A 221501-nucleotide genomic window follows, 5' to 3' on the forward strand; every position below is an offset into this window, starting at 1 on the left:
GGGGAAGAAGGGCTCAAGACGCGCCATCTGCGCCTCCGTCAGCCAGAAAAGATCAGACATGGTCACCGCTCGTTTTTCGAACCGTGAATCACGCCGAAATGCGGAAATCAATGGGTCCTGACCCTAGTTGGGCAATCTGTTGCTCCAGCTGCATAGCGCGATCAATCGTCTTTTGAGCGCTTGCGGTGGCATTTTTTTTGTATGTATCAATGTCTGAAATGGCGTCGCGGGCGGCAAGAAAGGCCTGAGCTGTGAAGCCACGCGCCACCACTCGGTCGATCCACGCAGTTCCCCAGTACTTCTTTTCCGGTTTAAAACCAAATCCAACAATAAAATTATCCACCTCTACCTCGAAGTGATCGTCCTCAAAGCGAATCTTCTCTTGAACTAAGTTTCCCGTGGCAGCGATCTTCCACCGGAACTCGCAGTCCTTATAAGAGCAATCCGACGCTTCAATGCGAATTGACGTCACAAAGACGGGTTCAGTGAATTCAAAATCAAACCAATCCGACCTGCCCTTAGTTCCCGTTGGTTCACCATCAAGCTCAGCTAGTCTTGTCGTTTTCCGATATTGTTTATCATAAAGTTCAAACGGAATTGGTGCATTGTCTGGAGTTTCAACTGACTGAATTTTTTCTAAATCACTTTGTTCTGCCATTCTGATACCCGACCTCTTGTGCCCAAAGAAAAAAACAAGAATACAACTCTACACCTTCCTCCGCAACCGCTTGACCGTCCTCGTTTCTTTGTGGCCTTCAGATGGCGTTGGACCGACCCTTCAATGCTGGCTTTCGGAAACGGCGCTAAACGACCACCTCAAACCGCCTCCACCAACCCCTTCAGCAATTCCGCCGAGGCCCGTAGCCCCTCGGTTTCCGCCTCGTCCAACTCGGGCCAGAGCGTGGCGGTGACGCCCGCGGCCCCCACCACGCGGGGGAGGGACAGGGCGACGTCTTGGACGCCCAGAACATCGCCCGGCACCGAGACCGACAGCACCGCCTGTTCGTCCCCGCCGATCGCGCGGCAGATGCGGGCGAGGCCCGCGCCGATGCCGTACCAGGTGGCCCCTTTCCCCTCGATGATCGTATAGGCCGCCCGGCGCACGCCCTTGTCGATCCGCGCACGCACGTCCTCGGTGATCGGCGCGCCGACCTGCGCGGCAAAGCTGGCCAGCGGCACCGACCCGGCCCGCGCATTGGACCAGGCCAGCACCTCGGAATCCCCGTGTTCGCCCAGCACGTAGCCATGGACCGACCCCGGCGCGATGCCCAGGTGCCGGCTCAGCAGCCAACGGAACCGCGCGGTATCGAGGATCGTGCCCGACCCGATCACCCGCCCCGGCGCCAGCCCCGCGATCCGCGCGGTGATCTGGCCCATGATGTCCACCGGGTTCGAGGCCACCAGCAGGATCGCCTCGGGCGCTGCGGGCAAGACCTGGCCCACGACGGAGCGGAACACCTCGGCATTGCGGCCCAGCAGTTGCAGCCGGGTTTCCCCCGGTTTCTGCCCCACGCCGCAGGCAAGGATGACCACCCACGCGCCGTGCAGGTCGTCATAGCCCCCGGCCCGCACCACGGCGGAACTGGCGAAGGGCACCGCATGGGCGATGTCCTCGGCCTCGGCCCTTGCGCGTTTTTCGTCGAGGTCGATCAGGACGATCTCGCTCGCGATGCCCTGCATGACCAGCGCGAACCCGGCCGCCGACCCCACCATTCCCGCGCCCACGATTCCGATCTTCATGGCATGCCCTTTCGCTGTTTCGTCAATCCTCGCGCACGGGTCCGCGCAGCGCCTTGACCTCGCCCCGCTTTTTCTTGGCATCGACCCGTTTGCGTTTCTGGTTCAGGGAAACCCGGGTCTTGATGCGGCGCTTGGGTTTTTCCAGCGCCTTGCGGATCAGGTCGGCCAGCCTTTCGCGGGCGATCTCGCGGTTGCGGGCCTGCTGGCGGGTCTCGTCGCACTTGATCAGCACCGCGCCGTCCTTGGTCCAGCGCTGACCGGCCAGCCGCCGCAGCCGGGTCTTGACAGGTTCGGGCAGGGCCGGGCTGCGCGCCGCTTCGAACCGAAGCTCGACCGCCGTGGACACCTTGTTGACGTTCTGGCCGCCGGGGCCCGAGGACCGGACGAATTGTTCGGTCAGTTCCCAATCGGCGATTTCGATCTGATCGTTGATGTGAAGGGGCATGATCGCCTCTTACCACGTGTCGCCGGGATTTGCAGCGCAATGGAAAAGGGCCGCTCCGGCGAGGAAACGGCCCTTCGAAAGTTCAGGAGGTGGGGTCGGTTAGACTGCTCTCACGCGTTGGTGATAACCGGCCCACCTGAAGGTTCGCACACCCGAGGGCTGCCTCAGATGTCAAACCTCCAAGCTGTCCCGACACCTCTCTCCAATCTCTTTCTAGACACTGGATCACCTCCTTTCATTGGTTTCGCCTGGGGTCAGGAAAACACAAGATCGGGGGATCACCAAAGAAAAAATTACTACATTTACGTGACGGGCCGCAGGAGGCGCCCAACGATCAGGCGGAATGGGACCAACGCGATCAATGCAATGGCGAGTTTGACACCCCAATCGGCCACGGCCAGCGTCACCCAGAGAGGGGCCTCGGGGCCTGTCAGCAGGAAGGGTGCCGCATCCTGGGCCCAGGAGATCTGCGCATCGGCCGACGCGCCAAAGGACAGCGCCGCGCTGAAGGCGATGGTGAAGAACAAGGCGGTATCGACGGCCGAGCCGATCACGGTCGAGGTCAACGGGGCCTTCCACCAGGCGCCTTCGCGCAGGCGGGCGAAGATCGCCACGTCCAGCAGTTGCGCGACGAGAAACGCGGTGCCCGAGGCCACGGCAACCCGCAGCGGCACGGCGGCATAGGTATAGCCATCGCCCTGCAACATGATCTGGCTGCCGATCAGCGAACAGATCACGCCTGTCACGAACCCGGCGAAGACAACGCGGCGCGCCGGGCCCGCGCCATAGACGCGGTTCATGATATCGGTCACCAGGAAGGCGAAGGGATAGGTAAAGGCGCCCCAGGTCAGGAGACCATCAAGCAGAAGGAATTGGACGAGGATATTGGAGGCCACCACGACGGTGGCCATGGCAAGGATGCCAGGAAGAAGACGGGTCATGTTTTTGGTCCGTTTTGACAAGGTCGCGGAGACTTGGCTCTGCCCGAATGGCAGAACGCGCCGCTCCTACAGGGGCGACGCGGGACTTGTCAACTCAGTTGGCGGCGACGGCGCTGCATTGGCCGGGCAGGTCCGCCATGCGGAGCGGTCCGCGGGGCGGGCGCGGCGTGGCCTCGGGGTCGGGCGGCGGCGGGTTGAGGATGTTGTTGACCCAGACTTGCGCATCGGCACAGCCGTCACCCGGCGGCGGCGGGGCTTGGTTCTCGCAGGCCGTGTTCCCTGCGGGGCACTTCAGACGCACGTGGAAGTGATAGTGATGCCCCCACCAGGGCCGGATCTTGCGCAGCCAGCTTCGATCGCCGGTTTCCCAGTTGCACATGGCGACCTTGGCGCCGGGAAAGACGAAAATGCGCGCGACACGGTCATCGCTGGCCGCGGCACGCAGCAGGCGCATGTGCTCTTCGGTCCAGCGGTCGTTCGTATAGGCGCCGCGTTCGCGCCGCATGGAAATCGAACTTATATTCTCTCGTTCCTGCGCGGTCAGGTTCAAGCGTTGCGGCGGCAGCATCCAGATATCCGCATCCAGTCCCGATTGGTGGCTGGCATGGCCGGTCAGCATCGGGCCCCCGCGTGGCTGGCTCATGTCGCCCACGTAAAGGCCCTGCCAGCCCGGCAGGGTCGCGGCGAAGCGGCTGAGGTCCTGAACGTAGTCGATGGTTTCCGGCTGGGCCCAGTTGCGGTTGCGGCTCAGGCGCATGGCTTGCCATGTCGGGCCGGTTTCGGCCAGTTGCACGGCCCCGGCCTGACAGCCGCGGGCATAGCCGCCGATGGCCGCGCTGGCCTGCGTCGAGGCAACGGGCAGGTAGCCGAAGACCTCTTTCGCCACGCGGGTGTCGTTGTTGCCTTGGGTGGATACCGTTGTGCGCTCGACGCCATCATAGTCCGTCGCCCCGTCTCGGCAGGCCGCCGTCAGGGCAAGGGCAAGGATCAGGGCGCCGGTATTGAGGACTTTGACCATTCTGCGCGATCTCCCTCTGGATGGACCCAGCGTAGCAGAACGAAGCCCGCAAGGAAAAGCCCGATGACGGGGGTGAAACCAAGCCGCGCATCGCCGAACCACCAGGTGAAGAACGCGATGAGACCGGGGGCCAGGAAGGCCGTGGCCTTGCCTGACAAGGCGAAGAGGCCGAACGCCTCGGTCGGGCGTTCAGGGTGGGTGTGGCGCACCATCATCGACCGGCTGGCCGAGTAGATGCCGCCGCCAGCCCCGCCGATGATGGAGCCACAGATATAGAAAAGGATATCCGGCACCGCGCTGCCCGGGGCCAAGGGGATGCCAAGCACCTGTTCTCGGGTCATGCCGACGATGATGATGCAGACCACCATCAGTGTGACAATGCAGAAATGGATCACCGGGCGGGGGCCGAATTTCTTGTCGGCCCGCCCGGCGATGGAGGTCGAGACCGCAGCCGCCACCGCGCCGATGATCCCGAACACGGCGATCTGCATAAGGCCCCAATCAAGCACAAGCGCCGCGTAGACCCCGCCAAACGCATAGAGCGCGTTCAACGCGTCGCGATAGAGCATCGAGGATAGCAGGAAGCTCAAGAGGCTTTGACGGTGGAGGACACCGGACAGGGATTGCTTGAGGTCACGCATGGCTGCGCCCATGCCGCCATGGCGGTTCGGCGCGTTCTCCTCGCGCACATACATCCAGTAGGGGATCATGAAGATCAGGAACCACGCGGCGATGAATGGTCCGACCGCCCGCGTGCCTTCGCGCTCCGTCCCGTCCAACAGGCCAAAGGCTGGCGACAGGCCCAGCAATGTTTTGCCTTCGCTGAACTCGTAGAAGAATGGCAGGAAGATCAGCAGCGCCACGACCCCGCCCCAATAGCCGATCGCGGCCCCGTCGCCGGAAATGCGCCCGATCTCGTCCTGGTCGCCAAGGCTGGGCAGGATCGCATTGGTAAAGACCAGCGCGTATTCGGCGGCAATGAAGGCGATGGAAAAGGCCACGAGGCAGAAGAGTGCCGCCGACCCGTCCGGCACCATGTACCAAAGCAGCGAGGTGAAAACGACAAAGACGGCCGAAAAGGCGATAAGCCAGGGCAGCCGTCGCCCGGTGCTATCCGCATAAGCGCCGAGAATCGGCGCGGTAAACGCGATGAAAAGTCCCGCGATTGTCTGGCCGAGGGACCACATGGATTGGGCCTGCGCGTCGGCCGCTTTCTCAGTCATGCCGGCTGTCAGGAAGAACTCTGCGGCCACGGTCGCGAAATAGGGCCCGAAAATGAAGGTCAGGCCCAGCGTATAGAACGGCTGGGTTGCCCAATCGAAGGCCATCCAGCCCCAAACGCGTTTCTGCAATGTGGTCGCCATTCCCGTCCCTGTCTTTTTGCCGTGATAAGACAGACAAAGGCCCGGGCTGGCAAGCGTTGCGTCAGTCCTGCATCGGCGGCCACGGGCGCTGGGCGTCGGCTTCGCCCCAGGCAATGACCCAGTCGGGCAAGTCCGGCGAGGGTCCAGCGTGGCCAAGCGCCTGCGCCATTTCCGAAGGGGGCACGATGCCGCCCTTGCCCGTCACGGCCATCCGCAACAGGGCATGGCTGCTGCATTCCCCGTCGCTACGCCACAGGGCCTGTTCGAGGTAGAAGAACTTTTCGTCGAAGCCCACGCAGCGGGTGCGCTGGGTCAGCTTGTAAAAGGCATGCACACGCCTGCGATACCGGACCGAGGCCCCGGCCACCGCCATGCCCCATTTGCGGGTTTTCAACAGGTCGATCATACCCACCCGCTGCGCCATGGGCAGGCGGCCGAGGTCGAACAGCGTCAGGGTGCGCCCGTTGTTGAGCTCCATCCAGATATCCAGGTCCCAGGGCCAGCAGATGTGCTGGCTCTCATGGGTGTCCCAAAGCCCCATGGGCGGCGCCTTGCGGGCGCGCGACATCTGCCAGGACATGCGCAGGAACGGATACATGGCGCGAGGTAAACCGTGCCCCTTCGACCGGGTCAAGACTGACCCGGCGTGACAGTGCGCCACAATGGGGATTGCCCCCGCGCCCGCACGCCCCTAGTTGAGATAGGCAAGGAAAGGACCGGACAATGAATGACATTCAGCAGATCGCGCTTTTGCTTATCGGCGTCGTGCGCTTTTTCATCATCGTGCATTTCATCATGAGCTGGCTGATCAATTTTCAGGTGCTCAACATCCGGCAACCTTTCGTCTACCAGGTCTGGTCCGGCCTGAACCGGCTGATGGAGCCGATCTATGCTCCGATCCGCCGTATCCTTCCGCCCATGGGCGGGCTGGACCTGTCGCCGCTGGTGGCTCTGATCGGGATCGAGGTGCTGCGCATCCTGATTATATGACGCGCGGGGACTTGTTCACCGAATCTTAGTGTGGGATTTGTTGGGTAAAGAGCAGTTAACCAACAAACAGGTCCACGCATGAGCGCTGCCACGCTCCTTCGCGATGTCTTCGGATTCGATGCCTTCCGTCCCGGTCAGCAGGACATCGTCGAGGCCGTGGCCGAAGGACGCAATACCTTGGCCATCATGCCCACGGGCGGGGGCAAGTCGCTCTGTTTCCAATTGCCCGCGCTGGTCCGCGATGGCGTGACGGTGGTGATTTCCCCGCTGATCGCGCTGATGCGCGACCAGGTGCGCGGGCTGCAAGAGGCCGGCGTCGCCGCCCATGCGCTGACCTCGGGCAATACCGAGGATGAGACCGACGCCGCCTTCCGCGCCTTGCAGGATGGCAGTTGCAAGCTGCTCTACATGGCGCCTGAACGGCTGGCCTCAGGCGGGGCGCAGCGGATGCTCAAGCAAGCGGGCGTGACCCTGATCGCCGTGGACGAGGCGCATTGCGTCAGCCAATGGGGCCATGATTTCCGCCCCGACTACCTGCGGATCGGTGATCTGCGCCGTGCGCTCGACGTGCCGCTGGCCGCCTTCACCGCAACCGCCGATGCCGAAACCCGCGCCGAGATCGTCGAGAAGCTGTTCGATGGCGAGGCGCCGCAGACTTTCCTGCGCGGTTTCGATCGGCCCAACATCCACCTTGCCTTCGCCGTCAAGGACCAGCCCCGCCGCCAGATCATGGCTTTCGCCGCTGCGCGCAAGGGCCAATCCGGCATCGCCTATTGTGGAACACGGGCCAAGACCGAAACGCTGGCCGCCGCCTTGCGCGAGGACGGCCACAACGCCTGCCACTACCACGGCGGGATGGAAGCCGAGGATCGCCGCGCTGTGGAACGGCGGTTCCAGCAAGAGGACGGGCTGATCGTTTGCGCGACGGTGGCTTTCGGCATGGGGATCGACAAACCGGATATCCGCTGGGTCGCCCATGCGGACCTGCCCAAGTCGATCGAAGCCTATTACCAGGAGATCGGGCGCGCGGGGCGTGATGGGGCGCCCGCCGAGACGTTGACCCTGTTTGGCCCGCAGGACATCGGCTTTCGCCGCCAGCAGATCGACGAGGGGCTGGCGCCCCCCGAACGCCGCGCCGCCGACCACGGCCGATTGAACGCCTTGCTGGGCTTGGCCGAGGCACTGACCTGCCGCCGCCAGACCCTGCTTGGCTATTTCGGGGAAGACGCCGAACCATGCGGCAATTGTGATCTGTGCGACAAGCCTGCCGAGGTCTTCGACGGCACCACCCCGGTGCGCATGGCCCTGTCGGCGGCGCTGCGCACGGGCGAGAATTTCGGTGCGGGCCACCTGATCGAGATCCTGCTGGGATCGGAGACCGACAAGATCCGCCAGCGCGGCCACGACCAGTTGCCGACCTATGGCGTCGGCAAGGACTATTCCCGTCAGCAATGGCAGGCGATCTTTCGGCAGATGATGGGCCATGACCTGCTGCGCCCCGACCCCGAGCGGCACGGGGCGCTGCGGATGACCGAACGCGCCCGCCCGATCCTGCGGGACGAGGAAAGGATCCAGCTGCGCCGCGACACCATCCGGACCGCCAAGACCGGCCCCAAGGTGCGCGCCATGGTCAGCGAGGAGGATGCGCCGCTTCTGTCCGCGCTCAAGGCCAAACGGCGGGCGCTGGCCGAGGCGCAGGGGGTGCCGGCCTATATCATCTTCAATGACCGCACCCTGATCGAGATGGCCGAAACGCGCCCGCGCACCCTTGATGACATGGCGCGGGTCTCGGGGATCGGATCCAAGAAACTGGACAGTTACGGCGCGGCCTTTCTGGAAGTGATCAGCGGCGAGACTCAGCAGATGCATCCGGCCCGCGCCAGGCTGGCAGGACGTGACGAAGGATCGCTTTATGACAGGCTCCTCGAAGTTCAGGCCGATCTGGCACGCGGCCCCGATGGAACGGACAAGCCGATGACCTGCTCTGCCTCCCTCTTGGCCCGGGTCGCGCGTCAGAAACCGCGCGATGCCACCACGATGGCGCGGCTTCTGGGCGACCGGTATGCGGACCGTTTCGGGGCGGCCTTCCTGAACGTGATCGCCGAGGCCTGATTTGCCGCACTGGCCTTCCGCCCAATTCGCCATATTCTCTGCCAGGAATTGAAATACGAAGAGGTTCCAGATGCTGACCGTCCTGTCACCTGCCAAGGCCCTCGACATGGAGCCGGTGGGCCATACCCCGACCGAGCCGATCTTCCGCGACGAGGCCAATGCCCTGGCCCGGACGGCGCGCAATCTGCCGCTCAAGGACCTCAAGGCGTTGATGCACCTGTCCGACAAGCTCGCGACCCTGAACCGCGACCGCTACCGCGATTTCCGCGATGAACCGACCGAGGATGTGGTGAAACCCGCCGTCTTTGCCTTTAACGGCGATACCTACCAGGGGCTTGAGGCCAAGACCCTGTCCGAGGACGCGCTGCGCTATGCGCAGGATCATCTGCGTATCCTGTCGGGGCTTTACGGGGTGTTGCGCCCGCTGGACGCGATCCAGCCGCACCGGCTGGAGATGGGCAGCCGCCTGAAGACCCGGCGCGGCAAGAACCTTTATGACTACTGGGGCGACCGGATCGCCGAGGCCCTGACCGAACAAGCCCAAGAGCAGGGGACCGATACCCTGATCAACTGCGCCTCGGTCGAATATTTCACCGCCGCCGACACGCCGAAACTGGGGTTGCGCGTGGTCACGCCCACCTTCCTGGAAAACAAGGACGGCAAGACCAGGATCGTCAGTTTTTACGCCAAGCGGGCGCGCGGTTCGATGGCACGGTTCATCATGGAAAACCGCATCGACGCCGCCGCGGATCTGACTGCCTTCGATTACGGCGGCTACCGCCATGATCCCGAGTTGAGCGAACCGGACAAGCCTGCGTTCGTTCGGGACTGGCCCGAGGCCTAGAGCCGTTCGATGGCCAGCGCGATGCCCTGACCGCCGCCGATGCACATGGTGATCAGTGCCTTGTGACCGCCGGTGCGTTCCAGTTCGTGCAGCGCCTTGACCGTGATGATCGCGCCTGTTGCCCCAACTGGATGACCCAGCGCGATGGCCCCGCCATTGGGGTTCACCTTGGCGGGGTCCAGGCCCAGCTCTTTCGAGACGGCAAGCGCCTGCGCGGCAAAGGCCTCGTTCGACTCGATCACGTCGAATTCCTCGGCCTTGAGGCCCGTGCGATCGAGAAGCGCGCGCACCGCCGGAACCGGGCCGATCCCCATTACCTCGGGGCGGACTCCGGCATGGGCATAACCAAGGATACGGGCGCGGGGCTGCAGTCCTGCCGCCTCGGCGGCGTCTGACCGGGCCAGGACAAGGGCTGCCGCGCCATCATTGATCCCGCTGGCATTTCCGGCGGTGACGGTGCCGTCCTTTTCGAAAACCGGGCGCAGGTTGGCCAAAGCCTCTGCCGTTGTGGGCTTGGGATGCTCGTCGGCGTAAAACACCACATCCTGCCGTTTCATCTTGACGGTCACGGGCGTTATCTCGCGCTGGAAATGCCCGGCCTCGATGGCGCGGGCGGCGCGGTGCTGGCTCTCCAGCGCAAAGGCGTCCTGCGCCTCGCGGTCGATCCCGTGTTCCCGCGCGACGTTTTCAGCCGTTACCCCCATATGACCCGTGCCGAAGGGGCAATTCAGCGCCCCCAGCATCATGTCCAGCGATTTGACATCGCCCATCTTTGCGCCCCAACGCTGGTCTGGCATGATGAAAGGGCTGCGCGACATGCTTTCGGCCCCGCCGGCCACGGCGAAATCGGCATCCCCCAGCATCAGCGCCTGTGCAGCGGAAACCACCGCCTGCACACCGGACCCACAAAGCCGGTTCACGTTCATTGCTGGCACGGTTTCGGGAATGCCGGCGCCCATCGCCGCCATGCGTGACAGGTACATGTCCTTGGGTTCTGTATTGATGACATGACCAAAGACCACATGCCCGACCCGGTCGGGGGCCAGCCCCGCCCGTTCCAGTGCGGCGCGTGTCACCGTTGCGCCGAGGTCCGTCGGCGGCACCCCGGCCAGTGACCCGCCGAAGGCGCCGATTGCCGTGCGGGTGCCCGAAAGCAGAACGATGTCGTCGCGCATTGTATCCTCCTGTTTGGGCGCAGCTTACCGTGGCTCCCGTGTCCGCCAAGCCTGACGTTGCGGCGCGGGGCGACATGATTATGTCGCCGGAGGGTGTGGTAAATCGCCCGCGCCCGTGATTGCCTCTCTGAAAGGAGGGTCCGCACGATGACCGCGTTTCTGGACGATATCACATCCCGGCTGGACGAAATTCGCGCCGAGGGGCTTTGGAAGACCGAAAGCGAGATCACCTCGCCGCAGGGCGCGCGGGTGGAGGTGGGCGACAGCCATCTGATCAACCTGTGCGCCAACAATTACCTCGGGTTGGCCGATCACCCGGCGCTGATCGCGGCCGCCAAGGCGGCGATGGACGATCACGGGTTCGGCATGGCCTCTGTGCGGTTCATCTGCGGCACGCAAGACCTGCACCGACAGTTGGAACAACGGCTCGCCGCGTTCCTGGGCCATGACGATTCGATCCTGTTCGCGGCCTGTTTCGATGCCAATGGCGGGCTGTTCGAACCGCTGCTGGGGCCAGAGGACGCCATCGTGTCCGACGCGTTGAACCATGCGTCGATCATTGACGGCATCCGGCTGTGCAAGGCGAAACGCTATCGCTATGCCAACTCCGATATGGACGACCTGGAGGCGCAGTTGAAACAGGCCCGCGCCGACGGGGCGCGGCATATCATGATCGCCACCGATGGCGTGTTTTCGATGGATGGCTACCTTGCCAGGCTGCCGGAAATCCGCGCGCTGGCCGACCGCTACGAGGCGCTTCTGATGGTCGATGATTGCCACGCCACGGGCTTCATGGGGCCAAAGGGGGCGGGCACACCGGCGCATTTCGGGGTGCAGGCGGATGTCATTACCGGCACGCTTGGAAAGGCGTTGGGCGGGGCGATCGGCGGTTATATCGCCGGGCCGCAGCCGGTGATCGACCTGCTGCGCCAACGGGCGCGGCCCTACCTGTTTTCCAATGCCTTGCCACCGGCAGTTGTGGCAGCCGGGATCGTGGCGCTGGACCTGGTCGAACAGGGTGACGATTTGCGCGGCCAGCTTTTCGACAATTCCCGCCAATGGCGCAGGGCCCTGACCGATGCCGGGTTCGATCTCTTGCCCGGCGAACATCCGATCGTTCCGGTGATGACCCATGACGCGGTCAAATCGCAGGACATGGCGAGCCGGCTGTTCGAGCTGGGCGTTCTGGTCAAGGGGTTCTTCTTCCCGGTCGTGCCCAAGGGGCAGGCCCGCATCCGCACCCAGATGAATGCCGCACTGACGGCCAAAGACCTGACGAGAGCCGCCGCCGCCTTCGAGCAGGCGGGTCGCGAAACGGGGGTCCTGACATGAGCAACATGATGACCGCCTTGGAGAAGTCGAAGCCGGAACCTGGGTTGTGGAAGGTCGAAGCCCCAGTGCCCGAGATCGGCCCGGATGACGTGCTGATCCGTATCAACAAGACCGGGATTTGCGGTACGGATATTCATATCTGGAACTGGGACGACTGGGCCGCGCACACGGTGCCGGTGCCGATGATCACCGGTCATGAATTCGCGGGCACGATCGTCGAGCTTGGCCGCAATGTCACGGGGCTGGAGATCGGTCAGCGCTGTTCCGGCGAGGGCCATCTGATTGGTCGTGACAGCCGCCAGAGTCGCGCGGGCAAGTTCCACCTCGACCCCGGCACGCGAGGCGTGGGGGTGAACGTGCAGGGGGCGTTCGCCGAATACCTTGCCTTGCCTGCCTTCAACGTGGTGCCCCTGCCCGATGCCATTGACGACGAAATCGGTGCGATCCTCGATCCGCTGGGTAATGCCGTGCACACCGCCCTGTCCTTCGACCTGATCGGCGAGGACGTGCTGATCACCGGGGCGGGTCCAATCGGCATCATGGCCGCCGCCGTAGCGCGCCATGTGGGCGCGCGGCATGTCGTGATCACCGATGTGAACGCGGATCGGCTGGCGCTGGCCGAGAAGGTCGCCGATTGTCGGCCGGTCAATGTTGCAAAGGAAGACCTGTACGACGTGATCTCCGAACTGAAGATGAAGCAGGGCTTTGACGTTGGGCTGGAAATGTCGGGCAACCAGGACGCTTTCGACCAGATGGTCGGAGCATTGGTCATGGGTGGGCGGGTCGCGCTATTGGGTATCCCGCCGGGCAAATCGCCCGTGGACTGGTCCGAGATCGTGTTCAAGGCGATCACGATCAAGGGCGTCTATGGCCGCGAGATTTTCGAGACCTGGTACAAGATGATCGCGATGCTGGAAAACGGGCTGGATGTGCGGCCCGTCATCACCCACCGTTTTCCTGTCAGCCGGTTCCGGGACGGGTTCGAGGCCATGCTGTCGGGCAAGTCGGGCAAGGTCGTGCTCGACTGGGCATGACACGACGTGATCGCCTCCGGGTGCGTTTCAAGCGCGCCCTGGCCAGGGTTCGCCGAACCGTGCCGCCGGGACTGCGCCTGGTGCTGGGCCTGCTTCTGATTGTCGGTGGTGTGTTCGGGTTCCTGCCGATCCTCGGTTTCTGGATGATCCCGCTGGGCGTTGCGGTGGCGGCGTTGGACATCGCACCGCTTTGGCGACGTATCCGGGGGCATCGAAGGGATTGAAGGCACCACGCGAACGTGAGTGGCCGTTGAGGTCACGTATCGCGAAATCCCGTTCACCTCGGGCTCAAAACGCATTAGGGAATCTTTATGAAAGCCAATGTGCCATTGACCCGAGACCTCGTGCTGATCGGCGGCGGGCATACCCATGCGCTTGTCCTGCGCAAATGGGGCATGTCGCCTTTGCCCGGCGTGCGCCTGACCGTCATCAATCCCGGCCCGACCGCGCCCTATTCCGGCATGCTGCCCGGGTTCGTCGCGGGCCATTACGGGCGTGACGACCTGGATATCGACCTGGTGAAACTGGCCCGGTTTTCCGGTGCGCGCATCATCGTCGGACGCGCCACTGCGTTGGATCCACACGCCCGAACGATCACCGTCGAAGGGCGCGGAGACATTGCCTATGACGTGGCCTCGGTCGATATCGGGATCACATCCGAGATGCCCGGATTGCCCGGCTTCGCCGATCACGGGGTTCCCGCCAAGCCCCTGGGTCGGTTCGCGGCAAGCTGGGACAGGTTCCGCGCGGAAACGCACGACCCTTCGGTCGCGGTGATCGGCGGCGGCGTCGCGGGGGCGGAGCTGTCCATGGCCATGGCCCACGCCTTGAGGCAGGCGGGACACGAGCCGAACGTGCACCTGATCGACCGCGGCGAGGTGCTGGAGGAATTCGAGGACCCCGCCCGCGACAGGCTTTTGGCGGCGCTTGGCGAACAGGGTGTGATCGCCGTTGAAGGGGCCGATGTTGTCGAGGTGACGGCGGATGCCCTCCACCTTGCCGATGGTCGCCGGATCGAAAGCCGTTTCACGACCGGTGCAGCGGGCGCCCGCCCGCAAGGCTGGCTGGCGCAGACGGGGTTGGACTGCCACGAGGGGTATCTGTCTGTCGGCCCAACCCTGCAAACCTCTGCGCCGGATGTCTTCGCGGTGGGCGATTGCGCCCATCTGGCCTTTGATCCGCGCCCGAAAGCAGGGGTTTTCGCGGTTCGCGAAGCGCCGGTGCTGTATGACAACCTGGTGGCCTATCTGTCCGACCGGCCCTTGCGGCGCTACAGGCCGCAAAAGGATTACCTCAAGCTGATCTCGCTTGGCGGAAAATCCGCCCTGGCCGAGAAACTTGGCACCGCGCGGCGCGGCAGGGTTCTCTGGCGCTGGAAGGACCATATCGACCGGAAATTCATGCGCCAGTTCCATGACCTGCCCGGCATGGCGCCCGAGCCGCCCTTACGCGCCGCTGCCGGCGTGGCAGAAATCATGGGTCAGGCCCCGCTATGTTCGGGCTGTGGGGCCAAGGTGGGGGGCGATGCGCTGGCCACCGCGTTGGAGGGCCTGCCGAAGCCCGACCGTGAGGACGTTGTCAGCCTGCCCGGCGATGATGCCGCCGTGCTGTCCATCTGCGGCACCCGACAAGTCATCAGCACCGACCACCTGAGCGCGGTCACAGAAGACCCCGCCCTGATGGCGCGGATCGCGGCCATTCATGCGCTGGGCGATGTCTGGGCAATGGGGGCCGAGCCGCAATCGGCCCTGATTAGCCTGATCCTGCCGCGCATGTCGCCGGAGTTGCAAAAGCGGACGCTGGCCGAGATCACGGGCGCGGCGGCCGATGTCATGGCGCAAGCCGGGGCGGTGATTGTCGGCGGCCATACCACCCAGGGTGCGGCGATGACCATCGGTTTCACGGTGACGGGACTGACAGGAACCATGCCGATCACGGTCAAGGGCGCGCGGGCCGGCGATGCGCTGATCCTGACCAAGCCGATCGGGTCCGGCACCATCCTGGCCGCCGAGATGCGCGGGCAGGCGCCCGGCGCGGATGTGCTGGCCTGTCTCGATATGATGATAGCGGGGCAGGGCGCGGCGGCCACGCTGCTGTCGAATGCTCATGCGATGACCGATGTGACCGGCTTCGGCCTGGCCGGGCATCTGTCCGCGATCTGCCGCGCCTCGGGCACTGGTGCGATCCTGCACGATGTTCCGGTCATGGAGGGGGCACTGGACCTGGCCGGGGCAGGTGTTCGGTCGTCGCTCTATCCCGACAATGTGTCCGGAGCGCTGCCGGTGAATGGGTCCGAGGGGCCGCTCAAGGCGCTCCTGTTCGATCCGCAGACCTGCGGTGGCTTGCTGGCTGCCGTTGATGGGGATGAGGCCGTGGAAACCTGCGCCGCTCTGCAAGACGCGGGCTACCCGGCGCGGATCATCGGAACCGTGATCGAAGGCGACGCCATCAGCCTTCAACCGTGACGATCCGGGCGATCCGCCCGGCAAGATCGGAACGGCCTTGCGGGTCCAGTGCTTCGGCCCGGAGCTCATGCAGCGCCTTGGCGTGGTGGGCCGCGCGCGACTTGGCATAGCTGGGGTCGTAGTGATCCTCCATCAGGGCCCGCGCCAGCCCCGCAAGATCGCCGCGGTCCAGCAGGTCGATCCAGTTTTCGACCACCGCCGCGCCGCGATGCCGTTTCAGGATCGTCAGCCGCGCGACCAATTCGTCGCGTCGCGAGATCACATCGTCATAGGCATCCACAAGGTAGGCGGCGCGCGCTTCCATCGGGGCCGAGATCACGATCCGGGGCGCAGTCTTCATCGCGGCCCAGACCATGGGCGGGATGATGCGTTCACCGATCTTGCTGCTTTCGGCCTCCAGCACTACAGGCCGTGCGGGATCGAGACCGGCCAACCGGCAGGCCAGCGCACTTTCAAAGGCCTTCTGGCTGGGTTGGGCATCGGCTTGCCCGCCCAGGATCGAACCGCGATGCCCCGCCATGCCTTCGAGATCCAGCACCTGGATACCCAGTTGTTCGAGCCGATGGAGGATGTCGGTCTTGGCGGTGCCGGTATAGCCATCCAGAAGGATGAACCGATGCGACACAGGCGCCTCGTAGAGTGCCGCATGAACCAGACGCCGGTAACTCTGGTAGCCGCCCTCGATGGTCTCGGCCCGCCAGCCAACCGCCTTCAGGATCGTGGCGACCGACCCCGAACGCTGCCCGCCGCGCCAGCAATAAACCAGAGGCTGCCAGCCGCCATCGCGGTCGGCCAGCTCGGTTTCGAGATGCCGGGCCACGTTGCGCGCCACCAGCGCCGCGCCGATTTTGCGTGCCTCGAAGGGCGCGACCTGCGTGTAGATCGTGCCGACGCGGGCACGCTCTTCGTTGGACAGGGCGGGCAGGTTGATGGCGCCCGGGATATGATCCTCGGCGAACTCGGCGGGTGAGCGCACGTCGATCACCTCGTCAAAGCCATGGGCCAGAAACTCGGCGAGGGTGGCGAAGGGTTTTGGCATGACGGGTGCTTAGCCCAGCGTGGCCTGCTGTAAAAGATGCCTTTGCGCCGACCTGTCAGGCGAGGGGGCGCAGCAATTCGCGCCCCTGATCAGTAAGCAGGTGCCAATCCGTGCCGTCGAACACAGCGGGCACCAGCGGGCGGCCATAGCCTGCACCGCCGTCAAGGTTGATGCGATTGCCTTCGTGCTGGGGATAATCCAGCGCGGTGTGGCCGTGGACCACCATTTCGCCGTGGTCGCGCGTGTCGTCCAGCCAGCTATCGCGGATCCAGATCAGGTCGTCCTCGGCCTGGTCCTCGATCGGAAGGCCGGGCCGGATACCCGCATGCACGAACAGGTGCCCGGCGGTGCGGTGCCAGCGCGGCAGGGTGGTGATCCAGTCCATGTGGGATTGTGGCACCCCTTCCCGCACCTCGGCCAGCAGTCGCCCCCGGTCAGAGGTCTCGTCATCGGCGGTTATCCCGTAGGAGGCCAGCGTCGCCGGCCCGCCCAGGGCAGGGTGCAGCCAGCCCTTGCCCGACTTGATAGCGGGGTCGTGCTCCGCGCCCTGCGTGACGAAACGCAGGAACATGCGGTCGTGATTGCCGAACAGAACGGTCCAGTCACGCCCCGCCGCTTGCCCGGACATCAGCCGTTCGATCACGCCGCGCGAGTCCGGCCCTCGATCTACGAGGTCGCCCAGAAAAACATGGGGCGCATCGGCGCCACCATCGGCGCGGATCAGGTCAAGCGCGCGGTCGAGCTGATCACTGTAGCCGTGGATGTCGCCGATGGCGTAGAGCATGGGGCCTCCGAATGGGACAGGGCGCCGATCCGGCGCCCCGTCTTCTGGTCCTAGTCCACGTTGAAGGTCAATGGTTTGACCTGTTGGAACAGCTCGGTGTCCCGCAATTCTTGCAGGGCGGCGGCCGGCACGGGTTCGTCCACGTAGAGCAGCGCGATCGCCTCGCCCTTGGCCGCGGACCGGCCGAGCGTGAAGTTGGCGATGTTGACGCCATGCGCCCCCATGGTCGCGCCCAGCGCACCGATGATGCCGGGCTTGTCCTCGTTCGTGGTATAGATCATGTGCCTGCCGATCTCGGCGTCGATATTGATGCCCTTGATCTGGATGAAGCGCGGCTTGCCGTCGCTGAAGACCGTGCCGCCGATGGACCGTTCCCGTTTGTCGGTGACGACGGTGACCTTGATGTAGCCTTCGAAGGCGCCGGACTGGTCCTGCTTGGTGGTGCTGATCTGCACGCCGCGTTCCTTGGCGATGATCGGGGCCGAAACCACGTTCACGTCGGGGTTGGCGACGGTCATGATGCCCGCAACCGTGGCCGATGTCAGCGCGGCGAGGTTCATCTCGGACGCTTCCCCGTCGTAAAGTATGTTGATCGCCTTGATCGGCTCGTCGGTCATCTGGCCGATGAAGTGGCCCAGGTGATCGGCCAGCTTGATCCATGGCCCCATGATCTTGGCCTCTTCGGCGGTCACGGAGGGCGAGTTGAGGGCGTTCTGCACGGCCCCGGTCAGCAGGTAGTCGGCCATCTGTTCGGCAACCTGCAGCGCGACGTTTTCCTGTGCTTCCGTCGTGGCCGCACCGAGGTGGGGCGTGCAGACGACATTGGGCAGGTTGAACAGCGGGTTCTCGGTGGCCGGTTCCTCGGCAAAGACATCGAAGGCCGCCCCGGCGACATGGCCGGATTTCAGCAGGTCGGCCAGTGCTTCTTCGTCGACCAGGCCGCCACGGGCACAGTTGATGATGCGCACGCCCTTCTTGGTCTTTTCCAGTGCCTCGCGGCTCAGGATGTTCTTGGTCGCATCCGTGAAGGGCACATGCAGGGTGATGAAGTCGGCGCGCGTGAGAAGGTCGTCCAGTTCGACCTTTTCAACGCCCATCTCGGTGGCGTGTTCCTCGGACAGATAGGGATCGTAGGCGATGACTTTCATCTTCAGGCCGCGTGCGCGGTCGCAGACGATGCCGCCGATATTGCCCGCACCGATGACGCCAAGGGTCTTACCGGTCAGCTCGACCCCCATGAATTTCGACTTCTCCCATTTGCCCGCATGGGTGCTGGCGCTGGCCTCGGGAATCTGGCGGGCGACGGCGAACATCATGGCGATGGCGTGTTCGGCGGTGGTGACCATGTTGCCGAAGGGCGTGTTCATCACGATGATGCCCTTCTTGGACGCGGCGTCCTTGTCGATATTGTCGGTGCCGATCCCGGCCCGGCCGATGACCTTGAGGTTGTCGGCGGCAGCGATGATCTTTTCGGTCGCCTTGGTGGCCGAACGGATAGCGAGGCCGTCATATTGGCCGATGACCTCCAGCAGCTTGTCCTTGTCCTTGCCAAGGTCGGGCTGGAAATCAACGTCGATGCCACGGTCGCGGAAGATCTGGACGGCGGCGTCGGACAGTTTGTCGGAGATGAGAACTTTGGGGGCCATGTCAGTGGTCCTTCGAATGCATGGAATGGCTGCGCCCCCGGACCGGCTTCGCAGCACTGCCGGGGGCGGAAAGGGTCAGGCGGCGGCGGTCAGCGCCTCGATTTCGGCGTGATAGGCCCAGTCGAGCCAGGGCAGCATCGCTTCGATGTCGCTGGTCTCGACGGTGGCGCCACACCAGATGCGCAGCCCGGCGGGCGCGTCGCGATAGGCGCCAATGTCCAGTGCGATATTCTCGGCCTCGAGCCGCTTGGCCACGGCCTTGGCAAAGGCGGCCCCGTCGGTGATCCGGTCATCGGTGAATTTCAGGCAGACGCTTGTATTGGACCGCGTGGCCGGATCATTGGCCAGGTTCGCGATCCAGTCGCGGCTGGCGCAGAAGTTCCAGATCGCACGGGCATTGGTGTTGGCCCGGTGGATCAGCGCGTCCAGCCCGCCGATGGACTTGGCCCAGCCCAGCGCGAACAGGTAATCCTCGACCGCCAGCATGGAGGGCGTGTTGATCGTGGCGCCGGTGAAGATCCCTTCGATCAGCTTGCCGCCCTTGGTCAGGCGGAAAATCTTGGGCAGCGGCCAGGCCGGAGTGTAGTTTTCCAGCCGCTCGACAGCGCGGGGGCTGAGGATCAGCATCCCGTGGGCCGCTTCGCCACCCATGACCTTCTGCCAACTGAACGTTGTCACATCCAGCTTGTCCCAGGGCAATTCCTGCGCGAAGGCGGCCGAAGTCGCGTCGCAGATGGTCAAGCCATCGCGAGTCGCCGGGATCACATCACCCGAGGGCACGCGGACGCCGGAGGTGGTGCCGTTCCAGGTGAACACGACGTCATTGTCATAATTCAGCTTGGCCATATCGACGATATCGCCATAGCCGGCCTCGTGCACATTGGCCTCGATCTTCAGCTGCTTGACCACGTCGGTGACCCAGCCTGCGCCGAAGCTTTCCCAGGCAACCATTTCCACGGGCCGTTCGCCCAGAAGCGACCACATCGCCATTTCGACCGCACCGGTATCCGAGGCGGGCACGATGCCGATCTTGTAATCTGCGGGGATGCCGAGCACCTCGCGCGTGGTCTCGATCGCCGCCTTCAGCTTGTCCTTGCCCACGGCGGCGCGGTGCGACCGGCCAAGGGTCGCATCGGAAAGCGCTTCGAGAGTCCAAGTGGGGGGTTTGGCGCAGGGGCCAGAGGAAAAACGCGGATTGGCCGGCCGCGTCGCCGGTTTCGTCATAGCCATATCTGTCTAACCTTCCAGATAGATGCCCCTCGTTGGGGAGGGGTGTCCCACGGATGGGGTTAGTGGGATCGCGGTGCGACCGCAACGGCCAAAATGCGCATTCGCGACCATTCGGCACAAGAAACCGTCGTGGGTTGGAGCGGATAGGAAACTTGGGGCTCGGCCCTTGCGTTTTCCGCTCCATCGCGGTTTCAGGATCAAAACGCCGGAGATACCCCATGAATGTCGTGACGCTGATCGCCAAACCGGGTGCATTGGAACCTGCCCTCATCGAGAATCTCCGCAATGCCTGGGGCGGCGGTGATGCCCAGTGGCTGTCGCCGGATGAGGCGGCCGAGTTCCCCCTGGCCGACCGGCCCGGAAATTTCGACACCGTGCGCGCGGAGCTCGACGCGCTGGGGGTCGACCTGAACATCCAGCCAGCAGATGGGCGCCGCAAGAAGATGCTGCTGGCCGACATGGACAGCACCATGATCCAGCAGGAATGTATCGATGAACTGGCTGCCGAGGCGGGCGTCGGTGACCGTGTGGCCGAGATCACGGCGCGGGCGATGAATGGTGAGCTGGATTTCGAGGCGGCGCTGATCGAGCGCGTCGGTCTTCTGAAGGGGCTTGCGGTCGATGTGATCGGTCACGTCATTCACACGCGCATCACATTGATGCCCGGCGGAGCCGAGTTGGTCGCTACGATGAAAGCAAACGGTGCGGTGACTGCGCTTGTTTCTGGCGGTTTCGTGCAGTTCACAGGGCCGGTTGCGGCCAAGTTGGGTTTCGACCGAAGCCGGGCCAATACCCTGCTAGAGGAAGATGGCGTTCTGACCGGCGAGGTGGCGCGCCCGATTCTGGGCCGCGAAGCCAAGGTCGAAGCGCTGGAGGTGATTTCCGCCGACCATGGCCTGACCGACATGGATGTGATCGCCGTTGGCGACGGCGCCAATGACCTCGGGATGTTGGGCCGCGCGGGCACCGGCGTGGCGCTGCACGCCAAGCCCAGCGTCGCGGCCCAATGCGATATCCGCGTCAATCACGGCGACCTGACGGCCCTGCTCTACCTGCAAGGCTATGCGCGGGACGAATTCGCCGACTAGGACGCGAGCCCGGCGGTCGACTTCATTTCGCCCGTCACCAGGCCGGCGAAATTCTTGATCTCGGGGTTCAGGTATCGCCGGATCAGCGGATCATCGGCATCGGCCACGCCGAGGCGCACCAAGAGCGCGGCCATGGTGCATTCCGAGGCGCGGGTGCCGCCGTCCATGATCTTCAATGCGACGCCCTTTCGCTGTTCCGGCAGGATCGCGATGTAATACCCTTCGGCGCCGCCCTTGATCGCCGCCTTTCCCTTGCAGGCGCGCATCAGGTGGGTGCAGGCGCGGTCTTCGCCCGCCACGAGTTCGGGATGCGTCATCATCGCCTCGCGCAAGGTGACCATCGCCTTTGCCCGCGTGTCGGCACGGTCATGGGCGCTGGCGAAATGGGCCATGGCGCGGGCCATGGCATGGATCGTCGTTGCGTGATTGGGTGCCGAACAGCCGTCGATGCCCCAAACGGGGCTGTCCGCCTCGGTCACGTCTTCGAACGCCTGCTTGATCGACACCTGGAGCGGGTGGTCGATCGCGACGTAATCCGGGCCCGCACCCAGATGCCTCGTGACCGTCAGGAACCCGCAATGCTTGCCGGAACAATTGTTGTGATACCGGCACGGGCCTTCATGCGCGCGGATCAGCTCGAACTTGGCGTCCTTGTCGCCGGGCACCTGTGGCCCGCAGCAAAAGGCGCTATCGTCCAGACCCATGGTGGCGATCCAGTCCTGCACGCGGTCGGTATGGATGTGCGCCGCCGAATGTGAGGCGCAGGAAAGGGCCAGCTGTTCACTGGTCAGACCCGCTTGCGCCGCCGCGCCGGTCTCGATCAGCGGCAGTGCCTGGATCATCTTGGCCGAGGATCGCGGATAGGCCACGTGCTCGGGATTGCCCCAGGCCTCGATGATCTGGCCGCTGTCGTCGCAGATGACCGCATGGCCCTGATGCGTGCTTTCCAAAAGGCCCCCGCGCCAGATTTCCACCAGTTGTGCCGCGTTCGTCATGTTGCTCCTTCCTTGCGCGGGAACCCGCGCAACCGTGCCGGAAACTGGGGATTTCCCATTTTGGCATTTTCTTGCTACTGCTATCGGTATCGAGTTGATTTGACCCGTTCCAGCAGAAAAGGTGTGGGCACACACACCGGGAATTGGTCGGACAGAGGCAAGGACAGCTTGGAGGCTGTAGACATGATTTCACGACTATCGCGCGGCCTGGCCGTGGCAGCGGCGATTTTCGCCGGGACGGCGGCACTGGCCCAGGAAGAAAGCTCCAACAGGGTGGCGGCCAATACGGATTGGTCCGTCTTCGTCGAAGAAGACCCGGTGCAGTGCTGGAGCGTTTCCGCCCCCAAGACCGAGGAGTTCTTCCGGGATGGCAATCCGGTCTCGGCCAGCACGGGTGATGTTCTGTTGTTCGTATCCTACCAGCCCGATGAGGGCGTGCAGGGGCAGGTCAGCTACAACGGCGGCTATCCGTTCGGGGATGGCACCACGGTCAGCATGGAAATCGGCGGCAGCAGCTTCGACCTGTTCACCGAAGGCGAATGGGCCTGGGCGGCGTCACCTGAGGATGATGCCTCGATCGTGGCGGCGATGAAACGGGGGGCCGAGGCCAAGCTGACCGGACGATCGGGGCGCGGGACGCAGGTCGTGCACACCTTTTCCCTGCTCGGCTTCACCGCTGCAGTGGAAGAGGCCGATAGCCGCTGTTCGGGCTAGGTTCCGCCAAGGCATAGACGCGAAAAGGGTGGCCCAGGCGGGCGGCCCTTTTTTGCATGTCGCGGCCCTTTCCTGTCTGCCGGCGTTTTCATCATAACGAGATAGATTGGTTCCTGGTCATTTGGGGCCTGTGCATGGATTTTCTTTGGAATCCGATACACACTCCTATATGAGGCCCAATTGACCCAAGCCACGCGAGTATTCCCATGTCGGCCTCCGCCCCGATCACGCAGGACGTTCTGACCATCAAGCGGCAAGTGCCCGAGGATGGACCGACCAATATCGTCGGCCTGACCCGGCCCGCCCTGCGCGAGGCGCTGATCGCCATGGGCACGCCCGAGAAGCAGGCCAAGATGCGTGTCAACCAGATCTGGCAATGGGTCTATCATTGGGGCGTGCGTGATTTCGCGGAGATGACGAACCTGGCCAAGGATTTCCGGACCAAGCTCGCCGCGCATTTCGTGATCGAGATTCCCGAGGTCGTGTCAAAGACCGTCAGCGCCGATGGGACCCGTAAATACCTTGTCCGTATCGCGGGCGGCCACGAGGTCGAGGTCGTCTATATTCCCGAGGAAGATCGCGGCACGCTGTGCATCTCCAGCCAGGTCGGATGCACGCTGACCTGTTCTTTCTGCCACACCGGCACGCAGAAGCTGGTGCGCAACCTGACCGCCGGGGAAATCATCGGCCAGGTCATGATGGCGCGCGACGATCTGGGCGAGTGGCCCGAACCGGGGCAGGGCACCGGCGAAAACGGTCCGCGCCTTTTGTCGAATATCGTGCTGATGGGCATGGGCGAGCCGCTCTACAATTTCGAGAACGTGCGCGACGCCATGAAGATCGCCATGGACGGCGAAGGCATCGCCCTGTCGCGCCGCCGCATCACCCTGTCGACCAGCGGTATCGTCCCCGAAATCGCCAAGACCGCCGAGGAGATCGGCTGCCAACTTGCCGTGTCCTTCCACGCCACCACGGACGAGGTCCGCGACAAGCTGGTGCCGATCAACAGGAAATGGAACATCGCGGCCCTGCTTGAGGCGCTCAAGGCCTATCCGAAGGCGTCGAATTCCGAGCGGATCACCTTTGAATACGTGATGCTCAAGGACGTCAACGACAGCGACGAGGACGCCCGCCGCCTGGTCAAGCTGATCGAGGGCATCCCCGCCAAGATCAACCTGATCCCGTTCAACGAATGGCCGGGTGCGCCCTATGAGCGCTCTGACTGGGCGCGGATCGAGGCGTTTGCGGACATCGTCTACAAGGCCGGCTATGCCAGCCCCATCCGCACCCCCCGCGGCGAGGATATCATGGCGGCCTGCGGCCAGTTGAAATCCGCCACCGAACGGGCCCGCAAATCCCGCAAGCAGATCGAGGCCGAGGCGGGGATCGGCTAGGCGTTAACCATTCGCCAAGACGAATCGTTCATGGTCTGTTCCATGGAGCAGACACATCATATTCCGCAGTTGAGCGATGCGGCGCAAAAAGCGCTGACCGAGGCCGCCCGGAAGGACGGCATCGACATGGCAGATCTCCTCGAGCAGGCCCTTGAAAGGGAGTTGCAGCGGCGGAACAGGCGCCGGGCGTTGATCGCCCGGCACCGCCGCCGCACCGTCTTTCCCGTGCTGGAGGCGCGGATCGGTTAGGTCGTTTGCAGAAGCGCTGCCGCCTGGTCCGGGGCCAAAGCCTCGGGGCGATCGCAGGTTGTCTGCATCTCGATGCGCTGGCCGGTTTCGCCGGCTTTCAGAATACCCGTCAGAACCTCGATCACGTGCAGGGCGAGTTCGCCGTTGCAGCGATGATCGCGCCCTGCGTCGATGGCTTGGGCCATGTCCGCCAGCCCGGACACCCGGTAATTGGCGCGGCCATCTTGGTTGGGCACACCGAACGGATGGGCATTGTCCGAGACTGTTTGGGGATCTTTCCCGGGCATCACCGCCTCGACCGTGCCACCGAAGAAATTAGGGTCGGGCACATAGAGGCTGCCGCCGGTGCCGTAGAGCTCCATGTTCGGATGGCGATGCGCCCACACGTCCCAGCTGGTGCCCATAGTCACGATCGCCCCGCTGGCGAACTCCAGGATCGCGTGGATGTTGGTCGGCGTGTTCACCGGTATCTCTTCGCCCTCGCGAGGGCCATTGCCGATGGTCCGCGACTTGAACCCGGCCGAGGACATCGCGGTCAGCGTTTTCACCGGCCCGATCAACTGAACAAGGTTGCTGACGTAATAGGGGCCAAGGTCCAACACCGGGCCCCCGCCGGGCTGAAAGAAGAAGTCCGGGTTCGGGTGCCAGGCTTCCATGCCGTGACTCATCACATGGCACGTGCCGCCAACAACCGTGCCGATGTCGCCGGAATCCAGCTTGGCCCGGGCCGCCTGATGCGCCCCGCCAAGGAAGGTGTCCGGAGCCGATCCGACCCGCAGCCCCTTTTCCTCGGCAAGCGCCAGCAGCGCCTGGCCTTCCTCCAGCGACAGAACGAAGGGCTTCTCCGAATAGACATGCTTGCCGGCCTCGAGCGCCGCCTTGGACACCTCGAAATGCGCCGCCGGGATGGTCAGGTTGACGATGATGTCGATATCGGCCGCCGACAGAAGCCCATCGGGAGTTTCGGCCCGCACGCCGAATTCCTCCGCCCGGGCGACGGCCGCCTCGGCGTTGAGGTCGGCAACAGCCCGGACCTCGATTCCGTTGAAGAGCGGCGCAAGCCGCAGATAGGCGGCCGAGATATTGCCGCAGCCCATGATGCCAATCCCAAGCGTCGTCATGCGCTGACCTCCGGCAGGGATTTCAGGTAGGTGGCCGACTCGGCGGCAAAGGCCGCGTCGTCAACCGGGTGGTCGTTTTCGACAACGAACAGGTCAATGCCCTGCGCCCGGGCGGCCGACAGGATCGCGGGCCAATCCATCACGCCCTGACCGACCGTCGCCCAGCCGTCCTGATCGGGATTCTGGCCTTCAGCGGCACGGTCCTTGATGTGCAGCGCCTTGATCCGATCGCCGTATTTGTTGATTGCGGCAACCGGATCGACCCCGGCACGGAAGACCCAGCCGAGGTCCAGCTCCAGGGAAACGCCGGCCCCGACGATCAAGTCCTCGGCACAGACACCGCCGCCAAGATCGACCATCTCGAAGTCGTGGTTGTGCCAGCCGAAGGTCAGGCCCGCATCGACAATCGGCTTGCCTGCCTGGGCCAGGCGTTGGGCAAAGGCTTCCCATCCGGCGTGGTCTGTGGGGCGGTCGCCGGGCATGAGGAAAGGGGCATAGACATGGCCGATGCCCATGGTTCGGGCGGTGTCGATGACCTTGGCCGGATCGTCTTCGATCATTTGCAGCGCAAAGTGGCCAGAGGCCATGGGCAGACCAGCGGCATCAAGCATGTCGCGCGACGCGGCGGGGTCATCGAACCAGGGGCCGAACCCCTCGACCGCATCGTATCCGGCGGCTTTGACATTGGCCAGCGTGGCGGCGTGATCGGCCTCGCGAGAGGTATAGAGCTGGTAGGAAAGCACGGGCATTGTTTGTCCTTTCAGGGGGTTGCCATGGTGGCGGAATGGAGATCCCGAAGCGTGAAACGCGCGGTGGCGTCCGGATCATCGGGGATGAATGTGATACGCGCCGGGTGGCCGGGCAGAACCGGAACGGCATTGTCCGAGAAGCGCCCCGGTATGTCGGCTTCGACCGTCGCGAAAAGTGCAAGAGCCCCGGACCGGATGGTCAGCGCATTGCCGTCGCGTTCAAGTTCCAAACCGGGGTCGATCAGATCATAGGACTTGTACGGATGCGGCGCAAAGAGGTCCGCGCCGTGTTCCGCCTCGCTGTGCCAATCGAAGTGCAGCATCTCGCCCTCGCCCAAGGCGCTGCGCGGGATGGACAGCACGTCCTCGGCACGGGTATTGACCTCGATCACGCGTTGCGCCACCTCGCGGGTTTCGCCCGACAGGGCAACGGCACGGGCCGTCACGGTCAGGGTCACCGGGTCCGGCCGGTCATTCACGGCCCGCAGGGTGATCGTCTCGTCACCCGGCACGGCCACAACGGTGACAGGTGCGTAGAAGCGCCGCGCCGCGTAGTGCAGCATCTTCCAGCCGCCGCCGTAATCGAGCGACGACCAGGAGCAGACCGGCCATGTGTCATTGAGCTGCCAGTAGAGCGTGCCCATGCAATGGGGTTTGAGACCGCGCCAATGGGTGACGGCCGTCTTGATCGCCTCGGCCTGCTGGATCTGGGAGAGCCAGACGAAATCCTCGAACCGTTCCGGCCAGCGGAAATAGCGAAACATGGTTTCCGCGATGCGGGCGTTGCCGCCGGCATTCTTCTGGTGGCTTTCGAAGACCGGGCTGGCGATATTGCGGTCTGCGGGGTCGGTGAAGGTCTCGATCACCGGCATCGAGGGGTAGGACTGGAAACCGAATTCCGAGCAGAAGCGCGGTTTCACATCGCGGTAATGGTCGAAATCCCGGCCCTCGTGCCAGACCGACCAGAAATGCATGTCGCCCTGGCCGTCCACATGCCAGCCGTCGCGGAAATCCATGGGGCCGAGGGACGGAGAAGAGGGCCACCAATTCGCGTCCGGATCGGTTTCCTTCAACGCGGTTTCGATGGTGCGGTTCAATCGGTCGTAATTCACCAGGTAGCGGTCGCGATTGTCGCGGCTTTCTGGGAACCAGTCGAGCGCCCCGACCAGTTCGTTATCGCCGCACCAAAGCGCGAGGCAGGCGTGATGTTGAAGGCGTGCGACGTTCTCGCGGACTTCCTCGCGGACGTTTTCAAGGAAATCGTCGGTCGACGGGTAGAGCGAGCAGGCAAACATGAAGTCCTGCCAGACCATCAGGCCCAGCTCGTCACAGGCCTCGTAAAAGCTGTCCGGCTCATATCGCCCGCCACCCCAGACGCGGATCATGTTCATATGCGCGTCGGCCGCCGATTGCAGCAATGCGCGCGTCTTCTCAGGCGTGATCCGTCCGTGCAGGGCATCGGCGGGAATCCAGTTGGCGCCTTTGGCGAAGACATCCACGCCATTCACACGGAACCCGAACGAGGCGCCGGCCTCATCTTCCGCCGTGATCAGTTCGATCTGGCGCAGGCCAATGCGGCGTCGGATCTCTTGCGTGCCGCAGGTGATCGACAGGTCATAAAGGGGCTGATCCCCCATCCCGTTCGGCCACCACAGCTCGGGTTCCTTGATCTCGAAATGCTGTGCGAACCGCTTTTCACCATCCGTGGCGAAAAGGGCGAGTTCCTTTTCCTGACCAGCGAAACGCACCCAGACGGTTTCGTCGGCATAGGCTGCTGCGTCCAGCATGACCCAGACATTGGCCACCCCGTCTTCGATTTGCTGACGAACTTGCACGGCGTTGATCCGCGTCGCGCGTGCGGGTTCCAATCGGATATCCCCGACGATCCCGAAAGGCGCGAGGGCAATGTTCCAGTCCCAGCCGAAATCGCACTGGACTTTCCGCAGCATGTTGCCATTCGGGATCGGGTTGTTGTCCGTGGAATAGGGGATGCGGAACGGCTGCGCCGCCTGCCTCAGCGCGCCTTCACGGACAGGCGACCGGAAGGTGATCTCAATCTCGTTTTCACCCTGCCGGACGAGGGTGGACAATGGCCAGCGATGGGTGCGGTGCACATTGTCCGCGGCGATGATCAGCGCACCGTTCCACCGAACCTCGGCAACCGTATCCAATCCCTCGATGACCAGCTCGACATCGGTGTCGGTCAAATCGACCGTCCTGCGCAGCACCCAGTCGCGTTCGCTAATCCAGCGCAGTGCGTATTCATTCCGGCCCCAGTAGGGGTCGGAAATCAGAGCGGCTTGCTCCAGCGCGGTCACGCCGTCACCGGGGATGGCCATGTCACAGGCATAGTCCCCGGTTTCGTCGGTCAGCTGCCAGAGCCCCGCAAGGAAAATGTCGGTCGGGGCGGTCATTGGATCAAAGTCGGTCTTCGGTCTTGGGGTCGAACAGGGAGATCCGTGTCAGGTTGAAGCCAATGGTGATCTCGTCACCTGATTTCACATGCGCCTGGCCATCCATGCGGAACCGGAACGGGTGCCCTTCCAGCGAGGTCCAGACCAGCGTGTCGGCGCCCATCGGCTCCACCAGATCGGCCTTGACCTTGGCTGTCATGTCGGCGCTGGGCAGCATGTCGTCGGTCAGGACATGTTCCGGCCGCACGCCCAGGATCGCGGCCCCGTCATGGGCCCCGCCGGACATGTAGTCATAGTCGCCCACGGGCACGCTCAGATCTCCGGAGGTGAAGGTGTTCCCGGCGATATTCCCTTCGATGAAATTCATCGCCGGGGAGCCGATGAAGCCGGCAACATATAGGTTGCGCGGGCGGTTATAGATCTCGGCCGGGCTGTCCAGCTGCATGATCTTGCCGTCCTTCATGATCGCGATCCGGTCCGCCAGGGTCATGGCCTCGACCTGGTCGTGCGTCACGTAGATCATCGTGTTGTCCAGCTGTTCGTGCAGCCGCTTGAGTTCGACCCGCAGGTCGGCGCGCAGCTTGGCATCGAGGTTCGACAGCGGTTCGTCGAACAGGAAGACGTCCACATCGCGGACTAGGGCGCGGCCTATGGCGACGCGCTGACGCTGGCCGCCCGAGAGGGCGCCGGGCTTGCGATCCAGCAGCGGCTCGATCTGAAGGATTTCAGAGGCACGCTTCACCCGCTCTTCGATTTCGGGCTTGGGCATACGGGCATTCTTGAGGCCGAAGGACAGGTTCCCGCGCACCGTCATCTGCGGGTAAAGCGCGTAGGACTGGAACACCATTCCGATACCGCGTTCGTTGGGTTCCTTCCAGGTCACGTTGTGGCCCTTGATGAAGATCTGCCCGCCGGTCACCTCCAGAAGGCCCGCGATACAGTTGAGCAGGGTCGACTTGCCGCAGCCCGACGACCCAAGCAGCACAAGGAATTCACCGTCATGGATGTCGAGGTCGAGGTTCTGGAGAACCTTCACCGCGCCGAAGGACAGATCGAGATTGCGGATTTCTACGGAGTTCTTGGTCATTGCTTATCCCTTGACGGCCCCGGCGGCGATGCCGCGGACAAAGAGTTTCCCAGAGAAGAAATAGACGGTCAGCGGCACCAGCCCGGTCAGAAGGGTGGCGGCCATGTTGACGTTGTATTCCTGAACGCCCTGGACGGAGTTGACGATGTTGTTGAGCTGCACGGTCATCGGATAGTTTTCGGGCCGGGTGTAGACGACGCCGAAGAGGAAATCGTTCCAGATGCCCGTGACCTGGATGATCATCGAGACCACGAAGATCGGCAGCGACATGGGCAGGATGATGAACACGAAGATGCGCCAGAACCCGGCACCATCGACGCGCGCGGCCTTGAACAGTTCTTCCGGCAGGGTCACGAAGTAATTGCGGAACAGCAGCACGTTGATCGGCATGCCAAAGATCGTGTGCACCACGACCAGACCGGTCAGGGAGCCATAGAGGCCCAGCTCACGCAGCACGATCACCACCGGATACAGAAGCACCTGGTAGGGGATGAAAGCCCCGAGCAGCAGGATGGCAAAGAAGATCTCGGATCCTTTGAAGCGCCACATGGACAGCACGTAGCCGGTGATCGAGGCGATCGAGACAGAGACCAGAACCGACGGGATCAGGATACGTACCGAGTTCCAGAACCCGCGGCTAAGGCCATCGCAGTTGATGCCGGTGCAGGCCTCGGCCCAGGCCTTGACCCAGGGCTGGAAGGTGACTTCGACCGGCGGGGAAAAGATGTTGCCCAACCGGATCTCGGGCATGCCTTTCAGCGAGGTCACGATCATCACGTAAAGCGGCAGCAGGTAGTAAAGGCTGACCACGATCAGCGTGCCGTAGAGCATGATGTTGCGGGGCGAGAGTGCCTTCTTGGGGCGCGGGCCGGTGGGGCCGGTCAGGGTGGCGGTATCAGTCATTTTTCTTCCCCCGGAATTGCAGCAGCGCCCACGGGATCAGGATGATCGCGACAGTCACCAGCATCATGGTCGAGGCGGCAAAGCCCTGGCCGAGGTTTTGGCGTGTGAACAGCGTGTCGTAGACGAATTTGGCGGGCACCTCGGACGAAATGCCGGGTCCGCCGCTGGTCATGGCGACGACCAGATCATAAAGCTTCACGATCCCCGAGGTGACCAGAACGAGTGCTGTGATGAACACCGGCTTCAGCATCGGGATGATGATCACGACATAGGTTTTCCATGCCGGAATCCCGTCGACGCGGCTGGCTTTCCAGATGTCTTCGTCAATGCCGCGCAAACCGGCCAGCAGGATGACCATGATCAACCCTGTCCCCTGCCACAGGCCCGCGATGAGCAGGCCGATCATCACCTTGCTGGAATCGTAGAGCGGATCGAAGGTGAAACTTTCGAAGCCCAGACCGCGGACAATCGACTGAACGCCGAATTCCGGGTTCAGGATCCATTGCCAGACCAGTCCGGTGACGATGAAGCTCAGCGCGAAGGGGTAGAGAAGGATTGTGCGAAACGTGTCCTCGAACCGGATCTTGCGATCCAGAAGCGCGGCCAGAAGGAACCCCAGCGCAAAGGTGAGGATCAACGAAGCGATCCCGAAGACGGCGAGGTTCTCGATCGAAACGAGCCAGCGCCGGGTCGACCAGAGTCGTTCATATTGCTCCAGCCCGACCCAGTTCAATCTTGGCAGCAGGCCTGAATCCGTGAACGAATAGACGATTGTCCAAATCGTGCCCCCGACAAAGATCCCGACCGAGACAAGGATCATCGGTATAGCTGCGATCTTGGACCAAAGGTTTCGGAAAAGGCGTATGGGGCGTTTGTCCGGCCCTGCCGGGGCGTGTTCAGCGCTGCTCATAAGGGTCTCCTTCCCGGTCCAGATCGATGGGACCAGAGTGTCGTGAAAAAGGCCCGGCCAACTTGTTTGACCGGGCCCCTTTTCAGCGGATCAGTTCGCGCTTGCGATGATGTCGGCGTAGCGCGCCTGTGCGTCTTCGGCAGTGTAGGACGGATCGCTCCAGAACTCGGCCATCAGGTCCTCGATCTGGCCCTGCACGTCGGGCGTCAGGGCCATGTCGCCCGAGGGCAGGATGTTGCCGTTGGCGAGGATGTCCAGACCCTTGCGCATGCAGTCGTTTGCGGCTTCGAGGTCGACATCGCCGCGAACAGGCAGCGACCCTTTCTTGAGGTTGAAGTCCACCTGGACTTCGGGCGAGACCAGCAACGCAGCAAGTTCAAGCTGTGCGGCTGTGATCTCGGGGTCGTCGTTCTTGGGGAAATAGAACGCGTCGCCGCCGGTATCGAGAACCTGCGTCTCGCCCAGGCCCGGCAGGCAGGTGTAGTCCTCGCCGGCGACTTGGCCGGCCACCTGGAATTCACCCTGCGCCCAGTCGCCCATGATCTGACCGCCGGCCTGGCCGGTGATCACCATGTTGGTGGCGAGGTTCCAGTCCCCGACATTGGTGTCGGCGGCGAGATCGCGGGCCGCCACGGCGGCTTCGAAGACACGCTGGTAGGCAGGGCCAGCGGCCACCTCGGCATCGAGGTCGATATTGACGGCGCGCCATGCCTCTTCCCCGGCCAGCGCGATGGCCATGACGCCGAAGGCGCCGGACTGTTGCCAGGCCTGTTCACCCATGGCCAGGGGCACGATGCCCTGTTCCTGCAACGCGGGGGCAGCGGCAACGAATTCGTCCCAGTTGGTGGGCACATCGACGCCAGCCTGTTCGTAGGCGTCATGCGACAGCCACAGCCACTGCCAGGAATGGATGTTCAGCGGGGCGCAGTAGACCCGCCCATCGATGGTGCAGGCATCCAGCAGCGAGACCGGCTTGACGATTTCGCGCCAGTTCTGTGCCTCGGCGACTTCCGTCAGATCCTGCATCAGGCCAGCCTCGACCAGTTCCTCGGCCTGGCGGCCGTGGTTGAACTGGGTGGCGCCCATCGGGTCACCGCCGGTGATGCGCGAGATCATGATCGGGCGGGCGGTGCCGCCGGACCCGGCGATGGCGCCGTCGACCCAGGTGTGGTCGGTTTGTTCATTGAAGGCCTTGGCCAGTTCCGAAACCGCGGCCGCCTCGCCGCCCGAGGTCCACCAATGGGTCACCTCCAGTTCGACGGCGCCCACACTGGTTGCGCTAACAATCGCGGATGCGGACAAGAGTTTTGTGGTCAGTTTCACGATTTGATCCTCCCTGATTCTAAATCGTTGTAGAATTCCCTATAACGTTTTAGTAAGACCTGACAAGACAGTTTTTGGCGATTCTACCGCGTCTCTGGATCTTTTCGTGACTGACGGAAAGGGACCTGTTTTGCATTGCCGGTCGATGTGGACTAGGGGCTTTGCCGATCTGTCTAAGGGAGGAATGAAGGTGGTCGAACAACCGACGGGCACCAAGCCAACGCTAAAGACGATTGCAAGCATGGCAGGTCTGGCCGTGCCCACGGTCAGTCGCGCCCTGAGCGATGCGCCGGATATCGGCGCGGACACCAAGGCGCTGGTGCGCAAGATCGCACGCGAGGTCGGCTATGTGCCCAACCGTGCGGGCGTGCGTCTCCGCACCGGGCGCACCAATGTCATCAGCCTGGTGATGTCCACCGAACACGACATGATGAACCACACCGCGCGTCTTATAACGTCGCTGGCGGGCGGGTTGCGCAACACGGCCTTTCACATGATCGTCACGCCGTTTTTCCCTGACGAAGACCCGATGAAGGCGATTCGCTACATCGTGGAGACACAATCCGCGGACGCGGTCGTTTTCAATCAGGTGCAGCCCGAAGATCCGCGCGTTGACTACCTTATGGAGCGTGGCTTTCCGTTCGCCGCCCACGGGCGAAGCAACCGCGCGTCGGAACACGCCTATTACGATTATGACAACCACGCCTTCGCCAGCCTCGGCGTGGATGCCCTCGCCGATCGGGGCCGTCGGTCCCTGATCCTCGTCGCGCCCCCTGCGGCCCATGCCTATTCCAGTCACATGAAGGCGGGCGCGACCGAGCAGTCGGCGGCCCGTGGGGTCGATTTCCGGGTCGTCCAGCGGGTCGACAGTGATAGTGGCGGCGAAGCGATCCGCGCCAAGGTATCAGAAATCCTGAAGGAACGCCCCGAGACCGACGGCATCATCTGCGGCAGCACGACGGGGGCGATGGCCTGTGTCGGCGCGATCGAGGCGAATCGCCGTGTTTTGGGGCAGGACATCGACATCTTCTCGAAAGAGGCGTTGCCGTTCCTGCGCTATTTCCGGCGCGACATCATCTCGGTCCATGAAAACGTGGCCAAGGCCGGGGATTTCCTGGCGCGGGCCGCGATGCAGGCCATCAAGGATCCATCGGCGCCGCCCATGCAGATGCTGGAAGTGCCGACCAAAGAGCAGATCACACAGGGATAAGGAGAGATCATGCCAAGCCAGATCAAGGGGCCGGGGCTATTCCTCGCGCAGTTCGCAGGGGATGAGGCACCGTTTGACAGCCTTGAAAACATAACCAAATGGGCCGCGGGACTGGGCTACAAGGGCGTTCAGATCCCGACTTTCGATGGGCGCCTTTTCGACCTGGACAAGGCCGCGGAAAGCGACGCCTATTGTGACGAGGTCAAGGGTATCTGTGCCGATGCTGGGGTCGAGATCACAGAGCTTTCGACCCATCTGCAGGGCCAGCTTGTCGCGGTGAACCCCGCCTATGATGTGGCTTTCGATGCTTTCGCACCCGATACCGTTCGCGGCAATCCGAAGGCGCGGCAGGCATGGGCGGTGGACCAGGTCACGAAGGCCGCCGATGCGTCCCGCCGCCTTGGCCTCGATCACACGGTCAGCTTCTCGGGGTCGCTCGCCTTTCCCTTCCTCTACCCTTGGCCGCAACGTCCCGATGGCCTGATCGAAGAGGCCTTCGATGAGTTGGCCCGGCGCTGGCTGCCGATCTTCGACCACTACAAGGACAAGGGCGTCGATATCGGCTTCGAACTGCATCCGGGCGAAGACCTGTTCGACGGCGCCACATGGGAGATGTTCCTGGATCGCGTGAACGAGCACGAGGCGGCGAAGATCAACTATGACCCCAGCCATTTCCTGCTCCAGGGGTTGGATTACCTGGCGTTCATCGACCTCTACCATGATCGGATCAACGCCTTTCACGTCAAGGATGCGGAGTTCAATCCCGACGGTCGGCAGGGCGTCTATTCGGGCTACCAACCCTGGACCCAGCGCGCAGGCCGTTTCCGGAGCCTTGGCGATGGCCAAGTCGATTTCGCGGGCATCTTCAGCAAGCTCACCCAGTATGGCTATGACAGCTGGGCGGTTCTGGAATGGGAATGCTGCATCAAGTCCGCGCAACAGGGCGCGGCCGAAGGGGCACCCTTCATTGCCGCGCATATGATCGAGCCGCCCGAGAAAGCCTTTGACGATTTCGCAGGCGGCGACCGTGACGAAGCCGCGATCAAGGGGATGCTGGGCCTATGACTCGATTGAAACTTGGAATGGTCGGCGGCGGCCAAGGCGCCTTTATCGGCGGTGTGCATCGCATCGCGTCCCGCATTGATGGTCGGTTCGAACTTGTGGCCGGGGCGCTGTCCTCCAATCCCGAACGTGCCGCGGCCAGCGCCGCCGAACTGGGAATTGCGCCCGAGCGCAGCTATGCCAGCTATGAGGAAATGGCACAGCAGGAAGCTGCCCGTGAAGACGGGATAGACGCGGTTTCCATCGTGACGCCGAACCACATGCATGCGGGTCCGGCCATCGCGTTCCTGCAGGCTGGAATCCATGTGATCTGCGACAAGCCGCTGGCGGCCACACCAGAGCAGGCCGACGAGATCGCAAAGGCGGTCAAGGAGACCGGAGCGCATTTTGTCCTGACTCACAACTACACCGGCTACCCGCTCATCCGGCACGCGCGGAAGCTGGTGGCCGAAGGGGCGCTGGGCGAGTTGCGCATCGTGCAGGTCGAATACGCGCAGGACTGGTTGACCGAGCCGCCGGAGCCCGACAACAAGCAGGCCGCTTGGCGCACCGATCCCAAGCAGGCCGGTGCCGGGGCGATCGGGGATATCGGCACCCATGCCTTCAACCTTTTGTCTTTCGTGAGCGGGCTCAAGACCGAGGCCCTGTCGGCGGAGCTGCACAGTTTCGCGGCGGGGCGGCAGGTCGATGACAATGCCCATATCCTGCTGCGAATGGAGCAGGGCGCGCGTGGCATGGTTTGGGCCAGCCAGGTCGCGGTGGGCTGTGAGAACGGGCTGCGCCTGCGCATCTATGGTGACAAGGGCGGCATCGAATGGGCGCAGGAAAACCCCAATGCCATGACCTTCACCCGGTTCGGTGAACCCAAGCAGATCCTGACCCGTGGCGGGGCGGGCACCAGCCCCGACGGCACCCGTGTGCCGCCCGGCCACCCAGAGGGCTACCTCGAAGGCTTTGCAACGCTCTACAACGAGGCCGCCGACCTGATTTCGGGCACCGGAGACGGGAGCCTGTTGCCGGGGATTGCGGCCGGTCTCGATGGTATGTGGTTCATCGGGGCCTGTATCGAATCCAGCGGCAAGGACGGGGCCTGGGTTGCGCGCTAGGCCGTCAGGCGAGCAATGATCCGATCAACGATTTCCGGAACCGGGGGCGCGACGGACACACTGATCGGTGTCTCGTCCGCCCCGGGCGGTTCCAGCGTTGCGAATTGGCTGTCCAGCAGACTGACCGGCATGAAATGATCCTTGCGAGCGGACATGCGGCCTTCGATCAGGGCACGATCCGCCCGTGGATAGACCAGCTGCAAGCCCGGCACCGCGGCCCGCAACCGATCACGATAGGCGCGCCTGAGCGCAGAGCACGCCAAAACGATAGCCCCCGCATCCTGCATCGCGGCGGCGCAGGCATCCAGCCAGGGCCAGCGCATGTCGTCGGTCAGGGGAAGGCCGGCGGCCATGGCAGCCACATTCTCCTCGGGATGCAGGTCATCGGCGTCAATGAAAGCTGCGCCCAGGCGTTGAGCCAGAGCCGCCCCGATGGTCGACTTGCCCGACCCGGATACCCCCATGACCAGCAGCTTTGCGTCGCGCTCTTGCATGATCGGCTGTCTTTGCGCTCCAATTCGGGGAATTGATCAAGTTTCAGATTGGAGTCTAGCCATGCCCAAGTCCGACGTCGACTATGTCCCGCTGCGGTATACGGATCAATTCCTTCCCGTGACACGCCGGCGACTGAACGTAATGGGCTATCGCTATCGCAAGATCTACGAATGGGACTGTACCAAGTCGAAGGCCGACCAGCAGAAACGCGACAAATACGTCTACGTCGAGCCGGTCATCAATTTCGATCATTTCAACCCCCGGGGTCAGCCTGTCCGCCCACTCAGCCAGAAGAAATATCGCGCCGCGTGCCGGGCACTGGGTGTCCAGGATGCCAAGGGCGTGAACGATCACCTGGTCAAGGCCGCCGGCAAGCTCGGTGCGAAGATCCCCTGGGGCCAACTCTCACGGCATTTCACCGGCAAGCAAAGCGTGATCGTCTATGCCTGGGTCCATTTCCGCCTTTGGATGGCCTATCAGAAGGTTGCAACCCCCTCCGGCAAGACGCTGCCGCTTCCCTTGTTCAACCTCGGTATCCCCTATGCGGTCAGCTTCGATGTCTTCGTGACCGGCCACTGTCCCCCGTCTGAAACCAAGAGTCTTCCCAAGACTGTCGAGGCGACGACATTCCAGATCGAGGTCGAAGGGCTGGAGCCCGACGGCTTTCCCACCACATTCTGGCCGGTTCTCTCGGCCGATTACCTCTACTGGCAAGATTTCAGCCGACACGCACCATTTCCGCGTCCCGATGATGAAAAGCGCCGGGTTGCGCTGGAACGCAAGCGTCCCAAAATGCGCCCGAAGGTGCCCCCGCACCTTGCGAAGTGATCAGCGACCAGGGATGGAGCCGCGTTTTTCGCCCGCGCCTTCCCACGTTTCAAGCAATTCCACGGCCTCTTCGGCGGTTTCGACATAGCGGAACAGTTTCAAGTCCTCTTCCGAGATCGTTCCAGCTTCGGCGAGGGCCTCCCAGTTGATGATCCTCTCCCAGAATTCGCGCCCGAACAGAAGGAACGGCACCTGTTCCATGCGCCCGGTCTGGATCAGGGTCAGGCTTTCGAACATTTCGTCCATGGTGCCGAACCCGCCCGGAAAGATGCAGACCGCCTTGGCGCGCATCAGGAAATGCATCTTGCGAATGGCGAAATAGTGGAAGTTGAAGCACAGGTCCGGTGTGACGTATTCGTTGGGTGCCTGTTCGTGGGGCAGAACGATGTTCAGCCCGATGGACTTGCCCCCTGCATCCGCAGCCCCGCGATTGCCTGCCTCCATCACACCCGGGCCGCCACCGGTCACGATGACATTTTCCAGCCCGCCATTGGCAACCGATCGTTCTGTCATCAACCGAGCGAAAGTGCGCGCCTCCTCATAATACTTGGACAGGTCCGCCAGCGTCCTGGTCCGTGCCGCATCCTTGTTGGCCGGTTCGGGGATGCGGGCACCGCCGAACAGGACGATGGTGGAATTGACCCCGGCCTCGTTCATCAGCAATTCGGGTTTGAGCAGCTCCAATTGCAGCCGCACCGGGCGCAGTTCGTCCCGGCACAAGAACTCGTAGTCATCAAAGGCCAACCGATAGGTTGATGAAAGCGCCTGCGGTGTTTGCGGAATATGCGTCGCGGCTTCCCTGTCTTCCTGACTGTCGCGGAAGGGGTGGCGTCTATTGTCGTCTTTCATGCCCGGCTCCTCGATAACACTTTGGGTTTTGATGGCAGGCTTCGTCGATGATGTCCAATGACAGGACCGCGACAGGCCGAGACGGTGATTGCTCAATACGTCGCCACAGGCTATTTGCGCACGAAACCCGTAAATGTATCGGAGACACCCTATGTCCAACGCCCAGCTTGAAACCGCCATCGAAGCCGCCTGGGAAACCCGCGACCAGATCACGTCCAGCACCGGCGGGGAAACCCGCGAGGCGATCGAGGATACGCTGAACGCGCTGGACAGCGGCAAGCTGCGCGTGGCGGAGCGGCAGGAAAACGGCGACTGGCACGTCAACCAGTGGGCCAAGAAGGCCGTGCTGCTGGGCTTCCGCATCAAGGATATGGAATTGCAAGACGGCGGCCCGCAGGGTGCCGGCTGGTGGGACAAGGTCGACAGCAAGTTCAAAGGATGGGGCGATGCCGAATGGAAGGCCGCGGGCTTCCGCGCCGTTCCCAATTGCGTCGTGCGCAAGTCGGCCTATATCGCTCCCGGCGTGGTGCTGATGCCCAGTTTCGTGAACCTAGGCGCTTATGTGGACGAGGGCACCATGGTCGACACCTGGGCCACCGTGGGCAGCTGCGCGCAGATCGGCAAGAACGTCCACCTTTCGGGCGGCGTCGGCATTGGTGGCGTGCTGGAACCCATGCAAGCCGGTCCGACCATCATCGAGGACAATTGCTTCATCGGGGCGCGCTCCGAGGTGGTCGAAGGCTGCATCGTCCGCGAAGGGTCGGTGCTGGGCATGGGCGTCTTCATCGGCAAGTCCACCAAGATCGTCGACCGCGAAACCGGCGAGGTCATGTATGGCGAAGTGCCGCCCTACTCGGTGGTCGTTGCAGGTTCGATGCCCACCAAGAACAACCTCAACCTCTATTGCGCTGTTATCGTGAAGCGTGTGGATGAAAAGACCCGGTCGAAGACCGGTATCAACGAGCTGCTGCGCGACTGATGATCCTCAGCCGGACCCTTGCCAAGCGCCGCATTGCGCGGGGCGAGCGGCCCGGCTGGTTCGCCGCCTGGGGCCCGGTCCTGGGGGATGCGCTGGCCCTTGCGGCGGTCTTCGCACTGCTCTGGTCGCCCCTGCTGACGGCAATTTACGTGATGCAGTTGTCAAACGTGGTTACCGCCCTGATCTTCTTCGTGGTGTTCTTCGTGCCTACACAGGTTGTGCTGATACTCTCTTCACTCTGGGCTGCGCGGTCGCGCTGGCAGGACAAGGAAACCGAAAATGGCTAAGCAGAAGCCCAGCAAGCAGCAGGTCTACACTTTGGTCGTTCAGGTCGGGCGCCATGCGGATGATGGCCTGCCCGAGGGCAGCACCGGCGCGGCCCTGATGTGCTATGCCAGCGGTGTGGACGAGGCCGAAGCTGTGCGTGAAACCGTGGCGATCCTCAAGCAGGCCGATCTGGCGCCACTCGATGTCAGCGGCTACGGCACATTGGCCGAGCGCGAGGCCGAGGGTCACGAGATCGAACCCGATGAGCGCGAATTGATGCAGCGCGCGCTGGATGAAAACAGTGTCGTCGTCGCCCAGATGACCCCGTTCTTCGGCGACCAGGATCAGCCGTAGCGGGCCTCTTCGAGCGTCAATGCCTCGTAGTCGCGCAGGACCGGCACGCCAAAGCCCGTCACCGCGGGCCATTCTTCACGATCAAGCCCCGACAGGACAGAATGGCGCACCAACCGCGTGTCGCTGAACAGTGGCTGCGCATCGAAGCATTCCACGGCAGCGCCGTTGGCGATGATCTCGGCGGGGCGATCCAGCAGCAGCTGCCGATAGGTGATGACCGGTGTCCGGGGGGCGGCGGGTTCCACAGAATGCCGGTCAGACAGGTGCCGAACGGCGGCGCTGACCCGTTCCTGGCCAAACAGGTATTCGATCTCTGTGCCGGACAGCAGAAGCCGCTGATCGGGGGCCAGAACCAGGTCCTCGGTCAGCCCATGATAGGGGGCCCGCATCTTCAACGGTGTGAACCGGCCCGTCGCCGGAAGCGTAACCGACCCGGCCCAGCGGATTTCGCGGGCCTTGCCCTCGGCATCCAGCACCTGATCCCCGGCGCGCAGGGTTTGTAGGGGTCGTGCGCCGGACGGGGTGGCGATCCATGCCTCGGGGTCCAGCCCGGGCATCGGGCCGGTTGGGCAGATGCCCTCGGCCATGGCGAAAAAGGTAACGGAATCGGCTTGGCGGCATGCCGTTTCGTCGAGCACCATGCGCCGGATATCCCGCAGCATCAGCGGGAACGGACCGGGCACGCTTGTCTGCCAGAGGCAGCCTGTATCAGGGACGAAAGCGCTCATGACCCCGGTGCGTCCCGGCCCGTCCCAACCGAAGGTCAGGATCACCGTTTCAGAGCGGGTCGCCAGTTCGGTCCGCAGCGCGACCGACAATTGCCGCGGGCCAAGCCGCATCAGAAGCCGCAGCGTCCCGTCCGGTTCCTGAACCAGCGAAAGGCTCGAGGGCCACGGATCGAGGACCGAATACCGGATCAGGTTCACCGGGCGGCTTGTGGGGACAAGGTCGATCTCGGCCAGCAGCGATCCACGGGTGATCAATCCATCGTCCTGCAGCGCGGTGGCCAAGGGGTCTTGGCCAAGGCCGCGAGGGTCGAACTCCCGCTCGTATCTTTGCCTGAGTCCGAGCCAGCGCATCCTGATCACGCGATCCGTTTCAGGAGCACCGATGTCTCGCGCGTGTTCAGCATTGGCCGGGCGGCCGGGCCATAGCCGGGTGCTGGTGAAGATGCGGAGAGTTCCGGAAACAGCATGGTCAGTTCCGCGATAATGTCGCCTTCCATCGCGGACAGGATATGTGGGCCGGGCAGGAAACTTTCCGTTGGCAGGCCTTCGGCCCAGATGATCTGGTGCCGGTCGAACAACAGGTGCAGATAGGTCACGCTGCCACCCTCGATGCGCCGGATGGTCTGATCGTTCACAAGGTCCTTTGCCCTGACCAGAACTTCGGGTGCGTCGAACATCAGCTCGGCATAGGCATCACGCAGCAGGATCCGATGCTGCGGTGACAACATCAGGGCACGATGGTCGCCCAGCGCCCCGGCCCGAAATGCGATCGGGGCCATGGCACCCGTTGCCGGAACCGTCCGTTGACCGATCCAGCGAATGGGCTGGGGGCCCTGGTCCTCGGTCAGGACCATATCGCCGACCTCCAGCGTTTCGATGGCGCGCGGGCCCTTGTCTGTCTCGATCAGGGTGCCGGCGACGAAACAGGGAATCGTCTCGGCCGTGACGAACCCGACATCGGTCTCCAGCACGTTGCCGCCACCATCGGTCGCGGCGACCTCGTAGGTGAAGCTGATCGTGTCGTTGTCGGTATCGGTCTGGAGGTCGATCGTGCCATCGGCGTTCAGGGTCACCACCTGGCCGGTGGTCAGTGTGACGCTGTCGCCCGCGGAAACGGCGATGCCGTTGATATGGGTGATCGTCAGCGTGCCCCCGGTTGCGTTCAGATCGTTGTCCAGCAGATCGACCGTCTTGGTGGTGCCTTCCTGGAGGGTGACCGCGTCGTCCATCGCGACAAGATCTGTCTGTATGCTGTCGCCCGCGATCAACAGACTGGAATCATAAGAGCTGTCGCTGACATCAGCGATACCGATCTTGATCGAGTTGACGACATCCGGATTGACCGGGATGGTCAGCGTCATGGTGACGGTGAACCCGTCCATCTCGGTGTTGTAGGCGTCGCCTGTATTGTCGTTATAGAGGTTGATGTTCTCGTTCTGGTTCACGCCGCCGACGGCGGTCGCGGTGTTGGTCACCGAGAGCGGAACGTGCTGGCCGTTGATCCAGACGCCGACCATGTCATTGTAGACGCTGTTCGAGTATTCCGGGTATTCATCCGAGGCAAAGACGAATTGCATCGTCATCGTGTCGCCTTCGGGGATGAAATCGACCTCAAGGAACGAAGCATCATACGTGCTGGTCCCGGCGATGTCGTTGAAATCTGAATCGTTGTTCGGCCCGCCGGAATTGTAGCTTCGGGCATTCGACTGGTTGGACGAGCCCCAGCTGTTCGTGAACCAGCTGGCCACGCCGGTGGAAAGGATCACGCCGGTATCGCCGGGTGTGACGCCCGGGGCGATGCTGTCACCGCCAGAATAGATCGCAGAGGAATAGCTGGACCCGGAATAGCTGGCCCCGACGACGGTGACCCCGTCACCGAAGATGGTTTCGGCCATCTGCGTGGCATTTGCCGAGGTGTCGTAGTTCAATTCGGATGCTGCAACCATACTCTGCCCCACGTTACGCAAGGACAGGTCCAACGGACCGATCATGGTGGAAAACCACATATGGTGGCACCATGCTATGAATATGCCCTATCTTGGGCCGCTCGATCGTTGACCTGCCTCAGGTCTTTGTTATTGAGATGAGCATAGGTGGAAAGCGTGAAAAATTTGAGACAAATAAGCCGTTTATGGCCGACAGCTCATCCAGGTTGTAGCGCGGGAGCCACAGCCCGGCCGGGCGGATGGAACGGAAGGAAGGCGATAGATGGCCGTTGATCCTGTAACCCTGACCAGGGACCTTGTCCGCTGCCCGACGGTGACCCCAGAAGAGGGCGGCGCCCTCGTCCTGCTCGAGGCGTTGCTGGCCGGCGCGGGTTTCGAGACGGCCCGGGCGGACCGGAACGGCGTGCCGAACCTGTTCGCTCGCTGGGGGCAAAAGAATGCGACCCGGACCTTCGGCTTCAACGGGCATACCGATGTGGTTCCGGTGGGCGACATCGCGGATTGGAGCGTCGATCCCTTCGGCGCCGAGATACGCGACGGGATTCTCTATGGCCGCGGTGCGACGGACATGAAATCGGGTGTAGCCGCCTTTGCCGCTGCGGCCGTGGATTTCGTGACCGAGACCCCACCGGATGGCGCGGTGATCCTGGCGATCACCGGTGACGAGGAAGGGCCGGGCCGGGACGGTACGCGGGCCTTGCTGGACTGGATGGATGAGAATGGCGAGCGCATGGATGTCTGCCTGGTCGGCGAACCCACATGCCCCGAAACCCTCGGCGACATGATCAAGATCGGCCGGCGCGGTTCGATGAGTGCCTGGATTACCGTGACCGGCAAGCAGGGCCATTCCGCCTATCCGCACCGGGCCAGGAACCCGCTGCCCGCCATGGCGCGCCTGATGGATCGCCTGGCCGGTCAGGAGCTGGACCAGGGCACCGCGCATTTCGACCCCTCGACCCTTGCCGTCGTATCCATCGAGACCGGCAACAGCGCCACGAACGTGATCCCCGCATCGTGCCGGGGGATCGTGAATATCCGGTTCAACGACAGCCATAGCGGCGCCTCGCTGAGCGACTGGCTGCGCAAGGAAGCGGCGGAGGTGGCCGGGGAATTCGGTGTCGAGATCGAGATGGAGATCAAGATTTCCGGCGAGAGCTTCCTGACCCCGCCGGGTGACCTTTCGGCGCTGGTCAGCCGCGCGGTGCAAACGGAAACCAACCGGGTGCCGGAGTTGTCGACCACCGGCGGCACGTCGGATGCACGTTTCGTCAAGGATCATTGCCCCGTGGTAGAGTTCGGGTTGGTAGGAAAGACCATGCACCAGGTCGATGAATGCGTGCCTGTGGACGAGATCATACGGCTGAAAGCGATCTATGGGCGCATCCTGCGGGACTATTTCGGCTGAGCCGTTGCAAACGGTGTGGCTGTGCCACGCTTTCCAGATTGAATGAGGGGGCGCTGCCCCCTCAAACTCCCCCGCGGTATTTCTGACCCAAAGAAGACAATGGGCCTGCCGTGCGGTGATCCGACGTGCTAGGCGTTGGGCATGGCACGTATTCCTTCCAAGTCCGAAATCCTCGACTGGATTTCCGAGAACCCGACCCAGACTTCCAAGCGCGACATCGCCAAGGCATTCGGCATCAAGGGGGCCGACCGGATCGACCTCAAGCGCATTTTGAAGGAGCTGGAGGACGAGGGCGTCTTGCGCAAAAGCAAGAAGAGCTATCGAGACCCTGAAAAATTGCCCCCGGTCAGCGTGTTGCAGGTTCTGGGGCCGGATTCTGATGGCGACCTGATGGCGCGGCCGATGGAATGGGGCGGGGACGGGCCCGAACCTGGGATTCTGCTGGTGCCGCGCGCCAGCGACCCGGCGCTGGGCGAGGGCGACCGTATCCTGGCGCGGCTGACCGAGGTGAAGGGTGAGGCGCACGCCTACGAGGCGCGTTTGATCCGGCGGATCGGCACCAACCCCCTGCGAATCCTGGGCGTCTTTTCCGCGCGTAGCGAAGGTGGGCGGATCAAGCCCGTGGAAAAGGGCAGCGACAAGGAATGGCTGGTGCCCGAGGGGCTGTCGGGCGGGGCCAAGGATGGCGAGCTGGTCGAGGCCGAACAGGCCGGGCCAAAGAACCGGATGGGGCTGCCCAAGGCGCGGGTGATCTCGCGGTTGGGTGATCCGACTGCACCGCGCGCGGTCAGCCTGATCGCCATTCACCAGCATGGTATCCCGGACCGGTTTCCCGATGAGGTGATCGAAGAGGCGGACAAGCAGAAGCCAGCGGGCCTCAAGGGGCGCGAGGACCTGCGCGATCTGCCTCTGATCACCATAGACCCGAGCGATGCGCGCGACCATGACGACGCTTGCTGCGCCATCCCCGATGAGGATCCGAAGAACGAGGGCGGGCATCTGCTGTGGGTCGCGATTGCGGACGTCGCCCATTATGTCCGGCCGGGGTCTGCGCTGGATCGCGAGGCGCGCAAGCGCGGCAACTCCACCTATTTCCCCGACCGGGTGGTGCCGATGCTGCCGGACCGCCTGTCCGGGGATCTGTGTTCCCTGCACGAGGGTGTGCCGCGCGCCTGCATCGCGGTCGAGATGAAGATCGACCCCAAGGGCAGGAAGCTGTCGCATCGGTTTGTGCGCGGATTGATGAAGTCACCGGCCTCGCTCAATTATGTCGAGGTTCAGGCCGGGATGGACGGCAGTCCCAACGACAAGGTCGCGCCCTTGATGGAGGACGTGATCCGTCCGCTTTTCGCCTGCTATGACAGCCTGGTGAAGGCGCGGGCGGAACGGCAGCCGCTGGAGCTGGACCTGCCCGAGCGACAGATCGTCATCGACGACGCCGGCAAGGTCACCGAGGTGGCCTTCAAGGACCGACTGGATGCGCACCGGTTGATCGAGGAGTTCATGGTGCTGGCCAACGTGGCCGCCGCCGAGACCCTGATCGCCAAGCGCCAGCCATTGCTGTTCCGGGTGCACGAGGAGCCCAGCCCCGAAAAGCTGGACACCTTGCGCGAGGTTGCGGGAGCCAGCGGGTTCACGCTGGCCAAGGGGCAGGTCTTGAAGACGGCGCATCTGAACCGCCTTCTGGAACAGGCTGCCGAGACCGAGACCAACGAGCTGATCAACATGGCCACGCTGCGGTCCATGACGCAGGCCTATTACAACCCCGAGAATTTCGGCCATTTCGGGCTGGCGCTTAAGGCCTATGCGCATTTCACCTCGCCGATCCGGCGCTATTCGGACCTGATCGTGCATCGGGCGTTGATCCGCGCCCATGGCTGGGGCGACGATGGCCTGAGTCCACAGGACATCGAGGACCTGGACAGCACCGCCGAGCATATCAGCGATACCGAACGCCGGTCGATGATGGCTGAACGCGATACGACCGATCGCTATCTTGCGGCCTATCTCAATGATCGGGTCGGGTCGGAATTCACGGGGCGGATCAGTGGCATCGCCCGGTTCGGGGTTTTCGTGAAGCTGGACGAGACCGGGGCCGACGCGATGATTCCCATGCGCAATCTGGGTGCCGAGTATTTCCACTATGACTGCGAAACCCAGACCCTGATGGGGGCGGATACCGGCAAGGTGATCGGCATGGGGCAGCGTGCGGTGGTCAAGCTCAACGAGGCCGCGCCGGTCACTGGCGGGCTTATCGTTGAACTGGTTTCGCTGGAGGGAAAGACCGTTCGGCACGGACCGAAATCCGGGCGCGGCAAGCCCCCTCGCCGCAAGCAAGCCAAGGCACGGAAGAAGGCCACCAAGACCGCGCGCAAGGTCAAGCGCACGCGGCAGAGCAAGCGCTAACCCCGAGGGCGGAGCGCCATCATCAGGTAGGTGTTGTTGGCGGAGAATACGGCGCTGGTTCGGGTCTGTTCCATCAGGCGCTGATGCAGGCGCGCGCGTCTGCGGTCATTCAGGAACAGCCGAACAAGGCGGTTCAGGGCCCAGCGGGAGCGGGGTCGTTTTTCCTGCAACTCGTCATCCACGCGGGTGATGGCATGGCCGAGAATATTGTAGAGGCCCTGTTCCACATCGACAGAGGGCGCCACGGCTTCGGTGATGTCGATTTCGCCCAGAACCTCAAGGTCCAGGTCGGAAACAGTCTGACGAAAGGCCTCGATCGGGTGACCACCGCCAACGGTTGCCCGCACCCGGTCGCGCCTGTAGCCTTCACTCCGGAAGCAATCGGCCAGCACGATCCGACCGCCGGGTGCCAAAAGACCCTGTGCCTTGGACAGGCCGGTATCCAGCGGGATGTATTGGAAGCTTTCCGAGAACAGGCAGATGTCGAACCGGGTCTCGCTGGTGAAGCCCTCGAAGCCGGTTTCATGCACCTTGGCCTGCGGGGCGTTTTCCCGGCAGCGCTGGGCCAGGAAGGGCGACGGGATCACGATCTCGACCTCGTGGCCCCGTTCGATCAGCTTGCGGGCAGTTTCGCCCGCGCCGCCGCCAATATCGAGGATCCGGCAGGGCGTATCCGGCAGGTAGGTAAACAGACGGTCGGTATAGGCTACCTGCGCCGGGCCGACATTGGCCGCCGTGACCTCAAGCCCGGTCCAGTCGCCGTAATGCAGGTTCTCCTTTCCGGTCAGCCACTTGGAGAACGACAGGCCCACATCGAGGCCGATGGAGCGGGTATCGAGTTTGGTCTTTGCCATGGAACGGGTCATACGGGCGCGCAGCCCACCCGCGCAAGCGATAGTTTCAGCGCAGCGGCTTTGGCTCGCAGGGGCCGCCGCGCATGCAGGCCTCGACCGTCGCCACGATCTCGGGGGCGGGGTCGGTGAAAACCTCGGTGTAACAGGGATCGACCGTGATCTCGTAGCCGCCCGCGACACGCTTGGCAAAAGCCAGGACGCGCGTCCCCGGCTCCAGGTTGCCACACCAGGAAGCCATGCAGGACAGGACAAGCCCGATGTCCCGATCCGGGATCGGGGCGAAGCCGTCGGCACCCAGCGCCGAACCCGAGAACCGGGCGGTGCGCGTTACCGGGTCTGGGTTCGGGTCGAACCCCGAGGGCCTTGAGACCGGCGCGAAATCGAGCGTCCCGAGAAACGCCGAATAGGTATCCTCGGAGTCGGAGGCCCAGTTGAAGGTGCGTGCCGCGTCCGGTGGCATACATGACAGGGACCAGGCCGGTCCGCCTGTCAGCGCGGTGGCGAGCACCATGGCAATGAGGCTGTTTCTCAAATCAGGTCTCCGAACTCGTCCAGAACGCGGGCATAAACATCCCGCTTGAACGCGACGATATTTGCAAGCAGGTCTTGCGGGTCGGACCATTTCCAGCGGGAAAACTCCGGGTGGGGCGTGTCGATCCGCACCTGATCATCCGTCCCGAGGAAGCGCATCAGGAACCATTTCTGCTTCTGGCCGCGGTAGCGCCCGCCCCAGCGCTTGGCGACGATGTCGATGGGCAGGTCATATGGAATCCATCCCTCGGTCTCGGCGTCGATCTGGACCAATTCGGGAGGGACCCCGGTTTCTTCCTGCAATTCGCGCAGGGCGGCGGCCTGGGCATCTTCGCCCTCGTCAACGCCGCCCTGCGGCATCTGCCAGGCCGGTTCGGGCCAGTCGATGCGCTGGCCCACGAACACGCGACCCTGCGGGTTGACCAACATCACCCCGACGCAGGGGCGATAGGGCAGCGCCGCGATCTGCTCGGGGGTCATCGCCTAGTCCGCCTCGGATCCGAGGGCGGAGAGACCCTTGAGGATGTCGATGGCATAAGCCAACTGGTAGTCCTGTTCGCGCAGTTGTGCGGAGTCCTCGGCGCGGGCGCGATCCTCTTCGATCTGTCGGATCTCGTCCTCGGTCAGGCTGTCATTGTTCAACGCGCCACGCAGGTCGGATTCCGACCGGAACTGCGGTGTTTCTTCTTCCGTCTCCGGTTCGGCGTTCGGATCGCGCCGGGGTTGCTGGACGATGATGTCGGGCGAGATACCGAGCGACTGGATCGACCGGCCCGAGGGCGTGTAATAGCGCGCCGTGGTCAGACGCATCGCGCTGTCGCCGCGCAACGGCATGACCGTCTGGACGGACCCTTTGCCGAAGGACTTGGTGCCGACGACGATGGCGCGGCGATGATCCTGCAACGCGCCGGCCACGATCTCGGACGCCGAGGCCGATCCGCCATTGATCAGAACGACAATCGGTTTCCCCTCGGCCAGGTCGCCGGCGCGAGCGTTCCAGCGCTGGCCATCGGCGGCGGTGCGGCCACGGGTCGAAACGATCTCGCCGGCGTCGAGGAAAGCATCGGACACGGCGATGGCCTGGTTCAGCAACCCGCCTGGATTGTTGCGCAGGTCGATGACGAAGCCGTTGACATTCTCCATGCCGCCGGCTTCCTCGACCTGTTCGGCCAGTTGTTCTTCCAGGCTGGGATAGGTTTGGTCAGAGAAGGTGACGACCCGCAGCACCACCGTTTCACCCTCGATGCGGCTGCGCACCGCGGTCAGCGTGATCGTATCGCGCACGATCGAGACTTCGAACGGCTGCTCCATTCCCTCGCGCACCACGGTAATCGTGATCTCTGACCCGACAGGCCCCCGCATCATCTCGACCGCTTCGTCGAGCGTCAGGCCAAGAAGGTTTTCCCCATCCACGGCGGTGATGAAATCGCCTGCCTCGATCCCGGCGGCATCTGCGGGTGTGCCGTCGATGGGCGACACCACTTTCACGAAGCCCTCTTCCTGCGTCACCTCGATGCCCAGCCCTCCGAATTCGCCTCGGGTCTGTTCACGCATATCGGCCGCGTCCTCGGGCGACAGGTAGCTGGAATGCGGATCGAGTGAACTGAGCATGCCGTCGATGGCGGCCTCGATGAGTTCGGATTCGTTGGCCTCCTCGACATATTGCGAGCGGATGCGCTCGAACACGTCGCCGAACAGGTCCAGCTGCTCGTAGACGCTGGCATTGTTCTGGGCTTCCTGCGCGATCAGGGGGCCGGCGATCTGCGTGGTTGCGACCGCGCCCAGCAGGATGCCGCCCGATGCGGCCATTGCGAATTTCTTCATGTCGTTCCTCATGTCATTGCGGGCCCTGATCAGTCGTATGCGAACCACGTCGCGGGATCGACGGCACCTTGCCCGTCCCGCACCTCAAGATAAAGGGATTCCGGCCGGGTCGAGGCCGCGCCCTGCCGACTCTCGGTCAAAATAGCTTGAGCATCGCTGAGGTCACCCCCCATCAGCCCGACCGGTGCACCCTCTGGCAGAACCTGGCCGATCTCGCCAAAGACCTGCGCCAGGCCGGCCAGAACCCAGAGCACGTCCTGTGCGGGCTCCAGGATGAGGACGTTGCCATAGTCCAGCAGCGGCCCCGAATAGCGTATCGTCGCGGCGGCAGGGGCGGTCACCAGCGCGCGCGGCGCAGTGGCGATCACGATCCCGGGTCGTTCGATCCCGGCGGCATCGGCATCGCCAAAGCCACGCAGGACCGTGCCATCGACCGGCAGGGCCAGTTGCCCCTTGAGAGCGGTCGCATCCGGGGCCGGCGGCGCGCCCGTTTCGGCTTCGATCTCGGCCAGGCTGGACGCAAAGGCGGCCAGGGTCTCGGTGCTGGCCAGAAGCAGTGCGGTTTTCACCGGGTCGTCGGAGAACCGGCGAGGCAGGTCGGTACGGTCGGAGACCGCCTCGGACAGGGCCGTGCGCGCCTCTTGCGCGCCGGCTAGCCCCTGTTCAAGGGTCGCCAGCGCATCGCCCTGCAACTGGCGGAGGATGGCAACCTCTTCAAGCTGGGCGCGCAGAACGTCGACCTTGGCCTGCAAGCCGGGCGTCACATCGGCCAGCATCATGCCCGACCGCGCGGTGCCGGTCGGTCCGGACGGGTGCAGCAGCAAGAGCGGTGTCGGCGCTTGGCCCATGCGCTGCAAAACGCCAAGCAGTTGCGCAACCTCGTCGGATTGCGTGTTCAGGTCGCGTGTCAGGGTCCTTTCGCGGATCGCGGCGCGGCGCAACCCGTCACGCATCGCAGCCATGCCCGCCTCGTAGGCTTGCACCGTTTCCGTCAACGCCGAGATGCGGTCGCGGCCCGATCCGGCCTCTTGCAGCGAGATGGAGGCCGCTTCCAGTTGCTGAACTGCACGAAGTGCCGCCTCGGCCGTGTCCTGGGCTGTGGCCGCGGTGGCAAGGCCGCATAGCGCAAGGACCAACGCCCGGATCATCGCTCTATCAGGCTTTCGCCGGTCATTTCCTGCGGCTGTTCGATCTCCAGCAGATCCAGAAGACTCGGAGCAAGATCAGCCAGCCGCCCGTCGTGCAGTGTCGCGCCGTCCGGCCCGCCAACAAGGATGACAGGTACCGGGTTGGTCGTATGGGCCGTATGCGGCCCGCCGGTCTCCGGGTCCACCATGGTTTCGCAATTGCCGTGGTCCGCGGTCACGATCATCGCCCCGCCGGCCTTTTCCAGCGCCGCCAGCACCCGGCCCAACCCGGCATCCACGGCTTCGCACGCAGCCATGGCGGCGTCGAGGTCACCGGTATGGCCCACCATGTCGGGATTGGCGTAGTTGCACACGATAAGGTCATAGCCCTGCTCGATCGCGCCGACGAAGGCGTCTGTCACCTCGGCCGCCGACATCTCTGGCTGCATGTCGTAAGTCGCAACCTTGGGGGACGGCGCCATGTAACGCGCTTCGCCCTCCTCCGGCTCTTCCTTGCCGCCATTCAGGAAAAAGGTGACGTGCGGGTATTTCTCGGTCTCGGCGACGCGGAACTGCCGCAGCCCCTTGGCGGCGACCCAGGCGCCAAGCGTATTGACGATCTCCTGCTTGGGATAACAGGTGGTCATGAAGGCGTTGTGGTCGGTCGAATAGTCCACCATGCCCAATAGGCCGGCCAGTTCGGGCCGGCCCGTGATGTCGAATTCCGCGAACTCCGGGTCGCCGATGGCTCGCAGGATTTCACGCGCGCGGTCGGCCCGGAAGTTCAGGCAGAAGACACCGTCGCCATCCTGCACGCCGGCATATTCGCCGACCACGGTTGCGGGCAGGAATTCGTCCGTCAGGTCCTGGTCGTAATATCCGGCCACGATCTTGGATGGGGGCAGTCCCTCGAAGCCCTTGCCCTTGCCCTCGATGATCGCGCGGTATGCGGTTTCGACCCGCTCCCACCGATTGTCACGATCCATCGCGTAATAGCGCCCGATCACCGTGCCGATCCGGGCGGTTTCCGGCAGCTCGGCCTCCAGCCGTTCAAGGAACCCGACAGCGGATTTCGGGGCCACGTCGCGACCATCGGTGATCGCGTGCAGCACCACGGGCACACCCAGGCCGGTGATCGCGTCGATCGCCGCGCGGATGTGGTCGATATGCCCATGCACCCCGCCATCCGAGACAACGCCCATCAGATGCGCCGTCCCGTGGGTGACTTTCAGTTCCTCGATGAAGGACATCAGCGCGTCGTTCTCGGCAAAGCTCCCGTCCTCGATCGCAAGGTCGATCTGGCCCAGGTCCATCGCAACCACCCGGCCAGCGCCGATATTGGTATGCCCGACCTCTGAATTGCCCATTTGCCCGGTGGGCAGGCCCACATCCTTGCCATGGGTGACAAGCTGGGCATTCGGGCACTCTCGCATGATCCGGTCGAAATTCGGCGTATTGGCCAGGGCCGGGGCGTTGGCCTCGGTCTCGGCACGTTTGCCCCAACCATCGAGGATACACAGAACAACGGGGTTCGGGGCGGTCATGACGCTCTCCTTCAGTCGCTTGGCTGCTTCTAACGCAGGCATGTGCCGGGGAAAACCGCCCCGGCCGGCGGATGGCCGAAAATCGCGGAGTCAGACACGGTGATAGGGCGATCCGGAGAGGATCGAGGCCGCGCGGTAGAGCTGTTCGCTCAGCATCACGCGGGCCAGCATGTGCGGCCAGACCATCTTGCCGAAGGACAAGGCCATATCGGCACGGTCACGAAGCGCCGGGTCGAGTCCGTCGGCCCCGCCAATGACAAGGGCCACGTCGGCGCGACCCTGGTCGCGCCATTTGCCAAGCTGGTCCGCGAAATCGGGTGACGTCATCAACTTGCCCCGCTCATCAAGGCAACAGATTGCGGCCCCCTCGGGAATGGCCTTGCTCAGCAGCGCCGCTTCGGCGGCCATGCCGCCGCCCTTCTTGTCCTCGACTTCGCGCATCGTGACAGGGCCGAGGCCAAGGCCCCGGCCGGTCTTGTCGAAACGGTCCAGATAGTCGTCGATCAGCACCTTTTCCGGCCCCTTCCGAAGCCGGCCAACGGCGCAGACTGTGACCCGCATCAGCCGGACTTGACGGCACCGTCCTCACCCGGGGACAGCCACATCTTTTCCAACTGGTAGAAGTCGCGAACCTCCGGGCGGAAGATATGAACGATCACGTCGCCCGTATCGATCAGCACCCAATCGCCGCTGTCCTTGCCCTCGACCTTGGACAGGATTCCGAATTCATGCTTCAGACGGTCGGTCAGCTTTTCCGACATGGCCGAAACCTGACGGGTGGACCGGCCCGAGGCGATCACCATGTAATCGCCCATCTCGGATTTGCCGCGCAGGTCGATCTGCACGATGTCCTCGGCCTTGTCATCGGAAAGAGAGGCAAGAACGGTGGCGAGCGTCCGATCCGCACTTGCGGGCTGGGGGGCAGTCTTCATAGAGGCCCCGTCATCTGCGGCAGGCGCCGCGAATGAAGAAAGAGACAGAACATTGTCCTCCTGTATGCGCGCCGCCAAGACCCCGACGCTGGGCTGAAGCAAAGGTAGCAAGCCGCCGGTGACAATTCAATGAATCACGACCTGTCCCCGCGAACTTGCTTCCTCGGGGCATAAATACCGCGGGGGGAGTCGGTCAGGGGCCGACGGGGGCAGAGCCCCTGCACCGAGGAGGAGGAACGACGACGAGACAGACATGCGTGGCGCAAGCCACTCCGCAAGGTCAATCCAGCGCCTTGGTCGATAGTTCCGACCCTTCCAGCATCTTCACCTCGCGCTGCGGGAAGGGGATGGAAATGCCGTTTTCCTGGAACGCATCCCAAAGCGCCAGGTAGACATTGCCACGGATATTGGTCAGCCCCTGGGTCGGATCCGTGATCCAGAAGCGCAGGATGTAATCCACGCTGCTGTCGCCGAACCCCACGATATGACAGACCGGCGGCCGAAAGCTGAGAACCCGGTCCACCGATTTGGCGGCCTCGATGGCGATGCGGCGTACATCGTGCGGGTTGTCGCCATAGGCCGTGCCGAAATAGATGTCCAACCGCACGAAATCGTTGGAATGGGACCAGTTGACCACTTGCGTGGTGATCAGATCCTCGTTTGGGATCAGGTATTCCTTGCCGTTGCGGGTGGTGATCGAGACATATCGCGCACCCAGCGAGTTGATCCAGCCGAAGGTCTCGCCCACGGTGATCACGTCGCCGGGCTTGATCGACTTGTCCATCAGGATGATCACGCCGGAGACGAGGTTCGATACGACCTTCTGCAGGCCAAAGCCGATACCGACACCGATCGCACCCGACAGCACGGCCAGCCCGGTCAGGTCGAAGCCCACGGCCCGCAAACCGATGAAGAAGGCCGCGCCATACAGGACCACCTGGATGAACTTGACGGTCAGCTCGCGCATCGACGGGCTGATATCCTCGTTTGCGCGGATACGGGCCGATGTCGTTCGCGACAGGAACCGCGCCGCGAAGAGGAACAGCGCCAGGATGACGATGGCCTGCAGAACCAGCCAGACCGACAATCGGAACTCGCCGATCGTCAGCGCGATGGAATCGAGCAAGGCGATGCTTTCGTCGGTAATTCCCAGGATGTTCAGTGTGACCCAGGCCCATGCCCCCCAGCGGACGATGCTGCGCAACGGGGCATTGCCGATCAGCCGGGTGGCGAAGGTGACAATGAGCCAGGCGGTTGCGAGGTTGGCGATGATCCCGAGAATATAGGAATGCGACGGCCAGGTGACCTCGCGCATGATCAGCACGGCGCACCATATCAGCACCACGAACAACACGCCGCGGAGCCTCTTGTGCAGCACGAGCACACCGCGCAGGCGCCATTTCGGCCAGCCTTCGCGGGCCCGCAGCCATTCGTGCAGCCTGTGTTGAAGAGGCTTGCCCACCAGGTAGGCCAGCAGGAAAACGCCCAGGGCAATACCGATCTGGTAAGCGTTCCAGGGCCGCAGCAAGGATTCCAGGAAGACCTGCGCCTGCCCGATCAGGCCTTCGCCGATCTCGGCGATGTCGGCGGCCTGCTCGGCCAGCCCTGGCGTTTCCTCTGGTTCCATACTCGTCCCTTTTCAAGACGTAGCATGTCCTGTGCGCCTGTCATGGGCAAGCCCAACGCCACTTGCGAGACTCGCACCAGAGGTATACATCCCGCCCATGACCCGTGTTTTCGATATGGATGATCGCGCGCGCCTGCCCTGGCGGTTTTTCGGCGCCCGGCTGACCATTCTCGCCCGTCTATGACGGATCGCGCGCCTTGGCGCGCCGACCGACACGCCCCTTCTTCATTCTCAGCCAAAGAGGACACCCATGTCCGGCAAGACACTCTATGACAAGATCTGGGATGCCCATCTCGCCCACGAGGCCGAGGACGGCACCTGCCTTCTCTATATCGATCGCCACCTCGTCCACGAGGTGACCAGCCCGCAGGCTTTCGAAGGTTTGCGCATGGCGGGCCGCACCGTGCGCGCACCTGACAAGACCATCGCCGTGCCCGATCACAACGTGCCCACGACGCTGGGTCGCGAAAACCCCGACCAGATGCCCGAGGACAGTCGCATCCAAGTGGCCGCGCTTGACAGCAATGCCAAGGAATTCGGCATTCACTACTACCCGGTCAGCGATGTGCGTCAGGGTATCGTGCATATCGTCGGCCCCGAACAGGGCTGGACCCTGCCGGGCATGACCGTGGTCTGCGGCGACAGCCATACCGCCACCCACGGCGCGTTCGGTGCGCTGGCCCACGGGATCGGCACCTCCGAGGTGGAACATGTTCTGGCGACGCAAACGCTGATCCAGCAGAAGTCCAAGAACATGAAGGTCGAGATCACCGGCAAGCTTGCGCCCGGCGTCACGGCCAAGGACATCACCCTGTCCGTGATCGGCGCCACAGGCACCGCGGGCGGCACCGGCTATGTCATCGAGTATTGCGGTGAGGCCATTCGCGACCTGTCCATGGAAGGCCGCATGACCGTTTGCAACATGGCGATCGAAGGCGGCGCCCGCGCCGGCCTGATCGCGCCGGACGAGAAGACCTTCGAATACGTCAAAGGCCGTCCGCACGCCCCGAAGGGCGCTCAGTGGGAAGCCGCCATGGCGTGGTGGAAAACCCTCAAATCCGATGACGACGCCCATTGGGACAAGGTCGTCACGATCAAGGGCGAAGACATTGCCCCGGTCGTCACCTGGGGCACCTCGCCCGAGGACGTCCTGCCGATCAACGAGGTCGTCCCGGCCCCAGAGAGTTTCGAAGGCGGTAAGGTCGGCGCGGCCAAGCGCGCGCTCGATTACATGGGTCTGACCCCGGGCCAGAAACTGTCCGACATCGAGATCGACACGGTCTTCATCGGCTCCTGCACCAATGGCCGGATCGAGGACCTGCGCGCCGCCGCCGAGATCCTCAAGGGGAAGAAGATCAAGGACGGCATGCGTGCCATGGTCGTGCCCGGGTCCGGCCTTGTCCGCGCCCAGGCCGAGGAGGAAGGCCTGGCCGATATCTTCAAGGAAGCCGGGTTCGAATGGCGCATGGCGGGCTGTTCCATGTGCCTGGCGATGAACCCCGACCAGCTGTCCGAAGGCGAGCGCTGCGCCTCTACCTCGAACCGCAACTTCGAGGGCCGCCAGGGCTACAAGGGCCGCACGCATCTCATGTCGCCGGCCATGGCCGCCGCGGCTGCGGTGACCGGCAAGCTGACTGATATCCGGGAGATGATGTGATGGAAAAATTCGACAAGCTGACCGGGATCGCGGCGCCCTTGCCGCTGGTGAACATCGACACCGACATGATCATCCCCAAGCAGTTCCTGAAAACGATCAAGCGGTCGGGCCTCGGCGTGAACCTCTTTGACGAGATGCGCTATGACCGGCAGGGCAACGAGATCGAGGATTTCGTGCTCAACAAGCCAGCCTATCGTGATGCGCAGATTCTTGTCGCGGGTGACAACTTCGGCTGTGGCTCGTCGCGCGAACACGCGCCCTGGGCGCTGCTGGATTTCGGCATTCGCTGCGTGATCTCCACCAGCTTCGCCGATATCTTTTACAACAACTGCTTCAAGAACGGCATCCTGCCGATCGTCTTGCCGCAGGAAGACGTCGACAAGCTGATGGACGATGCCGAACGCGGGTCCAATGCCGTTATCACCGTCGATCTGGAAAGCCAGACGATCACCGGCCCCGATGGCGGCGAGATCTCCTTCGAGGTCGACCCATGGCGCAAGCATTGCCTGCTGAACGGGCTCGACGATATCGGGCTGACGCTGGAAAAAGCGCCGTCGATCGATGCTTTCGAAGCCAAGATGAGCGCTGAGCGCCCTTGGGTTTGACACAATTGGACAGGGGCCGGTCACGTGGGCCGGCCCTTTTCCACGAGCGGGGCTGAACCTCTCTAGTGGTCGGATATCAGCCAGCCGCAACATCTAGACCCCTGCATTTCAATGCTCTGGAATGGTTGCATTGTCGCACCAGTCTTGCCGCAAATCCGCCCTGATTGCCTGCAACCAGAAACACAGTGTTGCGACACGACTGGGAAGTGGGCAAAATTATGGCAACAACAAGGCAGCCTGGCGCAAGCAAACGGGCACATGCGGAAACAAGGGAGCGGCAACGTATCGCTTCCGGCCGGATTGAGGATAGTGGGGCAGTGGTTTCTCGGATCGCAGGCGCGGTATTCCGCGCGGCATTGATGGTCATCATGGTGATCCTTCCGTCGCTGTTGGTGACGGGCACGAGCCATGACACCAACCAGACCGTTGCGCTGGTGGCGCTGTTGGCCGCGCTGTTCACCTTCGTGGAATACAACTCCGCCTATCCCAGCCTTGTGGAATTCCGTAACGCGCCGCCATTCAATCGCCTGCGCTATGGCGTCTTGTTCCTGATGGTCTTTTCCATGGCGATGATCGCAAAGGGCAAGACCGACCCCTCGACCATGACCGATCTGTTCTCGGTTTTCGGGGCGCGGCTGGCCGATTTCATGGACTTTCCCTATTCCCCGGTGCGCCTGGTTGTCCTGATGCTGCCCGACAACGCGCCGGCAGCACTGATCTGGGATGTGCGCACGGCCGCGGGTCTTAGCTATCTTATCTCGATCGTCGGGCTGATCGCCTTCATCTTGATGCTGCGGCTGAAGAACTGGCCGAACCAGCACGGCGAGGCCTTCAATGTCTGGATCAACCTGCCAACCTTCGACCCCACCGCTGGCGGCGACGTGGTGCAAAGGCTCGAACGGGACAGCCAGATTAACCTTATCTTAGGATTCCTTCTGCCATTCATCATCCCTGCATTCGTCAAGTTGGCGTCGGATATGTTCGACCCGATCAGCCTAGCGAATGCGCATACGTTGATCTGGACGATGACCGCATGGGCCTTCCTTCCTGCCAGCTTGATCATGAGGGGTATCGCCCTTGCCCGCGTGGCGCAGATGATCTCGGCACAGCGCGAACGGGCCTACCTGCAGGATTCCGAGGAAGGCGAACCCTCTACCGTCTGATCCTGGTATGGGCCCTGTGCCTACAGGGCATGATGGCCACGGCCCAGGAGCGGATCCGCGTCGCCACCTTTGCCGCCCCCCTTAGTCGTGATGGCCCCGGCCTCCTCTTGCGCGATATCGGCAAGGGCGACGACCCGCAGATCGCGGCCGTTCAGGCGATTATCGACACGGTGGCGCCGAATATCCTTCTGCTGACGGATTTCGATCATGATGCCGAACTCGTTGCATTGCGTGCCTTCAACGATGCCTTGGCGCGGCCCTTCGAACATGTCTTCTCGCTCCCGGGCAATGCGGGGCTTGCGACGGGTCTGGACATGGATGGCAATGGCCGATTGGGCGAGCCGCGCGATGCGCAGGGCTATGGACGTTTCCTCGGGGATGGGGGGCTGGCGCTGCTGACCCGCTTTCCAGTGATTACCGACCAAATGCGCGACTTCACCACCCTGCTCTGGGCGGACTTGCCCGGCGCGGACATGCCGGTGACCGAGGCCGGGCCTTTCCCTTCGCCCGAAGCTCAGGCGGCGGCGCGCCTGTCGTCCACCGGCCATTGGGTGGTGCCGCTTCGCATTTCCGAGGACAAGACGCTGACCCTGCTGGCCTATTCCGCAACGCCGCCGGTCTTCGACGGCCCAGAGGATCGCAATGGCCTGCGCAACAGGGACGAGCTTCGCCTGTGGGTGCAACTGCTGGCCGGAACGTTGGGGCCTGTGCCGGATGATCCGCTCGTGCTGCTGGGAAATACCAATCTCGATCCGGTTGACGGGGATGGCTATCGTGACGCCATGGCCGGGCTGCTGGCCCATCCGCGCCTGCAAGACCCCCAGCCGCAAAGTATCGGGGCCGCATCAGCACCTAGCCCGGGTCATAGCGGCGACCCGGCGCTCGATACCGCCGACTGGCGCGAAGAAGGGCCCGGCAATCTGCGCGTCTCGTATGTGCTGCCCAGCCGCGATCTGGGTGTCGCCGGGGCCGGTGTGTTCTGGCCCGCACCCGATGACCCGCAAGCGGCCCTGCTCGGCGAGGACGGTCTTGCCGCCGGGCCGCACCGGCTTGTCTGGGTGGATATCATCCGGTAGCCCGGCCAGCATCGCCCTGAGGCCGAACATCGAAGACGCGTGGCATCCCCAATTGGCTGACCGTGCATGAGGCGATGCGACAGACCCCGCGAATACGCTGGGTTTGGAATGCTCTGGCCGCCGGGCTGCCACCGTTGGTTTCTTGACCCTTCCGGGGGGACAAGCTAGGCGATGCGGGACGGAATTCTCGAAGGATCTGACCCGATGACAAACCCCTCTCTGCTTATCCTTGCCGGCGACGGCATCGGCCCGGAAGTCATGGCCGAGGTGAAAAAGATCATCGGCTGGCATGGTGACAAGCGTGGCATCAACTTTGATGTGAGCGAGGACCTGGTTGGAGGTTCTGCCTATGATGCTCATGGCACGCCGCTGCACGACGACACGATGGCCAAGGCGCAAGAGGTGGACGCGGTCCTGCTTGGTGCCGTGGGCGGGCCGAAATACGACGACCTCGACTTCAGCGTGAAGCCGGAACGTGGCTTGCTGCGCCTGCGCAAGGAAATGGACCTCTACGCCAACCTGCGCCCGGCCCAGTGTTTCGATGCGCTGGCCGATTTTTCCTCTCTGAAGAAGGATGTGGTCGCCGGCCTGGACATCATGATCGTGCGCGAGCTGACCAGCGGCATCTATTTCGGCGAGCCGCGCGGGATTTTCGAGGAAGGCAACGAACGTGTGGGCATCAATACCCAGCGCTACACGGAATCCGAGATCGAGCGGGTTGCGCGGTCGGCCTTCGAGTTGGCCAGGCGGCGGGGCAACAAGGTGTGCTCGATGGAAAAGGCCAACGTGATGGAGTCGGGTATCCTGTGGCGTGAAGTCGTCCAGCGGGTCCATGACACGGAATACCCCGACGTGGAACTGAGCCACATGTATGCCGATGCCGGTGCGATGCAGCTCTGCCGCTGGCCCAAGCAGTTCGACGTGATCGTGACGGACAACCTGTTCGGCGACCTTCTGTCCGATGCCGCAGCGATGCTGACCGGCAGCCTTGGCATGCTGCCCTCGGCCAGCCTTGGCGCACCCATGGCCAATGGCCGGCCCAAGGCGCTTTACGAACCGGTCCACGGCTCGGCCCCGGACATTGCCGGGCAGGGCAAGGCGAACCCGATCGCCTGCATCCTGAGCTTTGCCATGGCGCTGCGCTACAGCTTCGACATGGGGGACGAGGCGGACCGCCTGGAAAAGGCGGTGGAGCAGGTGCTGGCCGATGGCAAACGCACCGCCGACCTTCTGGGTGAAGACGGCGTGCAGCCCGTCACCACCAGCGAAATGGGCGACGCGATCGTCGAGGCGCTGAACGCCAGCCTCTAGGAAGACATTCTCAAAAAACGGGGCGGTCCAATCGGGCCGCCCCTTTTTTGTGCCGGGGTGTTAGTGCTAACATCGGGAAAATCAAAGGATCGCACCCATGTCCGCAAACCTGCGCGGCGCCTTGTTCGCCCTGATGGCCTTCGGGATCTTCGCCACCCATGACGTATTCGTCAAAACCCTCGGGGCCAGCTATTCACCGGTGCAGATCCTGTTTTTTTCGGTCCTGTTGAGTTTTCCGCTGGCCACGCTGATGCTGATGCGGGATTCCTCGCCGGGCACGCTTCTGCCCGTGCACCCCTGGTGGATGGCCTTGCGAACCATCGCGACGGTGCTGACCGGTCTTGGCGCGTTCCTTGCGTTCTCTGTCCTGCCGCTGGCCCAGACCTACGCGATCCTGTTCGCGGCGCCTCTGCTGATCACCATCCTTGCGATCCCGATGCTGGGTGAAACCGTGCGCCTGCGCCGCTGGATGGCGGTGATCGTCGGGCTGGGCGGCGTGCTGGTCGTCCTGCGGCCCGGCGCGACCGAGATCGGCATCGGGCATATCGCGGCGCTTGTCGCCGCCGTGGGCGGGGCGTTCAACTCGGTCATCGTGCGCAAGATCGGGGCCGAAGAGCGCCCGGTCGTGATGATGCTCTACCCGATGGTGGCGAATTTCGTGCTGCTGGGCGCGGCCCTCTACTTCGTCTACGAACCTATGCCGATCGAGCATCTCGGCCTTCTGGCCCTGATCGCGATCTTCGCCTTCATCGCCGGGCGGCTGATCATCGCCGCCTACCAGGCGGGCGAGGCGGCGATTATCGCGCCGATGCAGTATTCGCAGATCATCTGGGCCTCGTTCTACGGCTACCAGTATTTCGGTGAAACAATCGACATGCCGACGCTGATCGGCAGTGGGCTGATCATTGCATCGGGCCTTTACATCGTGCTGCGAGAAAGCCGCGGAGCCCATTCCCGGACAACCCCGGTTCTGCGCACCCGGTCCCGGCACGAGACCGGCACATACCTTCGCGTCGGCCCGTTCCTGCGCTTCATCGGCAAACATCCGGACAACAGAATCGGTCTTGCAAAAGCCAACCGGCAAGAGTAATTCGCCCCCCACGGTCGGAGTGTAGCTCAGCCTGGTAGAGCACTGTCTTCGGGAGGCAGGGGTCGGAGGTTCGAATCCTCTCACTCCGACCAATTAAATCATTGCGTTTGGACGAGGATTTCGATGGTTGTACATGTACAGCCGTATTCTTGTCTGTCGCGATTACGGCCAGTGATGCGCGCGGAAGCGATTTCGCGGGCGATCCGTCTCGATACTGGCTGCCATTCGCTACGCCGGCACGGCTTCGCTGGGTGGCTCCTTGGCGCCGGTCATGAACGCGACGGCGTCGGACATGGTGTAATCCTTGGGGTCCACGACGCAAAGGCGGCGCCCGAGCCGATGGATGTGGATGCGGTCCGCAACCTCGAAGACGTGGGGCATGTTGTGGCTGATCAGGATGATCGGGATGCCCCGGCTGCGCACGTCGAGGATCAGCTCCAGCACCTTGCGCGACTCCTTCACGCCCAGTGCGGCTGTCGGCTCGTCCAGGATGATGACCTTGGAGCCGAACGCGGCGGCGCGCGCCACGGCAACGCCTTGCCGCTGGCCGCCCGAGAGGGTTTCGACTGCCTGGTTGATATTCTGGATCGTCAGCAGCCCCAGTTCACTGAGCTTCTCACGAGCGAAGGTTTCCATCGCAGGCCTGTCGAGTTTTCGGAACCACTGCCCCACGAGGCCGGGCTTCCGGATCTCGCGCCCCATGAACATGTTGTCCGCGATAGACAGCGCGGGCGACATCGCCAGGGTCTGGTAGACCGTCTCGATCCCCGCCTCCCGCGCGTCGATGGGGGATTGGAAATTGACGGGCTTGCCTTCGACATAGACCTGGCCGCCATCCGGCTGAAGCGCGCCCGAAAGCGTCTTGATCATGACGGACTTGCCGGCCCCGTTGTCGCCGATCACGGCCAGGATTTCGCCAGGCATCAGGTCGAAGTCGCAGCTGTCCAGCGCCGTGACCTTGCCAAATCGCTTGATCAGTCCGCGCCCTGAGAGGATGGGTTCCGTGGTCATTGCGATACCTTTCTAATCCACTGGTCCAGCGACACCGCCCCGATGATGAGGGCGCCGATCAGGAGCCATGTCCATTGCGGGTTCGCGCCTGCCATGCGCAGGCCAAGTTCGAATACCCCGACGATCAGGGCGCCGAAGAACGCGCCGACAATTGAACCGCGCCCACCGAAAAGCGAGATGCCTCCGATCACGACGGCGGTGATAGACTGGATATTGCCCATCATGCCCGTGGACACGGCTGGCGACACCGAGCCGAAGCGCCCGATCATCACCCACCCGGTCAGCGCACAAATGAAGCCCACCAGCATGTAGACCGACATAAGGGTTCTGTGGACGTTCACACCGGCAAGCTCGGCCGCCTCGGGATCATCGCCGACCGCATAGACATGCCGCCCCCAGGCGGTGGAGCGCAGCGCGTAGGCCAGCGCCGCCACAAGGCCGACCATGAGCAGGACACCGAGAGTGAACGTCGCGCCGCCGGCCTGGAATTTGACCCCGAGCAATTGCAGGAACGCCGCCTCGGTCTCGATGTCCTGAGAGCGGATCGTCTCGTTGCGAGAGTAGAGATAGTTGGCGGCCAGCAGGATCTGCCACATGCCCAAGGTGACGATGAACGGTGGCAGTTTGACCCGGCTGACCAGCCAGCCGCTGATCGCGCCGATTGCCGTGCCGATGGTCAGGCCGAGCATGACCGAGACCGCCGGCGGAATGCCGTATCGGAACGTGAACTGGCCCATGATGACCGAGGATAGAACCGCCAGGGCGCCGACCGACAGGTCGATACCCGCAGTCAGAATGACAAGGCTTTGCGCCGCAGCCAGAACACCAACGATTTGCACCTGCTGCAAGATCAGCGTCAGCGCGAAGGGCGAGAAGAATTTCGAGCCGAGGGCGATGCCGAAAATGATGATCGCGGCCACCAGAACGATCAGGGGGACAAGCGACGGCGTTGCGTGGAGCATCTCCTGCAGCCGGCCGACAAAGCCCTTTTCTTCGCCCTCGAAGGAGGCAACGTCCTTTGACGCCCCTGTGAGCACGGATTCGTAGTTGTCCGCGTTGCGGTCTGTTGGCATCGGTTTTCCTCCCCCGAAGCGGCCAGTTGCGCCAAGTCCCAAGACAGCTATTGCATCGCCGGCATGTGCTGTCGCCTGCATGTCCTGACGGGCGCCCGCGATCCACGGACGCCCGCCAGACGATCTAACGGATCAGCCCCAGCAGAGCTCCAGCCCCTCATCGGTGTCGATCGAGGGCACGCCGTCGACAGGATCATCAGTCACCAGCGCGACGCCGGTGTCAAAGAAATCCTTGCCCTCGGTGGCAGCGGGCTTTTCGCCTGTCTCGGCGAAGTTGGCGATCGCTTCGATGCCCAGTGACGCCATCATCAGCGGGTATTGCTGGCTCGTCGCGCCGATCACGCCGTCCTTGATGTTCTCCACACCGGGGCAGCCGCCATCGACCGATACGATCAGAACCTCGTCCTCGCGACCCAGTGCGCGCAGCGCCTCGTAGGCCCCGGCGGCGGCCGGTTCGTTGATGGTGTAGACGACGTTGATCTCGGGATCGGTCGCAAGCAGGTTTTCCATGCCGCGGCGGCCGCCGTCGGTCGCGCCGTCGCTCACATCATGGCCGATGATGCGCGGATCGGTTTCGTCGCCCCACTTGTTCGGGTCGCCCAGGTCGATGCCGAAGCCATCGAGGAAGCCCTGGTTGCGCAGGACGCCGACGGTCGGCTGCGAGATGTTGATGTTGAGAAGGCCGATCTTGGCGTCCGCTGCCGCGTCACCGAGTTGGCCCGCAGCCCATTGGCCGATCAGCACGCCGGCCTGATAGTTATCGGTTGCGAAGGTCATGTCCGCTGCGTCGATCGGGTCGAGCGGCGTATCGAGCGCGATCACCAGCACACCCGCATCGCGTGCCTGTTCAACCACTGGCGCGATGGCGGCCGGGTCGGAGGGCGTCAGTAGAATGCCGTCGGCGCCGTTCGCGATGCAGGTTTCGATTGCGGCGACTTGGGTTTCGTTGTCCCCGTCGATCCGGCCTGCATAGGTGTTCAGCTCGATGCCGAGCTCTTCGGCCTTGGCCGAAGCGCCTTCGCGCATCTTGACGAAAAAGGGGTTGCTGTCCGTCTTGGTGATCAAACAGGCGGATGTCGCGTGGCCCTCGGCCATCGCGGCGCCTGCAGACGTGATTGCGGCAACAGCAGTGCCGACCAGAAGCTTTCTCATACTATCCTCCCAGATATTTGGTTGGCAGAGCCTCCACTCTGCATTTCGACGACAGGCAAAACCAATCGTGTGCCCTAAGCAGGCCTGATTCGACCGGCCGTGTCAATTAATTAGTTAAGTTTCTTTATTAAATGGAATCGACTATGATTACCTTCGGAGGAGTTCTAAGACTGTGCATATGGATGACGGGCTAGTCAGATCTATCAGCACCGGACTGAGCCAGCGTGGCGTTCGCGACCACAATGAACGACTATTGCTTTCACTCATTCAGCGACATGGCGGACAGCCCGCAAGCGACTTGGCGAAACGGGCGGGCCTGTCTCCGCCAACCGTGTCCAGCATCCTGCGCCGGCTGGAGATGGAGGGCATTGTCATTCGGGGCGAGCCGGTGCGCGGCAAGGTGGGCAAGCCGTCGACCCCGATGCTGATCCATTCGGATGGCGCTTTCTCTTTCGGTTTGAAGATCGGGTGGCGCTCGGCGGAATTGGCGCTGATTGATCTGGGTGGCGCCATGCGCCATGAGCGCAGCACCACATATTCCAGACCCTTGCCCGACACCGTTTTCGCGTTCCTGCAAGAGGGCATCTCCGAAATCACGGCGCAGCTGACCAGCGACCAGAAGAAGCGCGTCTGCGGTCTTGGGGTCGCGGTTTCCTTCGAGATCTGGAACCGGTCCGAACAGGCCAATGTCGATCGTACCGAATATCCTGAATGGCAGTCCGTCGATCTGTGTCAGACCCTTCATGGTCAGACGGGCCTCCCGGTCTCGATCCTCAATGATGCCACCGCCGCCTGCCAGGCCGAACACACGTTCGGGCGTGGCAAGGAATTCCAGGATTACGCCTATTTCTTCATCGGCGCCTATATCGGTGGTGGGATCGTTCTGGACAACGCGGTCTACGAGGGGCGGCAGGGCAATGCCGGAGCGCTGGGATCGCTTCACAGTATCGGTCCGAATGGCGAAAGCATGCAATTGGTCGACATGGCGTCTATCCGCCAATTGGAAACGCGCCTGAACGAGGTCGATATCGACCCCCGGCAGTTATGGGTAGACCCGGAGAGCTGGACCAGACTGTCCCGCTATGTCGACCCTTGGGTCGGTCAGACAGCGCAGGAACTCGCGAAAGCGGCAATGTCCGTTTGTTCGGTCATCGACTTCGAGGCGATATTGATTGATGGCGCCTTCCCAAGCGAGATCCGGAATCAACTGGTGGAAAGGGTGCGGCGCTACGTCAGAACCCAGGACACGAGGGGGCTGATCTCTCCAAGGATCGAGGCAGGAAGCATCGGCGCCAAGGCGCGTGCCATCGGAGCGGCAACACGACCCATCGGCAGCCAGTTTCTGTTGTAGGGCGCTTGCCGGTTGGCGGTGGGTGCGTGACAAGCACGAGGTGCGATTCCGGATTCATGAAAACCTCCAATCGGCTGCCCGGTCTTCGGTCAGCACCTGACCGCGGGTCCTTGGACAGGCAAAAGGCCTTCGCGAAACCAGTTCAAGGCAGGGTCGTTGCGCGATCGGTGCGGCAGCCATAGGTCGCGGTCAGTTCACGGATCGTCGCCACCTCTGCGGCATCGTAGGGCGTCCCGTCCTCGTGCAGGAGGTCATGGAACCATATGTCGCGATCCGGCTCGCCGCCATGGGCGCGCACAAGGTCATCGGGCCAGGGCAGCCAGGTCTGAGTGCGGCCCTTGACCAGTCCCCACTGAAAGCACCCGACGCCGCGATCATGGAACATCGACAGCTGGTCCGAGATGCGGCTGTCGACGGACCGGGCCATCCATTCGGTGCACAGGATGGGACGATCCAGAACCTCCAGGTAGTCGATGAATTGACCGACACGCTTGCGGTTCCAATACGCGTGGAAGGTGATGATGTCGGAGTGCACCAGGGCGCTGCGGTCGATCTCGGTCTGATAGGGATGGGCGTCATCATCCGGCAGCGGCGTGGTCCATGCCGCCACGGTCAAGGGGGCTTCGGGCTCTTCCATTCGCGCCCAGGCAAAGCAGTTTTCCATCAGCGTCAGGGCGTGATTTTCCAAACCCTTGTCGTAGCTTCCATAGCTTGCCTCGGAAAAATCCATGCGATTGCCGGGTTCATTGTAAAGATCCCAGAACAGCACGCGCGGGTCGCTTTGGAAGCTGCGCACCATGTCGCGGACATAGGCTTGCAATTCGTCGGTTCGGGTCTCGGACATGACGACAGCGCGGCCGGGCGAGGCGATTGCACGGCTGTTATGGACACCTGGCACCGGGTCGGGCTGCGGCCCCCAGACCGGTTCGGTGCCACCAAAGCCGCAATCATCGAAAAGGCAGGGAACGGTATCGATGCCATGGCGTTCCGCAATTTCCATGAATTGGCCAAGACGGTCCTTCAGCGCGTCGCCGTCGTGCAGCCAGCCCTGGAAGGGCAAGTTGACGCGGACCGCGTTGAAGCCGATCTCACCCGCCCAACCGAGTTCCCGGTCTATTGTGGGCGCATCGAATGTATCGGGGTGCCACATCTCGATGAAGTTGACGGCGGTCGAGGGCAGGAAATTGAATCCACAAACCCAGGGGCGAGCCTGCCACCATTCCTTTGCGCGGTTTTCGCTCCAGCGATCCATGTGACGTTCCGTATGGGATGGAGTATGGCCCCGCCGGTGTGCCGACGGGGCCTGTTCGCCTTGCTTTAGCGGTCCAGCAAGTCCTGCACTTCAAGCTCGGCGTCGGAAAGGGCGGCCTCAACCGGCTTGCCGGTCAGCCAGATCGCCTGCAGTTCGCGGTTGAGCACGTCCTGAATGGCGCCGTAGCGCTCGGACGGGGGCGTGTCCTTGGCGATGGCCGCCGTTTCCGCGTATTCGTCACGATGCGGCAGCGACTGGTAGGCGTCGCTTTCCACGACGGAATTGCGGACGGCCATGTGACCCGTACGCGCCCAGTCGATGTTGTGATCGTTGATGAAGGCCAGCACCTTCATTGCCGCGGCGCGCGTTTCGCCGTCGATGGTCGAGGGCAGCGCCCACATGTGGCTGTCCGCCCAGGTCGCGCCGGTGTCGAACAGCGTCGGGAAGTCGGCGGCGTAGTAATTGTCCAACCCGACCTCTTCCTTGGCGGCCTCGGCGGCGTAGAAATCCACGACCCAGGTGCCGTTGACCAGAACCGCCGCTTCGCCATTCAGGAAGGCTTGCTGGCTGTCCGCGTAGTTCAGCTGAGGATTGGCCAGCCCGGCATCGAACAACTGGGTGATCGCGGTCACTGCGTTTGCGCCGGCCTCGGTGTTGATGGTGGCGGTGCCGTCCTCGGAGAAGATGTTGGAGTCCTGCTGCCACATCAGCGCCAGCACAAGGCGCACGCCGATCGGGAACTGGGCGAAGTCGGCCGCCAGGTAGTCCTGCCCGGTGGCGTCCTTGACCATCTGGGCATGTTCCATCAGCTCTTCGGGCGACGACGGCAGGATCGGCTCGCCGTTCTCGACCAGCCCGGCTTCGGCCATCAGGTCCATGTTGACGTGCCAGAGGTTGGCATGGAAATCCATCGGAACACCGTAGATGCCGCCCTCGTAGCTGACTGCTTCAAGGGCGTTCTCGGACCAGTCGGCGGGGTCGATGCCTGCCGCTTCCAGGTCGCCCGAGATTTCGGCCAGCGCGCCAAGCCCGGCGAATTCGGGAATACGGTGACGGTGCATCACGAACACGTCCGGCGGCGTGCCTCCGGCAAAGGCCGCTTTCACCTGGTCGTAGTAATTGCCCCAGTCGGTCGGCAGGGTGTTGACGGTGACGCCGTCGATCTCGGCGCTGGCGGCATTGATGATCGACTGGATGATGCAGGGTTCGCCGACGCTGGTGGTGGTGTCGGTCCCGGCGTCCTCGCAGGCGCCGAAGAAGCGGGCGAGCGTCACCTCTTGCGCCGGTGCGGCGCTGGCGAAGGATGCGGCGGCGGCCGCTGTCAGTAGCACATGTTTCATCGGTTTCCTCCCTTTGGATGTGCGGATTATCCCTTGGACCCGCCAGCGGTCATGGCTTGCACCACGTAGCGCTGGAAGATCAGGAACAGGATGACGACCGGAAGCGAGGCGATGACGCCCGAGGCCATGACACGGCCCAGCCCTTCCGATTGTGCGAAGTTGGATTGGATCGAGGCCAGCCCCAGCGTGATCGTGAAGTATTCGCGCTGTTGGGCGCTCACGAGCGGCCAGAGGTAGTCGTTCCAGGCGTAAAGGAATGTCAGGATCGCCAGGGTCATCATCGCCGGGCGGGCCAGAGGCAGCATGATGTACCAGAAGATGCGCAGCCAGCCGACGCCATCGAGGCGCGCAGCTTCTTCAATGTCCTGGGGAATGGCGCGGAAGAACTGCAGCATCAGGAAAACCCCGATCGGCACCGCCATGCGCGGCAGGATCAGCGCGTGATAGCTGTTGTGCCAGCCAAGGTCGGCGAACATCGTGTAGAGCGGGATGAACACGGCCTGCTCCGGCACCATGAGGCCCACCAGGCAGATCACCAGGATGGTCCGCTTGAAGGGAAAGTCGAGCCGCGCCAGGGCGTAACCGGCCGTTGTGGACACGGCCAGAACACCCAGCGTCATCCCAAGCGAAACGATCAGCGAGTTCAGGAACCACCACGGTGTCTGCCCGAAGGTGAACAGTGCGGCGTAATTGTCGGCGGTGAAGGGCAGGGGCACCAGGCCAAAGGCCGTGCTGGAGGTCGTGCGCGCCAGAACGTCATTGGGCTGGAACGACAGCGAAACCATCCAGAGCGTCGGCACCAGCCAGATGAAGGCCGGGATCGAAAGCGCGATGACAAGCCAGTAATATCCTCGGTTCATTCGTCTTTCTCCCGGCCGATGATGAACTGGATCACGGAAAAGGCGCCCATGATGACGAAGAGGAAAACGGCCATCGCGCTGGCCCTTCCAAGTTCGCTGTCGCGGAACCCCGTCTGGTAGATGTAGCGCACGAGCACCTGCGTCGTGTCGTTCGGCCCGCCCTGTGTCATAAGGTGCGACTGTCCGAAGACCTGGAAATGCAGGATGATCTGCAACACGACGACCAGCGTGATCGTGCGCCGCAGGTTGGGCAGGGTGATGTACCAGAACGCCCGCGCCCCACGGGCATTGTCCAGCGCGGCCGCCTCGTAGATCTCGGACGAGATGTCCTGCAGTCCGGCGAGGAACAGGATCATGGCGATCCCCAGCGACCACCAGACCGTCGCGATCACGATGGCGGCCATGGCGAATTGCTGATCCGTCAACCAGTTGATCGGCGTGCCGCCCATGACCTCGGTGATATTCGCGATGAGGCCTTGCCTGGGCGAGAACATGATCTGCCAGATCAGGGTCACCACCGTGACGGAAAGCACCTGAGACAGGAAAAACAATGTGCGCAGGATACCCATGGCGCGTGTTTCACGATTCATACCCGCCGCCAGAAGAAGGGCGGAAACCGTCACCCCCGGCACGGTCAATCCAACGAACAGAACGGTGTTGGCCACGGTCGGCCAGAACCGGCGATCATACCACCGCCCCCCTTCACCGGGGTGAAAGCCGGGGAGGACAACCAAGAGCAGCGAAACGATCCCAAGGGCGATCGTGTTGAAGCGGCTCAACCGGTTCGTCCGATGAAGGAAGGCGGTGAAAGCAAGGCCGATCAGGCCGAGACCTTGCAGCAGCGGGGCGGTGAAGCCCCATTCGATGTTCCGGCCCCACATGACCCGCTCGTAGTTGCGCAGGCCGATGAAATCCTTTGCGTCGGGGTTGAATGCGACGGCCAGAAGGTTCCAGTCATGCAGGCTGATCCAGATGCCGCGGAAGAACGGATAGACGAGAAACAAGGCATAGGTCACCAGAAACGGCGCCAGCAACAGCCAGGCTGATTGCTGTTGGCTTAGATAGGATTTGCGGCCCTGTCGCATCGTCTCCTCCCTGATCCGAATGCGAATCTTCTTGTGCTAAAAATATTAGCAATATTATTTAGCACAACACAATCTTTGTTTTGCCGCGCCGGAAAGTGCTGAGAATGCAGAAGAAAAACCGGATAACGATGAAGGACGTCGCTTTGCGGGCGGGTGTGTCGCAGTCAACGGTGTCCTTCGTGCTCAACGGGCTGGAAGACATGCGTATCAGCCGCGACACCCGCAAAAGGGTGATGAGCGCGGTCGAGGAATTGGGTTATCGCCCGCGGGGGGCCGGTCGGCCGCCCAAGGCCGCCGGGCAGGGTGTGATTGGCCTGATCATGGATGAGATCGCCACCAGCCCCTTTGCCTCGATTTCGATCGAGGGCGCGCAGGAAGAGGCCTGGAAACACAACATCCTGCTTGAGGTCGTGATGACGGGGGGCGATGCCGCCTATGAGGCGGCGGTTCTCAAGAAATGGGCGGGGGACAATGCCATCGGCGTCATCTACGGGTCGATCCTGACCCGGGCGTTGGCGCCGCCTGACGGGCTGGCGCGGCATCGCGCGGTGCTTCTCAATTGTTACGATCCCGATGGGCAATTCGGGTCGATCGTTCCGGCCGAACGGCGTGGAGGAGAGGTCGCGACCGCCGCTCTGATCGCCGAGGGGCACAAGCGGATCGCCTTCATCTCGGGTGAGCCTTGGATGGAGGCCTCGGACCAGCGCATGGAAGGCTATGAAAGGGCCCTGCGTGCTGCCGGCATTCCGGTGGATCCATCCTTGATCGTCGAGGGAAATTTCCTGCCCTCGGGCGGTCGCCTCGCCACGCACAAGCTGATGTCACAGGATCGTCGCCCGGATGCGATTTTTTGCGCCAACGACCTGATGGCGGTCGGGTGCTACGAGGCCCTCAAGGAACTGGGTGAGCGCCCGGGCGAAACCGTTGCGGTCATGGGCTATGACGACCAGGAGATCGCGCAGCACCTTTCACCGCCGCTTTCGACCGTTCTTCTGCCGCATCGTGAAATGGGCCAGTGGTGTGTGGACTCGCTGATCGCCACGTCCACCGCCCCATCGGTCGTTGAACGCATGGAATGCCCATTGGTCCTGCGCGACTCGCATGTCCTTGGTGGGGTGTCCGCCGCGCAGTGATCTATCGGGCGGGCGGCTCGTCTTCTGCCGGGTGGTCGTCATAGGTGTCCGAAAGGATTCGGCGGGCGTCACCTTCGGGGTCGTCATACTGGTTGCTGCGCACGGTCCAGACAAAGGCGATAAGGCCCACGATGCCAAGGGTCAGCGAGATCGGGATCAGGAACGACAGAACTTCCATAGCTACCTCACGCGCAGGGCGTTCAGGGACACGGTGATCGAACTGGCCGACATGGCCAGAGCCGCTATGAGCGGCGAACACAAGCCCGCCACGGCAAGCGGCACGGCAATGATATTGTACCAGGTCGCGATGGTGAAGTTTTCCCGGATGCGACGGACGCTGCGCCCGGCGGTTCGGATCGCCTCGGGCAGAGGCGACAGGGACGACCCGAGCAACACGATATCAGAGGCCACCCGGGCCGCATCCAGCGCAGACGCGGGCGAGATCGACGCATGTGCGGCGGTCAAGGCGGCGGTATCGTTCAGCCCGTCGCCGACCATCAGCACTTTGGCGCCCTGGTCGCTCAGCGCATTGATCCGGTCGGCCTTGTCAGCCGGAAGCGCCTCGGCGGTCCAGTCGTCAATCCCTAGGGTCTCGGCCAGCGATTGAACGGCTTTGGGGCTGTCGCCGGACATCAGGATCACGCGCAGGCCACTCTCCTTGAGGGCGGCCACGGTTTCGGCGGCGCCGTCACGCAGGCGGTCGGTGAACAGGAAGGATTGCGGGGCACCATCGCCTATGCGCAACCATGCGGCAGTTTGGTCAGATGGCTCGGCCCCGACCCACGCGGCGCGGCCAAGTTGCACCTTTTGACCCTGCCACACGCCTTCGGTGCCGTGACCGGGGACCTCGGTGATCCCGGAAATGTCGGCGGGGGCGACCCCGGCGTCACGCGCGGCCTGGGTCAAGGCCTTGGACAAGGGATGGGCCGATCCTTCGGCGAGGGCCAATGCGATTTGCAGGTCACGGGGCGGGATCGCCTCAAGGTTCGTCAGAACCGGCGTGCCGGCGGTCAGCGTGCCGGTCTTGTCGAACATGACCGTATCGACCTGTGCCAAGCGCTCCAGCGCGGTCGCGTTCTTGATGAGAAGGCCATGCCGGAACAAGCGGCCAGAGGCAGCGGTCGTCACCGCCGGAACCGCCAGCCCGAGGGCGCAGGGGCAGGTGATGATCAGAACGGCGGCTGCGATGTTCAGCGCCACGCGCAGGTCGCCGGAATAGAGCAACCACCCAACGAAGGCCAAGGCCGACAGGATGTGCACGCCGGGCGCATAGAGCTTGGCCGCCTTGTCGGCCAGCGATGTATAGCGTGACCGCCCGGACTCCGCGATGGCAACAAGGTCGGCCATGCGGTGCAGCGACGTATCGCGGCCCACCGCGGTGGCACGGATCACCAGCGGTCCGGTCAGGTTTACTTCGCCCGCGCTGACGGCGCGGCCCGGTTCGGCATAGACCGGCACTGTCTCGCCGGTCAGAAGGGATCGGTCGAGTTCCGATGTGCCATCGGTGATTTCCCCGTCCACGGGCATACGGGCACCGGGATGGACGCGGATCATGTCACCGACAGACAGGGTCGCGACATCGACCTTCTCATCGCCATCCGCCCCGACGCGCCACGCCTTTGGCACTTCCAGTGCGGCCAGCTCGCGGGCGGCGGATCGGGCCACGGATCGCGTGCGGTGGTCCAGGTAGCGCCCCGTCAGCAGGAAGAACGTCAACGCGATGGCGGCGTCGAAATAGGCATGTTCGCCGGATAGCGACGTTTCCCAAAGCGAGGTGACAAGCGCCAGCAGGATCGCCAGCGAAATCGGAACGTCCATGTTCAGGTGCCCGGCCCTCAGCGCGGTCCAGGCATTGCGAAAGAAGGGCAGGGCGGAAAACGCCACCGCGGGCATGACGATGGCGGCGGAAATCCAGTGGAACAGGTCGCGGGTCGCGCCCTCGGCGCCGGACCAGACGGCGACGCTCAGCAGCATCACGTTCATCGAGGCGAAGCCGGCCACCGCCAGACGCATCAGCAGATCGCGTCCGGCCCGGTCCGCCGCATCCCCGGAAAGTGTTGCGGAATCCAGCAGGTGCGCCTCGTAGCCAAGCCGTTCCACATCGGCGACGATGTCCGCGGGGTCCGTCCCGGGGTCGGCATGAACCGTGGCGCGCTTGCGGGTCAGGTTGACCCGCGCATCCTTGACATGGGGGAGGGCCAGAAGCCCCTGTTCGACCGTGTTGATACAGGCGGCGCAATGAATTGTCGGCAGGGACACGAGGATGGTTTCATCCTGGTCTCCGGCCTGACGGCGCGCATGCTGCGCGGCGACGCTGGCCATCGAACAGCCAGGGCAGGCTGCGGCCCCTGTCTCGAACTCAGTTTCGAAGTCGGTCGTCGACATCAATCCACCAGAACCACGATCCGCTGTTTGAACTCTGTCCCGTCCGGCGCGATCGCTTCGAGACGCAGGTTCCAGTTGCCGCCCGATGTTTCGACCGGGGCGACATAGGCCTCGCCATTGAATTCGAAGGCGGGCACCTGGTCATCGCGCACAGACGTGGCCCGGCCGAAGATACCATCGAGGCTTTGCACTTCGACCGGGGCCCCGTCGGCATCGGTGATCGTCAGCGTCAGGATCTCGTTCCGCACGACGGCGTCCACTGTCCAGTCGAGGGCCAGCTGGGCCGCACGCTCCTCGTCCCAGTTCTGGCTGGCGACGTAGGAATTCTTGACCTCAAGCCCGGGAAAGGTGCGCACCGCCGAAAAGGCCAGGAACAAGTTGACCGTGATGATGACCAGGAAGGCCCCCGCGAAGATAAGGAAGAATCTGCGTCCGGTGATAACCATTATCGGCTCTCCAATCCGTTGAAATGTGTGTCTTCGTAGGTGCGTTCGTTGCTTTCGAGGTCTTCGACCCAGATGCGGAAATCCGTGCGGGCGTCTTCCGAAGCCTCGGAGCCGGCTGGCGCGGTGACATAAACCCGCTGGATCAGCATCTCATCGGCACCGACCTCGACGGTTTCGTAGGGCGTGCCCTCGATCTGCAGGAACAACATTGGATCCCCGCTGACGGTGATGCGGAACGGCCGATCGTCGCCCGTCATGTTGCGGATGCGCAGTTCGTAGGTGTTGCGCACCGACCCGTCCGACATCTGGTCGAAAAGCGGGTTGCGCTCGGGCCGCACGGTCAGGTCGATCTCGGAACGGATGAACAGAGCCACGACAAGGACCAGCCCGACCGCCGCCCAGAGCGCGGTGTAAAGCATCGTGCGCGGGCGGAAGATGTGACGATAGATGTGCTTTGCAGTTCCGCCGGCACGTTCGACTTCCTCGTCGCGCAGGGTGAAATAGTCGATCAACCCGCGTGGTTTTCCGACCTTCTCCATCATGTCGTCACAAGCGTCGATGCACAGGCCGCAGGTGATGCAGGCGAGCTGCTGGCCGTCGCGGATATCAATGCCCATCGGGCAGACATTCACGCAGGCATTGCAGTCGATGCAGTCGCCCAGCCCGTCGCGGGCCTTGCCCTTGCCACGCGGTTCGCCGCGCCACTCGCGGTAGCCGATCGTGATCGTGTCCTCGTCCATCATGGCGGCTTGGATGCGCGGCCACGGGCAGGCATAGATGCAAACCTGTTCCCGGGCGATGCCCCCCATGAAGACGGTGGTGAAGGTCAGGATACCCATCGTGGTATAGGCAATCGGATGCGCCTGTCCGGTGACGAGGTTCTGCAGCAGCGTTGGCGCGTCGGCAAAGTAGAAGATCCAGGCCCCGCCTGTTGCCAGCCCGATCAAGGCCCAGACGATGTATTTCTGCAGCCGCAGGCGGATTTTCTTGCCGTCCCATTTCTGCTTCCACAACCGGACGCGGGCGTTGCGGTCGCCCTCGATCCAGCGTTCGGTCAGCACGAAAAGGTCGGTCCAGACTGTTTGCGGGCACGTGTAGCCGCACCAGACCCGCCCCAGCGCCGAGGTGAACAGGAACAACCCAAGCCCCGCCATGATCAGCAGGCCCGCGATGAAATAGAATTCGTGCGGCCAGATCTCGATCCAGAAGAAGAAGAACCGACGGTTGGCCATGTCGATCAGGACCGCCTGATCCGGTAGCGCCGGACCACGGTCCCAGCGGATCCACGGAGTCAGGTAATAGATGCCAAGCGTCACCGCCATGATCCACCACTTCAAGGTGCGGAACTTGCCCTTTACCTTGCGCGGGAAGACGGGCTCTCGCTTGGCGTAAAGCGATGGTTCGTCGGTCGAACTCATGGAATCATCCTGTCCTTAGGTGTTCGCGTTGTTCCGGGTTTCGCTGATCCGACCGCCCCATGGCTTTGACTTGGATCAACTGAAAAGCCGTATCTGCGGTTCAGGTTTGTTTTTTGTGATATATGATCGCATTTCGCGGTCGCGATCCCCAGGGACTGCGACACTTTGTAAAAGAACACCCCCGAGGCTGAACCTCGGGGGTGTTGCCCTCCGATCAGAAGGGCGCGGGCCTGATGGAATGCGCGAACAGGTATCAGGTCCGCTTTTGCCTGGGGCCGCTGCAAAGCCCCGGCAATTCCTTTACTGGCCGCCGCCCAGCTGGTGGACGTAGACAGCCACCGCATTGACCTCGTCGGCGGTCAGGCCGAAGGCCTCGTTGAAGTCCTGCGACCAGGCCGGCATGACGCCGAAGCGGGAATTCATGACGGTTTCGGTCACGCTTTCCACGTCGCCGCCATAGAGCCAGATCGCATCGGTAAGGTTCGGCGCGCCCTGGAAGGTGTCGCCCAGGCCTTCGACCCCGTGGCAGGCGGAGCAGTTGATGTCATAGACTTCCGCCCCGGCCTCGACCAGTGCGGCCTCGGTTTCGTTGCCGCTCAGCGAGAGGACGTATTGCACGACCTGCTCGACCTCTTCCTGGGGAAGTATCTCGCCAAAGGCCGGCATCTCGGACCAGCGCGCGTCAAGCGACTGTTCGTTGCGGATGCCGTGGCTTACAGTGAAGGCGATTTCGTCCACCGTGCCGCCCCAGAGCCAGGCGTCGTCCCGCAGGTTGGGATAACCATTGCCTTCGGCGACACCGTTGGCGCCCGATCCGTGGCATTGCGAACAATTGGCCGCGAAGATCGCGCGCCCGCCATTCACCGCATAGCTGTAAAGCTCGCTGTCGCGGTTATCGACCAGCGCGACGAGGTCGGCGCTTGCCAGCTCTGTCACCAATGCCGCGTTCTGTTCATTCACGGCGGCAATATCGGCCGCGACGTTCGCCCGCGTCGAGAACCCCAGCAGACCCGCTGTCGAATTCTTGATGCCGGGCCAGGCCGGATAGGCGATGGTGTAGCCGATGCCCCAGACGATCGTTGCGTAGAAGACCCAGACCCACCAGCGCGGTAGCGGATTGTTCAGTTCTTCGATGCCATCCCATTCGTGGCCGGTGGTTTCGACACCGTTATAGTCTTTTTTCTCGCTCATTTCTGACCCTCCGGGTCGGTGTTGTTGTCCTGGGAGAGGGCGCCGCCGTCATCGGCGGGGGCGTCCTCGTGCCGGAAGATGGAATTGGCCGCATCGTCGTGCATCGGGCGGGAACCGGGCCGGAAGGCCCAGAACCAGGTTCCGATGAAGAAGATGAACAGCGCCAGCAGCATCCAGCTGTCTGCGAATTGGCGTAGGAAGGTATAGGTTTCCATCTGTTCCTCCTTAGCGCGGCATCGCGGCTTCTTCGGGCGTGAAGGTCGAGAAATCGACCAGCGTGCCGAGCATCTGCAGGTAGGCCACGAGGGCATCCATCTCGGTCACGGCGGCCTGCCCGTCGAAGTTGCGCGCGACGATTGTGTTGCGCGGCTCGCGATCGTCTTCGGGGTTCTCGTCGACGATGTAGCGCGCCACCAGCCCGTCATACCCGTCCGAGAACGGATCGAGCTGGGCATAGAAATCCGCCTCGGCGTTCGCGATCATGTCCTCGGTATAGGGCACACCGACCATGGCATGGGTGCTCAGAAGATCACCCATGTATTCCGGCGTGATCTCCTTATCCATGAGGTAGGCATAGGGCGGCATCACCGATTCCGGCACCACGGCCTGTGGGTCCATTAGGTGATCGACATGCCAGGCGTCGGAATAGCGGCCACCGACGCGGGCCAGGTCCGGCCCGGTCCGCTTGGAGCCCCACTGGAACGGGTGGTCATACATCGACTCCGCTGCCAGCGAGTAGTGACCGTAGCGTTCGACCTCGTCCCGCATGGGGCGGATCATCTGGCTGTGGCAGACGTAGCAGCCTTCGCGGATGTAGATCTCCCGCCCTGCCAGTTCCAGCGGCGTGTAGGGGCGCACCCCCTCGACGTCCTCGATCGTGTTTTCGAGGTAGAAGAGGGGTGCGATCTGCACGATCCCGCCGACGGTCACGACCAGGAAACTGAAGATCAGGAGCAAGGTCGCGTTGGTCTCCAGTACCTTGTGTTTATCGAGAATACCCATCTCTTGCTCTCCTTATTCGGCGGGAGTGGCGGCGGCGGCGGAAACTTCTTTCTGCCCGCGGACCGTCATCCAGAGGTTGTAGCACATGATCAGCGCACCAGCGAGGTAGAGCACCCCACCCAGACCGCGGACCACATACATCGGGAACTTGGCACTGACGGTGTCTGCGAAGGAGTTCACCAGGAACCCTTGCGCGTCGACTTCACGCCACATCAGGCCTTCCATGATGCCGGTGACCCACATCGACGCCGCGTAGAGCACGATGCCGATGGTGGCGAGCCAGAAGTGCCAGTTCACCAGGCTGAGGCTATAGAGCCGGGCACGGTTCCAAAGGCGCGGGGTCAGGAAGTAGAGCGCGCCGAAGGTGATCATGCCGTTCCAGCCGAGCGCACCCGAGTGCACGTGGCCGATGGTCCAGTCGGTATAGTGCGACAGGGAGTTGACCGCGCGGATCGACATCATCGGACCTTCGAAGGTCGACATGCCGTAGAAGCCGATCGAGATCACCATCATGCGGATGATCGGGTCGGTGCGGATCTTGTCCCAGGCGCCCGAAAGCGTCATCAGGCCGTTGATCATGCCGCCCCAGGAGGGCATCCAGAGCACGATCGAGAACACCATGCCGAGCGTCGAGGCCCAGTCGGGCAGCGCGGTGTAGTGCAGGTGGTGCGGACCGGCCCAGATATAGATGAAGATCAGGGCCCAGAAGTGGATGATCGACAGCTTATAGGAAAAGACCGGCCGTTCGGCCTGCTTGGGCACGAAGTAGTACATCATGCCCAGGAAGCCTGCGGTCAGGAAGAAGCCCACCGCGTTGTGGCCATACCACCACTGGGTCATGGCGTCCTGAACGCCGGCCATAACACCGACAGAACGCGCCCCCATCAACGACACCGGGATGGCCAGGTTGTTGACCACGTGCAGCATGGCCACAGTGATGATGAAGGACAGGTAGAACCAGTTGGCCACGTAGATGTGGGGTTCCTTGCGCTTGATGATCGTGCCCAGGAAGATTCCGAGGTAAACGACCCAGACAATGGTGAGCCAGAGGTCAACATACCATTCCGGCTCGGCATATTCCTTGGACTGCGTGGCGCCCATCAGGTAGCCGGTCGCGGCCAGAACGATGAACAGCTGGTAGCCCCAGAAGACGAACCATGCGGCGTTTCCACCCCAGAGCCGGGCGGCGCTGGTGCGCTGCACGACGTAGAAGGACGAGGCCAACAGCGCGTTGCCGCCGAAGGCGAAGATCACAGCCGATGTGTGGAGAGGACGCAGACGACCGAAATTGCCATAGCCTTGCAGGAAGTCGAAGTTGAGTTGCGGAAAGGCCAACTGGAACGCGATGAAGGTCCCTACAAGGAACCCCGCGATACCCCAGAAAGCCGTGGCGATGACGCCTGCGCGCACAACCCCGTCGTTATATCCGGTCTGCGCCGGTTTTTCGTCGCCCGCGGTTCTCACCGTATAGATGAACAAACCGGCGGCGACGGCCATGACGATCAATGCGTGGACCTGATAGGCTAGGTCCCTCGCAAAATTCGCCGTCAGTGCGGCCAGCAGGGCGACAAGCCCCAAGACCGCGATCTTGATCCAATCCCACATGACGTGCGTTCCCTTCGTTAGCCCGGACGGATTCGTCCCGGCGGATGCTTATGGGTTCGGGGTTTCTCACTTTTCGGGGCGGTGCAGCCTTGATCCATGTCAAGTGAATCCGGCTCTGACGTTGTTAGGAGTGAAAAGCGTCAGGTACCGCGAACGCCCGTTTGATTGGCGTGCAAGAACCGAGGATTCGCCATGGCATACAAGACAATTTCAGTGATCGTCACGGATATGGTCGCCGATGCGCCCGCCTTGAGCGCGGCCGCAGAAATCGCCGTGCGCGAACAGGCGCATCTCGACGTGCATGCATTGGGCATAGACCCGGCCCGCTACGAGGCGATGCCGGTCGGCACTGCGGCGGTCATCCTGGAGGCCGGCGCCGACGAGGCCCGCGCCCGCGCCGATGAGCTTGTTACATGGGCCGAGGACATCCTGAAGGCCTATGACCTGTCCGCGGTCGTTGCGCCCGCTGTGGTCACGACCCTTGGGCTTGATACCACCGTAGCGCGCCTTGTGCGCTATGCCGACCTGATCGTGGCCGCCCAGCCCTATGGCGAAGAGGCGACGCAGCTTCAGGTGCTGACGCTGGAGGCTGCGCTTTTCGGCACAGGTGCGCCGGTGATGGTCGTGCCGCGCAAGGCGCTGGACTATTCCAGACCCTTCGACCGGGCCGTGATCGCCTGGAACGAAAGCGACGAAAGCCTCGAAGCGGTCCGCAAGGCTTTGCCGGTTCTGAAGGGGGCCGAGCACAGTGATATCGTGATGGTTGACCCGCCCAGCCATTCGCCGGAAAGGTCCGATCCCGGTGGGGTGCTGTGCCTCATGCTGGCACGGCATGGGGTGAAGTCGGAGGTTTCGATCCTCGCCAAGACCCTTCCGCGGGTCTCAGCCGTGCTGAACCGTTTCGTCGCCGAGCATGGCAGCCAGTTGATCGTCATGGGAGCCTACGGCCATTCCCGTGTCCGCGAGGCCGTTCTGGGCGGGGCCACCCGCGAAATGCTGGAAACGGCGCAGGTGCCGATTCTCATGGCGCATTGATGGGTTTGATCCGCGAAACAGCTGGGTCAGCGGTCTGGTCAGGTGATCATCCCGCCATCCATGTCGTCGCCGGTCTCGTCCATCAGGGCCGGCATGTCGGGCACGATGATGCGCCGTTTGCCATCCAACTGGATGAGTCCTTCGCGCTTGAGCGCCGAGATCTGGCGGCTCACGGTTTCCAGCGTCAGCCCAAGGTAGTCGGCCATCGCTTCGCGCGTCAGCGGAAGGTCGATGATGACCGCGTCGCCTTGCGCGGCGAATTCCATGCTTTTCTCGCGCCGGGCGATGATCGTCAAAAGGCTTGCGATCTTCTCGCGCGCGGTCTTGCGGCCCAGGATCAGCATCCATTCTCGCGCCGCGTCCAGATCGTCCAGCGTCATCTCCAGCAGGCGTTCCGAGATATGCGGCGTTGCTGCCAGTTGCTTTTCGAACGGTTTGCGCCGAAAGCAGCACAGCGTGATCTCGGACACTGCCGTGACATCGTATGGCAAGGAGTTGCGCCCCGGCCGGCCAACGAAATCCGACGGCAGAAGAAGCCCAACCATCTGCGTGCGCCCGTCTTCCATCGTCTGACTGAGCGATGCGACGCCCCGAACGACCGAGCCGACAAAGGTCAATTCGTCGCCCGCCCAGGCGATCGTCTGTCCGGGCGCGTAGGTGCGATAGTATTTGATCTGGTCCAGCTGCTGAAGCTCTTCCTCATTGCAGTTGGAACAAACCGCCCGATGTCGGATCGGGCATTCCGCGCAACGGATATCCGTTGTCGACAGAGAAATAGACACAGCTTTGGTCCCCGTTCGCATGGTGAACGGTTCCAGACTAACGTGACTCATCAAGGATAAGCAATGTCATCTATCGAGCGATTGCGCCGTTTGGGACTCTTTGACGCGAGGGCCCCGCGCTATACCAGCTACCCGCCGGCCAACCACTTTGGCGAGAATGTCGGCCCGAACACCGTTGCGCACTGGTTGCAGGCTGTCCCGTCCGGCGCACGGGTGTCGCTATACCTGCATATCCCCTATTGCCGTCGCCTGTGCTGGTTCTGTGCCTGCCGGACCCAGGGCACCAGCACTGACAGGCCACTGATTCCCTACCTGGACCAGTTGCGCGCGGAAATGGCGATCGTCGATGCCAACCTGCCGAAGGACGTGGTGCTGAGCCATGTGCACCTTGGCGGCGGGACGCCGACACTTCTGCCTCCGGAAATGATTCGCGACCTTGGCCGCGATATTGCCGCGTTCCGGCCTTGGGCCGAGGATTGCGAGTTTTCGGTAGAGATCGACCCGACCGAAGTCGACAAGCCCCGGATCGAGGCCTTGCAGGAAATCGGGATGAACCGCGCGTCGATCGGCGTGCAGGATTTCGACCCCTCAGTGCAGGAATGCATTGGCCGCATCCAGAGCTTTGAGCAAACCCGCGATGTTGTCGAAATGCTGCGCGACTCCGGGGTTAACAGCCTGAACATGGATATCCTTTATGGCCTGCCACACCAGGACAAGGGCCGCATGGCCGACAGCGTGCAGAAGGTCCTGTCGCTGGCTCCGGACCGCGTGGCCCTTTACGGCTATGCCCACGTGCCGTGGATGGCCAAGCGGCAGGTCATGATCCCGTCTGATGCCCTGCCCAATGCCGAAGAACGCCTGCACTTGTTCGATACCGCCCGCCGCCTTTTCGTTTGGGACGGCTACCGCGAGATCGGCATCGACCATTATGCCCGTGAAGGCGACAGCATGGCCGAGGCCGACCGGAGCAACACGCTGCGGCGCAATTTCCAGGGCTATACCGTGGACGACTCGGACCTGCTGATCGGGTTGGGGGCCTCGGCCATTTCCCGGTATCCGCAAGGGTTCGCTCAGAACCATTCGACTTCGTCGCGTTATGCCACCGCCATCGCCGAAGGGCGGCCCGCCACGGTGCGTGGTCATGCCATGAGCCCAGAGGATCTGCTGCGGTCCGACATGATCGAGATGCTGATGTGCCGATTCGAGCTGGACCTCGACGAGCTGTCGGCACGTCACGGCATACCCGTTGTGGAGCTGCGCGAACGCGTTCTGCACATTCCGCGCGACTTCCCCGACCATGTCGAAGAGCGCGGCAACCGAATCCGGCTGACCGAGAATGCCCGCCTTGTCGCGCGGCTGGTGGCAGCAGAGCTTGACCAATACGCGATGCCCGAAGGCCGCCATTCCCGCGCGCTTTGACTGGCCCTTCCAATTTCTGCCCTGCAGCGTTATCAGGCGGACGATTTCAAATCGGGAGCCAAAGCCAATGGGCTACAAAGTCGCCGTCGTCGGTGCCACGGGCAACGTGGGCCGGGAAATGCTCAACATTCTGGCCGAGCGCCAGTTCCCAGCCGATGAGGTGGTCGCGCTGGCCAGCCGCCGGTCGCTGGGGACCGAAGTCAGCTATGGCGATGAAACCCTGACCACCAAGGACCTCGACCAGTTCGATTTTACCGGTTGGGACATCGCGCTGTTCGCGATCGGCTCGGACGCGACAAAGAAATACGCGCCGAAGGTGGCCGAGGCGGGCTGCATCGTGATCGATAACTCTTCGCTCTACCGCTACGATCCTGACGTGCCGCTCGTGGTTCCGGAAGTGAACCCAGAGGCGGTCGAGGGCTATGCCAAGAAGAACATCATCGCCAATCCCAATTGCTCGACCGCGCAGATGGTGGTGGCACTCAAGCCCCTGCATGACCGCGCGAAGATCAAGCGCGTGGTCGTCAGCACCTACCAGTCGGTTTCCGGCTCGGGCAAGGATGCCATCGACGAGCTTTGGAACCAGACCAAGGGTGTCTACGTGCCCGGCCAGGAGGTCGAGCCGTCCGTCTACCCCAAGCAGATCGCCTTCAACGTGATCCCGCATATCGACGTCTTCCTTGATGACGGGTCCACCAAGGAAGAGTGGAAGATGGTCGCCGAAACCAAGAAGATCGTCGACCCCTCGATCAAGGTCACAGCAACCTGTGTGCGCGTGCCGGTCTTCGTCGGCCATTCCGAGGCGATCAACATCGAGACCGAGGATTTCCTGGACGAGGACGAAGCCCGTGACATCCTGCGCGAAGCGCCGGGGATCATGGTGATCGATAAGCGCGAAGACGGCGGCTATGTCACGCCTGTCGAATGTGTCGGCGATTTCGCCACCTTCATCAGCCGGATCCGCCAGGACAGCACTATCGAGAATGGCCTGAATTTCTGGTGTGTCAGTGACAACCTGCGCAAGGGCGCTGCCCTCAACGCGGTCCAGATCGCCGAAACCCTGGGTGCGCGCGTGCTCAAGAAGGGCTGACGGCCAAATCGCCCAGGTCTGGATTGGCGCCCGGTCCCGCAATGGGGCCGGGCGCTGTGGTTCTGGCGATGGCGGGTCAGGCTTCCCGGACCCTTGAACCGGTAGATAGTCGTCGGTGAAAAGCTTTGCCCCACGTGCCATGAGTATCGCGGCAAGCGTCGATTTTCCGGACCGGCGCACCGCTGGAAACAGCACGAGGCCGTCATCAGTTTCAAGCGCGGCCGCATGGAAACACAAAAGCCCCGGCTCTTGCGCGATCATCGCCGAGGCCAGGATGCTCAGCAGATCGCATGCCGCGTTGACCTCGGTCTTGTGAACCCGGGGTGCCTTGGTATGCGGCGACTGGATCATCCACGCCGAGCCGTTGAAGGCCAGCGTGGCGCAAGCGTCGGTCGGACCCATGTCAGAAACGGAAAATGGCCAGCAGGGCACGTAGCTGGCCATATCCTCGATCAGTCCGTCACAATTGACCGTGCGCACGGGGGCCGACAGGCCCTCGAAGGTGATATCGCGTGCCCCCATCCGCGCCGATCAGGATGTTCAGTTCGCGATTTGCAAGCCGGCGTCGGACAGGCACTGCTCGAAAGACTCCTGGCTGGTGCTCGAGTCGGCACAGGAATCGGCGGCATCATCAACGGCCGAGTTGCCGGTCGAGGCGATCGAAGGCGCGCTCCAGTCAGAGGCGTCCGAAACGCTGGCTTCCGACATGCTGGGTTCGCTGGCCGCAGAAGAAGCCGAGGACACCGACGAAGTCGAGGACGCGGACGAGGAAGAGGATGCATCCGAATGGCCGCCGGCCATGACGCTCATGGTCGGGGCGAAATATCCGGCGGTCGCCAGCCCGGCGATTTTGGCCATGGCCCCACGGCGGGAAACCTTGGTGTCGTCCACTTGAAAATCCTCGGTTCTGCTTTGGGCTTTTCAGTGGCGAAGCGGTATTGCCGACGATTGACGCCGTTTTTGGGCACACTCGCGCCGTGACGACAATTCTGCCCCAGGCGTGGCATTTGGCAAGGGCCTTGAAGGGCCGGGTTCAGAACCGCTCCGCCCGAAGCACCTCCACATCCGTGATCGTCACAACGCCGATATGCTTGTCCACAACGTCGAATGCCGCGTCGATCAGGGTATCGAGACGTTCCTCGCGGATGATGCAGATCACCTGGACCATACCGCTCGCGCGGCTGATCTGACCCTCGGACGTCCAAGGGCCGGACCGGCCCGATCCACCGATCACGTCCAGGATGGAATAGCCCGTCACGCCCGCGCTTTCGAGCGCGTCGGTCAGGCGCTTCTGCATGATCGCTTCGATGGTGATGACGACGCGTTTTGCCTTGTGGGTCTTCATGTCAGCCTCCGGTGGCGAGCTGGGCCAGCGTCACGTAAAGCGGGATACCGACCGTCAGGTTGAAGGGGAAGGTGATGCCCAGCGAGAGGGTCAGGTAGATCGACGGGTTCGCCTCGGGCAGGGCGACGCGCATCGCCGCGGGCACTGCGATATAGCTGGCCGAGGCCGATAGCACCATCAGCAGGACCGACCCGCCGGTGCTGAGCCCGATCAGCAGCGCCGCGGCCAGGCCCGCCAGGCTGCCGATCACCGGCATCATGATGCCGAACGCCACTGCCCCGTATCCGAGGCTTCCGCGCACATCGCGCAAACCACGCCCTGCCACCAGCCCCATATCCAGCAGAAACAGGCACAGGACGCCCGTAAAGGGCGCGACGATGAAACTGGAAATGCTTGCCAACCCATCCTGGCCTGTGGCCAGGCCGATGAAAAAGGCGCCGACCAGAAGCACGATGGACCCGTTCAGCAGGATCTCACGCAACAAGGTGCCGTCCATGCGTCGATCTGATCCGCCGGTCGAGATCAACCAAAGCGCCGACAGGATCGCCGGGGCCTCCATCACCGCGGCGACAGCGACCATGTACCCCTCCGAGGAAATGCCCCGGCCCTGAAGGACCGATGTCGCCGCCACGAAGGTCACAATCGAGATCGAGCCGTAATGCCCGGCCACGGCAGCGGCATCGACCCGCGACATCTTCGTCATTATGCGTAGCAGGTTGAACGCGACAAGCGGCAGTCCAGCGGACAGCACCAGCCCCGCCCCGATCGTCGCGATCAGTGTGCCATCGACCCCGTGGTCGGCGACGCTGGCCCCGCCTTTGAACCCGATAGCGAACAGCAGGTAGATCGACATCCCCTTGGCAGCCGCTTCCGGAACCGAAAGGTCGGACCGGCCCAGCGCGGCCGCGACCCCGAGAATGAAAGACAGGATGACGGGAGACAGCAGGTTGTCGGCGGCAAGAGAAAGGATGTCGGCCATCTGGCACCCCGAATTGTCGCAATTCCGCGGTGCTTAGGGTCGAATTGACTTGGGGGCAAGCTGAATTGCCCTAGATCGGGGAGAATTCCCGGGTCTGGGGGTCGTAGCAGGACAGGCTGCCGGCGCCGATATCGTTCCAAAGGCCATGCAGCGTTAGGCGGCCAGCCTCCATCGCCTCGCGCACGAAGGGAAAAGTCACCAGATTGCGTAGAGAGGTCAGAACCGCCTGGTGTTCCAGTTCTCGCAGGCGGCTGTCTTCCGACCCCTCGGGCAAGGCATCGAACCGGCTGCGCAGCAATTCCATCCAGCGCCCGACGAAGCTCGACGACCGTGACAGGTCCGGGGCGTCGCCCGAACACATGTCGTAGCATCCCTTGACGCCGCCGCAGTTGGAGTGCCCCAGCACGATCAGATGCGCCACCTTCAAAACCGTTACGGCATATTCTACCGAAGCCGATGTGCCATGAGTTTCGCCATCGGGGGTGTAGGGCGGAACAAGATTGGCCACATTGCGATGAATGAAGAACTCCCCCTGGTCTGCCCCGAAGATCGAAGAGACGTGGACCCGGCTGTCGCAGCAGGACACCACCATCGCCCGTGGATGCTGGCCCATCTCGGCCAGGTGCTGATACCAGGATTCGTTCTTGGCATATGTCGTGGCCTTCCAGCCGTAATAGCGATTGACCAGATAATCCGGGAGAGGGCTGGCGCTGAGCATGGCGTGACCTGCGTCCTTGTTCCGTTGGTCCGCAATAGGCGCATTTCTATCCAATTTCGAGAGGAAAAATGCGGCGCGCGTTTCCGCCTTGGCAACTGTTTTCCCGCAGGATCGTTCGAGTGGTGATTAACAACGGCCGTCCGGGCACCGGGCGGAATGGGGACATGCAGATAGTAAGACTGGTTCCGCGAGAGGCGGGGCAACACGATAAATGCCTGCCGGTATCGAGCGAAAGGACCACCAGCGAAGGCCTGATGCGGGCCGAAGACCTCCTCGAGGCCTGCCTCACGGACCTTGGCCGCCACCTGCGACGGCTGGAGGATGATTACCGGCTTGCCGAAGGCGAACGATTGGAAAAAAGACTGCGGGCCATCGTCGGGCTGGCGGAACGGATCGGTATGCGCCACGTGGCGCGGGTCGGGGCCGATGCCCATTACTGCCACATGGCAGGGGATGAACCCGCCCTTGCGGCCACGCTGTCGCGCCTGATGCGTCTCCTGACAGCCAGTCTTGACGAAATCGGCCTCACGCGCCCCCTCTCGTGACCGGTTGCAGCGGCGCTTGCATGGGCTAGGCTGGAGGTAAACACCCAGAAATGAGGCCGCCCGTGAAATTCCTGTCGTCTGACCACGCCACCGTTCCCGTCCAGGCCCTGCGCGCCGAAGAATTGGAGGACGTGCTCGATACCCTGCCGTCGGCACAGGCCGCCTGGTTGCGCGCCACGGGCTTCACCGGCGCCATCGGCGACCGTCAGTTGATCTCTGACGACGCAGGGAGGCTCGTCCGGGTCTTTGCCGGTTTGGGCACGCCCGAGCAGCGGCGGCGCAAACGCTTTGGCCTGGCCGAAGCGGTGCAGGGTCTTCCTGCGGGCGGCTACCATCTGGAAACCACGCTGGAGGGCGCCGATCTGGACGAGGCCGCGCTGGCGTTGCTGCTGGCGGGGTACCGCTTTGACCGGTATCGCGCCACGGGCGAGGACCTGCCACGTTTCACCGCGCCAGCGGGCGTGGACCGTGCCCGGATAGAGGCGATTGCCACCGGCGAGGCCCTGACCCGCGACCTTATCAATACACCTGCCAATGACATGGGGCCGCAGGAGCTGGCGGAGGCGGCCATCGCACTGGCTCAGACCCATGGCGCACGCGTCGCGGTGACCGAGGGCGAGGCGTTACTGGAAAAGAACCTGCCGTTGATCCACACGGTCGGCCGTGCGGCACGGCGGGCACCGCGCCTGATCGATCTGCGTTGGGGCGCGACTGGTCCGAAGCTGACGCTCGTTGGCAAGGGCGTGATCTTCGATACCGGGGGGCTGAACCTGAAACCGGGTGCGTCCATGGCCCTGATGAAAAAGGATATGGGCGGGGCGGCCACGGTACTGGGTCTTGCCCATATGATCATGGCCCTCGAGATGGACGTGCAATTGAGGGTTCTGATCCCGGCGGTGGAAAATGCCGTGGCCGGGGATGCTTTCCGCCCGGGCGACATCCTGCATAGCCGCAAGGGACTGACCGTCGAAATCAACAACACCGATGCCGAGGGGCGCCTGGTGCTGGCGGATGCCCTGGCGTTGGCGGACGAGGAAAACCCCGATCACATCGTATCCTTCGCCACGTTGACCGGCGCTGCCCGCGTGGCCGTTGGCCCCGATATCGCGCCGTTCTTCTCGACCGATGAAACCCTTGCAACGACCCTCGCGCAAGCAGCGGGCGAAGTGGCCGACCCAGTCTGGCGTCTGCCGTTCCATGACGCCTACGAGGCGATGATCGAGCCGGGTATCGCCGATCTGGACAACGCGCCCAAGGGTGGTTTCGCCGGCGCGATCACTGCCGCGCTGTTCCTGCGCCGCTTCGTCGAGGCTGCCCCCTATACGCATTTCGATGTCTATGGTTGGCAGCCTAGCCCGTCCCCCGCCCGACCAAAGGGTGGCGTGGGGCAAGGTGCGCGGGCCTTGCTGCAGGCTCTGCCGAAGGCGCTCGACCTATGAGCGACAGGCGAACGACACCCGCCAATGGCCGCGTCGCGGCGGCATGGCTGAAAGGACAAGTGACGGCCGACCGTTTCGTTGATGGCAACGTTCAGAGCGTTGTCGTGCCCTGCGCCGATCTGCGCGACGCACCCGATGGCGTCCGCGACCGGCAGGTGCAATTCGGCGAGGCCGTGACCGTTTTCGAGAACCGGGGGGGCTGGAGCTTCGTCCAGCGGGCCTGCGACGGCTATGTGGGCTACATGGCCAGCCATGCGCTGGGCCCCGCCAGCACGTCGACCCATTTCGTGGCGACCCCGGCGACGCATCTCTATGCCGCACCGGATTTCAAATCGCCTGACCTGATGCGGTTGGGTTTCTTCGCACGGGTTACGGTCACGGCAGAACTGAAGAACCACTTCGAGACGTCCGAAGGCTTCATCCCCAAAAAGCACCTGCGCCCGCTAGACCGGCCATTCACCGACCCGGCGACCGTTGCGCAGGCGCATTTCGGTGTGCCCTACCTCTGGGGTGGAAACTCGACCCTGGGCATTGATTGCTCGGGCCTTGCGCAGGTGGCGCTTCTGGCTTGCGGCATCGACTGCCCGGGGGACAGTGACATGCAGGAGGCGGCGGTCGGAACGGCTCTTGCGCCCGAAACGCCCCTTCAGCGCGGCGACCTGCTGTTCTGGAAGGGGCATGTCGCGATGGCCGTGGACCCGGAGACACTGATCCATGCCAATGCGCACCACATGGCCGTGGCATACGAGCCCGCCCAAGCTGCGATAATCCGCATCGAGGCACAGGAAGGCGGTGCCGTGACCAGCCGCAGACGGCTCTAGTCGACGGACCGGATCAGTTTGCGTTCAAGCACGCGTAGAACGGTTTTGAGGTCATCCCCGCGCTTCAGGATCTGACCCTCCATCCCGATCACGCAATACTGGCCCTGGCGCAGGCGCATCTTGGGGCGTTTCTCGATCCGGTAGATCGGCACCTCGGCGGTGCGGCGAAAGACCGAGAAGACGGCGACGTCCTTGAGAAAGGACATGCCGTAGTCGCGCCATTCGCCGGCAGCAACCATCCGCCCGTAAAGCGACAGGATGATGTTCAGTTCAGTGCGGTGAAATGCCACTTTCTGGCTTTCGCGGACCTGCAAAGGGGTGGGCGGCTGCGCATTCATTTTTCCAGACTTGCTGCAAAGCACCGGTTTTTCAAGTCCGCAGATCGAAAAGCCGACCCTGTCAGCCGCAATAGACCCGCGTGATGCGGTTCTGCTCGGATATTTCGAAGTTGATCCGGTCGGGGCGAAAATCCATGGTCACGGCCATGCCCGGCCGGATGACCCGCACCGGCCGCATGATCAGAACACGCTCAAGCGCGGTGGCATCCTGGCCGAGCAATGCGCCTTGCGAGGCTGCGCCGCAGCTGTCCTGATCGGGCGCGACGGCGGGGTCCGGTTGACTGCATGCTGTCAGCAGACCAAGGAACAGAAGACAAACGAAGACGCGCATGCCGTCATAGTCGCATTTTGCCGCCCGAAAGCAACACCGGCGCTTGAAACACGGCGCGGCTTGCCACAGGGTCAGATCAAACACGAGGGAGGAAAGACCATGCGCACCCGTGCCGCCGTTGCCACCGCTGCCGGCAAACCGCTTGAGATTATGGATGTGAACCTGGACGGCCCGCGTGCGGGCGAAGTCCTGGTCGAGATCAAGGCCACCGGCATCTGCCACACGGATGAATTCACCCTGTCGGGTGCCGACCCCGAGGGTCTTTTCCCGGCGATCCTGGGCCATGAGGGCGCGGGCGTGGTGCTTGAGGTCGGCGAAGGCGTCAAAAGCCTCAAGCCCGGCGATCACGTTATCCCGCTTTACACCCCCGAATGCCGGGAATGCGAATATTGCCTGAGCGGCAAGACCAACCTTTGTCAGGCGATCCGCAGCACCCAAGGCCAAGGCTTGATGCCCGATGGGACCAGCCGGTTTTCGACCCTCGATGGCGACCCGATCCTGCATTACATGGGCTGTTCAACCTTTTCCAATCATACGGTTCTGCCCGAGATCGCGCTTGCCAAGGTGCGCGAGGACGCCCCCTTCGACAAGATCTGCTATATCGGCTGCGGCGTGACCACCGGCATCGGGGCTGTCATCAACACCGCCAAGGTCGAGATCGGCGCCCGCGCGATCGTTTTCGGCTTGGGCGGCATCGGCCTCAACGTGATACAGGGGCTGCGTCTGGCCGGTGCCGACCAGATCGTCGGCGTGGACCTGAACCCCGAAAAGCGGGCCATGGCCGAACGGTTCGGCATGACCGATTTCGTCAACCCGGCTGAGGTCGAGGGCGATCTGGTGCCCTACCTCGTGGACCTGACCGGTGGTGGCGGTGACTACACGTTTGATGCCACGGGCAATGTGGACGTGATGCGCGCGGCGCTGGAATCGGCACACAAGGGATGGGGCGAAAGCGTGATCATCGGTGTTGCGCCCGCCGGTGCCGAGATTTCGACCCGCCCCTTCCAGCTGGTCACCGGCCGGGTATGGCGCGGAACCGCCTTTGGCGGTGCGCGGGGCAGAACGGATGTGCCCAAGATCGTGGACTGGTACATGCAGGGCAAGATCGAGATCGACCCGATGATCACCCACACGATGGGGCTGGAGGATATCAACAAGGGCTTCGACCTGATGCATGCCGGGGAATCGATCCGGTCGGTCGTGGTCTACTGACCTTAGCCGAAAGCGACGCCATGCCGGATCAGAACCGCCTCTTTGCCGTGTTGATCGACGCCGACAACGTTTCGTCGAGACATGCCGAGGCGGTTCTGAAGGAAATCACCCAGTTCGGCGAACCGGCTTTGCGCCGCGTTTATGGGGACTGGTCCAGTGGCCACCTGTCGGGCTGGAAAAAGACCGCTGCCGAGCTGGGTCTTGTGCAGCGGCAATTGCCCTCGAACACCACGGGCAAGAACGCGACCGATATCGGGTTGGTCATCGATGCCATGGACATCCTGCACTCGGGTCGCTTCGATGGCTTCGTGCTGGTCAGTTCCGACAGCGATTTCACGGCGCTGGCCAGCCGCATCCGCGAACAGGGCCTGTCGGTGATCGGCATCGGCGAGGCCAAGACCCCGGACAGCCTGCGCAACACCTGCAACCGCTTTGTCCTGATCGAGAACATAGCCGACGAGGATGCGCCGCAATCGGGCAAGCGCAAGCCGACGGAGGCCCTGCCATTGATACGTCGCGCCATGGATGCGGTGGATCAAGAGGGCGACTGGGTGGGTCTTGGCGCGATCGGGCAGAAGCTGGTCGCGGAAAACCCCGACTTCGACCCGCGCACCTACGGCAAGAAGAAGCTCAGCGACCTGGTTGGGCCGCTCAAGCTGTTCGAACTGCGACGCGGGGCTGGCAACCACATGGAAGTGCGGCGCAAGGATTAGGGGTCACGGGCCGTAGCGGGCCATGAACATCTTGACCGCACCGCGCAGGATCAATTCCAGTTCGTCCGCGTCGAACTCCGTCTGAACGCCGCAGGTCATACGGGTGAAGATGCGCGCCTTGCACAATTCGGCGAACTGGTCGGCGGCAAGAAGCGGGTCGTCGACGTTCAGCTTGCCCGATTGGCTGGCACAGGCGAGATACTGGCAGAAATGGCTCCGCACCAAGCCCGGTCCCGAGTCATAGAACATGCAGCCCAGCTCGGGAAAGCGATGCGCTTCGGAAAAACAAAGGCCGACCACCTGTTGCCCGAAACGCGAAGTCAGGAAGGTCATCAGGCTTTTCCCGGCGTGATAGAGAACATCCTCGGGCGGTCCGTCGAGATCGATTTCGTCGAGCGACATCTGGGCTTGCCGTTCGCTTTCGATCCGGGCGACTTCGGCGAACAGCAGGCGCTTGTCGGGGAAGTAGCTATAGAGGGTGGCTTTCGACACGCCAGCCGCACGGGCGATCTCATCGACCGAGGCCGCCTCGAACCCATTGGCCATGAAGACCTGACGGGCACCATCCAGCACCTGGTCGAATTTGCGACCCTTCTTGATCTCGATATCGCCGTCGGCCATGGCTCCTCCTGTTCAAGAGTATAAACCGCTCGGTTCAGTTGCGGCAAGAAAGCCGCTGCGTAAGGGGGAAGCCCGGGCGGAACATGACCTGTCGAGCTCATGATTGGGCTTGAAATCCAATAGGATTGCGTCATATTAGAATAATTCTAATTTGGAGTCCTGAAAATGATACCAGGAGTTTCATCACGACGCCGTTTCAAGGATCTCAGCGAGCAAGAGATCCTCGCCCTCGCGATTTCCTCTGAAGAGGATGATGCCCGCATCTACCGCAGCTATGCCGAGATGCTGCGAGAGGAATTTCCCGCTTCGGCCGCTGTTTTCGATGGGATGGCCGAGGAAGAGGACGAGCATCGCCGTCGGCTGATCGACCTGTACGAGGCGCGCTTCGGCCCGACCATTCCGCTGATCCGGCGGGAACACGTGGCCGGGTTCTATGCGCGCCGGCCGGTCTGGCTGGTCGAAAACCTTGGCCTGGAACGCATTCGCGAAGAAGCACATATCATGGAGCGCGACGCGCAACGGTTCTACGAAGCTGCTGCCGCTGCGACGACAGATGCGGCGACGCGCAAGTTGCTTGGGGATCTGGCCGCCGCCGAAGCCGGCCATGCCGACACCGCCGATGATCTTGAAAAGGAACATTTGGGCGACGAGGCCCGTAGCGACGAGGATGCCGAGGCGCATCGCCGCTTCGTCCTTACATGGGTGCAGCCGGGCCTGGCCGGCCTCATGGACGGATCGGTTTCGACGCTGGCCCCAATCTTCGCCACCGCCTTTGCGACGCAGGACACCTGGACAACCTTCCTTGTGGGCCTGGCCGCTTCGGTCGGGGCGGGCATTTCCATGGGCTTTACCGAGGCCGCCTCGGATGATGGGCAGATCTCGGGGCGGGGTTCGCCTTTCAAGCGCGGATTGGCCAGCGGCGTGATGACAACCGTCGGCGGGTTGGGCCACGCGCTGCCCTATCTGATTCCGGATTTCTGGACCGCGACGATCACCGCCATCATCGTCGTCTTCGTGGAGCTTTGGGCGATCGTCTGGATCCAGAATCGTTTCATGGAAACCCCGTTCCTGCGGGCCACATTCCAGGTGGTTCTGGGCGGCGCGCTGGTCTTCGCTGCCGGGGCATTGATCGGTTCGGGTTAGCCGAGGCTCTGTCCCTTGCGTATGGTCTCGCGGAACGACGCTGGATCACACCTCTGCCAGGTGGGCGTTTTCCTCCGGATCCATGCCTCTTTGCACTGATCGCGCTCGGGCAATAGCGCGGCGGTCGCTCGCGTCAGCAAATCCGAAAAACGGGTCGCGATCGCCACCTTGCCCGTGGCCGGAAATGTCTACATTCTGACGCGGCATTACGGGGCTGCGCCGCCTTGCTTGTCGGCCTCGATCCTGATCTTGACCGCATAAAGCGTGTTGACCGTTCCGGGCGTGATTGCCCCTGTCACCGGCTAGGAGGAGCCATGGCCGAAAAACCCATCTACGAGGCCTTGCCGTTGCCTGACCGGCGGAGCTTTCCGGATTCCGAAATGCTGGACAAGGCGCAGGACTTCCTCGCTCTGGTCAGAACCCGCCATTCCATTCGCGATTATTCCGACCGCCCGGTCCCGCGCGAGGTGATCGAGAAATGCGTGGCGGCCGCGGGCACTGCGCCCAGCGGGGCGAACCAGCAGCCTTGGCATTTCGTCGCCATTTCCGACCCCGCGATGAAGCACAAGATCCGACTTGCTGCCGAGGCCGAAGAGGAGAAATTCTACGATGGCGGCGGCGGCGATGAGTGGCTCGCCGCGTTGGAACCCATCGGCACGGATGCCTCCAAGCCGCATCTGGATATCGCGCCCTGGCTCATCGTCGTTTTTGCCCAGCGCTGGGGGTATCGGGACGGGCGGCGGATCAAGCACTATTACGTGCCCGAAAGCGTCGGTATCGCCACGGGCATGCTGATCACCGCGCTGCACAACGCGGGCCTGTCCTGCCTGACCCACACACCGAACCCGATGAAGTTCCTCAACGACCTGTGCGACCGACCCGAGAACGAGAAACCGATCATGATCCTGGCCGTCGGCCATCCGGCCGAGAACGCCACCGTTCCGGCCGTCGCCAAGAAGAAGAAACCGCTGGATCAGATCCTAACCACATACGAAGGAAAAAGCTGATGGAGACACTTTCCGAGAACCGCTGTTTCGGGGGCGTTCAGGGCGTCCATCGTCACCGTTCGGACTCCTGTGGCTGTGACATGACATTCGGCCTGTTTCTGCCGCCAGAGGCCGAGGAAGGTCCGGTGCCGATTCTATGGTATCTGTCCGGCCTGACCTGCACGCATGAGAACGCCATGACAAAGGCCGGGGCGCAGGCATGGGCCGCGGAGCATGGCATCGCCATCTGTTTCCCCGATACGTCGCCCCGGGGCGAGGACGTCGCAGACGACCCGGAATACGATCTCGGACAAGGTGCGGGGTTCTACGTGAACGCTACCGAAAAGCCCTGGGCGCCGCATTTCCGGATGTGGGACTACCTGTCCGAGGAACTCCCGCGCATCCTCGACAACGGCTTTGCCATCGACCCCGACCGGCAGGCAATCACCGGTCATTCCATGGGCGGTCATGGGGCGCTGACCCTTGCCATGTCCCTGCCGGGCCGATTCCGGTCGGTGTCGGCTTTTTCGCCGATCTGTCACCCGACCCAAAGCGATTGGGGCCGCAAGCAATTCGAGGCCTATCTTGGCGGGGTTGAGGCAGGGCGGGCCCATGATGCCAGCCTGTTGATGCGCGACACCGGCTTCGATGGACCGCTGCTGGTCGATGTGGGCACCAAGGACAATTTCTGGGACTTGCTACGCATCGACGCCCTGGCCGATGCCATGGCGGCGCGGCGGCAGCCCGGACAACTGCGCCTGCAAGAGGGCTATGACCACAGCTATTTCTTCGTCTCCAGCTTCATGGAAGACCACATCGCCTTCCATGCCGAGGCGCTCTGGGCGTGATCTACGTCGACGGTGATGCCTGCCCGGTGAAGGCCGAGGTCGAGCGAGTCGCCACGCGGCACCGTCATCCTGTCACCATCGTCGCCAATGGCGGGTTGCGGCCTTCGGCCAATCCATTGGTTGAAACGGTCTTTGTGCCCGACGGGCCAGACGAGGCCGACAAGTGGATCGCGGACCGCTGCGGACCGGGCGATGTGGTGGTGACCGGGGACATCCCGCTGGCAGCGCGTTGCGTCGAGGCGGGCGCGCTGGTGCTCAAACCCAATGGCGAGGCCTTGACGGCGCGCAATGTCGGGCAGGCACTGGCCACGCGTGACCTGATGACCGATTTGCGGGCGGCGGACCCGTTCCGGCAGGGGGGCGGAAAAGGATTCACCAAGGCGGACCGATCGCGTTTTCTGGACGCATTGGAACGGCAGTTGCGAATGTCGCAAATTCGCTAGCAGTTCTCGGCGCAACCTGTCAGCAACGGGGCATGCTTACCGATATGTCCCCAGCGCTGCGTGGGGCGCTCAGCGCCTTGATCGCCGTTTTCTGCTTTTCGGTCAACGATATGGCGATCAAGTTCCTGTCGGATGGCTATGCGCTGCACCAGATCGTCCTGATCCGATCCATGATCGGCATCGTGTTCCTGCTATGCGTCGTGGTGCCGTTGACCGGCGGCCTTGGCGCATTGCGCACCCGGCGGCTGGGGATGCATTTCCTGCGCGGGGGCTGCGTCGTCTTCGCCAATCTGACCTTCTTCCTGGGGCTGGCGTCGCTGCCCCTGGCCGAGGGCGTTGCGATTTTCTTCGTCAGCCCCCTGATCATCACCGTCTTCTCCGTGATCTTCCTGCGAGAAACGGTAGGGCCTTGGCGCTGGGCTGCGATTGCTGTCGGGCTGGTGGGTGTCGTGGTTGTGCTTCGCCCCGGGACCGATGCGTTCCGGTTGGCCGCGTTGCTGCCGATGGTCGCGGCCGTGGGATATGCCGCGCTGCACATGCTGACACGCTATATCGGACGAACCGAAAGCGCGGCGGCGATGTCTTTCTACATTCAGTTGACCTTCATCATGGTTTCGGCCGGATTCGGGCTTGCCTTCGGTGATGGCAAATTCGCGGGCAGTTCCGACCCCTCGATCGCGTTCATGTTCCGCGCCTGGTCCTGGCCGCCCGTCTCGGACCTGCCGATCCTGATCACGGTCGGTGTAACCAGTGCGCTTGGAGGCTTTTTCATTTCCTACGCCTATCGGAATTCCGAGGCCGCCATCGTCGCGCCCTTCGAATACATCGCGCTGCCGCTTTCGATTCTTTGGGGTGTTCTGGTCTTTTCCGACTGGCCCGATGGCGTGGCCCTTGCGGGGATCATCCTGATCCTTGCCGCCGGGTTGTTCATCATCTGGCGCGAGAACCGCTCGCCCGCGACCGAGGTCCAGCCCACACCGCGTTATCGCCGTTAGGGCTTTCGGAGGCGCGGTCGCGGCTCTAGGGTGCGAACAAGCCAAACAGGAGCCCCCATGAAGATCGAAGCTGTGATTTTCGACATCGGCAACGTGCTGATCGAGTGGCAGCCGGAACGGTTCTATGATCGCGTGATCGGCCCCGAGCGGCGCACGGCCTTTTTCGACGCGATTGACCTGCACGGGATGAATGATCGGGTGGACCGGGGGGAGAACTTCCCCGCCGTCGTCGCCGAGGTGGCGGCGGCCAACCCTGACTGGTCCGAGGAAGTGCAAATGTGGCATGACCGTTGGATCGACATGGCGGCACCTGCCATAGACGCTTCGGTCAATACCCTGCGGGCGTTGCGCCGCGCCGGTGTGCCGGTCTTCGCCCTGTCCAATTTCGGTATCGAGACCTTCGAGATCGGCCGCGACAATTACCCGTTCCTCGAAGAATTCGACCGACGCTACATCAGCGGCCACATGGGTGTGATCAAGCCGGACCCGCAAATCTACCGGATGGTGGAAGAGGATTGTGGCCTGTCGCCGGAAAACCTTTTGTTCACCGATGACCGGGCCGACAATATCGAGGCGGCCCGCGCGCGGGGCTGGAAGGTACACTTGTTCGAAGGGTCCGATGGCTGGGCGGACAGGCTGATGTCCGAAGGACTGATCGCACGGGAGGCCCTGGTATGACAACGATGATACCTTTCGAGGACGGAGAGGCCGGGTTGGACTGGCTTGGCCTGACGGACGCGCTCGCGGCGGGACACGAGCGCCCGAAAGGTTCGGTCGATGACGTGTTCCTTTATCGCGATCCGGACACGCTGCTGAACCGGTCGGCCTGGATCGACGGGATGGGGATCGCGGTGAAATGCGCCACGGTCTTTCCCGGCAATCCGGCGGCCGGGCGTCCGATGATCAACGGTGCGGTCATGCTCTTTGCCGATGCGGGCGGAGAGCTGGAGGCGATCCTTGATTTCCACCTCGTCACCAAGTGGAAGACCGCCGGTGACAGTCTGCTGGCCGCCCGTCGCCTGGCCCGCCCCGACAGCCGCAAGATCCTGATCGTGGGGGCCGGCACCGTTGGCCGGTCGCTTTGGCAGGCTTACGGCGCGGCCTTTCCGGGGGCCGAGTTCACCGTCTGGAACCGGTCGCCCGAGGGCGCGGCGCGTTTCGCGCAGGACTGCCCCGGCGTTCAGCTGGCCGACGATCTGCAAGAGGCCGTGTCGCAGGCCGATATCATCACCTCGGCCACGATGAGCACAGAACCGCTATTGCAGGGCGATTGGCTCAAGCCCGGTCAACACGTAGACCTTATCGGCGCCTATCGTCCCGATATGCGTGAGGCAGACGATACCGCCCTGCAGCGCGCGCGTATCTTCGTGGACAGCTATGACACTACGCTGGGTCACATCGGGGAATTGCGCATACCGTTGGAAACCGGTGCGATCACCCGCGATCACGTGGTGGCTGACTACTATGACCTGCCTGCCTTCACCCGGCACAGCCCGGACGAGATCACCCTGTTCAAGAATGGCGGCGGGGCGCATCTGGACCTGATGACAAGCCGCTACATCCTGGAGAAGTGGCAAGGCTGAAATGGGTTGGGTCATTTTGACGGTTCTTGTCGCGGTGATCGCGACGCTGCCCCAACAGGCCGAGGCGCGCAGGGTTCCTGCCGAACAGATGCGCGATGCCGCGCCGGGGCGTTTCGCAAAGCTGTCCCAAGGGGTGACCCACTACCAATGGCTCGGTCCCGTGCGCGGGCCGGTTCTGGTGGCGGTGCACGGGCTGACGACGCCCAGCCCTGTCTTTTACGCCATCGCGCGCGGCTTGGCGCGCCTGGGATACAGGGTTCTGGTCTATGACCTGTATGGCCGAGGCTATTCGGACGCGCCAGAAGGGCCTCAGGATCGAGAATTCTTTATGCGCCAGCTGCGGGACCTTTTGGCCCACCAGGAGCTGGAAGATGATCTGACGCTTCTGGGCTATTCCATGGGTGGGGCCATCGCGACGGCCTTTGCCGCTGCCCACCCGGGCCGGATGAAGCGGCTGATCCTGCTGGCGCCCGCTGGCATGCGGCTGCGCGAGGATCGTCTGACCGAATTCTGCCGCGTGACCCCTTTCATCGGGGATTGGGTCCATGCGGTGATCGCCCAGCGACGCGAAAGGCGCATGCTACACCGTCAGCTCGGACAGAACTTCGACGTTAAGGGCATCATCGAGCTGCAACTATCGGAGTATTCCGGCCGGGGATTCCTGCGCTCGGTCCTGTCCAGCCGTCGTCACATGCTGGACGAGGTGCAGGAGGACGAACACCGCCTGCTGGGCCGAGAGGGTGTGCCCGTTGTCGGGATCTGGGGCGAGAAGGACCAGGTCATTCCGCTGTCGTCGCTCGGCATGCTGACCCAATGGAACCGCTCGGTGCGGCAGGAGGTCGTCCAAGGGGCCGGCCATCAAATGCCCTATACCCATTCCGACGAGGTCGTGGGTGTGCTCGCGGATATCCTGCGCGAAGTGTCCTGAGCCCGGTCGAGCGGGTCCAAGCCGGCGCTTTTCAACTGCCAGATGCCGGGGTATCAGGCGGTATGGGACGGGTTCAGGACGCATATTTCGCCCGCGTAGAGGCTGGAGAGCTGCACCACGATGCAGCGCAAGAGGCCGTTCTGGACGAGCTGGAACGCGTGCGCCTTGCGCTTGAGAACCCGCCCGATCCACCCAAAAAGAGCCTGTTCCGCAAGCCACAGCCGGTCGAGCCGCCAAAGGGCCTTTACATGTGGGGCGGGGTCGGGCGCGGAAAGTCCATGTTGATGGACTTGCTGGTCGAGTTGGTCGAGGCACCCAAGCGACGGGCCCATTTCCACGCTTTCATGCAATGGGTCCATGAAGAGATCGCCAAGGCCCGCGCGAAGGGCGTCGATGACGCGATCAAGCCCGTGGCCGATGCGCTGGCGGCCGAGGTCCGTTTCCTCGCCTTCGACGAGATGCAAATCACCGACATCACCGATGCGATGATCGTGGGCCGGCTGTTCGAAGCGCTTTTCGCCGCTGGCGTCACGGTCGTGACCACGTCGAACCGGCCGCCTGATGACTTGTACCGCGATGGCCTGAACCGCCAGCTTTTCCTGCCCTTCATCGACCTGATGAAGGACAAGCTAAAGGTCTGGGAGCTGGTCAGCGACACGGATTACCGTCAGACGGTGCTGGCTGGATCGCCGTCCTATTTCACGCCGGCCGATGCGACCGCGCGGGCGCGGATCAAGGCGATCTGGGAGGAGTTCACCGGCGGCAATGCCGAGCCCATGCTGCTGCGCGTCAAGGGGCATGACCTGCACATCCCGGGCTTTTACAACGGCGTGGCCCGGGCGAAGTTCCACGATCTCTGTGGCCGGGCGCTGGGCGCGGCGGACTACCTGGCCCTGGCCGAGGTCGCACGGGTCCTGATCCTGGAGGATATCCCGCGCTTGAGCCGGTCGAATTTCAACGAGGCCAAGCGGTTCGTGACCCTCGTGGATGCGCTCTACGAAGCGAAGGTCCACCTGATATGTTCCGCCGCCGCCCAGCCCGAAATGCTGTATGTCGAAGGCGAAGGGGTGTTCGAATTCGAGCGCACGGCCAGCCGTTTGCGGGAAATGCAGGGCGCGGGATGGGGAGACGGGACGCCGGTCTCGGAATGAGCGTTGCGCCGCGACGTGGCCTCGGCCTAAGGTGCGCCGAAAGCGTTCTTGATAAAGGTGATCCCCGTGTCTGATACTCCCGATTTCGCACCCCCCCAGAAGCTCGGCGCCGGGCGCCTCGTGGGGGCCACGTTCCGGACCTATTTCCAGAACTTCGGCCGTCTTTTCCTGATCGCGATCATCCCGGCATTGTTCGTGAACATACTCGCGTCCTGGTTCTCGACGCGCTATTTCGCGTCGTTCATGGCCAATCCGAACGATCCCATGGCGATCTTCAGCCTCGACTATTTCATGATGATCTTCGTGCCGACGATCCTGGGTATCCTGGTGCAGGCCTTCATCCTGCTTGCGGCGGCGGACGTGCTGCAGGGCCGGGCCATGCAGGTGGGCAACTATGTCAGCCGCACCCTGACCATGATCGTGCCGCTCCTGGTGGTGTCCATTCTGGTCTACCTGGGTGTCATGGTCGGGTTCGTGCTGTTGATCGTGCCGGGCTTGTGGTTGGCGGCCTACTGGTCGGTCTACCTGCCCGCACTCCTGGTCGAGGGCCGCGGCTTCGGCGCCATGGGCCGGTCCGCCCAACTGACCCAGGGGTATCGCTGGCCCATCATCGGGGCGGGAATCCTGGTCCTTCTGGTGGTCTATGTCCTGTCCGTCATCAGCGGCCTTGTCGCGGGCTATGGCCTGATGGCCCACCCATCGACTCTGGCACAGTTCAGCCTGGTCGGCACGCTGCTGACAGCGATCGTCGCCGCGGTGTCCTACGGCCTGATGGCGCTGTTCCAGCTTTTGTTGTTCACGCGGCTGATCGACATCAAGGAAGGCGGGTCCGACCTGGCCGGAGTCTTCGAATAGGGCTCAGGCGTCCAGCGCCGGAATGACAAGTCTTTGCCCCGTCCGGATCAGGTCGGGGCTCGACAAGGTCTGGCGGTTCGCTTCGAAGATGCGGTCGAACAGGTCTACACGGCCGTAGAACTTGACCGCGATCGCGCCGAGGCTGTCGCCGGTCTGCACCGTGTAGAAACGGGCTTGAACGGCATCCTGCGCACGCTGAACCACCCTGACCTCGACGCCGGGATTGGTCGTCGGATCGACATCGGGAACGGGCACGTTGCCACCGCTGGCAATGATCGCATGGGTCACCAGGTTTTCGAGAAGAACTGCCGTATCCACACGTCCATCTGAGGTCACCATGACTTCTGGCACTGTGACGCGACCGGTGGCCGCGGCTTCGTTCACCAGCGCGTCGATGTAGTCGTCGCTCTGGCCTTCGCGCAAGGCGGTCACGACAAGCGTTCGAAGTGTCTGGCGCGGGGCAAGTTCGACCTGCTGGCCTGTGACGCTCTCGATCGAGGCCAATATGCCGGCAGTCGTCTCGATCTGTTGCTCTTCGACGTTGGGGGCTTCGGGTGTTTCCGTCTCGAAACCCAAATCGGCCAGAACGGAGGCGGTCATGTCATCCATCGAGACATCGCTGGTCTCGGGCCGGCGCGGTCGAGGCGCTTGCGGTTGTGGCTGTATGGCTTGTGCGGCCGGGGCGACCACCGGTTCAGCCGGGGTGATTGCACGCGTGACCTCGACATCGGACGCCGAGCCCGTGGCGGCCATGTCCTGACTTTCGGAAAAGGGCCGGAAGACGATCAGGGCGCATACGACCAGGGCGAAGGCGAAAAAGGCAAGAACGGTACGGATCATCTTGGAAACCTCGAAATGGGCCTAGCCTTCGGTGCTGGGTATCATGACGCTCAGGCCGAGTTGGCTCCAGGCCTGCATTCCGCCCCGGTAGTAGGACAATTTGCCTGCCGGGTATCCGGCCTCGACCAGCGCTTCGATTGCGCGTGGGGACTGCCCGCACCAGGGCCCATTGCAGAACAGCATCAAGTCCATGGCCTCGGCAAAGTCGAGGCTGCCATCCTCTTGTGGTTGAGCGCCAAGGGCCACGAGGATGTCGTCGCGAAACCGGTTTTCGGCCTCCAATGTCATGAAGGGCACGTTGACCGCGCCGGGAATCGTGCCCGAGGCGAACCATTCCGGAAGGCGGCTGTCGATCAGCAGGCCGCGTCCGCCCGAGGCAGTCGTTTCAAGGAAGTCCATGACCTCAAGCTCGCCTACGGTTGCGACACCTTCGGCCACGATCATGGGCTGGATGCAGAACGGCGGGCATTGCCGTGATGTTCGTGCGAATTCTCCGGTCAGGACGTTGTCCCTGTCCTGGATGCGGTCGATGGTAAAGCTTTTGCCGTTCAGCACGAACGTGCTGCTGTCCCTGAACGTTGTGATGCGGACATCCTGAGCCACGGCCATCCCCGCAATCGCGGTTGTCAGCACCATCGCGAGTCCCAAAGCTTTCATCGCCAACTCCATTTCTCGGGCGCCTGCTCTGACTGGTTCATGTCCGCCCCGATGCGCCGGTCGGTGCGGCGGATTGCGAATGGCGGGGCCGGATACAAGAGGACGAGCCCGTGGGCCCGTCCTCCCGCCCTGCCAAACGATGTCCCGGATCGCGCTCCTCCGCGTCAGGCGTCCGGAATGAAAAGTGTCTGCCCGACCTGGATGCGGTCAGGGTTCGAAAGGACATCCCGGTTCGCGGCATAAATGACCGTGTAGGCATCGGTGCGTCCATAGAATTGCAGTGCCAGGTAGGCGAGGTTGTCGCCGCTCTCTACGGTATAGAGCTGGCCGTCCGATGTAGAGCCAGCTTGGGTGACAGCTGTGCTGTCGTCGTCGTTGCCCGTAACGTTCAGGCCTCCATTCGCGCTGTCGGCGATGGCCTGAAATGCTTCGACCGTGCGGAGGCTCAGCTGCTCGGCGGCGGCCGCTTCTTCAACGGACCCGTCCTGCAACGAGCGTTGGACGAGGTCGAACAGAAGGGTTCTGGCGTCGACTTCGCCTGTTTCCGACACGGCGATATAGTCCGGCACCTCGATATCACCACGCTCGGCTGAGGCCGCGAGGATATCGGCGAGGAGCCCGGCGGTATTCTCGTAATTGGCGGGCTTGAGGTTGACGCCGATCGTGCTGTCACTGATCGACTGGGCCTCGATGCTGTAATTGCCGGCCAGCACTTCCTCTTGGAGCCTGCTGACGACCTGGCCGCCTGCAAGGCGCTCCATCTTGATCCGTCCCGCCAGGGCGCGGGCGGCGGCGATCCGATCTTCGAGCCCTTCGCGGTTCGCCGCGGACGGGTCGACTGGCGTGAGTTCTGCCTGCGGCACGGCCTCCGAAGCGATGGCGGCGACATCGGTCAGATCCGGGGTCGCGTTGCGGGTCACGCCGGCATCCGGGCTCGTGATCATGTCCTGCATCATCTCAACCCGCATTTCCAAAGCGGCGATTGTGGCTTTCTGCGAGGCTTGCCAACTGGCAAGGGAAAACGCGCCGGCCGATCCGATGACAAAAGTCGCGGCGCCGACTGCCACGAGGGGCAGGATGCTGCGACGTTTGGGGGCGGGGCGATAACTGAATTCGTTCACGACGGACACCTCGCGAATTGCGCGGGTCCGCCTTGGGCCTTTCTGCCCGGGCGAGCGATGTGGTCAGTTGCAGCAGGCCAGAGGTATAGGCGAGATCGGCAAATGGCAAAATGCCATCGCATGGCGTGGTTCAGACCTAACATCTCGATACCCCCCAAAAACAAACGCACCATATCAAGTGTGATGGGCTGGCAGGCCCGGCGCATTTTGCATTTGGAGCAACATATAGACAGAGGGTGATTCGCGCGTCAAAGGAAAATCGAATCACCGATTCGCATTTTCGCGAAACGCCGAATTCAGGCGGGGCGCTTGTCTTCTGCAAGGGCCCCGAGCAGTGGTGCACCACCGCAATCCGGCGCGCCTGTGCCCGCCTCATGGACCGGGAAGCGGGTATAACGGTTGATCATGCTGTCGGTGATCCAGGTGTTGTTGACGCAAAGGTCTTGCGCATTGGTCCCCGAATTGAACCCGAACCCCGGATCGCCGCAATCGTCGGCCCGCCCACCCGCGTTCCAGGCCTGGCCTTCGGGGCTGTTGTGCATGCCGCCCGTGGGAAAGACCATGGCATGCGGATCGAAGGACAGGTTCCAGCTTGTTTCGGGCGTCAGCTGCGACAGGTCCCAGCTGCCGATGGGAATATCATCGTGAAACCCCTGGATGAAGAACGCCGCCACATCGTCATGAGTAAGAAGGGGTTGCGACAGGCGGTCATCGGGAACGGTCATGCGGCCTTCCATCCGGTAGCCATTGTCGCCTTGCCAACAGAACACGAAATCCGCCGCCGTGGCAGGCGTGGCGATCAACAGCAGGGCCAGCAGGCGGATCATCCGTTCTCGCGCAGGACGTGCCCGGCCAGGTAAAGCGACCCGCAGATGAGGATACGTGCCTCGGGGTGGTCGGCGGTGATGGCCTTCAAAGCGCTGTCGAGGTCCGGTGCGGTTTGGACCGTCATGCCGGCATCAGAGGCCGCCTTGGCGGTTGTCTCGGCTGGCAGGGTCGCCTGTTCCCCGGGGATGGAAATGGCGGTCAGGCTGTCGGCGTGGCGGGCCAAAGGGGTCATGTAGCCGCTGACATCCTTTGTATTCAGCATGCCGCAGACCAGGTGTGTGCTCCGTTTCGGCAGCCGGTCGAGCGTTGCTGCGAGCGCCGCGCCCGCCGCCGGGTTATGCCCCCCGTCGAGCCAAAGCTCGGCGGGGCGCACCGCCTCGACAAGCTTGCCATCGGTCAGCTTCTGCATCCGCGCTGGCCAAGCGGCTCTGGTCATCGCCGCCTCGCAGGCGGTCTCGTCGAAGCCCAGCTGGCGCAGCGCCGCCAGGGCCATGCCGGCATTTTCGACCTGGTGGGGGCCGGGCAGGCTTGGCAGTGGCAGGTCCAGCAGGCCGGTCTCATCCTGGTAGATCAGACGCCCGCGTTCCTCGGCAATGTGCCAGTGCTGGCCATGGGCCAGAACCGGTGCAGACAGCCGCGCGGCCTGCCGTTCGATCACGTCCAGCGCGTCATCATGCTGGCGCCCGACCACACAGGACACGCCACGCTTGATGATCCCGGCCTTCTCACCGGCGATCTGGGGCAGCGTATCGCCCAGGAATTGCTGGTGATCCATGTCCACCGGCGTGATCACCGTCAAAGCCGGGGTGTCGATCACGTTGGTGGCGTCCAGCCGTCCGCCAAGGCCGACCTCGAGCAGGGTGTAATCGGCTGGCGTTTCGGCAAAGGCCAACAGTGCTGCGCAGGTGGTGATCTCGAAATAGGTGATCGATTGGTCGCCGTTCGCGCTGTAGCATCGATCCAGCACATCCGTCAGGTGATCCTCGGAAATCAGCTCGCCGGCCAGCCGGATGCGTTCATGAAACCGCGCCAGGTGAGGCGACGTGTAGGCATGGACGGTCTTTCCAGCCCCCTCGAGGCCCGCCCGGATCATGGCCTGCGTCGAGCCCTTGCCATTGGTTCCGGCGATGTGGATCACCGGCGGCAGACGGTCCTGCGGGTTGCCCAGCGCATCCAGCAGCCGCCAGACCCGGTCCAGCGTCAGGTCGATGATCTTCGGGTGCAGGGCCATCATCCGTTCAAGGATGACGTCGGAACCGGTGCTCACGCGTCGGCGTCCTTTTCCGTCTCGGTGGCTTCGGCTTGCTTCTCGCCGGCGGGTTCCGCTTCGTCAGAGTCGGAGGGGGCGGGCAGATCCCCGGCGATGGCCGGGCCTTCGCCCATCAGCATCCGTGTGATGGTGATCAACTCGTCGCGCAGCTGCGCACGCGGTGTGACCCTGTCGAGCATCCCATGATCCAGCAGGTATTCGGCGCGCTGGAACCCTTCGGGCAGCTTCTCGCGGATGGTCTGTTCGATGACCCGCGCGCCTGCAAAGCCGATCAGGGCGTTGGGTTCGGCGATCTGGACATCGCCCAGCATGGCGTATGACGCGGTCACACCACCCGTTGTCGGGTGGGTCAGCACGACGATATAGGGCAGGCCCGCCTCTTTCAGCATCTGCACCGCGATGGTCGTGCGGGGCATCTGCATCAGGCCCAGAATGCCCTCCTGCATCCGGGCACCCCCGGCGGCCGAGAACAGAACCAGCGGGCATCGTTTCTCGATCGCGCGCTCTGCGGCGGCGATGATGGCGTTGCCCACATACATGGACATGGACCCGCCCATGAAGGTGAAATCCTGCCCGGCTGCGACGATGGGGGTGCGGCCGATCTCGCCCTCGACCACCAGCATCGCATCGCGTTCGCCGGTCTTCTTCTGGGCGGCCCTCAGACGGTCTGGATAGCGTTTCTGATCGCGGAATTTCAGCGGGTCGTCGACCGGCTGAGGCACCGCGACCTCGGTGAATATGCCGCCATCGAAAAGGGCGGCGAACCTTTCACGTGGCGTGATGCCCATATGATGCCCGCAAGAGGTGCAGACATTCAGCGCCTCTTTCAGTTCCCGGTGAAACAGCATCGTGCCGCATTCATCGCATTTCGACCAAAGATTCTCGGGCACTTCACGACGCGAGAAGATCGAGTTGATGCGCGGGCGGACGTAGTTGGAAATCCAGTTCATGGGCGCCTCTGACGTTTCACTCCCCGAGATAAGCCGGGCGGCGGGGGAATGCAATCAGCGTCGAATGGCCAGCCGGGCCGAGAGCCAGAGCAGGAAAAGCGTCAGGAAACTGATGACGAGGAAAATCGCCGAGGCCAGCGGATAGTCCGGCTGCATCCAGGTCAGCGGTGCGCCGTCCCATTCATAAAGGATCAGCGCGAAGCCGGACATCGGCCCATCCTTGTAGCCGAAAAGGACGAACTGGATCAGGTTGTTGGAAAGATGCATCGCCAAGGCCGGCCCGAGCGTGCCCGACCGCGCCGTGAGGTCAGCGGCTGCAATGCCGAAGAAGAAGGTCCAGCCCACGTAAAAGAGCGCATCGGCCGCCGTCACGGTGTTCAGGGCATGGGGCAGGGCGAACAATATGCTTGGCACCACCATCCAGACAATCGGCCGCGCAGACAGCGCGCCCAGCTGTTGTTGCAGGTAGCCCCGGAACAGCAATTCCTCCGCGGAAACCTGGATCAGGGTCGCCAGAAGGGCGAAGGGCAGGATCAACAGCCAGACTGGCAACGGACGGATTTCGAGGATGAATTCGGTGACCAGTCCGCCGGAAAGGGTCAGAACCACTAGGAGAAGGCCGGTATTTCGCAGGGTCTTCAGAAATGGGTCCGGCGCGTCCGGGTGCCGGCCAAGCAGGCTCGCCAAACCCCTTTTGTGGAACCGTCGCAACCCATAGGCCAGCGCAGCAATGGGCAGGGCAAAGCTTGACAGGCTGAGGAACAGCATGGCGGGTGTTGCCCCCATGGCGAAGGCTGCCAACCAGTCGCGATTGACGCCAAGCCCCAGAAGCAGCCATGGCGGCCCCCAGAAACCTATCCAGACCAAAGCGAGCACCGCAGCCACGATGAAGAGGGATCGTGCCGGTCGGGCCGGCGACGTGAATCGCTCCATGGACTCGTAAGGTGGGTCGAACCTCATGGCCCCCTATAGGCCGCTTGTCGTGACGGGGGCAATCGGACTTGTCCCATTCCGTGGGGCGCTTTAGACCATCCCTCGCAATCGAACCGGAGAGACACGATGCGCAGGCCCATTTTGGCGTTCATCGCTTTTTCGTGGCTGGCGGGCTGCGCCGACGGGCTCCAATTGCCGGGCTTCGGGGGCGACAGGACCGGCGATGGCATCCGCACGCTTTCGCTGTTGAATGGCGATGTCCGGGTGCGCGGCCCCGCGGGCTATTGCGTTGACCAATCGGCCAGTTCCGCTTCGCGCGGTTTTGCCATGCTTGCGGGCTGCGCGCTCTTGTCCGACCGGGCCGCGATGATGCCTGACCGGTCGGGTCTTCTGACTGTCCAATTCGGGGAGCCGGGCAGTGCGCTGGTGGCCCAAGACCCTGCGGCGCTTGCCGACTACCTGCGTAGCGATCCCGGTCAGGCAATTCTGGCCAGCGGACCGGATGGCGTCGAGGTCGGTGAGGTGCATGTGGGCGACAACCTCGTGATCCTGCGCTTCGAAGACAGGGCCGGGGCGCCCGTGCCCGGCACGACCCCCGTAATTTGGCGCGGCTTCACAGACATCGGTGACCGTTTGGTTACCGTTTCGGCCCTGAGCTATACACGGGCGCCCCTGCAACGCGATGCCGGGCGCACACTTCTGGAACTTGCGCTCAATGCTTTGGGAGAGGCCAACCGGCCTGATGCCACCCCGTCCTGACGGCTGTCGATCAACGGAAAATCCCGGCCATGGCCTTGTAGTTGTTTCCTTTACCGAAACAATTTGGCAGGTATGTTGCCAAAGATCGAACAACGCAAAGGCCGAGTATGGCGAAGGTGCGCAAAGGACTAGTGGCAAGGTTCGTGAACCGGCGCATGCGCCGGTACTGGTCGCGCGCCGCTGCCGCCGCCCCGGAGGCCGAGCTTTCCGAGCTGCGCCGGCAGCGCAACGCCGCGCGCAACCTGCGCCACACGCTGGATGAACTGACCTTCCAGGCTGACAGCCGGCTGGCCTTGCCACGCATCGGTTCGACCACATTCCCCAGGCCGCAGGGCACGGATTGGTCCTGGCGGCCGCAAGCCTGGCGCGGTGCCTTGCCGGTCAAGGGCATGGCGGCGGTAGAATCGCGCACCATGCTAGGCGACGAAGTCACGCTGTTTCACGACTGTCGTATTTCGGAACTGACCTTGCGCCAGTTGCGCAACACGCGCGAGGCGGACCTGGCCCCGTTCGGTTTGCGATTGGACGTTTTCCGGTTCGACGGGTCTTTCCTGAGCCTTGTGCTGAACCTACCCGATGCCGCCTGCGACGGCCTCCGCAAGCGGCACCTGATCCGCATGGACGTGATCGTCGAAATGGAAAAACCGCTGGAGATTTTTGCCCGGCTGAACGTCCGTCACGGCCCAAATACCGAACAGATCGTCCGCGAACTGCCGCTTCACGAAGACAAGGTCATGGTCGAGTTCGACTTGGCCTATACCAACCTGAATGAAAAGCGGGTCGAGTCCATGTGGGTGGACCTGATCTTCGAAGGGCCGGAAATGAACCAGGTGACGATCCGCGATCTCACCTTCTGCCGCGTGCCGCGCGCCGAACTTTGAGAGAGGATGCCATGGGACAAGACGTGACGCTGACCAAGCTGCGCCTGATCGAAGGGGTCTGGCATGGCGTGCTCAAGCGGGCCGGACGCGACAATTGGCAGCCCGAGATCGAGGTCACCCACCTGGATCAGCCGGTCGAGGGTGTCGAGGTCGAAGAGGACCGGGTCGAGGAGTGTTGGTATGTCCGCGTGCCGATCCCGGCGGAACGGATATCCGACGGGGTGCAGACATTTCTCGTAAGAGATCGCCAAAGCGCCGCTGTTCTGGGCTCTTTCGCGATTGTTGCCGGCGATGCGCTGGCCGAGGATATTCGCGCCGAGATGGGCCTCCTGCGCGCTGAGCTGGATATGCTGAAGAAAGCGTTTCGCCGGCACTGTGTAGAGACCATGGATGAGTGATGGTCACGCAATATTTCACTTAGACAAAGGCTTATGCCGCCGTTAGCGGTGCTGTATGGCCTAGGACTACGACAGACTCTACCGCGACACGCCGAACGCCCTGGGCAAGGCAAATGCCGACATTTCGGCGTTTTTCGAGGGGCTCGACCACCCTGTTCGGGTCCTTGATATCGGGTGCGGCCAAGGGCGTGACGCTTTGCCGATTGCCCGTCGCGGTCATGCAGTGTTGGGCATTGATATCTCGCCAGCGGGGATCGAGGCGATGTTGGCCGCCGCCCTGGCCGAGGGGCTGCCAGTAACGGGCCAAGTGGCTGACATTCGGGACGTCCGGATCGATGGAACTTTTGACATCCTGCTGATCAACCGCACTTTGCATATGCTGGACAGAAAGGACCGTACTGCGGTGCTCAGCCACATGCTGGGCCATGTTGCGGCCAACGGTTGGCTGTTGCTGCTTGATGAACGGTCAAACATGCCGGGTTTCCGGTCCGTGGTCGAAGCCGACCCGGCGGATTGGAGTATCGACCGGCAAAAGGGCGGGCTTCTGTTCGCCCAACGTCAGCCCGATGGTTGAAGCAATTCTTCCAGCGTGGAGATTTCGGCGGCCAGTAGCCGTTGGGCCAGCCGTGTCGTGGCGGTTGCGGCGTGGTCCGTATCCGCCTCCAGTTCTGCCAAGGTCTTCCGCCTGTCATCCAGCACCGCGGTCAAAGCGTGTTCAGGCACCGCGTTCCCAGCGTCTTGGGCAAGCAGTATGGCCATCAACGGGATCACTGGTGGTGCGAGTTTTCCAGCGTCCCCCAAGGCTTCGTTGAGCGCGGCCCTTCCGGCATCGGTCAGGTGCATCACGGTCTTTTCGGGGCGGTTGCCCGAGGGTTGCGCGTCGCCGGTCACCCAGCCACGCGCCGTGAAACGGTCCAGTATGGCATAGACCGCCGGACGACTGAGCCCCAGCAGGGAAAGTGGTCCCGAGGCAACGGCGCGAGAGATGTCGTAGCCATGCGCCGGATGCGCGCTCAGCACGCTAAGAACGGCCAGCTCCCGCGCCTTTGCAAGCGTCATGCGGGAATCTTTCCGACGGTCGGCGTCAGATCGAACATCTCGAATGTCTCGATGATCGCTTCCATTTCAGCAGCATCGCCATGGTTGGCATTGCCATAGTCGGTCTCAAGGTAATCATAGAGCGCCGCACGGGTGTCGAAGGTGCTCCAGACGATGACGGTATTGCGTTCGCGGTCAACGCCAACCTGATAGGCAATCAGCCCGTCGACTTTTCCTTCCATCGCTTGCGGAGGTCCTGCGGTGATGCGGATCAGGTCATCCAGCCTGCCGGGTTTGGCCGTGGATTTGGACATGAACGTGTATCCAGGGGTCATTTCGATTATCCTCAATCAGTTATGAATAGTAAATAATGACTATATTGCAGATTGCAAGGTGCTGACGCCGCGTCCTGCGTGACCTGTGCGTCAACTTGCGGCAAGACGGGTCCAAACGGAGGATGCCCATGACCGATTATCCGCACCTGCTGTCCCCGCTCGACCTGGGTTTCACCACGCTCAAGAACCGCGTGCTGATGGGGTCCATGCATACCGGGCTGGAGGAAACGAAGGACTGGAACCGCGTGGCCGAATTCTACGCGGAGCGGGCACGTGGTGATGTCGCGTTGATGGTCACCGGCGGCATGGCCCCGAACCGCGAGGGTGGTGTCTTTCCGGGTGCGGCGGGGCTTTTTACCCCCGAGGACATTGCCAACCACAAGATCGTCACCGACCGGGTCCACGACGCTGGCGGAAAGATCGCCATGCAGATCCTGCATGCGGGCCGCTATGCCTATGGCAAGGATTGCGTGGCCCCCTCGGCCATCAAGTCGCCGATCTCGCCCTTCGTGCCGACCGAACTGGACGAGGCTGGGATCGAAAAACAGATCGCCGATATCGTGACCGCCGCCCGCCGCGCCCGAGAGGCCGGCTATGACGGGGTCGAGGTGATGGGGTCCGAGGGCTATTTCCTCAACCAGTTTCATGTCGAACATACCAACCGCCGTGCGGATCGCTGGGGCGGCAGCCTTGAAAACCGGCAACGCCTGCCGGTCGAGGTGGTGCGCAGGGTGCGCGAGGCCGTGGGCGCAGATTTCATCCTGATCTACCGGCTGTCGATGATCGACCTTGTCCCCAACGGCCAGACCTGGGACGAGGCTGTGACGCTGGCCAGGAAGATCGAAGCGGCGGGGGCCACGATCATCAATACCGGCATCGGCTGGCACGAAGCCCGCATTCCGACGATTGCGACCAGTGTGCCACGCCGTGCCTTCTCCTGGGTCACGAAAAAGCTGATGGGGCAGGTGGGGATTCCGATCATCACCTCGAACCGCATCAATACGCCCGAGGTCGCCGAAGACGTCTTGGCCGAGGGTTGTGCCGACATGGTTTCGATGGCGCGCCCATTCCTGGCCGACGCGCATTTCGTCTCGAAGGCGGCCAGCGGCAATTCCGCGCTGATCGCTCCGTGCATTGCCTGCAACCAGGCCTGCCTGGACCATACGTTCTCGATGAAGATTGCGTCCTGCCTTGTGAATCCGCGTGCCGCCCATGAGACCGAGATCACCCTTGATCCGGCCGCGACGCCAAAGCGGATTGCCGTGGTCGGCGCAGGTCCGGCGGGGCTGTCTGCGTCGGTGACCGCTGCGAGCCGGGGGCACGCGGTGACGCTCTTCGACAAGGCTGACACGCTGGGCGGGCAGCTCAACATGGCGCGTCGGATTCCGGGCAAAGAGGAATTTCACGGTCTGGTTGACTGGTTTGCCGCCAGTGTTGCCGCCGCCGGCGTCGAAACGCGTCTCGGGGTTGCGGCGACGACCGCAGACCTCAAGGGGTTCGATGAGGTCATCATCGCCACCGGCGTGACACCGCGCGATCCGGAGATTCCCGGGCAGGACGGCCCGAACGTGCTGTCCTATATCGATGTTCTGCAGAATGGTGCACCGGTGGGTGACCGCGTGGCGATCATCGGGGCCGGCGGGATCGGTTTCGATGTCGCCGAGTTTCTGACCGTGGCCGACAGCCCGACCGAAGACCTGGACGACTGGATGGAGGAGTGGGGGGTGGGCGATCCCGAGCAAGTACGCGGCGGTCTGCGCCCCGAAGGCCCGAAACCCGACGCCCCGGCGCGTAAGGTCACGCTGTTGCAGCGCAAGGCCCAGAAACTGGGCAGGGGGCTGGGCAAGACAACCGGCTGGATTCACCGCGCGAGCCTCAAGATGCGCAATGTCGAAATGATCGGTGGTGTGAACTATGAACGGATCGACCGCGACGGGCTGCATGTGACCTTCGGCGAGGCACGCGAAAACCCGAGTCTGATCGAGGCCGACACCATCGTGCTGTGTGCCGGACAATTGTCCGAGCGCCGCCTTGCCGATGCCTTGCAGGACGCGGGGACGGTTCCGCATGTGATCGGAGGCGCGGATGTTGCCGCGGAATTGGACGCGAAACGGGCCATCGATCAAGGCGTCCGACTGGCCGCTGCATTGTGACTCCGCGTTTCCGGCCTTGCCACAGTCTCGGTAAAACCCACCAATTGTCAGGCATGCGCCGCAGTCCTGCCCGATTTCGAGGCCAGATATTGTCGCTGAATGCTAAGACAGTATCGAGGATGCAGGATGGATCGCCTGACCGAAATGGAAGCCTTCGCCACCGTTGTGGATCAGGGTGGGTTTACGGACGCAGCCAAGAAAATGGGGATCTCGAAATCCGCCGTTTCAAAGCATGTCTCGTCGCTTGAGGCTCGTCTGGGGGCGCGGCTTCTGAACCGCACCACCCGTCGGGTCAGCCCGACCGAGATTGGCCTTGCCTACTACGACCGGGCGCGCCGCGTCCTGAATGATGCGGGTGAGGCCGATGCACTGGTGACGTCGATGCAATCCGACCCGTCGGGCCTGTTGCGTATCTCGGTTGCTACCGATTTCGGGGTGAACCACCTGTCGCCGGTGCTGGGCGAGTTTCTTCAGGAATTTCCCGAGATCACCGTGAACATGGTGCTCAACAACCGGTACGTCGAACTGATCTCGGAGGGGTTCGACATGGCCGTTCGCATCGGCGAACTGGAAGACAGCACCCTGCGGGCCCGTAAATTGACCGAGACCTCCAAGCGGATGGTGGCCAGCCCTTCCTATTTCCAGAAGCATGGCCGCCCGCAGAAGATCGACGATCTGAACACCCACAAATTGCTGCATTATTCCAATGCCGCGAACTCCGCCGTGTGGAAGCTGACCGCGCCCTCGGGTGAAAAACGCCAGGTCCGCACTGCCGGCTGGCTGACCGTGAATGACGGGCAATCGCTGCTAAATGCCGCGATTTCCGGGCTTGGGATCGCCTACCTGCCGAGCTTCCTTTATTCCGAGGCCATGGAGAAAGGTCTTGTCGAAGAAGCAATCCCCGACCTGCCGGTCGAAACCCAGGGCATCTATGCGGTCTACCCGCCGGGCCGCTTCACCCAGCCCAAGGTCCGGGCGTTCATCGATTTTCTGGCTCACGCCTTTGCCGACAAGGGCCCCGACAACTGGTGATTTCGGCCGCCTATTGAGTCCCTCGAGGATGCTTTCCTCACCTTCGCGGCCTTATGGCCGCGATTTCTTTCAGGCATTGCCGAAATCGGGGGCGTCATCACAAGCGTGGACGGCGCATTCGAGTTCCAGCACGCTATGCGCGATCCCGAAACGCGCCTCCAGCACGGTCTTGATCTGCGCCTTGATCGCGTCGGCCTCGCCCCATTCTCCCTTTTGAATGACCACGTGGGCAAGGAAGGCGGGCCGGTGTTCCTGCATTTCCCAAAGCTGGGCGTTGTGCACGGTCTTGACCCCCGCGACCTCTTGGACGGCCTCGTGGACTTCCTTGGGTGACAGCGTTGCCGGGCTGGCCAGCATCAGGGTGCGGATCACCGCGGGCATTTCCGACAGCGCCATCCAAAGGATATATGCTGCGATCCCCAGCGTGATGATCGGATCCACGATCCACCAGTCGAACAGCAGGATCAGGACGCCCGACACGATCACCGCCACAGACCCCGCGGCATCGGCCAGGTTGTGCAGGAAGGCCGCGCGGATATTCACGCTGTCCTTGGCCATCGACCAGGTCAGAAGCGCGGTGATCGCGTCGACCAAGAGCGCGATGCCCGCCACGATCACCACGATCCAGCCGCCGATCGGGCTGGGATCGAAGAAACGCCACACCGCCTCGTAAGCAAGGTAAAGCCCGATCAGGATCAGCGAGGTGTAATTGATCAGTGCCGCCACCACCTCGGCCCTGCCATAGCCGAAGCTCATGTGTGGATCGGCCGGGCGCCTTGCGATCCTGCGCGCGGCAAAGGCGATGATGAGAGAGACCGCATCGGACAGGTTGTGCACCGCATCCGCGATCAGGGCCAGCGACCCGGACAGCAGCCCCCCGATGATCTGGGCGACCGTCAGAGCAATGTTGACACCGATCGCCAAGGCGACACGCCGGTCCCCGGCTTCGGGGTCTATGTGATGATGGTGATGCGCATGTGCCATTATGGGCCTTTGGATGTTTGGACGTGGTGCAAGGCGCGGCGCGCCTGCCTATTCGGTCGACAGCATGATGACCTCGACGCGCCGGTTTGCCTCTCGGCCTGCGTCCGTCAGATTGCTGGCAATCGGCGCGAGATAGCCCATCCCTTCGGCCTCCAGCTGGCGGCGCGGCACAGCATAATCGGAAACCAGCCTTTCCAGAATGGACCCCGCCCGGCGCCGGCTGAGAGCGATGTTGCCCTCCAATGCGCCGACCGAATCCGTGTGACCGACAAGCGCGACGCGCCGTTCGGGGTTGGCGGCCAAATAGTCTGACAGCGTTTCGAGCGATGCGAAGGTGCCCGACCCGAGCTGGGCTGACCCGGTCTCGAATGTCAGGTCGGATAGCACCGCACGCCCCGTCCGTTCTAGCTCAGCAACGAGGCCCTCCTGCGGCGTTGCCGCCGTCGAGGAGAGGGCCGCGCCTGTCGCACTTGCCATGTCCCGGGTGTCCGTGGGTGGGCCGACGCGGGTCAATTGCACATGTCCGGCCTGGGCCGAGCGGCTGATCAGTAGGCTGACAAGTTCGGTGCCTCTGTCGTTGTCGCGCTCGGCGGCGAGATACCGGAAATCGCCCAGGTCCACATGCATGTCAGGGGCATTCATGACCCGCGTTGCGAACCTGAAATCGAAGCCGCCGCAGCCCTCGGTCTGGCATTCGAAAAGGATGTCGAACCCAGCCTCTGTCAGTTGCGCGCGCAAGGGCAACAGAATCTGCGCGGTCGTCAGGCCTGCCCCGTCGATTCGCCAGGCCTGTTGGTGCAGGGTGCCCTCCTCCGAGAGGATCGGCATGCCGTCCTCACGCCAGGGGCCGATGGGCATATCGTAGATGCCCGGCGTCTCGGTCACATCCGCTTCGAGATTTGCATTTGCAGGCAAATCCAGCGTGACCGCCCCGGCAAGGCCGGGCAGCATGGTCAGCAACAGAGCGAGGGCCGGTCTCATCACGGGATCAGCGGAATTGCCCGTGATAGGCTGCGTTGGGCCGCATATCGGTGGCCGAGGCGACACGGTTCGTCATGTTGAAAAACCCGGCGACATTGGCGATGTCCCAGATATCGCGATCACTGAACCCGACATCCCGCAGAGCTTGCCGATCGGCCTCGGTGATCTCGGCGCTGGCCTTTGTGATCTTCTCGGCGAAGGTGAGCATGGCCGTCTGTCGGGCATCCAGCGCAGCGACCCTCCAGTTCATGACCAACATTTCGCCCAGCTCGGGATCGCCGGACAATTCACGAACCGCCGCGCCATGTGCCGTCAGGCAGTAGAAGCACTTGTTGATCGAGGACACGACAACTGCGATCATCTCGCGTTCCAGCTTGCTCAGACCGCTATCGGAGAGCATGAGGTCATTGTACATCGCCGTGAAGGCGTTCAGTTTTGTCGTGTCGAAGGCATAGGCGCGCAGCACGTTGGGCACCATGCCCAGCTTGTCCTCGCAGATGGCAAAGTACTTGGCGGTCTCCTCGGGCAGCGGGTCGATCATGGGCAGGTCGAGTGCTGTGGGTTGGTCCTTGTCGGGCATCAGGCCTCCGGGTGAATGCGATAATGGTATCCTGCCGCAGCTGACATGCCGAGGGAAGAGTAGAGCGCGTTCGCCCCTGTATTGGCCTTGGTGACAAGAACGGCAAGCGTCTGAGCGTTATTGTCGCGCGCCCAGGTGGCCGCACCTTGCATCATGAAGCGGCCCAGTCCCCGGCGACGGAAGGCTGGGGCAATTTCAACGGCATGGACCATGGCGACATCGTCATGCAGAGCCACGAACAGCGTGCCCGCCGGCGTGTCGTCCAGACGCCCCAGAAGCGTGGTTTTCGGCCCCTTTGCGCGGTCCATGATGGCGATACGTTCGGGTCCGATGCCGCCCTTGGCCCAGATTTCCAACTGGCTGGCAACCGGAGGCCAGACTTCGAAGCAGGTCACGGGGGGCGGCTGGACGGCGAGCGCCCCGGCAGGCGTTGTATAAAGTGTTACCGGATCCTTGACCTGGTAACCACGGGCCTCCAGCGCCCTGTCCAGGGGCTCTTCGTCCTCGCGCAACATGAAAAGCGGCGTTTGCCCGAGCGCGCGCATCGCCGCCACGGCCGTTTCGATTTCCGCATCTCCGGCAACATCTCTGGCCGTGGCCGCGCTGACGCGGCTGCCCCCGCCTGCGCCTTCGCGAATGGTCCAGGGGCCGACAGTGCTGAACCGGGTGGCGGGCCACGTCGCGTCGATCAGTGCCGTCAGGGCCTTTGGCGTCATCCGGTCAACTCGGCGGCCAATCGCACCATGGCCGCGTCCACCAAAGCGCCGTCGGTGCCGCGCACCACGATATGGGTGCCATATGCCCCGTCCTTCTGGAACGGGTAGGACCCGATGGACAGGTCCGGAAAATCCGCTGCCACCTGGCCCAGGGGGCCGGCAACGTCGCCCTCGCCCCTGTCCACGCGCAGGGTCTGGCTCAACATGGGCGCTCCGCCGGTCAGGGTGGGCAGAACGCTGGCCACCATGGCCTGAAAGACCGAGGGCACCCCGGCCATGACATGCACGTTGCCGATCGAGAAGCCCGGCGCGGCGCTGACCGGGTTGTCGATCAGATCGGCGCCGTCGGGAATACGGGCCATGCGCAGGCGCGCCGCGTTCAGCTCACTGCCCGCGCGGTCGTAATGGGCCTGCAGGATCGCCCGCGCATCGTCACGCACGTCGATCCCCACCCTGAAGGCTTCGGCGATGCAATCGGCGGTGATATCATCATGAGTCGGCCCGATCCCGCCCGACGTGAACACCGTATCAAACGCGTTGCGCAGGGCGTTGAGCGCCGCGACGATCGCCGCGCGATCATCACTGACCACGCGCACTTCCTTCAGGTCGATGCCGACCCGCGTCAGTTCTCCGGCCAGGAAATGCATGTTGGCATCGCGGGTGCGGCCCGACAGGATCTCGTCCCCGATCACGAGCATGGCGGCGCTTGGGTTCGGCATGGTCTTCTCCTTCATTCAGGGTTGGTATAGGTCCGGGACATGCGCTTTGCCACTCCTCTTGTGCCGGGTCGGCTGAAACGCCGCTACATGCGGTTCCTGTCCGACGTGGTTCTGGACAGCGGCGAGGAGGTGCGCGCGCATTGCCCCAATCCCGGCTCGATGATGGGCCTGAAAGACCCCGCTACGCGGGTCTGGCTGGAACGCAACGATGATCCGAAGAAAAAGCTCGATTGGGGGTGGCGGCTGTCGGAATTGGATCAAGGCTTCGTCACCATCGACACCGGGTTGGCCAACCGCGTGGTGGGCGAGGCCTTGCGCGCCGGTGCGGTCCCGGCCCTGGCCGGGGCGGGCGAGGTGAGGGCCGAGGTGAAATATGGCACCGGCAGCCGCGTGGATTTCTGCCTGGGCGGCGACACGTTCGTCGAGGTCAAATCGGTGACGCTGGCCCGCCGATCCGGCCTGGCCGAGTTTCCCGACAGCGTCACCCAGCGCGGCACCAAGCACTTGCACGAACTGGCCGAGGTCGCCCGGTCGGGCAAGCGGGCCGTGATGTTCTACCTGGTCCAGCGCACCGATTGCACGGACATGACCCTCGCTGCCGATATCGACCCGGACTATGCCAACGCCTTCGACGAGGCCCGCGCCGCCGGTGTTGAGGTCATCTGCCACCGCGCCAAGATCACACCGCAAGAGATCACTCTTGGACCGGTCTGCGGGGTCGGCTGGCCCGAATCCGGGAAATGACGCCGCACCGGGCCTTTTGCAGGGGCTTGATTTGTCCTATTTGGACTTAAAGCAAGGAACAGGTGCCATGGACGACACGCGCGGCAGGATTACGAAAGACGGCATCCGCCTTCACGACAAGGCGGATTTTGCGGGTATGCATGCAGCCGGTCGGCTGGCGGCAGAGGTTCTCGACCGGATCGCCGAACATGTGGTGCCCGGCGCCACCACCGGCGATCTGGACAGCAAGATCGAGCAATGGGTCAACGAGGCGGGCGCGTCCTCGGCTACGATCGGCTACAAGGGCTACCAGCACGCCAGCTGCATCAGCGTCAACCACGTGGTCTGCCACGGCATTCCCGGTGCGGCGATCCCCAAGGCCAAGGCCGAGACGATTTCCAAGAACCTCGAAAAGCGCCGCGACGACGACTCGTTGCAGGAGGGGGATATCCTGAACATCGATGTCACGGTGATCGTCGATGGCTGGTTCGGGGACACAAGCCGGATGTATGTCGCGGGTGGCAAGCCCAACCGAAAGACCGAAGGCCTGATCCAGGTCACGCATGATGCCCTGATGAAGGGGATCGAGGCCGCGCGGCCCGGCAATACCTTCGGAGATATCGGCTACGCGATCCAGTCCTATGTCGAAAGCAACCGCATGAGCGTTGTGCGCGATTTCTGCGGGCACGGGTTGGGACGGGTGTTTCACGCACCGCCCAACGTGCTGCATTACGGCCGCCCGGGCACCGGGCCGGTTCTGGAAGAGGGCATGTTCTTCACCATCGAGCCGATGGTGAATCTTGGCCGCCCGGAAACACATGTTCTCAAGGATGACTGGACGGCCGTGACGCGGGACAAGTCCCTGTCCGCGCAGTTCGAGCATTCCATCGGGATAACCGCCGATGGTTGCGACATCTTCACCCTGTCGCCGGCGGGCAAGTTCCACCCGACCTATTGATCCTCCGCGTCCTCGCGCAGCATGGCGTGCAGCACCGTGCTGCCCTGGAATGGCGTGGCGCAATCCCCGATCAAAAGGGGCGTGTCGAACAGGACTGGCGGCGGCAGTGCGGTCCGCGCGGGTTTCTCGCGCGCCACCCAGGGCACTTCGTTGAAACTGGCATCGGTCATGGGCGCAGGATAGCACAAGTGCAGCAAGCGCCCAAATCCGCGCCTCAGGATGCGCGCAGCACCGTAATATGGGTGTCGCCGTATCGGCGCGAATCCTCAAGGGAGAAGCCATCCGGCGGGTCCTGGGCGGCGCTTTCTTCCCAAACGATCAGCGCATCAGGGGCAATCCATCCCTGCCGCCGGGCGGTGACGAGCGCGGGTCCGCCCAGTCCCTGCCCATAGGGTGGGTCCAGGAAGACAAGGTCGCAGGGCGTCGACGCCTTCGGAAGACGGTCAGCGGCGCAGGTCAGGATGCGAGCATCGGCGTCGCGCCGAGCCTTCGACAGGTTTTCCCGGATCAGGCGTTGCGCGGCGCGGCCCTTGTCGACGAAGGTCGCGTGGCTTGCCCCGCGCGACAGCGCCTCCAGACCCAGTGCGCCGGTTCCCGCGAACAGGTCCAGAACCCGCGCACCATCTGGTAGCCCATATCCTGCCAGAACATTGAACAGGCTTTCCCGGACCCGGTCGGGCGTGGGGCGCAAATGCGCGGCCGCATCCCCCTTGCCGACCGAGGCTAGCGTCAATCCCCGATGCTGGCCGCCGATGATCCTCACGCTTTCAGCAGGGCCTTCATGTCGGTTTCGGGGTCGGTCACGATCTCGGGCGCGGGCGATTTGCCCGCCTCGATCAGGCGCTTGGCCACCATGTAGGTCCGGGCGTCGTTCATCGCGTCCACCGCGATCAGTTCGGTGCCCTTGTAGTACCAATGCGACCTGGCCGCGCCGTCTTGCCGGACATGCACGGCGTCATAGCCCAGGTTCAACCCGGCAATCTGCAACTTGCAATCGTATTGATCCGACCAGAACCAGGGCTTGGGCTCATAGGCCACGTCCTCGCCCGCCATGTTTTGGGCCGCGACCTCGGCCATGTCGATGGCATTTCCGACACTTTCCAGCCGGATCCGCTGGCCCTTGAAGTTGCAGGTCGCGCAATCACCGGCCGCGAAGATGTCGGGCTCGGAGCTGCGGCAGTGATCGTCGGTGACGATGCCGTTGTCGATCTCCAGGCCAGCGCCCTCGGCCAGGGCGGTCGCCGGCTGGATGCCGACGCCGACGATGGCGAAATCCAGGTCCAGCTCTGTCCCGTCCGTCAGGACCGCGCCGCTGACCCGGTCCGTGCCGGTCAGTTCCTTCAGGCCGACGCCTTCGCGGATATCGACCCCATGTTCCCGGTGCAGGTCGCGGAAGAATGCCGAGGTCTCCGGGCAGGCCACCCGTTGCAGGATGCGGTCGGCCATTTCAACCAGCGTAACCTTGACGCCCTTCTTCGCAGCGACCGCTGCGGCCTCCAGCCCGATATAGCCGCCGCCGATGACCAAAAGGCGCGCGCCTTGGCGAAATTCGGGGGCCATGGCATCGGCATCGCGCAGGTCGCGCACGGTATAGACGCCGTCCAGCGTGCCCCCGATCGCAGCGGGCAGGGTGCGCGGATGCGACCCCGTGGTCAGGGCCAGCTTGTCGTAGGTCAGCACCTCGCCGGTATCCAGGCGCAGGGTCTTGTAATGGGCATCGACTTCGGTCACCCGCACGCCCATGCGCAGGGCGATGTCGTTGTCGGCGTACCACTGCTCGGGCCGCAGGAAGAGCCGTTCCAATTCCATCTCGCCCAGCAGGTAGGCCTTTGACAGGGGCGGGCGCTGATAGGGTGGGACCCGTTCCGCGCCGATCAGGGTTATATCCCCGTCAAAGCCGCTGCTGCGCAGCTTGGCCACCAGAGAGGCCGCCGCCTGCCCGCCGCCGATCACGATGTGATGCGCCATTCTTCACCATTCCTAGCTGGTCTTCGGATGCTGCGACCCTATAGTCCAAGCGGAACGAAACGCAATTGATGAAGAGGTATGTCAAATGACGATTTCCGTTGGAGAGAAGCTGCCCGACGCCACGGTCCTGCGCATGGGAGCCGATGGCCCCGAAGAGGTTCGGATGTCCGCGCTTGCCGGATCGGGCAAGGTTGTGTTGTTCGGCCTGCCGGGCGCCTATACCGGCACCTGCACCACCGCGCATGTGCCCAGTTTCATCCGCACCAAGCCGGACTTCGACGCCAAGGGCGTCGATGCCGTGATCTGCCTGAGCGTCAATGACCCTTTCGTCATGGGGGCCTGGGGTGACAGCACCGGGGCGTCCGAGGCAGGTATTCACATGATCGGGGATGCGTCCTCGGAATTCACCAAGGCGATCGGCATGGACTTCACTGCGCCGCCGGCGGGCCTTATCGACCGGTCCAAGCGCTTTGCGCTCTATGCCGAGGATGGGGTCGTCAAGGTCCTGCATGTCGAGGAAAACCCGGGCGTCTGCGAAACCTCGGGTGGCGAAGCGCTGCTCGCGGCCATCTAGAAATCGGAGCGGGGCGCCGGTTCGGGCAGGTTGTCTCGCCCCGGCGCCCCGTTTTCGGACCGTGTTTAGCTGTGTCAGCCCGCCTGCTGGATCAGCGTCTGGGTCGGGAACGGGATGTCCACGCCCTGTTTGTCGAAGGCTTCCTTGACCGCGCGGGTCAGGTGGAACTTCAGGTCCCAATAGTCCGAGGCCGCGCACCAGGCGCGCACGGTGAAGTCAACCGAACTATCGCCCAGATTGGTCACCTTCACGAAGGGCGCCGGATCCGACATCACGCGTTCGTCCTTGGTGACGATGTCGGTGATGATCTTTTCGGCCTTCTTGAGGTCGGTGTCATAGGAAACCCCAAAGACAAGATCGCAGCGCCGCGTGTCGTAATGCGAGTAATTGGTGATCGCGCCCGAGAACACGTCGCCATTGGGCACGATGATCTTGACGTTGTCCGGCGTCGTCATCTCGGTGGTGAAAAGCGTGATCTCGTCCACGGTGCCCGATTGGCCACCGGCATTGACGTAATCGCCCGCCTTGAACGGACGGAAGACGACCAGCATCACCCCGGCGGCAAGGTTTGCGAGCGATCCTTGCAGTGCGAACCCGATCGCCAGACCGACCGCACCGACAAGCGCGGCCAGCGACGTGGTCTCGATTCCGAACCGGCCAAGAATGAAGATGACCGCGATGGCCAGAATCGCGTACCGCGCGACGCTGGCTAGAAATCGGGCCAGGGTGGCATCGAATTTGGGGGACGTTTCCGAGGCCTTGATAATCCGGCTCTTGATCCAACCACTCAGCCAAAGCGCGATGACGAAGATCGCAAGCGCGATGGCGATATTTACGAGTATTCCAATAACGAAGTCTTCGGACATGGCGACAGCCCCTCAGTCATGAATCACAGGTCGGCAGGGCCTTACCCTGCTCGTGCCTCGGCCCTAGTCCAAAAAGGGCGAGGCTGGCAACGTTTCATTGGGGGAAATGGGGGTAGTCACTCCCCGTCGGCGGCCAGCCGGTCCATCTTTTGAGCCAGTTTTAGGTCGAGTTCGCTCAGTCCGCCGATGTCATGGGTCGAGAGTGTCACCTCGACCGTTTTGAACACATTGAACCATTCTGGATGATGGTTCAGCTTTTCGGCCCAGATCGCGGCGCGGGACATGAAGCCCCAGGCCTCGACGAAATTGGCGAAGCTATAGGTCTTGGTCACCGCGTCGCGCCCCTCGACGGCGGACCAGCCCGCCTCTGCCAAGGTTGCGCGTCCTGTGTCGTCTATCGGATCGGCCATGATGATCTCCTTTCCTCAGTCGTGATCTTCGGCGTTGGCCCTGCGGAAAGGGCCATATGTGGTCAGCACTTCGATTTCTTCATCCACGGCGCGGCGTTCGGCTTGCAGGTAGTTGTCCACCGCGTCGCGAAAGCCGGCATCGGCGAACCAGTGCAGCGAATGGGTCGTCACGGGCAGATATCCGCGCGCTAGCTTATGTTCCCCCTGTGCGCCCGCTTCGACGGTGCGCAGGCCATTGGCGATGGCATAGTCGATCGCTTGGTAATAGCAGATCTCGAAATGCAGGAACGGGTGATGCTCGATGCAGCCCCAGTAGCGGCCGAACAGGTTGTGCCGCCCGATCAGGTTCATTGCGCCGGCGATGGGCAGCCCGTCGCGTTGCGCGAAAACCAGAAGAATATCGTCGCGCAACGTGTCATGGGCGATATCGAAGAAGCGCCGTGTCAGGTAGGGCTGCCCCCATTTGCGGGCGCCGGTATCCTGGTAGAAGGTCCACATCGCGTCCCAGTGTTCGGGCTGGATCGCGTCACCGGTCAGCTGAACGATCTCGCCGCCGAACGCCTGCGCCTCGCGCCTTTCCTTGCGCAGGGTCTTGCGCTTGCGGCTGGACAGGTGGGAAAGGAAGTCGTCCCAGTCGGCATAGCCCCTGTTGGCCCAGTGGTATTGCTGTGCCGTGCGGCGCAGCAGGCCCATTTCCTCACCGGCCAATGCCTCGGCCTCGGTGCAGAATGTCGCGTGGACCGAGGATAATCCGTTGTCCGATGCAAGCTGGACGGCCCCCTGCACAAGCGCGGCCATGCCCTGCGCCTCGTAGCCGGGACGGGTCAGGAACCGGCGGCCGGTGACGGGCGTGAAAGGCACCGCGATTTGCAGCTTGGGGTAATACCGCCCGCCCGCCCGTTCATAGGCGTGGGCGAAATTGTGGTCGAACATGTATTCGCCCTGGCTGTGGGACTTGCCATAGAGCGGGGCCACGGCGATGACCTGCCCGCCGCTACGGGCGGCCAGGTAGTGAGGCTCCCACCCCGATCCGGCGCCGGTGCTACCGCTTTTCTCCAGCGCGGACAGGAACCTGTGTGTCGTGAACGGGTCGGTGGGCCGCCCGCCATGGGCGACCTCGGGGCAGGCGCAGGCGTCCCACTCGGCGGCGGGGATGTCCGACAGGCTGGAATGGGCGGTTATCTCGACGGGGCTTGCGTCCATGATGTCAAAGTTGGCGCTGGGCCGGAGGCGGTCAAGCCATGTAACCCTCGAAAGTCACCTGGTCGGCGCCATTGGCCAGGGCCTCGGCCTGTTGCGTATCCGACCGGATGGTCCAGCAGAAGACCCTCAGGCCCCGTGCCTTGGCCGCTTGGACGACAGGATTGGTGAGGTCATTCCACTGGTGGCTGATGAAGTCCGCGCCCAGCGTCTCAAGGTCAGGCATCGGGCGCAGCGCGTCCAGCCGCTCCTGTGGCACTGTCGGCCAATCCGCCTTGTCGAAGGCGCAGGTGGTCAGGCCGTGCGGCAGGTCGGGCAGCAGCTGGCCCATGCGAGCCACGGAAAATGGGTTGAAGGACATGACGGCCACAGGACCGGGATAGTCGGTCAGACAGGCCGCCGCGGCCTCCTCCAGCGGGCCGATAGCAGGGCCGAGCGCACCGTCCTGATCCTTGATCTCGATCAGGAGAGGAACAGCGCCTGCGACTTGGTCCAGCACCTGTGAGAGGGTGGGAATGCCCTCGTCACTGTCGCGTAACTGTATCGCGGCGAGGTCTTGCGCGCTGCGTTGACGAACCGGGCCGCGTGCGTCGGTCAAGCGGTCGAGCGCATAGTCGTGGAACACCACCGCCTGTCCGTCGCTCGACAGTTGCAGATCAATCTCGATCCCGTAGCCGGCTGTCATCGCCGCGTCGATGGCCGAGCGGCTGTTCTCTGGCCGCCCCGGCCCGTGCAAGGCGCGGTGGGCGAAGGGCCTGGCGTGGAAACCCCGTGGCAGCATCAGGCGATCTCGAAAATGCCCTCGATCTCGACGGCAACGCCCAGCGGCAGGGATGCGGCCGAAACGGCGGATCTGGAATGCTGCCCGGCGGGGCCCAAGGCCTCGACCAGAAAGTCGCTGGCCCCGTTGATCACCTTGGGCTGATCGGTGAAGTCGGGGGTGGAATTTACGAAACCGGTCAGTTTGACGACCCGGACCAGCCGGTCGATATCTCCGCCGCAAGCGGCCTTGAGCTGTGCCAGCAAGCTGATCGCGCAGAGCCGGGCGGCGGCCGCGCCATCGGCCACGTCCATGTCATCGCCCAGACGCCCCTTGACCGGCCCGTTCGCATCCATCGAGATCTGGCCTGACACGTAGACCAGACTGCCGCTCTGGACGAAGGGCACGTAATTTGCGGCGGGGGCCGGGGCACCGGGCAGGGTGACGCCAAGGTCGGCCAGGCGCGACTCGATGGACATGGGGGTTCTCCTTTGGTCTCGTGCCAGCGACGCTAGACCCAAACACACCCCTGCGAAAGGCCCAAACTAGCCGTCGCGGAAGGTGCGCGCGACATAGTCCATCAGCGGCTGGGTCAGGTAGGTCATCGGCGTGCGATCCATGGTGCGAATAAAGGTTTCGACCGGCATGCCGGGGATCAAGGTTGTTCCATCGGGCAAGCGCGCGGCCTCACCCGGATTCAGCACGATCTCTGCGTCGTAGTAGCGCTGGCCCGTGGTTTCGTCGGCAAAGGCATCGGCCGAGACCTGCCGCACGGTTCCGAACAGTTCCGGCGTTCGACGTTGATCGAGCGAGGAGAAGCGCAATGTCACGTCCTGACCCCGCTGGACCGAGTCGATATCCGTGGGCGAGACTTGGGCGGTGATGACCAGGGGCCGGTCCTGCGGCACGAGGTAGAGGACCGGCTGCGCGGGGCGGATCACTGCGCCCTCTCCGAAAACCTGTAACCCGTAAACCACCCCGGACACCGGTGCCCTCAGGTCCAACCTGTCGAGCTGACGGCTCAGGTTGGCGCGTTGTTCGCGCAGTTCCAGCTCGTTGAATTGCAGGTCGCGCAATCGCGTAATGGCCTCTTCGCGGCGGGCGGTTTGGAGGCGGATGATCTCCAGTTCCAGCTCGGTGATCTTTTCTTCGGCCTGAGCCTTGTTCGCGGTTAGTTCCCCGGCCTGGCCGGTCAGGCGGGCTTTCTCACGTTCAAGGGTCAGCACGGTCCCGGCCTGCGCAAGCCCCCGATCGAGAAGCGATTGCTGGCTGGTCAGTTCCTGCTCGATCAGGTCGAGCTGCCGGGTCAGGGCCGCCTGCTGGGCTTCGATACCGACGATCTGGCTGCGGATCTGTCCGGTCCGGCGCCGCAGCTGCTCGGCTTCCTGCTCTGCCGTTTCAAGCCGGGTGCGGAACAGGCGTTCCTGCCCCTGCATCAGTTCGGCGGCCTCCGCGTGCCCGCCGTCCCGCAGGATCGGGTCGAATACCAGCGTGTCACTGCGGTCGCGCTCGGCTTCGTAACGGGCGCGGCGGGCCAGGATCTCGAAAAGCTGGCCCTCGATGATCGAAAGGCGCGCACGCAATTCGTCGGGGTCCAGCCGAACCAGAACCGCGCCCCGTTCAACCAGATCGCCCTCTGAAACCAGGATCTCATGGACGATCCCGCCGTCGATGTGCTGCACGACCTGGCGGTTCTGTTCGACCACGATCCGGCCTGACGCGATGACAGCCCCGGAAATCCGCGCGGTCAATGCCCAGGTGCCGAACCCGCCGACAAGGATCAGAAGCGACAGAAGCCCTATAACGAGCGGGCGGCGCACTGGCCATTTGCGATGCGTGTCGGTCATGCCACCCCGCCGCCTTCGGACCTTGCCTTTTCGATCTCGGCGCTGTTCGACACGATCTTCTTGAGCACGTCCTCTCTTGGGCCATAGGCACGGGCCGTGCCGCTCTCGAGATAGAGCAGCAGGTCGCATTCCTGAATCGCCGCGGGGCGATGCGCCATGATGAAGACCGCTCGACCGTCCTGTTTCATGGCGCGGATTGCGGCGTTCAGGGCTTTTGACCCCTCGTTGTCGAGATTGGCATTCGGCTCGTCGAGGACCAGCACCACCGGGTCGCCGTACAATGCGCGCGCCAGTCTGATCCGTTGCACCTGTCCGCCGGACAGGCGACCGCCGGTCATGTCGACCCTGGTGTCGTAGCCATCCGGCAGCTTCAGGATCATTTCATGCGCGGCGGCCTTTTTCGCGGCGGCCACCACGGCGGCGTCATCGGGGGTGTTCGACATGCGGGCGATGTTTTCCTTGATCGTGCCATCGAACAATTGCACCCGTTGAGGCAAATAGCCGATATGCTTGCCCAGCCGGTCGGGCTCGTACTGGTCGAGCGCCGCGCCATCGAGCCTGATCTTGCCGCCCGCCGGTGCCCACAACCCGATCAGTGCCTTGGCAAGCGTGGTCTTGCCCGCCCCGGAAACGCCGATCACACCCATGGCCTGGCCGGGTTCGAGGCGAAAGCTGACCATGCGAAGGGTCGCGCTGGATTGTCCGGGCGGCACGACGGTGACATCCCGCGCTTCGATGATGGCGCGGGGGGTCGGCAGGTTGGTGCGGGGCGACGCCTCGGGCACGGCCCCCAGAAGCCGCGCCAGGCTTCGCCAGGCGTCAATGCCCCGCTGCACGACGGCCCATTGATTGATCAGCAGTTCAACCGGCGCCAGCGCCCGCCCCAGCAGGATTGATCCTGCGATCATGGCCCCGGCGGTCAGCTGGTCCTGCAGCACCAGGTAGGCCCCGAGCCCCAGCATCGCGGATTGCAGGAACAGCCGGAAAGACCGGGTGATCGCGGTGAAACCGCCCGATTGGTCGCCGGCGCCGACGCTGGCACTCAGGCTCTTGCCACGCAGCTGCTCCCATCTTTCGAAGGTGGATTGCCGCATGCCAAGCGACTGCACCATCTCGGATTCGTTACGCAGTGCCTGGCCCAGCATGTCGGTCTGATGCGCAGCCTGGTTCGCCTCGGCGAGTGGTGTGCGTGTGGACATCTGGTTGGCCAGTGCCAGAAGAACAAGCGCCCCGCCCCCGGCAATGGCCAGGTAGCCCAGCCAAGGGTGAAAGATGAAGATCCCCAGAAGGAAGATCGGCGTCCAGGGCAGATCGAACAGCGCCATCAGAACCGGCGACGTGATCAGCCGCTGGACGCTCTCGAGGTCGCGTTGGCCGGTCGCGGCTTCTTGCGGGACACGGCCGGTGCCGCGCGCGGCAATCGACGCCATGAAAACCCGACGGTCCAAAGCCGTCTGGAAACGTGCGCCGACTCGGCCCATGACCCGGCCGCGGGCGTAGTCCAGAAGCGCCATCATCAGGTAAAGGAACCCGACCAGCACCGACAGCGCCACGAGTGTCTCGACCGAACGCGACCCGAGCACCCGGTCATAAACGTTGAGCATGTAGAGCGGCCCGGTCAGCATCAGCGCGTTCACGAAAACGCTGAATACTCCGACGAACCAGAACAGCCCGCGCGACTTGCGCCGAGCGCTACGCAATTCCCGCCGACCGGCGGCGATCTCGGCTTGTGTCGGGTCAGCGTGCTTCATGGGCGCGTTTCTGCCAATCCTCGACCTGCGATCCGGTTCAGCGTGGTATGGAGAACACGAATTCGCTTTGCTTCCGGAGCGGACCTGTTCCTTGCCAGTTTGTCCGCTATCTGGGAAAGGTTAACAAAGCCCTGATTGGAAATGCCATTGCCTTTTGGAATTCGCAAAGCCCTTTCGACCGCCTGCGCCATTTTTGCCCTCGGTGCGGTTGCTGCCTGCACGCCCGCGCCGCCGGGCGGTGGGCTGGACGATCCTTACGAGGCGACCAATCGCGACGTGCATGAATTCAACAAGTCGCTGGACCGGGCTGTTCTGCGGCCGCTCGGCCAGGTGGCTGCCGCGACACCGCGGGAATTCACGGGCCCGGTGTCGAACTTCGCCGACAATACTGGCCTGCCGGGTATGGTTCTCAACGGAATGCTGCAGGGCGATATCGGTGGTGCCGCGACCAACACCATGCGGTTCCTGCTCAACACCACGATCGGTGTCGGTGGGCTACTCGACCCGGCAGGTGGGATCGGCCTTTACGAGGAGTCGACCGATTTCGGCGAAACCCTCGCCGTCTGGGGCGTGCAGGAAGGCGCCTTTATCGAGCTGCCTGTTCTTGGCCCTTCGACAGAGCGGGATGCCGCCGGTCAGATTGTCGATTTCGTCCTGGATCCGCTGGCGCGGGTGGGGACGCGCCCGCAGATCGAATATGGACTTGCGGCGCGCGGCGCCCGGATCGTGATCGACCGGGGTCAGTTCATGCAGACCGTCGATGGCCTTCTCTACGATAGCGCCGACAGTTACAGTCAGGCGCGATCTGCTTATCTTCAGAATCGTCGGTTCGATCTGGGCGAAGCGCCCCCCGTCGAGGAAACCGTGATCGACCCCTTTGCCCTTGATCTGGAAGGATTCGAATGATGCGTCTGTCTCGTCGACAGTTCACCGCCCTTGGACTGGCCGCAACCGTGGCCACCGCTGTGCCTGTGCCCGCTTTTGCCTTGACCGGCGCACAGGCTCAGGCCCTGGTTGACCGGGCCGTGGCCGATATCAATGCCATCATCTCGTCAGGCGGGACCGAGGCGCAGATGGTGCGTCAGTTCAAAGACGTGTTCGATGATTACGCCCACACCGCCGCGATCGCGGCCTCTGCCCTCGGCGTGGCCGGACGGTCGGCCAGCAATGCGCAGCGATCGGCATTCGTCGATGCGTTCGGTCTCTACCTGGCCAACAAGTACGGAAGACGGTTCCGTGAATTCGAGGGGGGCGAGATCATCGTCCAGCGCACCGTTCCGGTGAACAATTACATGGAGGTGCAGACCATCGCGGACCTGCCGGGTCAGGCGCCGTTTCGTGTGGATTTCCATGTCTATGACCGGCCCGGTCGGCCGGTCTTTTTCAACCTGATCGTCGAAGGGGTGAACCTGCTTGTGTCCGAGCGCCAGGAAATCGGCGCCATGCTGGACCAGCGCGGCGGAAACCTCGACCGGCTGATCGCGGACCTGAGGGCAATGGGATGAATCGCGCGATTGTCCTTGCGCTGACGCTGCTGCCGGGGCTGGCCTGGGCCACGCCCTATGACGGCACCTACCGTCAGAACGCCAACGCCGATTGCGGGTTGGTCGGCGTCGATGGCGGTGCGCTGAAGATCGAGGATGGCATCTTCTACGGCGTCGAAAGCCAGTGCCGCATGACCCGACCCGTCAACGTCGTGGATATGGATGCGACGCTCTATACCATGGTGTGTAGCGGTGAAGGCTCGAGCTGGACCGAACGAGCCATGGTCATGGACGCCGCCGAAGGTGACGGTATCATCATGGTCTGGAACGGCTATGCCTTCCGGTATGAAAGCTGCGTCGCGCCCGGCCAGGAATAGTAGTGGCGGGCGCTATTGTCCCTGAAGTTCCATCAGCAACAGCTCGATAAGCTGGTTTGCGGCGTCGTCCGACAGGCCGGGCCCGCCTTGTTGAGAGGCGCGCGGCGCCTGCATCGGTAGGGGAGACCGCGGCAAGCCGTCCAGAACACGTGTCATGGTCTGTTGCCAGATATCGGCGGGCAGGCCGGATCCGGTGACGCCTGTGAGCGGTGTGTTGTCGTCATAGCCCATCCAGACCCCGGCGACATAGTCCGCGGTGAAGGCGATGAACCAGGCATCGCGCGCCTGTTGAGAGGTGCCGGTTTTGCCGGCGATCTGCCAGCCGTCGATCTGCGCGCGGCGTCCGGTGCCCTGTTCGACAACCTGGTGCATCATCCAGGTCAACTGCCGGGCCGCGTCCTCACTTATCACGCGTTCCCGGATGCCGCCGGCGGCGTCCATCAACGGCGCCGCATCCCCCATCAGCCGCAGTTCCACCAAGCCATAGGGTTTCACCGCCGAGCCGCCGTTCAGGATGCCGGCATAGGCGCCGGTCATTTCCAGAAGGGTGCTTTCGGACGTGCCGAGCGCGATCGCGGGGCCCGGTGCAAGGTCGCTTTCGATGCCGAACATCTCGGCCACGGTGCGCACGTTTTCACGGCCGATCCGCTCCGAGATCTTCACTGCCGGAATGTTCAGCGAGGCCATCAGCGCCTGGGTCAGGGTCACCTGGCCGGCATAGTCGCGACTGTAATTCTGCGGGCACCATTCGTCCTGCCCTGGTATGGACCAGCAGGTGGGCTCGTCCACGACGACGTCCATTGGCCGCATCCCGAGGTCCAGTGCCGTCGCGTAGACGAAGGGCTTGAACGCCGATCCGGTCTGGCGCAGCGCCTGGGTGGCGCGGTTGAATGCGCCGGCAGCCTGGGTGTTTCGACCCCCAACCATGGCCCGCACGGCACCATCCGCACTCATCACCACGATGGCGGCCTGGGCCGACGACCCCTCACGCACCTTGTTCTCGAAGACCCAGGTCAGCCCCTCCTCGGCGGCTTCCTGCACGCGTTGGTCCAGGGTCGTACGGATGATCACATCCTCGGTGGTGTCGCGGGTGAAGAATTCCGGCCCGCTTTCCATGACCCAATCGGCGAAGTAGCCACCCGACCGTTGCCGCGCGGCCTCGGAGAGGGTGGCGGGGTTGGCCTGTGCCACGGCCTCTTCCTGGGCGCTGAGATAGCCCTGTTCCCGCATCAGCCGCAGGACCGTTGCACCGCGATCCTGTGCCCGTTGCAGGTTGCGCGTGGGCGAGGTGGCCGAGGGCGCTTGCAACAGGCCTGCCAGCATGGCGGCCTGCGGTGCGTTCACCTCGGCGGCGGAAATCCCGAAATAGCGCTGTGCAGCGGCCTCGAAACCCCGCGATCCCGCGCCCAGATAGGCCCGGTTCATGTAGATCGTCAGGATCTCGTCCTTGGTATAGCGGGTTTCCATCGCCATGGCGTAAGTCGCCTCGACGATCTTTCGCCACAACGTCGTTTCGCGGCAATCAGCCTCGTAGGCGGCCTCGTCTTCCCATTTTTCCGGATCGTAGGGTCGCCCGAAGCATAGCAGCTTGGCTGTTTGCTGGGTGATCGAGGACCCGCCCGCGCCGGACAGCGGGTTGCCGCTGTTGCGGTAGTTGCGCACCATGGCTGCCGCCGTGGCGTAGAAGTCGATGCCGATGTGATAGAAGGCGTAGAACCGTTTGTCCTCGGTGGCCACGATGGCATTGCGAAGATGCGGGCTGACGGTATCGGCTGTGACCATGCCGCCGAACTGGTCGCCGCGCCAGGCAAAGACCTCGCCCTCTCGGTCAAGCAGGGTGACCGACCCGCGGGTGCGGCCATCCACCAGCTCATCGAAGGCCGGCAGCGAAGACGCATAGTAGAAGACTCCCATCCCGACGATCAGTGCCACAACGAGTCCGACACGAAGCCCGATGCGCCAAACCAGCAGCAGAACCCACTTGATCAGACCGCCGAAGAACGCTGTGACGGCGCCCAGGGGACCGCGCCGCTTGGGCGGTTTGCGCCGGGTCGGCGCGGCCTTGCGGGCCTTGGAGGCGGGCTTTTTGCGTTTTGGGCCTGACCCATGGCGCTTGTCGGCCACCAGCGGTGGTCGTTTGCCTTTCGTGCCGGACATGTCTGCTCTGCCATTGCCGAATTTTGCCCCACAATAGCCTGCCGGGATTCGTTTGTAGAGGCGCTTTCCCCGCTGCCCGGCGCTTTTATGCTTGCCTATTTGATAGGCACATTGCCTCAATTGTGTAAATTTTGTGCGTTTTTCCACGCCAGTTCATTTCGCATGTGCAGCATTTTATTGAGGTCCGGCGTCACTCGCGCCCCCTTTTAGGCCGAGCGCAGTCGGATTGGCTGCGCGCCCAGAGCCAAATGCAAGGGGAAGCAAGTGAAACTCATCATTGCGACAATCAAACCGTTCAAGCTCGAGGAGGTCCGCGAAGCGCTCACCTCCATCGGCGTGCGCGGCATGATGGTGACCGAGATCAAGGGGTTCGGTTCCCAGTCCGGTCACACCGAAATCTACCGCGGGGCGGAATACGCCGTGAACTTCGTACCGAAGGTCAAACTGGAAATCGTTGTCGGCGCCGCATTGGCGGACGAGGTCGTTTCGACCATCGCCAAGACCGCGAAGACCGACAAGATCGGCGACGGCAAGATCTTCGTCCTCGACGTGGAAAGTGCCCTGCGCGTGCGCACGGGCGAAACCAATGACGACGCGCTTTGACGCGCAGCCCAAGGGACATCTGACAATGAAACTTCTCAAGACACTTTCGGTCGCCAGTGCGTTTACCGCCCTGCCGACCCTTGCGCTGGCCCAGGAGGCCGCGGCGCCGGGCTTTGACGAGATCGGCCCCTATATCATGACAACCCTGCTGTTCCTCGTGGGCGGCTTCCTCGTGTTCTGGATGGCGGCTGGCTTTGCCATGCTCGAAGCCGGGCTTGTCCGGTCCAAGAACGTCACCATGCAGCTGACTAAGAACATCGCACTTTTTTCCACGGCTGCCATCATGTACTGGCTGGTCGGCTTCAACCTGATGTATCCGGGTGAGTTCAACGGCTACTTCGCGCCGAACTTCGTGCCCACCGTGCTGGAGCCCGTTGGTCTGGCCGCTGCTGACGCCTCTTTGGATTATGCGTCGGTCGCCTCGGACTTCTTCTTCCAGCTGATGTTCGTTGCCGCAACGGCCTCGATCGTGTCGGGTGCTTTGGCCGAGCGGATCAAGCTGTGGCCCTTCCTGATCTTCGTCGTGATCCTGACCGGCATCATGTACCCGATCACCGGGTCCTGGCAGTGGGGCGGCGGCTTCCTGTCGGAGCTGGGCTTCTCTGACTTCGCCGGTTCGACCGTTGTGCACTCGGTCGGTGGCTGGGCCGCTCTGGCTGGTGCCATCGTGCTGGGCCCCCGTCTGGGCAAGTACAAGGACGGCAAGGTCAACCCGATGCCGGGTTCCAACCTCGCGCTTGCCACGCTGGGCACGTTCATCCTGTGGCTGGGCTGGTTCGGCTTCAACGGTGGTTCGCAGCTGGCTGCTGGCACCGTGGGTGACATCACCGATGTGGGCCGGATCTTTGCCAACACCAACATGGCTGCCGCTTCCGGTGCTATTGTCGCCCTGATCCTGACCCAGGTGATGTATGGCAAGGTCGACCTGACCATGGTGCTAAACGGTGCGCTGGCCGGCCTCGTGTCGATCACCGCCGAACCGCTGGCCCCGTCGCTCTTCGGGTCGCTGCTGATCGGTGGCGTGGGTGGCGTGATCGTCGTCCTGACGGTTCCGATGCTGGACAAGTTCAAGATCGACGACGTCGTCGGCGCCATTCCGGTTCACCTGATCGCCGGTATCTGGGGCACCATCGCTGTCGCCTTCTCGGGCAGCGCCACCATCGGTGCACAGATCACGGGGATCCTGGCCTACGGTGTCTTCACCTTCGTGGTGTCGCTGGTGGTCTGGTTCATCCTCAAGGCTGTCATGGGCATCCGCGTCAGCGAAGAGGCCGAGATCCAGGGGCTCGATACGAGCGAACTGGGCATGGAAGCCTATCCCGACTTCACCAAAGGCTGACCTTCCTTCCGAATAGCCTTTGACCAACTGCCCGGGCGAGCGATCGCCCGGGTTTTTTGTTGTCTCAACGAAAAGCGCCGTGGCGGTCAGGCCACGGCGTTGAATGCTTGCAGGGTCCGGGGCGTCAGTCCCCGATCACCTCGGCGATGGCCCTGGCCAGAACAGGCACCGTGTCCTTGTTCAGCCCGGCGATGTTGATCCGGCTGTCGCCCACCATGTAGATCGCATGGTCGGTCTTGAGTGTCTCGACCTGCTCGGGTGATAGGCCAAGCCGCGAGAACATGCCGCGATGTTCGGCCACGAAGTCGAAGGCATCGGAATTGGTCAGGCGGCGCAATTCATCCGCAAGCTGCTTGCGCAGCTCCAGCATGCCAAGGCGCACCTCTTCCAGCTCGGCCTGCCAGTCGGCGCGCAATTCCGGGTCCGACAGGATCATGCTGACGCAGCGCGCGCCATGATCGGGCGGGAAGGAATAGTTCTGCCGGTTGAGGTAATTCATGTTCTGCTGGCTCAGAGCGGCCTCGTCCGCATCCTTGGAAATCGCCATTAGGATACCCGTGCGTTCGCGGTAGACCCCGAAATTCTTCGAACAGCTGGCGGCGATCAGGACGTTGTCGAAGGCGGTGGCGACGCGGCGCGTGACCGCGGCATCCGCATCCAGCCCGTCGCCGAAGCCCTGGTAGGCGATGTCGATCATCGGAACCAGGCCCTTGCCTTCCATGACGGCGATCACTTCGTCGATCTGATCAAGCGTCAGGTTGGCGCCGGTGGGGTTATGGCAGCAGCCATGCAGCAGGACGATATCGCCCGCTTTGGCGCCGGCCAGATCCTCCAGCATGCCGTCGAAGTCTATCCCGCCGGTGCTGTCATCGAAATAGCGATAGGCTTTTTGCGGCATGTCCATGAACTTGAGGATCGAGACATGGTTCGGCCATGTCGGGTTCGACACCCAGACGGTGGCCTGCGGATTGGCCAACCGCACCAGTTCGAACCCCTGCCGACAGGCCCCGGTGCCACCGGGTGTGGCAATCGCGGCCACACGGTCGCGCGCGACGCTGTCGCCCAGCACCAGCTCGATCATGGCATCGGCAAAGGCCGGGTCGCCGGCCAGCCCGGTATAGGACTTGCTTTCCTGTTCCTCGACCAGGCGCCGCTCGGCGGCCTTGATCGCGCGCATGACCGGGGTTTTGCCCTCGGCGTTCTTGTAGACACCGACGCCCAGGTCGATCTTGCCGGGGCGCTCATCGGCCTTGTACTGCGCCATCAGCGCAAGGATCTTGTCGGCGGGTTGTTGGCTCAGGTTCTCGAGCATCAGGCTTCTCCGGTTGCGATGGGCAGGTCGTCATACATGCCCCATTCCGACCAGCTGCCGTCATAGACGGCGTGGTCCGTTTTTCCGATCCGTTCGAGGGCCAGCGAGAGGATCGCGGCGGTGACGCCGGACCCGCAGCTGGTGATGGCGGGTTTTTTCAGGTCGACCCCGGCCGCTTCGAAAGCCGCCTTGAGCGCGTCAGTGTCCTTCATTGTGCCGTCGTCCTTCAGAAGCTCACCGAACGGCAGGTTCCGCGAGCCGGGGATGTGCCCGGACCGCAGCCCCTCGCGCGGCTCCTCGACTTCACCGCGGAAGCGTTCGGCGGCGCGGGCGTCGATGATCTCGTGATCCTTCAGCTTGGCGGCGCGGGCCACCTGCGTGACGTCCTTGACCAGGTGGTTCTGGCGCTGGACGGTCATGTGCCGGTCGCGGATCACCGGGGGCATATCCTCGACCGGGTGTCCCTCGGCCCGCCATTTCGGGAACCCGCCATCCAGCACCGCCACATCCGTCTTGCCCATCAGGCGGAACAGCCACCAGACGCGCGCGGCGGAAAACAGCCCGGCCCCGTCATAGACGACCACCTGATGGCCGTCGCCCACGCCCATGGCGCGCATGCGTGACATGAATTTCTCGACCGGCGGCACCATGTGCGGCAATTCCGAGCGATGGTCGCTGATCTCGTCGATATCGAAGAAGCGCGCGCCGGGAATGTGGGCGGCCTCGTACTCTGCCCTTGCGTCGCGGTTATCGGCGGGCATGTACCACGAGGCGTCGATCACCCGCAGGTCGGGGTCCTTGAGGTGGCTTGCAAGCCAGTTGGTGGAAACAAGCGTCTTCGGGTCGTCGATGGCCATCGGGTCACTCTCGCGCTGGAAACGCTTCGTCCCTACCGCCGTGCCCGGAATACTGCAAGGTTTCCATGCAGAAAGGCGCGCCACACCGGGCGCGCCTGGAACCGGGAATGCAAGCCGGTTGCCTTACTTGGCCATCATGGTCTTGACCAACCCGGCGACAGCCAGCAACGCGCCGCCGCCGACACCGCCCCCGGCAACTGATCCGATGAGCGAGCCGATATCCATGCCGCCCGAAGCCGCCGCGGCGGCCATGCCGTCTGCGCCCAGCATGCCCATGATCTGACCGCCAAGGCCCCCGCCGACGATCCCGGCGATGGAATTGCCCAGCGTGCCCAGCGAAAGGTTCTTGAAGATGCCCCCGGCAACATTGCCGCCGATCGCACCCGCGACCAGTTGAATGATGAGTTGTTCCATACTCTTCTGCTCCTGTTGTCCCGCGATGGCGGTCGGCCCGCAAGGCCGGTTCGATTTGACTCGCGGTCAGGATAGGCTGGCGGCACTTGCAGCCGACAGTGAGAGAAACGCGCCGCTATTCCCCGTGCTTTAGAAGGCGTTGCTTCTGGCGGTTCCAGTCGCGCTTGGCCTCGGTGGCGCGCTTGTCTGCCTTCTTCTTGCCCTTGGCGGTGGCGATCTTGAGCTTCACCATGCCCTTGTGGTTGAAATACATGACCAGCGGCACGAGGGTCATGCCCTCGCGCTGGGTCGCGTTCCACAACCGGGCCAGTTCGCGCTTGTTCACCAAGAGCTTGCGGCGGCGCCGTTCCTCATGCGGGAACATCGCCTGCTTGTAGGGGGCGATATAGGCATTGGTCAGCCAAAGCTCGCCATCCTCGACGCTGGCATAGCTGTCGGCGATGTTGGATTGACCCGTGCGCAGGGATTTGACCTCGGACCCGGACAGCACGATGCCACATTCGAGATCGTCCTTGATCTCGTAGTCGCGGCGGGCCTGCCGGTTCTCGGCGATGACCTTGTAGTTCGGGTTGTCGGGTTGCTTCTTGGCCATGGGGGCCTGAGATAGGGCATGGGCGGGGTGCGCACAAGCGGTCTGGCCATCGGCGGACAGAGCTTTAGGATCGCGGCCCATGACCTGCCCCGTCCTGTCCAACCATCAGGCCCGCCGCCTGTTCCTCGACCGGCATCACCTGTTGCGACCTGCCGCCGGCCCGGGCCGGGGGGCGGACCTTGCCGAGTTGCTGGACGAGCTTGGCTTCGTCCAGGTCGACAGTGTCAATACGCTGGCCCGTGCCCATGACCTGATCCTGTGGGCGCGGCGGGGGCAGTATCGCCCTCGCGCGCTGGAACACGCGGTGGGGCGCGATCGCACAGCCTTTGAACACTGGACCCACGACGCGGCCGTTGTGCCGATGGATTTCTACCCGATGTGGCGGCTCAAATTCGAACGCGATGAGGCCGCGATGCGCCGCCGCTGGCCGAAATGGCAGCGCGCGGGCTGGGATGCGGAACTGGATACGGTGTTGGAGCGGGTTGCCGAACACGGCCCGACGTCTTCCTCGGACGTGGGCGAGGGCGAAACGAAGGGATCGACCGGGTGGTGGGACTGGCACCCGTCGAAGACCGCGCTGGAATTCCTCTGGCGGTCGGGTCGTCTGGCGATCTGCCACCGTCGCGGGTTTCGCAAATATTACGACCTGGCAGAGCGGGTGATCCCGGCGCAATACCTGAATGCGCGGCGCGACCATGCCGAGATCATCGACTGGGCCATGTCGGCCGCGCTGGCCCGGCTGGGGTTCGGCACCAGTGGCGAACTGGCCGCCTTCTTCGAGATCGTCACCCGCGACGAGGCGCGCGACTGGTGCGCCCGCGCTGTCGAGGAGGGTCGCCTCTTCGAGATCGACGTCGAATGCGCTGACGGATCAAGCCGGCGCTGTTTCTCGGATGCCGTCCAGATTGAAAGTATTCCCGACCTGCCCGACCCCTCGAACCGTGTGCGAATACTGTCGCCCTTCGACCCGGCCCTGCGGGATCGGGCAAGGGCCGAAAGGCTGTTCGGCTTTCACTACCGGATCGAGATCTTCGTGCCTGCCGCAAAGCGGCGTTACGGCTACTATGTCTTTCCGGTCATGCAGGGGGATCGCCTGATCGGACGGATCGACGCGAAACGCGACGGGGGTGCCCTTCGCGTGGCCGCGTTCTGGCCCGAAAAGGGTGTGGCCATGGGCAAGGGCCGGCTGGCCGCGCTGACCGCCGAACTGGAACGGGTGGCGCGGTTCACGGGCCTGTCGGATATACGGTTCGATCCGGGCTGGCTGCAGGGTTAGTTCAGCAGCCCCGCATGCACCATCGCGTCGCGGATTTGCGCCTTGGTGCTCTCCTCAAGGCTTGCCAGCGGCGAGCGCACCTCGTCCGAGCACAGCCCCAGAAGGGACATGCCGTATTTCGCGCCCACAAGCCCCGGCTCCACGAAAATGGCGATATGCAGCGGCATCAGCCGGTCGGTGATCTTCAGTGCCTTGTCGAAATCGCCGGCCAGGGTCGCCTCCTGCATTTCTGAGCACAGCTTGGGCGCCACGTTGGCCGTCACCGAAATGCAGCCCGTCCCGCCATGGGCATTGAAGCCCAGCGCCGTCGCATCCTCGCCCGACAGCTGGATGAAATCGGTGCCGCAGGTGATCCGTTGCTTGGGCACGCGGGCCAAGTCGCCCGTTGCGTCCTTGACCCCGACGATGTTGGGATGCTTGGCCAGCTCGCCCATCGTTGCCGGGGTCATGTCGACGACCGAGCGGCCGGGAATGTTGTAGATGATGATCGGCAGGCCGCATTCGGCGGCGGCGGTGTAATGCGCGATCAGGCCCTTCTGTGTGGGCTTGTTGTAATATGGCGTGACCACCAGCGCGGCATCGGCGCCGGCCTCTTTGGCGGCCTTCACCAAGCGCACGGTCTCGGCCGTGTTATTGGACCCGGCGCCCGCGATCACAGGGATGCGGCCGGCAGCAGCCTTGACCACCTCGGCGACAACGGTGTCGTGTTCGGCGTGGGTCAGGGTCGGACTTTCGCCCGTGGTGCCCACCGGCACGATCCCGTGGCTGCCCTGGTCGACATGCCAGTCCACCAGTTTCTTCAGCGTCTCAAGATCCAGCTGGCCGTCCTTGAACGGCGTGACGAGGGCGGGAATGGACCCTTTGATCATGACACGCTTCCTTTTCATGTTCGAGGCGCGGGGCGCCCGTGGCTAAATCGCGCGGAACCTAGTGCGGTTTTCCGCCTTTGCCAAGTTTGTGAATTGCGGCCCGGCGCAATGGCGCTAGCCTTGGTCGCAAAGTGGCCAGGATGCCACGGGGCAGAGAGCGAACAATGAAGCAGTTTCTGGCAGCGGTGGGTTTTTTCCTGTCCCTTGCAAGCGGTGGCGCGGCGCAGGACCCGGCCAACGTGCCCGCTGCGGAAGCGGCCTTTGCCGCGGCGGAACAAGGGGATTGGCAAACCGCTTATGCGTTGATGGCTGAAGAGGGTGATCTTGGGCGCGACCTGATCACCTGGATGCGGTTGCGCGCGGGCGATGCGATTTTCGCGGAATACCCCGCGTTCCTTGCGGCTCGTGCTGACTGGCCCGGTCTGGATACCGCACGCGAAGTGGCCGAGGGCCTTTTGGATCCGAGCGTTCCGGATACTGGCGTGATTGCCTTCTTCGATGGGCGCACGCCCGAAACGGGGCAGGGGGCGCTGGCCTATGCGCGGGCGATGATCGCGGATGGGCGTGGCGACGCTGCACAGGAGATGCTCGTCGAGACCTGGCGCAGCCTGGGGCTGGAGGAAGAGGGGTTCGACGCGCTGATCGGCGCCTATCCCGACCTGCTGCTGCCGCATCACGCGGCACGGGCCGATATGTTGCTCTGGCGTTGGCGCACCGAGGATGCCGCGCGGCTTCTGCCGCACCTGGACGAAGGGCACCGGGCCCTGGTGCGCGCCCGGATCGGCTATATCGATGGGGCGGATGACCTGGAAGAGCGGCTCGATCTTGTGCCCGCCCGCCTGCGCGGCGACCCGGGTCTTGCCTATGACCGGTTCAACTGGCTGGCCGGGCGGGGCGATTGGACCGATGCCGTCGCCCTGATGCGGGAGCGATCCGCCAGTGCCGAGGCGCTGGTGCATCCGTGGCGCTGGGGCAGCTGGCGGCGCATCCTCGCCCGCTGGCAAATGCGCGAAGGCAATCCGCGAGTGGCTTACGAGCTGGCCAGCCGTCATTTTCTCGACGATGGCGCATCGCATGCCGACCTTGAGTGGTTGTCGGGCTATCTGGCCCTGACCTACCTTGACGATCCCGCCCTGGCCTTGCGCCATTTCCAGACCTTTGACGCAACTGTATCGACGCCGATCTCGTCGGGTCGCGCAGGCTATTGGCTGGGCCGCGCGCACGAGGCGCTGGGCGATGCGGAAGCGGCCCAAGCGGCTTTTGGCCGCGCGGCGGACCACCAATCGACTTTCTACGGACTGCTTGCCTCCGAAAGGATAGGCCGACCGCTGAACCCGGCGCTGGCTGGGGGCGAGTTGTTCCCGGACTGGCAAGAGGCCGACTTTCTGACGGATGATCGGTTCCGGGCCGCGATGACGTTGCTTTCCGGGCAGGAGAGGGGGCTGGCCGTGCTATTCCTCGCCGACCTGGCGAAGGAGCTGGACCGCACCGCGGTTGGTCAGCTGGGCGGTTTGCTGATGGAGCTGGACGAGCCCTTCTACGCCGTGCTCGTCGCCAAGACGGCCCTGCGCCGGGATATACTTGTGCAGGACGTTCACTTCCCGCTTCACCCGATGGCGCAGATGGACCTGCCCGTGGATATGGCCCTGGCCTTGGCTATCGCCCGGCAGGAAAGCGAGTTCCGCACCGATGCGGGCAGCGCCGTCGGGGCGCTTGGCCTGATGCAGTTGATGCCCGGCACGGCGCAGGACATGGCCGATGCCCTTGACCTGCCCTATTCGCGGGCGCGGCTGGTTCTGGACTGGCCCTATAACGCGACCTTGGGCGCCGCCTACCTGGACTATCTGCGCCGCGAATTCGGTGACAGCCCGACCCTGATCGCGGTGGGTTACAATGCCGGGCCGGGGCGCGTGCGAAGCTGGATCAATGAGCGCGGGGACCCGAGGCGCGGCGGCCTGGACGTGGTCGACTGGATCGAGCACATCCCCTTCCGCGAGACCCGCAACTACGTGATGCGCGTGACCGAGGGAATCCCCGTCTACCGGGCGCGTCTGACAGGGCAAACCGGTCCCGTGGCCTTCCGGGCCCTGTTGCAGGGGACCATGCCGGTGATCCGGCCCCGGCTGCGTCCCGAAAGCCTTGGCGCTGCTGCCGCGGATGGGGCGGTCGATGCCCTGCCGCCGGTGCGGCGGGGCGTGGAAGATCGGAGTGACATCCCCGTGATCCGGCCCCCGGCGCGCCCCGAGTGACGATCAGGTGGCGCGCCGGGTTCGGGTCAAGGTGAAGATGCCTGCCGCGACGACGACCGCGGCCCCGATGGCGACATTGGGTTCCAGGGCCTCGCCGAAGACGGCGATCCCCAGCGCCGAGGCGAAGACCAGTTGCAGATAGGCGAAGGGCTGCACCGCGCTGGCCTCGGACACCTCGTAGGTCTTGATCAGAAGGAAATGCCCCAGCGCCCCGGTGATGCAAAGCGCGCCCATCCATCCCCAATCAGGCCTGGTCATCGGTTCCCAGAACCAGATGCCGGCCAGCGTCAGCGCGGCCATGCCGCTCACCCCGGTCCAGAAAAACGAGGTCGCGGCGCTGTCGCGGCGCGCGGCATAGCGCGTCAAAAGGCCGTAAAGCGCGAACATCGTGGCCGAGATCAGCGGGATGATCGCGGCGGGCTGGAAGACGGTAATCCCGGGTTGCAGGATGATCAGCACGCCGAGAAAACCGATCCCGATCGCCACCCAGCGGCGCCAGCCGACGCCTTCGCCCAGAACCGGGCCGGACAGGGCTGCGATCAGCAGCGGATAGCAGGCAAAGACCGCATGGCTTTCGACAAGCCCGAGATAGACAAAGGCCAGCACCATGACACAGATCTCGGCGGCCAGCAGCAGGCCTCGGAAGATCTGCAGGGCCGGCTGGCTTGTGCGCGCGGCGGCCCGGATCGACCCGGCCTGCCGCCGTGCGATGGCCATGACGAAAAGGCCGAAGAACCAGTAGCGGATCATCACGATCATCAGCACGTTGTATTCGTGCGCCAGGTGCCGGCTGATCCCGTCCTGGATCGCGAGGACGAAGGTCGTGGCGATCATCAACAGGATGCCGAGGCGGGTGTTGGACTGCATCAGCGCAGTCTCGCGCGGGTCATGTGGCGCTTTCGTCCGAAGCCGGGTGTGCGAGTCACTTCGAAGCCAGCGCTTTCCAGTGCGCGCCGGACATGACCTGCCGCGGTATAGGTTGCGGCCGTGCCGTCCGGGGCGGTGTGGCGGGCAACCTCTGCCATCAGGTCTTCGCCCCAGAGTTCGGGATTCTTGGCCGGGGAAAACCCGTCCAGGAACCAGGCATCGGCCTGGTCATCCCATGATGGCAGGGTTTCCCGCGCATCCCCGGCGATAACCCGAAGCTCGAAATCTGGGCCGTTCAGCCTCTCCGGAACCCCATCGGACAGAATCTCCGTGGGCAATTGCGGATGGGCATCAAGGGCTTGCCGCAGATCGCGCGGCGCCATTGGGAAGGCCTCGAAACTTGTGAAGCGCAGCCGGCCCCTGACGCCGGCCTTTCGAAATGCTCGCAATGCGACAAGAAAGTTCAGACCTGTGCCGAAGCCCAGCTCGGCAATGTGAAAGCCGTCCGTGAACCTCGCGGGCAGGTCATTCCCCGCCAGGAAGACATGGCTGGTCTCGGCCACGCCATCCTGGAGCGAGAAATATGGATCGTCGAATCGCGTCGAGACGGGCACCCGCCCCTCGCGCCAGTCGATCTCGGCCCGCTGGTCTGTCATCGCGTTCTGTCCTATGGCTTTGCCCCGGAAGATGCGTCGGAATACGGGGGATTGGCAATGGTGGACGTAACCGTGTTCGGGGCCGGGGCCTTCGGTTTGTCCGTCGCGTGGTGCTGCGTCCGGCGCGGGGCTTCCGTGCGTGTGATCGACCCCGCGGGCGTCGCCGCGGGCTCATCCGGCGGCATCGTCGGCGCGCTGGCCCCGCATGTGCCGGAGCAGTGGAACGAGAAGAAGGCCTTTCAGTTGGAAAGCCTGCTGATGGCCGAGGATTTCTGGGCCGAGGTCGAGGCAGCCGGCGGCCTGTCGCCGGGCTATGCGCGGACCGGGCGCTGGCAGCCGGTGGCGGATGCCGATGCCCTGTCGCGTGCCCATGACCGCGCCGGTGGTGCCGCGCAGCTGTGGCAGGGGCGGGCAAAGTGGGAGGTCATGGAACACCCCGGCGGCGACTGGGCGCCCGAAACCCCGACCGGCTACCTGATCCATGACACGCTGACCGCCCGGCTGCATCCGAGGCGCGCCTGCGAGGCCTTGGCTGCCGCCATCGAGGCCAAGGGCGCCGAGATCGCCTCTAGCGGCGATGCAGAGGGGCGCGTTGTCTGGGCGACGGGTTGGCGCGGGCTGGAGGAGATGACAGCCCGGCACAATCGCCTCGTCGGCACGGGGGTAAAGGGACAGGCGGTGCTGTTGGCGCACGACGCCAGCGCCCTGCCCCAGCTCTTCGTGGACGGGTTGCACATCGTGCCCCATGACGATGGCACCGTTGCGGTCGGATCCACGACCGAACGTGACTTCGACAGCCCCGACGAAACCGACGCGCAATGCGATGACCTGCTTGCGCGGGCTCGTGCCGCCGTCCCGGCTCTGGCCGAGGCGCGCGAAATCCGGCGCTGGGCCGGGGTGCGCCCCCGAAGCCGAACCCGCGCGCCAATGCTGGGTCAGCATCCCTTTCGCGCCGGCGAATTCCTTGCGAACGGGGGCTTCAAGATCGGCTTCGGCATGGCGCCCCTCGCTGGCGAGGTTATGGCCGATCTCGTTCTGGACGGGCGCAATCAAATCCCGCAATCCTTCGACCCAAGGGCGAGCCTTTAGGGGCGCGCAGCCGCGTGCAAGAGCTCCATCAGCTCCGTGAGTGTCTTGGTCGAGCGCTCGTCGACAAGCGCCCCGTCCGCGTCGAAGGCATTGCCGCTATCCGCGATCATGACTTCCGGCCCCGGCAGGACGAGGGCACGGAACGGATTCAGGCATAGCCGCAGCGAATACTGGGATCTTTCACCACCGGCCCGTCCGGCCGCCGCCGACATGATCGCCACCGGCTTGTCGCGCCATGGATTCCCCTTGGTCCGGCTGACCCAGTCCAGCGCGTTCTTCATCACGCCGGAAAGCGCCTTGTTGTATTCCGGGCAAGAGATGATCACCGCCTCGGCTCCGGCGATCTGATCTGACAGGGCGTGAACTTTTTCGGGAATCCCGTTGTCCTCGACGTCGCCATTGTAAAGCGGCAGGTCCAGATCGCCCTCGATGAAGGTTTCAGGGCCATAGATCCGGGCGGCGGCGCGCATCAGCTTGGTATTGGTCGAGGCCTGGCGCAAGGAGCCGGACAGGCCGAGAAGATAGGACATCGCATCACCTTTGGTCTTGATTCACCGCTTACATAGCCGCACGGCTTCGGCTTGCCACCCCGCGCGGTGTGGCACATGGTTGTGCGAAATTGCGAGGGAGCGGGCATGACACGTCACGGCGGCGAAATCCTTGTTGACCAGTTGAAGCGACTGGGGGTGCGGCGCGTGTTTTCCGTGCCGGGCGAGAGCTTTCTCGCGGCACTGGACGGGCTGCACGAGAGCGGCATCACCAACATCGTTTGCCGCCAGGAAGGCGGGGCCGCGATGATGGCCGAGGCCTATGGCAAGATGACCGGCCAGCCGGGCGTCTGCTTCGTGACGCGCGGACCTGGTGCCACCAATGCGAGCGCGGGCATCCATATCGCGCGGCAGGACAGCACGCCGATGGTGATGTTCGTGGGTCAGATCGCGCGCGATCACCGCGACCGCGAGGCCTTTCAGGAAGTCGATTACCGCGCCATGTTCGGCGGCTTGGCCAAATGGGTCGCCGAGGTCGATCAGACCGAGCGGCTGCCGGAATACATCGCCCGGGCCTTTTCCGTCGCGGTCAAAGGGCGGCCGGGCCCGGTGGTGCTGGCCCTGCCCGAGGACATGTTGTCGGCGCGCGTCGAACCGCCCGCGATCCGCGCGCCCCTGAAGGAACTGGCGCCAGCTCATAGCCGCACCGCCGAGGATGCGCTGGACTGGCTGAGCCGGGCCGAGCGCCCCCTTGTGGTCGTGGGTGGGCCGCACTGGTCACGCGACGCGGCCTTGGACCTCTCCGGCTTTGCCGAGACCCAGGGCGTGCCCGTGGCGCTGGGCTTTCGGCGGCAGGACTACCTCGATAACCGCCACCCCAGCTATGTCGGCGACCTGAATGTCGGCATGAACCCGGCCTTGGCGGATCGGGTCCGGGCGGCTGATGCGCTGCTGGTTATCGGCTCGCGTCTGGGCGATATCGAAACGCAAGGCTACACCCTGATCGACCCGACCGACCCCCACTGTCGCATTTGCCACGTCCATGCCGACGCGGGCGAGCCGGGCCGGGTCTATCAGCCCGAGCTGGCGATCACCGCCGATGCGATCAGTTTCGTCCGCGCCCTGTCGCGCCTGCCCGGCTGCGGCCGGGATTGGTCGGACTGGACCCGTGCCGCGCGCTCGGATTACGAGGCCTGGGTGACCCCGCAGGAAACCCCCGGCGATGTAAAACTGGAAGATGTCGTACTTTGGCTGTCGGACCACCTGCCCGAAGATGCGATCCTGACCAACGGTGCCGGCAATTACGCGGCCTGGCTGCATCGCTATTTCTGTTTCAAGCAGCACGGCACGCAGCTGGCGCCGACCAGTGGCTCCATGGGATACGGATTTCCGGCGGCGGTCTCGGCTTCAATCGAATACCCCGACCGGGGCGTGATCTGTTTCGCAGGCGACGGATGCTTCCAGATGACCCTGAACGAGATGTCGACGGCCATGCAGCACGGTGCCAAGCCGGTCGTCATCGTGGTAAATAATGGCCGTTATGGCACGATCCGAATGCATCAGGAAAAGCACTATCCGGGGAGGGTCTCGGGCACGGCGCTGGCCAATCCCGATTTCGCCGCCCTTGCGCGCGCCTATGGCGGACATGGCGAGGTCGTTGCGGCCACGGCCGATTTTCCGGCGGCTTTCGAAAGGGCCCGGGCGTCCGGCAGGCTCTCGGTGATCGAGCTGCAGGTGGACCCGGACGCGCTGTCGACCACCATGCGCCTGTCGGACCTGGCAGGCTGATCCCGCCAGGCCGGTTTGCTTAGCCGGACAACTGGTGCCGCAATTTGCTGCCGATCTCTTCGATCTGGTCTTTCGTAATGGTCAAGGGCGGCGACAGGCACAGGCTGTCCCCCACGGGCCGCGCGATCAGGCCCTTTTCCCACAGGCCTTCATAGGCGGCACGCCCGGCATCGCCCACCGCGCCTTTCGTTTCCAGCTGGACCGCGCCGACGATGCCGTAATTGCGGATATCGACCACACCCGGCAGGTTCTTGAGCGAATGCAGCATGTCCTCCCACGGGGCGGCCATGGCGGCGGCGTTTTCGAAGAAGCCTTCGTCACGGTAGACATCCAGTGTGGCGATACAGGCGGCCGAGGCCAGCGGATGGCCGGAATAGGTATAGCCGTGGAACAGGTCGGGCATCTTGGCGGGGCCGGAAAGGAAGGCCTCGCGAACCTCTTTCGTGACAAGCACACCGCCCATCGGGACGGTCGCGTTGGTCATGCCCTTGGCGCAAGTGATCAGGTCGGGCTTCACCCCGAAGCTCTGATAGGCGAAGGCGTTGCCGGTGCGCCCGAAGCCCGTGATGACCTCGTCGAAGATCAGCAGGATGCCATGGTTGTCGCAGATCTCGCGCAGGCGCTCCAGATAGCCCTTGGGCGGCGGATAGACCCCGCCCGCACCGCTGACCGGTTCCACGATCACCGCAGCGATCGTATGGCCGCCATGCAGGTCGCAGAGGCGTTGCAGGTCATCGGCCAGATCTGCGCCCTTTTCGGGCATGCCGCGCGAAAAGGCGTTTTCTGGCAGGGAGGTGTGCCGCAGATGCGCCGTGGCGGGATAGAGCGTGCCGAACTGCCCCTTGTTCAGGCCCAGACCGCCCACGGACAGCCCGCCGAAATTGATTCCGTGATAGGCCTTTTCGCGGCCGACCAGCATGCGCCTCTGCCCTTCGCCGCGATGGTGGTGATAGGCCAATGCGATCTTGAGCGCGGTATCGACGGATTCGGACCCGGAATTGGTGAAAAAGACGTGGTCGAAACCCGGGGCCAGCCCGGTGACACGCGCGGCGGCTTCGAACGCGACGGGATGGCCCTGGTTGAAATTGTGGGCAAAATCCAGATCGGCGGCTTGGCGCTGGATCGCTTCGGTGATCCGCGGATGGGCATGGCCCGCATTGCAGCACCACAACCCGCCGGTGCCGTCGAACAGCGTCTTGCCGTCCACGGACGTGTAATAACAGCCTTCGGCCTTGTGGATCAGGCGCGGGTTGTCCTTGAACCAGCGGCTGGCCGTGAAGGGCATCCAGAAACTGTCGAGATCGTTGGGAACGCGGACCGTGTCGGGCATGGGGCACCTCTTGTTGTTTGCGCGGACGGTGGCACGGGCGGCGGGCGCTGGCAATACAGCAAAACGGGCGCACCGGCGGCGCGCCCGTTCATTTGGTTTGATGACGGCTGGTTTATTCGGCCGGCACCGCGTGACCCGCAACGGGGCGACGGAAGTGCCGCCGGTTCAGGTGGAAGACCAGGGCGATCATCGCGACCTGGAAGGCGATGGCGACGCCGCTGAAGGCCAAGTAGGCAACACCGAACTTGGCGATCAGGCCGGCACCGACAAGGCCCTTGTTGATCCAGAAGTGGGTTATCACGGACAGGGCGACACCGGGGCAGACCAGCGCATAGGAGCCGGGCGAATTGCCGTCGCCACGCAGGAAGGCATCGGCGTATTTCTGACGGCGCAGCACCAGCAGGCCAAGGGCCAGGAACACGCCCTGCACGGCCAGGATAGAGGTGGTCAGCAACAAGTTGTCTGCCGTGCCGCCATGGGTCTCGAACGTGGTGTGAAGCCCATGGTTCTGGCGCAGCATCATGATGCCCAGCACGGTCAGGATCGGCACGACGACCATCAAGGTCGGGGCGCTTTCCTTTGCGGTGCCATGGTGCAGCATCGAATTGAAGGCGACGATGGCGGCGACCACGGCATAGAGCGCGGCGATGGTGCCCACGGTGATCGACATGACGAGCGAGATACCGACCGTCAGCGGCACGGTGCTCATGGCGGCGGGGGCGGCCATGCCCACGGCGACCATGGACAGCGCGAAGGCGGGCAGAAGCTGCGCGAAGGAATTGTTGGCGGTCACGTCAAAGACCCCACCCTCGGACAGCACGCGGCCCAGGAAGGCGCCGATGCGGCGGAAGGCGATCCACCCGATAAGGGCAAAGGCGATCAGTGCCAGCGGGAACATGTATTCCACGACGGTCCAGAGTCCGGGCACGAAGACGAGACCGAGGATGAACATGGCGTTCACCGTCATCGCCAGCGCCAGAGGCATGGCCAGCAGGGTGGTTTCGGCGTTGGAATTGACCAATTTCTCGAATTTCTCCGTCTTGGAGAAGGTCGAGAGCTGGCGCAGGTTCCAGATCAGCAGCCTGATATTCAGGATGGCAAATCCCGCGATTCCGGTTACGGCGACCAGGATCGCCGCCTGAAGCGGCAGGCTGCCGGATTGGAAGGCGGCCAGAATGTCCTCGAAGATCGGCACGGGTTGGTCAGGATGCGGCACCCAGAACATCAGATACATGAAGAAGGTGACGGCAAGGCCGCCGGCCCCGAGCGAGGCCAGGAAGTAGAGCGGCGAATAGGTGTCCGCGGGGCGTTGGGATGTGTCGGGCATGGTTGCCTCCTGCATACATTTCAAAAACTTTATGTTTTGAAAATGGAGTGCGCGGCAAAATATGTCAATAATCAAATGTTTTCCCTGGAGGTCAAAATCGTCGCACCCCAGGCCGCAATATCTTGTGGATAAGCGCGGAAACTCGCCCATATCGGGTGCTGCCCGCGTTGACAGGGGTGGAAAACGCACCGCACGATACTACTCGGACAGGAATCAAGAACGAGCAGCCCGCCCATGCGGTTCACCCGCCTCAGACTCAATGGCTTCAAAAGCTTCGTCGATCCCACCGACCTGGTGATCGCCGACGGTCTGACCGGTGTCGTGGGACCGAACGGTTGTGGCAAGTCGAACCTGCTGGAGGCCCTGCGCTGGGTCATGGGCGAAAACCGCCCCACCGCCATGCGTGGCGGCGGGATGGAAGACGTGATCTTCGCCGGTGCCGCCACGCGGCCTGCCCGCAACTTCGCCGAGGTCTCGCTGCACCTCGACAATTCCGAACGCCTTGCCCCTGCCTCGTTCAACGATAGCGACAATCTGGAGATCATCCGCCGCATCACCCGCGACGTGGGCAGCGCCTACAAGGTCAGTGGTAAGGACGTTCGCGCCCGCGATGTGCAGATGCTTTTCGCGGATGCTTCCACCGGGGCTCATTCACCGGCATTGGTTCGGCAGGGCCAGATCAGCGAATTGATCAACGCCAAGCCCAAGGCGCGGCGGCGTATTCTGGAAGAGGCGGCCGGGATTTCGGGCCTTTACCAGCGCCGGCACGAGGCCGAATTGAAGCTCAAGGGCTCGGAAACCAATCTTGCCCGCGTCGATGACGTGATCGAGCAATTGGCCAACCAGTTGCAGCAGCTTGCCCGGCAGGCGCGCCAGGCGGCCCGCTACCGGACGATCGGCGAAGAACTGCGTCAGGCCGAGGGGCTGTTGCTCTATCGCCGCTGGAAAGAGGCGGATGAGGCGCGCGCTGCGGCGGCTGCCGCGCTGACCGAGCGGACGACAGAGGCCGGCCGCGCCGAGACCGCCGCCCGCGAAGCCGCGAAGCGGCGCGCCGGAGCCGAGGAAGGCCTGCCCCCGCTGCGCGAGGAAGAGGCCATCGCCGCCGCCGTGCTGCAGCGCCTGCAGGTTCAACGCGATACGCTGAATGATCAGGAAGCCCGCGCCCAGCAAACCATCGAGACCCTGACCGCGCGGATCGAACAGCTGACCCGTGACATGGATCGTGAGGCAGGGCTGAACAAGGATGCGGGCGAGACCATCGAACGGCTGGAATGGGAAGCGCGCGAGCTGGCCAAGGCGGGGGAGGGCCATGCGGCCAGGCTTGAGGCCGCCCAGGCCGAGGCGCATGACGCCGCGCAGGTCCTGCAGGACCGTGAAACCGACCTGAGCCAGCTTACAGAGGACGTGGCCCGCCTGGCCGCGCGCCACCAATCCGCGCAACGTCTGATCGAGGACAATCGCAAGACCCTCGAAAAGGCCGAGGCCGACGCCGCCCGCGCCAAGGCTGCACGGGGCGAGGCGCAAGCCGCCCTTGAAAAGGCCGCGACGGATTACGCCACAGCGCAAGAAGCTGAAACCACCGCCCGTGCGACTGCCGAAAAGGCCGAACAGGTCCTGTCCGAGGCCGAGACTGCCCGTAGCGAAACCCAGAACCGCGAAGCCGATGCGCGCGCCCAGAGATCGGAAGCCGAGGGAGAGGCAAACGCCCTGCGCGCCGAGGTGGGGGCGCTGGCCAAGATGGTCGATCGCGACGCCGAGGAAGGCGCGCAGATCCTCGATCAGCTGCGCGTCGAGGGCGGTTACGAAAAGGCACTGGGCGCTGCCTTGGCCGATGATCTGCGCGCCCCGGCGGTCGAAGACGAAGACAGCTCCGGCTGGGTCGCCCTGCCGGGATACGCCCAGCCCCAATCCCTGCCCGAGGGGGTCATGGCGCTGACCAATTTTGTCTCGGTGCCGCCTGTCCTGGTGCGCCGCATGGGGCAGGTGGGACTGGTCGAGGCCGCCGATGGGCCGCGCCTGCAAAAGGACCTTTTGCCGGGCCAGCGGCTGGTCAGCATCGAGGGCGATCTCTGGCGCTGGGACGGATTCCGGTCGGCCGCAGAGGATGCCCCTTCGGCGGCGGCGCTGCGGCTGCAACAGCTCAACCGGCTGGTCGAACTCAAGCGCGACCTCGAAGAGGCCAATGCCAAGGCCCAGGGCGCGCGCATGGCCCATGAAAGCCTGACCGCGCGCATGGCCGAATTGACCGAGGCCGAGCGCAGTGCCCGCGAAGCCCGTCGCGCGGCGGATGCCCGCGTTGCCGAGGCCGCCCGCGCCCTGAGCCGTGCCGAGGCAGATCGCAACCTGGCCGAGGGCAAGCTGGAAAGCTCCGGCCTCGCGGTGACCCGCAACGAGGAAGAGGCATTGTCCGCCCGCAAGGCACTGGCCGAGGCCGAGGCGGGGCTGAAGGGCCTTGGCGACCTGGATGCGGCACGCGCTTCGGTCGAGGATGTGAAAGTGACCGTGGAAGCGGCGCGCATGACCATGATGGCCAAGCGGTCGGCCCATGACGAATTGCGCCGCGAAGGCGAGGCGCGGCTCAAGCGCAGCCAGGAAGTGACCAAGGAAATCTCGGGCTGGAAACATCGCCTGGAGACCGCGTCGAAGCGGTCGGCGGAATTGCAGGAGCGACGCCAGGCCAGTGAAGACGAGTTGAAGGAAGCGCAATCGGCCCCGGCCGAGATTGCCGCCAAACGCGACGAACTGGCCGACGCCATCGACGAGGCCGAAGCGCGACGCAAGCAGTCCGCCGATGCGCTGGCCGAGGCGGAAACCGCCCTCCGCGAGGCCAGCCTGACCGAACGCGAGGCCGAACGCGCCGCCGGCGAAGCGCGCGAGGCGCGGGCCCGTGCCGAGGCCCGGGCCGAGGCGGCCCGCGAGACCGTGGATTATGCCGCCGAGCGCATCATGGAGGCGCAGGAGGTCACGCCGGACAAGTTGCTCGAGCGGCTGGAAACCGACCCGGAGAAGATGCCGGATTCCGAAAAGATCGAGAACGACGTCAACCGGCTGCGTCGTCAGCGCGATGCGCTGGGCGCGGTGAATCTGCGGGCCGAGGAAGACGCCAGGGAAGTGCAGGAAGAGCATGACTCGCTGGTCAAGGAGAAGACTGACCTGGAGGACGCGATCCGTGCCTTGCGCTCGGGTATTGCCAGCCTGAACAGGGAGGGTCGTGAACGGCTGTTGACCGCCTTCGAACAGGTGAACGAGAACTTCGGCGTGCTGTTCAAGCACCTCTTCGGTGGCGGCGAGGCCAAGCTGGTCATGGTCGAGAGCGACGATCCGCTGGATGCGGGGCTGGAAATCATGTGCCAGCCGCCGGGCAAGAAGCTGTCGACGCTGAGCCTGTTGTCGGGGGGCGAACAGACGCTGACCGCGCTGGCGCTCATCTTCGCCGTTTTCCTTGCGAACCCCGCCCCGATCTGTGTGCTGGACGAGGTCGACGCGCCACTGGACGATGCCAATGTGGGCCGGTTCTGCGACCTGCTGGACGAGATGTGCCGCCGCACTGACACCCGGTTCCTGATCATCACGCACCACGCTGTGACGATGAGCCGGATGGACCGCCTGTTCGGTGTCACCATGCAGGAGCAGGGGGTCAGCCAGCTGGTCTCGGTGGACCTGAAAGCCGCCGAGAAGATGGTGGCCTGACGCGTGAGGCCCGCGGGACGACGCTTTTCGCCGGGCTGTGCCCGGCAAATGCGCCCCGCCCGCCGTCCCGTAGATTGGGGGCGCTGCCCCCTTGCCCCCCGCGGTATTTGTGACCCAAAGAAGCTAGAGCGCGTCGAGCAGAGTGCGCGTAGGCCAGGCATCGGCGGGCAGGCCGAGCCGCAGCTGTTCCTTCTGCACGGCGTCCCGGGTCATGGCCCCGAGGATGCCGTCGATACCGCCCACGTCATATCCGCGCGCCGCCAGTTTCTCTTGCAGCGCGATGATCTGTTCACCGGTCAGGCCCGGTTCGGGGTTTCCCGGGTCGAAGCGCGGAGCCCCTTCGAGAACGGTTGCGAAATAGGCTGCGGTCAGGACGTAGACGAAGCTCTTGTTCCATTCGAAGAAGACATTGAAATTCGGATAGGCGAGGAAGGCAGGACCGTGGCGCCCCATGGGCAGCAGAACGGCGCCATCAAGCCGCGTGTTCAGCGCCCCGGTTCGGGCGGTCACCCCCTTTGATGCCCAGTCCGTGACAGGGCGGGGCTGATCGAGGCCCGTCAGCGACCAGTCGAGATCATCCGGAACCCGAACTTCCTGTAGCCACGGTTCATTGGGCCGCCAGCCCAGTTCGGACAGCATCGCCGCCCCCGACATCAGGGCGTCGGCCGAGGAGGTCTTGAGGTTCACACGTCCGTCGCCATCGCCATCTGTGCCGTTGGTCAGGATGTCCTCGGGCAACATCTGGACCTGGCCGATCTCGCCGGCCCAGGCGCCCGTGGTCGAAGCCGGATCAATGGCGCCCGTTTCGAAAAGCTCCAGCGCGGCAAAGACCTGCGGTCGGAACAGGTCGGGGCGGCGGCAATCATGGGCGAGCGTGATCAGCGCGTTCACCGTGTTGTAGTCCCCCTGAACCTGGCCGAAATCCGTCTCGAAGGCCCAGAACGCGAGCAGCACCCCGCGGCTGACACCGAAATCCGCCTCGATCCGATCGAAAAGCGTATCCAGCTGGTTGGCGTAATACTGTCCGTTGTCCACCCGGTACTGCGCGATCAAACGGCCGGAAAAGTCGATGAAGTCGCGTTGGAAAACGCCTTGGCGACGGTCGGCGGCGATCACGTCAGGGTCTTGCCGGACGGTGCCGAAGAACCGGCTCACCGTGTCCTGGTCATGGCCTCGGGCCACCGCTTCGGCCTTCAGTTGGTCGACGAAGCCGGCAAAGCTGCCGCCGCAGGGTTGTGCCAGTGCCGGGGCAGCGAGGAGCGATAGGGCAAGGGTGAGGGCGCGCATTTCAGGATCCTGTTTCGAACAGGCGAAACCGTAGCAAGTTGTCGCATTTGGGCAAGGGCGGGCATCGATTGCGTGACAGGACGGCGAAGATTGGCAAAGCTGAGGCAAACCAAGCGGGAGAGGACGCAATGGCGATACCAAATGGATATTCACGGCGCCAGATCGCGCTTCACTGGATTGTTTTCGTGCTCGTTGTCCTGCAATTCGTGCTTCATGAGGGCATTTCAGACGCCTGGGACGTGGTCGAAGATGGCGGCTCGGTTGCCTTCAGCCCTGTCGTGGCAGGCCATGTCATCGGCGGACTCCTTGTCCTGCTTCTTGTGATCTGGCGTTTGCAGATCCGGGCGACCCGGGGCGCACCACCGCCGCCGAAAGAGGAGAACCCCGCCCTGAAACACGTGGCCAAGGCGGTTCATGCTGGGCTTTACCTGCTCCTGATCCTGATGCCGCTCAGTGGCGCGGTCGCCTGGTTCGGCGGGGTCGAGCCAGCTGCCGAGGCGCATGAGGTCATGCGACTCGGGATTTTGGCTCTTGTGGGGCTGCACATCGCGGGGGCGCTCTATCACCAGTTCATCTTGCGCAACAACCTGATGAACCGGATGCGTCAGGCCGCGGACTGAAGCCATTCGCGCCCATGTGGGGCGTCGTAATCGAGAACCGGGTTCACTGGAATGATCCGGTTGGGATTAATCGTGTCGTGGCTGTAATGGTAATGCTCCACGATATGCCCCATGTGAACGGTGTCCGCGATAGGGCCGTCAGGGGCCTGCCACTGGTATAGCTCGCGGGTGAATCCCCAGAGGTTGGGATAATCGACCAGCCGCTTGCGGTTGCACTTGAAGTGCAGGTGATAGACCGGGTCGAAGCGGATCAGCGTCGTCCAGAGCCGCCAATCGGCCTCGGTGATGCGGTCGCCCATCAGGTAGCGGTTGGTCGAGAGGTGATCTTCCAGCCAGTCGAGGCTGTCGAACAACGGATGCACCGCCGCGTCATAGGCGTCTTGCGTGGTGGCGAAGCCGGACTTGTAGACACCGTTGTTGACCGTATCGTAGATGCGGTCGTTGATTGGCTCCATCGCTGCGCGCAAATCTTCCGGCCAGTAATCATCGGTGTTGCCGGTCAGCTCGTCAAAGGCAGAATTGAACATCCGGATGATCTCGGAGCTTTCGTTCGACACGATGGTTTCCCGGCTCTTGTCCCACAGGATCGGCACGGTGACCCGGCCGGAAATCTGCGGATCGGCCTTGAGGTAAATGTCGCGGGCAAAGGGCAGACCGTATAGCCGATCGCCCGTCGCCCCGTCGAAGTCGGAGTCGAAGGTCCACCCGTCGGACAGCATATGCGGATGCACGACTGACACGTCGATATGATCCTTGAGGCTTTTGAGAAGTCGGAACACAAGGGCGCGGTGAGCCCAGGGGCAGGCATAGGATACATAGAGATGATAGCGCCCGCTTTCGGCCGGGAAGCCCCCTTCGCCGGATGGGCCGGGCTGACCATCGGCCGTGATCCAGTTGCGGAACTTTGCGGTGCTGCGCTTGAACTTTCCGCCGGTCGACTTGGTGTCATACCAGCTGTCGTCCCATTTTCCGTCGATCAATTGGCCCATAGCCGCCTCCATCTTGATAGCGGGCCTTAGGTAAAGTCTGAATCCATGCGCGCAAATGGCGACAAATGCGCAGGTATTGCCGCACCAGCGCACAGGATGGCCTATCGAGAGCCACTCGGGGCCGCCGTGGCCGGGCGGCAACATCGCCGCACCCGCCTTCCCGTCCGATCCCCCCGGGCGGAAGGGTCAGCTTGACGGAACGCGGATTTGACCCATTCTGACGAGGGGATGGAGGAATCGATGACGGATTATCTGCCGGAAGACTTGCGCCGGGAATTGTCGGCGGCCCAGCGCCGCGCTGAAGCGCGCAAAAGCCGTATCCGCGTGGAGGCCGAGGGTAGCAGCTATCGTGTGATGCGCCTTGGCAAAACGGGATTCTCGGTGGATATCGAAGATGCGCCCAATTTGCGGGGGCTTGTCGACCTTTACGACGGTGCGCGCCATCTTTCGCAATGCCTGATCATCGCGGCCGAGGCGGATGGCGACTTGATGCATTATGAATTCAAGCGCAACACGGCCTCCGGCGACGGGGCGCCGCTCGACTACGAGCGGGACGAGGATGCCCCGATCGCGCTTTTGCCGCGCTGATCACTGAAGATCTGAAAACGCATTCGACAGGCGATCGAGCGCCTCTTCGACCCGCGCCCGCTGCGTGCCGAGATTGAACCGCATGAAGGTCTCGCCGCCGGTGCCCAGCGTGTGCCCCGGCGTCGCGGCAATTCCGGCCTTGTTGTGCAGCCGGTCGTGGATTTCGGCCCTGTCCATGCCTGTGCCCGCGAAGTCCACCCAGGCGAGGTAGGTGCTTTGCATGGGCATTGCCTTGAGACCCGGCAGCGCATCGACACCGGCGCAGAAGATGTCGCGATTGGATTGCAGGTAGGGGATCAACTGATCCACCCACGCCGCACCTTCGGGGCTGTAGGCGGCCCGCGTCAGGGTCACGCCCAGAAGGTTGGGGCTGATATCGAGGGCGCGATAGAAGGCGCTGAACCTTTCGCGCAGGGCCGGATCGGGGATCATGACGTATCCGGTGCGCGCGCCGGCGATGGAAAAGGTCTTGGAGGCAGCGCTCATCGCCACGAGGCGCGGCTCGATCTCGGGGATCGCCGCATGGGTCGGAATGAATTCATGGCCGTCGTAGACGAGATCGCCATGCACTTCGTCGGAGATCAGAAAAAGGTCATGACGTTCGCAGAACGCGGCCATTTGCCGTAATTCGGCGGGCGTCCAGACCCGACCTGCCGGATTGTGGGGCGAACTGATCAGCAAGATCTTTTCCTTACCGGTCATGCGGGCTTCGTAGGCGTCGAAATCCAGGTGGTAGACGTCGTTCTCGACGGCAAGCGGCAACTCCGTCACGACGCGCCCTGTTCGGCCAATCTTGGCTGCGAACTCGTGATAGACGGGGGTGAAGATCGCCACATGGTCGCCCGGCGCGCTGAAGGTCTGTATCGCTATGGCGATACCGTTGCCCAGTCCGTAGGTGGTGAACAGCCAATCGGTGTCGATCCGCCAGCCGTGGCGCGTATCCATCCACCATTGGATCGCATCGTGAAACGAATCGAGGTCGCAGAAATAGCCGTAATCCGCCCGATCGATCAGGCCGCGCACGGCGTCCTGCAGGAAATCCGGTGCTTCGAAGTCCTTGTCGGCAATCCACATCGGCAGGCCATCCCCGGCCGGAATGCCGAAGGCGGATTCCATCAGGTCCCACTTTGCAGACCCGGTGCCCCAGCGGTGCGTCAGCTTGTCGAAATCCATGTCATATTCGTCCTGATACGTTCAGCGCGAAGCTACTCGTCACCTCGGCAGTTGCAAGCCCCGGTTATTGCGCCCTGCGGTCCAATCACATAAATGGCCTTTCATGAGTTTGAGACCGATCCTGATCCATCCAGATCCGCGCCTGAAAAAGGTGGCGACGCCGGTTGCCGAGGTGACCGACGATATCCGCCGGCTGGCCGACGACATGCTGGAAACCATGTATGACGCGCCCGGGATCGGGCTGGCTGCCCCGCAGGTGGGTGTCATGGACCGCGTGCTGGTCATGGATTGCGTCAAGGACCCCGAAGCGACGCCAGATCCGATGGTTCTGATCAATCCCGAAATCGTCGAGGTTTCGGAGGCCATGAATGTCTACGAGGAAGGTTGCCTGTCGATCCCCGAACAATATGCCGAGGTCGAGCGCCCGGCAGAGGTATCTGTCAAATGGCTGGGGCTGGACGGCAAGACCCATAGCGAGCATTTCGACGGGCTTTGGGCCACTTGCGTGCAGCACGAGATCGACCACCTGAACGGCAAGCTATTCATCGACTATCTCAAGCCACTCAAGCGGCAGATGATCACGCGCAAGATGGTGAAGCTCAAGCGCGAACTGGCGCGGGCCTGAATGCCTTCGCGCCCCTTCGTGCCCTGGCCTGACAAGGTGCTGCGCAGCCCGGCGCAGCCGGTTGATGCCATTACCGATGACATTCGCGCCCTTTGGGACGAGATGATCGAGGCGATGGACGCCATGCCCGGTGTCGGCCTTGCGGCGGTGCAATTGGGCGTGCCCCTGCGGCTGGCTGTGGTGGATGCCAGCGACAAGCGGGGACAGGCGGTGCGTATGGCCAACCCCGAAATTCTGCATGCCAGTATCGAGCTGCGTGATCACGAGGAAGCGTCGCCCAACCTGCCTGGTGTGTCGGCGGTGATTTCCCGGCCGCGCGCCGTGACAGTGCGGTATATGGACGAGAATGGCGTTTATGACCGGCGCGATTTCGTCGGCTTGTGGGCGACAAGCGTGCAGCACCAGATCGACCACCTGAACGGGCGGATGTATTTCGACCACCTGTCGCGACTGAAACGCGACCGGTTGGTCAAGAAGGCGCGGAAGCTACAGGCGGGGTAGGGACGAATGCGCATCATTTTCATGGGCTCGCCTGAATTCTCGGTGCCGGTGCTGGACGCACTGGTGCAGGCCGGGCACGAGATTGCCTGCGTCTATTGCCAACCACCCCGCCCCGCCGGGCGCGGCAAGAAGGATCGCCCGACCCCGGTGCAGGCGCGGGCCGAGGCGCTGGGCTTGCCCGTGCGCCACCCTGTCTCCCTGAAAGGCGCCGACGAACAGGCCGCCTTCGCCGCGCTTGGCGCGGATGTGGCTGTTGTCGTGGCCTATGGCCTTTTGCTGCCACAGCCCATTCTGGATACGCCTGAGCATGGTTGTTTGAATATCCATGCCTCTTTGTTGCCCCGCTGGCGTGGTGCGGCGCCGATCCATCGGGCGATCATGGCGGGGGACGCGGAGACCGGCGTTTGCATCATGCAGATGGAGGCCGGGCTGGATACCGGGCCGGTCCTGCTGCGCCGGGCGACCCCGATCGGTGAAACCGAGACGACCGGTGATCTGCATGACAGGCTGTCGGTGCTGGGCGCCAACGCAATCGTCGAGGCGTTGGCCAATCTGGAAAACCTGACGCCAGAGCCTCAGCCCCAAGAGGGTGTGACCTATGCCGCCAAGATCGACAAGGCCGAGGCGCGGGTCGACTGGACGCGGTCCAATGCCGAGATCGTGCGCCAGATCAACGGGCTGTCGCCGTTCCCCGGTGCATGGTCAGAAATCGATGGCGAGCGGGTGAAATTCCTTCGGGCGCGTCTGTCCGATCTGGATTTGCCTGCGGGGGAGGTCGCCTCGGGGCGCAGTTTGAAGATCGGGGCCGGGACCGGCGCTGTCGAGATCCTCGAGATGCAGCGGGCGGGCAGGAAACCGGCCCCTGCGTCGGAAATCCTGCGCGGGTGGGCGCCGTCCGGCCGGATGACCTAGCGCCGCGGTGCGCGGGCCTTGTAGACAGGCAGCCGCCAGCCAAAGGCAAGGCTGCCGGCGCGCAGGGCCAATGTGGTGAGACCGCACAGGATCAAGCCAAGCTGTTCGTCCAATCCGAATTGCAGCGCGATGATGGCCGCACCAGCACCCGCGAAGGCGCAGGTGACATAAAGCTCACCCTGTTTCAGCACCAGCGGCACCTCGTTGCAGACTACGTCGCGCATCAGGCCACCGAAACAGCCCGTCGATACGCCCATGATAAGGATGACGCCCGCGGGCTGCCCCAGGGAGAGCGCAACAGCCACCCCCGCAGGCACCGCAACGGCAAGTGCGCAGGCATCCAGCCAGGTCAGCACCGTCAGGCGGCTTTCCAGCAAGTGGGCCGTGAAAAACACCAAAACGGCGGGAATGGCGGCGGCCCAGAGAATGGCGGGGTCGGCGACCCAGAACACGGCGTCGCGGTTTAGAAGCACATCACGCAAGGTGCCGCCGCCGACGGCCGTAAGGCTGGCCACGAAGAGGAAGCCGACAATATCGAGCTGAGCCCGGCTGGCCACCAATGCACCGGTCAGCGCAAAGATGAATACCGAGGCCATATCGAGCGCGGCGATCATTGGTTTAGCTTTTGCGGTTTGAAAGGTTCCATACCAGCGCGCGCCAGTTCATCGGCGCGTTCGTTCTCGGGGTGGCCGGCATGGCCTTTGACCCATTCCCAGGTCACTTGATGACGCGCGGCCGCAGCATCCAGGGCCTGCCAAAGCTCGGCATTCTTGACCGGTTTCCTGCTGGCGGTCTTCCAGCCCTTGGCCTTCCAGCCATGGATCCACTTGGTGATCCCGTCCTTGACGTAGCTGCTATCGGTCACGACGGTCACGCGGCTGGGTTTCGAGAGGGCGTTCAACGCCTCGGTCGCGGCCATCAGTTCCATCCGGTTGTTGGTGGTCTCGGCCTCGCCGCCGAATAGTTCTTTTTCCTTCACCACGCGGTCGCCGTCCTTGGCTTGCAGCAATGCGCCCCAGCCTCCGGGGCCGGGATTGCCGGAGCAGGCCCCGTCGGTGAAAGCGTATAGGTCAGGCATGGGCAATCAGGATGATGTAAGGGTCGTTGGTTCCAGCGAGGCCCTTTTCCGTGCCAGTGCGCCGGGATGCAACCGAGAAACCGGCCCGGGCCAGGTGTTCCGTCAGTTCGTCTTCGCTGTAATAGGCATAGAACCGGCCAAGGGCATCGCGGCCTTCGCCTTTCCCCAGCTTCATGCCGAGGTGCAGTCGCCCGCCGGGCTTGAGCGCACGGTGCAGGCGGGCGAGGTGTTGCGCCAGCTCCGCGCGGGGCGCATGCAACAAAGAGAAATTGGCCCAAACCCCGTCATAGGTGGCTGTGGTGTCGATCTCGTCGAACCGGGCCAGGCGGGCGGGCAGGCCGAAGCGGGAGCGCGCGAGGGCGACCATCGCGGGGCTTGCATCCACCGGGTCCGGGTCCAGACCGGCGCGCATCATGTGGGCCGAGGCGGCGCCGGGGCCACAGCCGAGGTCCATAACGCGTGCGCCCCTTGGCAGACCTGCGATGAAGGCCCGAAGGTCCTTGCCCTCCTTGGCGTCGTGAAACAGGGCGGCGTAGTCCTCGGCCTTGGCGTCGTAGACGGCCAGCGTGCGCTTGTCTGGGCTCACAGTGCCACCGGGGCGAGGCACAGCAGGACAACCAGCGTCAGCGGCAGGCGCAGCCTCATCCACCAGCGCGGCGCAAGATCCGCGTTCCAGAAGAACCAATCCAGAAGCAGCAGCCCGGCGAACCCCGTGGCCAGGTTGATCGCGGCACTATGGGGACCGCCGCCAACCATGAAAAAGGCCCAGAGCGCCGGGATCACGGACAGGGAATACCCCAAGGCCGCCAGGCGTCCTTCGGCCCGGGTTGCAAAGCCCCACAGGACACCGGACATGAAGGCCAGGATCACGGTGCCATAGGCAATCTGGATATACGGCCCGACGAAGCGTCCGCCGATACGGTTCATCCATTGCAGGCCGAAATCCGGAAACAGCACGGTCAACGCGCCCCAGAGAAAGGGCAGCAGGCCGGCAATGCCGAGGACAAGGGCGGATCGGGGGATCTCTTTCATGGGGTCATATTTGAGCCGTCTTCCCGGCTTGGCAAGCGCCGAGCGGTCAGGCCGGTTCCCGCAGGACGCGGGGCACCTTGAACTCGACGTTTTCCTGCGCGGTTTCCACGGTTTCGACGGTCACGTCATGACGATCGCGGAAGGCGTCGATCACCTCGTTGATCAGGGTTTCCGGCGCCGAGGCCCCCGCCGTGATCCCGATCGACGCGATGCCGTCCAGGGCGCGCCAGTCGATATCCGTTGCCCGCTGGACCAGTTGCGCATAGGGGCAGCCCGCCTTGCGGGCGACTTCGACAAGACGTTTCGAGTTCGAGGAATTCGGCGCTCCAACCACCAAAAGCGCGTCAGCGCGCGGCGCGACGGCCTTGACGGCCTCTTGCCGGTTGGTCGTCGCGTAGCAGATGTCTTCCTTGTGCGGGCCGACGATGGCAGGAAACCGCGCCTTCAGCGCGGTGACGATATCCGCCGTGTCATCGACTGACAGGGTGGTTTGCGTGACGAAGGCCAGCTTTTCGGGGTCGCGCACCTCGACAGTTGCCACATCCTCGACCGTCTCGACCAGAAGCACGTCGCCCTCGGGCAATTGCCCCATCGTCCCAACGGTTTCGGGATGGCCGGCGTGGCCGATCATGATCATCTGCAACCCGTTCTCGGCGTGGCGGGCGGCCTCGATATGCACCTTGGAGACCAGCGGGCATGTGGCATCGACATAGACCATTTCGCGGCGGGCGGCCTCGGCCGGAACGGCCTTGGGCACGCCATGGGCCGAGAAGATGACCGGGCGGTCATCGGGGCAGTCGTCCAGTTCTTCGACGAAAACTGCACCTTTGGCGCGCAGATCATCGACCACATACTTATTGTGCACGATCTCGTGGCGGACGAAGACGGGCGCGCCCCATTTCTCGAGCGCCATCTCGACGATCTTGATGGCGCGGTCGACACCGGCGCAGAAGCCGCGAGGCGCGGCAAGGTAGAGAGTCAGGGGCGATTTTGTCATGCGCTACACCTAGGCGCTGGCGCGGGCAGCGTCCAGAAGCGGCTTCAAGAAATGGTGTCTTGCCTTCCAGCGCGGGAACCTTCGCAGATGGGTGAAAATTGGAGGACCGCATGACGAAAGTGACTTGGACCGTGTTGGGGAGTCTCGTGGCTCTGGGCGGCGGATTTGCGCTGTCGGTTGCCGCGGATCAGAAGCCGGGCCAGATCCTGCCTTATGACGTCCCGGAGGCCGTTGCCGCCGGCGAGGCGATCTACGGCGAATATTGCGCAAGCTGTCATGCCGCCGATCTGAGCGGCGAGCCGAACTGGCGCACGCCGAAGGACACTGGCCGCCTGCCGGCCCCGCCGCATGACGAAACCGGCCACACTTGGCACCATCCCGATATCCAGCTGTTCATGCTGACGAAATACGGAACCGCTGCGGTGGTGGGCAATGGCTATGAAAGCGACATGCCGGGGTTCGAGGGGCAGTTGAGCGATCAGCAGATCCTGGAGGTGCTGGCCTATATCAAGAGCACCTGGTCCGACCGGATCATCGCCCGCCATGATGAAATGAACGCCGCCGTGGCCGCGCAGGCCCAGTAGGCGGCGTTCGGAGACGTCAATCAGCGGTGGTCACAGCCTCGTTCCGGTCCTCGCGAGGTTCGCGGGGCGGACGGCCGATGACGTCGCGCAGATCGTCCAGCTCGATGAAATTGTCGGCTTGGCGGCGCAGTTCATCGGCAATCATCGGCGGCTGGCTGCGGATGGTCGAGACAACGGAAACCCGAACACCTTTGCGCTGTATCGATTCGATCAGCGGACGGAAATCGCCGTCGCCCGAGAACAGGACGATATGATCCACATGCGGGGCAAGCTCCATGGCGTCGACGGTCAGTTCGATGTCCATGTTGCCTTTCACCTTGCGGCGGCCTTGGCTGTCGGTGAATTCCTTGGCCGGCTTGGTGACCATGGTGAAGCCATTGTAGTGCAGCCAGTCCACCAGAGGGCGGATCGGAGAATAGTCATCATTTTCAAGCAGGGCCGTGTAGTAAAAGGCACGCAGCAACTTGCCCCGGCGCATGAATTCCTGTCGGAGCAGCTTGTAATCAATGTCGAACCCAAGCGCCTTTGCCGCCGCATACAGGTTCGAACCATCGATGAAGAGCGCAAGACGCTCATCGCGATAGAACATAATTTTTTCCTTCCAATGGCAAATCGCCGGTTGGGATTAAACGTGAGTGGCGTTAGGTCCCGGCGAAGCGCGCGCAATGTAATGCAAATGTAACATGGGACAACCCCGTTTAATGTCTAGCACTGACCGCCTTGTTCTGGTCGCCCTTGGGTCGAACGCTGCATCCGCTCAAGGCGATGCGCGAACGACCGTCGAGGCCGCAGTGGCGTCCTTGCGCGGCGCCTTCGGCGCCGACCTGGCCAGCAGCCGTTTCTACGCCACACCTGCCTTTCCTGCGGGGGCCGGGCCAGATTTCGTAAACGCGGCCTGCGCCTTCCGGTCCGATCTGTCGGCCGAGGACATTCTGGCCCGCCTACACGCGATCGAACAGGATTTCGGGCGGGAACGACGGGTGCGTTGGGGACAGCGCAGCCTCGATCTTGATCTGATCGCGGTCGGAGACCTGGTCTTGCCCGATGCCGCGACCCAGGCGCGCTGGCGTGATCTGCCACTCGAGCAACAGAAAGTGACCGCGCCGGACCAGCTGATCCTGCCGCATCCACGTCTTCGGGATCGGTCATTCGTGTTGGTGCCGCTTGCCGATGTCGCGTGTGATTGGCGGCATCCCGGGCTGGGCTTGACCGTTTCGCAGATGCTGGCCGCGCGCCCGGACAGCGAAAAAGCCGCGGTCAAACCCCTGTGAGTGCGTGGAATCGCCTTGTCAAATTACTGTCAAGCCTATATGGACCCCACTTCTACTGACCGCCCAGAACGACCGATTGGAGTGTCCCATGGCCCGCGTGACCGTTGAAGACTGCGTTGACAAGGTTCCGAACCGCTTCGAGCTGGTGATGCTTGCCGCGCACCGTGCCCGCGAGATTTCGGCCGGCTCCGCCGCGACCGTGGATCGCGACAACGACAAGAACCCGGTCGTTGCCCTTCGCGAAATCGCGGATGAAACCCAGCTGGCCGATGATCTGCGTGAGCGTCTGATCGAATCGAACCAGACCCAGATCGAGGTGGACGAGCCCGAAGAGGATTCCATGGCGATCCTGATGGGTGGCGGCAGCGAACAGGCTGACGCCCCCGCCGAAGACGATATGAGCGAGGAAAAGCTTCTGCGCGCCCTGATGGAAGCCCAGGGCCAGAAGTAAGGGTGGATTCGGACCTCGATGATCGCGGCAGATGACCTGATCGGGCTGGTCCGAACCTACAACCCAAAGACCAACGAGGCACTGATCCGCGATGCCTTTGCCTTCGGGGCAGAGATGCACGAGGGTCAGTTCCGACATTCCGGTGAACCCTATTTCACGCACCCGGTCGCCGTGGCCGGCATCCTTGCTGAACAGCAGATGGACGATGCCACGATCGTGACAGCCCTGCTGCATGACACCATCGAGGACACGAAGGCCAGCTTTTCCGAGGTCGAGGCGCGATTCGGCCGAGAGATCGCTGACCTTGTCGAGGGCGTTACCAAGCTGACGAATCTGCAGCTGACCAACGCGGCCTCCAAGCAGGCCGAAAATTTCCGCAAGTTGTTCATGGCCACCTCGCGCGATTTGCGGGTGACCTTGGTCAAGCTGGCCGACCGGCTGCACAACATGCGCACGATCAAGTCGATGCGGCCTGACAAGCAGGTTCAGAAGGCGCGCGAGACCATGGATATCTATGCGCCGCTTGCGGGCCGCATGGGGATGCAGTGGATGCGCGAAGAGCTGGAGGATCTGGCTTTTCGCGTGCTCAACCCAGAGGCGCGTAATTCGATCATCCGCCGGTTCATCACGCTGCAACGCGAAACCGGCGATGTGATCGAGAAGATCACCAGCGACATGGAAACCGAACTGGACCGGGCCGGTCTGCACGCCGAGATCTATGGCCGGGCCAAGAAGCCCTATTCGATCTGGCGCAAGATGCAGGAAAAGGACCAGGGGTTTTCGCGCCTGTCCGACATCTACGGCTTTCGCATCATCACCGGGTCAGAGGCGGATTGCTATGCCGTCCTCGGCGTGATCCACCAGCGCTGGCGTGCCGTTCCGGGCCGGTTCAAGGATTACATCAGCCAGCCGAAATCCAACGGTTACCGGTCGATCCATACGACAGTTTCGGGGCGCGACGGCAAGCGGGTCGAGGTTCAGATCCGCACCCGCGAGATGCACGAGGTCGCCGAGACCGGCGTGGCCGCCCATTGGTCCTATCGTGACGGGGAACTGGTCGAGAACCGCTTTGCCGTGGATCCGGCGCGCTGGGTGGCCTCGATGACCGAGCGGTTGGACGAGGAGCAGGACCACGACGAGTTCCTCGATTTCGTGAAGCTGGAAATGTACCAGGACCAGGTCTTCTGCTTCACGCCCAAGGGCGACGTGATCAAATTGCCCCGTGGGGCCACGCCTATCGACTTCGCCTATGCCATTCACACGCGGATCGGCCATGCGACTGTCGGGGCCAAGGTGGACGGGTTGCGCGTTCCGCTGTGGACGCGGCTCAAGAACGGCCAGTCGGTCGAGGTCATCACCGCCGAGGGCCAAAGCCCCCAGGTAACCTGGATCGACATCGCCGTGACGGGCCGCGCCAAGACCGCAATTCGCCGGGCTTTGCGCGAAGAGGATCGCGAACGATTCATTCGGCTGGGCCGGGAACTGGCGCGCGTGGCCTTCGAGAATATCGGCAAGAAGGCCACGGACAAGGCGCTTGGCACCGCCGCAAAGGCACTGGGCATCTCGGCCACGGATGATTTGCTGGAACGGCTTGGTAGCGCCGACCTTACCAGCCGGGAGGTCGTGCGCGCGATCTATCCGGAGCTTGCCGAGACAGGCGGCCAGGAGATCGAGCCGCGCCGCGCCGTGGTCGGCCTTGCCGCCGACCAGTCATTCCGCCGCGCCCAGTGCTGCCAGCCGGTGCCGGGTGAACGCATCGTCGGCATCACCTATCGCGGGCAAGGTGTCGTCATTCATGCGATCGACTGCGACGTGCTGGCCCAGTTCGAGGAACAGCCCGACCGGTGGATCGACCTGCATTGGGCCGAGGGCACGCACAAGGCGAACAATACCGTCACGATGGATCTTACCATCACCAACGATGCCGGGGTTCTGGGCCGCATCTGCACCCTGATCGGCGAGCAGGAAGCGAATATTTCCGATCTGGTCTTCATTGACCGCAAGCCCGATTACTACAGGTTGCTGATCGAGGTTGACCTGCGCGATGTTGAGCATATGCACAGGGTGATGACGGCGCTCGAAGCGGAAAGCCATGTTTCGGCGCTTAGCCGACACCGAGATCCGGACCGTGCGGGTGCGGTCGAAAGACAGGACTAGGACAGGAACGCAAAGGTGGTCTTCAGACGCAGGGACAGACGCCCGATCTGGCGGATCATCTTCGAGTTCTTCTGGCCCCGGGGCGGTTGGGCGCGGGCTGCGCAATACGTCAAGCATCGCGTGCGGCGCCTGCCGGACACCCCTGAAAAGATCGGACGCGGCGTCTGGGCCGGGGTATTCGTGACCTTCACCCCCTTCTTCGGGCTGCATTTCATCATCTCGTTGCTGATTGCCCGGCTGATGCGCGGCAATCTTGTCGCCGCTTTGCTGGCGACCTTTTTCGGCAATCCGCTGACCTATATTCCGATCGCCGCTACCTCGCTGTGGTTCGGGCACTGGCTGCTCGGCCAATCACCGGCAAAGATCGACCTGAATGCCGAGATTTCGTCGGCCTGGTCGGACATCTTGCACAACATCCGTGCCGTTTTCACCCCCGAGGCGATGCAGTGGGATGGGCTGAGGGCCTTTTACGACACCACCTTCTTCCCCTTCATGGTGGGGTCGGTCATCCCCGGCATCGTCGCCGCGACCATCGCCTATTACGTGGTGGTCCGGCTGATCCATGTTTACCAGAACCGCCGTCGCAAGGCGCTGAGGCAACGGTTGGGCAAGCTCAAGCAGTCGCAACGTCCGGAACAGTGACCTTGTGCATCAGCAATCGTCATGCAAACACGCTTTCGCTGCGTTTGGTGCAGCGCTAGCCTGACCCGGTACAGCCAAGGAGCAAAGCCATGAACGACCTGCGTTTGGGCGTGAACATCGATCATGTGGCGACCGTGCGAAATGCCCGGGGCGGCACCTATCCGGATCCCGTCCGGGCGGCTCGGCTGGCCGAGGCCGCAGGCGCCGATGGCATCACCGCCCATTTGCGCGAGGATCGCCGTCATATTTCTGACGCCGATATCGAAGCCCTGATGGAGGCGCTGGAGGGCCCACTGAATTTCGAGATGGCCGCGACGGAGGAAATGCAGAAGATTGCCTTGCGTCACAAGCCGCACGCGGTCTGCATCGTGCCGGAAAAGCGGGAGGAGCGCACGACCGAGGGCGGTCTCGAAGTGGCGCGCGAGGAAAACCGGCTGGCTCATTTCATTGCGCCCCTGCGCGAGGCGGGGTGCCGTGTCTCGATCTTCATCGCGGCTGACCAGCGCCAGATCGAGGCGGCGCATCGGATCGGTGCCCAGGTGATCGAGTTGCATACCGGCGCTTATTGCGATGCCCATGCCGAGGGTCGCTTCGACGACCGAGACCGCGAACTGGAGGCGCTGCGTGAAATGACCACCTTTGCCCATTCACTGGACCTGGAGGTCCATGCAGGCCACGGCCTGACCTTCGACACCGTGAAACCCATTGCGGCCTTTCCCGAGGTCAAAGAGCTCAATATCGGCCATTTCATCATAGCCGAATCCATCTTCATGGGGCTGGACCCGGCGATCCGGGAAATGCGCCGTCTGATGGACGAGGCGCGGGCGTGATCCTGCATTGCGTCATGCTCAACCTGCGCCAAGATCATGACCCCGGCGAACTTGCCTCCGTGATGGCCGGACTGGCCGCGCTGGTGGGCCAGATCGACGGGTTCAAGGGCTTTGCCCATGGCCGCAATGTCGATGCCGAAGGAAAGTCGCCGGACCATCCTTACGGGTTTATCTGCCGTTTTGAAGACCAGGCGGCACTGGGCCTTTACGCAGCCGATCCGCGCCATCAGGCATTGGGTGGCCGGCTTGTGGCATTGTGCGACGGCGGGGCGGATGGGATAGTCGTCTACGATCTGGATACAGAAACCCGCCCATGAAACCTGTCCTGGCCCTGCTTTTCGCTCTTTTACCACTTGCCGCCCCGGCACAATCCATCGAGCCCTGCGACTGGCGCGCCGGGGCGGACGGAATTCCCGAACCCTGGGTCGACCACACCCGCAGTTTCGCCAATGGCGAGGTGCGTGTGGCGCTGATCGACCGGATCGAACCGGCGGCCGGGGCCTTCTACCTTCTGATCCTGCATCCGCCCCGCATGGCGCTGGGGGAACGACGGTGCACACTTGTCGGGTTCGATCGCGGGATGGGGTATGCGGGCCTCTATTTCGACGAGCTGACAGCCGCATATGACCCGGCGCGGGGGCTGACCCTTTCGGTGCCGGGCCGGCTCTACCTGCCGGAAGAGGAGTTTTCCAATTCGCTAATCGTCCACGCGATTGTCAACCAGGCCACGGGCGAGGTCACTGTGCGGCACGAGTTGGGGCGCGAATGATCCTGGGTATCGGAACGGACCTGGCCAATATCGAACGCATCCAGGGCACGCTCGACCGCTTTGGTGACCGGTTCCGCAACCGGGTCTTCACCGAGATCGAGCAGGCCAAGGCCGAACGCCGTGCGGATACCGCAGGCACCTATGCCAAACGCTGGGCCGCGAAAGAGGCGTGTTCCAAGGCGCTGGGCACCGGGCTGCGCATGGGCATCGCCTGGAAGGACATGGCCGTCAGCAATCTGCACACCGGCCAGCCGGTCATGGCCGTCACGGGATGGGCAAGAGACCGCCTGGACGAAATGACCCCCGAGGGGCACGAGGCGATCATCCACGTCACCCTGACGGACGATCACCCTTGGGCGCAGGCCTTCGTGGTGATCGAAGCCAGGCCCGCCGGACAGCCCGACTGACCTGTTGACTCGGGCGTGCCGCCGCCGCATGTAGCATCGGACTTTTCAAGGGAAATTCGCCTCATGTCCGAAAGCACCGGAATCCTTCACACCGTCAAGGAAACCATCAAGACGGTGGTCTATGCCCTGCTTATCGCCGGGGTGTTCCGGACCTTCTTCTTTCAACCGTTCTGGATCCCGTCGGGGTCGATGAAAGACACGCTGCTGATCGGCGATTTCCTCTTCGTCAACAAGATGGCCTATGGCTATTCCTACGCGTCCTGCCCCTCGATCATCATTCCGCGGTTCGGAATCGATGTGGATGCCGAGGATTTCTGCGGTGTCTTCAAGGGCGGCAATGACCGACTTTTCGGGTCAGAGCCAGAGCGCGGCGATGTCGTTGTGTTCCGCCACCCGGTGACGGGCCGCGATTTCATCAAGCGCCTGATCGGCCTGCCCGGTGACCAGATTCAGCTGCGCAACGGGGTTGTCTTCATCAATGGCGAGGCCGCCGCGCAGAATCAGGACGGCTTCTTCATCGAGACCATGGAGCACCAAGGCCCCGAAGGCCTTTTGCCGCAATGCCAGAACGGCGCGGTCGGCATCGGGTCGGACTGCCAGAAGGAACGTTTCATAGAGACCCTGCCCAATGGGGTGTCGCACGGTATCCTGAATATCGGGCGCCGCGCGCTGGACAATACCGGGGTTTTCACCGTGCCCGAGGGGCAATATTTCTTCATGGGTGATAACCGTGACAACTCCTCGGACAGCCGTGTGCCGCAGGCCGCACGTGGCGTGGGCTTCGTGCCCTACGAGGATATCGTCGGTCGCGCTGACCGGATCATGTTCTCGTCCGCCGGGCGGTCCATGCTGGCCTTCTGGACCTGGCGGTCGGACCGCTACTTCAAGGCGATCGAGTGAAACTGTCGGCGGATTTGAAGGCGTTTCAGGAGAGGCTGGGCCACAGGTTTTCCAGCCCCGATCTGTTGATCCGTGCAGTGACGCATCCGTCCATGTCCAGCGTCCATCGCGACGACAACCAGCGCCTTGAATTCCTGGGTGACAGGGTGCTGGGGCTGGTGATGGCCGAAGCCTTGCTGAAAGCTGATCCACAGGCGACCGAAGGCCAACTGGCGCCGCGCTACAACGCTCTGGTCCGCAAGGAGACATGCGCCGCCATCGCCCGCCAGATCGACCTTGGCACGGTGCTGAAACTGGGGCGCTCCGAAATGAAGTCGGGCGGCCGCCGCAAGGAGGCGCTGCTGGGCGATGCGATGGAGGCGGTGATCGCCGCAGTCTACCTCGATGCCGGGTTCGAGGCCGCGCAAGCGCGGATCGTTGCGCTTTGGGGGGATCGCATCACCACGGTCAAGGCGGATGCCCGTGATGCAAAGACGGCGCTGCAGGAATGGGCCCAGGCCCGTGGCCAGCAGCCGCCCGTCTACAAAGAGCTGAAACGCACGGGGCCTGATCACGCACCGCAATTCGTGATCGAGGTCGCGCTGGAGACGGGCGAAGCGGAAAAAGCCACTGCCGGCTCCAAACGCCATGCGGAACACGCGGCCGCAAAGGCTTTGCTGGACCGGCTAGAGGCAGAATAGGATATCGAGATGACCCAACGCGCCGGATTCGTCGCCCTGATCGGTGAGCCCAACGCGGGCAAGTCCACCCTGACCAACCAGATGGTCGGGGCCAAGGTCTCGATCGTCACGCACAAGGTGCAAACCACGCGCGCGCGCATCCGTGGCGTGGCGCTGGAGGGGGACGCGCAGATCGTCTTTGTCGACACGCCGGGCCTGTTCCGTCCGCGTCGCCGCCTCGACCGGGCCATGGTTGCCGCGGCCTGGGGTGGGGCGGCCGATGCCGATGTGATTGTCCTGCTGGTCGAGGCGCATCGCGGCGTGACCGAAGGCGTGGAAACCATCCTTGAACAGCTCGAAGAGGTCGGTAAGGGCCGCAAGGTGGCACTGGCCATCAACAAGATCGACCGGGTCGAAGCACCGGCTTTGCTGGCCCTGACCAAGGAAATGAACGACCGTTTCCCCTTCGTCGAAACCTTCATGATCTCTGCCGAAAAGGGCCATGGTTGCGACGACCTGCGCCGCTGGCTGGCGGACCAGATGCCCGAGGGCCCGTGGCTCTACCCCGAGGACCAGATCGCCGACCTGCCGTTGCGGATGATCGCCGCCGAGATGACGCGGGAAAAGCTGACTCTGCGCCTGCATCAGGAATTGCCCTACCAGCTGACTGTCGAAACCGAGAACTGGGAAGAGCGCAAGGATGGCTCGGCCCGTGTCGATCAGGTGGTCTATGTCATGCGCGATGGCCACAAGGGCATTGTCCTGGGCAAGAAGGGCGAGACCATCAAGGCTGTTGGCAAGGCTGCCCGCGAGGAGCTTGAGGAATTCCTGGGCCGCAAGATCCACCTGTTCCTTCAGGTCAAGGTGCGCCCGAACTGGCTGGAAGAAGCGGAACGATATTCCGAGATGGGGCTGGATTTCCGGGACGGCAACTGATGCGCCTGACGGCGGATGTCTGGGTTTCGGCCTACCTGACGCGGTTGCGTCTGGCCGACATACCCGCCTTCGTCGTGCGCAAGGGGGACGCAACGGCGGGCGCGGTGCTGGTCAAGCTGAATACGCTGGACGGGCGCGCGGTGGCCTATCAGCGGTCTTTCGACCTTGTGACGGGGGACCGCAAATGGATGGTGCTGACCGAGGGCGAGGAGCCCGAGGTCGACGCCGCCCTTGCCCGGCAAGCCGAATTCGACCCTGACCTATGGATCATCGAGGTCGAAGACCGTGCCGGGCGGCATCTGCTGGACGAACCGGGGCTGGCGGATTGAGACGGACCGAGGCGCGAAGACGCAGGCGCGCTTGATTTCAATCAAGACGGTGGGGGCCTCGGCATGTTTGACTGTCCTCGCAAGATAAAGAGGTCCAAGTAAGGCCGAAACGACCGGAAAGGAGCCGAGATATGCAGATCGAGAAAATCGCACAACATGCCCGGGCGCTCTATGATGCCCATGGCGACAAGGCCGAAGCGGAAGCCGCGCAAAAGGCCAAACAGCATGAAGAGGCCGGCGAGTCGGAGGCAGCCGAAACTTGGCGCGCCGTTCAAAAGGCGATCCGGCAGTTGCGCGGCGCCAACGAAAGCTGAGCCAGCCGCACCCGGCAAGGCAGGCATGGCCCTTGCGCCCATCGGCGTGATGGCGCTTGATGCCCGCATGATCGAATGGCGCGAAGAGGGTGCGGTCCTGCGGGTTCGCAAGCACGGCGAGAATGCCGTGATCCTCGACGTGCTGACCGAGGGGCACGGGCGCGTCGCTGGCGTCGTCCGCGGTGGCACCGGGCGCAAGCTGTCGGCCATCCTGCAGCCGGGCGCCCAACTGGACGTGACCTGGAAGGCCCGGCTGGAAGAGCATCTGGGCGCCTTCACTGTCGAGCCCATTCGCAGTCGTGCCGCGCAATCCATGGGCGGGCGCCTTGCGCTTGCGGGCTTGAACGCGGTGACCGGGCTTTTGTGTTTCGCCTTGCCCGAGCGCGAGGCGCACCCGCCGCTTTACGGGCGCAGCGTGCAATTGCTCGACCTGCTTGGGCAGGACGAGCTGTGGCCGCTGGGCTATCTGCGCTGGGAGCTTGCCCTTCTTGAAGAGCTTGGCTTCGGTCTCGACCTGTCGTCCTGCGCGGTGACGGGTGCGACCGAGGGCTTGGTCTATGTCTCGCCCAAATCTGGCCGGGCGGTGTCGCGGACCGGGGCAGGTGAGTGGGCCGACAGGCTTCTGCCGCTACCGCCCGTTCTACTGCGACAGGGCGCGGCCAGCACGGCGGATATTCTCGAGGCGCTGACGGTCACGGGGCATTTCCTGGAGCACCACCTTGCGGCATCCTTGGGCGACAAGCCCGTGCCAGAGGCGCGGGCACGCCTGCTGGACCTGCTTCGGCGCAGCGCCTAGGGCGCAGCAAAGACCAGCGTTTCGCCGGCGGGGTTGCTCAGGGTCAGCGTGTCGCCAGACACATTGGCAAGCGTCATGCCTTCCAGCGCGGCAAAAAAGGCTGCCTCTGTATCGAGAGCGGGGCAGGCCATCATCGTGGCGCCTACACCGTTCAAGGCAAAGCGCGGGTAGCGGCTGCTGACTTGCCCGAAATACCGGTTGCAGGGCGCCTGGCCTGACACGCCCCCGTCCGCGCCAAACAGGATCGTGGCCCGTCCGTCAAAAGCCGCGCCATTCATTTCGATCAACGCGTATTCAACACCTTTTGGGATCCGCTTCGACCCGGAATGATCTTCAACACAGCTTGCAAGAACCGCGATGGCAAATAGGGCACTTATTCCTCTCATTGCCTGATCCTATTCGGGTTTGATGGCCAAACCAAGTGGCCAGCCTTTACCGCTGCCCAGACCCGTGCCAGTTTGATGCAACTCGTGAGATGTTACATGGAGGCGCTTCACATGCTCTTGGGAGTCCTTTTGGCATTCGGTCTGGGCCAAGTGCCCCTCTCCGAGCCGGACAACCTGCATGAGGCCGAGTTTGCCGCGCCGATCGATACCGTGGTGACGTTCGCCCGCGACGGGGTATTGGTCGAACGTTCCGCTCTGCCGTTGCAAGGCGATACCCGGTTGGCCTTTGAGCAAGAGTTCCAGGACGGGATGACCTATTTCGGGGCTTTCGCCATCGGCAAGGACGGGTCCTATGGCTATGTTTCCGGCGCGAATTCGATTGCCGGCGCCCGCGACATTGCCCGTGAAGAATGTCTGAAATTCACCGATGCCTGCCTGATCTATGCCGAGATTCATCCGCGCGGCTACGAGCCGCCGGGGCGCGGTGTAGCTACAATGGGTCCTGATGCGGCTGGCCATTTCGAGGCCCACGAGGCCCGCCCGCGTCACCGGGCCATGGCGATCAGCGAGGATGGTGCCTATGCCATCGTCTGGGGCCACGCCACTCAGGGTGCAGCGGACCGCGCGGCGCTGAGTGATTGCAGCAGCTATCGCATCACCGACCTGCCGGACCTGCGGGACATGCCCTGCACACTGCTGCCGTTGAAGTGATGAAGACCAAACCGGCACGAGACGGCGAAGTGGCGCTGGGTTTCGACCCGGCGGAGTGCAAGGATGCGGCAATTACCTTCATAGGTGTCTTGCAGTCCGACTGGGCGCCCGGTGAGGCCCCCAAGAACCTCCGCCAATCCCGCGAGGCGGGCGGCGGCCATGGGCGCGTGGTGATCAGCGCGCCCTACCGGGACGGGCTGCGGGGGCTTCAGGTCGGGCAGGCCATATGGCTGGTCCTTTGGTTCGACCGGGCGCGGCGTGACCTGATCGTGCAGGCTCCGCGCCATGCGGATGGCCCGCGCGGGACCTTCGCCCTGCGCAGTCCGGTCCGCCCCAATCCCATCGCGATCGAAGCGGTGCGGATAACCTCGCTGGATCACGAGGCTGGCGAGATCGGTATAGACGTGACCGACGCTTTCGACGGCACACCGGTGCTCGACATCAAGCCATGGTTGGACGGGATCGACATTCCGCCCGGACCCGAGGACTAACCCAGAAGGCGGCGCGCTATGACCTGCGCCCGGATCTCGGCGTGTCGCCGGGCCGAAACGATCCCCCGGATCGTTTCGAACCCCGTCATCCCAACAAGCGTCGTGCGATAACCTGCGCCTGGATCTCGGCGGCACCTTCGAAGATGTTGAGGATGCGTGCGTCGCACAGGATGCGGCTGATCTGGTATTCCATGGCGAAACCGTTGCCGCCGTGGATCTGCAGGCCGTTATCGGCCGCAGCCCAGGCCACACGGGCGCCCAGCAGCTTGGCCATCCCGGCCTCCAGGTCGCAGCGGCGGTCATTGTCCTTCTCGTTGGCCGAGAAATAGGTGAGCTGCCGCGCCACCATGATTTCAACAGCCATCATCGCCAGCTTGCCGGCCACGCGGGGGAAGTTGATCAGGGACTTGCCGAACTGTTTTCTGTCCTGCGCATATTGCATCGACACGTCCAAGGCCGATTGCGCGACCCCCACGGCGCGGGCGGCGGTCTGGATGCGGGCAGATTCGAAGGTCTGCATCAGCTGTTTGAAGCCTTTGCCTTCTTCCCCGCCCAGCAGGTTCTCGCCCTTGACCTTGAATTGATCGAAACCAAGTTCGTATTCCTTCATCCCGCGATACCCCAGAACCTCGATCTCGCCGCCGGTCATGCCCTCGGTCGGGAAGGGGTTCTCGTCGGTGCCGGGCGTCTTTTCGGCAAGGAACATGGACAGGCCACGATGATCGGTGCTGTCGGGGTCTGTCCGTGCCAGAAGGGTCATGACATGGGTGCGGGCGGCGTGGGTGATCCAGGTCTTGTTCCCGGTGATTTCGTAATCGTCGCCAACCTTCACCGCGCGCGTGCGCAGCGATCCCAGATCGGAACCGGTGTTAGGCTCGGTGAAGACGGCGGTGGGCAGGATTTCGGCTGAGGCGATCTTGGGCAGCCAATGCGCCTTCTGGTCGTCGGTGCCGCCGCAGAGGATCAGCTCCGCCGCGATCTCGGACCGGGTGCCAAGGCTGCCGACGCCGATATAGCCCCGGCTGAGTTCTTCGGACACCACCGCCATCGCCGCCTTGGGCAGGCCGAAACCGCCCAGTTCCTCGGGGATGGTCAGGCCGAAGACACCCATCTCGGCCAGTTCCTCGATGATCTCCATCGGGATCAGCTCGTCCTTGAGGTGCCAGTCATGGGCATTGGGTTCCACGCGTTCGACCGCGTAACGGCGGAATTGTTCGCGGATCATCTCCAGCTCGTCATCTAGGCCCGGCGCGCCGACCGTGATATTGGCGGCCTGCTGCTGCATCAGCTCGACAAGGCGCATCCGTGCGGCCTGGCTGTTGGCCTCTTGCGTCAGGGTCATGACCTCGGGGGTCATCATGGCGCGCATCTGGTCCTGGCTCAGGCCAAGGTCTTGCAAGCGGACGATCTCACCCTGGCTCATGGGGATACCACCGTAGAGCTGCCAGAGGTATTCGCCGAAAGCGATCTGGTGGATCAGCTGTTCGACCTCGCCGAACTTGCCATCGGCTTGCAGCCGTTCGGCCCAGCCTTGCATCTGGCGCAGGGATTCCACGTAGGTCGCCACCCAAGCCAGCCCGTGTGCCGCTGTCTGGTTCTGCTCCAGAAGGCTGCCGGAGACACGCTCGCCCTCGGTTACCAGGTCGCGCACGGTGGTCGTGGCGGTTTCAAGCAACTCTTCCAGTGGCGGCAGAGCTGCTTTCGTCAGGCTCAGCAGATCATTCAGAATGGGGCTCATCTCGTGTCCGTCCCGGGGCATGGCGATTCCTCTTTTTGCAGGTGCAGCAATAGCGGCTTTGCGAGTGCGGCGCAATATTGCTGCGACATAGCGCGCAAGATCATAAAGAAAATGTCGCGGACGATTTGGGGCTGCGACCGATCGCCCCTCGGGCTATGGGAAGATCATGGATATTTTCGCAAGCATCGATAGCGCCGCCCTTTTGGCGGCCGTCATCGCCGTCACGCTTCTTGCGGGCGTCGTAAAGGGGGCCGTCGGCTTCGCCATGCCGCTGATCATGGTGTCGGGCCTTGGCATGTTGCTGGAGCCTCGAATCGCCGTGGCCGCCCTGATCCTGCCGATCGTCATGTCGAACGGCCTACAAGTGCTGCGCGCCGGGCTGGACGAGGCGATGCAGGCGATCCGCGATTACTGGCTTTACCTGTTGATCGTCTGCACGATGATCCTGATCTCGGCGCAGTTCCTGACCGTGATCCCGACGGATACGATGTTTCTTGTACTGGGCATCCCGGTCGTGCTGCTTTGCGCTATCCAGCTTCTGGGTCTGCGCCTGTCGATCCCTGAAAATCGTCGCACGCTGGGCGCGGTCATTGCCGGGTTCTTGTCCGGGGCAATGGGTGGTCTTGCGGGCACCTGGGGCCCGCCGACGGTGCTGTATCTCGTGGCGATCGACACGCCAAAGGCGCGGCAACTGGTGGTGCAAGGCGTGATCTACGGGCTGGGCTCGGTGATGCTGTTGCTGGGACACCTGCAATCGGGCGTCCTGAACCGCGATACGGTTGGATTGTCCGCTTTCCTGATCATCCCGGCTGCCTTCGGCATGTGGGCCGGGTTCAAGCTACAGGACAGGATCGACCAGGCGACCTTTCGGAAGGTCACGCTTCTGGTGCTCCTGTTAGCAGGTTTGAACCTGATACGCCGTGGACTCGTCTGACGCGACTTCGCCAAACGATAACGCCCCGCGACCGAGGGCGCGGGGCGTGGTGAGGGGGTTTGGCAAGGCGCTTACCCGATGGCAGCGGCCTTCACGTCCTCGTTGATATAGGGCACGTACTGGGTGAAGTTCTCGGCGAACATGTCCACCAGCTTCTGCGCCTGCGCGTCATAGGCTGAGGGATCGGCCCAAGTGTCACGCGGGCTCAGCAGCTTGTCGTCGACGCCGGCGCAGGTCACAGGCACGTCAAAGCCGAAATTCGCATCCTTGCGGAACTGCCCTTCGACCAGCGAGCCGTCCAACGCCGCGGTCAGCAAGGCGCGCGTGGCCTGGATCGGCATGCGGCTGCCGGTGCCATAGGCGCCGCCGGTCCAGCCGGTATTGACCAGCCAGCAGGTGGCGCCGTGACTGGCGATCTTCTGGCGCAGCAATTCGCCGTAGACCTCGGGGCGGCGTGGCATGAAGGGCGCGCCGAAACAGGTCGAGAAGGTCGGCTCCGGCTCGGTCACGCCACGCTCGGTGCCGGCCACCTTGGAGGTAAAGCCCGACAGGAAATGATACATGGCCTGTGCCGGGGTCAGCCGTGCGATGGGCGGCAGAACGCCGAAGGCGTCGCAGGTCAGCATGATGATGTTCTTGGGATGCCCGCCCAGTGCGGTTTCGCTGGCATTGTCGATGTAATGCAGCGGGTAGGCGCAGCGCATGTTCGCGGTCAGGCTGTCATCCTCGAAATCCAGTTCCAGGGTTTCGGGGTCGAAGACCATGTTCTCGATCACGGTATGCGGCATCTGGGTCGTGGCGTAGATCTCGGGTTCGGCCTCGGGGTCCAGCCCGATGGTCTTGGCGTAACAGCCGCCCTCGAAATTGAAGATGCCGCGCTCGGACCAGCCGTGCTCGTCATCCCCGATGAGAACCCGGTTGGGATCGGCCGAAAGCGTGGTCTTGCCGGTGCCGGACAGGCCAAAGAATACGGCGGCGTCCACCGGGTTGCCCTTGGCATGGTTGGCCGAGCAGTGCATCGGCATGATGCCCTTTTCCGGCAGGATGTAATTGAGCAGGGTGAAAACCGATTTCTTGTTTTCCCCGGCATATTCCGTGCCGCCGATCAGGATCAGCTTGCGGTCGAAATTCAGCGCGATCACCGTGTCGCTCCGGCAGTCGTGGCGTTCCGGATCTGCCTTGAAGCTGGGGCAGTTGATGATGGTGAAGTCGGGGCTGAAGCTGTCGAGTTCCGATACCTCGGGCCGACGCAGAAGGTGGCGGCAGAACAGCCCGTGCCAGGCCAGCTCGGTCACGATACGCACGTCCAGGCGGTGCGCCGGGTCGGCGCCGCCATACAGGTCCTCGACGAAGTAGTCGCGGCCTTTCATGTGCGCGGTCATGTCGTCATAAAGCCTGTCGAAGGCTTCGGGCGCCATCGGGGCGTTGTTGTCCCACCAGATGGTGTTTTCGGTGCTGGGGGTGCGCACGACGTGCTTGTCCTTGGGCGACCGGCCGGTGAACTGTCCGGTCGTGGTCAGGAAAGCGCCGCCCTTGCCCAATGTGCCTTCGCCGCGTTCCACGGCGACATCGACCAATTCCTGTTCGAGCAGGTTGTAATAGACATGGCCCAGACCGCTGATGCCCTGATCCTGCAGTTTCATCTTCGGATTGACCGTTCCGTGGTCCATGTCTCTCTCGCTCCGTTTTGCGCGGGGCGGACGTGCCCCAATAGCGCTGCATTAACACGCTGATTTTACACATGAACAGAGTGCGATGTCGCAGTTAGCGCAATCATTAGCGCAACCAGATTGCCGTTAGCGCCACCATGGCGGGCCGCCGCCAACCCACCTGCGCGCCCAGACACCAAAGTGAGACATTTTAGCCATTGATTACCGTTTTTGGGGTCAAAACGGACACAGGAATGTGGCGCCTGTGAAGATTTGGATTGATTCGCCCCTGCCGATCAGGGCAAAAATAGCAAAAAACACAGGCAAAATTTAGAGCAGCATAAAAGGGGCAGTCCAATGTCACGCATCGCGCTTGTTGATGATGATCGCAATATTCTGACTTCGGTATCCATGACGCTCGAGGCCGAAGGCTTCGATGTCGAAACCTACAATGACGGGCAGGCCGCGCTGGACGCCTTCAACAAGAAGATGCCGGAACTGGCCGTTCTGGATATCAAGATGCCGCGCATGGACGGGATGGACCTGCTGCAGCGCCTGCGCCAGAAAACCAGCATGCCGGTCATTTTCCTCACCTCCAAGGATGACGAGATCGACGAGGTTCTCGGCCTGCGCATGGGGGCGGACGACTACGTCAAGAAACCCTTCAGCCAGCGTCTGCTGGTCGAACGAATCCGGGCGCTTCTGCGCCGGCAGGACGCCATCTCTGGCGAGCTTGTGGAAGAGGGCGAGGAACAGAAGCTGATGGTGCGTGGCGAACTCAGCATGGACCCGCTGCGCCATTCCGTCACCTGGAAGGGGCGCGACGTATCGCTGACCGTGACCGAATTCCTGCTTCTCGAAGCGCTGGCCCAGCGTCCCGGTTTCGTGAAATCCCGCGATCAGCTGATGGACGTGGCCTATGATGACCAAGTGTATGTGGATGATCGCACCATCGACAGCCACATCAAGCGCCTGCGCAAGAAGATGCGCCAAGTCGACGACGAGTTTTCCGCCATCGAAACGCTCTACGGGATCGGGTATCGCTATAACGAAGAATAAGGGATGACAGCAGCCCCCAAGATCGACGTTCGCGACCTGAAATCTGTCCGGCAAGCTGCCGAACAGAACGAGGCCGTCGTTCTGGGGGATGACTGGGTCGCCCCGCGCGCCGATGACAGCGATCTTCAGAATCGCCGGGCGCGACGCGGCTTGCTGCAGCTCAACAAGTCTCCGCTCGCGCGCAAGATCATCACGTTCAACCTGCTGGGGTTGATCCTGCTCGTGGCGGGGGTGCTTTATCTCAGCCCGTCCCGCGACAACCTTGCCTTTCAACGGGGATCGTCGCTTGTCAACGAGGCCGAGCTGATCGCCGATGTCTTCGAGGCGCAGCTTCCGGTCGGGGCCCCGGTCAACCTTGTCACCGGCGACGGGATCGACGCGCAACTGGTGCTGCGAGGGCTCGACCTGCGTGGCGGGGTCGATGTGTATCTGTTCGATACCCAGGGCGTTCTGGTGTCCAGCTGGTCCGATCCGACGCCGGAGGATGCGCCCGTTCCCGGGTTGGAACTGGAGGGTCGCGGCACCCTGATCACCGATTTTCTGAATGGCGTGTTCAACTGGTTCTCGACCGTCCTGCGGCCCGGCGACCCCGAGGCGACGCCGGTGGCCGCCGTTCTGGACTTTGGGCGGTCGGTCGAACGCACGATCGCCTCCGGCACCCAGCTGGAGACCCGCCAGGACATCGAAGGGCGCGCCTTTTTCGCTGTGTCCACACCGGTCATGCAGGGCGAGCGGCCAGTCGGTGTGGTCGCAGTTGTCTCGGCCCCCGGCGAACTGGATGATCTGGTCAGCCGAGACCGAGAGCAGCTTTTGCAGATGTTTCTTGTCGGGGCCTGTGTTTCGATCGCGCTCAGCCTCGTTCTGGCGTCAACCATCGCCAATCCGCTTTCGGATCTCGCCGAGGCGGCCGAGCTGGGGCGGGACAAGAACGCCCGCAAGGTCGCGCCCGAACGGATCCGCATTCCCGACCTCACAGGCCGCCCGGACGAGATCGGTCGCCTGTCCGGCGCGCTGCGTGGCATGGTGGCCGCCCTGACCCAGCGGATCGAAGGCAACGAACAATTCGCCGCCGACGTTGCCCATGAAATCAAGAACCCGCTGGCTTCGATGAGGTCGGCGGTTGGCACCTTGCGTGTCGCCAAGCGCGACGATCAGCGCGAACGGCTGCTGGAAGTTCTTGAACACGACGTACAGCGGCTCGACCGGCTGGTCAGCGATATCTCGAACGCGTCGCGCCTGGACACGGAGCTGGTCAAGGAAGAGGAAGAGGAATTCGATCTTCTGAAGATGCTGTCGAACATCACCGACTTCCTGGGCAACCAGGCCAGGGAAAAGGGCGTCGACTTCATCACCGACCTGCCCCAGCATCCGATCACCGTGGTCGGTCTCGAAGGTCGGCTTGCGCAGGTCTTCGTCAACCTCATCTCGAACGCGATTTCCTTCTGCGAGGACGGCGATGCGATCCGGGTCTGGACACGCAAGCGCGAAAACCGGGTGCTCGTCGTGGTCGAGGACACCGGGCCAGGCATTCCGGACGGGGCCTTGTCGAAGATTTTCAAGCGGTTCTACTCGGAACGTCCCGAAGGCCAGTTCGGCAACAATTCCGGCCTCGGGCTGGCCATTTCCAAGCAGATCGTCGAAGCTCATGGCGGTGTGATCTGGGCCGAGAACATTCGCCCCACGGATGCCGATGTGGGGTCCGATCCGCTGGGCGCCCGGTTCGTGGTCGGCCTGCCGGTCTAGGGCGGCCCGGTGACGGACCAGGGCCAGATACACGCCACCACGGTTTCGGTCGAGGGCAAGGGTATCCTCCTGATGGGGCCATCCGGATCGGGAAAATCTGCGCTCGCGCTGGGTTTGTTGGCCCTTGGCGCACAACTGGTCAGCGACGACATCACCCTGCTACACCGCGATCATGACACCGTGACCGCCCGCGCGCCGGACGCCGCGCCGGCCGCGATCGAGGCGCGTTTCGTCGGACTTCTGCGCGCGCGCCTCACCGACGCTGTTCCCGTCGCCCTCGTCATCGACATGGGCAGAGAGGAAAGCGAGCGCCTTCCGCCGCATCGCACCACGACGCTGCTCGGCGTGGATTGCCCCTGCCTTCACAAGGTTGCGCATAACCATTTTCCAGCCGCTATCATGCAATATATCCGTCATGGTCGGTTGGAGTGACCAAAATGCCCGAGAGCCGAATGCAAGACTCGCAACATCAGACAGATACCACCATGCAAAGGCTGGTGATTATCACCGGCCCCTCCGGTGCCGGTCGATCCACCGCGACCCAAATCCTCGAGGATTTGGGCTTCGAGGCCATCGACAACATTCCCATGTCGATGTTGCGGCGGCTGCTCGATGCACCCGGTGGCGACCGGCCGATGGCTGTGGGTGTGGACATCCGCAATCGTGATTTCTCGGTCGAGGGATTGCAGGACCTGGTCGAATGGCTGGAGGCGCGCGACGACCTGGCGCTGCAACTGATGTTCCTCGACTGCTCCGAGGACGTGCTGGTCCGGCGTTATTCCGAGACAAGGCGCCGCCATCCGCTCGTGCCAGATGCCCCCGCCATTACAGGCATTGAGCAGGAGATCGGCTTGCTGGCGCCGATTCGTGCCCAAGCCGATATCGTCATCGACACGAGCGAGTTGAGCCCGCATGACCTCAAGGCGGCTCTGGCCGAGTGGTTCTCGGATGACCGGGCATCGACGATGGGGGTCACTCTGCACTCGTTTTCCTACAAGAGGGGCCTGCCCAAGGGCGTCGACATGATGTTCGATTGCCGATTTCTGCACAATCCTCACTGGGATCCCGCCCTGAGGCCGCTCAACGGGCTTGAAAAGGCGGTCCAGGCCCATGTCGAGCAGGATCCCCGCTTTGCCGGGTTTACCGGCCAGGTGCAGGCGCTGTTACTGGATCTGTTGCCGGCCTTCCGAAAAGAGGGCAAGGCCCATCTTTCCGTCGGCTTCGGATGTACCGGAGGGCAACACCGTTCGGTCGTCGTCACCGAAACCGTGGCCCGGGGGCTTGCAGAGGCGGGGTGGCAGGTGTCTATAAGGCACGGGGAACAAGATCGCTGGGGTCGCGGGGCGACCAAACGGGACAGGCAGGCGTGATCGGGATCGTTATCGTGGCGCATGGGGGATTGGCAGCGGAATATCTTTCCGCGGTCGAACATGTCGTGGGCCGTCAGCCCGGCATCCGCGCCATCGCGATCGAGGCCGAGGTCGACCGGTCGGCCAAGCAGGAAGAAATCTGCACAGCCGCGGATGCCGTCGATAGCGGCGATGGCGTCGTGATCGTGACCGACATGTTTGGTGGATCGCCTTCCAACCTGTCATTGCGCGCCTGCAGCCCGGAGAATCGCCGCATCATCTATGGGGCCAATCTGCCCATGCTGGTGAAACTGGCCAAGTCGCGCCGCAAGCCGGTTCCCGTCGCGGTGGAGGACGCACTTGCCGCGGGCCGAAAATACATCAACAGCCATTCCGTCGGGCTGGACTAGGGAGAGGGCCCATGGCGCATCGCAACCTGGAGATCGTCAATATCAAGGGGCTGCACGCCCGCGCCTCGGCCAAGTTCGCCGAAACCGTCGAGCAGTTCGACGCAGAGGCCGAGGTGACCAAGGATGGGCTGTCCGCCGCAGGCGACAGCATCATGGGGCTTTTGATGTTGGCAGCATCCAAGGGAACCTTTATTGAGGTCGAAACCACGGGCGCGCAGGCCGAAGAACTTGCTGCGGCGCTCGAGGCGCTGGTGGCAGACAAGTTCGGCGAAGGGGACTGAATCCCGACCGCATCTCGAACGAGGGAAATTCACGTTTGACGGAAACGTCTTCCAGAAACCTGCACGACGCGCAGGGCCGTGGCGCTCCGAAGATCTATGATCGCCGGAGCCTGACCTATTCCGATACCTTCGACAGCGTGCTGCTGCGGCTGCTCATCAAGTCCATGGAATGGTGTACCGGCAAGATCGAGGTGATCCGTCGCATCCGCCGCTTCGAAAGCCGCGACATTCCCAAGGGACAGGCCTTTTGGCCGGCCACGATGGAGATCATGGGGATCGACATTCAGACCCCGGAACACCAGCTCGACCGGATTCCCGAAAGCGGGCCGGTGATCCTCGTGGCCAACCACCCGCACGGCCTGATCGATGGCATGGTGCTGGCCGACGTGGTGGGCCGGCGGCGCAACGATTACCGCATTCTCACCCGTGCCTTGCTGACCGGCATCGACGAAAGCGCGGCCAGCTACATGATCCCCGTGCCATTCCCGCACGAGGCCGACGCCCAGAAACAAATGATCGAGATGCGCGCCAAGGCGATGGATCATCTGGACAAGGACGGGCTGATCGCGCTGTTCCCGTCAGGCGTGGTGGCGCAGGCCGAAACCATGTTCGGCCCTGCGATCGAGGCGGAATGGAATGTCTTTACGGCCAAGATGATCCGCCGGTCGGGGGCGACCGTGGTGCCTTGCTATTTCCCGGGGTCGAATTCCCGTGCATACCAGATTGCCGCCAATGTCTCGCCGATCCTGCGGCAGGGCTTGTTGATCCATGAGGTCGTCCATGCCTTCGACAAACCCCAGGCCCCGGTGATCGGCAAGCCGATCTCGCCCGAGATGGCTGCGGAGAAAGGTCGGGACCCGCGCGGGTTCATGTCATGGCTGCGCCAGCACACGATTGCGCTGGGCGAGGATCCCGATCGCGACCCGGCGGCCTAGCGGGTCGGCACCGGCGTCTCGCCACGGTAATCGTAGAAGCCACGCTCGGTCTTGCGGCCCAGCCACCCGGCCTCGACATATTTCGTCAGAAGCGGGCAGGGGCGATACTTGGTGTCCGCCAACCCGTCATGCAGCACGTTCATGATGGCCAGGCAGGTATCCAGACCGATGAAATCGGCCAGTTCCAGCGGCCCCATCGGATGATTGGCCCCCAGTTTCAGCGAGGTGTCGATTGACTGGACGCTGCCCACGCCCTCGTAAAGCGCATAGACCGCCTCGTTGATCATCGGCATCAGGATGCGGTTGACGATGAATGCGGGAAAATCCTCGGCCGTGGCGGCCGTCTTGCCCAGCCGTTCGACCACGCCATAGCAGGCGTCGAACGTGTCCTTGTCCGTGGCGATGCCGCGGATCAGCTCGACCAGCTGCATGACAGGCACCGGATTCATGAAGTGGAAGCCCATGAATTTCTCGGGCCGGTCGGTGCGACTTGCCAGGCGGGTGATCGAAATCGACGAGGTGTTGGAGGTCAGGATCGTGTCCGGCGTCAGGTGCGGCAGTAGATCCTCGAAGATCGCTTGCTTGACGGTTTCCCGTTCTGTTGCGGCCTCGATGACCAGGTCCGTGGGGCCAAGATCGGTCAGGGTCTGGGTTGTGCCGATCCGCGCCATCGCCTCTGCTTTCTGGGCTTCGGTGATCACCTCCCGGCTGACCTGGCGGTCGAGGTTCTTGCCGATCGTGGCCATGGCCTTGTCGATGGCATTCTGGTCGATGTCATTGAGCAGCACCTCGTAGCCTGCCACGGCGCAGACATGAGCGATCCCGTTGCCCATCTGCCCGGCCCCGACGACGCCAATCCGTTCAATAGCCATACGCTCGATCCCTGATCCTGTTCGTTGCCGATACCCTATGCCCCGTTCCGGTCCGGCTCAAGGTGCCGCGATGCAGAAAGACGGATCGTCAGGATTTGAGACGAAATAGCGGTTTAAGGCTGCTGAAAGGGAATCGGCGGAAATTGGGCCTTGGTGAGACAAGACATGGTGGTGGGACCTATGACACTTCACGTGAGATCCGTGCGCAATGCGCGCCTGACGACCTGCAATTACGGCCTTTCGCGGGTGGCCTTCCGGGGCCCGCGGCGCCCAACCGACGGGGCCTATGTGGCCTGTATCGGTAGCAGCGAAACCTTTGCCCGCAACGTGACCCAGCCCTTTCCGAACCTTCTGGAGGATCGAACCGGCACGGTCTGTATAAATCTGGGTCAGCAAATGGCCGGGCCTGATCTGTTCTTGCAGGATGACGCCGTGCGCGCCCTCATTCACGATGCCTCAGCGATGGTGTTGCAGGTGATGGGTGCGGCCAATCTCAGCAACCGGTTCTACAAGGTGCATCCGCGCCGGAATGACCGGTTCATCGCCCCCAAACCCGCGTTGCGACAGCTTTACCCGGACGTCGATTTCACGGGTGTCGCCTTTACCGGCCATCTCTTGACCAAACTGGTCGAGAAAGACCCTGTCCGGTTTTCGCAAGTGCGGGCCGTCCTGCAGCGCAGCTGGGTTCGGCGCATGCGGCAATTGGTTGGCCTGGCCAAGGGGCCTGTTCATCTGCTTTGGTTCGCCCCGCGCGACCCTCGGTCCCCAGCGGTCGACGGGCACGACCCGAACCTGGTCACGCCAAAGATGCTGGGCGCACTGGAAGAGGCCGGGGCGAAACTGACGACTGTCATCTACGAGGGTTGCCCGGGTGCGTTGCCGCAATCGCCCGATGCCGACGACCACCGCCGCGTTGCATCGGCACTGTCCAAGGCAATGGGGCGGGGCCTCAAATGAAAAGGCCCGCCGGTTTGGCGGGCCTTACAGTCACATTATCAGTGGGCTCAGCCAAGCTTCTCGGTGAGTTCCGGAACGGCCTCGAAGAGGTCAGCAACGAGGCCGTAATCGGCGACCTGGAAAATCGGCGCTTCTTCGTCCTTGTTGATCGCAACGATCACCTTGGAGTCCTTCATGCCGGCCAGGTGCTGGATCGCACCCGAGATGCCCACGGCGATATAAAGGTCCGGGGCGACGACCTTGCCGGTCTGGCCCACCTGCCAGTCGTTGGGGGCAAAGCCCGAGTCGACCGCGGCGCGCGATGCGCCCACGGCTGCGCCCAGCTTGTCGGCCAGTTTCTCGATCAGGGCGAAGTCGTCCTCAGAGCCGACACCGCGCCCACCGGACACGACAACACCGGCCGAGGTCAGTTCCGGGCGATCGCTTTCTGCGACCTTGTCCTCGACCCATTCCGACAGGCCTTCGGAAGCGGGCACATCCACGGTTTCGACCGGGGCCGCGCCGCCTTCACCGGCGGCGTCAAAGGTCGAGGTGCGGAAGGTGACGACCTTCTTGGAATCGGACGACTTCACCGTCTGGATCGCGTTGCCCGCGTAGATGGGGCGTTCGAACGTGTCGGCATCGACCACGGCGGAAGCATCCGAGATCACCATGACGTCCAGCAGCGCGGCCACGCGCGGCATCACGTTCTTGGCGTCCGTGGTGGCCGGGGCGGTGATGTGGTCGTAGTCACCGGCGAGCGAGACGATCAGACCGGCAGTGGATTCGGCCAAGCGATGGCCCAGGCTGTCATCCTCGGCCACCAGGACCTTGGAAACACCGTCGATCTTGGCGGCGGCGTCGCCCGCAGCGGCGGCAGACCCGCCCGCGCACAGCACGGTCACGTCACCCAGTTGCTTGGCAGCGGTCACCGCCTTGGCGGTGGCATCCATAGCCAATTCGCCGTCATTGACTTCGGCAAGCAGCAGAACAGCCATCACACGACCCCCTTCTCTTTGAGTTTCTCGACCAGTTCGTCGACCGAGCCGACGATCTCGCCAGCCTGGCGCGCTTCGGGTTCGGACGTCGAGACGATGGACAGGCGCGGGGTGACATCGACGCCGTAATCCTCGGCGGTCTTCTCATCCAGCGGCTTCTTCTTCGCCTTCATGATGTTGGGCAGCGAGGCGTAGCGCGGCTCGTTCAGGCGCAGGTCGACCGTGACGATGGTCGGCATCTTGACCTTGATGGTCTGAAGCCCGCCATCGACCTCACGGGTCACCACGGCGCTGTCGCCGTCCACGTCCAGAGCGCTGGCAAAGGTGCCCTGGGACCAGCCCAGCAGCGCCGACAGCATCTGGCCGGTGGCGTTCATGTCGTTGTCGATCGCCTGCTTGCCCGCGATGACCAGACCGGGCTGCTCTTCCTCGACGACCTTGGCAAGGATCTTGGCGACGGCCAGCGGCTCGATGTCCTGGTGGACGTCCTCGGCGGCCACGACCAGGATCGCCCGGTCGGCCCCCATGGCGAGCGCGGTGCGCAGGGTTTCCTGGGCCTGTTTCACGCCGATGGATACAGCCACGACCTCATCGGCCTTGCCGGCCTCTTTCAGGCGGATCGCCTCTTCGACCGCGATTTCGTCGAACGGGTTCATCGACATCTTGACGTTGGCGAGATCGACCCCGGAACCATCCGCCTTGACGCGGACCTTCACGTTGTAATCGATCACGCGTTTGACGGGCACGAGCACCTTCATCAGCGTAAATCTCCCTATGGATTCCTAATCTCGACGGTGTTGGTAGCGCGGGCGCGGGCCGTGCGACAGTGCAAAATCGTCACGTTAGCGCCAACCTACGCCGCGTTCTTTCGAAACCGGGCCGCCGAGCGCCGCTCGTTGCCGCCATGCCGGGCGGCAACATCGCCCCGCCCGCCGTCCCGTGCACGGATCAGCGGTTGGCGCCCGGCTGCCAGAGAACGTCGTCGTGGCCGTCGTTGTTCGCGATGCGTGCGGCTACGAAGAACCAGTCGCTGAGGCGGTTGAGGTATTTCACCGCCGCAGGGTTCACGGTTTCCATCGTCGCCAATTCCACCGCCAGCCGTTCGGCCCGGCGCGATACCGTGCGGCAGACATGAAGGTGGGCGGCCAGGGCGGAGCCTCCGGGCAGGATGAAGCTGCGCAGCGGCTGCAACTTGCCGTTCATCGTATCGATTTCGGCCTCCAGCCGGGTGACCTGGCTGTCCGACACCCGCAGGGGCGGGTATTCGGCTTCGGCGTCCTTTTCCATATCGGGACGGCACAGGTCGGCACCGAGGTCGAACAGGTCATTCTGAATCAGGCCAAGAAGCGCATCCAATTCGCCGTCGGCATGCTGGCGGGCCATGCCCACCGTGGCATTGGTTTCATCCACTGTCCCATAGGCGATGACGCGCATCGAATGCTTGGCCACGCGTGCCCCGTTTCCAAGGGCGGTTTCGCCCGCATCGCCGGTCTTGGTGTAGATCTTGTTGAGGACAACCATCATTCCGCTCCGTTCAGCAAAAGGGCACCGATCACGATAATGGCGACCGCAATGAATTGCGCGATGATCCGCAGCTGCATCACCTTGTTGGATTTCTTGGGATCGGCCCCGGTGCCGAACATGGCGACCCCTCGGATGAGGATCAGAGCCACCACCACGCAGGCGATGACGATCGCGACGATAAGAGGTTGGGCAGTCATGACCGGGCCTTTCTGTTTCTGGTTTCGTCGGACTTAGCAGCTATGGCGGCAAAGGAAAGGGTCAGCCCCTGGCGATCAGCCAGTCCAGCCCCCGCGTGGGCAGCAATCGGCGCGCCATTCCCATGAGATAGGTCGGCGTTGTGACATAGTAGCGCGGGCGCGGGCGCGGTGCCTCCAGCGCATGAACCAGCTTGCGCGTGACGGCTGAGGGCGGCAATTCGAAGGCGTCGGGTTTGTCCTTGTCGTGGTAGAGCCGCTTCAGAAGACCCGATTCATATTGGTCTTTTCGGGCCGATTCCTTCCAGTCGATCCAGGTTTCGAATGGGCGGCGCGAGTTTTCCCGGATACGGCTGGTGATCGGGCCGGGCTCGATCAGGATGACGTCGATCCCGGTGTCAGCCATTTCGAGGCGCAAGACATCCGTCAGCCCCTCCATCGCGTATTTCGTGGACACGTAGGCGCCGCGCCATTTCATCGGGATGAACCCGAGGATCGAGGAGCAATTGATGATCCGCCCGTGCCCCTGGGCACGCATCACCGGGATCACCTCGCGGGTCAGGTCATGGACGCCGAACAGGTTGGTTTCATAGATGGCGCGCAGGGCATCGCGCGGCACATCCTCGACCGCGCCCGGGATCGCATAGGCGCCATTGTTGAAGACCGCATCGAGCGTGCCGCCGGTGGCGTCCAGAACTTCGTCCAGCGCGGTGCGGATTGAAACCGGGTCCTCGTAATCGAGTCGCGGACTCTGCAGCCCCTCGGCCCGCAGTTTCTCGCAATCGTATTCCGCCCGGCAAGAGGCGAAGACCTGCCAGCCGCGCGCGTGCAATGTGCGGGCGGCATCTGCACCAATACCCGACGAACAGCCGGTGATCAGGATGGAACGCTGTGTCATGGCCCCGCTTTTGTCCGTAACCGGCGCCGGGGACAAGGGCTCAGCTCGGGTCGGTCAGCAGACGGACGGCCATCCAGCCGCGCTGGCCAGTCTGAACCACCTCGAGCCGGGCCCAGCCCTGCAAGACCTCGCGCACCTCGACCTCGGTGCCGCGGGGCAGGGTGGCGACGACGCCGTGCGTCGTGCCGGGGCCGAGTCGCATGTTCACGAAACTGCCGGCAACCGTGCGCAGGTCGGGCGGTGGTGTGGGCGCCGGGGCGGGCTCCTGTCGATCCGCGTTGTCCTGCGGCCACGATGCGACGTCGAGAGCGGCGGCGGGCTGCGGTTGTTGCGCGGCATAAGCGGCCGGCGTCACGGAGGGCGCGGCGTCGCCGTCGGAGGGGGCGATCGCCGAAAGAGCCGACGTATCGGCACGGGTCGTGATCACCGACGGTTCCGCCTCTTCGGTAGGTGCTTCGGCCTTGGCGTCGCGCTCTTGCGGTTGGAAATCAGCTCCGCCGGAGATTTCATAATAGGCCCAGCCCATGAAGGCGAAGGACAGCCAGACATAGGTTTTCATACCTGATCCCCCCAGAGATCTCTGGATACGCAAACAACGCCAGTACCATAGCGCGGGTTCCGAAATCCGGCGAGTCATCATTGCGGGGAATTTCGCCGCGCCGAATGCGCAATTGGCGATTTACGGCGCGCGCGGGCTTGGCTACACAGCATTTATGTCCGACGAGACGACAGACCCCAACATGGACCTCATGGAACTGGCCGAGCCGCTGCGCCGTGCCATTGGCGAACGCTATCTGACCTATGCGTTGTCGACCATCATGCACCGGGCCCTGCCCGATGCACGTGACGGGTTGAAGCCGGTTCACCGGCGAATCCTCTTTGCCATGCGGGAACTGAAGCTGTCGGCCACCGGCGGGTTCCGCAAATCCGCGAAGATCAGCGGCGACGTGATGGGCAACTACCACCCACATGGGGACGCGGCGATCTATGATGCCATGGCGCGCCTGGCGCAGGATTTCGCGGTGCGCTATCCGCTCGTCGACGGGCAGGGCAATTTCGGCAATATCGACGGCGATAACCCCGCCGCCAGCCGCTACACCGAGGCGCGGATGACCAAGGCCGCCGAAGCCCTTCTGGAAGGGCTGTCGGAAAACGCGGTCGATTTCCGGGAAAATTATGACGGCACCCTGCGCGAACCTGTGGTGCTGCCCGCGGCGTTTCCCAATCTGCTGGCCAATGGCGCCAGTGGCATTGCCGTGGGGATGGCGACGAATATTCCGCCGCACAACCTCGACGAGGTCATCGCGGCCTGCCTGCACCTGATCAAGACCCCGGATGCCCGCGACGACACGCTGCTCAACTATATCAAGGGGCCGGATTTCCCCACCGGCGGCGTCATCGTCGAACCGCCGGAAAGCATGGCCGAGACCTACCGCACCGGCAAGGGCGGGTTCCGCCTTAGGGCGCGCTGGGAGATCGAGGAACTTGGTCGCGGCCAGTGGCAGATTGTTGTCACAGAGATCCCCTACCAGGTTCAGAAATCCAAGCTGATCGAGAAACTGGCCGAGTTGATCCAGACCAAGAAGGTGCCGATCCTGGCCGATGTGCGCGACGAAAGCGCCGACGATATCCGGATCGTTCTGGAACCGCGCTCGAAGAATGTCGAAGCCGAGGTTCTGATGGGCATGCTGTTCCGCAACTCCGACCTGGAAACGCGGTTCAGCCTGAACATGAACGTGCTGATCGACGGGCTGACGCCGAAGGTCTGCAGCCTCAAGGAGGTTCTGCGCGCCTTTCTCGATCATCGGCGCGAGGTGCTCTTGCGGCGCAGCCAGTATCGGCTGGACAAGATCGACAACCGGCTCGAGGTCCTGTCAGGCCTGATCACCGCCTTCCTCAACCTTGACCGTGTGATCGACATCATCCGCTATGACGACGATCCCAAGGCGGCGCTGATGTACGAAGACTGGAGCCGCCCGCATCAGGACACGATCCGGCGGGCCACATCCGAGGCGGACTATGTCTCTCCGCTTATCGGCGTCGATGTGGCCAGCCTGTCCCTGATCGTGGACGAGGCCGCCATCGCTCCCGGTTTTGCCGACGGTGAAAGCGAGCGCAAGGTGCCCTCAAGCTATGCGGGCCGCGAAAACGGCCTGTCGGACGTGCAGGCCGAGGCGATCCTGAACATGCGTCTGCGCAGTCTGCGGCGGCTTGAGGAAGAGGCCCTGATCCGCGAGCGCGACGAGTTGATGATTGAGCGCGCGGAAATCGAGGACCTGCTGGACGATGAAAGCCTGCAATGGGATCGCATCGGCGAACAGCTCAAGGAGGTCCGCAGGGAATTCGGCGCCAAGTCCGAGGGCGGCGCAAGACGCACCGGTTTTGCCGAGGCAGGGGAAGTCGAGGATGTGCCGCTGGAGGCCATGATCGACCGCGAGCCCATCACCGTTGTCTGTTCCCAGATGGGCTGGATTCGCGCACTTTCGGGTCACATCGACCTGAACCGCGAGTTGAAATTCAAGGATGGCGACGGGCCGCGCTTCATCTTTCATGCGGAAACCACCGACCGTCTGCTCGTCTTCGGCAGCAACGGGCGGTTCTATACCCTGTCGGCGGCCAATCTGCCCGGCGGGCGCGGCATGGGTGAACCTGTGCGGCTGATGGTGGACCTGCCCAACGAATGCAGCATCGTCGACCTGATCGTGCATCGCCCCGGCGAAAAACTGCTGGTTGCCTCCAGTGCCGGAGACGGGTTCGTCGTGCCTGAAAACGACGTGGTGGCCCAGACCCGGGCGGGCAAACAGGTGCTGAACGTCAAGGAAGATGTTGTCGCTGCCGCCGTGCGGCGCGTCGCAGGGGACCATGTGGCGATCGTGTCGGAGAACCGGAAGTTCCTTGTCTTTCCGCTGGCCGAAATACCCGAGATGGGCCGGGGCAAGGGCGTCAGGCTTCAGAAATACAAGCAGGCGCGCGGCCGGCAGGGTGTGCTGGAACTCGATGGCGGCCTTGCCGACATCACCACATTCGCCTGGGAAGACGGGCTCAGCTGGACCATGGGCGGGGGCAATACCCGCACCGAGCGTGACCTGGGGCCGTGGCTCGGCAAACGGGCCGGCGTCGGCAAGCAACCGCCGCATGGCTTTCCCCGCGACAACCGTTTCCGCTGACAGATCGCGCGCCGATTGCGTGACCGGCCCGGCTGAGCTAGTCATGTCGGGTAGATGACGCGAGGGGGATTTGCGATGCGTTTGGTGATCGGCCTGTTCGGCCTGCTGGTTCTGACCGCCTGTGGCGGGGTTCGTGACGACCTGACTGTCTCACCCGAACCGATTGGTCAGTTCCGCCTGGGCCACAACATCGCCGTGACGCCCGATCCCGAACGCGGGCCGTTTTCTCGCAAGGCAACCGCCGAGGAATGGAATGCCGCGATGCGTCAGGCCGTAGCGGACCGGTTCAACGAAACCCGCTTCCCGGGCGATGCCTACTACCATATTGGCGTGGCCATCGAAGGCTACGTGTTGGCCGCGCCCGGAATTCCCCTGGTATATTCGCCGAAATCGGTCCTGATCATCACCGTGAACTTCTTCGAGGACGCGACCCAGACCAAGTTGAACGAAGAACCGATCCAGCTGACCGTGTTCGAACCGTGCTGTTCGATCCCGTTCCTCGGGTCGGGCCTGTCGAAGTCCCGCGAGGAACAGCTCGAAGGGCTGGCGTTCAACGCGGCCCGCGCCATCGAGCGGACCATGCGAGAAAACGCGGAGTGGTTCGGCGGGACGCCTGAAGTCCTGCCCGAGGACGAAACCATCGTCGAGGGCAACGTTCTGGTCGATGATCCCGACGCGATCCTGCCCGATCAAAGCCCGCCAGCGACCAATTGATCGGGCTTCGGCGCGGCGCAAGTCGCGCTTGATTTTCCCCGGTGAAGGAAATAAACGGCCCGCGATGTAAACCCGGGCCGCTGATGCATTCTGCCAAGGCCCCCGAAACGACAAGGCGCCGCGCACCATGGCAAAGGAAAAGTTTGATCGTTCTAAAGAGCACGTGAACATCGGCACGATTGGTCACGTTGACCACGGCAAGACGACGTTGACGGCCGCGATTACGAAGTATTTCGGCGATTTTCAGGCGTATGACCAGATTGACGGTGCGCCGGAAGAGAAGGCCCGCGGGATCACGATCTCGACGGCTCACGTTGAGTACGAGACCGAGAACCGCCACTACGCGCACGTGGACTGCCCGGGCCACGCCGACTACGTGAAGAACATGATCACGGGTGCGGCCCAGATGGACGGTGGCATCCTGGTTGTGAACGCGGCTGACGGCCCGATGCCGCAGACGCGCGAGCACATCCTGCTGGCCCGCCAGGTCGGCGTGCCTGCGCTGGTGGTATTCCTCAACAAGGTCGACCAGGTCGACGACGAGGAGCTTCTGGAACTGGTCGAGATGGAAGTGCGCGAACTTCTGTCCGAGTACGACTTCCCGGGCGACGATATCCCGATCATCGCCGGCTCGGCGCTGGCTGCGATGGAAGGCCGTGACCCGGAAATCGGCGAGAACAAGATCCGCGAACTGATGGCGGCCGTTGACGAATACATCCCGGCCCCCGAGCGTGCGATCGACCAGCCGTTCCTGATGCCGATCGAGGACGTGTTCTCGATCTCGGGCCGCGGCACGGTTGTGACCGGCCGTGTCGAGCGTGGCGTGATCAACGTTGGCGACGAGATCGAGATCGTCGGCATCCGCGACACCAAGAAGACGACCTGCACGGGCGTCGAGATGTTCCGCAAGCTGCTGGACCGCGGCGAAGCGGGCGACAACATCGGCGCGCTGCTGCGTGGTGTTGACCGTGACGGTGTCGAGCGCGGCCAGGTGCTGTGCAAGCCGGGCTCCGTGACCCCGCACACCAAGTTCGAGGCCGAGGTCTACATCCTGACCAAGGAAGAGGGCGGCCGTCACACGCCGTTCTTCGCGAACTACCGCCCGCAGTTCTACTTCCGGACGACGGACGTGACCGGCACGGTTGAGCTTCCCAGCGGCACCGAGATGGTGATGCCGGGCGACAACCTGAAGTTCACCGCCGAACTGATCGCGCCGATCGCCATGGAAGAAGGCCTCCGCTTCGCCATCCGCGAAGGCGGCCGCACCGTCGGCTCCGGCGTCGTCTCCAAGATCATCGACTGATCAAGGCGATATCGACGAAATTGGAAAGGGCCGCCTTCGGGTGGCCCTTTTCCTTTTCCTGCGTCGCGGGGGTTGGTAGGGTCGCGGCGACCCGAAGGTTGCGAGGTGCGATATGGTCGAAGGACTTCTGCCCGTTTTGGTGCTTCTGGTCGTCCTGGTTGTCATCGGGCGGGCGATCCGCCGGGCAGTGAACGCGGGCCAGCGCCCTGCGACGGCGCCCGTCACGCCATCGGCGCCCCCGTTTGAAACAATGGAAAAACCGACCCCGCGCGGGGAAGTTTCCGCCTCGAACGACGCGGCTGGCCCTTGGGGCGCGCCGCTCGAACCCGTGTTCGAGGACACTCCGGTCTCGGACCCCGCTATTCCCGATATTCAGCTGCCCGATGGCGATTTCGCCGACCGGGTCGGGGACACAGGAATGGTCGAGACCAAGCCGCAAACCCCGGCCGAGGCCACCACCGGCCAGCCGTTCCGCTTCAAGACCCCGGACGAGATCATCAAGGCCGCTTTCGGCCGTGTGACCGAGATCGAAAGGCGCGACGGGCCGGCCTCTGGTTCGGGGCGCTAGGGGTCCAGCGGACGGTCGGCGGCCGCGACGGTCTCATCGAGAAAGTCACTGAGCGAGCGGCGCAGCCGATCCAGTTCGTCGGGCTCCGGGCGGCGTGCCGGGGTCTCCGGCCAGCGGCGGAACACGTAACGGCCCCGGCCGAACAGGCGTGGCAGGATCATGCTGTCCCAAGTGCCGAGCTTGCGCTGCCGGCTGTGAGAAAAGGCATAGGAATAGACCGGGCATCCCATTGCACGCGCCCAGTCCAGCGCGGAGTCCTTGAGGACGAAGGCCGGCCCCAACGGGCCGTCGCCGGTGATGCCTACGCTGATGCCCGACCGGACCCGGCGCAGCACTTCCCGCGAGGCGGCGACATTGGACGCATCGCCCGCCATCTTCATGGCTTGCAGGCCGAACTGCCTTTGCATGGCCCCCGAGACCCGCCCGATGGGCGAGGCATCGTAGAGGCTGGACAGCGGGCCTTCCTTAACGGGCCAGTGCAGCGGACCCATCAAAAGGCGCTGGTGCCAGACGATCAGCAGGACAGGCCCCTGCGCCAGGTCACGGCGTAGCTCGTCCAGTCCTTCGACCTGCCACCGCGTTGTGCGGTTGACCAGCCGCAGGTAACTGCCGACGCAGAACGCCAGAAGTTCGGCCAGTGCCCGGGAGTTTTCGAGGCGTTGGCGCAGTCGTTTCATCGGATGATCACCCAAGGCGGTTTTCGCCTACATGCGATATTTTCACGCCCGAAGACAAGCCGCCCCTTGATCCCCGTCTCGTGTCGGGATAAGTGCAATCCCGGCTCTTTAGGGGTATAGCTCAGCTGGTAGAGCGACGGTCTCCAAAACCGTAGGTCGCGGGTTCGAACCCTGCTGCCCCTGCCAACACTCACCCCCGCATCGGACAGACGCCACGCTTGCGGAATGCCGGCGCGCACCGATAGCGGGTTGAAAAGCCGACCGGGGCGACGTATCTGGGCCGGGTTCGTAGAAGAGGTCTATCCATGGCACGCACAAATCCTGTCCAGTTCATGCAGCAGGTTCGCGCAGAGGTTTCCAAGGTCGTCTGGCCGACCCGCCGCGAGGTGGTGATGACCACGATCATGGTGTTCCTGCTTGCGGCATTCATGGCGGCGTTCTTCTCGATCATCGACCTGTTCATCCGGATGGGACTCGAAGGGGTGCTGAGCGTCTTCGGCTAGGCCCGCGGGAAAAGGCTGTTTACCCCCTTGAAATCAAAGGGTCATGGCGGTATTTGCAGCGGACTTTCCGGATGGGCGTGCGGCGAATCAAGTTGCGCGCCGCTTTTCTTTTTCGGAGACAGCGCGTCAAGCGGCTGGAATAATTGGAAACTTTTGGCTTTCGGGCCTGTGGCGGCGAGGTGTCGGAGAACATGGCGAAACGTTGGTATTCGGTTAGCGTTCTCTCGAATTTCGAGAAAAAGATCGCCGAGCAAATCCGCACCAAGGTCGCCGAGCAGGGGCTGGAGGACCAGATCGACGAGGTTCTCGTTCCGACCGAAGAGGTGATCGAGGTGCGTCGCGGCAAGAAGGTGACGGCCGAGCGCCGCTTCATGCCGGGCTATGTTCTCGTGCACATGGAGATGTCCGACGAGGGCTATCACCTGATCAACGGCATCAATCGCGTGACCGGGTTCCTCGGGCCGCAGGGCCGTCCGATGCCGATGCGCGATGCCGAGGTTCAGGCGATCCTGGGCCGCGTCGCCGAGGGCGAAGAGGCGCCGCGCACGCTGATCTCGTTCGAGATCGGCGAGAAGGTCAAGGTCAACGACGGTCCCTTCGAGGACTTCGATGGCATGATCGAGGAAGTGGATGACGAGAACCAGCGCCTGAAGGTGTCGGTCTCGATCTTCGGCCGGGAAACCCCGGTCGAGCTGGAATTCACTCAGGTCACGAAACAGGCCTGAGTGTGAACTTCGTGGGAGCTGCGGCGCACGCGTGTGACCGGGCTGACCACGACGACGAAGACGGGGCGGAACGCGTTTCGCCCTGAGTTGAAAAAAAGGAGAGGCCAAATGGCCAAGAAACTTGCTGGCACGATGAAGCTGCAGATCCCTGCAGGTCAAGCCAACCCCTCGCCGCCCGTGGGCCCCGCCCTGGGTCAGCGCGGCATCAACATCATGGAATTCTGCAAGGCGTTCAACGCCAAGACGCAGGAGATGGAGCCGGGTGCGCCGTGCCCGACCATCATCACCTACTACCAGGACAAGTCCTTCTCGATGGACATCAAGACGCCGCCGGCGTCCTACTACCTCAAGAAGGCCGCCAAGCTGAAGTCCGGCGCCAAGACCCCGTCGCGCGAAACCGTCGGCACTGTCACCAAGAAGCAGGTGCAGGAGATCGCCGAGGCCAAGATGAAGGACCTCAGCGCCAACGACATGGAAAGCGCCATGAAGATCATTCTGGGTTCGGCCCGGTCCATGGGCATCGAGGTGAAGTAAGATGGCAAAATTCGGAAAACGCACCCGCGCCGCCCGTGAAGCCTTTGCCGGCAAGGAAAACGTCTCGGTCTCCGAAGCCGTTTCGCTGGTCAAGGACAACGCCAAGGCCAAGTTCGACGAAACCGTCGAGATCGCCGTTTGCCTGGGCGTCGACCCGCGCCACGCCGACCAGATGGTCCGCGGCAAGGTCAGCCTGCCCAACGGCACCGGCAAAGAGGTCCGCGTGGCTGTCTTCGCCCGTGGCGACAAGGCCGAGGAAGCCAAGGCCGCCGGGGCCGATATCGTCGGCGCCGAGGACCTGATGGAAACCGTTCAGGGCGGCACGATCGACTTCGATCGCTGCATCGCCACCCCCGACATGATGCCGATCGTCGGCCGTCTGGGCAAGGTTCTGGGCCCTCGTAACCTGATGCCGAACCCCAAGGTCGGCACCGTGACCATGGACGTCAAAGAAGCCGTCGAAGCCGCCAAGGGCGGTGAGGTTCAGTTCAAGGTCGAGAAGGCCGGTGTGGTCCATGCCGGGATCGGCAAGGCCAGCTTTGACGCAAAGCAGCTTGAAGAAAACCTGCTGGCTTTCGTGGATGCCGTCCAGAAGGCCAAGCCGGCCGGCGCCAAGGGTGCCTACATGAAGAAAATCGCGCTGAGCTCGACCATGGGCCCGGGCGTGAGCGTCGCCGTGGACAGTGCCACCGGCAACGCCTGAGAAATTCCGCGTCCCTCGGGGCGCTGAATGGCGGGGCCAGACCATCGGCCCCGTCCTGTCCGAGACGGAGGGTTGGATTTCGATCCTGTAATTCCTTCCTGAGATGGGGAACGAGACGAGATTTCCGTTCGGGTCGGCTTCGACCCTCGGGCGATCAAGGCCTCGGGACCCTCACGGACCCGAACGGTGGCAACAGCCGCCAAACATGAGCCGGGGAGAAATCCCCATACTTGGAGTGAAACTGTGGATAGAGCCCAGAAAGAGAAAGTGGTCGAGGAACTCGGCCAGATCTTCGAAAGCTCTGGCGTCGTGGTGGTTGCCCACTACGAAGGCATGACAGTTGCTGAGATGCAGGACCTGCGCGCCCAGATGCGTGAAGCGGGCGGGTTCGTGCGCGTTGCCAAGAACAGGCTCGCCAAGATCGCCCTTGAGGGGAAGCCGTGCGAAAGCATCGGTGACCTGCTGACGGGCATGACCGTGCTTTCCTATTCTGAAGATCCCGTGGCTGCGGCCAAGGTTGTTCAGAACTACGCCAAGGACAATGACAAGCTTGTCATCCTCGGCGGTGCAATGGGGGACACGGCACTGGACACCGCCGGTGTCGAACGTGTGGCCAAGATGCCGTCCCGCGAGGAGCTTATCGCCTCCATCGCCGGCTGCATTGGCGCACCCGCTTCGAACATCGCCGGGGCCATTGGCGCACCTGCTTCGAACATCGCGGGCGTTCTCTCGACCATCGAAGAGAAAGCTGCCTGAGCAACTTGAATACCTTCGTGGGGTGAAGGCCCCGACGTTGGAACACAACTGAAAAGAACGGAAACAGTAAAATGGCTGATCTGAAGAAACTTGCTGAAGAGATCGTGGGTCTGACCCTTCTCGAAGCCCAGGAACTGAAAGAAATCCTGAAAGACGAATACGGCATCGAGCCCGCTGCTGGCGGCGCTGTCATGATGGCCGGTCCTGCCGGTGGCGACGCTGGCGGTGCTGCCGAAGAGCAGACCGAATTCGACGTCGTTCTGAAGAACGCCGGCGCGTCCAAGATCAACGTGATCAAGGAAGTCCGCGGCATTACCGGTCTTGGCCTGAAAGAAGCCAAGGAGCTGGTCGAAGGCGGCGGCAAGATCAAGGAAGGTGTCGACAAGGCTGAAGCCGAAGACATCAAGGGCAAGCTGGAAGCAGCTGGCGCCGAGGTCGAGCTGGCCTAAGCCACGCATCCTGCGGGCGGATCGGGTTTCCGGAAACTCCGATGCCGTCGCGACAATATTGGCTGGATCCGCTGAAAATGCGGGTCCAGCCGAACCCGTCTTAAAGGCCGCATTCGCGGATGCGTCCTTTTGGATTGGTTCAAAGGTCGGGAGGCCCCCGGTGGGACGGGCGCCAGGAATTGACCGAAACGATCCGCTCTCACGCGGGGTCCGGCCGTCGCCCAACGGCTAGGACCACCGGCAGAGACTGAAAGGTGACAAAGCACATGGCTCAATCGTTCCTCGGCCAGAAACGCTTGCGCAAGTACTACGGCAAGATCCGTGAAGTTCTTGAAATGCCGAACCTCATCGAGGTTCAGAAATCCAGCTACGACCTGTTCCTCGATTCCGGCGATGGACCCGAGCCGATGGACGGCGAAGGCATCAAGGGTGTCTTCCAGTCGGTCTTCCCGATCAAGGATTTCAACGAGACCTCCGTTCTGGAGTTCGTGAAATACGAGCTGGAAAAACCGAAATACGACGTCGAGGAATGCCAGCAGCGCGATATGACCTATTCCGCGCCGCTGAAGGTCACGCTGCGGCTGATCGTTTTCGACGTGGACGAGGACACCGGTGCCAAGTCCGTCAAGGACATCAAGGAACAGGATGTTTTCATGGGCGACATGCCCCTGATGACGCCCAACGGCACCTTCATCGTCAACGGCACCGAGCGAGTCATCGTTTCCCAGATGCACCGCTCGCCCGGCGTCTTCTTCGACCACGACAAGGGCAAGACCCACAGCTCGGGCAAGCTGCTCTTCGCCTGTCGCATCATTCCCTATCGCGGCTCGTGGCTTGATTTCGAATTCGACGCCAAGGACCTTGTCTATGCGCGGATCGACCGCCGCCGCAAACTGCCGGTGACGACCCTGCTTTACGCGTTGGGCCTGGACCAGGAAGGCATCATGGATGCCTATTACAACACGGTCGACTACGCCTACGACAAGAAGAAGAAAGCATGGAAGACCAAGTTCTTCCCCGAGCGCGTGCGCGGCACCCGCCCGGCCTTCGACCTTGTCGATGCGAAGACCGGTGAAGTGATCGCCGAGGCCGGCAAGAAGGTCACCCCGCGCGCGGTCAAGAAACTGATCGACGAAGGCACGGTCACCGACCTGCTCGTGCCGTTCGAGAACATCGTCGGCAAGTTCGTTGCCAAGGATATCATCAACGAGGAAAACGGCGCCATCTATGTCGAGGCTGGCGACGAGCTGACCCTCGAAATGGACAAGGACGGCGAAGTGATCGGTGGCAGCCTCAAAGAGCTGCTGGATGCCGGTGTCACCTCGATCCCGGTTCTGGACATCGACAACATCAATGTCGGTCCCTACATGCGCAACACCATGGCGCAGGACAAGAACATGGGCCGCGAAAGCGCGCTTATGGACATCTATCGGGTCATGCGTCCGGGCGAGCCACCCACCGTGGACGCCGCCAGCGCCCTGTTCGATACCCTGTTCTTCGACAGCGAGCGTTATGACCTGTCCGCCGTCGGTCGGGTCAAGATGAACATGCGCCTGGCGCTGGATGCGGAAGATACCCAGCGTACCCTGCGCAAGGAAGACATCGTCGCCTGTATCAAGGCGCTGGTCGACCTGCGTGACGGGCGCGGCGATATCGACGATATCGACCACCTGGGCAACCGCCGGGTGCGCTCGGTCGGCGAGCTGATGGAAAACCAGTATCGCGTCGGCCTGCTGCGCATGGAGCGCGCGATCAAGGAACGCATGTCCTCGGTCGAGATCGACACGGTGATGCCGCAGGACCTGATCAACGCCAAGCCGGCAGCCGCCGCCGTGCGCGAATTCTTCGGTTCCTCGCAGCTGTCGCAGTTCATGGACCAGACCAACCCGCTGTCCGAAGTGACGCACAAGCGTCGCCTGTCGGCGCTTGGGCCGGGCGGCCTGACGCGTGAGCGCGCCGGCTTCGAGGTGCGCGACGTGCACCCGACTCACTATGGCCGGATGTGCCCGATTGAGACGCCGGAAGGTCCGAACATCGGTCTGATCAACTCTCTGGCCACCTTCGCACGGGTGAACAAGTACGGCTTCATCGAAACCCCGTATCGGGTGGTCAAGGATGGCCAAGTGACGGACGAAGTTCACTATATGTCCGCCACCGAGGAAATGCGCCACACCGTGGCACAGGCCAACGCCAACCTCGACGGTGACATGAAATTCGTCAACGATCTCGTGTCGACCCGTCAGAACGGCGAATACACGCTGGCCCCGAACGAGAATGTCGACCTGATCGACGTCTCGCCCAAGCAGCTGGTGTCGGTCGCAGCCTCGCTGATCCCGTTCCTCGAAAACGACGACGCCAACCGCGCCCTCATGGGTTCGAACATGCAGCGTCAGGCGGTCCCGCTTCTGCAGGCCGAGGCGCCGCTGGTCGGCACCGGCATCGAGGAAAAGGTCGCCATCGACTCCGGCGCCGCCATCCAGGCCAAGCGCGCCGGCATCATCGACCAGGTCGATGCGCAGCGGATCGTTATCCGTGCCACCGAGGATCTCGAGGTCGGTGACCCCGGCGTCGACATCTACCGGATGCGCAAGTTCCAGCGGTCGAACCAGAACACCTGCATCAACCAGCGTCCGCTGGTGAAAGTGGGCGACCTCGTCGGCAAAGGCGAAGTGATTGCCGACGGCCCCTCCACCGATATCGGTGAACTGGCGTTGGGCAAGAACGTCGTCGTCGCCTTCATGCCGTGGAACGGCTACAACTACGAGGACTCGATCCTGATCTCGGAGCGCATCGTCAAGGACGACGTGTTCACCAGCGTTCACATCGAAGAATTCGAGGTTGCCGCCCGCGACACCAAGCTGGGGCCGGAAGAGATCACCCGCGACATCCCCAATGTCGGCGAGGAAGCCCTGCGCAACCTCGACGAGGCGGGCATCGTCTATATCGGTGCCGAAGTGGGGCCGGGCGATATCCTCGTGGGCAAGATCACCCCGAAGGGCGAGAGCCCGATGACGCCGGAAGAAAAGCTCCTGCGCGCCATCTTCGGTGAAAAGGCGTCCGATGTGCGGGATACCTCGCTGCGCCTGCCACCGGGTGACTTCGGCACGATTGTCGAAGTGCGCGTCTTCAACCGTCACGGTGTAGAAAAAGACGAGCGTGCGTTGCAGATCGAACGGGAAGAGGTCGAGCGCCTGGCCCGTGACCGTGACGACGAGATGGCGATCCTTGATCGCAACATCTATGCCCGTCTGAACTCGATGCTGGTCGGCAAGACCGTCGCCAAGGGGCCGAAAGGCATCAAGGCGGGCACCGAGATCACTGCCGAGCTTCTGGAAGAAATGCCGCGCAGCCACTGGTGGCAGCTGGCCCTTAAGGAAGAGGCCGACGCCCAGGTCGTCGAAGCGCTGAACGAACAGTATGAGGCGCAGAAGCGCCAGCTGGACGCACGGTTCGAGGACAAGGTCGAGAAGGTCCGCCGCGGCGACGACCTGCCGCCCGGCGTCATGAAGATGGTCAAGGTCTTCGTTGCCGTGAAGCGCAAGCTTCAGCCCGGCGACAAGATGGCTGGTCGTCACGGCAACAAGGGTGTCATCTCCAAGGTGGTCCCGGTCGAGGATATGCCGTTCCTTCAGGACGGCACCCCGGTCGATTTCGTCCTCAACCCGCTGGGCGTGCCCAGCCGCATGAATGTCGGGCAGATCCTAGAAACCCATATGGGCTGGGCCGCGCGTGGTCTGGGCAACCAGATCGACGACGCCTTGGGCGAATACCGCCGTTCCGGCGACCTGACCCCGGTGCGTGACGCCATGAAGATCGCCTATGGCGACGAGGTGTATGCCGAGGGCATCGAAGGCATGGACGAAAAGCACCTGCTGGAAGCCGCCGGTAACGTCACCCGCGGTGTGCCGATTGCGACCCCGGTCTTCGACGGTGCGAAAGAGGACGATGTGAACGACGCGCTCAAGCGCGCCGGCTTCAACGAGTCCGGTCAGTCGGTGCTGTATGATGGCCGCACGGGCGAGCAGTTCGCGCGCCCGGTCACGGTGGGCATCAAGTACCTGCTGAAGCTGCACCACCTGGTCGACGACAAGATTCACGCCCGTTCTACCGGCCCCTACAGCCTCGTCACCCAGCAGCCGCTGGGCGGTAAGGCCCAGTTCGGCGGCCAGCGTTTCGGCGAGATGGAGGTCTGGGCCCTGGAAGCTTACGGCGCCGCCTACACCTTGCAGGAAATGCTGACGGTGAAGTCGGATGACGTGGCGGGCCGGACCAAGGTCTATGAATCGATCGTCAAGGGCGAGGACAATTTCGAGGCCGGCGTGCCCGAGAGCTTCAACGTGCTCGTGAAAGAAGTCCGCGGCCTCGGCCTCAACATGGAACTCCTGGATTCGGAGGAGGACGAGTAAGGCGCCCCGCGCCTTGCTTTCCTTCCCCTTCTCCGACCTGACCGAAAGGTAAAGACATGAACCAGGAACTGACCAACAACCCGTTCAACCCGAACGCCCCGGCCAAGATCTTCGACGAGATCAAGGTCTCTCTCGCCTCGCCCGAGCGGATCCTTTCGTGGTCCTTCGGCGAGATCAAGAAGCCGGAAACCATCAACTACCGTACGTTCAAGCCCGAACGTGACGGCCTGTTCTGCGCCCGTATCTTTGGCCCGATCAAGGATTACGAATGCCTGTGCGGCAAGTACAAGCGGATGAAGTATCGCGGCGTCGTCTGCGAGAAATGCGGTGTGGAAGTCACGCTGCAAAAGGTCCGCCGCGAGCGTATGGGCCATATCGAACTGGCCGCCCCCGTCGCGCATATCTGGTTCCTCAAGTCGCTGCCCAGCCGCATCGGCCTCATGCTGGACATGACCCTGCGCGACCTGGAGCGCGTTCTCTATTTCGAGAACTACGTGGTGATCGAACCGGGCCTGACCGACCTGCAATACGGCCAGCTGATGACCGAGGATGAATTCCTCGACGCGCAGGACGCCTATGGCATGGATGCCTTCACCGCCAATATCGGCGCCGAGGCCATCCGCGAGATGCTGGCCGCGATCGACCTCGAAGCCGAGGCCGAGCAGCTGCGCGAGGACCTCAAGGAGGCCACCGGCGAACTGAAGCCCAAGAAGATCATCAAGCGCCTCAAGGTTGTCGAGAGCTTCGTCGAATCCGGCAATCGCCCGGAATGGATGATCATGACCGTCGTGCCGGTGATTCCGCCGGAACTGCGCCCGCTGGTGCCGCTGGACGGGGGCCGTTTCGCGACCTCCGACCTGAACGACCTCTATCGCCGGGTGATCAACCGCAACAACCGTCTGAAGCGCCTGATCGAACTGCGTGCGCCCGATATCATCGTCCGCAACGAGAAGCGGATGCTTCAGGAATCCGTTGACGCGCTGTTCGATAACGGCCGCCGTGGCCGCGTCATCACCGGCGCCAACAAGCGCCCGCTGAAGTCGCTGTCCGACATGCTCAAGGGTAAGCAGGGTCGCTTCCGCCAGAACCTTCTGGGTAAGCGGGTCGACTTCTCGGGCCGTTCGGTCATCGTGACCGGCCCGGAACTCAAGCTGCACCAGTGCGGTCTGCCCAAGAAGATGGCGCTCGAACTGTTCAAGCCCTTCATCTACTCGCGGCTGGAGGCCAAAGGCCTCAGCAGCACCGTGAAGCAGGCGAAGAAGCTGGTGGAAAAGGAACGCCCCGAGGTCTGGGATATCCTCGACGAGGTGATCCGCGAACACCCGGTTCTGCTGAACCGTGCGCCGACGCTGCACCGCCTGGGCATCCAGGCTTTTGAGCCGGTGCTGATCGAAGGCAAGGCGATCCAGCTGCACCCGCTCGTCTGTTCGGCCTTCAACGCCGACTTCGACGGCGACCAGATGGCCGTGCACGTCCCGCTGAGCCTTGAGGCGCAGCTGGAAGCACGCGTGCTGATGATGTCGACCAACAACGTTCTGTCGCCCGCCAACGGCGCGCCGATCATCGTGCCTTCGCAGGACATGATCCTTGGTCTCTACTACACGACCATCGAACGGGCCGGTATGAAGGGCGAAGGCATGGTCTTCGGCTCGGTCGAGGAAGTTGAGCACGCCCTGGCAGAAGGCGAAGTGCACATGCACGCCAAGATCCAGGCACGCCTCAAGCAGATAGACGACGAGGGCAACGAAGTCCTGAAGCGCTACGAGACAACCCCGGGCCGCGTGCGGCTGGGTGCGCTTCTGCCGCTCAATGCCAAGGCCCCGTTCGAGCTGGTCAACCGCCTGCTGCGCAAGAAAGAGGTGCAGCAGGTCATCGACACCGTCTACCGTTACTGCGGTCAGAAGGAATCCGTGATCTTCTGCGACCAGATCATGACCATGGGCTTCCGCGAAGCCTTCCGTGCCGGCATTTCCTTCGGCAAGGACGACATGGTGATCCCCGACACCAAGTGGGAACTGGTCGATGAGACCCGCGGCCAGGTCAAGGATTTCGAACAGCAATACATGGATGGCCTGATCACCCAGGGCGAGAAGTACAACAAGGTTGTCGATGCCTGGTCGAAGGCCAACGACCGCGTCACCGAGGCGATGATGTCGACGATTTCGGCAGAGCGGACCGACGAGAACGGTGCCGTGATGGAGCCGAACTCGGTTTACATGATGGCCCACTCCGGTGCGCGTGGCTCGGTCACCCAGATGAAGCAGCTGGGCGGGATGCGTGGCCTGATGGCCAAGCCTTCGGGCGAGATCATCGAAACGCCGATCATCTCGAACTTCAAGGAAGGCCTGACCGTGCTGGAGTACTTCAACTCCACCCACGGCGCCCGTAAGGGTCTGTCGGACACCGCGCTCAAGACGGCGAACTCGGGCTACCTGACCCGTCGCCTCGTGGACGTGGCGCAGGACTGCATCGTTCGAGAGAAGGATTGCGGCACCGAGCGCGCGATCACCGCGGAACCGGCGATCAACGACGGTGAAATCGTCTCGTCCATGAGCGAGCGTATCCTGGGCCGTGTGGCGGCCGAGGACGTGACCGTTCCGGGTGGTGACGAAGTGCTGGTCAAGACCGGTGAACTGATCGACGAACGCATGGCCGACGCGATCGAAAGCGCCGGCATCGTCAAGATGAAGATCCGCAGCCCGCTGACCTGCGAGGCCGAGGACGGCGTCTGCGCCCAGTGCTACGGCCGGGACCTGGCCCGCGGCACGCAGGTGAATATCGGCGAAGCCGTCGGCATCATCGCGGCCCAGTCGATCGGCGAACCGGGCACGCAGCTGACGATGCGGACCTTCCACATCGGCGGCGTGGCCCAGGGTGGCCAGCAGTCGTTCCTGGAAACCTCGATGGCCGGCAAGGTCGAGTTCCGCGATGCGCAGATCCTCGAAAACGCCAACGGCGAACAGATCTCGATGGGCCGCAACATGGCCATCGTCCTGCTCGACGAAAACGGCGAAGAGCGGACCTCGCACAAGGTCGGCTACGGCTCCAAGGTGTTCGTCAAGGATGGCGAACAGGTCGAGCGCGGCGCCAAGCTGTTCGAATGGGACCCCTACACCCTGCCGATCATTGCCGAGAAGCCGGGTACCGCCAAATTCGTGGACCTGGTCAACGGTGTCGCCGTGCGCGAGGAAACCGACGATGCCACCGGCATGACCCAGAAAATCGTGGCCGACTGGCGCGCCGCGCCCAAGGGCAACGAGCTCAAGCCCGAGATCCTGGTCGTCGGCGAAGATGGCGAACCGGTCCGCAACGATGCGGGTAACCCGGTGACCTACCCGATGTCGGTGGACGCGATCCTGTCGGTCGAGGACGGGCAGAAGATCGAAGCCGGTGATGTCGTCGCACGTATCCCGCGCGAAGGCGCCAAGACCAAGGACATCACCGGTGGTCTGCCGCGTGTCGCCGAACTGTTCGAAGCCCGCCGTCCGAAGGACCACGCCATCATCGCCGAGATCGATGGCTATGTCCGCTTCGGCAAGGACTACAAGAACAAGCGCCGCATCGCGATCGAACCCGCCGATGAGTCGATGGAAAAGGTCGAGTACATGGTGCCCAAGGGCAAGCACATTCCGGTTCAGGAAGGTGACTTCGTCCAGAAGGGCGACTACATCATGGACGGCAACCCGGCACCGCATGACATCCTGTCGATCCTTGGGGTCGAGGCCCTGGCCGATTACATGATCGACGAGGTGCAGGACGTCTACCGCTTGCAGGGTGTGAAGATCAACGACAAGCACATCGAGGTGATCGTTCGCCAGATGCTTCAGAAGTGGGAGATCCTCGACAGCGGGGATACGACACTGCTGAAGGGCGAACATGTGGACAAGCAGGAATTCGAGGCCGCCAACGAGAAGGCGATTTCGAAGGGCGGTCGTCCGGCCACGGGCGAACCGATCCTGCTGGGCATTACCAAGGCGTCGCTGCAGACCCGTAGCTTCATCTCGGCCGCCTCCTTCCAGGAAACCACGCGCGTGCTGACCGAGGCTTCGGTGCAGGGCAAGCGCGACAAGCTGGTCGGCCTGAAGGAGAACGTCATCGTTGGCCGCCTGATCCCGGCGGGCACGGGTGGTGCTTCGCAGCGGGTGCAGCGGATCGCGCAGGAACGCGACAATGTCGTGATCGAAGCGCGCCGCGAAGAAGCCGAGGCCGCTGCGGCCCTGGCTGCGCCCGAAGGCGACGACGTGATCGGAGGGGATGAGTTCGACACCTTGGTCGATGACACCCCCGAAAGCCGCGAAGAGTAATCTCGGCAAGAAACGGATCGAAAAGGCCCCGCTGCGCGCGGGGCCTTTTTGCATTTCGGGAGGTGCGTTATCCTTCCCCCATGTCAGCCAATGAACCGATCAGGGCCGTCAAGGTTTCGGTCACCGGGCGCGTGCAGGGGGTCTGGTTCCGCGACTGGACCCGGCAGGAGGCCAACCGCTATGGCCTGTCGGGCTGGGTGCGCAATGAACCGGACCGCAGCGTCAGCGCGGTGCTGGAAGGGCCGCCCGAAAAGGTCGAAATCCTGCTGCGTGCCCTGTGGTCGGGGCCTGACCTGGCCGAAGTGCGCGACGTTGCCGCCCGCGATATTCCGGCCGAGGGTCATAGCGTGTTCCGCATTCTGCACTAGCGCTGGTGCCCGCCGCGCAGCCGTGGCAAAGCAATCCCATGGGTTTGACGGACAACATGCGTGGCGCGCTTTGGATGGCGTTGTCGATGACCAGTTTCGTGGTGAACGATACGTTCATGCGGCTGGCGTCGGACGCGGTGCCATTCTACCAGGCGATCTTTCTGCGGGGGCTGATGATCAGCATCGGCCTTGCAGCCATCGCCTGGTCGCGTGGGCATCTGCGCTACCGTCCGGCGCAACGGGACTGGGGCCTGATCGGGCTGCGCACCCTGGCGGAAGTCATCGGAACCCTGCTGTTCCTGACGGCGCTTTTGCATATGGCCTTCGCCAACCTGTCCGCGATTTTGCAGGCATTGCCGCTGACGGTCTCCTTAGGGGCCGCGCTGGTGTTTCGTGAGCCGCTGGGTTGGCGGCGCCTGACGGCGATCCTGGTAGGGTTCGTCGGTGTGCTGCTTATCGTCCAACCGGGCACCGAGGCCTTCAACCTCTACGCGGTCCTTGGGGTTGCGACCGTTCTCGTCGTGACCGTCCGGGACCTGTCCGCACGCCGCCTCTCGCGGGACGTGCCCTCGGGCATCGTCGCCCTTGCGGCCGCCCTGGGCGGCACGGCCATGGGGGCGATCGGTGTCGCGGCGACGGGCGAGTGGGCGGCGCTTGCCCCGGTGTCCTGGATCTTCCTCGGATTGGCGGCCCTCTGCCTGATGGCCGGATACACGGCCTCGGTTTCAGCCATGCGATCGGGCGAAATCGGCTTCGTCGCGCCGTTTCGCTATACCTCTCTCCTGGTGGCATTGGTCATCGGGCTTGCGGTTTTCGACGAATGGCCCAACACGCTCGCACTGACAGGGGCCGTTCTGGTGGTCGGCACGGGCCTTTTCACGCTCTATCGAGAACGCGAATTGACGCGCCGCACCACATTGGGGCTGCGGATTCGCTAGGGCTGTTGACAGCCCTGCCGACTCTGCCTATAGACCGGCGCACTTGGCTGGGGCTTTGCGCCTCGCACCTGAGTATCAAAATTCCAGTGGTCAAGATCCGGCCTATTGTTGGCCCGATCCTCTGAATAACCCACCGCACCGTTCCTCCGGTAAGGGAACGACTGCGGGCTTGTCGTGCTTTGTGGACGCATGAGGCGCGGAAATCGAAAACCGCGGACCATCAGGTTCGCTACACATGTGTAGGAAGTGGGGAACAAAGCCCAATGCCAACGATCCAGCAGCTGATCCGGAAGCCCCGGCAGCCCAAAGTCAAACGTTCGAAGTCTCTTCACCTTGAAGGCAACCCGCAGAAGCGCGGCGTCTGCACGCGCGTCTATACCACGACGCCGAAGAAGCCGAACTCGGCCATGCGTAAGGTTGCCAAGGTGCGCCTGACCAACGGCTACGAGGTGATCAGCTACATTCCCGGCGAAAGCCACAACCTTCAGGAACACTCCGTCGTCCTGATCCGTGGCGGCCGTGTGAAAGACCTTCCCGGTGTGCGCTACCACATCCTGCGTGGTGTGCTCGACACCCAGGGCGTCAAGGACCGGAAGCAGCGCCGTTCCAAGTACGGCGCCAAGCGTCCTAAGTAAGAGGAAGAACAGATGTCTCGTCGTCACGCCGCAGAGAAGCGCGAAGTCCTGCCCGACGCCAAATATGGCGACCGGGTTCTCACCAAGTTCATGAACAACCTGATGTACCACGGCAAGAAATCCGCCGCGGAACGCATCGTCTACGGCGCCTTCGATCGCGTCGAGGACAAGCTGAAGAAGGCCCCCGTGGAAGTGTTCCACGAGGCGCTGGACAACATCAAGCCGGCCGTCGAGGTCCGTTCGCGCCGCGTTGGTGGTGCCACCTACCAGGTGCCCGTCGAAGTGCGCCCCGAGCGCCGCGAGGCCTTGGCGATCCGCTGGCTGATCACCGCCGCCCGTTCGCGCAACGAGAACACCATGGAAGAGCGCCTGGCCGGTGAGCTTCTGGACGCCGTCAACGGCCGCGGCACCGCGGTCAAGAAGCGCGAAGACACCCACAAGATGGCCGACGCCAACAAGGCGTTCAGCCACTACCGCTGGTAACAGGATACCATAGACATGGCACGCGACTATCCCCTCGAAAGATACCGTAACTTCGGGATCATGGCCCATATCGACGCAGGCAAGACCACCTGCTCGGAGCGGATCCTGTTCTACACCGGCAAGTCCCATAACATCGGCGAAGTCCATGACGGCGCCGCCACCATGGACTGGATGGAGCAGGAGCAGGAGCGTGGCATCACGATCACCTCGGCTGCGACCACCACCTTCTGGCAGTGGCAGGAAGACCCGACCGCCGAAGGCACCTACGACACCAAGTACCGGATGAACATCATCGACACGCCCGGCCACGTGGACTTCACCATCGAGGTGGAACGCTCGCTGGCCGTGCTTGACGGTGCCGTTGCCGTGCTGGACGCCAATGCCGGTGTCGAGCCCCAGACCGAAACCGTCTGGCGCCAGGCCGACCGCTACAAGGTTCCGCGGATCGTCTTCGTCAACAAGATGGACAAGATCGGCGCCGACTTCTTCAACTGCGTGAAGATGATCGAAGAGCGCACCGGTGCGATCCCCGCTCCGATCCAGTTCCCCATCGGCGCCGAGAACGAGCTGGAAGGCATCGTCGACCTGGTGACCATGGAAGAATGGACCTGGAAGGGCGAAGACCTGGGTGCATCCTGGACCCGTCAGCCGATCCGCGACAGCCTCAAGGAGCTGGCCGAGGAATGGCGCGGCAAGCTGATCGAGAACGCCGTCGAAATGGACGACGACGCCATGATGGCCTATCTCGAAGGCGAAGAGCCCGACATCCCGACTCTGCGCAAGCTGATCCGCAAGGGCACGCTGGAACTCAAGTTCGTTCCGGTCCTGGGTGGCTCTGCCTTCAAGAACAAGGGTGTCCAGCCGCTGTTGAACGCCGTTGTCGACTACCTGCCCAGCCCGCTGGACGTGGTCGATTACATGGGCTTCGCGCCGGATGACGAAACCGAGACCCGCAACATCCCGCGTCGTGCCGATGACGACATGCCGTTCGCCGGCCTCGCCTTCAAGATCATGAACGACCCCTTCGTCGGTTCGCTGACCTTCACCCGCATCTATTCGGGCGTCCTGAACAAGGGCGACAGCATCCTGAACTCGACCAAGGGCAAGAAAGAGCGCATCGGTCGTATGATGATGATGCACTCGAACGATCGCGAAGAGATCGAAGAGGCATTCGCCGGTGACATCATCGCGCTGGCCGGTCTGAAGGACACGACCACCGGGGACACGCTGTGCGACGCCAAGGCGCCCGTGGTTCTGGAAACCATGACCTTCCCCGATCCGGTGATCGAGATCGCCGTGGAGCCCAAGACCAAGGGCGACCAGGAGAAGATGTCGCAGGGTCTGGCCCGTCTGGCCGCCGAGGACCCGTCCTTCCGCGTGGAAACCGACCTGGAATCGGGTCAGACCATCATGAAGGGCATGGGCGAACTCCACCTCGACATCCTCGTCGACCGCCTGAAGCGCGAATTCAAGGTCGAAGCCAATATCGGTGCGCCGCAGGTGGCCTATCGCGAGACCATCGGTCACGAGGTCGAGCACACCTACACCCACAAGAAGCAGTCGGGTGGCTCCGGTCAGTTCGCCGAGGTCAAGCTGATCATCTCGCCGACCGAACCGGGCGAAGGCTACTCCTTCGAATCCCGCATCGTCGGTGGCTCCGTGCCCAAGGAATACATTCCGGGCGTGGAGAAGGGCATCGAGTCGGTCATGGAATCGGGCCCGCTGGCCGGCTTCCCGGTGATCGATTTCAAGGTGGCCCTGATCGACGGTAAGTTCCACGACGTGGACTCCAGCGTCCTGGCCTTCGAAATCGCCGCCCGCATGGCGATGCGTGAAGGTCTGCGCAAGGCTGGCGCCAAGCTGCTCGAACCGATGATGAAGGTCGAGGTGATCACCCCGGAGGAATATACCGGCGGCATCATCGGCGACCTGACCTCGCGTCGGGGGCAGGTGTCGGGTCAGGAACCCCGCGGCAACGCCATCGCCATCGCGGCGGACGTTCCGCTGGCCAACATGTTCGGCTACATCAACACGCTGCGTTCCATGTCTTCGGGCCGTGCGCAGTTCACCATGCAGTTCTCGCACTACGATCCGGTGCCGCAGAACATCAGCGACGAAATCCAGGCGAAATACGCCTGATCAGGGTAAATCGGCGGGCCGCCCGGCCCGCCGCGACAGTCAAAGGAGGCCACCATGGCAAAGGAAAAGTTTGATCGTTCTAAAGAGCACGTGAACATCGGCACGATTGGTCACGTTGACCACGGCAAGACGACGTTGACGGCCGCGATTACGAAGTATTTCGGCGATTTTCAGGCGTATGACCAGATTGACGGTGCGCCGGAAGAGAAGGCCCGCGGGATCACGATCTCGACGGCTCACGTTGAGTACGAGACCGAGAACCGCCACTACGCGCACGTGGACTGCCCGGGCCACGCCGACTACGTGAAGAACATGATCACGGGTGCGGCCCAGATGGACGGTGGCATCCTGGTTGTGAACGCGGCTGACGGCCCGATGCCGCAGACGCGCGAGCACATCCTGCTGGCCCGCCAGGTCGGCGTGCCTGCGCTGGTGGTATTCCTCAACAAGGTCGACCAGGTCGACGACGAGGAGCTTCTGGAACTGGTCGAGATGGAAGTGCGCGAACTTCTGTCCGAGTACGACTTCCCGGGCGACGATATCCCGATCATCGCCGGCTCGGCGCTGGCTGCGATGGAAGGCCGTGACCCGGAAATCGGCGAGAACAAGATCCGCGAACTGATGGCGGCCGTTGACGAATACATCCCGGCCCCCGAGCGTGCGATCGACCAGCCGTTCCTGATGCCGATCGAGGACGTGTTCTCGATCTCGGGCCGCGGCACGGTTGTGACCGGCCGTGTCGAGCGTGGCGTGATCAACGTTGGCGACGAGATCGAGATCGTCGGCATCCGCGACACCAAGAAGACGACCTGCACGGGCGTCGAGATGTTCCGCAAGCTGCTGGACCGCGGCGAAGCGGGCGACAACATCGGCGCGCTGCTGCGTGGTGTTGACCGTGACGGTGTCGAGCGCGGCCAGGTGCTGTGCAAGCCGGGCTCCGTGACCCCGCACACCAAGTTCGAGGCCGAGGTCTACATCCTGACCAAGGAAGAGGGCGGCCGTCACACGCCGTTCTTCGCGAACTACCGCCCGCAGTTCTACTTCCGGACGACGGACGTGACCGGCACGGTTGAGCTTCCCAGCGGCACCGAGATGGTGATGCCGGGCGACAACCTGAAGTTCACCGCCGAACTGATCGCGCCGATCGCCATGGAAGAAGGCCTCCGCTTCGCCATCCGCGAAGGCGGCCGCACCGTCGGCTCCGGCGTCGTCTCCAAGATCATCGACTGATCAAGGCGGACGTTTGACCAACGGGGTGGGCCGCAATGCCCACCCCCCTGCAATTCAGGGTTCGACGTGGGGGCGCAATCCCGTGAGCTCCACCTCTCAATCCTCAGCCTAAGAGGGCGCGAAAAATGGCAATCGCTAGCCAAAATATCCGCATCCGGCTCAAGGCCTTCGATTACCGCGTGCTGGACGCCAGCACCCAGGAAATCGTCAACACGGCCAAGCGCACCGGTGCGTCGGTTCGGGGTCCGATCCCGCTTCCGAACAAGATCGAGAAGTTCACCGTTCTGCGTGGACCTCACGTTGACAAGAAATCCCGCGACCAGTTCGAGATCCGCACGCATAAGCGTCTGCTCGACATCGTGGACCCGACCCCGCAGACCGTGGACGCGCTGATGAAGCTCGACCTCGCGGCCGGCGTGGATGTCGAGATCAAGGTTTAAGGGGGGCAATCGGATATGTTGCGCTCTGGTGTTATCGCAAAGAAGGTCGGGATGACCCGTATCTTCCAGGAAGACGGTCGGCAGATTCCTGTGACCGTTCTCCAACTCGACAAGCTGCAGGTCGTGGCCCAGCGGACCGCCGAAAAGGATGGCTACAGCGCCGTTCAGCTTGGCGCCGGTACGGCCAAGGCCAAGCGGACCTCCGCGCCGATGCGCGGTCACTTCGCCAAGGCGAAGGTCGAGCCGAAGCGGAAAGTCGCGGAATTCCGCGTCGATCCGGAAAACCTGATCAATGTCGGCGAGGAAATCATCGCCAGCCACTACTTCGAGGGCCAGTTCGTCGATGTCAGCGGCACGTCGATCGGTAAAGGCTTTGCCGGTGCCATGAAGCGGCACAATTTCGGCGGCCTGCGCGCCACGCACGGTGTGTCGATCAGCCACCGCTCGCACGGCTCCACCGGCCAGTGTCAGGACCCCGGCAAGGTGTTCAAGGGCAAGAAGATGGCCGGCCACATGGGGGCCGCCAAGGTCACCACGCAGAACCTGCAGGTGGTCCGCACCGATGCCGACCGTGGCCTGATCATGGTCAAGGGCGCGGTGCCGGGTTCCAAGGGCAGCTGGGTCACCATCAAGGATGCGGTCAAGAAGCCGATCCCTGAAAACGTGATCTACCCGGCCGCTCTGAAATCCGCCGCCGAGGAAGCCGAACGTCTGGCCGAGGAAGCCGCTGCACAGGCTGCTGCCGAAGAGGAAGCCGCCGCCAAGGCCGCTGCCGAGGCAGAGCAGGCTGCGATGGAGGCCGCCGAAGCAGAAGAGTCCGCGCCGGAAGGAGGCGAATCCGATGAAAGCTGATGCGATCAAACTGGACGGCAAGAAGGCCGGCTCCGTGGAGCTGTCTGACGACGTCTTCGGCCTGGAACCGCGTGCCGACATCCTGCACCGCGTGGTCCGCTGGCAGCGTAACAACGCCCAGGCCGGCACTCACAAGGTCAAGACCCGCTCGGAAACCAGCTACTCGACCAAGAAGATCTATCGCCAGAAGGGCACCGGCGGCGCACGCCACGGGGACCGCAACGCACCGATCTTCCGCAAGGGCGGTATCTACAAGGGACCGACCCCGCGTAGCCACGGCCATGAGCTGACCAAGAAGTTCCGCAAGCTCGGTCTCAAGCACGCCCTGTCCGCCAAGGTGAAGGCCGGCGAACTGGTCGTGATCGAGAACGCCGAAGCCGACGGCAAGACCGCGGCGCTGGCCAAGCAGGTGAACGCCCTTGGCTGGAAGCGTGCGCTGGTCATCGACGGGGCCGAGGTGAACGAAGGGTTCGCCAAGGCTGCCCGCAACATCGCCAACCTGGACGTTCTGCCCTCGATGGGTGCCAACGTCTACGACATCCTCAAGTCGGATACGCTTGTCCTGACAAAGGCGGGTGTCGAAGCTCTGGAGGCTCGACTGAAATGAGTGCCAAGGCAGAACATTACGACGTGATCCGCAAGCCGGTCATCACCGAGAAATCCACCATGGCTTCCGAAGCCAATGCCGTGGTTTTCGAAGTGGCGATCGACGCGAACAAGCCGCAGATCAAAGAGGCCGTCGAAAGCCTGTTTGGTGTGAAGGTGAAGGCGGTCAACACCACGATCACCAAAGGCAAGGTCAAGCGGTTCCGCGGCCAGCTGGGCACCCGCAAGGATGTCAAGAAAGCCTACGTCACCCTCGAAGAGGGCAACACCATTGACGTGAGCACCGGCCTTTAATAGGTAGCACCATCCGTCAAGCCCCGGATTCGTCCGGGGCTTGGCCTTTTCATGTAACGGGCCTGTTTCGCCCAACTCGAACCGGGGACCTTCGGGGCCCTTCACCACATAGGCCTCTGACCAGGCCGCAAAGCAACGGAAAGACAGTAAACATGGCACTCAAGTCGTATAAACCGACGACGCCGGGCCAGCGTGGGCTGGTTCTGATCGACCGTTCGGAGCTTTGGAAAGGTCGCCCTGTCAAGTCCCTCACCGAGGGCCTGACGAAGAATGGCGGTCGGAACAACACCGGACGGATTACCGCGCGTCGTCGCGGCGGTGGGGCAAAGCGCCTCTACCGGATCGTGGATTTCAAGCGCACCAAGACCGACGTCGAAGCCGTGGTCGTGCGTATCGAATATGACCCGAACCGCACCGCCTTCATCGCCCTGATTCAATACACCGATGGCGAACAGGCCTATATCCTTGCCCCGCAGCGTCTGGCTGTTGGCGACAAGGTGGTCGCGAGCGCCAAGGCCGACATCAAGCCCGGCAACGCCATGCCCTTCAGCGGCATGCCCATCGGGACAATCGTCCACAACATCGAGCTGAAGCCCGGCAAGGGCGGCCAGATCGCACGCGCCGCGGGCACCTATGCCCAATTCGTCGGCCGTGACGGTGGCTATGCCCAGATCCGCCTGTCTTCGGGCGAACTGCGCATGGTGCGCCAGGAATGCATGGCCACGGTCGGCGCGGTGTCGAACCCGGACAACTCCAACCAGAACTTCGGCAAGGCCGGTCGCACCCGCCACATGGGCAAGCGTCCGTCGGTCCGTGGTGTCGTCATGAACCCGATCGATCACCCCCATGGTGGTGGTGAAGGCCGGACCTCTGGTGGTCGTCACCCCGTTTCGCCGTGGGGCAAGCCCACCAAGGGCAAGCGTACACGCAACAAGAACAAGGCGTCGCAGAAGCTGATCATCCGCTCGCGTCACGCCAAGAAGAAAGGGCGCTAAGATATGGCTCGCTCTGTATGGAAAGGCCCGTTTGTCGACAGCTTCGTGCTCAAGA

The 221501-nt window shown here is 63.3% G+C and carries 231 protein-coding genes, 2 tRNA genes and 1 pseudogene (1 of these 234 running past the window's edge); 124 read left to right on the forward strand and 110 right to left on the reverse strand.

Annotated features, from left to right (window positions below; genetic code table 11):
- Positions 1-88 precede the first annotated feature (88 nt).
- The 7 genes from DFK10_RS00005 to DFK10_RS00035 form a co-directional block, all read right to left on the reverse strand.
- Complete coding sequence (locus tag DFK10_RS00005) at positions 89-658, reverse strand: hypothetical protein (RefSeq protein WP_109385307.1); 570 nt, start codon at positions 656-658, stop codon at positions 89-91.
- Between the two features lie 158 nt (positions 659-816).
- Positions 817-1740, reverse strand: coding sequence for an L-lactate dehydrogenase (locus DFK10_RS00010; RefSeq protein WP_109385309.1), 924 nt, complete (start codon positions 1738-1740; stop codon positions 817-819).
- Between the two features lie 22 nt (positions 1741-1762).
- Positions 1763-2185 carry an alternative ribosome rescue aminoacyl-tRNA hydrolase ArfB gene (gene arfB / locus DFK10_RS00015; RefSeq protein WP_109385311.1) on the reverse strand — a complete coding sequence of 141 codons (423 nt, stop codon included), beginning with the start codon at positions 2183-2185 and terminating at the stop codon, positions 1763-1765.
- Between the two features lie 302 nt (positions 2186-2487).
- The gene (locus DFK10_RS00020; protein ID WP_109385313.1) at positions 2488-3126 is read right to left on the reverse strand and encodes a queuosine precursor transporter; all 639 of its coding nucleotides are present in this window, start codon (positions 3124-3126) and stop codon (positions 2488-2490) included.
- A 94-nt stretch (positions 3127-3220) separates the two neighbouring features.
- Positions 3221-4144, reverse strand: a complete 924-nt coding sequence (gene mepA / locus DFK10_RS00025) for a penicillin-insensitive murein endopeptidase (RefSeq protein WP_109385315.1) — start codon at positions 4142-4144, stop codon at positions 3221-3223.
- The gene (locus tag DFK10_RS00030) at positions 4114-5508 is read right to left on the reverse strand and encodes an MFS transporter (RefSeq protein ID WP_109385317.1); all 1395 of its coding nucleotides are present in this window, start codon (positions 5506-5508) and stop codon (positions 4114-4116) included. The genes mepA and DFK10_RS00030 overlap by 31 nt, the downstream gene beginning before the upstream one ends.
- Positions 5509-5569: 61 nt before the next feature.
- A complete protein-coding gene (locus tag DFK10_RS00035; RefSeq protein WP_109385319.1) occupies positions 5570-6106 on the reverse strand; it encodes an acyl-CoA thioesterase in 537 nt (178 codons plus the stop codon).
- Positions 6107-6231: 125 nt separating this feature from the next.
- Here DFK10_RS00035 and DFK10_RS00040 point away from each other — a divergent pair, with 125 nt between their 5' ends.
- From DFK10_RS00040 to yaaA, 3 genes are all read left to right on the forward strand, one after another.
- Positions 6232-6498, forward strand: a complete 267-nt coding sequence (locus tag DFK10_RS00040) for a YggT family protein (RefSeq protein WP_109385321.1) — start codon at positions 6232-6234, stop codon at positions 6496-6498.
- Positions 6499-6576: 78 nt separating this feature from the next.
- On the forward strand, positions 6577-8610 hold the full coding sequence (recQ, locus tag DFK10_RS00045) for a DNA helicase RecQ (RefSeq protein ID WP_109385323.1): 2034 nt from the start codon (positions 6577-6579) through the stop codon (positions 8608-8610).
- A 70-nt stretch (positions 8611-8680) separates the two neighbouring features.
- A complete protein-coding gene (gene yaaA / locus DFK10_RS00050) occupies positions 8681-9454 on the forward strand; it encodes a peroxide stress protein YaaA (RefSeq protein WP_109385325.1) in 774 nt (257 codons plus the stop codon).
- Here yaaA and DFK10_RS00055 read toward each other — a convergent pair.
- A complete protein-coding gene (locus DFK10_RS00055) occupies positions 9451-10629 on the reverse strand; it encodes an acetyl-CoA C-acyltransferase family protein (RefSeq protein WP_109385327.1) in 1179 nt (392 codons plus the stop codon). The two genes, yaaA and DFK10_RS00055, sit on opposite strands and share 4 nt — an antisense overlap.
- A 147-nt stretch (positions 10630-10776) precedes the next feature.
- On the opposite strand from DFK10_RS00055, the gene DFK10_RS00060 reads away from it, so the two are divergent.
- The 4 genes from DFK10_RS00060 (at position 10777) to selD (ending at position 15460) form a co-directional block, all read left to right on the forward strand.
- On the forward strand, positions 10777-11961 hold the full coding sequence (locus DFK10_RS00060) for a glycine C-acetyltransferase (protein ID WP_109385329.1): 1185 nt from the start codon (positions 10777-10779) through the stop codon (positions 11959-11961).
- Positions 11958-12995, forward strand: a complete 1038-nt coding sequence (gene tdh / locus DFK10_RS00065; RefSeq protein ID WP_109385331.1) for an L-threonine 3-dehydrogenase — start codon at positions 11958-11960, stop codon at positions 12993-12995. Before DFK10_RS00060 ends, tdh begins: the two co-directional genes overlap by 4 nt.
- A complete protein-coding gene (locus DFK10_RS00070; RefSeq protein WP_109385333.1) occupies positions 12992-13219 on the forward strand; it encodes a hypothetical protein in 228 nt (75 codons plus the stop codon). The genes tdh and DFK10_RS00070 overlap by 4 nt, the downstream gene beginning before the upstream one ends.
- 87 nt (positions 13220-13306) lie before the next feature.
- On the forward strand, positions 13307-15460 hold the full coding sequence (selD, locus tag DFK10_RS00075) for a selenide, water dikinase SelD (RefSeq protein WP_109385335.1): 2154 nt from the start codon (positions 13307-13309) through the stop codon (positions 15458-15460).
- Here selD and mnmH read toward each other — a convergent pair.
- The 4 genes from mnmH to DFK10_RS00095 form a co-directional block, all read right to left on the reverse strand.
- Positions 15444-16499 carry a tRNA 2-selenouridine(34) synthase MnmH gene (gene mnmH, locus DFK10_RS00080; protein ID WP_109385337.1) on the reverse strand — a complete coding sequence of 352 codons (1056 nt, stop codon included), beginning with the start codon at positions 16497-16499 and terminating at the stop codon, positions 15444-15446. The genes selD and mnmH overlap by 17 nt on opposite strands.
- A 55-nt stretch (positions 16500-16554) precedes the next feature.
- Positions 16555-17283 (reverse strand): metallophosphoesterase family protein, encoded by a 729-nt coding sequence (locus tag DFK10_RS00085; RefSeq protein WP_109385339.1) that lies wholly within the window; start codon positions 17281-17283, stop codon positions 16555-16557.
- Positions 17284-17333: 50 nt separating this feature from the next.
- Positions 17334-18929 (reverse strand): phosphoglycerate dehydrogenase, encoded by a 1596-nt coding sequence (gene serA, locus DFK10_RS00090; protein WP_109385341.1) that lies wholly within the window; start codon positions 18927-18929, stop codon positions 17334-17336.
- Positions 18930-19004: 75 nt separating this feature from the next.
- Positions 19005-20159: a phosphoserine transaminase gene (locus DFK10_RS00095; protein ID WP_109385343.1), complete on the reverse strand. Its 1155-nt coding sequence runs from the start codon at positions 20157-20159 to the stop codon at positions 19005-19007.
- A gap of 218 nt (positions 20160-20377) precedes the next feature.
- Here DFK10_RS00095 and serB point away from each other — a divergent pair, with 218 nt between their 5' ends.
- A complete protein-coding gene (gene serB, locus DFK10_RS00100) occupies positions 20378-21247 on the forward strand; it encodes a phosphoserine phosphatase SerB (RefSeq protein WP_109385345.1) in 870 nt (289 codons plus the stop codon).
- On the opposite strand, the gene DFK10_RS00105 is transcribed toward serB, so the two are convergent.
- Entirely contained in the window at positions 21244-22242 is a 999-nt protein-coding gene (locus DFK10_RS00105) for an asparaginase (RefSeq protein ID WP_109385347.1), read from the reverse strand. The two genes, serB and DFK10_RS00105, sit on opposite strands and share 4 nt — an antisense overlap.
- Positions 22243-22425: 183 nt before the next feature.
- Here DFK10_RS00105 and DFK10_RS00110 point away from each other — a divergent pair, with 183 nt between their 5' ends.
- From DFK10_RS00110 to DFK10_RS00120, 3 genes are all read left to right on the forward strand, one after another.
- Positions 22426-22956 (forward strand): invasion associated locus B family protein, encoded by a 531-nt coding sequence (locus DFK10_RS00110; RefSeq protein WP_109385349.1) that lies wholly within the window; start codon positions 22426-22428, stop codon positions 22954-22956.
- A 206-nt stretch (positions 22957-23162) separates the two neighbouring features.
- Positions 23163-24350, forward strand: a complete 1188-nt coding sequence (gene rlmN, locus DFK10_RS00115; RefSeq protein WP_109385351.1) for a 23S rRNA (adenine(2503)-C(2))-methyltransferase RlmN — start codon at positions 23163-23165, stop codon at positions 24348-24350.
- Positions 24351-24392: 42 nt separating this feature from the next.
- Positions 24393-24599: a hypothetical protein gene (locus DFK10_RS00120; RefSeq protein ID WP_146193208.1), complete on the forward strand. Its 207-nt coding sequence runs from the start codon at positions 24393-24395 to the stop codon at positions 24597-24599.
- On the opposite strand, the gene DFK10_RS00125 is transcribed toward DFK10_RS00120, so the two are convergent.
- From DFK10_RS00125 to DFK10_RS00155, 7 genes are all read right to left on the reverse strand, one after another.
- Positions 24596-25720, reverse strand: a complete 1125-nt coding sequence (locus DFK10_RS00125; RefSeq protein ID WP_109385355.1) for a Gfo/Idh/MocA family protein — start codon at positions 25718-25720, stop codon at positions 24596-24598. The two genes, DFK10_RS00120 and DFK10_RS00125, sit on opposite strands and share 4 nt — an antisense overlap.
- Positions 25717-26469 carry a sugar phosphate isomerase/epimerase family protein gene (locus DFK10_RS00130; protein WP_109385357.1) on the reverse strand — a complete coding sequence of 251 codons (753 nt, stop codon included), beginning with the start codon at positions 26467-26469 and terminating at the stop codon, positions 25717-25719. The genes DFK10_RS00125 and DFK10_RS00130 overlap by 4 nt, the downstream gene beginning before the upstream one ends.
- Before the next feature lie 11 nt (positions 26470-26480).
- Positions 26481-28883 (reverse strand): beta-mannosidase, encoded by a 2403-nt coding sequence (locus DFK10_RS00135; protein WP_109385359.1) that lies wholly within the window; start codon positions 28881-28883, stop codon positions 26481-26483.
- A gap of 4 nt (positions 28884-28887) precedes the next feature.
- On the reverse strand, positions 28888-29970 hold the full coding sequence (locus DFK10_RS00140) for an ABC transporter ATP-binding protein (RefSeq protein ID WP_109385361.1): 1083 nt from the start codon (positions 29968-29970) through the stop codon (positions 28888-28890).
- Between the two features lie 3 nt (positions 29971-29973).
- Positions 29974-30873, reverse strand: a complete 900-nt coding sequence (locus DFK10_RS00145) for a carbohydrate ABC transporter permease (protein WP_109385363.1) — start codon at positions 30871-30873, stop codon at positions 29974-29976.
- Entirely contained in the window at positions 30866-31783 is a 918-nt protein-coding gene (locus tag DFK10_RS00150) for a carbohydrate ABC transporter permease (protein WP_109385365.1), read from the reverse strand. The genes DFK10_RS00145 and DFK10_RS00150 overlap by 8 nt, the downstream gene beginning before the upstream one ends.
- Before the next feature lie 90 nt (positions 31784-31873).
- Positions 31874-33106, reverse strand: coding sequence for an ABC transporter substrate-binding protein (locus tag DFK10_RS00155; RefSeq protein ID WP_109385367.1), 1233 nt, complete (start codon positions 33104-33106; stop codon positions 31874-31876).
- Between the two features lie 184 nt (positions 33107-33290).
- On the opposite strand from DFK10_RS00155, the gene DFK10_RS00160 reads away from it, so the two are divergent.
- From DFK10_RS00160 to DFK10_RS00170, 3 genes are read left to right on the forward strand one after another with little or no spacing between them, the layout of a single operon-like run.
- Positions 33291-34316 (forward strand): LacI family transcriptional regulator, encoded by a 1026-nt coding sequence (locus DFK10_RS00160; protein WP_109385369.1) that lies wholly within the window; start codon positions 33291-33293, stop codon positions 34314-34316.
- A 9-nt stretch (positions 34317-34325) separates the two neighbouring features.
- Entirely contained in the window at positions 34326-35381 is a 1056-nt protein-coding gene (locus DFK10_RS00165) for a sugar phosphate isomerase/epimerase family protein (RefSeq protein WP_109385371.1), read from the forward strand.
- Positions 35378-36484, forward strand: a complete 1107-nt coding sequence (locus DFK10_RS00170; RefSeq protein WP_235866727.1) for a Gfo/Idh/MocA family protein — start codon at positions 35378-35380, stop codon at positions 36482-36484. The genes DFK10_RS00165 and DFK10_RS00170 overlap by 4 nt, the downstream gene beginning before the upstream one ends.
- Here DFK10_RS00170 and DFK10_RS00175 read toward each other — a convergent pair.
- On the reverse strand, positions 36481-36978 hold the full coding sequence (locus tag DFK10_RS00175) for a gluconokinase (protein WP_109385375.1): 498 nt from the start codon (positions 36976-36978) through the stop codon (positions 36481-36483). The two genes, DFK10_RS00170 and DFK10_RS00175, sit on opposite strands and share 4 nt — an antisense overlap.
- 61 nt (positions 36979-37039) lie before the next feature.
- On the opposite strand from DFK10_RS00175, the gene DFK10_RS00180 reads away from it, so the two are divergent.
- Complete coding sequence (locus DFK10_RS00180; RefSeq protein WP_146193209.1) at positions 37040-37807, forward strand: hypothetical protein; 768 nt, start codon at positions 37040-37042, stop codon at positions 37805-37807.
- Here DFK10_RS00180 and DFK10_RS00185 read toward each other — a convergent pair whose 3' ends face one another.
- Positions 37808-38656 (reverse strand): LOG family protein, encoded by an 849-nt coding sequence (locus tag DFK10_RS00185; RefSeq protein ID WP_109385379.1) that lies wholly within the window; start codon positions 38654-38656, stop codon positions 37808-37810.
- A gap of 151 nt (positions 38657-38807) precedes the next feature.
- Here DFK10_RS00185 and dapD point away from each other — a divergent pair, with 151 nt between their 5' ends.
- The 3 genes from dapD to DFK10_RS00200 are packed head-to-tail and all read left to right on the forward strand — an operon-like array spanning position 38808 to position 40256.
- Entirely contained in the window at positions 38808-39635 is an 828-nt protein-coding gene (dapD, locus tag DFK10_RS00190; RefSeq protein WP_109385381.1) for a 2,3,4,5-tetrahydropyridine-2,6-dicarboxylate N-succinyltransferase, read from the forward strand.
- Positions 39635-39922, forward strand: a complete 288-nt coding sequence (locus DFK10_RS00195) for a hypothetical protein (protein WP_109385383.1) — start codon at positions 39635-39637, stop codon at positions 39920-39922. Before dapD ends, DFK10_RS00195 begins: the two co-directional genes overlap by 1 nt.
- Positions 39915-40256, forward strand: a complete 342-nt coding sequence (locus DFK10_RS00200; RefSeq protein WP_109385385.1) for a hypothetical protein — start codon at positions 39915-39917, stop codon at positions 40254-40256. The genes DFK10_RS00195 and DFK10_RS00200 overlap by 8 nt, the downstream gene beginning before the upstream one ends.
- Here DFK10_RS00200 and DFK10_RS00205 read toward each other — a convergent pair.
- Positions 40247-41266, reverse strand: coding sequence for a Hint domain-containing protein (locus DFK10_RS00205; RefSeq protein ID WP_217810015.1), 1020 nt, complete (start codon positions 41264-41266; stop codon positions 40247-40249). The two genes, DFK10_RS00200 and DFK10_RS00205, sit on opposite strands and share 10 nt — an antisense overlap.
- Before the next feature lie 74 nt (positions 41267-41340).
- Positions 41341-42930 (reverse strand): Hint domain-containing protein, encoded by a 1590-nt coding sequence (locus DFK10_RS00210; protein ID WP_109385989.1) that lies wholly within the window; start codon positions 42928-42930, stop codon positions 41341-41343.
- Positions 42931-43192: 262 nt separating this feature from the next.
- Between DFK10_RS00210 and dapE the strand changes: the two genes are divergently transcribed.
- Positions 43193-44335, forward strand: a complete 1143-nt coding sequence (dapE, locus tag DFK10_RS00215; RefSeq protein WP_109385389.1) for a succinyl-diaminopimelate desuccinylase — start codon at positions 43193-43195, stop codon at positions 44333-44335.
- Positions 44336-44476: 141 nt separating this feature from the next.
- On the forward strand, positions 44477-46741 hold the full coding sequence (rnr, locus tag DFK10_RS00220) for a ribonuclease R (RefSeq protein ID WP_109385391.1): 2265 nt from the start codon (positions 44477-44479) through the stop codon (positions 46739-46741).
- Here rnr and DFK10_RS00225 read toward each other — a convergent pair.
- From DFK10_RS00225 to DFK10_RS00265, 9 genes are all read right to left on the reverse strand, one after another.
- Complete coding sequence (locus tag DFK10_RS00225; RefSeq protein WP_109385393.1) at positions 46738-47595, reverse strand: class I SAM-dependent methyltransferase; 858 nt, start codon at positions 47593-47595, stop codon at positions 46738-46740. The two genes, rnr and DFK10_RS00225, sit on opposite strands and share 4 nt — an antisense overlap.
- A 46-nt stretch (positions 47596-47641) precedes the next feature.
- Positions 47642-48127, reverse strand: coding sequence for a hypothetical protein (locus DFK10_RS00230; RefSeq protein ID WP_146193210.1), 486 nt, complete (start codon positions 48125-48127; stop codon positions 47642-47644).
- Positions 48124-48606, reverse strand: coding sequence for an RNA pyrophosphohydrolase (locus DFK10_RS00235; RefSeq protein ID WP_109385397.1), 483 nt, complete (start codon positions 48604-48606; stop codon positions 48124-48126). Before DFK10_RS00235 ends, DFK10_RS00230 begins: the two co-directional genes overlap by 4 nt.
- 3 nt (positions 48607-48609) lie before the next feature.
- Positions 48610-49950 (reverse strand): S41 family peptidase, encoded by a 1341-nt coding sequence (locus DFK10_RS00240; RefSeq protein WP_109385399.1) that lies wholly within the window; start codon positions 49948-49950, stop codon positions 48610-48612.
- A 29-nt stretch (positions 49951-49979) separates the two neighbouring features.
- Positions 49980-51098 carry a murein hydrolase activator EnvC family protein gene (locus tag DFK10_RS00245; protein ID WP_109385401.1) on the reverse strand — a complete coding sequence of 373 codons (1119 nt, stop codon included), beginning with the start codon at positions 51096-51098 and terminating at the stop codon, positions 49980-49982.
- Positions 51095-52621: a 2,3-bisphosphoglycerate-independent phosphoglycerate mutase gene (gene gpmI / locus DFK10_RS00250; RefSeq protein WP_109385403.1), complete on the reverse strand. Its 1527-nt coding sequence runs from the start codon at positions 52619-52621 to the stop codon at positions 51095-51097. Before gpmI ends, DFK10_RS00245 begins: the two co-directional genes overlap by 4 nt.
- A 90-nt stretch (positions 52622-52711) precedes the next feature.
- Positions 52712-53182, reverse strand: a complete 471-nt coding sequence (gene rlmH, locus DFK10_RS00255; RefSeq protein WP_109385405.1) for a 23S rRNA (pseudouridine(1915)-N(3))-methyltransferase RlmH — start codon at positions 53180-53182, stop codon at positions 52712-52714.
- The gene (rsfS, locus tag DFK10_RS00260; RefSeq protein ID WP_217810016.1) at positions 53182-53655 is read right to left on the reverse strand and encodes a ribosome silencing factor; all 474 of its coding nucleotides are present in this window, start codon (positions 53653-53655) and stop codon (positions 53182-53184) included. Before rsfS ends, rlmH begins: the two co-directional genes overlap by 1 nt.
- 178 nt (positions 53656-53833) lie before the next feature.
- Positions 53834-55180 carry a mechanosensitive ion channel family protein gene (locus DFK10_RS00265; RefSeq protein WP_109385409.1) on the reverse strand — a complete coding sequence of 449 codons (1347 nt, stop codon included), beginning with the start codon at positions 55178-55180 and terminating at the stop codon, positions 53834-53836.
- Positions 55181-55430: 250 nt separating this feature from the next.
- Here DFK10_RS00265 and leuC point away from each other — a divergent pair, with 250 nt between their 5' ends.
- The 7 genes from leuC (at position 55431) to DFK10_RS00310 (ending at position 62174) form a co-directional block, all read left to right on the forward strand.
- On the forward strand, positions 55431-56837 hold the full coding sequence (leuC, locus tag DFK10_RS00275; protein WP_109385413.1) for a 3-isopropylmalate dehydratase large subunit: 1407 nt from the start codon (positions 55431-55433) through the stop codon (positions 56835-56837).
- Entirely contained in the window at positions 56837-57442 is a 606-nt protein-coding gene (gene leuD, locus DFK10_RS00280) for a 3-isopropylmalate dehydratase small subunit (protein ID WP_109385415.1), read from the forward strand. The genes leuC and leuD overlap by 1 nt, the downstream gene beginning before the upstream one ends.
- A 317-nt stretch (positions 57443-57759) precedes the next feature.
- Positions 57760-58605 carry a hypothetical protein gene (locus tag DFK10_RS00285; protein WP_109385417.1) on the forward strand — a complete coding sequence of 282 codons (846 nt, stop codon included), beginning with the start codon at positions 57760-57762 and terminating at the stop codon, positions 58603-58605.
- Positions 58606-58637: 32 nt separating this feature from the next.
- Complete coding sequence (locus DFK10_RS00290) at positions 58638-59681, forward strand: endonuclease/exonuclease/phosphatase family protein (protein ID WP_109385991.1); 1044 nt, start codon at positions 58638-58640, stop codon at positions 59679-59681.
- 204 nt (positions 59682-59885) lie between these two features.
- Positions 59886-60992: a 3-isopropylmalate dehydrogenase gene (gene leuB, locus DFK10_RS00300; RefSeq protein ID WP_109385419.1), complete on the forward strand. Its 1107-nt coding sequence runs from the start codon at positions 59886-59888 to the stop codon at positions 60990-60992.
- 97 nt (positions 60993-61089) lie between these two features.
- Entirely contained in the window at positions 61090-62082 is a 993-nt protein-coding gene (locus tag DFK10_RS00305) for a DMT family transporter (protein ID WP_109385421.1), read from the forward strand.
- A 15-nt stretch (positions 62083-62097) separates the two neighbouring features.
- Positions 62098-62174, forward strand: a tRNA-Pro gene (locus tag DFK10_RS00310).
- 136 nt (positions 62175-62310) lie between these two features.
- On the opposite strand, the gene DFK10_RS00315 is transcribed toward DFK10_RS00310, so the two are convergent.
- The 3 genes from DFK10_RS00315 to DFK10_RS00325 all read right to left on the reverse strand — a co-directional run bounded on the left by DFK10_RS00315 (position 62311) and on the right by DFK10_RS00325 (position 65318).
- Positions 62311-63093 carry an ATP-binding cassette domain-containing protein gene (locus DFK10_RS00315; RefSeq protein ID WP_109385423.1) on the reverse strand — a complete coding sequence of 261 codons (783 nt, stop codon included), beginning with the start codon at positions 63091-63093 and terminating at the stop codon, positions 62311-62313.
- On the reverse strand, positions 63090-64166 hold the full coding sequence (locus DFK10_RS00320; protein ID WP_109385425.1) for an ABC transporter permease: 1077 nt from the start codon (positions 64164-64166) through the stop codon (positions 63090-63092). The genes DFK10_RS00315 and DFK10_RS00320 overlap by 4 nt, the downstream gene beginning before the upstream one ends.
- Positions 64167-64298: 132 nt before the next feature.
- A complete protein-coding gene (locus tag DFK10_RS00325) occupies positions 64299-65318 on the reverse strand; it encodes a sugar ABC transporter substrate-binding protein (protein ID WP_109385427.1) in 1020 nt (339 codons plus the stop codon).
- 178 nt (positions 65319-65496) lie between these two features.
- Between DFK10_RS00325 and DFK10_RS00330 the strand changes: the two genes are divergently transcribed.
- Positions 65497-66669: an ROK family transcriptional regulator gene (locus DFK10_RS00330; RefSeq protein WP_109385429.1), complete on the forward strand. Its 1173-nt coding sequence runs from the start codon at positions 65497-65499 to the stop codon at positions 66667-66669.
- Between the two features lie 142 nt (positions 66670-66811).
- Here the strand turns inward: DFK10_RS00330 and DFK10_RS00335 are convergent, their stop codons facing one another.
- The 4 genes from DFK10_RS00335 to DFK10_RS00350 form a co-directional block, all read right to left on the reverse strand.
- Positions 66812-67921: a glycoside hydrolase 5 family protein gene (locus DFK10_RS00335; protein ID WP_109385431.1), complete on the reverse strand. Its 1110-nt coding sequence runs from the start codon at positions 67919-67921 to the stop codon at positions 66812-66814.
- Positions 67922-67986: 65 nt separating this feature from the next.
- Positions 67987-69261, reverse strand: coding sequence for an extracellular solute-binding protein (locus DFK10_RS00340; protein ID WP_109385433.1), 1275 nt, complete (start codon positions 69259-69261; stop codon positions 67987-67989).
- Positions 69262-69287: 26 nt separating this feature from the next.
- Complete coding sequence (locus DFK10_RS00345) at positions 69288-70121, reverse strand: carbohydrate ABC transporter permease (RefSeq protein ID WP_109385435.1); 834 nt, start codon at positions 70119-70121, stop codon at positions 69288-69290.
- Positions 70118-71206: a carbohydrate ABC transporter permease gene (locus DFK10_RS00350; protein ID WP_217810017.1), complete on the reverse strand. Its 1089-nt coding sequence runs from the start codon at positions 71204-71206 to the stop codon at positions 70118-70120. Before DFK10_RS00350 ends, DFK10_RS00345 begins: the two co-directional genes overlap by 4 nt.
- Positions 71207-71310: 104 nt before the next feature.
- Between DFK10_RS00350 and DFK10_RS00355 the strand changes: the two genes are divergently transcribed.
- The gene (locus tag DFK10_RS00355) at positions 71311-72339 is read left to right on the forward strand and encodes a LacI family DNA-binding transcriptional regulator (RefSeq protein ID WP_109385437.1); all 1029 of its coding nucleotides are present in this window, start codon (positions 71311-71313) and stop codon (positions 72337-72339) included.
- 1 nt (position 72340) lies between these two features.
- Here the strand turns inward: DFK10_RS00355 and ccoS are convergent, their stop codons facing one another.
- From ccoS to ccoN, 8 genes are all read right to left on the reverse strand, one after another.
- Positions 72341-72517, reverse strand: a complete 177-nt coding sequence (gene ccoS / locus DFK10_RS00360) for a cbb3-type cytochrome oxidase assembly protein CcoS (protein ID WP_109385439.1) — start codon at positions 72515-72517, stop codon at positions 72341-72343.
- Positions 72518-72519: 2 nt separating this feature from the next.
- Positions 72520-74724: a heavy metal translocating P-type ATPase gene (locus DFK10_RS00365; protein WP_217810018.1), complete on the reverse strand. Its 2205-nt coding sequence runs from the start codon at positions 74722-74724 to the stop codon at positions 72520-72522.
- Positions 74724-75170, reverse strand: a complete 447-nt coding sequence (locus tag DFK10_RS00370; protein WP_217810019.1) for a FixH family protein — start codon at positions 75168-75170, stop codon at positions 74724-74726. The genes DFK10_RS00365 and DFK10_RS00370 overlap by 1 nt, the downstream gene beginning before the upstream one ends.
- The gene (gene ccoG, locus DFK10_RS00375; protein ID WP_109385443.1) at positions 75170-76588 is read right to left on the reverse strand and encodes a cytochrome c oxidase accessory protein CcoG; all 1419 of its coding nucleotides are present in this window, start codon (positions 76586-76588) and stop codon (positions 75170-75172) included. Before ccoG ends, DFK10_RS00370 begins: the two co-directional genes overlap by 1 nt.
- Before the next feature lie 300 nt (positions 76589-76888).
- Positions 76889-77779: a cytochrome-c oxidase, cbb3-type subunit III gene (gene ccoP, locus DFK10_RS00380; protein ID WP_109385445.1), complete on the reverse strand. Its 891-nt coding sequence runs from the start codon at positions 77777-77779 to the stop codon at positions 76889-76891.
- The gene (locus DFK10_RS00385; protein WP_109385447.1) at positions 77776-77994 is read right to left on the reverse strand and encodes a cbb3-type cytochrome c oxidase subunit 3; all 219 of its coding nucleotides are present in this window, start codon (positions 77992-77994) and stop codon (positions 77776-77778) included. Before DFK10_RS00385 ends, ccoP begins: the two co-directional genes overlap by 4 nt.
- Before the next feature lie 10 nt (positions 77995-78004).
- Positions 78005-78781 carry a cytochrome-c oxidase, cbb3-type subunit II gene (gene ccoO, locus DFK10_RS00390; protein ID WP_109385449.1) on the reverse strand — a complete coding sequence of 259 codons (777 nt, stop codon included), beginning with the start codon at positions 78779-78781 and terminating at the stop codon, positions 78005-78007.
- Between the two features lie 12 nt (positions 78782-78793).
- The gene (ccoN, locus tag DFK10_RS00395) at positions 78794-80386 is read right to left on the reverse strand and encodes a cytochrome-c oxidase, cbb3-type subunit I (protein WP_109385451.1); all 1593 of its coding nucleotides are present in this window, start codon (positions 80384-80386) and stop codon (positions 78794-78796) included.
- A gap of 192 nt (positions 80387-80578) precedes the next feature.
- Between ccoN and DFK10_RS00400 the strand changes: the two genes are divergently transcribed.
- Positions 80579-81421 (forward strand): universal stress protein, encoded by an 843-nt coding sequence (locus DFK10_RS00400; RefSeq protein ID WP_109385453.1) that lies wholly within the window; start codon positions 80579-80581, stop codon positions 81419-81421.
- A 38-nt stretch (positions 81422-81459) separates the two neighbouring features.
- Here the strand turns inward: DFK10_RS00400 and fnrL are convergent, their stop codons facing one another.
- Entirely contained in the window at positions 81460-82203 is a 744-nt protein-coding gene (gene fnrL / locus DFK10_RS00405; protein ID WP_408005551.1) for a transcriptional regulator FnrL, read from the reverse strand.
- Positions 82204-82266: 63 nt separating this feature from the next.
- Here fnrL and hemN point away from each other — a divergent pair, with 63 nt between their 5' ends.
- The 3 genes from hemN (at position 82267) to DFK10_RS00420 (ending at position 85607) form a co-directional block, all read left to right on the forward strand.
- On the forward strand, positions 82267-83622 hold the full coding sequence (hemN, locus tag DFK10_RS00410; protein ID WP_109385457.1) for an oxygen-independent coproporphyrinogen III oxidase: 1356 nt from the start codon (positions 82267-82269) through the stop codon (positions 83620-83622).
- 67 nt (positions 83623-83689) lie between these two features.
- A complete protein-coding gene (locus DFK10_RS00415) occupies positions 83690-84712 on the forward strand; it encodes an aspartate-semialdehyde dehydrogenase (protein WP_109385459.1) in 1023 nt (340 codons plus the stop codon).
- Positions 84713-85214: 502 nt separating this feature from the next.
- A complete protein-coding gene (locus tag DFK10_RS00420; protein WP_109385461.1) occupies positions 85215-85607 on the forward strand; it encodes a hypothetical protein in 393 nt (130 codons plus the stop codon).
- A 138-nt stretch (positions 85608-85745) separates the two neighbouring features.
- Here DFK10_RS00420 and DFK10_RS00425 read toward each other — a convergent pair whose 3' ends face one another.
- The 3 genes from DFK10_RS00425 to DFK10_RS00435 form a co-directional block, all read right to left on the reverse strand.
- Positions 85746-86057 (reverse strand): P-II family nitrogen regulator, encoded by a 312-nt coding sequence (locus DFK10_RS00425; RefSeq protein ID WP_109385463.1) that lies wholly within the window; start codon positions 86055-86057, stop codon positions 85746-85748.
- Between the two features lies 1 nt (position 86058).
- Positions 86059-87036 carry a sodium-dependent bicarbonate transport family permease gene (locus DFK10_RS00430; RefSeq protein ID WP_109385465.1) on the reverse strand — a complete coding sequence of 326 codons (978 nt, stop codon included), beginning with the start codon at positions 87034-87036 and terminating at the stop codon, positions 86059-86061.
- Positions 87037-87106: 70 nt separating this feature from the next.
- Complete coding sequence (locus DFK10_RS00435) at positions 87107-87754, reverse strand: carbonic anhydrase (protein WP_109385467.1); 648 nt, start codon at positions 87752-87754, stop codon at positions 87107-87109.
- A 164-nt stretch (positions 87755-87918) separates the two neighbouring features.
- On the opposite strand from DFK10_RS00435, the gene DFK10_RS00440 reads away from it, so the two are divergent.
- Genes DFK10_RS00440 through DFK10_RS00450 form a run of 3 tightly spaced genes read left to right on the forward strand, consistent with a single transcriptional unit; the run spans position 87919 to position 90559 of the window.
- The gene (locus DFK10_RS00440) at positions 87919-88299 is read left to right on the forward strand and encodes a hypothetical protein (RefSeq protein ID WP_146193211.1); all 381 of its coding nucleotides are present in this window, start codon (positions 87919-87921) and stop codon (positions 88297-88299) included.
- Between the two features lie 50 nt (positions 88300-88349).
- Complete coding sequence (locus DFK10_RS00445; protein ID WP_109385471.1) at positions 88350-89738, forward strand: leucyl aminopeptidase family protein; 1389 nt, start codon at positions 88350-88352, stop codon at positions 89736-89738.
- Positions 89735-90559, forward strand: coding sequence for a C40 family peptidase (locus tag DFK10_RS00450; protein ID WP_109385473.1), 825 nt, complete (start codon positions 89735-89737; stop codon positions 90557-90559). Before DFK10_RS00445 ends, DFK10_RS00450 begins: the two co-directional genes overlap by 4 nt.
- Here DFK10_RS00450 and DFK10_RS00455 read toward each other — a convergent pair.
- Both DFK10_RS00455 and DFK10_RS00460 read right to left on the reverse strand, forming a co-directional pair.
- A complete protein-coding gene (locus DFK10_RS00455) occupies positions 90556-90897 on the reverse strand; it encodes a DUF2794 domain-containing protein (RefSeq protein WP_109385475.1) in 342 nt (113 codons plus the stop codon). The genes DFK10_RS00450 and DFK10_RS00455 overlap by 4 nt on opposite strands.
- A gap of 61 nt (positions 90898-90958) precedes the next feature.
- Positions 90959-91228 (reverse strand): I78 family peptidase inhibitor, encoded by a 270-nt coding sequence (locus tag DFK10_RS00460; protein WP_109385477.1) that lies wholly within the window; start codon positions 91226-91228, stop codon positions 90959-90961.
- A 99-nt stretch (positions 91229-91327) separates the two neighbouring features.
- Between DFK10_RS00460 and DFK10_RS00465 the strand changes: the two genes are divergently transcribed.
- Together DFK10_RS00465 and DFK10_RS00470 are read left to right on the forward strand one after the other, a co-directional pair.
- Positions 91328-92440, forward strand: coding sequence for an S-(hydroxymethyl)glutathione dehydrogenase/class III alcohol dehydrogenase (locus DFK10_RS00465; protein WP_109385479.1), 1113 nt, complete (start codon positions 91328-91330; stop codon positions 92438-92440).
- Between the two features lie 20 nt (positions 92441-92460).
- Positions 92461-93153, forward strand: a complete 693-nt coding sequence (locus tag DFK10_RS00470) for an NYN domain-containing protein (RefSeq protein WP_109385481.1) — start codon at positions 92461-92463, stop codon at positions 93151-93153.
- A gap of 3 nt (positions 93154-93156) precedes the next feature.
- Here DFK10_RS00470 and DFK10_RS00475 read toward each other — a convergent pair whose 3' ends face one another.
- The gene (locus DFK10_RS00475) at positions 93157-93774 is read right to left on the reverse strand and encodes a TetR/AcrR family transcriptional regulator (RefSeq protein ID WP_109385483.1); all 618 of its coding nucleotides are present in this window, start codon (positions 93772-93774) and stop codon (positions 93157-93159) included.
- A gap of 165 nt (positions 93775-93939) precedes the next feature.
- Here DFK10_RS00475 and mbfA point away from each other — a divergent pair, with 165 nt between their 5' ends.
- From mbfA to DFK10_RS00530, 11 genes and pseudogenes are all read left to right on the forward strand, one after another.
- On the forward strand, positions 93940-94917 hold the full coding sequence (gene mbfA / locus DFK10_RS00480) for an iron exporter MbfA (protein WP_109385485.1): 978 nt from the start codon (positions 93940-93942) through the stop codon (positions 94915-94917).
- Between the two features lie 153 nt (positions 94918-95070).
- Positions 95071-95178 (forward strand): annotated as a pseudogene (locus DFK10_RS16590) (AEC family transporter); the annotation flags it as partial.
- Between the two features lie 53 nt (positions 95179-95231).
- Positions 95232-95924 carry a nitroreductase family protein gene (locus tag DFK10_RS00490; RefSeq protein WP_109385487.1) on the forward strand — a complete coding sequence of 231 codons (693 nt, stop codon included), beginning with the start codon at positions 95232-95234 and terminating at the stop codon, positions 95922-95924.
- Complete coding sequence (gene fghA / locus DFK10_RS00495; RefSeq protein WP_109385489.1) at positions 95924-96751, forward strand: S-formylglutathione hydrolase; 828 nt, start codon at positions 95924-95926, stop codon at positions 96749-96751. The genes DFK10_RS00490 and fghA overlap by 1 nt, the downstream gene beginning before the upstream one ends.
- The gene (locus DFK10_RS00500) at positions 96748-97194 is read left to right on the forward strand and encodes a YaiI/YqxD family protein (RefSeq protein WP_408005552.1); all 447 of its coding nucleotides are present in this window, start codon (positions 96748-96750) and stop codon (positions 97192-97194) included. The genes fghA and DFK10_RS00500 overlap by 4 nt, the downstream gene beginning before the upstream one ends.
- A 32-nt stretch (positions 97195-97226) precedes the next feature.
- Positions 97227-98189, forward strand: coding sequence for a DMT family transporter (locus DFK10_RS00505; protein WP_235866728.1), 963 nt, complete (start codon positions 97227-97229; stop codon positions 98187-98189).
- A gap of 57 nt (positions 98190-98246) precedes the next feature.
- Entirely contained in the window at positions 98247-98867 is a 621-nt protein-coding gene (locus DFK10_RS00510; protein WP_109385493.1) for an HAD family hydrolase, read from the forward strand.
- Positions 98864-99772 (forward strand): ornithine cyclodeaminase family protein, encoded by a 909-nt coding sequence (locus DFK10_RS00515; protein ID WP_109385495.1) that lies wholly within the window; start codon positions 98864-98866, stop codon positions 99770-99772. Before DFK10_RS00510 ends, DFK10_RS00515 begins: the two co-directional genes overlap by 4 nt.
- Before the next feature lies 1 nt (position 99773).
- Positions 99774-100700 (forward strand): alpha/beta fold hydrolase, encoded by a 927-nt coding sequence (locus DFK10_RS00520; RefSeq protein ID WP_109385497.1) that lies wholly within the window; start codon positions 99774-99776, stop codon positions 100698-100700.
- Between the two features lie 62 nt (positions 100701-100762).
- Positions 100763-101851 (forward strand): cell division protein ZapE, encoded by a 1089-nt coding sequence (gene zapE, locus DFK10_RS00525; protein WP_109385499.1) that lies wholly within the window; start codon positions 100763-100765, stop codon positions 101849-101851.
- A 66-nt stretch (positions 101852-101917) separates the two neighbouring features.
- Positions 101918-102706, forward strand: a complete 789-nt coding sequence (locus DFK10_RS00530; RefSeq protein ID WP_146193212.1) for a hypothetical protein — start codon at positions 101918-101920, stop codon at positions 102704-102706.
- 3 nt (positions 102707-102709) lie between these two features.
- On the opposite strand, the gene DFK10_RS00535 is transcribed toward DFK10_RS00530, so the two are convergent.
- From DFK10_RS00535 to DFK10_RS00565, 7 genes are all read right to left on the reverse strand, one after another.
- Positions 102710-103546, reverse strand: coding sequence for a LysM peptidoglycan-binding domain-containing protein (locus tag DFK10_RS00535; RefSeq protein WP_109385503.1), 837 nt, complete (start codon positions 103544-103546; stop codon positions 102710-102712).
- 21 nt (positions 103547-103567) lie between these two features.
- The gene (locus tag DFK10_RS00540; protein WP_109385999.1) at positions 103568-104203 is read right to left on the reverse strand and encodes a rhodanese-like domain-containing protein; all 636 of its coding nucleotides are present in this window, start codon (positions 104201-104203) and stop codon (positions 103568-103570) included.
- Between the two features lie 164 nt (positions 104204-104367).
- Entirely contained in the window at positions 104368-105324 is a 957-nt protein-coding gene (locus tag DFK10_RS00545; protein WP_146193213.1) for a LysM peptidoglycan-binding domain-containing protein, read from the reverse strand.
- Positions 105325-105620: 296 nt separating this feature from the next.
- On the reverse strand, positions 105621-106151 hold the full coding sequence (locus DFK10_RS00550) for a hypothetical protein (protein WP_109385507.1): 531 nt from the start codon (positions 106149-106151) through the stop codon (positions 105621-105623).
- A complete protein-coding gene (locus DFK10_RS00555; RefSeq protein WP_408005557.1) occupies positions 106148-107386 on the reverse strand; it encodes a bifunctional folylpolyglutamate synthase/dihydrofolate synthase in 1239 nt (412 codons plus the stop codon). Before DFK10_RS00555 ends, DFK10_RS00550 begins: the two co-directional genes overlap by 4 nt.
- 29 nt (positions 107387-107415) lie before the next feature.
- Positions 107416-108372: an acetyl-CoA carboxylase, carboxyltransferase subunit beta gene (gene accD / locus DFK10_RS00560; protein WP_109385511.1), complete on the reverse strand. Its 957-nt coding sequence runs from the start codon at positions 108370-108372 to the stop codon at positions 107416-107418.
- Positions 108373-108426: 54 nt separating this feature from the next.
- Positions 108427-109332, reverse strand: a complete 906-nt coding sequence (locus tag DFK10_RS00565) for a CPBP family intramembrane glutamic endopeptidase (RefSeq protein WP_109385513.1) — start codon at positions 109330-109332, stop codon at positions 108427-108429.
- A 99-nt stretch (positions 109333-109431) separates the two neighbouring features.
- Between DFK10_RS00565 and DFK10_RS00570 the strand changes: the two genes are divergently transcribed.
- From DFK10_RS00570 to DFK10_RS00585, 4 genes are all read left to right on the forward strand, one after another.
- Complete coding sequence (locus DFK10_RS00570; protein ID WP_109385515.1) at positions 109432-110064, forward strand: hypothetical protein; 633 nt, start codon at positions 109432-109434, stop codon at positions 110062-110064.
- A 107-nt stretch (positions 110065-110171) separates the two neighbouring features.
- Positions 110172-110945, forward strand: a complete 774-nt coding sequence (locus tag DFK10_RS00575; protein ID WP_109385517.1) for a DUF6478 family protein — start codon at positions 110172-110174, stop codon at positions 110943-110945.
- A gap of 11 nt (positions 110946-110956) precedes the next feature.
- A complete protein-coding gene (locus DFK10_RS00580) occupies positions 110957-111343 on the forward strand; it encodes a hypothetical protein (RefSeq protein WP_109385519.1) in 387 nt (128 codons plus the stop codon).
- Between the two features lie 100 nt (positions 111344-111443).
- The gene (locus DFK10_RS00585; protein ID WP_109385521.1) at positions 111444-111917 is read left to right on the forward strand and encodes a class I SAM-dependent methyltransferase; all 474 of its coding nucleotides are present in this window, start codon (positions 111444-111446) and stop codon (positions 111915-111917) included.
- Here DFK10_RS00585 and DFK10_RS00590 read toward each other — a convergent pair.
- Together DFK10_RS00590 and DFK10_RS00595 are read right to left on the reverse strand one after the other, a co-directional pair.
- Positions 111902-112402: a PadR family transcriptional regulator gene (locus DFK10_RS00590; RefSeq protein WP_109385523.1), complete on the reverse strand. Its 501-nt coding sequence runs from the start codon at positions 112400-112402 to the stop codon at positions 111902-111904. The two genes, DFK10_RS00585 and DFK10_RS00590, sit on opposite strands and share 16 nt — an antisense overlap.
- Entirely contained in the window at positions 112399-112716 is a 318-nt protein-coding gene (locus tag DFK10_RS00595) for a putative quinol monooxygenase (protein ID WP_217810020.1), read from the reverse strand. The genes DFK10_RS00590 and DFK10_RS00595 overlap by 4 nt, the downstream gene beginning before the upstream one ends.
- Positions 112717-112844: 128 nt before the next feature.
- Here DFK10_RS00595 and DFK10_RS00600 point away from each other — a divergent pair, with 128 nt between their 5' ends.
- Positions 112845-114869, forward strand: coding sequence for an NADPH-dependent 2,4-dienoyl-CoA reductase (locus DFK10_RS00600; RefSeq protein WP_109385527.1), 2025 nt, complete (start codon positions 112845-112847; stop codon positions 114867-114869).
- 126 nt (positions 114870-114995) lie between these two features.
- Complete coding sequence (locus DFK10_RS00605; RefSeq protein ID WP_109385529.1) at positions 114996-115901, forward strand: LysR family transcriptional regulator; 906 nt, start codon at positions 114996-114998, stop codon at positions 115899-115901.
- 69 nt (positions 115902-115970) lie between these two features.
- On the opposite strand, the gene DFK10_RS00610 is transcribed toward DFK10_RS00605, so the two are convergent.
- From DFK10_RS00610 to DFK10_RS00630, 5 genes are read right to left on the reverse strand one after another with little or no spacing between them, the layout of a single operon-like run.
- Positions 115971-116885 carry a cation diffusion facilitator family transporter gene (locus DFK10_RS00610; protein ID WP_109385531.1) on the reverse strand — a complete coding sequence of 305 codons (915 nt, stop codon included), beginning with the start codon at positions 116883-116885 and terminating at the stop codon, positions 115971-115973.
- A gap of 48 nt (positions 116886-116933) precedes the next feature.
- Positions 116934-117866: an OmpA family protein gene (locus DFK10_RS00615; protein WP_109385533.1), complete on the reverse strand. Its 933-nt coding sequence runs from the start codon at positions 117864-117866 to the stop codon at positions 116934-116936.
- A 7-nt stretch (positions 117867-117873) separates the two neighbouring features.
- Positions 117874-118446 (reverse strand): peroxidase-related enzyme, encoded by a 573-nt coding sequence (locus tag DFK10_RS00620; RefSeq protein WP_109385535.1) that lies wholly within the window; start codon positions 118444-118446, stop codon positions 117874-117876.
- Entirely contained in the window at positions 118446-119162 is a 717-nt protein-coding gene (locus DFK10_RS00625; RefSeq protein WP_109385537.1) for a GNAT family N-acetyltransferase, read from the reverse strand. Before DFK10_RS00625 ends, DFK10_RS00620 begins: the two co-directional genes overlap by 1 nt.
- Positions 119159-119881 (reverse strand): competence/damage-inducible protein A, encoded by a 723-nt coding sequence (locus tag DFK10_RS00630; RefSeq protein WP_109385539.1) that lies wholly within the window; start codon positions 119879-119881, stop codon positions 119159-119161. The genes DFK10_RS00625 and DFK10_RS00630 overlap by 4 nt, the downstream gene beginning before the upstream one ends.
- A 39-nt stretch (positions 119882-119920) precedes the next feature.
- Here DFK10_RS00630 and sfsA point away from each other — a divergent pair, with 39 nt between their 5' ends.
- Both sfsA and map read left to right on the forward strand, forming a co-directional pair.
- Positions 119921-120625, forward strand: coding sequence for a DNA/RNA nuclease SfsA (sfsA, locus tag DFK10_RS00635; RefSeq protein ID WP_109385541.1), 705 nt, complete (start codon positions 119921-119923; stop codon positions 120623-120625).
- 67 nt (positions 120626-120692) lie between these two features.
- Positions 120693-121562 carry a type I methionyl aminopeptidase gene (gene map / locus DFK10_RS00640; RefSeq protein ID WP_109385542.1) on the forward strand — a complete coding sequence of 290 codons (870 nt, stop codon included), beginning with the start codon at positions 120693-120695 and terminating at the stop codon, positions 121560-121562.
- Here the strand turns inward: map and DFK10_RS16385 are convergent.
- Genes DFK10_RS16385 through DFK10_RS00650 form a run of 3 tightly spaced genes read right to left on the reverse strand, consistent with a single transcriptional unit; the run spans position 121556 to position 123530 of the window.
- Positions 121556-121732 carry a hypothetical protein gene (locus tag DFK10_RS16385; RefSeq protein WP_217810021.1) on the reverse strand — a complete coding sequence of 59 codons (177 nt, stop codon included), beginning with the start codon at positions 121730-121732 and terminating at the stop codon, positions 121556-121558. The two genes, map and DFK10_RS16385, sit on opposite strands and share 7 nt — an antisense overlap.
- A gap of 44 nt (positions 121733-121776) precedes the next feature.
- Positions 121777-122325: a 16S rRNA (guanine(966)-N(2))-methyltransferase RsmD gene (gene rsmD / locus DFK10_RS00645; RefSeq protein ID WP_109385543.1), complete on the reverse strand. Its 549-nt coding sequence runs from the start codon at positions 122323-122325 to the stop codon at positions 121777-121779.
- Complete coding sequence (locus DFK10_RS00650; RefSeq protein ID WP_109385544.1) at positions 122322-123530, reverse strand: NAD(P)/FAD-dependent oxidoreductase; 1209 nt, start codon at positions 123528-123530, stop codon at positions 122322-122324. Before DFK10_RS00650 ends, rsmD begins: the two co-directional genes overlap by 4 nt.
- A gap of 85 nt (positions 123531-123615) precedes the next feature.
- Here DFK10_RS00650 and DFK10_RS00655 point away from each other — a divergent pair, with 85 nt between their 5' ends.
- Complete coding sequence (locus DFK10_RS00655; RefSeq protein WP_109385545.1) at positions 123616-124104, forward strand: peroxiredoxin; 489 nt, start codon at positions 123616-123618, stop codon at positions 124102-124104.
- A gap of 74 nt (positions 124105-124178) precedes the next feature.
- Here the strand turns inward: DFK10_RS00655 and DFK10_RS00660 are convergent, their stop codons facing one another.
- The 7 genes from DFK10_RS00660 to DFK10_RS00690 all read right to left on the reverse strand — a co-directional run bounded on the left by DFK10_RS00660 (position 124179) and on the right by DFK10_RS00690 (position 130938).
- Positions 124179-124970, reverse strand: coding sequence for a mechanosensitive ion channel family protein (locus DFK10_RS00660; protein WP_109385547.1), 792 nt, complete (start codon positions 124968-124970; stop codon positions 124179-124181).
- A 116-nt stretch (positions 124971-125086) separates the two neighbouring features.
- A complete protein-coding gene (locus DFK10_RS00665) occupies positions 125087-125380 on the reverse strand; it encodes a 4a-hydroxytetrahydrobiopterin dehydratase (protein WP_109385549.1) in 294 nt (97 codons plus the stop codon).
- A gap of 15 nt (positions 125381-125395) precedes the next feature.
- A complete protein-coding gene (locus tag DFK10_RS00670) occupies positions 125396-126583 on the reverse strand; it encodes a GNAT family N-acetyltransferase (protein ID WP_109385551.1) in 1188 nt (395 codons plus the stop codon).
- A 31-nt stretch (positions 126584-126614) separates the two neighbouring features.
- Complete coding sequence (locus tag DFK10_RS00675) at positions 126615-127361, reverse strand: glycerophosphodiester phosphodiesterase family protein (protein WP_109385553.1); 747 nt, start codon at positions 127359-127361, stop codon at positions 126615-126617.
- Complete coding sequence (locus tag DFK10_RS00680) at positions 127361-127819, reverse strand: RidA family protein (RefSeq protein WP_109385555.1); 459 nt, start codon at positions 127817-127819, stop codon at positions 127361-127363. Before DFK10_RS00680 ends, DFK10_RS00675 begins: the two co-directional genes overlap by 1 nt.
- 66 nt (positions 127820-127885) lie before the next feature.
- Positions 127886-129187: an HlyD family type I secretion periplasmic adaptor subunit gene (locus DFK10_RS00685; protein ID WP_109385557.1), complete on the reverse strand. Its 1302-nt coding sequence runs from the start codon at positions 129185-129187 to the stop codon at positions 127886-127888.
- The gene (locus tag DFK10_RS00690) at positions 129184-130938 is read right to left on the reverse strand and encodes a type I secretion system permease/ATPase (protein ID WP_109385559.1); all 1755 of its coding nucleotides are present in this window, start codon (positions 130936-130938) and stop codon (positions 129184-129186) included. Before DFK10_RS00690 ends, DFK10_RS00685 begins: the two co-directional genes overlap by 4 nt.
- Before the next feature lie 141 nt (positions 130939-131079).
- On the opposite strand from DFK10_RS00690, the gene DFK10_RS00695 reads away from it, so the two are divergent.
- Genes DFK10_RS00695 through DFK10_RS00705 form a run of 3 tightly spaced genes read left to right on the forward strand, consistent with a single transcriptional unit; the run spans position 131080 to position 132799 of the window.
- The gene (locus tag DFK10_RS00695) at positions 131080-131844 is read left to right on the forward strand and encodes an MlaA family lipoprotein (RefSeq protein WP_109385561.1); all 765 of its coding nucleotides are present in this window, start codon (positions 131080-131082) and stop codon (positions 131842-131844) included.
- On the forward strand, positions 131844-132443 hold the full coding sequence (locus DFK10_RS00700) for an ABC transporter substrate-binding protein (protein ID WP_328589325.1): 600 nt from the start codon (positions 131844-131846) through the stop codon (positions 132441-132443). The genes DFK10_RS00695 and DFK10_RS00700 overlap by 1 nt, the downstream gene beginning before the upstream one ends.
- Positions 132440-132799, forward strand: coding sequence for a hypothetical protein (locus DFK10_RS00705; protein ID WP_109385563.1), 360 nt, complete (start codon positions 132440-132442; stop codon positions 132797-132799). Before DFK10_RS00700 ends, DFK10_RS00705 begins: the two co-directional genes overlap by 4 nt.
- A gap of 12 nt (positions 132800-132811) precedes the next feature.
- On the opposite strand, the gene DFK10_RS00710 is transcribed toward DFK10_RS00705, so the two are convergent.
- A complete protein-coding gene (locus tag DFK10_RS00710) occupies positions 132812-134956 on the reverse strand; it encodes a transglycosylase domain-containing protein (RefSeq protein ID WP_109385565.1) in 2145 nt (714 codons plus the stop codon).
- Between the two features lie 264 nt (positions 134957-135220).
- Here DFK10_RS00710 and DFK10_RS00715 point away from each other — a divergent pair, with 264 nt between their 5' ends.
- Both DFK10_RS00715 and DFK10_RS00720 read left to right on the forward strand, forming a co-directional pair.
- Positions 135221-135559 (forward strand): P-II family nitrogen regulator, encoded by a 339-nt coding sequence (locus DFK10_RS00715; protein WP_109385567.1) that lies wholly within the window; start codon positions 135221-135223, stop codon positions 135557-135559.
- Between the two features lie 25 nt (positions 135560-135584).
- Positions 135585-136898: an ammonium transporter gene (locus DFK10_RS00720; protein ID WP_109386003.1), complete on the forward strand. Its 1314-nt coding sequence runs from the start codon at positions 135585-135587 to the stop codon at positions 136896-136898.
- A 124-nt stretch (positions 136899-137022) separates the two neighbouring features.
- Here the strand turns inward: DFK10_RS00720 and DFK10_RS00725 are convergent, their stop codons facing one another.
- The 4 genes from DFK10_RS00725 to smpB form a co-directional block, all read right to left on the reverse strand.
- Positions 137023-138210, reverse strand: a complete 1188-nt coding sequence (locus tag DFK10_RS00725; protein ID WP_109385569.1) for an amino acid aminotransferase — start codon at positions 138208-138210, stop codon at positions 137023-137025.
- Positions 138210-139067 carry a 3-mercaptopyruvate sulfurtransferase gene (gene sseA, locus DFK10_RS00730; RefSeq protein WP_217810023.1) on the reverse strand — a complete coding sequence of 286 codons (858 nt, stop codon included), beginning with the start codon at positions 139065-139067 and terminating at the stop codon, positions 138210-138212. Before sseA ends, DFK10_RS00725 begins: the two co-directional genes overlap by 1 nt.
- A gap of 123 nt (positions 139068-139190) precedes the next feature.
- Positions 139191-139481: a hypothetical protein gene (locus DFK10_RS00735; protein WP_109385571.1), complete on the reverse strand. Its 291-nt coding sequence runs from the start codon at positions 139479-139481 to the stop codon at positions 139191-139193.
- A 115-nt stretch (positions 139482-139596) separates the two neighbouring features.
- A complete protein-coding gene (smpB, locus tag DFK10_RS00740; protein WP_109386007.1) occupies positions 139597-140073 on the reverse strand; it encodes an SsrA-binding protein SmpB in 477 nt (158 codons plus the stop codon).
- A gap of 79 nt (positions 140074-140152) precedes the next feature.
- Here smpB and DFK10_RS00745 point away from each other — a divergent pair, with 79 nt between their 5' ends.
- Positions 140153-141349, forward strand: a complete 1197-nt coding sequence (locus tag DFK10_RS00745; protein ID WP_109385573.1) for a winged helix-turn-helix domain-containing protein — start codon at positions 140153-140155, stop codon at positions 141347-141349.
- On the opposite strand, the gene dapA is transcribed toward DFK10_RS00745, so the two are convergent.
- Positions 141346-142218 carry a 4-hydroxy-tetrahydrodipicolinate synthase gene (gene dapA / locus DFK10_RS00750; protein WP_109385575.1) on the reverse strand — a complete coding sequence of 291 codons (873 nt, stop codon included), beginning with the start codon at positions 142216-142218 and terminating at the stop codon, positions 141346-141348. The genes DFK10_RS00745 and dapA overlap by 4 nt on opposite strands.
- 164 nt (positions 142219-142382) lie before the next feature.
- Here dapA and DFK10_RS00755 point away from each other — a divergent pair, with 164 nt between their 5' ends.
- Entirely contained in the window at positions 142383-144467 is a 2085-nt protein-coding gene (locus tag DFK10_RS00755) for a lytic transglycosylase domain-containing protein (protein ID WP_109385577.1), read from the forward strand.
- Between the two features lie 3 nt (positions 144468-144470).
- Here DFK10_RS00755 and DFK10_RS00760 read toward each other — a convergent pair whose 3' ends face one another.
- Both DFK10_RS00760 and mnmD read right to left on the reverse strand, forming a co-directional pair.
- Positions 144471-145334, reverse strand: coding sequence for a DMT family transporter (locus tag DFK10_RS00760; RefSeq protein ID WP_109385579.1), 864 nt, complete (start codon positions 145332-145334; stop codon positions 144471-144473).
- A complete protein-coding gene (gene mnmD / locus DFK10_RS00765) occupies positions 145334-145990 on the reverse strand; it encodes a tRNA (5-methylaminomethyl-2-thiouridine)(34)-methyltransferase MnmD (RefSeq protein WP_109385582.1) in 657 nt (218 codons plus the stop codon). Before mnmD ends, DFK10_RS00760 begins: the two co-directional genes overlap by 1 nt.
- Before the next feature lie 57 nt (positions 145991-146047).
- On the opposite strand from mnmD, the gene DFK10_RS00770 reads away from it, so the two are divergent.
- Positions 146048-147079, forward strand: a complete 1032-nt coding sequence (locus tag DFK10_RS00770; protein ID WP_109385584.1) for an NAD(P)/FAD-dependent oxidoreductase — start codon at positions 146048-146050, stop codon at positions 147077-147079.
- Here the strand turns inward: DFK10_RS00770 and DFK10_RS00775 are convergent.
- Positions 147076-147609, reverse strand: a complete 534-nt coding sequence (locus DFK10_RS00775; RefSeq protein ID WP_109385586.1) for an NADPH-dependent FMN reductase — start codon at positions 147607-147609, stop codon at positions 147076-147078. The genes DFK10_RS00770 and DFK10_RS00775 overlap by 4 nt on opposite strands.
- A 105-nt stretch (positions 147610-147714) precedes the next feature.
- On the opposite strand from DFK10_RS00775, the gene DFK10_RS00780 reads away from it, so the two are divergent.
- A complete protein-coding gene (locus DFK10_RS00780; protein ID WP_109385588.1) occupies positions 147715-149355 on the forward strand; it encodes a thiamine pyrophosphate-binding protein in 1641 nt (546 codons plus the stop codon).
- 19 nt (positions 149356-149374) lie between these two features.
- On the opposite strand, the gene DFK10_RS00785 is transcribed toward DFK10_RS00780, so the two are convergent.
- The gene (locus DFK10_RS00785) at positions 149375-150685 is read right to left on the reverse strand and encodes an aminotransferase class III-fold pyridoxal phosphate-dependent enzyme (RefSeq protein WP_109385590.1); all 1311 of its coding nucleotides are present in this window, start codon (positions 150683-150685) and stop codon (positions 149375-149377) included.
- Between the two features lie 112 nt (positions 150686-150797).
- On the reverse strand, positions 150798-152012 hold the full coding sequence (locus DFK10_RS00790; protein ID WP_109385592.1) for a TsoY family (seleno)protein: 1215 nt from the start codon (positions 152010-152012) through the stop codon (positions 150798-150800).
- Positions 152013-152246: 234 nt separating this feature from the next.
- Between DFK10_RS00790 and smc the strand changes: the two genes are divergently transcribed.
- Complete coding sequence (smc, locus tag DFK10_RS00795; RefSeq protein ID WP_109385594.1) at positions 152247-155702, forward strand: chromosome segregation protein SMC; 3456 nt, start codon at positions 152247-152249, stop codon at positions 155700-155702.
- Between the two features lie 123 nt (positions 155703-155825).
- Here the strand turns inward: smc and DFK10_RS00800 are convergent, their stop codons facing one another.
- Positions 155826-156989: a lytic murein transglycosylase gene (locus tag DFK10_RS00800; protein ID WP_109385596.1), complete on the reverse strand. Its 1164-nt coding sequence runs from the start codon at positions 156987-156989 to the stop codon at positions 155826-155828.
- A 128-nt stretch (positions 156990-157117) separates the two neighbouring features.
- Here DFK10_RS00800 and DFK10_RS00805 point away from each other — a divergent pair, with 128 nt between their 5' ends.
- A complete protein-coding gene (locus tag DFK10_RS00805; protein ID WP_109385598.1) occupies positions 157118-157609 on the forward strand; it encodes a cytochrome b in 492 nt (163 codons plus the stop codon).
- Here the strand turns inward: DFK10_RS00805 and DFK10_RS00810 are convergent.
- On the reverse strand, positions 157594-158598 hold the full coding sequence (locus tag DFK10_RS00810; protein ID WP_109385600.1) for a glutathione S-transferase family protein: 1005 nt from the start codon (positions 158596-158598) through the stop codon (positions 157594-157596). The genes DFK10_RS00805 and DFK10_RS00810 overlap by 16 nt on opposite strands.
- Before the next feature lie 240 nt (positions 158599-158838).
- On the opposite strand from DFK10_RS00810, the gene DFK10_RS00815 reads away from it, so the two are divergent.
- Positions 158839-159186, forward strand: coding sequence for a hypothetical protein (locus DFK10_RS00815; RefSeq protein WP_109386008.1), 348 nt, complete (start codon positions 158839-158841; stop codon positions 159184-159186).
- On the opposite strand, the gene DFK10_RS00820 is transcribed toward DFK10_RS00815, so the two are convergent.
- Positions 159187-160359, reverse strand: a complete 1173-nt coding sequence (locus tag DFK10_RS00820; RefSeq protein ID WP_109385602.1) for a MalY/PatB family protein — start codon at positions 160357-160359, stop codon at positions 159187-159189.
- Between the two features lie 103 nt (positions 160360-160462).
- Here DFK10_RS00820 and def (DFK10_RS00825) point away from each other — a divergent pair, with 103 nt between their 5' ends.
- From def (DFK10_RS00825) to fmt, 3 genes are read left to right on the forward strand one after another with little or no spacing between them, the layout of a single operon-like run.
- Positions 160463-160984, forward strand: a complete 522-nt coding sequence (gene def / locus DFK10_RS00825) for a peptide deformylase (RefSeq protein ID WP_109385604.1) — start codon at positions 160463-160465, stop codon at positions 160982-160984.
- Positions 160985-161485, forward strand: a complete 501-nt coding sequence (def, locus tag DFK10_RS00830; RefSeq protein ID WP_109385606.1) for a peptide deformylase — start codon at positions 160985-160987, stop codon at positions 161483-161485.
- Positions 161486-161491: 6 nt separating this feature from the next.
- On the forward strand, positions 161492-162397 hold the full coding sequence (gene fmt / locus DFK10_RS00835; protein ID WP_109385608.1) for a methionyl-tRNA formyltransferase: 906 nt from the start codon (positions 161492-161494) through the stop codon (positions 162395-162397).
- Here the strand turns inward: fmt and DFK10_RS00840 are convergent.
- From DFK10_RS00840 to ispH, 5 genes are read right to left on the reverse strand one after another with little or no spacing between them, the layout of a single operon-like run.
- Positions 162394-163011 (reverse strand): trimeric intracellular cation channel family protein, encoded by a 618-nt coding sequence (locus DFK10_RS00840; protein ID WP_109385610.1) that lies wholly within the window; start codon positions 163009-163011, stop codon positions 162394-162396. The two genes, fmt and DFK10_RS00840, sit on opposite strands and share 4 nt — an antisense overlap.
- Positions 163008-163475 carry a ribonuclease HI gene (rnhA, locus tag DFK10_RS00845; RefSeq protein WP_109385612.1) on the reverse strand — a complete coding sequence of 156 codons (468 nt, stop codon included), beginning with the start codon at positions 163473-163475 and terminating at the stop codon, positions 163008-163010. Before rnhA ends, DFK10_RS00840 begins: the two co-directional genes overlap by 4 nt.
- Positions 163468-164061, reverse strand: coding sequence for a class I SAM-dependent DNA methyltransferase (locus DFK10_RS00850; RefSeq protein ID WP_109385614.1), 594 nt, complete (start codon positions 164059-164061; stop codon positions 163468-163470). The genes rnhA and DFK10_RS00850 overlap by 8 nt, the downstream gene beginning before the upstream one ends.
- Positions 164058-164507, reverse strand: coding sequence for a DUF3429 domain-containing protein (locus tag DFK10_RS00855; RefSeq protein ID WP_109385616.1), 450 nt, complete (start codon positions 164505-164507; stop codon positions 164058-164060). Before DFK10_RS00855 ends, DFK10_RS00850 begins: the two co-directional genes overlap by 4 nt.
- Positions 164508-164553: 46 nt before the next feature.
- On the reverse strand, positions 164554-165504 hold the full coding sequence (gene ispH / locus DFK10_RS00860) for a 4-hydroxy-3-methylbut-2-enyl diphosphate reductase (protein WP_109385618.1): 951 nt from the start codon (positions 165502-165504) through the stop codon (positions 164554-164556).
- A gap of 110 nt (positions 165505-165614) precedes the next feature.
- Here ispH and DFK10_RS00865 point away from each other — a divergent pair, with 110 nt between their 5' ends.
- Positions 165615-166088 (forward strand): c-type cytochrome, encoded by a 474-nt coding sequence (locus tag DFK10_RS00865; protein WP_109385620.1) that lies wholly within the window; start codon positions 165615-165617, stop codon positions 166086-166088.
- Positions 166089-166104: 16 nt separating this feature from the next.
- Here DFK10_RS00865 and DFK10_RS00870 read toward each other — a convergent pair whose 3' ends face one another.
- A complete protein-coding gene (locus DFK10_RS00870) occupies positions 166105-166677 on the reverse strand; it encodes a LabA-like NYN domain-containing protein (protein ID WP_109385622.1) in 573 nt (190 codons plus the stop codon).
- A 112-nt stretch (positions 166678-166789) separates the two neighbouring features.
- On the opposite strand from DFK10_RS00870, the gene folK reads away from it, so the two are divergent.
- The 14 genes from folK to recO all read left to right on the forward strand — a co-directional run bounded on the left by folK (position 166790) and on the right by recO (position 176549).
- Positions 166790-167359: a 2-amino-4-hydroxy-6-hydroxymethyldihydropteridine diphosphokinase gene (folK, locus tag DFK10_RS00875; RefSeq protein WP_109385624.1), complete on the forward strand. Its 570-nt coding sequence runs from the start codon at positions 166790-166792 to the stop codon at positions 167357-167359.
- An 88-nt stretch (positions 167360-167447) separates the two neighbouring features.
- Positions 167448-167810 carry a DNA-directed RNA polymerase subunit omega gene (gene rpoZ / locus DFK10_RS00880; RefSeq protein WP_109385626.1) on the forward strand — a complete coding sequence of 121 codons (363 nt, stop codon included), beginning with the start codon at positions 167448-167450 and terminating at the stop codon, positions 167808-167810.
- An 18-nt stretch (positions 167811-167828) separates the two neighbouring features.
- Positions 167829-169967: a RelA/SpoT family protein gene (locus DFK10_RS00885; protein WP_109385628.1), complete on the forward strand. Its 2139-nt coding sequence runs from the start codon at positions 167829-167831 to the stop codon at positions 169965-169967.
- A gap of 15 nt (positions 169968-169982) precedes the next feature.
- Complete coding sequence (locus DFK10_RS00890; protein WP_109385630.1) at positions 169983-170609, forward strand: DUF2062 domain-containing protein; 627 nt, start codon at positions 169983-169985, stop codon at positions 170607-170609.
- 89 nt (positions 170610-170698) lie between these two features.
- Positions 170699-171439, forward strand: a complete 741-nt coding sequence (locus tag DFK10_RS00895; RefSeq protein ID WP_109385632.1) for a pyridoxine 5'-phosphate synthase — start codon at positions 170699-170701, stop codon at positions 171437-171439.
- Positions 171436-171756: a Dabb family protein gene (locus tag DFK10_RS00900; protein WP_235866729.1), complete on the forward strand. Its 321-nt coding sequence runs from the start codon at positions 171436-171438 to the stop codon at positions 171754-171756. The genes DFK10_RS00895 and DFK10_RS00900 overlap by 4 nt, the downstream gene beginning before the upstream one ends.
- Positions 171753-172208 (forward strand): hypothetical protein, encoded by a 456-nt coding sequence (locus DFK10_RS00905; RefSeq protein WP_109385634.1) that lies wholly within the window; start codon positions 171753-171755, stop codon positions 172206-172208. The genes DFK10_RS00900 and DFK10_RS00905 overlap by 4 nt, the downstream gene beginning before the upstream one ends.
- Complete coding sequence (gene acpS / locus DFK10_RS00910) at positions 172205-172615, forward strand: holo-ACP synthase (RefSeq protein WP_109385636.1); 411 nt, start codon at positions 172205-172207, stop codon at positions 172613-172615. The genes DFK10_RS00905 and acpS overlap by 4 nt, the downstream gene beginning before the upstream one ends.
- 63 nt (positions 172616-172678) lie before the next feature.
- Entirely contained in the window at positions 172679-173515 is an 837-nt protein-coding gene (lepB, locus tag DFK10_RS00915) for a signal peptidase I (protein ID WP_217810024.1), read from the forward strand.
- A complete protein-coding gene (gene rnc / locus DFK10_RS00920; protein ID WP_109385638.1) occupies positions 173512-174195 on the forward strand; it encodes a ribonuclease III in 684 nt (227 codons plus the stop codon). Before lepB ends, rnc begins: the two co-directional genes overlap by 4 nt.
- 9 nt (positions 174196-174204) lie before the next feature.
- On the forward strand, positions 174205-175110 hold the full coding sequence (gene era, locus DFK10_RS00925; RefSeq protein WP_109385640.1) for a GTPase Era: 906 nt from the start codon (positions 174205-174207) through the stop codon (positions 175108-175110).
- On the forward strand, positions 175110-175439 hold the full coding sequence (locus DFK10_RS00930) for a DUF1491 family protein (protein WP_109385642.1): 330 nt from the start codon (positions 175110-175112) through the stop codon (positions 175437-175439). The genes era and DFK10_RS00930 overlap by 1 nt, the downstream gene beginning before the upstream one ends.
- A gap of 131 nt (positions 175440-175570) precedes the next feature.
- Complete coding sequence (locus DFK10_RS00935; RefSeq protein WP_109385644.1) at positions 175571-175753, forward strand: hypothetical protein; 183 nt, start codon at positions 175571-175573, stop codon at positions 175751-175753.
- 70 nt (positions 175754-175823) lie between these two features.
- Positions 175824-176549 carry a DNA repair protein RecO gene (gene recO, locus DFK10_RS00940; protein ID WP_109386014.1) on the forward strand — a complete coding sequence of 242 codons (726 nt, stop codon included), beginning with the start codon at positions 175824-175826 and terminating at the stop codon, positions 176547-176549.
- Here the strand turns inward: recO and DFK10_RS00945 are convergent.
- Positions 176546-176935, reverse strand: a complete 390-nt coding sequence (locus DFK10_RS00945) for an META domain-containing protein (protein WP_109385646.1) — start codon at positions 176933-176935, stop codon at positions 176546-176548. The genes recO and DFK10_RS00945 overlap by 4 nt on opposite strands.
- 111 nt (positions 176936-177046) lie before the next feature.
- Here DFK10_RS00945 and DFK10_RS00950 point away from each other — a divergent pair, with 111 nt between their 5' ends.
- Both DFK10_RS00950 and DFK10_RS00955 read left to right on the forward strand, forming a co-directional pair.
- Complete coding sequence (locus tag DFK10_RS00950; protein WP_109385648.1) at positions 177047-177646, forward strand: hypothetical protein; 600 nt, start codon at positions 177047-177049, stop codon at positions 177644-177646.
- Positions 177646-178137 (forward strand): TrmO family methyltransferase domain-containing protein, encoded by a 492-nt coding sequence (locus tag DFK10_RS00955; protein WP_109385650.1) that lies wholly within the window; start codon positions 177646-177648, stop codon positions 178135-178137. The genes DFK10_RS00950 and DFK10_RS00955 overlap by 1 nt, the downstream gene beginning before the upstream one ends.
- Positions 178138-178222: 85 nt before the next feature.
- Here DFK10_RS00955 and DFK10_RS00960 read toward each other — a convergent pair whose 3' ends face one another.
- On the reverse strand, positions 178223-179896 hold the full coding sequence (locus tag DFK10_RS00960; RefSeq protein ID WP_109385652.1) for an acyl-CoA dehydrogenase family protein: 1674 nt from the start codon (positions 179894-179896) through the stop codon (positions 178223-178225).
- A gap of 145 nt (positions 179897-180041) precedes the next feature.
- Between DFK10_RS00960 and DFK10_RS00965 the strand changes: the two genes are divergently transcribed.
- Positions 180042-180809 (forward strand): sulfite exporter TauE/SafE family protein, encoded by a 768-nt coding sequence (locus DFK10_RS00965; protein ID WP_109385654.1) that lies wholly within the window; start codon positions 180042-180044, stop codon positions 180807-180809.
- A 71-nt stretch (positions 180810-180880) separates the two neighbouring features.
- On the opposite strand, the gene DFK10_RS00970 is transcribed toward DFK10_RS00965, so the two are convergent.
- The gene (locus DFK10_RS00970; protein ID WP_109385656.1) at positions 180881-182479 is read right to left on the reverse strand and encodes a phosphoenolpyruvate carboxykinase; all 1599 of its coding nucleotides are present in this window, start codon (positions 182477-182479) and stop codon (positions 180881-180883) included.
- Between the two features lie 336 nt (positions 182480-182815).
- Between DFK10_RS00970 and DFK10_RS00975 the strand changes: the two genes are divergently transcribed.
- The 7 genes from DFK10_RS00975 to DFK10_RS01005 are packed head-to-tail and all read left to right on the forward strand — an operon-like array spanning position 182816 to position 188235.
- Complete coding sequence (locus DFK10_RS00975) at positions 182816-183517, forward strand: response regulator transcription factor (protein ID WP_109385658.1); 702 nt, start codon at positions 182816-182818, stop codon at positions 183515-183517.
- A gap of 3 nt (positions 183518-183520) precedes the next feature.
- A complete protein-coding gene (locus tag DFK10_RS00980; RefSeq protein WP_109385660.1) occupies positions 183521-185260 on the forward strand; it encodes a sensor histidine kinase in 1740 nt (579 codons plus the stop codon).
- 9 nt (positions 185261-185269) lie between these two features.
- Positions 185270-185692 (forward strand): HPr kinase/phosphorylase, encoded by a 423-nt coding sequence (locus tag DFK10_RS00985; RefSeq protein ID WP_109385662.1) that lies wholly within the window; start codon positions 185270-185272, stop codon positions 185690-185692.
- A gap of 53 nt (positions 185693-185745) precedes the next feature.
- Positions 185746-186630 (forward strand): RNase adapter RapZ, encoded by an 885-nt coding sequence (rapZ, locus tag DFK10_RS00990; RefSeq protein ID WP_235866730.1) that lies wholly within the window; start codon positions 185746-185748, stop codon positions 186628-186630.
- A complete protein-coding gene (locus DFK10_RS00995) occupies positions 186627-187019 on the forward strand; it encodes a PTS sugar transporter subunit IIA (RefSeq protein WP_109385666.1) in 393 nt (130 codons plus the stop codon). The genes rapZ and DFK10_RS00995 overlap by 4 nt, the downstream gene beginning before the upstream one ends.
- Positions 187020-187030: 11 nt before the next feature.
- A complete protein-coding gene (locus tag DFK10_RS01000; protein ID WP_109385668.1) occupies positions 187031-187300 on the forward strand; it encodes an HPr family phosphocarrier protein in 270 nt (89 codons plus the stop codon).
- 35 nt (positions 187301-187335) lie between these two features.
- Complete coding sequence (locus tag DFK10_RS01005; RefSeq protein ID WP_235866731.1) at positions 187336-188235, forward strand: lysophospholipid acyltransferase family protein; 900 nt, start codon at positions 187336-187338, stop codon at positions 188233-188235.
- Here the strand turns inward: DFK10_RS01005 and DFK10_RS01010 are convergent.
- Positions 188232-189107 (reverse strand): 3-hydroxybutyryl-CoA dehydrogenase, encoded by an 876-nt coding sequence (locus DFK10_RS01010; RefSeq protein ID WP_109385670.1) that lies wholly within the window; start codon positions 189105-189107, stop codon positions 188232-188234. The genes DFK10_RS01005 and DFK10_RS01010 overlap by 4 nt on opposite strands.
- Positions 189108-189287: 180 nt before the next feature.
- Between DFK10_RS01010 and DFK10_RS01015 the strand changes: the two genes are divergently transcribed.
- Positions 189288-190064 carry a DUF6473 family protein gene (locus DFK10_RS01015; protein WP_109385672.1) on the forward strand — a complete coding sequence of 259 codons (777 nt, stop codon included), beginning with the start codon at positions 189288-189290 and terminating at the stop codon, positions 190062-190064.
- Between the two features lie 47 nt (positions 190065-190111).
- Here the strand turns inward: DFK10_RS01015 and DFK10_RS01020 are convergent, their stop codons facing one another.
- The 6 genes from DFK10_RS01020 to DFK10_RS01045 all read right to left on the reverse strand — a co-directional run bounded on the left by DFK10_RS01020 (position 190112) and on the right by DFK10_RS01045 (position 194216).
- Complete coding sequence (locus tag DFK10_RS01020) at positions 190112-191041, reverse strand: FAD-binding protein (RefSeq protein ID WP_109385674.1); 930 nt, start codon at positions 191039-191041, stop codon at positions 190112-190114.
- Positions 191041-191799, reverse strand: a complete 759-nt coding sequence (locus tag DFK10_RS01025) for an electron transfer flavoprotein subunit beta/FixA family protein (protein WP_109385676.1) — start codon at positions 191797-191799, stop codon at positions 191041-191043. The genes DFK10_RS01020 and DFK10_RS01025 overlap by 1 nt, the downstream gene beginning before the upstream one ends.
- Before the next feature lie 190 nt (positions 191800-191989).
- Positions 191990-192562 (reverse strand): cob(I)yrinic acid a,c-diamide adenosyltransferase, encoded by a 573-nt coding sequence (locus DFK10_RS01030; protein ID WP_109385678.1) that lies wholly within the window; start codon positions 192560-192562, stop codon positions 191990-191992.
- A complete protein-coding gene (locus DFK10_RS01035) occupies positions 192562-192762 on the reverse strand; it encodes a twin transmembrane helix small protein (RefSeq protein WP_109385680.1) in 201 nt (66 codons plus the stop codon). Before DFK10_RS01035 ends, DFK10_RS01030 begins: the two co-directional genes overlap by 1 nt.
- A gap of 61 nt (positions 192763-192823) precedes the next feature.
- On the reverse strand, positions 192824-193657 hold the full coding sequence (locus DFK10_RS01040; protein ID WP_109385682.1) for an SDR family NAD(P)-dependent oxidoreductase: 834 nt from the start codon (positions 193655-193657) through the stop codon (positions 192824-192826).
- 40 nt (positions 193658-193697) lie between these two features.
- Positions 193698-194216 (reverse strand): SH3 domain-containing protein, encoded by a 519-nt coding sequence (locus tag DFK10_RS01045; protein ID WP_217810025.1) that lies wholly within the window; start codon positions 194214-194216, stop codon positions 193698-193700.
- 154 nt (positions 194217-194370) lie between these two features.
- Between DFK10_RS01045 and DFK10_RS01050 the strand changes: the two genes are divergently transcribed.
- The 4 genes from DFK10_RS01050 to DFK10_RS01065 all read left to right on the forward strand — a co-directional run bounded on the left by DFK10_RS01050 (position 194371) and on the right by DFK10_RS01065 (position 199409).
- Positions 194371-196824, forward strand: a complete 2454-nt coding sequence (locus tag DFK10_RS01050; protein WP_109386018.1) for a DNA topoisomerase IV subunit A — start codon at positions 194371-194373, stop codon at positions 196822-196824.
- 75 nt (positions 196825-196899) lie between these two features.
- The gene (locus tag DFK10_RS01055) at positions 196900-197538 is read left to right on the forward strand and encodes a hypothetical protein (protein WP_109385686.1); all 639 of its coding nucleotides are present in this window, start codon (positions 196900-196902) and stop codon (positions 197536-197538) included.
- Positions 197539-197665: 127 nt separating this feature from the next.
- Complete coding sequence (gene tuf / locus DFK10_RS01060; RefSeq protein ID WP_109385688.1) at positions 197666-198841, forward strand: elongation factor Tu; 1176 nt, start codon at positions 197666-197668, stop codon at positions 198839-198841.
- 112 nt (positions 198842-198953) lie between these two features.
- Positions 198954-199409 (forward strand): hypothetical protein, encoded by a 456-nt coding sequence (locus tag DFK10_RS01065; protein ID WP_109385690.1) that lies wholly within the window; start codon positions 198954-198956, stop codon positions 199407-199409.
- Here DFK10_RS01065 and DFK10_RS01070 read toward each other — a convergent pair.
- A complete protein-coding gene (locus tag DFK10_RS01070) occupies positions 199406-200086 on the reverse strand; it encodes a lysophospholipid acyltransferase family protein (RefSeq protein WP_109385692.1) in 681 nt (226 codons plus the stop codon). The genes DFK10_RS01065 and DFK10_RS01070 overlap by 4 nt on opposite strands.
- A gap of 110 nt (positions 200087-200196) precedes the next feature.
- On the opposite strand from DFK10_RS01070, the gene DFK10_RS01075 reads away from it, so the two are divergent.
- From DFK10_RS01075 to rpsS, 21 genes are all read left to right on the forward strand, one after another.
- Positions 200197-200272: transfer RNA gene (locus DFK10_RS01075), tRNA-Trp, on the forward strand.
- A 119-nt stretch (positions 200273-200391) separates the two neighbouring features.
- Positions 200392-200589: a preprotein translocase subunit SecE gene (gene secE / locus DFK10_RS01080; protein ID WP_109385694.1), complete on the forward strand. Its 198-nt coding sequence runs from the start codon at positions 200392-200394 to the stop codon at positions 200587-200589.
- Positions 200590-200780: 191 nt separating this feature from the next.
- On the forward strand, positions 200781-201314 hold the full coding sequence (gene nusG / locus DFK10_RS01085; RefSeq protein WP_109386020.1) for a transcription termination/antitermination protein NusG: 534 nt from the start codon (positions 200781-200783) through the stop codon (positions 201312-201314).
- A 108-nt stretch (positions 201315-201422) separates the two neighbouring features.
- On the forward strand, positions 201423-201848 hold the full coding sequence (rplK, locus tag DFK10_RS01090; protein ID WP_109385696.1) for a 50S ribosomal protein L11: 426 nt from the start codon (positions 201423-201425) through the stop codon (positions 201846-201848).
- 1 nt (position 201849) lies between these two features.
- Entirely contained in the window at positions 201850-202551 is a 702-nt protein-coding gene (gene rplA, locus DFK10_RS01095) for a 50S ribosomal protein L1 (RefSeq protein WP_109385698.1), read from the forward strand.
- Between the two features lie 243 nt (positions 202552-202794).
- Positions 202795-203307 (forward strand): 50S ribosomal protein L10, encoded by a 513-nt coding sequence (rplJ, locus tag DFK10_RS01100; RefSeq protein WP_109385700.1) that lies wholly within the window; start codon positions 202795-202797, stop codon positions 203305-203307.
- Between the two features lie 71 nt (positions 203308-203378).
- On the forward strand, positions 203379-203756 hold the full coding sequence (gene rplL / locus DFK10_RS01105) for a 50S ribosomal protein L7/L12 (protein ID WP_109385702.1): 378 nt from the start codon (positions 203379-203381) through the stop codon (positions 203754-203756).
- Positions 203757-204022: 266 nt separating this feature from the next.
- Entirely contained in the window at positions 204023-208162 is a 4140-nt protein-coding gene (gene rpoB, locus DFK10_RS01110) for a DNA-directed RNA polymerase subunit beta (RefSeq protein ID WP_109385704.1), read from the forward strand.
- A gap of 56 nt (positions 208163-208218) precedes the next feature.
- On the forward strand, positions 208219-212466 hold the full coding sequence (gene rpoC / locus DFK10_RS01115) for a DNA-directed RNA polymerase subunit beta' (protein WP_109385706.1): 4248 nt from the start codon (positions 208219-208221) through the stop codon (positions 212464-212466).
- An 80-nt stretch (positions 212467-212546) separates the two neighbouring features.
- Complete coding sequence (locus DFK10_RS01120) at positions 212547-212834, forward strand: acylphosphatase (RefSeq protein WP_109385708.1); 288 nt, start codon at positions 212547-212549, stop codon at positions 212832-212834.
- Between the two features lie 38 nt (positions 212835-212872).
- Entirely contained in the window at positions 212873-213772 is a 900-nt protein-coding gene (locus tag DFK10_RS01125; RefSeq protein WP_109385710.1) for a DMT family transporter, read from the forward strand.
- Positions 213773-214035: 263 nt separating this feature from the next.
- A complete protein-coding gene (rpsL, locus tag DFK10_RS01130) occupies positions 214036-214407 on the forward strand; it encodes a 30S ribosomal protein S12 (protein WP_109385713.1) in 372 nt (123 codons plus the stop codon).
- Between the two features lie 12 nt (positions 214408-214419).
- Positions 214420-214890 (forward strand): 30S ribosomal protein S7, encoded by a 471-nt coding sequence (gene rpsG, locus DFK10_RS01135; RefSeq protein WP_109385715.1) that lies wholly within the window; start codon positions 214420-214422, stop codon positions 214888-214890.
- A 15-nt stretch (positions 214891-214905) separates the two neighbouring features.
- Positions 214906-217029, forward strand: a complete 2124-nt coding sequence (gene fusA, locus DFK10_RS01140; RefSeq protein ID WP_109385717.1) for an elongation factor G — start codon at positions 214906-214908, stop codon at positions 217027-217029.
- A 54-nt stretch (positions 217030-217083) separates the two neighbouring features.
- Positions 217084-218259, forward strand: a complete 1176-nt coding sequence (gene tuf / locus DFK10_RS01145) for an elongation factor Tu (protein WP_109385688.1) — start codon at positions 217084-217086, stop codon at positions 218257-218259.
- Positions 218260-218390: 131 nt separating this feature from the next.
- Positions 218391-218699, forward strand: coding sequence for a 30S ribosomal protein S10 (rpsJ, locus tag DFK10_RS01150; protein WP_109386022.1), 309 nt, complete (start codon positions 218391-218393; stop codon positions 218697-218699).
- A gap of 15 nt (positions 218700-218714) precedes the next feature.
- Positions 218715-219551: a 50S ribosomal protein L3 gene (gene rplC, locus DFK10_RS01155; protein ID WP_109385719.1), complete on the forward strand. Its 837-nt coding sequence runs from the start codon at positions 218715-218717 to the stop codon at positions 219549-219551.
- On the forward strand, positions 219541-220158 hold the full coding sequence (rplD, locus tag DFK10_RS01160) for a 50S ribosomal protein L4 (RefSeq protein WP_109385721.1): 618 nt from the start codon (positions 219541-219543) through the stop codon (positions 220156-220158). Before rplC ends, rplD begins: the two co-directional genes overlap by 11 nt.
- The gene (locus tag DFK10_RS01165) at positions 220155-220451 is read left to right on the forward strand and encodes a 50S ribosomal protein L23 (protein WP_109385723.1); all 297 of its coding nucleotides are present in this window, start codon (positions 220155-220157) and stop codon (positions 220449-220451) included. Before rplD ends, DFK10_RS01165 begins: the two co-directional genes overlap by 4 nt.
- Before the next feature lie 152 nt (positions 220452-220603).
- Positions 220604-221446, forward strand: a complete 843-nt coding sequence (gene rplB / locus DFK10_RS01170; protein WP_109385725.1) for a 50S ribosomal protein L2 — start codon at positions 220604-220606, stop codon at positions 221444-221446.
- A gap of 3 nt (positions 221447-221449) precedes the next feature.
- Positions 221450-221501, forward strand: partial view of a 30S ribosomal protein S19 gene (gene rpsS, locus DFK10_RS01175; RefSeq protein WP_109385727.1) — the 5' end (the start) only. The gene runs 227 nt beyond the window's last position; 52 of the gene's 279 nt are visible here — the first part of the coding sequence; its start codon is at positions 221450-221452; its stop codon lies off the right edge, out of view.

Origin of the sequence: Salibaculum griseiflavum (genome assembly GCF_003129565.1) — a bacterium.
Taxonomy (GTDB): Bacteria; Pseudomonadota; Alphaproteobacteria; order Rhodobacterales; family Rhodobacteraceae; genus Salibaculum; species Salibaculum griseiflavum.

Coding starts and splice junctions, on each gene's coding strand:
- zapE (WP_109385499.1), top strand. CDS start 100,763: ATGGGACGGGTTCAGGACGCATATTTCGCCCGCGTAGAGGCTGGAGAG.
- tuf (WP_109385688.1), top strand. CDS start 197,666: ATGGCAAAGGAAAAGTTTGATCGTTCTAAAGAGCACGTGAACATCGGC.
- accD (WP_109385511.1), bottom strand. CDS start 108,372: ATGAACTGGATTTCCAACTACGTCCGCCCGCGCATCAACTCGATCTTC.
- DFK10_RS00905 (WP_109385634.1), top strand. CDS start 171,753: ATGAAACCTGTCCTGGCCCTGCTTTTCGCTCTTTTACCACTTGCCGCC.
- DFK10_RS00670 (WP_109385551.1), bottom strand. CDS start 126,583: ATGGACGCAAGCCCCGTCGAGATAACCGCCCATTCCAGCCTGTCGGAC.
- serB (WP_109385345.1), top strand. CDS start 20,378: ATGAATGTCGTGACGCTGATCGCCAAACCGGGTGCATTGGAACCTGCC.
- DFK10_RS00060 (WP_109385329.1), top strand. CDS start 10,777: ATGACCGCGTTTCTGGACGATATCACATCCCGGCTGGACGAAATTCGC.
- recQ (WP_109385323.1), top strand. CDS start 6,577: ATGAGCGCTGCCACGCTCCTTCGCGATGTCTTCGGATTCGATGCCTTC.
- DFK10_RS00305 (WP_109385421.1), top strand. CDS start 61,090: ATGTCCGCAAACCTGCGCGGCGCCTTGTTCGCCCTGATGGCCTTCGGG.
- leuB (WP_109385419.1), top strand. CDS start 59,886: ATGACAAACCCCTCTCTGCTTATCCTTGCCGGCGACGGCATCGGCCCG.
- DFK10_RS01050 (WP_109386018.1), top strand. CDS start 194,371: ATGTCCGACGAGACGACAGACCCCAACATGGACCTCATGGAACTGGCC.
- DFK10_RS00365 (WP_217810018.1), bottom strand. CDS start 74,724: ATGTCGACGACCGACTTCGAAACTGAGTTCGAGACAGGGGCCGCAGCC.
- DFK10_RS01000 (WP_109385668.1), top strand. CDS start 187,031: ATGGCGCATCGCAACCTGGAGATCGTCAATATCAAGGGGCTGCACGCC.
- gpmI (WP_109385403.1), bottom strand. CDS start 52,621: ATGACCGCCCCGAACCCCGTTGTTCTGTGTATCCTCGATGGTTGGGGC.
- DFK10_RS00550 (WP_109385507.1), bottom strand. CDS start 106,151: ATGATCCGCCTGCTGGCCCTGCTGTTGATCGCCACGCCTGCCACGGCG.
- DFK10_RS00240 (WP_109385399.1), bottom strand. CDS start 49,950: ATGAAGAAATTCGCAATGGCCGCATCGGGCGGCATCCTGCTGGGCGCG.
- DFK10_RS01120 (WP_109385708.1), top strand. CDS start 212,547: ATGTCAGCCAATGAACCGATCAGGGCCGTCAAGGTTTCGGTCACCGGG.
- DFK10_RS00870 (WP_109385622.1), bottom strand. CDS start 166,677: ATGTTCTATCGCGATGAGCGTCTTGCGCTCTTCATCGATGGTTCGAAC.
- DFK10_RS00150 (WP_109385365.1), bottom strand. CDS start 31,783: ATGAGCAGCGCTGAACACGCCCCGGCAGGGCCGGACAAACGCCCCATA.
- DFK10_RS00705 (WP_109385563.1), top strand. CDS start 132,440: ATGAATCGCGCGATTGTCCTTGCGCTGACGCTGCTGCCGGGGCTGGCC.
- DFK10_RS00320 (WP_109385425.1), bottom strand. CDS start 64,166: ATGCCAACAGACCGCAACGCGGACAACTACGAATCCGTGCTCACAGGG.
- DFK10_RS00805 (WP_109385598.1), top strand. CDS start 157,118: ATGGCGATACCAAATGGATATTCACGGCGCCAGATCGCGCTTCACTGG.
- DFK10_RS00040 (WP_109385321.1), top strand. CDS start 6,232: ATGAATGACATTCAGCAGATCGCGCTTTTGCTTATCGGCGTCGTGCGC.
- DFK10_RS01125 (WP_109385710.1), top strand. CDS start 212,873: ATGGGTTTGACGGACAACATGCGTGGCGCGCTTTGGATGGCGTTGTCG.
- DFK10_RS00450 (WP_109385473.1), top strand. CDS start 89,735: ATGAGCGACAGGCGAACGACACCCGCCAATGGCCGCGTCGCGGCGGCA.
- rpoB (WP_109385704.1), top strand. CDS start 204,023: ATGGCTCAATCGTTCCTCGGCCAGAAACGCTTGCGCAAGTACTACGGC.
- DFK10_RS00760 (WP_109385579.1), bottom strand. CDS start 145,334: ATGCAGTCCAACACCCGCCTCGGCATCCTGTTGATGATCGCCACGACC.
- DFK10_RS00120 (WP_146193208.1), top strand. CDS start 24,393: ATGGAGCAGACACATCATATTCCGCAGTTGAGCGATGCGGCGCAAAAA.
- DFK10_RS00675 (WP_109385553.1), bottom strand. CDS start 127,361: ATGCTGCCACGGGGTTTCCACGCCAGGCCCTTCGCCCACCGCGCCTTG.
- DFK10_RS00475 (WP_109385483.1), bottom strand. CDS start 93,774: ATGGCCGACGGCGATATCGAGATCAAGAAGGGTCGCAAATTCGACCAG.
- DFK10_RS00575 (WP_109385517.1), top strand. CDS start 110,172: ATGGCGAAGGTGCGCAAAGGACTAGTGGCAAGGTTCGTGAACCGGCGC.
- DFK10_RS01065 (WP_109385690.1), top strand. CDS start 198,954: ATGGTCGAAGGACTTCTGCCCGTTTTGGTGCTTCTGGTCGTCCTGGTT.
- DFK10_RS00610 (WP_109385531.1), bottom strand. CDS start 116,885: ATGGCACATGCGCATCACCATCATCACATAGACCCCGAAGCCGGGGAC.
- dapA (WP_109385575.1), bottom strand. CDS start 142,218: ATGATCAAAGGGTCCATTCCCGCCCTCGTCACGCCGTTCAAGGACGGC.
- DFK10_RS00445 (WP_109385471.1), top strand. CDS start 88,350: ATGAGGCCGCCCGTGAAATTCCTGTCGTCTGACCACGCCACCGTTCCC.
- dapE (WP_109385389.1), top strand. CDS start 43,193: ATGGCCGTTGATCCTGTAACCCTGACCAGGGACCTTGTCCGCTGCCCG.
- DFK10_RS00070 (WP_109385333.1), top strand. CDS start 12,992: ATGACACGACGTGATCGCCTCCGGGTGCGTTTCAAGCGCGCCCTGGCC.
- ccoP (WP_109385445.1), bottom strand. CDS start 77,779: ATGAGCGAGAAAAAAGACTATAACGGTGTCGAAACCACCGGCCACGAA.
- DFK10_RS00535 (WP_109385503.1), bottom strand. CDS start 103,546: ATGATCCGTACCGTTCTTGCCTTTTTCGCCTTCGCCCTGGTCGTATGC.
- rplK (WP_109385696.1), top strand. CDS start 201,423: ATGGCCAAGAAACTTGCTGGCACGATGAAGCTGCAGATCCCTGCAGGT.
- DFK10_RS00245 (WP_109385401.1), bottom strand. CDS start 51,098: ATGATCCGGGCGTTGGTCCTTGCGCTATGCGGCCTTGCCACCGCGGCC.
- rplC (WP_109385719.1), top strand. CDS start 218,715: ATGTTGCGCTCTGGTGTTATCGCAAAGAAGGTCGGGATGACCCGTATC.
- DFK10_RS00325 (WP_109385427.1), bottom strand. CDS start 65,318: ATGAGAAAGCTTCTGGTCGGCACTGCTGTTGCCGCAATCACGTCTGCA.
- DFK10_RS00490 (WP_109385487.1), top strand. CDS start 95,232: ATGGCCGAAAAACCCATCTACGAGGCCTTGCCGTTGCCTGACCGGCGG.
- DFK10_RS00430 (WP_109385465.1), bottom strand. CDS start 87,036: ATGGCCGACATCCTTTCTCTTGCCGCCGACAACCTGCTGTCTCCCGTC.
- DFK10_RS00210 (WP_109385989.1), bottom strand. CDS start 42,930: ATGGTTGCAGCATCCGAATTGAACTACGACACCTCGGCAAATGCCACG.
- DFK10_RS00960 (WP_109385652.1), bottom strand. CDS start 179,896: ATGCCCCGGGACGGACACGAGATGAGCCCCATTCTGAATGATCTGCTG.
- yaaA (WP_109385325.1), top strand. CDS start 8,681: ATGCTGACCGTCCTGTCACCTGCCAAGGCCCTCGACATGGAGCCGGTG.
- smpB (WP_109386007.1), bottom strand. CDS start 140,073: ATGGCCAAGAAGCAACCCGACAACCCGAACTACAAGGTCATCGCCGAG.
- DFK10_RS00700 (WP_328589325.1), top strand. CDS start 131,844: ATGCGTCTGTCTCGTCGACAGTTCACCGCCCTTGGACTGGCCGCAACC.
- DFK10_RS00085 (WP_109385339.1), bottom strand. CDS start 17,283: ATGCTCTACGCCATCGGCGACATCCACGGCTACAGTGATCAGCTCGAC.
- DFK10_RS00460 (WP_109385477.1), bottom strand. CDS start 91,228: ATGCGCGTCTTCGTTTGTCTTCTGTTCCTTGGTCTGCTGACAGCATGC.
- DFK10_RS00180 (WP_146193209.1), top strand. CDS start 37,040: ATGCCCAAGTCCGACGTCGACTATGTCCCGCTGCGGTATACGGATCAA.
- DFK10_RS00970 (WP_109385656.1), bottom strand. CDS start 182,479: ATGGACCACGGAACGGTCAATCCGAAGATGAAACTGCAGGATCAGGGC.
- leuD (WP_109385415.1), top strand. CDS start 56,837: ATGGAAAAATTCGACAAGCTGACCGGGATCGCGGCGCCCTTGCCGCTG.
- DFK10_RS00105 (WP_109385347.1), bottom strand. CDS start 22,242: ATGACGAACGCGGCACAACTGGTGGAAATCTGGCGCGGGGGCCTTTTG.
- DFK10_RS00455 (WP_109385475.1), bottom strand. CDS start 90,897: ATGAATGCGCAGCCGCCCACCCCTTTGCAGGTCCGCGAAAGCCAGAAA.
- DFK10_RS00425 (WP_109385463.1), bottom strand. CDS start 86,057: ATGAAGACCCACAAGGCAAAACGCGTCGTCATCACCATCGAAGCGATC.
- DFK10_RS00465 (WP_109385479.1), top strand. CDS start 91,328: ATGCGCACCCGTGCCGCCGTTGCCACCGCTGCCGGCAAACCGCTTGAG.
- DFK10_RS00340 (WP_109385433.1), bottom strand. CDS start 69,261: ATGAAACATGTGCTACTGACAGCGGCCGCCGCCGCATCCTTCGCCAGC.
- nusG (WP_109386020.1), top strand. CDS start 200,781: ATGGCGAAACGTTGGTATTCGGTTAGCGTTCTCTCGAATTTCGAGAAA.
- DFK10_RS00620 (WP_109385535.1), bottom strand. CDS start 118,446: ATGCCCGACAAGGACCAACCCACAGCACTCGACCTGCCCATGATCGAC.
- era (WP_109385640.1), top strand. CDS start 174,205: ATGACCCAACGCGCCGGATTCGTCGCCCTGATCGGTGAGCCCAACGCG.
- sfsA (WP_109385541.1), top strand. CDS start 119,921: ATGCGCTTTGCCACTCCTCTTGTGCCGGGTCGGCTGAAACGCCGCTAC.
- folK (WP_109385624.1), top strand. CDS start 166,790: ATGTCTAGCACTGACCGCCTTGTTCTGGTCGCCCTTGGGTCGAACGCT.
- rpsG (WP_109385715.1), top strand. CDS start 214,420: ATGTCTCGTCGTCACGCCGCAGAGAAGCGCGAAGTCCTGCCCGACGCC.
- rpoC (WP_109385706.1), top strand. CDS start 208,219: ATGAACCAGGAACTGACCAACAACCCGTTCAACCCGAACGCCCCGGCC.
- DFK10_RS16385 (WP_217810021.1), bottom strand. CDS start 121,732: ATGACCGATGCCAGTTTCAACGAAGTGCCCTGGGTGGCGCGCGAGAAA.
- DFK10_RS00265 (WP_109385409.1), bottom strand. CDS start 55,180: ATGGAACCAGAGGAAACGCCAGGGCTGGCCGAGCAGGCCGCCGACATC.
- rplB (WP_109385725.1), top strand. CDS start 220,604: ATGGCACTCAAGTCGTATAAACCGACGACGCCGGGCCAGCGTGGGCTG.
- DFK10_RS00580 (WP_109385519.1), top strand. CDS start 110,957: ATGGGACAAGACGTGACGCTGACCAAGCTGCGCCTGATCGAAGGGGTC.
- DFK10_RS00615 (WP_109385533.1), bottom strand. CDS start 117,866: ATGAGACCGGCCCTCGCTCTGTTGCTGACCATGCTGCCCGGCCTTGCC.
- DFK10_RS00680 (WP_109385555.1), bottom strand. CDS start 127,819: ATGTCCATCGAGTCGCGCCTGGCCGACCTTGGCGTCACCCTGCCCGGT.
- DFK10_RS00095 (WP_109385343.1), bottom strand. CDS start 20,159: ATGGCTATGACGAAACCGGCGACGCGGCCGGCCAATCCGCGTTTTTCC.
- DFK10_RS00590 (WP_109385523.1), bottom strand. CDS start 112,402: ATGACGCTTGCAAAGGCGCGGGAGCTGGCCGTTCTTAGCGTGCTGAGC.
- DFK10_RS00140 (WP_109385361.1), bottom strand. CDS start 29,970: ATGACCAAGAACTCCGTAGAAATCCGCAATCTCGATCTGTCCTTCGGC.
- DFK10_RS00840 (WP_109385610.1), bottom strand. CDS start 163,011: ATGATCGCCGCGCTCGATATGGCCTCGGTATTCATCTTTGCGCTGACC.
- DFK10_RS00735 (WP_109385571.1), bottom strand. CDS start 139,481: ATGGAACAACTCATCATTCAACTGGTCGCGGGTGCGATCGGCGGCAAT.
- rlmH (WP_109385405.1), bottom strand. CDS start 53,182: ATGCGGGTCACAGTCTGCGCCGTTGGCCGGCTTCGGAAGGGGCCGGAA.
- DFK10_RS00400 (WP_109385453.1), top strand. CDS start 80,579: ATGGCATACAAGACAATTTCAGTGATCGTCACGGATATGGTCGCCGAT.
- DFK10_RS00950 (WP_109385648.1), top strand. CDS start 177,047: ATGCTCTTGGGAGTCCTTTTGGCATTCGGTCTGGGCCAAGTGCCCCTC.
- DFK10_RS00200 (WP_109385385.1), top strand. CDS start 39,915: ATGGCTAAGCAGAAGCCCAGCAAGCAGCAGGTCTACACTTTGGTCGTT.
- smc (WP_109385594.1), top strand. CDS start 152,247: ATGCGGTTCACCCGCCTCAGACTCAATGGCTTCAAAAGCTTCGTCGAT.
- DFK10_RS00665 (WP_109385549.1), bottom strand. CDS start 125,380: ATGGCCGATCCGATAGACGACACAGGACGCGCAACCTTGGCAGAGGCG.
- DFK10_RS00125 (WP_109385355.1), bottom strand. CDS start 25,720: ATGACGACGCTTGGGATTGGCATCATGGGCTGCGGCAATATCTCGGCC.
- rapZ (WP_235866730.1), top strand. CDS start 185,746: ATGCAAAGGCTGGTGATTATCACCGGCCCCTCCGGTGCCGGTCGATCC.
- DFK10_RS01010 (WP_109385670.1), bottom strand. CDS start 189,107: ATGGCTATTGAACGGATTGGCGTCGTCGGGGCCGGGCAGATGGGCAAC.
- DFK10_RS00130 (WP_109385357.1), bottom strand. CDS start 26,469: ATGCCCGTGCTTTCCTACCAGCTCTATACCTCTCGCGAGGCCGATCAC.
- secE (WP_109385694.1), top strand. CDS start 200,392: ATGGCACGCACAAATCCTGTCCAGTTCATGCAGCAGGTTCGCGCAGAG.
- mnmH (WP_109385337.1), bottom strand. CDS start 16,499: ATGCCAAAACCCTTCGCCACCCTCGCCGAGTTTCTGGCCCATGGCTTT.
- DFK10_RS00815 (WP_109386008.1), top strand. CDS start 158,839: ATGACGGATTATCTGCCGGAAGACTTGCGCCGGGAATTGTCGGCGGCC.
- DFK10_RS00695 (WP_109385561.1), top strand. CDS start 131,080: ATGCCATTGCCTTTTGGAATTCGCAAAGCCCTTTCGACCGCCTGCGCC.
- DFK10_RS00565 (WP_109385513.1), bottom strand. CDS start 109,332: ATGAGGTTCGACCCACCTTACGAGTCCATGGAGCGATTCACGTCGCCG.
- DFK10_RS00010 (WP_109385309.1), bottom strand. CDS start 1,740: ATGAAGATCGGAATCGTGGGCGCGGGAATGGTGGGGTCGGCGGCCGGG.
- DFK10_RS00885 (WP_109385628.1), top strand. CDS start 167,829: ATGATCGCGGCAGATGACCTGATCGGGCTGGTCCGAACCTACAACCCA.
- DFK10_RS00195 (WP_109385383.1), top strand. CDS start 39,635: ATGATCCTCAGCCGGACCCTTGCCAAGCGCCGCATTGCGCGGGGCGAG.
- DFK10_RS00650 (WP_109385544.1), bottom strand. CDS start 123,530: ATGGCGCATCACATCGTGATCGGCGGCGGGCAGGCGGCGGCCTCTCTG.
- DFK10_RS01025 (WP_109385676.1), bottom strand. CDS start 191,799: ATGAAGGTGCTCGTGCCCGTCAAACGCGTGATCGATTACAACGTGAAG.
- tuf (WP_109385688.1), top strand. CDS start 217,084: ATGGCAAAGGAAAAGTTTGATCGTTCTAAAGAGCACGTGAACATCGGC.
- DFK10_RS00895 (WP_109385632.1), top strand. CDS start 170,699: ATGAACGACCTGCGTTTGGGCGTGAACATCGATCATGTGGCGACCGTG.
- fghA (WP_109385489.1), top strand. CDS start 95,924: ATGGAGACACTTTCCGAGAACCGCTGTTTCGGGGGCGTTCAGGGCGTC.
- ccoS (WP_109385439.1), bottom strand. CDS start 72,517: ATGGAAGTTCTGTCGTTCCTGATCCCGATCTCGCTGACCCTTGGCATC.
- DFK10_RS00690 (WP_109385559.1), bottom strand. CDS start 130,938: ATGAAGCACGCTGACCCGACACAAGCCGAGATCGCCGCCGGTCGGCGG.
- ispH (WP_109385618.1), bottom strand. CDS start 165,504: ATGACAAAATCGCCCCTGACTCTCTACCTTGCCGCGCCTCGCGGCTTC.
- DFK10_RS00330 (WP_109385429.1), top strand. CDS start 65,497: ATGGATGACGGGCTAGTCAGATCTATCAGCACCGGACTGAGCCAGCGT.
- DFK10_RS00110 (WP_109385349.1), top strand. CDS start 22,426: ATGATTTCACGACTATCGCGCGGCCTGGCCGTGGCAGCGGCGATTTTC.
- hemN (WP_109385457.1), top strand. CDS start 82,267: ATGTCATCTATCGAGCGATTGCGCCGTTTGGGACTCTTTGACGCGAGG.
- DFK10_RS00135 (WP_109385359.1), bottom strand. CDS start 28,883: ATGACCGCCCCGACCGACATTTTCCTTGCGGGGCTCTGGCAGCTGACC.
- DFK10_RS00540 (WP_109385999.1), bottom strand. CDS start 104,203: ATGAAAGCTTTGGGACTCGCGATGGTGCTGACAACCGCGATTGCGGGG.
- DFK10_RS00440 (WP_146193211.1), top strand. CDS start 87,919: ATGCAGATAGTAAGACTGGTTCCGCGAGAGGCGGGGCAACACGATAAA.
- DFK10_RS01070 (WP_109385692.1), bottom strand. CDS start 200,086: ATGAAACGACTGCGCCAACGCCTCGAAAACTCCCGGGCACTGGCCGAA.
- DFK10_RS01035 (WP_109385680.1), bottom strand. CDS start 192,762: ATGACTGCCCAACCTCTTATCGTCGCGATCGTCATCGCCTGCGTGGTG.
- rplD (WP_109385721.1), top strand. CDS start 219,541: ATGAAAGCTGATGCGATCAAACTGGACGGCAAGAAGGCCGGCTCCGTG.
- DFK10_RS00685 (WP_109385557.1), bottom strand. CDS start 129,187: ATGACCGACACGCATCGCAAATGGCCAGTGCGCCGCCCGCTCGTTATA.
- DFK10_RS00935 (WP_109385644.1), top strand. CDS start 175,571: ATGCAGATCGAGAAAATCGCACAACATGCCCGGGCGCTCTATGATGCC.
- mepA (WP_109385315.1), bottom strand. CDS start 4,144: ATGGTCAAAGTCCTCAATACCGGCGCCCTGATCCTTGCCCTTGCCCTG.
- leuC (WP_109385413.1), top strand. CDS start 55,431: ATGTCCGGCAAGACACTCTATGACAAGATCTGGGATGCCCATCTCGCC.
- DFK10_RS00515 (WP_109385495.1), top strand. CDS start 98,864: ATGACAACGATGATACCTTTCGAGGACGGAGAGGCCGGGTTGGACTGG.
- DFK10_RS00555 (WP_408005557.1), bottom strand. CDS start 107,386: ATGATGGCCCTGCACCCGAAGATCATCGACCTGACGCTGGACCGGGTC.
- DFK10_RS01165 (WP_109385723.1), top strand. CDS start 220,155: ATGAGTGCCAAGGCAGAACATTACGACGTGATCCGCAAGCCGGTCATC.
- DFK10_RS01055 (WP_109385686.1), top strand. CDS start 196,900: ATGCGTTTGGTGATCGGCCTGTTCGGCCTGCTGGTTCTGACCGCCTGT.
- DFK10_RS00605 (WP_109385529.1), top strand. CDS start 114,996: ATGGATCGCCTGACCGAAATGGAAGCCTTCGCCACCGTTGTGGATCAG.
- DFK10_RS00505 (WP_235866728.1), top strand. CDS start 97,227: ATGCTTACCGATATGTCCCCAGCGCTGCGTGGGGCGCTCAGCGCCTTG.
- dapD (WP_109385381.1), top strand. CDS start 38,808: ATGTCCAACGCCCAGCTTGAAACCGCCATCGAAGCCGCCTGGGAAACC.
- DFK10_RS00335 (WP_109385431.1), bottom strand. CDS start 67,921: ATGGATCGCTGGAGCGAAAACCGCGCAAAGGAATGGTGGCAGGCTCGC.
- DFK10_RS00975 (WP_109385658.1), top strand. CDS start 182,816: ATGTCACGCATCGCGCTTGTTGATGATGATCGCAATATTCTGACTTCG.
- rnhA (WP_109385612.1), bottom strand. CDS start 163,475: ATGCCTGACCTATACGCTTTCACCGACGGGGCCTGCTCCGGCAATCCC.
- DFK10_RS00415 (WP_109385459.1), top strand. CDS start 83,690: ATGGGCTACAAAGTCGCCGTCGTCGGTGCCACGGGCAACGTGGGCCGG.
- DFK10_RS00775 (WP_109385586.1), bottom strand. CDS start 147,609: ATGTCCTATCTTCTCGGCCTGTCCGGCTCCTTGCGCCAGGCCTCGACC.
- lepB (WP_217810024.1), top strand. CDS start 172,679: ATGTCCGAAAGCACCGGAATCCTTCACACCGTCAAGGAAACCATCAAG.
- DFK10_RS01015 (WP_109385672.1), top strand. CDS start 189,288: ATGACACTTCACGTGAGATCCGTGCGCAATGCGCGCCTGACGACCTGC.
- DFK10_RS01020 (WP_109385674.1), bottom strand. CDS start 191,041: ATGGCTGTTCTGCTGCTTGCCGAAGTCAATGACGGCGAATTGGCTATG.
- rplL (WP_109385702.1), top strand. CDS start 203,379: ATGGCTGATCTGAAGAAACTTGCTGAAGAGATCGTGGGTCTGACCCTT.
- DFK10_RS00945 (WP_109385646.1), bottom strand. CDS start 176,935: ATGAGAGGAATAAGTGCCCTATTTGCCATCGCGGTTCTTGCAAGCTGT.
- DFK10_RS00520 (WP_109385497.1), top strand. CDS start 99,774: ATGGGTTGGGTCATTTTGACGGTTCTTGTCGCGGTGATCGCGACGCTG.
- fusA (WP_109385717.1), top strand. CDS start 214,906: ATGGCACGCGACTATCCCCTCGAAAGATACCGTAACTTCGGGATCATG.
- DFK10_RS00290 (WP_109385991.1), top strand. CDS start 58,638: ATGGCCACGGCCCAGGAGCGGATCCGCGTCGCCACCTTTGCCGCCCCC.
- DFK10_RS00770 (WP_109385584.1), top strand. CDS start 146,048: ATGGTGGACGTAACCGTGTTCGGGGCCGGGGCCTTCGGTTTGTCCGTC.
- tdh (WP_109385331.1), top strand. CDS start 11,958: ATGAGCAACATGATGACCGCCTTGGAGAAGTCGAAGCCGGAACCTGGG.
- DFK10_RS00660 (WP_109385547.1), bottom strand. CDS start 124,970: ATGTCCGAAGACTTCGTTATTGGAATACTCGTAAATATCGCCATCGCG.
- mnmD (WP_109385582.1), bottom strand. CDS start 145,990: ATGACAGACCAGCGGGCCGAGATCGACTGGCGCGAGGGGCGGGTGCCC.
- DFK10_RS00710 (WP_109385565.1), bottom strand. CDS start 134,956: ATGTCCGGCACGAAAGGCAAACGACCACCGCTGGTGGCCGACAAGCGC.
- DFK10_RS01040 (WP_109385682.1), bottom strand. CDS start 193,657: ATGACACAGCGTTCCATCCTGATCACCGGCTGTTCGTCGGGTATTGGT.
- DFK10_RS00955 (WP_109385650.1), top strand. CDS start 177,646: ATGAAGACCAAACCGGCACGAGACGGCGAAGTGGCGCTGGGTTTCGAC.
- DFK10_RS00625 (WP_109385537.1), bottom strand. CDS start 119,162: ATGACGCCAAAGGCCCTGACGGCACTGATCGACGCGACGTGGCCCGCC.
- DFK10_RS00980 (WP_109385660.1), top strand. CDS start 183,521: ATGACAGCAGCCCCCAAGATCGACGTTCGCGACCTGAAATCTGTCCGG.
- DFK10_RS00510 (WP_109385493.1), top strand. CDS start 98,247: ATGAAGATCGAAGCTGTGATTTTCGACATCGGCAACGTGCTGATCGAG.
- DFK10_RS00160 (WP_109385369.1), top strand. CDS start 33,291: ATGAAGGTGGTCGAACAACCGACGGGCACCAAGCCAACGCTAAAGACG.
- arfB (WP_109385311.1), bottom strand. CDS start 2,185: ATGCCCCTTCACATCAACGATCAGATCGAAATCGCCGATTGGGAACTG.
- DFK10_RS00745 (WP_109385573.1), top strand. CDS start 140,153: ATGACCTGCCCCGTCCTGTCCAACCATCAGGCCCGCCGCCTGTTCCTC.
- def (WP_109385604.1), top strand. CDS start 160,463: ATGAGTTTGAGACCGATCCTGATCCATCCAGATCCGCGCCTGAAAAAG.
- DFK10_RS00855 (WP_109385616.1), bottom strand. CDS start 164,507: ATGAAAGAGATCCCCCGATCCGCCCTTGTCCTCGGCATTGCCGGCCTG.
- DFK10_RS00780 (WP_109385588.1), top strand. CDS start 147,715: ATGACACGTCACGGCGGCGAAATCCTTGTTGACCAGTTGAAGCGACTG.
- DFK10_RS00785 (WP_109385590.1), bottom strand. CDS start 150,685: ATGCCCGACACGGTCCGCGTTCCCAACGATCTCGACAGTTTCTGGATG.
- DFK10_RS00820 (WP_109385602.1), bottom strand. CDS start 160,359: ATGGATTTCGACAAGCTGACGCACCGCTGGGGCACCGGGTCTGCAAAG.
- DFK10_RS00185 (WP_109385379.1), bottom strand. CDS start 38,656: ATGAAAGACGACAATAGACGCCACCCCTTCCGCGACAGTCAGGAAGAC.
- selD (WP_109385335.1), top strand. CDS start 13,307: ATGAAAGCCAATGTGCCATTGACCCGAGACCTCGTGCTGATCGGCGGC.
- DFK10_RS00570 (WP_109385515.1), top strand. CDS start 109,432: ATGCGCAGGCCCATTTTGGCGTTCATCGCTTTTTCGTGGCTGGCGGGC.
- DFK10_RS00020 (WP_109385313.1), bottom strand. CDS start 3,126: ATGACCCGTCTTCTTCCTGGCATCCTTGCCATGGCCACCGTCGTGGTG.
- DFK10_RS00345 (WP_109385435.1), bottom strand. CDS start 70,121: ATGAACCGAGGATATTACTGGCTTGTCATCGCGCTTTCGATCCCGGCC.
- DFK10_RS00630 (WP_109385539.1), bottom strand. CDS start 119,881: ATGCCGAACCCAAGCGCCGCCATGCTCGTGATCGGGGACGAGATCCTG.
- def (WP_109385606.1), top strand. CDS start 160,985: ATGCCTTCGCGCCCCTTCGTGCCCTGGCCTGACAAGGTGCTGCGCAGC.
- DFK10_RS00595 (WP_217810020.1), bottom strand. CDS start 112,716: ATGACCCCTGGATACACGTTCATGTCCAAATCCACGGCCAAACCCGGC.
- fmt (WP_109385608.1), top strand. CDS start 161,492: ATGCGCATCATTTTCATGGGCTCGCCTGAATTCTCGGTGCCGGTGCTG.
- ccoG (WP_109385443.1), bottom strand. CDS start 76,588: ATGAGTTCGACCGACGAACCATCGCTTTACGCCAAGCGAGAGCCCGTC.
- ccoO (WP_109385449.1), bottom strand. CDS start 78,781: ATGGGTATTCTCGATAAACACAAGGTACTGGAGACCAACGCGACCTTG.
- DFK10_RS00225 (WP_109385393.1), bottom strand. CDS start 47,595: ATGGCAAAGACCAAACTCGATACCCGCTCCATCGGCCTCGATGTGGGC.
- DFK10_RS00315 (WP_109385423.1), bottom strand. CDS start 63,093: ATGACCACGGAACCCATCCTCTCAGGGCGCGGACTGATCAAGCGATTT.
- DFK10_RS00930 (WP_109385642.1), top strand. CDS start 175,110: ATGCGCCTGACGGCGGATGTCTGGGTTTCGGCCTACCTGACGCGGTTG.
- rnr (WP_109385391.1), top strand. CDS start 44,477: ATGGCACGTATTCCTTCCAAGTCCGAAATCCTCGACTGGATTTCCGAG.
- DFK10_RS00435 (WP_109385467.1), bottom strand. CDS start 87,754: ATGCTCAGCGCCAGCCCTCTCCCGGATTATCTGGTCAATCGCTATTAC.
- DFK10_RS00385 (WP_109385447.1), bottom strand. CDS start 77,994: ATGGAAACCTATACCTTCCTACGCCAATTCGCAGACAGCTGGATGCTG.
- DFK10_RS00800 (WP_109385596.1), bottom strand. CDS start 156,989: ATGCGCGCCCTCACCCTTGCCCTATCGCTCCTCGCTGCCCCGGCACTG.
- map (WP_109385542.1), top strand. CDS start 120,693: ATGGACGACACGCGCGGCAGGATTACGAAAGACGGCATCCGCCTTCAC.
- DFK10_RS00350 (WP_217810017.1), bottom strand. CDS start 71,206: ATGCGACAGGGCCGCAAATCCTATCTAAGCCAACAGCAATCAGCCTGG.
- DFK10_RS00600 (WP_109385527.1), top strand. CDS start 112,845: ATGACCGATTATCCGCACCTGCTGTCCCCGCTCGACCTGGGTTTCACC.
- mbfA (WP_109385485.1), top strand. CDS start 93,940: ATGATACCAGGAGTTTCATCACGACGCCGTTTCAAGGATCTCAGCGAG.
- DFK10_RS00790 (WP_109385592.1), bottom strand. CDS start 152,012: ATGCCCGACACATCCCAACGCCCCGCGGACACCTATTCGCCGCTCTAC.
- sseA (WP_217810023.1), bottom strand. CDS start 139,067: ATGGCCATCGACGACCCGAAGACGCTTGTTTCCACCAACTGGCTTGCA.
- DFK10_RS00720 (WP_109386003.1), top strand. CDS start 135,585: ATGAAACTTCTCAAGACACTTTCGGTCGCCAGTGCGTTTACCGCCCTG.
- DFK10_RS00175 (WP_109385375.1), bottom strand. CDS start 36,978: ATGCAAGAGCGCGACGCAAAGCTGCTGGTCATGGGGGTATCCGGGTCG.
- DFK10_RS00755 (WP_109385577.1), top strand. CDS start 142,383: ATGAAGCAGTTTCTGGCAGCGGTGGGTTTTTTCCTGTCCCTTGCAAGC.
- DFK10_RS01045 (WP_217810025.1), bottom strand. CDS start 194,216: ATGAAAACCTATGTCTGGCTGTCCTTCGCCTTCATGGGCTGGGCCTAT.
- DFK10_RS00035 (WP_109385319.1), bottom strand. CDS start 6,106: ATGTATCCGTTCCTGCGCATGTCCTGGCAGATGTCGCGCGCCCGCAAG.
- acpS (WP_109385636.1), top strand. CDS start 172,205: ATGATCCTGGGTATCGGAACGGACCTGGCCAATATCGAACGCATCCAG.
- DFK10_RS00055 (WP_109385327.1), bottom strand. CDS start 10,629: ATGCGCGACGACATCGTTCTGCTTTCGGGCACCCGCACGGCAATCGGC.
- DFK10_RS00810 (WP_109385600.1), bottom strand. CDS start 158,598: ATGGGCCAATTGATCGACGGAAAATGGGACGACAGCTGGTATGACACC.
- DFK10_RS00725 (WP_109385569.1), bottom strand. CDS start 138,210: ATGCTCGAGAACCTGAGCCAACAACCCGCCGACAAGATCCTTGCGCTG.
- serA (WP_109385341.1), bottom strand. CDS start 18,929: ATGGCCCCCAAAGTTCTCATCTCCGACAAACTGTCCGACGCCGCCGTC.
- DFK10_RS00355 (WP_109385437.1), top strand. CDS start 71,311: ATGCAGAAGAAAAACCGGATAACGATGAAGGACGTCGCTTTGCGGGCG.
- rpoZ (WP_109385626.1), top strand. CDS start 167,448: ATGGCCCGCGTGACCGTTGAAGACTGCGTTGACAAGGTTCCGAACCGC.
- DFK10_RS00005 (WP_109385307.1), bottom strand. CDS start 658: ATGGCAGAACAAAGTGATTTAGAAAAAATTCAGTCAGTTGAAACTCCA.
- DFK10_RS01030 (WP_109385678.1), bottom strand. CDS start 192,562: ATGGTTGTCCTCAACAAGATCTACACCAAGACCGGCGATGCGGGCGAA.
- DFK10_RS00145 (WP_109385363.1), bottom strand. CDS start 30,873: ATGACTGATACCGCCACCCTGACCGGCCCCACCGGCCCGCGCCCCAAG.
- DFK10_RS00655 (WP_109385545.1), top strand. CDS start 123,616: ATGACGATTTCCGTTGGAGAGAAGCTGCCCGACGCCACGGTCCTGCGC.
- DFK10_RS00370 (WP_217810019.1), bottom strand. CDS start 75,170: ATGGTTATCACCGGACGCAGATTCTTCCTTATCTTCGCGGGGGCCTTC.
- DFK10_RS00235 (WP_109385397.1), bottom strand. CDS start 48,606: ATGACCCCCGAGCAGATCGCGGCGCTGCCCTATCGCCCCTGCGTCGGG.
- DFK10_RS00030 (WP_109385317.1), bottom strand. CDS start 5,508: ATGGCGACCACATTGCAGAAACGCGTTTGGGGCTGGATGGCCTTCGAT.
- ccoN (WP_109385451.1), bottom strand. CDS start 80,386: ATGTGGGATTGGATCAAGATCGCGGTCTTGGGGCTTGTCGCCCTGCTG.
- rpsL (WP_109385713.1), top strand. CDS start 214,036: ATGCCAACGATCCAGCAGCTGATCCGGAAGCCCCGGCAGCCCAAAGTC.
- DFK10_RS00965 (WP_109385654.1), top strand. CDS start 180,042: ATGGATATTTTCGCAAGCATCGATAGCGCCGCCCTTTTGGCGGCCGTC.
- DFK10_RS00470 (WP_109385481.1), top strand. CDS start 92,461: ATGCCGGATCAGAACCGCCTCTTTGCCGTGTTGATCGACGCCGACAAC.
- DFK10_RS00170 (WP_235866727.1), top strand. CDS start 35,378: ATGACTCGATTGAAACTTGGAATGGTCGGCGGCGGCCAAGGCGCCTTT.
- rplA (WP_109385698.1), top strand. CDS start 201,850: ATGGCAAAATTCGGAAAACGCACCCGCGCCGCCCGTGAAGCCTTTGCC.
- DFK10_RS00865 (WP_109385620.1), top strand. CDS start 165,615: ATGACGAAAGTGACTTGGACCGTGTTGGGGAGTCTCGTGGCTCTGGGC.
- rlmN (WP_109385351.1), top strand. CDS start 23,163: ATGTCGGCCTCCGCCCCGATCACGCAGGACGTTCTGACCATCAAGCGG.
- DFK10_RS00165 (WP_109385371.1), top strand. CDS start 34,326: ATGCCAAGCCAGATCAAGGGGCCGGGGCTATTCCTCGCGCAGTTCGCA.